This window comes from Actinoplanes lutulentus (genome assembly GCF_003259845.1).
Classification (GTDB): Bacteria; Actinomycetota; Actinomycetes; order Mycobacteriales; family Micromonosporaceae; genus Actinoplanes; species Actinoplanes lutulentus.
Genome location: NZ_QLMJ01000002.1, coordinates 169,022 through 399,707 on the forward strand (window position 1 = coordinate 169,022; position 230,686 = coordinate 399,707).

198 protein-coding genes and 1 pseudogene (2 of these 199 cut by a window edge) are annotated in these 230,686 nt (G+C 70.0%); 98 read left to right on the forward strand and 101 right to left on the reverse strand.

All coding sequences use genetic code 11. The annotated features are described in order from the left end of the window. The 3 genes in view from B0I29_RS04225 to B0I29_RS04235 are tightly spaced (at most 51 nt apart) and all read left to right on the forward strand, a layout consistent with a single transcriptional unit that may run on beyond the window. Positions 1-713 carry the final stretch of a class I adenylate-forming enzyme family protein gene (locus B0I29_RS04225; protein WP_111647508.1) on the forward strand. 793 nt of this gene lie to the left of the window's left edge, so only the last 713 of its 1,506 coding nucleotides appear in the window; its start codon lies off the left edge, out of view; its stop codon occupies positions 711-713. Further along, the gene (locus B0I29_RS04230; protein ID WP_181557684.1) at positions 710-1,582 is read left to right on the forward strand and encodes a DUF4437 domain-containing protein; all 873 of its coding nucleotides are present in this window, start codon (positions 710-712) and stop codon (positions 1,580-1,582) included. The genes B0I29_RS04225 and B0I29_RS04230 overlap by 4 nt, the downstream gene beginning before the upstream one ends. 51 nt (positions 1,583-1,633) lie before the next feature. Next, the gene (locus B0I29_RS04235; RefSeq protein ID WP_111647510.1) at positions 1,634-3,622 is read left to right on the forward strand and encodes an acyl-CoA dehydrogenase family protein; all 1,989 of its coding nucleotides are present in this window, start codon (positions 1,634-1,636) and stop codon (positions 3,620-3,622) included. Positions 3,623-3,650: 28 nt separating this feature from the next. Here the strand turns inward: B0I29_RS04235 and B0I29_RS04240 are convergent, their stop codons facing one another. The 3 genes from B0I29_RS04240 to B0I29_RS04250 form a co-directional block, all read right to left on the reverse strand. After that, on the reverse strand, positions 3,651-4,091 hold the full coding sequence (locus tag B0I29_RS04240; protein ID WP_146616714.1) for a hypothetical protein: 441 nt from the start codon (positions 4,089-4,091) through the stop codon (positions 3,651-3,653). Between the two features lie 50 nt (positions 4,092-4,141). Next, positions 4,142-4,636 carry a Panacea domain-containing protein gene (locus B0I29_RS04245; protein ID WP_111647512.1) on the reverse strand — a complete coding sequence of 165 codons (495 nt, stop codon included), beginning with the start codon at positions 4,634-4,636 and terminating at the stop codon, positions 4,142-4,144. A gap of 300 nt (positions 4,637-4,936) precedes the next feature. Further along, positions 4,937-6,370 (reverse strand): dihydroorotase, encoded by a 1,434-nt coding sequence (locus tag B0I29_RS04250; protein ID WP_111647513.1) that lies wholly within the window; start codon positions 6,368-6,370, stop codon positions 4,937-4,939. Between the two features lie 76 nt (positions 6,371-6,446). Between B0I29_RS04250 and B0I29_RS04255 the strand changes: the two genes are divergently transcribed. From B0I29_RS04255 to B0I29_RS04300, 10 genes are all read left to right on the forward strand, one after another. Next, positions 6,447-7,634, forward strand: a complete 1,188-nt coding sequence (locus B0I29_RS04255; protein WP_111647514.1) for a CaiB/BaiF CoA transferase family protein — start codon at positions 6,447-6,449, stop codon at positions 7,632-7,634. Between the two features lies 1 nt (position 7,635). After that, positions 7,636-8,403 (forward strand): cyclase family protein, encoded by a 768-nt coding sequence (locus B0I29_RS04260; protein ID WP_111647515.1) that lies wholly within the window; start codon positions 7,636-7,638, stop codon positions 8,401-8,403. Further along, entirely contained in the window at positions 8,400-9,797 is a 1,398-nt protein-coding gene (locus tag B0I29_RS04265) for an MmgE/PrpD family protein (protein WP_111647516.1), read from the forward strand. Before B0I29_RS04260 ends, B0I29_RS04265 begins: the two co-directional genes overlap by 4 nt. Positions 9,798-9,975: 178 nt before the next feature. Then, positions 9,976-11,640, forward strand: a complete 1,665-nt coding sequence (locus tag B0I29_RS04270) for a WxL domain-containing protein (RefSeq protein WP_146616715.1) — start codon at positions 9,976-9,978, stop codon at positions 11,638-11,640. A gap of 61 nt (positions 11,641-11,701) precedes the next feature. After that, positions 11,702-12,673, forward strand: a complete 972-nt coding sequence (locus tag B0I29_RS04275) for a WxL protein peptidoglycan domain-containing protein (RefSeq protein ID WP_111647518.1) — start codon at positions 11,702-11,704, stop codon at positions 12,671-12,673. Then, positions 12,670-13,749 (forward strand): hypothetical protein, encoded by a 1,080-nt coding sequence (locus B0I29_RS04280; RefSeq protein ID WP_146616716.1) that lies wholly within the window; start codon positions 12,670-12,672, stop codon positions 13,747-13,749. The genes B0I29_RS04275 and B0I29_RS04280 overlap by 4 nt, the downstream gene beginning before the upstream one ends. After that, positions 13,746-15,077, forward strand: a complete 1,332-nt coding sequence (locus tag B0I29_RS04285; protein ID WP_111647520.1) for an ABC transporter substrate-binding protein — start codon at positions 13,746-13,748, stop codon at positions 15,075-15,077. The genes B0I29_RS04280 and B0I29_RS04285 overlap by 4 nt, the downstream gene beginning before the upstream one ends. Further along, on the forward strand, positions 15,067-15,798 hold the full coding sequence (locus B0I29_RS04290; RefSeq protein WP_111647521.1) for an ABC transporter ATP-binding protein: 732 nt from the start codon (positions 15,067-15,069) through the stop codon (positions 15,796-15,798). The genes B0I29_RS04285 and B0I29_RS04290 overlap by 11 nt, the downstream gene beginning before the upstream one ends. Further along, positions 15,795-18,692, forward strand: a complete 2,898-nt coding sequence (locus tag B0I29_RS04295; protein WP_111647522.1) for an ABC transporter permease subunit — start codon at positions 15,795-15,797, stop codon at positions 18,690-18,692. The genes B0I29_RS04290 and B0I29_RS04295 overlap by 4 nt, the downstream gene beginning before the upstream one ends. A gap of 29 nt (positions 18,693-18,721) precedes the next feature. Next, the gene (locus B0I29_RS04300; protein ID WP_111647523.1) at positions 18,722-19,393 is read left to right on the forward strand and encodes a neocarzinostatin apoprotein domain-containing protein; all 672 of its coding nucleotides are present in this window, start codon (positions 18,722-18,724) and stop codon (positions 19,391-19,393) included. A 1,708-nt stretch (positions 19,394-21,101) separates the two neighbouring features. On the opposite strand, the gene B0I29_RS04315 is transcribed toward B0I29_RS04300, so the two are convergent. Genes B0I29_RS04315 through B0I29_RS04355 form a run of 9 tightly spaced genes read right to left on the reverse strand, consistent with a single transcriptional unit; the run spans position 21,102 to position 29,451 of the window. Continuing rightward, complete coding sequence (locus B0I29_RS04315; protein ID WP_111647524.1) at positions 21,102-21,845, reverse strand: maleate cis-trans isomerase family protein; 744 nt, start codon at positions 21,843-21,845, stop codon at positions 21,102-21,104. Beyond that, complete coding sequence (locus B0I29_RS04320; RefSeq protein ID WP_111647525.1) at positions 21,842-22,498, reverse strand: hypothetical protein; 657 nt, start codon at positions 22,496-22,498, stop codon at positions 21,842-21,844. Before B0I29_RS04320 ends, B0I29_RS04315 begins: the two co-directional genes overlap by 4 nt. Positions 22,499-22,500: 2 nt before the next feature. Then, on the reverse strand, positions 22,501-23,274 hold the full coding sequence (locus B0I29_RS04325) for an SDR family NAD(P)-dependent oxidoreductase (RefSeq protein ID WP_111647526.1): 774 nt from the start codon (positions 23,272-23,274) through the stop codon (positions 22,501-22,503). After that, positions 23,271-24,191 carry a hypothetical protein gene (locus B0I29_RS04330; RefSeq protein ID WP_111647527.1) on the reverse strand — a complete coding sequence of 307 codons (921 nt, stop codon included), beginning with the start codon at positions 24,189-24,191 and terminating at the stop codon, positions 23,271-23,273. Before B0I29_RS04330 ends, B0I29_RS04325 begins: the two co-directional genes overlap by 4 nt. Beyond that, positions 24,188-24,880, reverse strand: coding sequence for a hypothetical protein (locus B0I29_RS04335; RefSeq protein WP_111647528.1), 693 nt, complete (start codon positions 24,878-24,880; stop codon positions 24,188-24,190). Before B0I29_RS04335 ends, B0I29_RS04330 begins: the two co-directional genes overlap by 4 nt. Then, the gene (locus tag B0I29_RS04340; RefSeq protein WP_111647529.1) at positions 24,877-26,091 is read right to left on the reverse strand and encodes an aromatic ring-hydroxylating dioxygenase subunit alpha; all 1,215 of its coding nucleotides are present in this window, start codon (positions 26,089-26,091) and stop codon (positions 24,877-24,879) included. Before B0I29_RS04340 ends, B0I29_RS04335 begins: the two co-directional genes overlap by 4 nt. A gap of 4 nt (positions 26,092-26,095) precedes the next feature. Continuing rightward, positions 26,096-27,052 carry an alpha/beta hydrolase family protein gene (locus tag B0I29_RS04345; RefSeq protein WP_111647530.1) on the reverse strand — a complete coding sequence of 319 codons (957 nt, stop codon included), beginning with the start codon at positions 27,050-27,052 and terminating at the stop codon, positions 26,096-26,098. Further along, the gene (locus tag B0I29_RS04350) at positions 27,049-27,861 is read right to left on the reverse strand and encodes an oxidoreductase (RefSeq protein ID WP_111647531.1); all 813 of its coding nucleotides are present in this window, start codon (positions 27,859-27,861) and stop codon (positions 27,049-27,051) included. Before B0I29_RS04350 ends, B0I29_RS04345 begins: the two co-directional genes overlap by 4 nt. 12 nt (positions 27,862-27,873) lie before the next feature. Further along, positions 27,874-29,451: a nitrilase-related carbon-nitrogen hydrolase gene (locus B0I29_RS04355; protein ID WP_111647532.1), complete on the reverse strand. Its 1,578-nt coding sequence runs from the start codon at positions 29,449-29,451 to the stop codon at positions 27,874-27,876. 103 nt (positions 29,452-29,554) lie between these two features. Here B0I29_RS04355 and B0I29_RS04360 point away from each other — a divergent pair, with 103 nt between their 5' ends. Further along, positions 29,555-29,833 (forward strand): Dabb family protein, encoded by a 279-nt coding sequence (locus tag B0I29_RS04360; protein WP_245972295.1) that lies wholly within the window; start codon positions 29,555-29,557, stop codon positions 29,831-29,833. Between the two features lie 62 nt (positions 29,834-29,895). Here the strand turns inward: B0I29_RS04360 and B0I29_RS04365 are convergent, their stop codons facing one another. The 12 genes from B0I29_RS04365 to B0I29_RS04420 form a co-directional block, all read right to left on the reverse strand. Continuing rightward, positions 29,896-30,312, reverse strand: a complete 417-nt coding sequence (locus B0I29_RS04365) for a hypothetical protein (protein WP_111647534.1) — start codon at positions 30,310-30,312, stop codon at positions 29,896-29,898. 1 nt (position 30,313) lies between these two features. After that, on the reverse strand, positions 30,314-30,838 hold the full coding sequence (locus B0I29_RS04370) for a hypothetical protein (protein WP_146616717.1): 525 nt from the start codon (positions 30,836-30,838) through the stop codon (positions 30,314-30,316). A 186-nt stretch (positions 30,839-31,024) separates the two neighbouring features. Beyond that, positions 31,025-31,903: an RNA polymerase sigma-70 factor gene (locus B0I29_RS04375; protein ID WP_111647995.1), complete on the reverse strand. Its 879-nt coding sequence runs from the start codon at positions 31,901-31,903 to the stop codon at positions 31,025-31,027. Beyond that, positions 31,900-33,036, reverse strand: a complete 1,137-nt coding sequence (locus B0I29_RS04380; RefSeq protein ID WP_111647536.1) for an NAD(P)/FAD-dependent oxidoreductase — start codon at positions 33,034-33,036, stop codon at positions 31,900-31,902. The genes B0I29_RS04375 and B0I29_RS04380 overlap by 4 nt, the downstream gene beginning before the upstream one ends. 189 nt (positions 33,037-33,225) lie before the next feature. Next, a complete protein-coding gene (locus tag B0I29_RS04385; protein ID WP_111647537.1) occupies positions 33,226-33,519 on the reverse strand; it encodes a hypothetical protein in 294 nt (97 codons plus the stop codon). Between the two features lie 212 nt (positions 33,520-33,731). Next, positions 33,732-34,553, reverse strand: a complete 822-nt coding sequence (locus B0I29_RS04390; RefSeq protein ID WP_111647538.1) for a hypothetical protein — start codon at positions 34,551-34,553, stop codon at positions 33,732-33,734. A gap of 256 nt (positions 34,554-34,809) precedes the next feature. Next, entirely contained in the window at positions 34,810-36,225 is a 1,416-nt protein-coding gene (locus tag B0I29_RS04395; RefSeq protein ID WP_111647996.1) for an aldehyde dehydrogenase family protein, read from the reverse strand. Between the two features lie 20 nt (positions 36,226-36,245). After that, positions 36,246-37,400 carry an FAD-dependent oxidoreductase gene (locus tag B0I29_RS04400; protein ID WP_111647539.1) on the reverse strand — a complete coding sequence of 385 codons (1,155 nt, stop codon included), beginning with the start codon at positions 37,398-37,400 and terminating at the stop codon, positions 36,246-36,248. Between the two features lie 3 nt (positions 37,401-37,403). Further along, the gene (locus B0I29_RS04405) at positions 37,404-38,267 is read right to left on the reverse strand and encodes an isocitrate lyase/PEP mutase family protein (protein WP_111647540.1); all 864 of its coding nucleotides are present in this window, start codon (positions 38,265-38,267) and stop codon (positions 37,404-37,406) included. Positions 38,268-38,348: 81 nt separating this feature from the next. Continuing rightward, positions 38,349-39,782 (reverse strand): aldehyde dehydrogenase family protein, encoded by a 1,434-nt coding sequence (locus B0I29_RS04410; protein ID WP_111647541.1) that lies wholly within the window; start codon positions 39,780-39,782, stop codon positions 38,349-38,351. Then, entirely contained in the window at positions 39,779-41,065 is a 1,287-nt protein-coding gene (locus B0I29_RS04415; protein WP_111647542.1) for an acyl-CoA dehydrogenase family protein, read from the reverse strand. The genes B0I29_RS04410 and B0I29_RS04415 overlap by 4 nt, the downstream gene beginning before the upstream one ends. Before the next feature lie 4 nt (positions 41,066-41,069). Then, positions 41,070-42,092 (reverse strand): flavin reductase, encoded by a 1,023-nt coding sequence (locus tag B0I29_RS04420; RefSeq protein WP_181557685.1) that lies wholly within the window; start codon positions 42,090-42,092, stop codon positions 41,070-41,072. Between the two features lie 169 nt (positions 42,093-42,261). On the opposite strand from B0I29_RS04420, the gene B0I29_RS04425 reads away from it, so the two are divergent. Then, positions 42,262-43,095 (forward strand): IclR family transcriptional regulator, encoded by an 834-nt coding sequence (locus B0I29_RS04425; RefSeq protein WP_245972227.1) that lies wholly within the window; start codon positions 42,262-42,264, stop codon positions 43,093-43,095. A 56-nt stretch (positions 43,096-43,151) separates the two neighbouring features. Here B0I29_RS04425 and B0I29_RS04430 read toward each other — a convergent pair whose 3' ends face one another. Further along, positions 43,152-43,847, reverse strand: coding sequence for a hypothetical protein (locus B0I29_RS04430; RefSeq protein ID WP_111647544.1), 696 nt, complete (start codon positions 43,845-43,847; stop codon positions 43,152-43,154). Positions 43,848-43,900: 53 nt separating this feature from the next. On the opposite strand from B0I29_RS04430, the gene B0I29_RS04435 reads away from it, so the two are divergent. From B0I29_RS04435 to B0I29_RS04500, 14 genes are all read left to right on the forward strand, one after another. Then, positions 43,901-44,368 carry a MaoC family dehydratase gene (locus B0I29_RS04435; protein WP_111647545.1) on the forward strand — a complete coding sequence of 156 codons (468 nt, stop codon included), beginning with the start codon at positions 43,901-43,903 and terminating at the stop codon, positions 44,366-44,368. Next, positions 44,358-45,368: an LLM class flavin-dependent oxidoreductase gene (locus B0I29_RS04440; protein WP_111647546.1), complete on the forward strand. Its 1,011-nt coding sequence runs from the start codon at positions 44,358-44,360 to the stop codon at positions 45,366-45,368. The genes B0I29_RS04435 and B0I29_RS04440 overlap by 11 nt, the downstream gene beginning before the upstream one ends. After that, on the forward strand, positions 45,365-46,564 hold the full coding sequence (locus tag B0I29_RS04445; protein WP_111647547.1) for a CaiB/BaiF CoA transferase family protein: 1,200 nt from the start codon (positions 45,365-45,367) through the stop codon (positions 46,562-46,564). The genes B0I29_RS04440 and B0I29_RS04445 overlap by 4 nt, the downstream gene beginning before the upstream one ends. Beyond that, a complete protein-coding gene (locus B0I29_RS04450; protein ID WP_111647548.1) occupies positions 46,561-47,844 on the forward strand; it encodes an MmgE/PrpD family protein in 1,284 nt (427 codons plus the stop codon). The genes B0I29_RS04445 and B0I29_RS04450 overlap by 4 nt, the downstream gene beginning before the upstream one ends. Beyond that, positions 47,841-48,800: a Rid family hydrolase gene (locus B0I29_RS04455; RefSeq protein WP_111647549.1), complete on the forward strand. Its 960-nt coding sequence runs from the start codon at positions 47,841-47,843 to the stop codon at positions 48,798-48,800. Before B0I29_RS04450 ends, B0I29_RS04455 begins: the two co-directional genes overlap by 4 nt. Further along, a complete protein-coding gene (locus B0I29_RS04460; protein ID WP_111647550.1) occupies positions 48,797-49,255 on the forward strand; it encodes an FAS1-like dehydratase domain-containing protein in 459 nt (152 codons plus the stop codon). The genes B0I29_RS04455 and B0I29_RS04460 overlap by 4 nt, the downstream gene beginning before the upstream one ends. Continuing rightward, positions 49,242-49,643, forward strand: coding sequence for a MaoC family dehydratase (locus tag B0I29_RS04465; RefSeq protein ID WP_111647551.1), 402 nt, complete (start codon positions 49,242-49,244; stop codon positions 49,641-49,643). Before B0I29_RS04460 ends, B0I29_RS04465 begins: the two co-directional genes overlap by 14 nt. Beyond that, complete coding sequence (locus B0I29_RS04470; RefSeq protein ID WP_111647552.1) at positions 49,640-50,752, forward strand: thiolase C-terminal domain-containing protein; 1,113 nt, start codon at positions 49,640-49,642, stop codon at positions 50,750-50,752. Before B0I29_RS04465 ends, B0I29_RS04470 begins: the two co-directional genes overlap by 4 nt. Beyond that, positions 50,749-51,045 (forward strand): Zn-ribbon domain-containing OB-fold protein, encoded by a 297-nt coding sequence (locus tag B0I29_RS04475; protein WP_111647553.1) that lies wholly within the window; start codon positions 50,749-50,751, stop codon positions 51,043-51,045. Before B0I29_RS04470 ends, B0I29_RS04475 begins: the two co-directional genes overlap by 4 nt. A 3-nt stretch (positions 51,046-51,048) precedes the next feature. Then, complete coding sequence (locus tag B0I29_RS04480) at positions 51,049-52,212, forward strand: acyl-CoA dehydrogenase family protein (RefSeq protein WP_111647554.1); 1,164 nt, start codon at positions 51,049-51,051, stop codon at positions 52,210-52,212. Then, entirely contained in the window at positions 52,209-53,033 is an 825-nt protein-coding gene (locus B0I29_RS04485; RefSeq protein ID WP_111647555.1) for an HpcH/HpaI aldolase/citrate lyase family protein, read from the forward strand. The genes B0I29_RS04480 and B0I29_RS04485 overlap by 4 nt, the downstream gene beginning before the upstream one ends. A 65-nt stretch (positions 53,034-53,098) precedes the next feature. Beyond that, positions 53,099-53,299 (forward strand): TMEM175 family protein, encoded by a 201-nt coding sequence (locus tag B0I29_RS47770; RefSeq protein WP_111647556.1) that lies wholly within the window; start codon positions 53,099-53,101, stop codon positions 53,297-53,299. Next, the gene (locus B0I29_RS04495) at positions 53,209-53,556 is read left to right on the forward strand and encodes a TMEM175 family protein (protein WP_181557722.1); all 348 of its coding nucleotides are present in this window, start codon (positions 53,209-53,211) and stop codon (positions 53,554-53,556) included. The genes B0I29_RS47770 and B0I29_RS04495 overlap by 91 nt, the downstream gene beginning before the upstream one ends. Before the next feature lie 60 nt (positions 53,557-53,616). Further along, positions 53,617-56,136 carry a M14 family zinc carboxypeptidase gene (locus B0I29_RS04500; protein ID WP_111647558.1) on the forward strand — a complete coding sequence of 840 codons (2,520 nt, stop codon included), beginning with the start codon at positions 53,617-53,619 and terminating at the stop codon, positions 56,134-56,136. A gap of 67 nt (positions 56,137-56,203) precedes the next feature. On the opposite strand, the gene B0I29_RS04505 is transcribed toward B0I29_RS04500, so the two are convergent. The 3 genes from B0I29_RS04505 to B0I29_RS04515 all read right to left on the reverse strand — a co-directional run bounded on the left by B0I29_RS04505 (position 56,204) and on the right by B0I29_RS04515 (position 60,922). Further along, a complete protein-coding gene (locus B0I29_RS04505) occupies positions 56,204-56,611 on the reverse strand; it encodes an RDD family protein (protein ID WP_111647559.1) in 408 nt (135 codons plus the stop codon). A gap of 619 nt (positions 56,612-57,230) precedes the next feature. Beyond that, positions 57,231-59,150, reverse strand: a complete 1,920-nt coding sequence (locus B0I29_RS04510; RefSeq protein ID WP_221402444.1) for an ABC transporter ATP-binding protein — start codon at positions 59,148-59,150, stop codon at positions 57,231-57,233. Positions 59,151-59,152: 2 nt separating this feature from the next. Beyond that, the gene (locus tag B0I29_RS04515; protein WP_245972229.1) at positions 59,153-60,922 is read right to left on the reverse strand and encodes an ABC transporter ATP-binding protein; all 1,770 of its coding nucleotides are present in this window, start codon (positions 60,920-60,922) and stop codon (positions 59,153-59,155) included. 65 nt (positions 60,923-60,987) lie between these two features. Between B0I29_RS04515 and B0I29_RS04520 the strand changes: the two genes are divergently transcribed. Further along, complete coding sequence (locus B0I29_RS04520; protein WP_111647561.1) at positions 60,988-61,878, forward strand: lamin tail domain-containing protein; 891 nt, start codon at positions 60,988-60,990, stop codon at positions 61,876-61,878. A gap of 6 nt (positions 61,879-61,884) precedes the next feature. Here B0I29_RS04520 and B0I29_RS04525 read toward each other — a convergent pair whose 3' ends face one another. From B0I29_RS04525 to B0I29_RS04540, 4 genes are all read right to left on the reverse strand, one after another. Next, the gene (locus B0I29_RS04525) at positions 61,885-62,490 is read right to left on the reverse strand and encodes a thymidine kinase (protein ID WP_111647999.1); all 606 of its coding nucleotides are present in this window, start codon (positions 62,488-62,490) and stop codon (positions 61,885-61,887) included. Positions 62,491-62,616: 126 nt separating this feature from the next. Beyond that, complete coding sequence (locus B0I29_RS04530; RefSeq protein WP_111647562.1) at positions 62,617-63,960, reverse strand: NAD(P)/FAD-dependent oxidoreductase; 1,344 nt, start codon at positions 63,958-63,960, stop codon at positions 62,617-62,619. Positions 63,961-64,562: 602 nt separating this feature from the next. Beyond that, positions 64,563-65,012 carry a MarR family winged helix-turn-helix transcriptional regulator gene (locus tag B0I29_RS04535; RefSeq protein WP_111647563.1) on the reverse strand — a complete coding sequence of 150 codons (450 nt, stop codon included), beginning with the start codon at positions 65,010-65,012 and terminating at the stop codon, positions 64,563-64,565. Beyond that, positions 65,009-65,854, reverse strand: coding sequence for an alpha/beta hydrolase family protein (locus B0I29_RS04540; protein ID WP_111647564.1), 846 nt, complete (start codon positions 65,852-65,854; stop codon positions 65,009-65,011). Before B0I29_RS04540 ends, B0I29_RS04535 begins: the two co-directional genes overlap by 4 nt. Before the next feature lie 23 nt (positions 65,855-65,877). On the opposite strand from B0I29_RS04540, the gene B0I29_RS04545 reads away from it, so the two are divergent. The 4 genes from B0I29_RS04545 (at position 65,878) to B0I29_RS04560 (ending at position 69,285) form a co-directional block, all read left to right on the forward strand. Next, positions 65,878-66,246 (forward strand): Mth938-like domain-containing protein, encoded by a 369-nt coding sequence (locus B0I29_RS04545; RefSeq protein ID WP_111647565.1) that lies wholly within the window; start codon positions 65,878-65,880, stop codon positions 66,244-66,246. A 189-nt stretch (positions 66,247-66,435) separates the two neighbouring features. Further along, positions 66,436-66,768, forward strand: coding sequence for an L-rhamnose mutarotase (locus B0I29_RS04550; protein ID WP_111647566.1), 333 nt, complete (start codon positions 66,436-66,438; stop codon positions 66,766-66,768). Between the two features lie 53 nt (positions 66,769-66,821). Next, entirely contained in the window at positions 66,822-68,969 is a 2,148-nt protein-coding gene (locus B0I29_RS04555) for a hypothetical protein (protein ID WP_146616718.1), read from the forward strand. Then, positions 68,959-69,285, forward strand: coding sequence for a hypothetical protein (locus B0I29_RS04560; RefSeq protein ID WP_111647568.1), 327 nt, complete (start codon positions 68,959-68,961; stop codon positions 69,283-69,285). Before B0I29_RS04555 ends, B0I29_RS04560 begins: the two co-directional genes overlap by 11 nt. Here B0I29_RS04560 and B0I29_RS04565 read toward each other — a convergent pair. After that, a complete protein-coding gene (locus B0I29_RS04565; protein ID WP_111647569.1) occupies positions 69,278-70,081 on the reverse strand; it encodes a PaaX family transcriptional regulator in 804 nt (267 codons plus the stop codon). The genes B0I29_RS04560 and B0I29_RS04565 overlap by 8 nt on opposite strands. A 93-nt stretch (positions 70,082-70,174) precedes the next feature. Between B0I29_RS04565 and B0I29_RS04570 the strand changes: the two genes are divergently transcribed. The 5 genes from B0I29_RS04570 to B0I29_RS04590 are packed head-to-tail and all read left to right on the forward strand — an operon-like array spanning position 70,175 to position 74,609. Then, on the forward strand, positions 70,175-71,332 hold the full coding sequence (locus B0I29_RS04570; RefSeq protein ID WP_111647570.1) for an ABC transporter substrate-binding protein: 1,158 nt from the start codon (positions 70,175-70,177) through the stop codon (positions 71,330-71,332). Between the two features lie 22 nt (positions 71,333-71,354). Then, positions 71,355-72,140, forward strand: coding sequence for an ABC transporter ATP-binding protein (locus B0I29_RS04575; protein WP_111647571.1), 786 nt, complete (start codon positions 71,355-71,357; stop codon positions 72,138-72,140). Continuing rightward, on the forward strand, positions 72,137-72,817 hold the full coding sequence (locus tag B0I29_RS04580; RefSeq protein ID WP_111647572.1) for an ABC transporter ATP-binding protein: 681 nt from the start codon (positions 72,137-72,139) through the stop codon (positions 72,815-72,817). Before B0I29_RS04575 ends, B0I29_RS04580 begins: the two co-directional genes overlap by 4 nt. Next, positions 72,814-73,668, forward strand: coding sequence for a branched-chain amino acid ABC transporter permease (locus B0I29_RS04585; protein ID WP_111647573.1), 855 nt, complete (start codon positions 72,814-72,816; stop codon positions 73,666-73,668). The genes B0I29_RS04580 and B0I29_RS04585 overlap by 4 nt, the downstream gene beginning before the upstream one ends. Next, positions 73,665-74,609, forward strand: a complete 945-nt coding sequence (locus tag B0I29_RS04590) for a branched-chain amino acid ABC transporter permease (protein WP_111647574.1) — start codon at positions 73,665-73,667, stop codon at positions 74,607-74,609. Before B0I29_RS04585 ends, B0I29_RS04590 begins: the two co-directional genes overlap by 4 nt. On the opposite strand, the gene B0I29_RS04595 is transcribed toward B0I29_RS04590, so the two are convergent. Continuing rightward, complete coding sequence (locus B0I29_RS04595) at positions 74,578-75,156, reverse strand: TetR/AcrR family transcriptional regulator (RefSeq protein WP_220091277.1); 579 nt, start codon at positions 75,154-75,156, stop codon at positions 74,578-74,580. The genes B0I29_RS04590 and B0I29_RS04595 overlap by 32 nt on opposite strands. A 145-nt stretch (positions 75,157-75,301) precedes the next feature. Here B0I29_RS04595 and B0I29_RS04600 point away from each other — a divergent pair, with 145 nt between their 5' ends. From B0I29_RS04600 to lexA, 5 genes are all read left to right on the forward strand, one after another. Further along, positions 75,302-76,363 (forward strand): hypothetical protein, encoded by a 1,062-nt coding sequence (locus B0I29_RS04600; RefSeq protein ID WP_111648000.1) that lies wholly within the window; start codon positions 75,302-75,304, stop codon positions 76,361-76,363. Continuing rightward, a complete protein-coding gene (locus tag B0I29_RS04605) occupies positions 76,360-77,577 on the forward strand; it encodes a hypothetical protein (RefSeq protein WP_181557686.1) in 1,218 nt (405 codons plus the stop codon). Before B0I29_RS04600 ends, B0I29_RS04605 begins: the two co-directional genes overlap by 4 nt. After that, positions 77,574-78,743 carry a hypothetical protein gene (locus B0I29_RS04610; protein ID WP_111647576.1) on the forward strand — a complete coding sequence of 390 codons (1,170 nt, stop codon included), beginning with the start codon at positions 77,574-77,576 and terminating at the stop codon, positions 78,741-78,743. Before B0I29_RS04605 ends, B0I29_RS04610 begins: the two co-directional genes overlap by 4 nt. Before the next feature lie 10 nt (positions 78,744-78,753). Continuing rightward, the gene (locus tag B0I29_RS04615) at positions 78,754-78,942 is read left to right on the forward strand and encodes a hypothetical protein (RefSeq protein WP_181557687.1); all 189 of its coding nucleotides are present in this window, start codon (positions 78,754-78,756) and stop codon (positions 78,940-78,942) included. Between the two features lie 166 nt (positions 78,943-79,108). After that, positions 79,109-79,732 (forward strand): transcriptional repressor LexA, encoded by a 624-nt coding sequence (lexA, locus tag B0I29_RS04620; protein ID WP_111647577.1) that lies wholly within the window; start codon positions 79,109-79,111, stop codon positions 79,730-79,732. A gap of 713 nt (positions 79,733-80,445) precedes the next feature. Here the strand turns inward: lexA and B0I29_RS04625 are convergent. From B0I29_RS04625 to B0I29_RS04675, 11 genes are read right to left on the reverse strand one after another with little or no spacing between them, the layout of a single operon-like run. Beyond that, positions 80,446-81,303: a formylglycine-generating enzyme family protein gene (locus B0I29_RS04625; protein ID WP_111647578.1), complete on the reverse strand. Its 858-nt coding sequence runs from the start codon at positions 81,301-81,303 to the stop codon at positions 80,446-80,448. Continuing rightward, a complete protein-coding gene (locus tag B0I29_RS04630; protein WP_111647579.1) occupies positions 81,282-82,532 on the reverse strand; it encodes an O-antigen ligase family protein in 1,251 nt (416 codons plus the stop codon). Before B0I29_RS04630 ends, B0I29_RS04625 begins: the two co-directional genes overlap by 22 nt. 31 nt (positions 82,533-82,563) lie before the next feature. Then, positions 82,564-83,844, reverse strand: a complete 1,281-nt coding sequence (locus B0I29_RS04635) for a lipopolysaccharide biosynthesis protein (RefSeq protein WP_111647580.1) — start codon at positions 83,842-83,844, stop codon at positions 82,564-82,566. Next, positions 83,841-85,151 (reverse strand): GNAT family N-acetyltransferase, encoded by a 1,311-nt coding sequence (locus tag B0I29_RS04640; protein WP_181557688.1) that lies wholly within the window; start codon positions 85,149-85,151, stop codon positions 83,841-83,843. Before B0I29_RS04640 ends, B0I29_RS04635 begins: the two co-directional genes overlap by 4 nt. Beyond that, a complete protein-coding gene (locus B0I29_RS04645) occupies positions 85,144-86,181 on the reverse strand; it encodes a DegT/DnrJ/EryC1/StrS family aminotransferase (RefSeq protein ID WP_111647582.1) in 1,038 nt (345 codons plus the stop codon). Before B0I29_RS04645 ends, B0I29_RS04640 begins: the two co-directional genes overlap by 8 nt. After that, a complete protein-coding gene (locus tag B0I29_RS04650; RefSeq protein ID WP_111647583.1) occupies positions 86,178-87,185 on the reverse strand; it encodes a glycosyltransferase family 2 protein in 1,008 nt (335 codons plus the stop codon). The genes B0I29_RS04645 and B0I29_RS04650 overlap by 4 nt, the downstream gene beginning before the upstream one ends. 5 nt (positions 87,186-87,190) lie before the next feature. After that, positions 87,191-88,300 (reverse strand): DegT/DnrJ/EryC1/StrS family aminotransferase, encoded by a 1,110-nt coding sequence (locus B0I29_RS04655; RefSeq protein WP_111647584.1) that lies wholly within the window; start codon positions 88,298-88,300, stop codon positions 87,191-87,193. Continuing rightward, a complete protein-coding gene (locus tag B0I29_RS04660) occupies positions 88,275-89,213 on the reverse strand; it encodes a transketolase family protein (RefSeq protein ID WP_111647585.1) in 939 nt (312 codons plus the stop codon). The genes B0I29_RS04655 and B0I29_RS04660 overlap by 26 nt, the downstream gene beginning before the upstream one ends. Beyond that, positions 89,210-90,025 carry a transketolase gene (locus B0I29_RS04665; protein WP_111647586.1) on the reverse strand — a complete coding sequence of 272 codons (816 nt, stop codon included), beginning with the start codon at positions 90,023-90,025 and terminating at the stop codon, positions 89,210-89,212. Before B0I29_RS04665 ends, B0I29_RS04660 begins: the two co-directional genes overlap by 4 nt. Continuing rightward, positions 90,022-90,774, reverse strand: a complete 753-nt coding sequence (locus B0I29_RS04670; protein ID WP_111647587.1) for a TylF/MycF/NovP-related O-methyltransferase — start codon at positions 90,772-90,774, stop codon at positions 90,022-90,024. Before B0I29_RS04670 ends, B0I29_RS04665 begins: the two co-directional genes overlap by 4 nt. Then, positions 90,771-92,186 carry a tyrosine-protein kinase domain-containing protein gene (locus B0I29_RS04675; protein ID WP_111647588.1) on the reverse strand — a complete coding sequence of 472 codons (1,416 nt, stop codon included), beginning with the start codon at positions 92,184-92,186 and terminating at the stop codon, positions 90,771-90,773. The genes B0I29_RS04670 and B0I29_RS04675 overlap by 4 nt, the downstream gene beginning before the upstream one ends. A gap of 144 nt (positions 92,187-92,330) precedes the next feature. Between B0I29_RS04675 and B0I29_RS04680 the strand changes: the two genes are divergently transcribed. Continuing rightward, positions 92,331-94,154, forward strand: coding sequence for a polysaccharide biosynthesis protein (locus B0I29_RS04680; RefSeq protein ID WP_245972233.1), 1,824 nt, complete (start codon positions 92,331-92,333; stop codon positions 94,152-94,154). On the opposite strand, the gene B0I29_RS04685 is transcribed toward B0I29_RS04680, so the two are convergent. Further along, a complete protein-coding gene (locus tag B0I29_RS04685) occupies positions 94,105-98,940 on the reverse strand; it encodes a DUF4011 domain-containing protein (RefSeq protein WP_111647589.1) in 4,836 nt (1,611 codons plus the stop codon). The genes B0I29_RS04680 and B0I29_RS04685 overlap by 50 nt on opposite strands. Positions 98,941-99,073: 133 nt before the next feature. On the opposite strand from B0I29_RS04685, the pseudogene B0I29_RS46525 reads away from it, so the two are divergent. After that, a pseudogene (locus B0I29_RS46525) lies at positions 99,074-99,532 on the forward strand (DedA family protein); the annotation flags it as partial. A gap of 106 nt (positions 99,533-99,638) precedes the next feature. Here B0I29_RS46525 and B0I29_RS04695 read toward each other — a convergent pair. From B0I29_RS04695 to B0I29_RS04705, 3 genes are all read right to left on the reverse strand, one after another. Continuing rightward, positions 99,639-100,253: a TetR/AcrR family transcriptional regulator gene (locus tag B0I29_RS04695; RefSeq protein ID WP_111647591.1), complete on the reverse strand. Its 615-nt coding sequence runs from the start codon at positions 100,251-100,253 to the stop codon at positions 99,639-99,641. 14 nt (positions 100,254-100,267) lie between these two features. After that, a complete protein-coding gene (locus B0I29_RS04700) occupies positions 100,268-101,836 on the reverse strand; it encodes an MFS transporter (RefSeq protein WP_111647592.1) in 1,569 nt (522 codons plus the stop codon). Between the two features lie 863 nt (positions 101,837-102,699). After that, positions 102,700-104,961 (reverse strand): putative bifunctional diguanylate cyclase/phosphodiesterase, encoded by a 2,262-nt coding sequence (locus tag B0I29_RS04705; protein ID WP_111647593.1) that lies wholly within the window; start codon positions 104,959-104,961, stop codon positions 102,700-102,702. Between the two features lie 193 nt (positions 104,962-105,154). Here B0I29_RS04705 and B0I29_RS04710 point away from each other — a divergent pair, with 193 nt between their 5' ends. Genes B0I29_RS04710 through B0I29_RS04730 form a run of 5 tightly spaced genes read left to right on the forward strand, consistent with a single transcriptional unit; the run spans position 105,155 to position 110,277 of the window. After that, entirely contained in the window at positions 105,155-106,789 is a 1,635-nt protein-coding gene (locus tag B0I29_RS04710; RefSeq protein WP_181557689.1) for an ABC transporter substrate-binding protein, read from the forward strand. Next, positions 106,786-107,727 (forward strand): ABC transporter permease, encoded by a 942-nt coding sequence (locus B0I29_RS04715; RefSeq protein WP_181557690.1) that lies wholly within the window; start codon positions 106,786-106,788, stop codon positions 107,725-107,727. The genes B0I29_RS04710 and B0I29_RS04715 overlap by 4 nt, the downstream gene beginning before the upstream one ends. Further along, positions 107,724-108,551: an ABC transporter permease gene (locus tag B0I29_RS04720; RefSeq protein WP_111647595.1), complete on the forward strand. Its 828-nt coding sequence runs from the start codon at positions 107,724-107,726 to the stop codon at positions 108,549-108,551. The genes B0I29_RS04715 and B0I29_RS04720 overlap by 4 nt, the downstream gene beginning before the upstream one ends. Next, on the forward strand, positions 108,548-109,504 hold the full coding sequence (locus B0I29_RS04725) for an ABC transporter ATP-binding protein (protein ID WP_111647596.1): 957 nt from the start codon (positions 108,548-108,550) through the stop codon (positions 109,502-109,504). The genes B0I29_RS04720 and B0I29_RS04725 overlap by 4 nt, the downstream gene beginning before the upstream one ends. Then, positions 109,501-110,277: an ATP-binding cassette domain-containing protein gene (locus B0I29_RS04730; protein ID WP_111647597.1), complete on the forward strand. Its 777-nt coding sequence runs from the start codon at positions 109,501-109,503 to the stop codon at positions 110,275-110,277. Before B0I29_RS04725 ends, B0I29_RS04730 begins: the two co-directional genes overlap by 4 nt. Here the strand turns inward: B0I29_RS04730 and B0I29_RS04735 are convergent. After that, positions 110,264-110,851: a TetR/AcrR family transcriptional regulator gene (locus B0I29_RS04735; RefSeq protein ID WP_146616719.1), complete on the reverse strand. Its 588-nt coding sequence runs from the start codon at positions 110,849-110,851 to the stop codon at positions 110,264-110,266. The two genes, B0I29_RS04730 and B0I29_RS04735, sit on opposite strands and share 14 nt — an antisense overlap. A gap of 70 nt (positions 110,852-110,921) precedes the next feature. Here B0I29_RS04735 and B0I29_RS04740 point away from each other — a divergent pair, with 70 nt between their 5' ends. Genes B0I29_RS04740 through B0I29_RS04750 form a run of 3 tightly spaced genes read left to right on the forward strand, consistent with a single transcriptional unit; the run spans position 110,922 to position 114,426 of the window. Next, positions 110,922-111,386: a DUF3237 domain-containing protein gene (locus tag B0I29_RS04740; protein WP_111647599.1), complete on the forward strand. Its 465-nt coding sequence runs from the start codon at positions 110,922-110,924 to the stop codon at positions 111,384-111,386. Continuing rightward, positions 111,386-113,035, forward strand: a complete 1,650-nt coding sequence (locus B0I29_RS04745) for a CocE/NonD family hydrolase (RefSeq protein WP_111647600.1) — start codon at positions 111,386-111,388, stop codon at positions 113,033-113,035. Before B0I29_RS04740 ends, B0I29_RS04745 begins: the two co-directional genes overlap by 1 nt. A gap of 11 nt (positions 113,036-113,046) precedes the next feature. Next, the gene (locus B0I29_RS04750; RefSeq protein ID WP_111647601.1) at positions 113,047-114,426 is read left to right on the forward strand and encodes an amidase; all 1,380 of its coding nucleotides are present in this window, start codon (positions 113,047-113,049) and stop codon (positions 114,424-114,426) included. A gap of 274 nt (positions 114,427-114,700) precedes the next feature. On the opposite strand, the gene B0I29_RS04755 is transcribed toward B0I29_RS04750, so the two are convergent. Continuing rightward, positions 114,701-115,111 (reverse strand): MarR family winged helix-turn-helix transcriptional regulator, encoded by a 411-nt coding sequence (locus B0I29_RS04755; protein WP_111647602.1) that lies wholly within the window; start codon positions 115,109-115,111, stop codon positions 114,701-114,703. Between the two features lie 182 nt (positions 115,112-115,293). On the opposite strand from B0I29_RS04755, the gene B0I29_RS04760 reads away from it, so the two are divergent. Genes B0I29_RS04760 through B0I29_RS04775 form a run of 4 tightly spaced genes read left to right on the forward strand, consistent with a single transcriptional unit; the run spans position 115,294 to position 119,016 of the window. After that, positions 115,294-116,190 (forward strand): SDR family oxidoreductase, encoded by an 897-nt coding sequence (locus tag B0I29_RS04760; protein ID WP_181557692.1) that lies wholly within the window; start codon positions 115,294-115,296, stop codon positions 116,188-116,190. Further along, a complete protein-coding gene (locus B0I29_RS04765; RefSeq protein WP_111647604.1) occupies positions 116,187-117,062 on the forward strand; it encodes an amidohydrolase family protein in 876 nt (291 codons plus the stop codon). Before B0I29_RS04760 ends, B0I29_RS04765 begins: the two co-directional genes overlap by 4 nt. Then, a complete protein-coding gene (locus B0I29_RS04770; protein ID WP_111647605.1) occupies positions 117,059-117,517 on the forward strand; it encodes a MaoC family dehydratase in 459 nt (152 codons plus the stop codon). The genes B0I29_RS04765 and B0I29_RS04770 overlap by 4 nt, the downstream gene beginning before the upstream one ends. Next, positions 117,517-119,016 carry an acyl-CoA synthetase gene (locus tag B0I29_RS04775; protein ID WP_111647606.1) on the forward strand — a complete coding sequence of 500 codons (1,500 nt, stop codon included), beginning with the start codon at positions 117,517-117,519 and terminating at the stop codon, positions 119,014-119,016. The genes B0I29_RS04770 and B0I29_RS04775 overlap by 1 nt, the downstream gene beginning before the upstream one ends. Here B0I29_RS04775 and B0I29_RS04780 read toward each other — a convergent pair. Continuing rightward, positions 118,964-119,743 (reverse strand): SIR2 family NAD-dependent protein deacylase, encoded by a 780-nt coding sequence (locus B0I29_RS04780; RefSeq protein ID WP_111647607.1) that lies wholly within the window; start codon positions 119,741-119,743, stop codon positions 118,964-118,966. The genes B0I29_RS04775 and B0I29_RS04780 overlap by 53 nt on opposite strands. Before the next feature lie 197 nt (positions 119,744-119,940). Here B0I29_RS04780 and B0I29_RS45600 point away from each other — a divergent pair, with 197 nt between their 5' ends. Next, positions 119,941-120,111 carry a hypothetical protein gene (locus tag B0I29_RS45600; protein ID WP_181557693.1) on the forward strand — a complete coding sequence of 57 codons (171 nt, stop codon included), beginning with the start codon at positions 119,941-119,943 and terminating at the stop codon, positions 120,109-120,111. 44 nt (positions 120,112-120,155) lie between these two features. On the opposite strand, the gene B0I29_RS04785 is transcribed toward B0I29_RS45600, so the two are convergent. After that, positions 120,156-120,959: an alpha/beta fold hydrolase gene (locus tag B0I29_RS04785; protein ID WP_111647608.1), complete on the reverse strand. Its 804-nt coding sequence runs from the start codon at positions 120,957-120,959 to the stop codon at positions 120,156-120,158. 120 nt (positions 120,960-121,079) lie between these two features. Here B0I29_RS04785 and B0I29_RS04790 point away from each other — a divergent pair, with 120 nt between their 5' ends. Next, positions 121,080-122,789 (forward strand): FAD-dependent oxidoreductase, encoded by a 1,710-nt coding sequence (locus tag B0I29_RS04790; protein ID WP_111647609.1) that lies wholly within the window; start codon positions 121,080-121,082, stop codon positions 122,787-122,789. Next, the gene (locus B0I29_RS04795; protein ID WP_111647610.1) at positions 122,786-124,213 is read left to right on the forward strand and encodes a flavin-containing monooxygenase; all 1,428 of its coding nucleotides are present in this window, start codon (positions 122,786-122,788) and stop codon (positions 124,211-124,213) included. Before B0I29_RS04790 ends, B0I29_RS04795 begins: the two co-directional genes overlap by 4 nt. Here the strand turns inward: B0I29_RS04795 and B0I29_RS04800 are convergent. The 7 genes from B0I29_RS04800 to B0I29_RS04830 all read right to left on the reverse strand — a co-directional run bounded on the left by B0I29_RS04800 (position 124,206) and on the right by B0I29_RS04830 (position 135,688). Continuing rightward, positions 124,206-125,702 (reverse strand): putative bifunctional diguanylate cyclase/phosphodiesterase, encoded by a 1,497-nt coding sequence (locus B0I29_RS04800; protein ID WP_111647611.1) that lies wholly within the window; start codon positions 125,700-125,702, stop codon positions 124,206-124,208. The genes B0I29_RS04795 and B0I29_RS04800 overlap by 8 nt on opposite strands. Next, the gene (locus tag B0I29_RS04805; protein WP_111647612.1) at positions 125,699-126,952 is read right to left on the reverse strand and encodes a PAS domain-containing protein; all 1,254 of its coding nucleotides are present in this window, start codon (positions 126,950-126,952) and stop codon (positions 125,699-125,701) included. The genes B0I29_RS04800 and B0I29_RS04805 overlap by 4 nt, the downstream gene beginning before the upstream one ends. 39 nt (positions 126,953-126,991) lie before the next feature. Continuing rightward, a complete protein-coding gene (locus B0I29_RS04810) occupies positions 126,992-128,167 on the reverse strand; it encodes a globin domain-containing protein (protein ID WP_111647613.1) in 1,176 nt (391 codons plus the stop codon). Positions 128,168-128,178: 11 nt separating this feature from the next. Next, positions 128,179-128,616, reverse strand: a complete 438-nt coding sequence (locus B0I29_RS04815) for an RrF2 family transcriptional regulator (protein ID WP_111647614.1) — start codon at positions 128,614-128,616, stop codon at positions 128,179-128,181. Between the two features lie 104 nt (positions 128,617-128,720). Further along, positions 128,721-130,142, reverse strand: coding sequence for a glycoside hydrolase family 43 protein (locus tag B0I29_RS04820; protein WP_111647615.1), 1,422 nt, complete (start codon positions 130,140-130,142; stop codon positions 128,721-128,723). 11 nt (positions 130,143-130,153) lie between these two features. Further along, positions 130,154-132,655: an alpha-L-arabinofuranosidase C-terminal domain-containing protein gene (locus B0I29_RS04825; RefSeq protein WP_111647616.1), complete on the reverse strand. Its 2,502-nt coding sequence runs from the start codon at positions 132,653-132,655 to the stop codon at positions 130,154-130,156. Between the two features lie 150 nt (positions 132,656-132,805). Beyond that, complete coding sequence (locus B0I29_RS04830; RefSeq protein WP_181557694.1) at positions 132,806-135,688, reverse strand: AfsR/SARP family transcriptional regulator; 2,883 nt, start codon at positions 135,686-135,688, stop codon at positions 132,806-132,808. A 263-nt stretch (positions 135,689-135,951) separates the two neighbouring features. Here B0I29_RS04830 and B0I29_RS04835 point away from each other — a divergent pair, with 263 nt between their 5' ends. Next, on the forward strand, positions 135,952-136,887 hold the full coding sequence (locus B0I29_RS04835) for an EamA family transporter (RefSeq protein WP_245972237.1): 936 nt from the start codon (positions 135,952-135,954) through the stop codon (positions 136,885-136,887). Positions 136,888-137,232: 345 nt separating this feature from the next. On the opposite strand, the gene B0I29_RS04840 is transcribed toward B0I29_RS04835, so the two are convergent. Together B0I29_RS04840 and B0I29_RS04845 are read right to left on the reverse strand one after the other, a co-directional pair. Beyond that, complete coding sequence (locus B0I29_RS04840) at positions 137,233-138,063, reverse strand: AfsR/SARP family transcriptional regulator (protein ID WP_111647618.1); 831 nt, start codon at positions 138,061-138,063, stop codon at positions 137,233-137,235. Next, positions 138,060-138,719 carry a hemerythrin domain-containing protein gene (locus tag B0I29_RS04845; RefSeq protein ID WP_220091278.1) on the reverse strand — a complete coding sequence of 220 codons (660 nt, stop codon included), beginning with the start codon at positions 138,717-138,719 and terminating at the stop codon, positions 138,060-138,062. Before B0I29_RS04845 ends, B0I29_RS04840 begins: the two co-directional genes overlap by 4 nt. 214 nt (positions 138,720-138,933) lie before the next feature. Between B0I29_RS04845 and B0I29_RS04850 the strand changes: the two genes are divergently transcribed. The 3 genes from B0I29_RS04850 to B0I29_RS04860 all read left to right on the forward strand — a co-directional run bounded on the left by B0I29_RS04850 (position 138,934) and on the right by B0I29_RS04860 (position 143,751). Then, positions 138,934-141,054 carry a PhoX family protein gene (locus B0I29_RS04850; RefSeq protein WP_111647619.1) on the forward strand — a complete coding sequence of 707 codons (2,121 nt, stop codon included), beginning with the start codon at positions 138,934-138,936 and terminating at the stop codon, positions 141,052-141,054. Between the two features lie 219 nt (positions 141,055-141,273). Then, positions 141,274-142,803 (forward strand): glycosyltransferase family 39 protein, encoded by a 1,530-nt coding sequence (locus B0I29_RS04855; protein ID WP_111647620.1) that lies wholly within the window; start codon positions 141,274-141,276, stop codon positions 142,801-142,803. Positions 142,804-142,818: 15 nt separating this feature from the next. Then, positions 142,819-143,751 carry a phosphoglycerate dehydrogenase gene (locus B0I29_RS04860; RefSeq protein ID WP_111647621.1) on the forward strand — a complete coding sequence of 311 codons (933 nt, stop codon included), beginning with the start codon at positions 142,819-142,821 and terminating at the stop codon, positions 143,749-143,751. Here the strand turns inward: B0I29_RS04860 and B0I29_RS04865 are convergent. Next, complete coding sequence (locus tag B0I29_RS04865; RefSeq protein ID WP_111647622.1) at positions 143,728-144,309, reverse strand: helix-turn-helix domain-containing protein; 582 nt, start codon at positions 144,307-144,309, stop codon at positions 143,728-143,730. The two genes, B0I29_RS04860 and B0I29_RS04865, sit on opposite strands and share 24 nt — an antisense overlap. An 80-nt stretch (positions 144,310-144,389) precedes the next feature. Between B0I29_RS04865 and B0I29_RS04870 the strand changes: the two genes are divergently transcribed. Then, positions 144,390-145,970 (forward strand): bifunctional NAD(P)/FAD-dependent oxidoreductase/class I SAM-dependent methyltransferase, encoded by a 1,581-nt coding sequence (locus B0I29_RS04870; RefSeq protein ID WP_111647623.1) that lies wholly within the window; start codon positions 144,390-144,392, stop codon positions 145,968-145,970. 56 nt (positions 145,971-146,026) lie between these two features. After that, entirely contained in the window at positions 146,027-151,264 is a 5,238-nt protein-coding gene (locus tag B0I29_RS04875; protein ID WP_111647624.1) for a DUF3320 domain-containing protein, read from the forward strand. On the opposite strand, the gene B0I29_RS04880 is transcribed toward B0I29_RS04875, so the two are convergent. The 5 genes from B0I29_RS04880 to B0I29_RS04900 form a co-directional block, all read right to left on the reverse strand. Then, positions 151,254-151,769 carry a DUF6879 family protein gene (locus B0I29_RS04880; RefSeq protein WP_111647625.1) on the reverse strand — a complete coding sequence of 172 codons (516 nt, stop codon included), beginning with the start codon at positions 151,767-151,769 and terminating at the stop codon, positions 151,254-151,256. The two genes, B0I29_RS04875 and B0I29_RS04880, sit on opposite strands and share 11 nt — an antisense overlap. A gap of 67 nt (positions 151,770-151,836) precedes the next feature. Next, positions 151,837-153,372, reverse strand: a complete 1,536-nt coding sequence (locus B0I29_RS04885) for an AMP-binding protein (RefSeq protein ID WP_111647626.1) — start codon at positions 153,370-153,372, stop codon at positions 151,837-151,839. Positions 153,373-153,430: 58 nt separating this feature from the next. After that, entirely contained in the window at positions 153,431-154,663 is a 1,233-nt protein-coding gene (locus tag B0I29_RS04890) for an acyl-CoA dehydrogenase family protein (RefSeq protein WP_111647627.1), read from the reverse strand. Between the two features lie 902 nt (positions 154,664-155,565). Beyond that, positions 155,566-156,426: a MaoC/PaaZ C-terminal domain-containing protein gene (locus B0I29_RS04895; RefSeq protein WP_111647628.1), complete on the reverse strand. Its 861-nt coding sequence runs from the start codon at positions 156,424-156,426 to the stop codon at positions 155,566-155,568. A 34-nt stretch (positions 156,427-156,460) separates the two neighbouring features. After that, positions 156,461-157,801 carry a 3-oxoacyl-ACP reductase gene (locus B0I29_RS04900; RefSeq protein ID WP_111647629.1) on the reverse strand — a complete coding sequence of 447 codons (1,341 nt, stop codon included), beginning with the start codon at positions 157,799-157,801 and terminating at the stop codon, positions 156,461-156,463. A gap of 52 nt (positions 157,802-157,853) precedes the next feature. On the opposite strand from B0I29_RS04900, the gene B0I29_RS04905 reads away from it, so the two are divergent. After that, positions 157,854-159,131: an acetyl-CoA C-acetyltransferase gene (locus tag B0I29_RS04905; RefSeq protein WP_111647630.1), complete on the forward strand. Its 1,278-nt coding sequence runs from the start codon at positions 157,854-157,856 to the stop codon at positions 159,129-159,131. 9 nt (positions 159,132-159,140) lie between these two features. Here B0I29_RS04905 and B0I29_RS04910 read toward each other — a convergent pair whose 3' ends face one another. Genes B0I29_RS04910 through B0I29_RS04950 form a run of 9 tightly spaced genes read right to left on the reverse strand, consistent with a single transcriptional unit; the run spans position 159,141 to position 167,547 of the window. After that, positions 159,141-160,508: a DUF4407 domain-containing protein gene (locus tag B0I29_RS04910; protein WP_111647631.1), complete on the reverse strand. Its 1,368-nt coding sequence runs from the start codon at positions 160,506-160,508 to the stop codon at positions 159,141-159,143. Next, positions 160,505-161,896, reverse strand: coding sequence for a serine/threonine protein kinase (locus tag B0I29_RS04915; RefSeq protein WP_146616720.1), 1,392 nt, complete (start codon positions 161,894-161,896; stop codon positions 160,505-160,507). Before B0I29_RS04915 ends, B0I29_RS04910 begins: the two co-directional genes overlap by 4 nt. Next, the gene (locus tag B0I29_RS04920) at positions 161,893-162,405 is read right to left on the reverse strand and encodes a hypothetical protein (RefSeq protein ID WP_111647633.1); all 513 of its coding nucleotides are present in this window, start codon (positions 162,403-162,405) and stop codon (positions 161,893-161,895) included. The genes B0I29_RS04915 and B0I29_RS04920 overlap by 4 nt, the downstream gene beginning before the upstream one ends. Beyond that, on the reverse strand, positions 162,402-162,938 hold the full coding sequence (locus B0I29_RS04925) for a protein DA1 (RefSeq protein ID WP_111647634.1): 537 nt from the start codon (positions 162,936-162,938) through the stop codon (positions 162,402-162,404). The genes B0I29_RS04920 and B0I29_RS04925 overlap by 4 nt, the downstream gene beginning before the upstream one ends. After that, on the reverse strand, positions 162,919-163,890 hold the full coding sequence (locus B0I29_RS04930; RefSeq protein WP_111647635.1) for a protein kinase family protein: 972 nt from the start codon (positions 163,888-163,890) through the stop codon (positions 162,919-162,921). The genes B0I29_RS04925 and B0I29_RS04930 overlap by 20 nt, the downstream gene beginning before the upstream one ends. Continuing rightward, positions 163,887-165,029: a protein phosphatase 2C domain-containing protein gene (locus B0I29_RS04935; RefSeq protein ID WP_111647636.1), complete on the reverse strand. Its 1,143-nt coding sequence runs from the start codon at positions 165,027-165,029 to the stop codon at positions 163,887-163,889. Before B0I29_RS04935 ends, B0I29_RS04930 begins: the two co-directional genes overlap by 4 nt. 2 nt (positions 165,030-165,031) lie before the next feature. After that, complete coding sequence (locus B0I29_RS04940; protein WP_111647637.1) at positions 165,032-165,739, reverse strand: vWA domain-containing protein; 708 nt, start codon at positions 165,737-165,739, stop codon at positions 165,032-165,034. A gap of 20 nt (positions 165,740-165,759) precedes the next feature. Then, positions 165,760-166,077: a hypothetical protein gene (locus tag B0I29_RS04945; RefSeq protein WP_111647638.1), complete on the reverse strand. Its 318-nt coding sequence runs from the start codon at positions 166,075-166,077 to the stop codon at positions 165,760-165,762. A gap of 12 nt (positions 166,078-166,089) precedes the next feature. Beyond that, entirely contained in the window at positions 166,090-167,547 is a 1,458-nt protein-coding gene (locus B0I29_RS04950; RefSeq protein ID WP_111647639.1) for a hypothetical protein, read from the reverse strand. A gap of 103 nt (positions 167,548-167,650) precedes the next feature. On the opposite strand from B0I29_RS04950, the gene B0I29_RS04955 reads away from it, so the two are divergent. Next, positions 167,651-168,043, forward strand: coding sequence for a hypothetical protein (locus B0I29_RS04955; RefSeq protein ID WP_146616721.1), 393 nt, complete (start codon positions 167,651-167,653; stop codon positions 168,041-168,043). Here B0I29_RS04955 and B0I29_RS04960 read toward each other — a convergent pair. The 3 genes from B0I29_RS04960 to dhaM all read right to left on the reverse strand — a co-directional run bounded on the left by B0I29_RS04960 (position 168,037) and on the right by dhaM (position 170,120). Continuing rightward, positions 168,037-169,374: a glycoside hydrolase family 10 protein gene (locus B0I29_RS04960; RefSeq protein WP_111647641.1), complete on the reverse strand. Its 1,338-nt coding sequence runs from the start codon at positions 169,372-169,374 to the stop codon at positions 168,037-168,039. The two genes, B0I29_RS04955 and B0I29_RS04960, sit on opposite strands and share 7 nt — an antisense overlap. A gap of 115 nt (positions 169,375-169,489) precedes the next feature. Further along, positions 169,490-169,750, reverse strand: a complete 261-nt coding sequence (locus B0I29_RS04965; RefSeq protein ID WP_111647642.1) for an HPr family phosphocarrier protein — start codon at positions 169,748-169,750, stop codon at positions 169,490-169,492. Further along, on the reverse strand, positions 169,734-170,120 hold the full coding sequence (gene dhaM, locus B0I29_RS04970; protein ID WP_111648005.1) for a dihydroxyacetone kinase phosphoryl donor subunit DhaM: 387 nt from the start codon (positions 170,118-170,120) through the stop codon (positions 169,734-169,736). The genes B0I29_RS04965 and dhaM overlap by 17 nt, the downstream gene beginning before the upstream one ends. A 96-nt stretch (positions 170,121-170,216) precedes the next feature. Here dhaM and dhaK point away from each other — a divergent pair, with 96 nt between their 5' ends. The 5 genes from dhaK (at position 170,217) to B0I29_RS04995 (ending at position 175,551) form a co-directional block, all read left to right on the forward strand. Continuing rightward, complete coding sequence (dhaK, locus tag B0I29_RS04975) at positions 170,217-171,215, forward strand: dihydroxyacetone kinase subunit DhaK (RefSeq protein WP_111648006.1); 999 nt, start codon at positions 170,217-170,219, stop codon at positions 171,213-171,215. Between the two features lies 1 nt (position 171,216). Next, a complete protein-coding gene (gene dhaL, locus B0I29_RS04980; protein WP_111647643.1) occupies positions 171,217-171,828 on the forward strand; it encodes a dihydroxyacetone kinase subunit DhaL in 612 nt (203 codons plus the stop codon). Between the two features lie 83 nt (positions 171,829-171,911). Then, positions 171,912-173,480, forward strand: a complete 1,569-nt coding sequence (locus tag B0I29_RS04985; protein WP_111647644.1) for a methyl-accepting chemotaxis protein — start codon at positions 171,912-171,914, stop codon at positions 173,478-173,480. A 24-nt stretch (positions 173,481-173,504) separates the two neighbouring features. Beyond that, positions 173,505-174,203, forward strand: a complete 699-nt coding sequence (locus B0I29_RS04990) for an acetoacetate decarboxylase family protein (RefSeq protein WP_111647645.1) — start codon at positions 173,505-173,507, stop codon at positions 174,201-174,203. 58 nt (positions 174,204-174,261) lie between these two features. Next, the gene (locus B0I29_RS04995) at positions 174,262-175,551 is read left to right on the forward strand and encodes a YibE/F family protein (RefSeq protein WP_111647646.1); all 1,290 of its coding nucleotides are present in this window, start codon (positions 174,262-174,264) and stop codon (positions 175,549-175,551) included. Positions 175,552-175,559: 8 nt separating this feature from the next. On the opposite strand, the gene B0I29_RS05000 is transcribed toward B0I29_RS04995, so the two are convergent. Both B0I29_RS05000 and recD2 read right to left on the reverse strand, forming a co-directional pair. Then, a complete protein-coding gene (locus tag B0I29_RS05000; RefSeq protein WP_181557695.1) occupies positions 175,560-176,207 on the reverse strand; it encodes a DUF4360 domain-containing protein in 648 nt (215 codons plus the stop codon). Between the two features lie 205 nt (positions 176,208-176,412). Continuing rightward, a complete protein-coding gene (gene recD2, locus B0I29_RS05005; protein WP_245972238.1) occupies positions 176,413-178,584 on the reverse strand; it encodes an SF1B family DNA helicase RecD2 in 2,172 nt (723 codons plus the stop codon). 59 nt (positions 178,585-178,643) lie between these two features. Between recD2 and B0I29_RS05010 the strand changes: the two genes are divergently transcribed. Further along, entirely contained in the window at positions 178,644-179,618 is a 975-nt protein-coding gene (locus B0I29_RS05010) for an acetylxylan esterase (RefSeq protein WP_111647647.1), read from the forward strand. Between the two features lie 48 nt (positions 179,619-179,666). On the opposite strand, the gene B0I29_RS05015 is transcribed toward B0I29_RS05010, so the two are convergent. From B0I29_RS05015 to B0I29_RS05030, 4 genes are all read right to left on the reverse strand, one after another. Next, positions 179,667-179,936, reverse strand: a complete 270-nt coding sequence (locus B0I29_RS05015) for a YggT family protein (RefSeq protein ID WP_111647648.1) — start codon at positions 179,934-179,936, stop codon at positions 179,667-179,669. 80 nt (positions 179,937-180,016) lie between these two features. Beyond that, entirely contained in the window at positions 180,017-180,841 is an 825-nt protein-coding gene (locus tag B0I29_RS05020; protein ID WP_111647649.1) for an aldo/keto reductase, read from the reverse strand. Between the two features lie 822 nt (positions 180,842-181,663). Next, positions 181,664-183,124 (reverse strand): benzaldehyde dehydrogenase, encoded by a 1,461-nt coding sequence (locus tag B0I29_RS05025; RefSeq protein WP_111647650.1) that lies wholly within the window; start codon positions 183,122-183,124, stop codon positions 181,664-181,666. A gap of 95 nt (positions 183,125-183,219) precedes the next feature. After that, the gene (locus B0I29_RS05030; RefSeq protein ID WP_111647651.1) at positions 183,220-184,029 is read right to left on the reverse strand and encodes an IclR family transcriptional regulator; all 810 of its coding nucleotides are present in this window, start codon (positions 184,027-184,029) and stop codon (positions 183,220-183,222) included. Positions 184,030-184,192: 163 nt separating this feature from the next. Here B0I29_RS05030 and B0I29_RS05035 point away from each other — a divergent pair, with 163 nt between their 5' ends. Continuing rightward, the gene (locus tag B0I29_RS05035) at positions 184,193-185,659 is read left to right on the forward strand and encodes an aldehyde dehydrogenase family protein (RefSeq protein WP_111647652.1); all 1,467 of its coding nucleotides are present in this window, start codon (positions 184,193-184,195) and stop codon (positions 185,657-185,659) included. Positions 185,660-186,197: 538 nt separating this feature from the next. Here B0I29_RS05035 and B0I29_RS05040 read toward each other — a convergent pair. Further along, positions 186,198-186,821: a maleylpyruvate isomerase N-terminal domain-containing protein gene (locus B0I29_RS05040; RefSeq protein WP_111647653.1), complete on the reverse strand. Its 624-nt coding sequence runs from the start codon at positions 186,819-186,821 to the stop codon at positions 186,198-186,200. Between the two features lie 57 nt (positions 186,822-186,878). On the opposite strand from B0I29_RS05040, the gene B0I29_RS05045 reads away from it, so the two are divergent. The 3 genes from B0I29_RS05045 to B0I29_RS05055 all read left to right on the forward strand — a co-directional run bounded on the left by B0I29_RS05045 (position 186,879) and on the right by B0I29_RS05055 (position 188,632). Next, the gene (locus B0I29_RS05045; protein WP_111647654.1) at positions 186,879-187,475 is read left to right on the forward strand and encodes an HAD family hydrolase; all 597 of its coding nucleotides are present in this window, start codon (positions 186,879-186,881) and stop codon (positions 187,473-187,475) included. Positions 187,476-187,496: 21 nt separating this feature from the next. Then, a complete protein-coding gene (locus tag B0I29_RS05050; RefSeq protein WP_111647655.1) occupies positions 187,497-187,952 on the forward strand; it encodes a hypothetical protein in 456 nt (151 codons plus the stop codon). 65 nt (positions 187,953-188,017) lie between these two features. After that, positions 188,018-188,632, forward strand: coding sequence for an RraA family protein (locus B0I29_RS05055; protein WP_111647656.1), 615 nt, complete (start codon positions 188,018-188,020; stop codon positions 188,630-188,632). Positions 188,633-188,865: 233 nt separating this feature from the next. On the opposite strand, the gene B0I29_RS05060 is transcribed toward B0I29_RS05055, so the two are convergent. After that, positions 188,866-192,252 (reverse strand): bifunctional proline dehydrogenase/L-glutamate gamma-semialdehyde dehydrogenase, encoded by a 3,387-nt coding sequence (locus B0I29_RS05060; protein ID WP_111647657.1) that lies wholly within the window; start codon positions 192,250-192,252, stop codon positions 188,866-188,868. Positions 192,253-192,356: 104 nt separating this feature from the next. Between B0I29_RS05060 and B0I29_RS05065 the strand changes: the two genes are divergently transcribed. Continuing rightward, positions 192,357-193,262, forward strand: a complete 906-nt coding sequence (locus B0I29_RS05065; protein WP_111647658.1) for a LysR family transcriptional regulator — start codon at positions 192,357-192,359, stop codon at positions 193,260-193,262. Here B0I29_RS05065 and B0I29_RS05070 read toward each other — a convergent pair. Continuing rightward, positions 193,241-194,533, reverse strand: coding sequence for an alpha/beta hydrolase family protein (locus B0I29_RS05070; protein WP_111647659.1), 1,293 nt, complete (start codon positions 194,531-194,533; stop codon positions 193,241-193,243). The two genes, B0I29_RS05065 and B0I29_RS05070, sit on opposite strands and share 22 nt — an antisense overlap. A gap of 6 nt (positions 194,534-194,539) precedes the next feature. Beyond that, positions 194,540-195,223 carry an NUDIX domain-containing protein gene (locus B0I29_RS05075; protein ID WP_245972239.1) on the reverse strand — a complete coding sequence of 228 codons (684 nt, stop codon included), beginning with the start codon at positions 195,221-195,223 and terminating at the stop codon, positions 194,540-194,542. A gap of 58 nt (positions 195,224-195,281) precedes the next feature. On the opposite strand from B0I29_RS05075, the gene B0I29_RS05080 reads away from it, so the two are divergent. After that, positions 195,282-196,037: a DeoR/GlpR family DNA-binding transcription regulator gene (locus tag B0I29_RS05080; protein ID WP_111647660.1), complete on the forward strand. Its 756-nt coding sequence runs from the start codon at positions 195,282-195,284 to the stop codon at positions 196,035-196,037. 10 nt (positions 196,038-196,047) lie between these two features. On the opposite strand, the gene B0I29_RS05085 is transcribed toward B0I29_RS05080, so the two are convergent. Beyond that, positions 196,048-197,928, reverse strand: a complete 1,881-nt coding sequence (locus B0I29_RS05085; RefSeq protein WP_111647661.1) for a phosphatase PAP2 family protein — start codon at positions 197,926-197,928, stop codon at positions 196,048-196,050. 188 nt (positions 197,929-198,116) lie between these two features. Between B0I29_RS05085 and B0I29_RS05090 the strand changes: the two genes are divergently transcribed. Together B0I29_RS05090 and B0I29_RS05095 are read left to right on the forward strand one after the other, a co-directional pair. Beyond that, positions 198,117-199,433, forward strand: coding sequence for a jacalin-like lectin (locus B0I29_RS05090; protein ID WP_111647662.1), 1,317 nt, complete (start codon positions 198,117-198,119; stop codon positions 199,431-199,433). Positions 199,434-199,499: 66 nt separating this feature from the next. Continuing rightward, positions 199,500-200,870 (forward strand): pyridoxal phosphate-dependent decarboxylase family protein, encoded by a 1,371-nt coding sequence (locus B0I29_RS05095; RefSeq protein ID WP_111647663.1) that lies wholly within the window; start codon positions 199,500-199,502, stop codon positions 200,868-200,870. Between the two features lie 623 nt (positions 200,871-201,493). On the opposite strand, the gene B0I29_RS05100 is transcribed toward B0I29_RS05095, so the two are convergent. Continuing rightward, positions 201,494-202,198 (reverse strand): GAF and ANTAR domain-containing protein, encoded by a 705-nt coding sequence (locus tag B0I29_RS05100; RefSeq protein WP_111647664.1) that lies wholly within the window; start codon positions 202,196-202,198, stop codon positions 201,494-201,496. 301 nt (positions 202,199-202,499) lie between these two features. Here B0I29_RS05100 and B0I29_RS05105 point away from each other — a divergent pair, with 301 nt between their 5' ends. Then, positions 202,500-203,222, forward strand: coding sequence for a GAF and ANTAR domain-containing protein (locus B0I29_RS05105; RefSeq protein WP_111647665.1), 723 nt, complete (start codon positions 202,500-202,502; stop codon positions 203,220-203,222). Positions 203,223-203,256: 34 nt separating this feature from the next. Here B0I29_RS05105 and B0I29_RS05110 read toward each other — a convergent pair whose 3' ends face one another. After that, positions 203,257-203,670 (reverse strand): hypothetical protein, encoded by a 414-nt coding sequence (locus tag B0I29_RS05110; RefSeq protein ID WP_111647666.1) that lies wholly within the window; start codon positions 203,668-203,670, stop codon positions 203,257-203,259. A gap of 90 nt (positions 203,671-203,760) precedes the next feature. On the opposite strand from B0I29_RS05110, the gene B0I29_RS05115 reads away from it, so the two are divergent. The 5 genes from B0I29_RS05115 to B0I29_RS05135 all read left to right on the forward strand — a co-directional run bounded on the left by B0I29_RS05115 (position 203,761) and on the right by B0I29_RS05135 (position 207,735). Further along, positions 203,761-204,435 carry a dienelactone hydrolase family protein gene (locus B0I29_RS05115; protein WP_111647667.1) on the forward strand — a complete coding sequence of 225 codons (675 nt, stop codon included), beginning with the start codon at positions 203,761-203,763 and terminating at the stop codon, positions 204,433-204,435. A 54-nt stretch (positions 204,436-204,489) separates the two neighbouring features. Next, entirely contained in the window at positions 204,490-205,215 is a 726-nt protein-coding gene (locus B0I29_RS05120) for an ABC transporter ATP-binding protein (RefSeq protein ID WP_111647668.1), read from the forward strand. Beyond that, entirely contained in the window at positions 205,212-205,940 is a 729-nt protein-coding gene (locus tag B0I29_RS05125; protein ID WP_111647669.1) for an ABC transporter permease, read from the forward strand. The genes B0I29_RS05120 and B0I29_RS05125 overlap by 4 nt, the downstream gene beginning before the upstream one ends. Positions 205,941-205,971: 31 nt before the next feature. Beyond that, complete coding sequence (locus tag B0I29_RS05130) at positions 205,972-206,592, forward strand: TetR/AcrR family transcriptional regulator (RefSeq protein ID WP_111647670.1); 621 nt, start codon at positions 205,972-205,974, stop codon at positions 206,590-206,592. A gap of 90 nt (positions 206,593-206,682) precedes the next feature. Next, entirely contained in the window at positions 206,683-207,735 is a 1,053-nt protein-coding gene (locus B0I29_RS05135) for an LCP family protein (protein ID WP_111648010.1), read from the forward strand. Here B0I29_RS05135 and B0I29_RS47375 read toward each other — a convergent pair. The 3 genes from B0I29_RS47375 to B0I29_RS05150 all read right to left on the reverse strand — a co-directional run bounded on the left by B0I29_RS47375 (position 207,715) and on the right by B0I29_RS05150 (position 209,746). Continuing rightward, entirely contained in the window at positions 207,715-208,800 is a 1,086-nt protein-coding gene (locus B0I29_RS47375) for a methyl-accepting chemotaxis protein (RefSeq protein WP_111647671.1), read from the reverse strand. The two genes, B0I29_RS05135 and B0I29_RS47375, sit on opposite strands and share 21 nt — an antisense overlap. Before the next feature lie 102 nt (positions 208,801-208,902). Then, positions 208,903-209,385 carry an SRPBCC family protein gene (locus B0I29_RS05145; RefSeq protein ID WP_111647672.1) on the reverse strand — a complete coding sequence of 161 codons (483 nt, stop codon included), beginning with the start codon at positions 209,383-209,385 and terminating at the stop codon, positions 208,903-208,905. A gap of 13 nt (positions 209,386-209,398) precedes the next feature. Next, positions 209,399-209,746, reverse strand: a complete 348-nt coding sequence (locus B0I29_RS05150) for an ArsR/SmtB family transcription factor (protein WP_111647673.1) — start codon at positions 209,744-209,746, stop codon at positions 209,399-209,401. Positions 209,747-209,874: 128 nt separating this feature from the next. Here B0I29_RS05150 and B0I29_RS45605 point away from each other — a divergent pair, with 128 nt between their 5' ends. Beyond that, a complete protein-coding gene (locus B0I29_RS45605) occupies positions 209,875-210,036 on the forward strand; it encodes a hypothetical protein (RefSeq protein ID WP_181557696.1) in 162 nt (53 codons plus the stop codon). On the opposite strand, the gene B0I29_RS05155 is transcribed toward B0I29_RS45605, so the two are convergent. Genes B0I29_RS05155 through B0I29_RS05165 form a run of 3 tightly spaced genes read right to left on the reverse strand, consistent with a single transcriptional unit; the run spans position 210,018 to position 212,062 of the window. Further along, entirely contained in the window at positions 210,018-210,536 is a 519-nt protein-coding gene (locus B0I29_RS05155; protein WP_111647674.1) for a molybdenum cofactor biosysynthesis protein, read from the reverse strand. The two genes, B0I29_RS45605 and B0I29_RS05155, sit on opposite strands and share 19 nt — an antisense overlap. A gap of 59 nt (positions 210,537-210,595) precedes the next feature. Next, positions 210,596-211,408 carry an NADPH-dependent F420 reductase gene (locus B0I29_RS05160; protein WP_111647675.1) on the reverse strand — a complete coding sequence of 271 codons (813 nt, stop codon included), beginning with the start codon at positions 211,406-211,408 and terminating at the stop codon, positions 210,596-210,598. Positions 211,409-211,429: 21 nt separating this feature from the next. Then, entirely contained in the window at positions 211,430-212,062 is a 633-nt protein-coding gene (locus B0I29_RS05165) for a TetR/AcrR family transcriptional regulator (RefSeq protein WP_111647676.1), read from the reverse strand. A 105-nt stretch (positions 212,063-212,167) separates the two neighbouring features. Between B0I29_RS05165 and B0I29_RS05170 the strand changes: the two genes are divergently transcribed. From B0I29_RS05170 to araD, 7 genes are all read left to right on the forward strand, one after another. Continuing rightward, positions 212,168-213,187, forward strand: coding sequence for an NADP-dependent oxidoreductase (locus B0I29_RS05170; protein ID WP_111647677.1), 1,020 nt, complete (start codon positions 212,168-212,170; stop codon positions 213,185-213,187). Positions 213,188-213,392: 205 nt separating this feature from the next. Further along, a complete protein-coding gene (locus B0I29_RS45110) occupies positions 213,393-215,957 on the forward strand; it encodes a hypothetical protein (protein WP_146616722.1) in 2,565 nt (854 codons plus the stop codon). 884 nt (positions 215,958-216,841) lie between these two features. After that, entirely contained in the window at positions 216,842-222,946 is a 6,105-nt protein-coding gene (locus B0I29_RS47380; protein WP_111647682.1) for a DUF4011 domain-containing protein, read from the forward strand. Between the two features lie 58 nt (positions 222,947-223,004). Next, positions 223,005-224,201 carry an esterase-like activity of phytase family protein gene (locus tag B0I29_RS05200; RefSeq protein WP_111647683.1) on the forward strand — a complete coding sequence of 399 codons (1,197 nt, stop codon included), beginning with the start codon at positions 223,005-223,007 and terminating at the stop codon, positions 224,199-224,201. Positions 224,202-224,302: 101 nt separating this feature from the next. After that, positions 224,303-225,568 (forward strand): hypothetical protein, encoded by a 1,266-nt coding sequence (locus B0I29_RS05205; RefSeq protein WP_245972241.1) that lies wholly within the window; start codon positions 224,303-224,305, stop codon positions 225,566-225,568. Further along, complete coding sequence (pstS, locus tag B0I29_RS05210) at positions 225,565-226,608, forward strand: phosphate ABC transporter substrate-binding protein PstS (protein WP_111647684.1); 1,044 nt, start codon at positions 225,565-225,567, stop codon at positions 226,606-226,608. Before B0I29_RS05205 ends, pstS begins: the two co-directional genes overlap by 4 nt. 78 nt (positions 226,609-226,686) lie before the next feature. Beyond that, complete coding sequence (gene araD / locus B0I29_RS05215) at positions 226,687-227,400, forward strand: L-ribulose-5-phosphate 4-epimerase AraD (RefSeq protein WP_111647685.1); 714 nt, start codon at positions 226,687-226,689, stop codon at positions 227,398-227,400. A gap of 408 nt (positions 227,401-227,808) precedes the next feature. On the opposite strand, the gene B0I29_RS05220 is transcribed toward araD, so the two are convergent. After that, complete coding sequence (locus B0I29_RS05220; protein ID WP_111647686.1) at positions 227,809-228,384, reverse strand: hypothetical protein; 576 nt, start codon at positions 228,382-228,384, stop codon at positions 227,809-227,811. A 178-nt stretch (positions 228,385-228,562) separates the two neighbouring features. Beyond that, positions 228,563-229,645, reverse strand: a complete 1,083-nt coding sequence (locus tag B0I29_RS05225) for a LacI family DNA-binding transcriptional regulator (RefSeq protein WP_111647687.1) — start codon at positions 229,643-229,645, stop codon at positions 228,563-228,565. Between the two features lie 345 nt (positions 229,646-229,990). Between B0I29_RS05225 and B0I29_RS05230 the strand changes: the two genes are divergently transcribed. Beyond that, positions 229,991-230,686 carry the 5' portion of an ABC transporter substrate-binding protein gene (locus tag B0I29_RS05230; RefSeq protein ID WP_111647688.1) on the forward strand. The gene runs 294 nt beyond the window's last position, so the window shows 696 of its 990 coding nt (coding positions 1-696); it begins with the start codon at positions 229,991-229,993; its stop codon lies beyond the right edge, outside the window.

Sequence of the window (230,686 nt, forward strand, 5' to 3'; positions counted from 1 at the left end):
TTTCCGAGATCCCTTCCCTGCCGACCTTGGACACTCTGTACTTCAACGCCGCGGCCCTGCCCAAAGTCCTCAAGGAGTGGGTGTTCGAGGCGTTCCCCGGCGTCGGGGTGCACGAGCTCTACGGCTCCACCGAGGCGGGCGTCGTCACGAACCTGCGGCCGGCGGACGCGCGCCGCAAGGCCGGGACGGTCGGGCACCCGTGGTTCGGCACCCAGGTCCGGATCGTCGGCCCGGACGGCGAGCCGGTCGGGCCGGGGGAGCCCGGTGAGCTGTACAGCCGCTCGCCGTACCTGATGAACGGCTATCACGAGAACCCCGCCGCGACGGCTGCCTGCACGACCGAGGACGGCTTCCTCACCTCGGGCGACATCGTGATCCGCGACGAGGAGGGCTTCATCTCCATCGTCGACCGGGTCAAGGACGTGATCATCACGGGTGGCGTGAACGTCTACCCGCGTGACGTCGAAGAGGTCCTGCTCACCCACCCGGCCGTCGTCGAGTGCGCGGTCGTCGGTGAGCCGGACGACCGCTGGGGCGAGCGGGTCGTCGCCTATCTGGTCGGCCGGGAACCGGTCGGCGCCGATGCCCTCGAAACGTATCTGCGCGAACGCCTGGCCGGATTCAAGGTTCCCAAGCAGTACCGGACCGTCGCGGCTCTACCCCGCAACGCCGCCGGCAAGATTCTGAAACGCGAGCTGAGGAGTACGCCGTGAGGGCACATGTGGAGCTGATCCACGAGGACGACTACATCTTCCACACCGGTGAGCTGCCGTACGGCGAGGGCAAGATCCTGGAGCGCCGGTTGTCGACCGACGAGGAGGACGGCTCGTCGTCGCTGTCGCTGCACGCCACCTCGGACTGGGGTCGCAGCGCCGGCATCGCGCACGCCCACACCGAGTTCTACGTGGTCGAGGGCTCGCTGATCTACGGCGGCCAGGAGCTCGGGGCCGGCGGTTACGTCCAGGTGCCCAAGGGCGTGCCGATGGACTGGATCAAGATCCGGGAAGGGTCGCGGGTCCTGCACTGGCGGGAGTACGGCGACGTCGGTTTCGACCCCTACACGTCATTGAACGAGGCCTCCGCCGCGGCTTCCCCGGAGGCGGTCGAGGGCGTCACGGTTCTCGACGCCAACAAGATGGAGTGGACCGAGGCGCAGTCGGTCGGCCCGCTGACCCCGCTCTACATCAAGCTGCTGCACAAGGACCCGAAGACCGGTTTTTACACCCGGCTGATCCGGGCCAAGAAGGGCTGGACCGACCACCGGCTCGCCCACCACCCGTGTTACGAGGAGTTCTACACGCTCGGCGGGAAGATGGCGTACAACTTCGGCGACATCGACGAGGGCACGTACTGCTTCCGGCCGGCCGGTGTGAAGCACGGCCACTTCATCGCCGAGACCGACATCGACTGGATCATCCGGTCGGACGGCGAGCTGACCAACTGGTACACCACCGCCGAGTTCGTCAAGTGGGGCGGCCACGCGGAGAACTACGACGAGCACAACCACAGCCACCAGCCGGTCATCTCGACGCTGCCGGTGCGCTCGCGGTCCCGGGGTGAGTGGTCCGGCGACGGCATGTGACATTCCGCTGGTTCCCGCTTATCGGAGGTTACCCGCGGGTAATATCCGGGCATGAGCGGTCAGCAGAGTTCGGTCGATCCGGCACGCCTTCAAGAGGTGCTGGACGGCCGGTGGGCGCACGTGCGCCACGCGGTACGGGAAGGCCTCGGCCCCGATTTCGTCACCGTCCCCGGTGAGACGGGCGCCGAGGCACGTGCCCGGATCAGCGATCTGATCCGGAAGATCCCCCTCGACGTGGGCGTGGTCGACGCGTTCCCGTCCGAGTACGGCGGCTCCGGCGACCAGGGCGGCTCGGTGGTGGCCGCCGAGATGCTCGCCCAGGTGGACCTCTCGCTCATGGTGAAAGCCGGCGTGCACTGGGGCCTGTTCGGCGGTGCCGTGGTCGCGCTCGGCACGAAGAAGCACCACGACGCGTACCTGCGCGACATCATGACCGTGGAGCTGCCGGGCTGCTTCGCGATGACCGAGACCGGTCACGGCTCGGACGTGCAGCAGCTGCGCACCACGTGTACCTACGACCCGTCGACCGGGACTTTTGACCTGCACACCCCGCATCAGGCCGCGCGCAAGGACTACATCGGCAACGCGGCCAAGGACGGGCGGATGGCGGTCGTCTTCGCTCAGCTGATCACCCAGGGCCGCCGGTACGGCGTGCACGCGTGGATGGTCCCGATCCGGGACGAGAGCGGCAACCCGATGCCCGGCGTGACGATCGGTGACGCCGGGGCGAAGGCCGGTCTGCTCGGCGTCGACAACGGCCGGATCTCGTTCGACCACGTGACCGTGCCCCGCGACATGCTGCTGGACCGGTACGGCCAGGTTGCGGCGGACGGGGCGTACACCAGCTCGATCGAGAACGACACCCGGCGCTTCTTCACGATGCTCGGCACCCTGGTCCGCGGCCGGGTCACGGTCGGTGGTGCGGCATCCGCGGCGACCAAGAGCGCCCTGACGATCGCGGTCCGGTACGGCGACGCCCGCCGCCAGTTCACCAAGCCCGGCGACGAGCGCGAGGTGCTGCTCAACGACTACCTCGCCCACCAGCGCAAGCTGCTGCCGGCGCTGGCCACGTCGTACGCGTACACGTTCGCCCAGGAGGAACTGGTCGCGACCCTGGCCGAGGTGCAGTCCGGTTCCTCGGCCGCTTCGGTCGACGAGCACCGCCAGCGCGAGCTGGAGTCCCGGGCCGCCGGGCTCAAGGCCATGCAGACCTGGCACGCCACCCGCACGATCCAGATGTGCCGCGAGGCGTGCGGCGGCGCCGGATATCTCGCCGAGAACCGCCTGCCCGGGCTGAAGGCCGACACCGACGTGTTCACCACGTTCGAGGGCGACAACACAGTGCTGCTGCAGCTGGTCGCGAAGGGCCTGCTCACCGGCTATCGGGACGCGTTCGGCTCGCTCGACGGCTGGGGCCGCGCCACGTTCGTCGCCGAGCAGGTACGCGAGATGGTCCTGGAACGCACCGCCGCCCGTTCGGTCATCCAGCGCCTGGTCAGCGCGGTTCCCGGCCGCGACGAGGACGTCGCCGTCACCGACCGCGGCTGGCACCTGAAGATGTTCGAGTTCCGCGAGAAGCACCTGCTCGAAGGCGCTATCCGGCGCCTGCGCGGCGGCGCGGCCACCAAGAAGGACCGGCCGTTCGACATCTTCAACGACGTGCAGGACCACGTGATCCAGACCGCTGTCGCGCACATCGACCGGATCACCCTGGAGGCCTTCGTCGCGGGCATCGAGCGGGCGTCGGATCCGGCCGCGAAGGCGCTGCTGGCCCGGGTCTGCGACCTGTACGCCCTGACCGTGATCGAGGCCGACAAGGGCTGGTTCCTGGAACACGGCAGGCTCACACCGGCCCGCTCCAAGGCGGTGACCGGCGTGGTCAACGACCTGCTCCGGTCCTTGCGCCCCGAGATGCGGACACTGGTCGACGCCTTCGCGGTCCCGGACACATGGCTGAACGCCGCGATCCTGCGCGAGGAGCCGGACCGCCAGGACGCGACAGCCACCGAGGACGAGGCAGCCCGCGCAGTCCTCGTCTGACCCGCGTGGCGTAGGACGCCGGCTGAAGTCACCCGTGGTCAACCGGGTAGACGAGATGGCCGGCGTCCCACCACAGGACGTAGAAGACGCCGGCAGCGATGAAGCCCCAGAGTCGTTTCCGGTTGCCGACCCGGAAGCGAAAGATCTCGTCGCCGAACTGCTCATCGAGGCGCAGATGGGCGATCCGCTCCTGCGCCTCACGGCAGAGCCCGTCGATGCTCTGATAGTGATGTTTCTTGTGGCTGCCGCCCTTGGAGTTGAACAGCTGTGCCTTGACTTCGCTCCAGGTCGAGGAACCGACAGCACAGAGGAACTGGAGAAGTTCCTCGGCCTCGCCAGCAACCGGCCAGCTCCAGGAGCCCTGGTAACCGTGGTCTGCGTAGTGGAACGAGAACGTGACCTTGTGTTCTCCGGCGTCGGGGCCGGCGCTGGATCGGGCGTCAGCTTTGGCGACCTTCGCGCCGGACACGATTCGTTTCGGTGAGCCGGTCCTGGCCTTTTTCGGCGACATCGGGTTGCCTAAGCCGCGCCGGAACTCCAGCCTTCCCAGGACAGTTCGTCGATGGGGACCGCCTCCTCGGCGGCGTCGAGCGAACCGTAGTACTCATGCATGGCGGCGTGGGTGATCACGATGTCGGAGCGGTCGGTGGGGTGCAGGCCTTTCCTCGCGTCAGCCCAGGGTGCCTCGGCGTGGGTGAGGTGACTCAGCTTGCGGCCGTCGAGGTCTCCGTAGGACTCGAGGACGGCGTCGATCGATTCCTGCTCGGCAGGGGTGAGACGGGTCCGATCGCCTTGTGGCCACTCGCTGATCAGGAACTGACCACGGTGCAGGCGGTAGAGGTCGGCGACGACCGGGCCGTTTGCCCACGCCTCGATGCGCTCGGGGAACAGGGGCTGCTCGTCCCAGACCAGGTGCCACGCCTGTGAGTAGTACAGAAGCTTCTGCAGCTTCATGGCCGACATCGGGCCGAGCTTGTCCAGGACGTAAGCGGCTACATCATGAGCGGTCGCCACTGTTTCACCCCCTGACCTGGACTTCCTTTCGGATCTCGCACGAGTGAGCTTAGCGAGCGGGTGTGTCATTTCTGTCCCCAGGTTAGCGGCTCCGGTGCCGATTTATTACTTTATGACCTTTTTGTCGCGTTACGCGCCGAGCCAGGCGAGGCGCTTTGTTCAGCGGCAAGTGTGGGTGACGGATGCCGCGGGTGACAGCGCTCGATGGGCTGATTCGGATGGTCGGCTTCCGGACAAAACCGCTAGGTGACGCGATGAGGCGGTGGCCGGCGGCGGGGGGACGCCGCCGGCCACCGGCTCTCAGCGGGCTACGAAGGTGCCTCGGGGGGAACCGGTGACCTCGCCGTTCTGGTACGCGATCTGGCCACGCAGCACCGTCGCCACCGGCCAGCCTCGGACCTTGTGGCCCTCGAAGGGGCAGTGGTCCTGGCCGGACAGCAGCAGCTCGGCCGTCACCTCCTGCTCCAGGTCCGGGTCGACGATCGCCAGGTCGGCGTCGTAACCGGGGAGCAGGTTGCCCTTGCGGCCGTCGAGGCCGTAGGCGCGGGCCGGGTTGGCGGAGACCAGCTCGGCGACCCGGGCGGGGGAGAGGCCTCGCTTGTGCATGCCCTCGCTGAGCAGGATCGGGTAGAGCAGGGCGGTGCCGCCGAAGCCGGGCAGGGCCGGCCAGAGCTCGTCGCCCTTCTCTTCCTCCAGGCAGCAGGCGTGGTCGGAGGCGACCCAGCCGACAGTGCCGTCGACGACGCCGGCCCAGAGGGCGTCGTTGTCGCTCTTGCTGCGGATCGGCGGGTTGACCTTGCCGCCCAGTCCGCCCTGGGCGTCCAGTTCCTCGTGGGTGAGGCACAGGTGGTGCAGCGTCACCTCGAAGCGCATGTCGACGCCGGGCATCGCGATCCGCGCCTCGCGGGCCGCGGCCAGGGCCTCGCCGGAGGAGAGGTGCAGCAGGTTGATCGCACAGTCGGTGGCCTTGGCCAGCGTGGTGGCTTCGCCGATGGCGACACGCTCGGTGATGGGCGGCCGGGCGTCCGAGTACGCCTTCAGCGTCTGCGGGTCGCCGTTTCCGCGTACCCGATCGATGAAGAGCCGCATCAATTCGGCCTGTTCGCAGTGCAGGGAGAGGGACACACGACGGTCCGTGGCGGCGTTGGCCGCGGCCACTGACTCCATGAGCTGGTAGAGGTGCCCGAGGTCGTATTCGTCGCTCATGGTGAACGCCTTGGCGTCCCGCGAGTCGGCGGAGAGGTTGAAGCCCTTGTAGAACATGTAGTACTTGAAGGAGCTGACGCCGCTGTTCTCGACGAGGTCGGGGACCTCGCGGACCTGGGCGGTGTCCATCGGCGCGAGGTGGAAGCCGTAATCGGTCCACGCATGGCCGGCGACGGCGTCCAGCACCTCCGGAAAGATCTCGCCGTAGGGGCCGGTCTTGTTCAGGTAGTGCTGGCCGGTACGGAAGTAGGACAGCACCGTGGTCGCGCCGCCGACCAGCGACGAGCGGGTCTCCTCCGCGGCGTCGACTGCCAGATCCCGATAGATGCCCAGGTGGAAGTGGGCGTCGACAGCTCCGGGGAAGACCAGCTTGCCGGTGGCGTCCAGCACCGTCTCGGCTTCGTCCTCAGGGATCTCGGACGCGATCGCGGCGACCTTGCCGTCCTTGGTGGCGAGGTCCGCCCGGATCGTTCCCAGGTAGGGCACGACGAGAGTGCCTCCGCGTACCAGTAGTTCGTAACGGCTCATCCCGCAAACCTCCTACACGTGTTTCGCACACAGTAACGGGGTTTCCCTTAACGGAACAGAGCGGTTAGGGTGAGTCATGAGCCCTCTAGCGGGCGTACGGGTCGTCGACGCATCGACCCTGTTCGCCGGACCACTGGCCGCGACGATTCTCGGCGACTACGGCGCCGACGTTCTCAAGATCGAGCATCCGGCGAAGGGTGATCCGGCGCGGGGCCACGGTCCGTCGAAGGACGGGGTGCCGCTGTGGTGGACGATGCTCGGCCGCAACAAGCGCACGCTGACACTGAGTTTCAGCACGCCTAAAGGTTCAGATATCCTGAAAAATCTGGTCAAAACCGCGGACGTGCTGGTGGAGAACTTCCGCCCCGGCACCCTCGAACGCTGGGGACTCGGCCCGGAAACCCTCCAGGCCATCAACCCGAAGCTGATCATCGCCCGCGTCACGACATACGGCCAGTTCGGACCGTATTCCCACCGCCCCGGCTTCGGGACACTGGCCGAAGCCATGAGCGGCTTCGCGGCGATCACCGGCGAACCCGACGGCCCGCCGACGCTCCCGCCGTTCGGCCTCGCCGACGGCATCGCCGCGCTCACCTGCGCCCAGGCGATCATGACAGCGTTGTACGACCGGGACGTCCACGACAAACCGGGCCAGGTCATCGACCTCGCCATCGTCGAGCCGATGCTCACCGTCCTCGGCATGCAGGCGATGGTCTACGACCAGCTGGGCACGGTGCAACGCCGGACCGGTAACCGATCGGTCAACAATGCGCCCCGCAACACCTATCGCACCAGCGACGACCGCTGGGTCGCGGTCTCGACAAGCGCGCAGGCCATCGCCGAGCGGGTCATGCACCTGGTCGGGCGTCCCGAGCTGATCGACGAGCCGTGGTTCGCGACCGGTGTCGGCCGGGCCGCGCACGCGGACGTGCTGGACGAGGCGTTGAGCACCTGGATCGGCGAGCGCGACCTGAAGACGGTCCAGGACGCCTTCGAGCAGGCCCAGGCGGCGATCGCCCCGGTCTACGACATCGCGGACGTCTTCGCCGACCCCCAGTTCCAGGCGCGTGACTCGGTGACGACCGCGCAGGATCCCACGCTCGGGCCGGTGCGGATGCCCGGCCCGCTGTACCGCATGTCGCGCACACCCGGACAGATCCGCTGGACCGGCCGGCCGCGCGGCGCGGACACCGATGAAGTGCTCGCCGGCCTCGGCTACGACGAGGAGCAGCGGGCGGCGCTGAGGGCCGAAGGGGTCATCTGAGATGAAGGTGTTCGATCTCGCCCAGCCGATGCGGCGGGGCATTCCACAGTCACCGAACCATCCGGCGTACCACCACTCGCTCGTGCGCCGGCACGGTGACATGGTCCGGGCCGGCGGTGGCTCGGCCGCCAACGACGTCCTCGTCATGGGCACGCACGTCGGCACGCACGTCGACGCGCTCGCGCACGTCTCCCAGGACGGGCTGCTGCACGGCGGTGTCGTCGCGGCCGACGTGCAGTCCGACGCCGGATTTTCCCGGCTCGGCATCGACGAGTTCGCGCCCTATGTGGGCCGGGGCGTCTTCCTCGACGTGGCGCGTGTGCACGGCGTCGAGGTGCTGCCCGCCGGTTATGAGGTCACGGTCGCGGACCTCGAGGCCGCCTGCGGCGACCTCCCGATCCATCCCGGGGACGCGGTCTTGATCGGCACCGGCTGGTCGAGGCGCTTCAGCGAGGGTGCGTCCTTCTTGGGTACGCGTACCGGCGTGCCCGGTCCGGGAGAATCCGCCGCACGATGGCTGGTGGAGCGGGAGGTCGCCGTCACGGGGGCGGAGACGATCGCGTACGAGCACATCGCACCCGGCGCCGGGCACGCCAGCCTTCCGGTGCACCGGATCCTGCTGGTCGACGCCGGTATCAACATCGTGGAGACGATGCTGCTCAGCGAGCTCGCCGACGCCGGCGTGACCGAGTTCCAGTTCATCCTCGCGCCGCTGAAACTCGTCGGCGCCACGGGCAGCCCGGTGCGTCCCCTGGCGGTGATTCAGTGACGCTGGCGCATGACCTGGGTGAGTTCGCGGCGACGATCGACCCGCCGGCACGGGTACGCGACGACGTGCCGACCCGGATCCTCGACGTGCTCGGCAACGCCCTGGCGGCGTACGCGGAAGAAGGCGCGGACGCGGGACCCGCGGCAATCCGGGCGATGCGCCGCTGGGGTGGCGTCGCGGAGTCGACGGTGCTCGGTTACGGCGACCGGCTGCCGGCGCCGAACGCCGCGTTCGTGAACGGCACGCTCGCGCACTCGCTGGATTACGACGACACCCACCTGCCGTCGGTGCTGCACCCGAGCGCCTCGGTGGTGCCGGCCGCGCTCGCCGCCGCGGAAGCGGGAGCGCCCGGTGACCTGATCGCCGCGATCGCCGCCGGCATCGAGGTGACCAACCGGCTCGGCATGGCCGGCTGCGACCCGGAGACCGGCGCGAACCTGTACTTCGAGCGCGGCCAGCACGCCACCTCGATCTGCGGCACGATCGGCGCCGCGGTGGCAGTGGCCCGGCTCTACGAACTGGACGCCGGCCGCATCGCGGACGCCGTCGGGATCGCCGTGTCGATGGGCGCCGGCGTCCTGGAGGCGAACCGCACCGGCGGCAGCGTGAAACGGACGCACTGCGGCTGGGCCGCGCACGGCGGGGTGGTGGCCGCGACCCTGGCCGCCGAAGGGCTGACCGGTCCGCCGACGGTCCTCGAAGGCCGGTTCGGGTTCTTCACGGCGCACACCGGCCGGTTCGACGCGTCCGCGGTCACCGACGGGCTCGGTGAGCGCTGGGAGCTGCTGCGGACGGTCTTCAAGCCGTACCCGTCGAATCACTTCACGCACGCCGGGATCGACGGTGCCCTGGCGCTGATCGCGGCCGGCCTGGATCCGGACGACATCGCCGAGATCGAGCTCGGGGTGGCCGAGCCGGTTCTGCGTACGATCGCCGAGCCGGCGGCCGAGAAGGCGCGACCACGCACCGGGTACCACGCGAAGTTCTCCGGTCCGTACACGCTCGCGATCGCCCTGACCGGTGGCACCGGGCTCGGTGTCGGCCTGGACGATTTCGCCGGCCTGGACGCGCGGCGGCTCGAACTGGCCGCCAAGGTGCGTGTCGTCGCCGACCCGGCCGCGACCGCCGCCTTCCCCCGCGCCTTCGCCGGTGTGCTGCGCGTCTGCACCAAGGCCGGAGTCCTTCTCGAACACCGTGTGGACAGTTCCCGGGGCGGTCCCGGGCACCCGCTGAGCCCGGCCGAAGTGGTGTCCAAATTCACCGGCAACGCGACGCGTGCCATCTCTGTCGATGCCGCGCGTGCGCTGTCCGACGCGGTGTGGGCGCTGGGGTCGGGTGGCCCGGTTTCCGCGCTGTTTCCAACTCGGGAAACAGTGTTCCGGGATGCGAAATAGGGCTGCTCGGTGGGTTGACACAACTATTGCGGACCGCGTTTATTGATCCCACACAAAAGGAAAACGCCGTTTCCCAATGGGAAACAGCAGGGGAACCGGATGTGTACCGCGCGCAAGATCGCCAAGGCCGGCAACGGCGGAGGCGTACCCATCTGAGAGAGGGGACGCGGCACCAACCATGAAACACATCGTACGAAGGGCCCTGGCTGTGGCGGCCGGAGCGGCGCTGGCTCTGACCGGCGTCGTAGCCGTCCAAACGCCGGCTGCCGCATACGGGCCTACCGCCAACTCCCTCGGGTGCCGGATCTACTTCAGTGACGCCGGTACCGGAACCTCACCCACCACGTGGGCCGACACGTTCACGCTGACCACGAATCCGGCCTCGCCGAAGCCGGGTCAGTCCGTGACCGTGTCGTTCACCGCGGCGACAGGTTCCACCAACGGCCCGGTCGCGCTCACCGCCGGCTCGGTGCCAGTGTCCATCTCGGTCGGCATCTCCGGTGCCCAAACTGGGACGGTCACGCTCAACCAGTCCAACTACCCGACCGGCGCCGTCGCGGCGTACACCCCGCTCGGCGGTTTCACCGCCACCGGCTCGTTCGTCGCCGGCGCGCAGGGTGCGGTCTCGCTCACCGTCAAGCAGGTCAAGTTCGCCAACACCACGGCGTCCACGTACTGCTCGGGTGAGGGCGACCGGGACCACAAGGCGGCTGCGGCCAACTCCACGATCGTGCAGAACGTCACCGTCTTCGACGGCGGCGCGACGATCACGTCGATCACCGGCCAGACCGCCGTCACTGCGGCCCGGGCCACCAACACGATCAACTTCTCGGTCACCGGGCTCGAACCCAGCGCCACCCTCACGGCGTCGCTGAAGGACAGCTCCGGTGGCGGTACCGGCGAAGGTACTGGCGCAGGCTCCACCGATGCCAACGGTGCGGGCACCGGATCGATCGTGGTGCCGGCAAGCCCCACGACCGGCACCCGGACCGTCGCCATCTCCGACGGCACCAACACCATCCTGGTATCCATCACGATCCTCGGTACGCCGACGGTCACGATCACGCCCTCGGGCGGCGGCGCCGGTACGGCGATCTCCGTCAAGGGCACCGACTGGAACCCGGGCAGTGCGGTCATCATCGGCGGCTACCAGGCGCTCACCGGCGCCCCACCGCCGCCGGCCACCACCGACGCGACGGTCACCGCGACCGCCACGGCGACCGGTGGGATCAGCTCGTCGTTCACGGTGAACGACACCGCCACCGCGTACATCGGCGCGGTGTCCGGCCGCCTCTTCGCCCTGGCACCGTGGACGGCGTCCGCGGACGCCTGCACGGCGAAAGAGGGCAACGCGGCGACCGGCGACTGTGACCTCAAGTACGAGCTCTCCGAGACCGTCACCGGTGGGTCACTGTCGATGTCCCGGGGCACCGGCTCGAGCACGATCATCTTCACGGGTGTGACGCTCAACGGCGAGGCCCAGGTCGCGACCGGTGCGCTCCAGGCGATCAACGTGACCGACAACCGGGGCAGCACCCTCGGCTGGGAGCTCTCCGCGGAGGTCACCGATTTCACCGGTGTCCCCGGCGGCACCATCCCGGCCAGCGCGCTCACCTGGACGCCGTCGTGCACCGACCACACCGGGGCGACCAACCCCGTCGCGGCGGTCGCGGGAGCGTCCGCGGTCGCGGTGAACGAGGCGACCCTGTGCTCCGGACCGGCCAGCACGGCCGGAACGGTCACCGGCGGCTCGTTCGACGCCAAGGCCGATCTGTCCCTCACGGTGCCGGCGATTCAGCTTGCCGGCACGTACACGGCGACGCTCACTCTGACCCTGAGCTGACCCTTTGAGGGTGAGAGGCGGCCGCCACCGCCTCTCACCCGCCCCTCTGGAGGGAAGCACGATGCGCAAGATCGCGGCCGTCCTGGTGATAGCGGTGATGGTCCTGCTCACCCCGGCACCTGCCGCAGCCACCGGCAACGGGGAATGGGCGGTCACGCCGACCCCGGCCAAGAACCCCGGCCCCACGCCGCGGCTGTACTTCTTCCTCGACGCGGCCGCCGGCGAGCGGGTCAAGGAATCCGTCCGGGTCACCAACCTGACCGCCAAGCCGCGGTCGTTCGTGATCTACGGCGCGGACGCGTACAACACCGCCCGCAACGGCGGATTCGCCATCCGGACGCGCACCGACCAGCAGACGGACCTCGGCTCCTGGGTGAAATCCCAGGTCACAGCCGTCGAGGTGCCGGCGCGGACGAGTGCGGACATCCCCTTCACCATCGACGTGCCGGCCAACGCCACACCCGGTGACCACGTCGGCGGCATTGTCGCCATGGAGGCCTCGGCCAGCACCACGGCACAGGCCGACGGCGCCACCGTGAACATCCAGCGCGCCGTCGCGGCCCGGGTCTACCTGCGGGTCGCCGGTGCGGTGGTGCCCGGTCTGGGCGTACCCGAGCTGGACATGAACGTCGGCCCGCTGCTGCTGCCCACCCTCACCGAGGGCGACCTGGAGTACACCGTCGCCAACGTCGGCAACGTGCACCTGATCCCGGCGGCCACCGTGAAGGTCACCGGCCTGTTCGGTCACCGGATCACGGTGGCCGGCTCGACGCCGGCCAGCGACATGGTCCCCGGCGCGAAGGGCACGTTCGCGATGACCGCGACCGGCATCTGGCCGCTCGACGTGGTCACCACCTCGGTGGCGGTACGCGCCGACGGCGACGTCTTCGCCCAGCGCTCGGAACGCACCCTCGTCATCTCCTGGACCGCCGTGGCCCTGCTGGCCCTGCTGATCACCGCCGTCGTGCTGCTGATCCGGCGCCGCACCCGGTCCCGGGAGCTGCGCCCGCGCGGTCTGGTGGCCGCTCGATGAGAAAGCTGCTCCTGGCTGCCGTGGCGCTCACTCTGGCTCTGGCGCCGGGGACCGCGGCGCGCGCCAGCGGCCTGGTCGCCACCCTGTCGGCGAACGTGGCGAAACCCGGCGAGACCGTCCGGGTCAGCGGCGAGGGCTGGACACCCGGCAAACTGCTCCAGTTCGTCACCTGCGGCGAGGGCGGCCTGACCGGTTCCGCCGCCTGCGACACCCGGTCCGGCCTGGCCACCCCGGTACGCGCCGACGGCAAGTTCGTCGTCGACCTGCAGATCGGCACCCCGCCGAAGGACTGCCCGTGCGTCGTGCACATCGCCGAGGTCCAGGGCACCACCGACCCGGTCAACCTGCCGATCAGCATCACCGGCCTCGCCGTCGGGACGATCCCGAAAACGGCCACCGCCGTCCGTGAGCTGGCCGTGCAGGAGGTCCGCCTCACCGGCGGCACCGCGGCGGCCTGGTTCGGCGCCCGCGACCAGCTCCAGCTCACCTACACCGTGCGCAACCCGACAGCGGTCGGCCTGAACAGCGCGACCGTCCAGGTCCGGCTCGGCGGGGGAGGCGACGACAACATCTTCCACCAGGAAGTCGTCGAGAACCTGGCGCCCGGTCAGAGCCGCACCTTCACCGTCCCCGTCGAACTTCCGCTCGCGGCCTTCGGCAAATACGTGGTCAGCGCCGATGTCAGTGGTCTCGCCCCGATTCGGGTGTCGCATAACGCGTACCCATGGGGTCTGATTTTGATCAATGCCGTTGGCATCTCCCTGATCGTCTGGGGACTTCTCCGACGGTACGGGCGGCGCCGGGCGCTGCGCGATCTGAACCCGGCCGACGCCATGCTGCCGGCCGTGGTGCGCCTCGGCAGTCTCGGCGCCTACCTGGTCTTCGACGACGCGCCCGGCTCCCGGCGGCTGCGGCGGCACGCCGGCGCGCAGCTCAGTCTCGACAACCTGCGCACCCTGATCGGTCAGGGCAACGGACCCGGCGCCGGTGACTCGGTGCTCGACCTGGACGCCCTCGGCCACGTGCTGGCCCGGCGGTACCCGCGCTCCATTTCCCTCATGGAGGAAGAAAGATGACACGCCGGAGACCTGACGGACCGCTGCTCTTCCGTCTCGGCGCGGTTCTGCTCGTGGCGATCGTGGCCTACACCGGCTGCGGTGCCCTGATGCCCGGTGGCTCGTCCCTGCAGGTCTCGGCCTCGGGAACCGGGCCGGGCGTCACCGAGGACAGCGTCAAGGTCGTCTTCATCGGCACCGACCTCACCAAGACCGCGTCGCTCACCGGGTTCACCAACGCCGACGTCGGCAAGCCCAAGGAGCAGGTCGAGGCGCTCGCCGCCTACATCAACGCCAACGGCGGCATCGCCGGGCGCAAGCTCGACGCGGTCTACCGGGAGTACGAGGCGAGCAACGACTCGCCGGCCGCCGAGACCACGCTGTGCAGCCAGATCACCCAGGATGATCAGGCGTTCGCGGTGGTGCTGACCGGGCAGCTGCAGTCGAACGCGCGGCCGTGTTACGCGCAGCGGCAGACGCTGATGCTGGATGCGACGCTGATCGCCAACGCCAAATCGACTTTTTCTTCTTTGTCCCCTTATTTATGGACAGCAACATTCCCGGAGTATGACGCGTTTGCTTCGTCCTTCCTGGCAGTGCTCTCCCGCGAGAAGTTTTTTGAAGGGCGGGACAAGACCGGCCTTGTCGCAGCTGACACTCCGGCTAACAAATCGGTTTATGACGAGATTGTCGTTCCCTTCATGGAAGAAGCGGGCATTGAGCCCACTGTTTCCTGGATCGACACAACGTCGCTCGGCACGCTGAACTCCGGGCTCTCCCAGGCCGCGGTGAACTTCCGGGGCAAGAAGATCGACCGGGTCTTCTTCCTCGGTGGCGCCCGCATCGCGCCGTTCTTCATGACCTCGGCGGCGGCGATCAGCTACACCGCTCGCTATGGGATCTCCACCTTCGACAGCCCCGGTTTCATGGTGTCCAACCCGGGGACCATCCCGCCGGCCGCGCTCAAGGGGATGGTCGGCGTCGGTTTCGCGCCCGGGTACGACGTGCCGGACAGCGAGATGGCGTTCCCGGCGAGCGACGCCGAGAAGAACTGCCAGAAGATCTACTCGGATGCCGGGATCACGTTCAAGGCCCGGGAGAACGCGCGGGTCGCGTTCACCTACTGCGACGCGGCGCTGATGCTGCAGGCCGGCGCGAAAGACCTCGGCGCCGATCTGAACGCGGGCGCGTGGGGCGCGGCGGCACAGAACATGACCTTCAGCACGGCGGCCGGTCTCGGTGACTTCGGAGGCGGGAACGCGGCGGGGACGGCTTACCGAGTGTTGAAATTCTCCGATTCATGCGGATGTTTCACCTATTCCGGGCCGGTGACCAGCCTTGGACAGTGACATCGTTCTCGACGTCGCCGGGCTCAACGGCGGCTACGGAGACATCCAGATCCTCTTCGACATCGACCTGGCCGTGCGTCGCGGCGAGACCGTGGCGCTCTGCGGTCCCAACGGTGTCGGCAAATCCACACTGGTCCGGATGCTGTGCGGGCTGAACCGGCCCTCCTCGGGCACGGTCACCCTGCTCGGCCGGGACGTGACCGGGGTGTCCGGCGCCAAGCGGGTCAAACTCGGCATGTCCACGGTCATCGGTCAGCAGGCCTTCGGATCGCTGACCGTGCGGGACAACTTGCGGTTGCACGCGTACCCGAACGGCAAGGACGACGACAAGACCGGCACCGTCGTCGACGGCGCCCTCGCGGTCTTCCCGCGGCTGGCCGCCCGCGCCGACCAGCCGGCCGCGAACCTCTCCGGCGGCGAACGGCAGATGTTGGTCCTCGCCAAGACCCTGATCCAGCGGCCCAGCCTGCTGCTGATCGACGAGTTCTCGCTCGGGCTCGCCCCGGTCGTCGTCGGCGGCCTGCTCGAACTGGTCCGCAGGCTCGCCGCGGCCGGCGTCGCCACGCTGGTCATCGAGCAGTCGGTGAACGTCGCCATGTCGATCGCCGACCGGCTGCTCTTCATGGAGCACGGCACGATCATCGCCGAGCACACCCCGGCCGAACTGCGCGCCACCCCCGACCTCGCCCGCCGCCTGGTGCTGGGAGGACACGCCGAATGAGCCTTTTTGGGTACGACTTCGGGTTCGATCGGCTCGCCGTCGGCATGTTCACCGGCCTGACCTACGGGCTGCTCGCCATCGGCATCGTGCTGGTCTACCGGTCCAGCAAGTTCGTCAACTTCGCCCACGGCGCGATCGGTGTCTTCGGTGCGGCCGTTCTCGCCAAACTGACCGACGGCATCACCTTCTGGCTGGCGTTCCCGATCGCCATCCTGGTGGCCGGCGCACTCGGCGCCGGCATCGAGATGTCCGTGGTCCGCCGCCTGCGCGGCCGGCCCCGGGTGATCGGCATGATCGCCACCCTCGGCCTGTCCCAGTTCATCCTGGTCCTGGCCCTGCTCGTGGACCGGGACAGCTTCTCCGGCGCCACCTATCCGAAACCGCCCGGCCTGCCCGCCTTCAGCATCGGCACCACTGCCGTCGGCTCGTCGCTCACCGCGATGCTGGTGCTCACCCCGGTGCTGCTGGCCGCGCTCGCGTTCTTCCTGCGCCGCACCAAGTACGGCATCGCGATCCGCGCCGCCGCCGACCACCCGGACGCCGCCACCGTCAACGGTGTGCCCGCGCCGATGATGACCAGCCTGGCCTGGGCCGTCGCCGGTGGGGTGGCCGCGTTCTCGGCGATCCTGCTGACACCGACCCAGGGCGTGCAGTCGATCGAGTCGCTCGGCCCGCAGCTGCTGCTGCGCGGCCTGGCCGGCGCGGTCATCGCCCGGATGGCGTCGCTGCCGATCGCGTTCGTCGCCTCGATCGGCGTCGGCGTCCTCGAACAGGTACTGCTCTCCAAGGAGACCAGCGGGTTCGTCGACGTGGTGCTCGGCCTGGCGATCCTCGTCGCGCTGCTGCGGCAACGATCCGGCGGCCGCAACAGCGAACACGCCGCATGGCCCCGCTGGGACGCCACCTCGCCTCCGGGCGCGCGGATCGGCCTGGCACTGCTCGCCGTCGTCGGAGTCGGCCTGGCGTACGTCGTCAGCAACTCCACCGCCTCGATCCTCACCATGATCTGCGGATACGCCCTGGTCGGCCTCTCGGTGATCCTGGTGACCGGCATCGCCGGCGAACTCTCCCTCGGCCAGTTCGCGTTCGCCGGCATCGGCGCCGCCGCCGCGATCCAGGCCGCCCAGGCCAGCGGCAACATGCTTGTCGGGGTGGCCGCCGGCTGCGCGGCCGGCGCTCTCGCGTCGACCCTGGTCGGCATCCCGGCGCTGCGGCTGCGCGGTGTGGCACTCGGCGTCACCACCCTGGCGTTCGCACTGGCCACCAGTGGATGGCTGCTGCGGCAGAGCTTCCTGCTCGGTGATGGGCTGACCACCCCGTACCCGGTCTGGCGCGATTATGTCGTCAGCGTCTCCACCGACTATTACCTCTTCGCGCTGCTGCTGCTCGCCCTCGGGTGGATGGTCACCGCGCGGCTGCGCCGCGGTGGTTTCGGCCGTCTCCTGCTCGCTCTGCGCGACAACGAGGAAGCCGGGCGAGCACTCACGGTCGCGGCCCCAGTTCGCAAACTTCAGGTGTACGCGGTCGCGGGCGCCCTGGCCGGACTCGGCGGCGTGGTGATCGGTTTCGGCCAGTCCCAGCTGTCGATCAACAGCTTTCCGGCGTCGGCGAGCATCGACGTGGTCGCGATCGCCGTGGTGGGCGGGCTGTCCCGCACCGGCGGGGCACTGCTCGGCTCACTCGTGATCGTCGGCTTGCCGGCGCTGCTGCCGCTGGGGATCCCGGGGCAGGCGGTGCTCACGCTGGGCTGGCTGCTCGTCGTGATCTTCCTCCCCGAGGGCCTCGGCGGCCTACTGGCGGGCCTGCTGTCCCGAATCCCCGCAGGCCGGGTGCCGGCGGACTGGCTCTCCCGCGTGCGTGCGTGGCGGCCGGCGCAGGCATCGGCGCCGGGCCGGATCGGCCCGGACGGACTGATCCCCGGCTTCCCGCCGGAGACTGTCCACGATCCTGCGCCGCTGTCCTCGGTCCCCGCGCTAAGCGGGTCGGCGGCTGCTCCCCACTCCTTGCCCGACAAATCAGATTTGTCGGGCAAAGCGCCCGGACGGCCTGGGCAGTGGCGGGTTCACCACTTGCCCGCCGCGCGGCTGGCGCCCGCCACCGGGGACGGGCCGCTTCTCGAAGTGGCCGGGATCCGCCGGTCGTTCGGTGGGGTGCGAGCGGTGCAGGATGCCACATTCACCATCACCGAGGGTGAGATCGTCGGCATCATCGGGCCGAACGGCGCCGGCAAGACCACGCTCTTCGAGATCCTCGCCGGGTTCACCGGATCGGACGGCGGAACGGTCCGCTACCAGGGACGCGCCATCACCGGCTGGACGCCGGAGCGGCGGGCGCGGGCCGGGCTGGTGCGTTCGTTCCAGGATGCCCGGCTCTTCCCGGCGATGAGCGTACGCGAGGCGGTGATGGTCGCCGCCGAGTCCGCGATCCCGTCGAGCCTGGTGATCGACATCCTCGGCGACGAACGCCCGGAGATCGCGAAAGCGGAGCGGGCGTTGACCGCGCTGCGCGCGATGGGCCTGGAAGACCTGGCCGACAAGCCGGTCGGTGAGCTCTCCACCGGTACTCGCCGGATCGTCGAGCTCTGCTGCCTGCTCACCCTCGAACCGCGCGTGCTGCTGCTCGACGAGCCGTCGTCCGGGCTCACCCAGTCCGACGGCGTCGCCCTCGGCGAACTCATGCTGCGCGTACGCGACGAGCTCGGCACCACCGTGCTGGTCATCGAGCACGACCTGCCGCTGCTGTCCCGGGTCGCCGACCGGTTGATCGCGATGGACGCCGGAGCCGTCATCGCGGCCGGCCCACCCGACGAGGTGCGCTCGCACCCCGCTGTCGTCCTGTCCTATCTCGGCACCGACGAAGCTGCCGTCGCCCGGTCCGGAGAGCCGGCCGGCTGATCCCCCTTTCCTGTTTGAAGGAGTGTTGAATGACCCGTTCCACATCCCGGAAACCGCCGGGTCTGCGCAGGCTGGCCGCTGCGGTGGCCGCCGGTCTGCTCTGCGCCGGCGCCACCCTGTTCGTGACCGCGGCGCCGGCCGCGGCCAAGGCGAGCCTGAAGGTCTCGAAGACCACCGGTCTCAAGGACGGCGACTCGATCACCGTCACCGGAACCGGGTTCACGAAGGGACTGACCGACCTCGCGCTCGGCCAGTGCGTGAAGAACCCGACCGGCCCGACCGACTGCAACCTGTCCGGCGGAGCGGTGTTCGCCAAGACCGACAGCAGCGGCAAGACCGAGAAGGTGACCCTCAAGCTGTCCAAGTCGTTCAACGGCAAGGAGTGCGGAACCGACGGCTGCGTCATCGCCGCACAGCTGCTGCCGTCCGCCCACGACGACGCCACCGTGAAGGCCAACGCGGTCTCCGTGAAGATCGTCTTCGGGTCTTCCGGTGCCGCCGCCACGACGCCGGCCTCCACCAAGTCCACCTCCGCCGCGGCGGCAGCGACCACCGCCGCCGATGACGACGCTCTTCCGAAGACCGGGCCCGGCATGGAGTGGGCCACCGTCGTACTGATCGGAACCGGTCTGCTCCTGCCCGGCTTCGGTCTGCTGGCCATGCTCCCGGCTCGCCGGCGCCGCATGGCGGGCTTCCACTAGGTCTCTGTCTCGCGCCCCTCTCGATCCGCACTCTCGATCCGCGCGGGGCAGGACCTCAGAGGGACGGTTCAGGGGTGTGGGGCCGGCTTTGCGCGGGGCAGGTCCCACACCCCCGATCCGGATGAAACGCGTGCTCTCCCACGGCCCGGCCGGCCCACCGGCCCGGCCGGCCCACCGGCCGGGCCGTCCCGCACTCAACCCAAGCGCACGGGCTCTCACCGCTTGTCGCACGCGGGCCGAGCCAGCAGCGAGAGCTAGCAGCGAGAGCCAGCAGCGAGAGTTAGCAGCGAGAGTCAGCCGGACTTGATCAGGCGCGGAGACCGCCGCCGACGGTACCTATCGCCGCGACCTTGGTCCCCGAACCACAGCCCGCCGGGAACGGCAGCCCAAGATTGCGCGGCCCCGCCAGGCGTGTCGTCTTCGGGTTCGCTACGCCCCCAAACTCGACACACACCCCGCGATTCACCGGTCCGTGTCGATTTCGGGTTCGATACGCGCCTCAACTCGACACACCGGGCGAGGGGTGCTCGCGGCGTGATGTCTTCGGCCCGCCTACCGGACCGAACCCGGCGGCCAGGGCGAGCCGGCTGCTGGGGGGAGCCGGCCGCTGGGGGAGCTGGCTGCTGGAGGAGCGCCGACTGCTGGAGGAGCCGGTCGCTGGGACGAGTCGGCCGCGGGGCGAAGCGGCCGCGGGGGCGAGCCGTAGCTCCGATAGGTCATCGGGCGCTTTTGAGGTGTCTGAGCTACGGCTGCTGGACGCGAGCCGTAGGCCAGATAGGTCATCGGGGCTGATGACCTATCTGAGCTACGGCTCGCCCTCGTGGTGACGGGCCCTACGGCGAGAGAGCACGCCCGGCCACAGTTTGACGTCACGTTTCCCCCGGTGAGCGGCTACCTCATTGACCCGCGGGGACAGCCGTGAGAGCCAGCCGGAGTGGATCATGCGCGGAGTCCGCCGCCTGCGGTACCTATCGCCGCGACCTTGGTCCCCGAACCACAGCCCGCTGGGAACGGCGGCCCAAGATCGCGCAGCCCTGCCAGGTGTGTCGACTTCGGGTTCGCTACGCCCCCAAACTCGACACACACCTCGCGATTCGCCGGTCCGTGTCGATTCGGGGTTCGAACCGCGCCCGAACTCGACACGCATGTTCCGAACTCGACACGCATGTGGGGGATCGCGTGGGCGTGTCGATTCGGGGCTGGTCGACGCTCGTCTGGGCGGTGCTTGCGGTGTGTGGGGTTCGGGTTTGGCGCGTGGGACGCCGGGGCCTGGCTTGCGGGAGTCGACCCTGCGCACCGGCTGGCGCGCGGGGTTGTCGCCAGAGCCGTTTCACGACCCTGAGCGCGAGCCGGGCGAACGTGGCTGGTGCTCCGGGTCGTGTTTGAGGGCGAAAAGCGACCCTCAGCGCCAGCCCGGGCAAACGCGGCTGGCACTGAGGGTTGTTGGCGGCTTCGGAACGTGGCTCCGGGCACCGCCCGGTCCGGCACCGCCCGGTCCGGCACCGCCCGGTCCGGCACCGCCCGGTCCGGCACCGCCCGGTCCGGCACCGCCCGGCCCGGCCGGCCCGGGCGGGCCAGCCGGTGTGCGGGACGGGGGTCCGGGGCCGGCGGCGGGGTGCGCCGGCGGGAGGGGCCGGCAGGTGGCGAGGGGCCACGGGTGGTGGTTGGTGCGCTTGTCCGAGCCGGTCGCGCGTATCAAATAAAACGGTCAGTAATCGCGGAGCAGGCTGCCGGCGCCGAAGACCTTGTCTTTGATGCCGTTTTCGCGCAGGGCCATCCACCAGGTTGCGGCATTGATGGCGATGACCGGCTTGCCCAGCCAGCGTTCGGCTTCGTCGGCTAGGCGGACCATGGAGAGGTTGGTGCCGCATTGGACGATGGCGTCGACGTCGGGGCCGTTGACGCTGAGGATCGCGGCGCGGAGTTCGTCTTCGGTGACGTGGGCGATCGAAACGGCCGTGGGGCATTTCAGGCCTTCGATGGCGGTTACCTCGAAGCCGATTTCGCCGAAGAAGCGGACCACGTTGGCGTCGCCTACCGGCTGATAGGGGGTGACGACGCCGATCTTGCGGGCGCCGTAGAGCTTGAGGGCTCGTTCGCAGGCCTCGGCGCCGGTCGCTACCTCGAGGCCGGTGATTCCCTTGATCTGGGCGACGAATTCGCGGTTTCCCTCGACGCCTCCCCAGAATGTCTCGGCGGACATTCCCATGACCATGTAATCGGGTTCACAGGTCAGCACGCGCTCGCAGGCGGAACCGATTTCGCCACGGATCTGGACGAGCAGGTTCTCGAAATTGGCGTCGTCGGAGAGGTCCTGATTGCGGATGTGGATGCGGGAGAAATGCGACGTCACGCCGGGGACCGTCATGGCGTAGAAGTCCGGTTCGACAATGGTGTTCGTCGATGGGGCGATGACGCCGAATTTGCGGCGCCAGCCGAGGGCGTCGGTCATTGGGATGCTCCAACGGTCGCTTGTTTCAGAGAAGCCCGGCGGGTAGCCCGGAGAGTCAGCCAGGCTGCGGCGAGCAGCGCGGCCTGGGCGGACGTGTTGATGCCCTGCTCCAGCCACTGGAAGGCGAGAGTGTGGTGGCTGTCCGAGCCGCGCAGCGGCACCAGCCCCATGACCAGGACCAGCCCGAGCACGTAGAGTGACACCGCCCACCACTGCTGATAGCGCGCCGCGATGATCGCGCCGAGCACGCTGACCGCGGTCACCCCGAGCGTCGCCGCCACGAACAGCGGATTCAGGCTCTGCCCGAAGATCGCCCCCGCCACACAAAGAGCAAAGGCAAGAGCGAAAGGCCAGGCATGGGTACGCCTACCGTGGCGCACAGTAACCGCAAGAGCCCACGCCAGAAGGGTGGCCCCGGCCGCCATGAGCGGGAAGAGCGCCTGCTCGAAGAGCGTCCAGTCGCCGATCTCCGCGGAATACGCCAGTTTCCAGATGCACTTGGAGACGCCGCCGAGACCGATAAGGATCGCTCCTGCAAGGCCGGCCTGTTGCGCCCGTGGCGTCGGCGCGGTACGGCTGAGCAGGGCGAACCCGGTCGATCCGAGGATGACCGGCACGAAGTCCTCGACGGCCAGCACGATGGGGTAGTCCATGATCAGGACTCCTTGCCGTTCTCGTTGCGGGCGAAGACGTCGCGCTTCGTGAACGCCGCCGTGGCGAACCGGTAGGCCGCCTTGCGGTTGGTCAGCCAGGCCACCCGGCCGCCGTTCTTGGTCCCCTTGAGGACCTCGCGGGCCAGCCACGGGGTGACGGTCTCGACCCGGTCGGCGAGGATGTTGAAGATCTTCTTCGCCTTCTCCAGCTCGGCCGGCTCGTAGTCGCGGGTGAGCAGGTCGGTGACGACCATGCCGGGGGAGAGGAGCCCGACCTTGACCTGCGTGTCTTTCAGCTCTTTCGCCAGCGCCAGGGTGGCGTAGGTGACGGCGCGCTTTGTCGCTCCGTACACGGTCAGGCCGGGAACGATCTGGCCGTTGGAGCCGAGGCCCTCCATGTTCCACAGGGCGCCGTGGCCCTGGGCGAGCATGGCGTCGAGGACCACCGCGCTGGCGTGCAGGGTGCCGCGGAGGTTCAGGCCGACGACGTCGTCGATCTCGGTGGGGTCCAGCTCCCACAGCGGTTTGCGGGAGGTGGAGAGGCCCGCGTTGTTCACCCAGATATCGACTTTTCCGTATTTGTCGGTGGTGGCGTCCCAGAGTTTGCGGACGTCTTCCCGCTGGGTGACGTCGGCCTGGATGAACAGGGCGCCTTCTACCGTTTTTTCGGGACTTGTCCGGCCGCAGTACGCGACCTGGGCGCCCTCGGCCAGGAAAGCGTGCACCAGGCCCTGACCGATCCCGCGCGTCCCACCGGTCACCACGACGACCGTCATGACTGCCACTCCAGGAGGCCGTGCAGCACCGAGTCCAGGCTGCCGCCGTCGGACAGCTCGTAGACCACGGCCAGCTGCTTGCCGGCCGACATCCCGGGTGCCGCGTCGATCGAGAACTCCCGGCCCTTGATCTTCCAGACGTCGGTGAGGTGCACCGACTGGAACGACGCGCGACCGAAACCGATCGCGTTGCCCCAGGCCTCGGGCCCCTCGAAGAACAGCCGGTTGCCGTCGCGCCGGGTTTCCGTGGTGAACTCGCGGTCCAGGCCGGCACCTTTCAGCGTCGTCGTGCGGCGCGTGCGGAGCAGGTTGATCGGCTCCAGCTCGATCGCCACGGAGACCGTGCCGCGCAGCTTTTGATTAGACCCCCACAGTTCTAGCTCGCCGACGTAGGCGCCGGCCTCTTTGGTGGGCAGGATGTACGGGACCGAGCCGTTCCGGGTCTCGGCCTCGATCAAACTGTCCACGCGCGACGGGACCCGGGTGTAGAGGCCGTTGAAGCAGCCCACCACCGACCAGCCCTGGTACAGCACCGACGAGTACACCTGGGTCTCGCCGTCGGGCAGCACCTGGTTCCAGGTGTTCAGGTCGACCTGCCAGCCCGGGCCGTAATAGTGCGAGTCCACGAAACTGCCGTACGGCTGACCGGTGCCGAAGAAGTCCGGCCCGGTGTAGACCCGGTTCTGGTCCGAGTCGACCACGCCGAACGAGAACGGCGCGCCGAGCCGGAACTGGCCGGCGAGCGGACCGCCGCCGATCAGCCCGCCGTCCATCTTGTACGTCGTCACGCCGTCCACGAAGTCCGAGGACCGCCGGATCTCCTCGAAGCCGCACCAGGTGCCGGTGGCGTCGAAGAGCGAGGGGCGGCCGTGCCACTCGCCGGCGATCCGCTTCTGCCAGACGCTGGGTTCGCTCATTCGTTGCTCACCAGGGATTTCCGTACCGACTCGCTCTGCTCCTCGCCGAGGAGACGGACGGTCTGCTTCCAGACCGGGTCGATCTCCGGGCTGAAGAGGAGTTCGCGGTGCCGGCTGTCGCGCTCGGCGGTGCCGGCGGCGTCGACGCCCTTGTCCACGAGGGCTGCCCAGTGGGTGAGGTAGTTGTCGACGGCGTCGTCGATGCCCTTGAAGGCGTCCTCGGTAGCCCGGTTCACCAGCATCCACGGCGACATGAGCGCGTACTGCCGCGGCGTCAGGTGGGCCGGGGTGAGGCCTTCGCGCTTGCTCACTTCCTGGTAGAGCTCGGTCAGCGGCTCGTAGACCTCGTCCAGATAGGGCAGCGAGGTCGCCAGATCGATCCGGGGGATGAGATCGAGGTGGAACGCGTAGTTGTCCCCGTTGGCGACGGAGTCCAGGGTGAAGTGCGGAACCCCGGACGACGGCGCCGTGAACGCGAAGATCATGTGGCTGTCGAGGCCGATGGGCGGGACCACAAGCCCGACATTCACGATTTTGACGACCGGGCCTTCGCCCCGCCAAATCTTGATATGTCCGACCGGCGCCGGGCTCATCGGCGACGTCAGGTCGCGTTCCTCGGTCAGGGTCACCGGGAACCGGCCGAGGATCTTGGCAAGGGTGGTCTCGGCGAGCGCTCCAGGCAGGCTCACTTGTTCTCCTCGTTTGCTTCGGAACCCGACTCGTCGCCACCCATCAGCCGGGACGCTGCCACGGTCGGGTGCTCGCCCCGGGCCTTGTGCACCCAGGCGCGGGCCAGCTCCGGGCTCTCCCGGCGGGCCGGCGAGGGGATCACGGTCGCCGTGCGGCGCGGCACGTCACCGGTGATGAAGTCCTCTTCGTTGAGCAGCCAGCCCTTGTCGGCCAGCTCCTGACGCCGCCGCCGGTACTCGACCGCGATGATGTCGCTCTTGATGTGCAGCTCGGCGCCGAGGTCGAACGGGAGCAGCTCGGGCCGGACCTTGTCGACCACCGCTGCGTCCTCGTAGAAGATCCGCATCGTACGGTTGATGGCGTCCTTGTCGGCCCACTTGCCGGTGAAGAACGTCCGCAGAGCGACCCACTTGACCAGCGTGTGCGTCTCGTCGATCGGGATGTTGGTGTCGTAAATGATCATGTCGCCGATCGGCAGCCGCACGTGCAGCTTGATCATGTTGGGCAGCATCCAGCCGGCCGACGTGGTGACCGGCGGGCGCTTCTTCAGATCGTTGCCGACCAGGCGGCCGAACTTGCCCCAGAGACCGGACGGCTTCGGCGGGTGCAGGTCGACAGTGGCGAACGCGGACCACTCGTCCGGGTGCTCGACCTCGTAATCCGGCACCTGCGGCATGTCCGGGTTGCCGAATCGTCCGGCGTGCACGAACGGCGCGTGCGCGATGTCGCAGCCGTTCTCCAGGATGCGCTCGTAGTTGGCGTTCCAGAGGAACTCGCCGGTGACGACGCGGAACTTGCCGCCGTTCTCCACCAGGTCGTCGAACTCCGGCCACACCGGCATCGGCGGGCGCTCCTCCTCGGGAAGGTCGCCCATGAAGACCCAGACGAAGCCGTACTTCTCCTGCACCGGGTACGAGTCGACGCGCGCCTTCTTCGGGATGCCCCGGCCCGGCAGGTTCGCCGGAATCTTGGTGCACTGGCCGTCCGGGTCGTACTCCCAGCCGTGGTACGGGCAGACGATCTTGTCGTCCTTGAGTGTGCCGCCGGAGAGCGCGGCGCCACGGTGCACGCAGAGGTCGCTCAGTGCGACGACACGGCCCTGCTTGGGGGTGCGATAGACCACGAGGTACTGCCCGAGGACGGTGAGCCGCTCCGGCTTGGTGGTGACCTTGTCGGAGAACTCCACCGCGTACCAGAAGTTCTTGAGCATGGCTTTACCTCCGCCGGATCCCGGCGATGTCGGGGTTCTGAAGGGCCTTGTCGAGCACGTCGCCGGAGGCGCCGCGCAGGTGGACGTCGAGGAACGCCGTGGTCACGTCGGCCAGAGCGGCACGAGTGGCGGCCGGATCGGTCTCCGCGGGAAGGTCGAGGAACGCGCGGGCGGCGGTCTCGTCGACCGGGTGCACGATGCCGAAGTGGTTCGCGCCGGAGAACGTGACCTGCACGTTGTCGCCGCCGGCATCCGGCAGGGCCTCGTCGAAGGTCCGGCTGATCGGATCCCTCTTCTCGGGGGACGAGCCATAGCGGTCGGCCGACCCGTTGATCACGCCGTCGTTCTCGCCGTTCATCAGCAGGACCGGGCTGTCCACCTGGGCGGGGAGCACCGTGCCGGCCGGCCAGCCGAGCATCGTGGCGACCATGGTGTGTGTTCCGTACGCGGCGACCGCTTTCACCGTGGGGAAGAAGCGGGCGCTCTGCAGGATGACGGTGCCGCCGGCCGAGTGACCGATGAGCGCGACGTTGTCGAGATCCAGCAGGCCGGCGACCGGGCCGGTCATGGTCTTCAGCGCGTCGAGGATGACCGGCACCGACGGCGTCGTCGCCCGGGTGCCGTAGGCGTCCGGCTTCGCGGCCGCCAGCTCCACACCGGGAGTGATCCCCTTCAGACCGCCGAACAGCTCACCGACCCAGTCGTAGGTGACGGCGACGTAACCGCGTGAGGCGAGCTCGACGGCGAGCCACCGATAGGCCTCCTGGCCCACGTTGACCCCGGAGACGATCACCGCGACCGGATACGGAGCTCCGACCGGATCCGCCGGGAAAACACCGGAGAGCCGCTCGGCGTCCGACCCGGTCGGCTTCGCCGGATAGAAGACCCGCAGGTGAGCGGTGTCAAAGGGAGCCTCGGCCCCGGGAATCGCCGCGGCCCACCAGATCGAACGCACGCTCATGACGGGACCCCCGGCCGGGGAAGCTCACGGTCGCCGCCCCACAGCGCGCGGACCAGCTTGTTCGTGGTCTCCTCGCCGAAGAACCGGACACCCATGACGTTGGCCGGGTCCCGCTCGGCGATGTTGCGCCGGATCGTCTCGTCGGTCTCGGCCAGCGCGGCCTGCTCCTCGGCCGGCACCGCCTCGGCCTCGTCGACCCATCGCAGCCACCTGTCGACGTGCGCGTGTGCCCGCTGCGACACGATCTCCAGGTTGCGCTGGGACCGTTCGAACGAGTAGCAGTACGCCGTCGGCGACAGGCTGGCCCGGATGAAACCGGCCCGGCTCACGAAGTACTCGAACTCCGGGTCGCTGCGCAGCTCCAGCCACTCCGGGTCCAGCTCCGCGTAGTACTTGTCGAAGTACTCGGCGTCCTCGACCATGTTCGTCCGCGGCACCGAGTCGAGGTAGAACCAGCCACCCGGCCAGACCAGCAGCGCGATGCCCAGGTGCGGCACCTTCACCTGCGGGCCGAGCCAGCAGGTCAGGTGCAGGTTCGCGAAGCTGGCGCCCGGATTGCCGATCCAGGAGTGGACCATCCAGTCGACCTCGGGTCCGGCGTACGCCTCAAGGGAACCGCCCGGTCCCTCGGGATAGGTTCCGTACGTCTGGAGATCCACCGTGGAAGGGTCGCGCTTGAGCTCGAACCGGGCGTCGATCTTCGCCTTCAGGTCGGCGAGGAGCTGACGGTAATAGTTGAACGTGTCGTGCACGTCGACGACCGGCGAGCCGTCGACCATGTCCTCCACGTGCTGAATGGTCTCCGCCACTGTGAAACTCCTTTATAAAAGAGCGCTGACAAGCCGCCACGGGCGACCGTCGACAAGATCGGTATTCCGCGAGACCTGCCGGTTCGCTGCCTGCGCGGGATTGACAGTGCCGACAGCAACGGCCTCACCAGCGGCGATGTCGGTGCGGATCGGCGTGGAGATCCGGCCGGTGAACGGCCCTTCCCACTTGGTCCAGAGGGTGAAGTCGGGCGTCATCGCGAAGATCGCGGCCGGCTGATCCAGCGGCGTCGCGACCACGACGTTCAGCCGGTTCTCGGCGGCGCGCTCCGGCAGCCCGAGCTCCAGCTCCCACGGTTCCTGCACGGAGAGCGGCACGGCGACCACGTCGGTGTCGAGCAGCGCGGCCAGCCGGAACGTCTCCGGGTACAGCGCGTCGTCACCGACGACGATCGCGAGCCGGCCCCACTCCAGGTCGATCGGGACGATCTCCTTGCCCGCCGCCTTCGCCGTGTGGAGCTGCGGCTGCCGCGCCACCAGGCCGTTTTCCGAGATCAACACCCCAGTGGGTACGCCTTCGTCAAGCACCGTGGTGACGGCATGCGCCGTGGTGCCCTTGAGGCTTTCGGCGATCTCGTCCGGTGTCCCGGCGAGTTCGGGGAGCACGACGAGCCGGGCCCCGGCATCCACGGCATCCCGGATCTTCCCGATATCCCGCACCACCGCCACCGGCAGGGTCGGCGCGCCGGCCGGGCGCTGACGGCCCACCGGCTCCGCGGCGATCGCACCGTACAGACTCGGGCGCCGGCTGGCCAGGATGTCCGTCCCGTCGGGCCGTGACTTGTCGTCGGCCAGTGACACGTCGATGTCGGCGACCACGACGGCCTCGCCGGTGCGCGGCGCTTTCGCCACCACGGTCCCGTCCGGTGCCACGATCTGACTCTCGCCGGCGCCGTGCAGCCACTCCGGCGGCACACCGAGTCGTTCGGCGATGGCCGGCAGGTCCTCACGCGGCAGCAGCGGGCCGACCTTGTTGGCGGCGACCACCCACACCTTGTTCTCCGCCGCGCGTACCGGAATGTGCAGGTCGGCCTCGTCCAGCGCGAAGCTGTTCAGGCTGTTCAGCAGCACCTGCGCGCCGCGCAGCGCGAGGCCGCGGGCGACCTCGTTGATGACGCCTTCCATGCAGGCGTACATCCCGAGGCGGCCGAGCGGCGTGTCGAGCACCGGGCCGACGGCGGGCGCCGGCTCCAGGAAGTCGTTCTCGGCGCCCATCAGGGTCTGCTTGTCGCAGGACCCGACGATCTCACCGGCGGCGTCGAACAGGAAGTTCGTCCCTCCGGTCCGTCCGTCCGGGTACGCGTGAGTGACGTTGACCTTCACCCACATCCCGTGCCGGCGGGCCCGCTCGGCGATCGCGGTGAGGAATTCGTCCTCCAGCCGGGTCGCGAGTTCGTGGGCCTGCGCGCGTGATGCGTACCAGGACAGGTGATTGCAGAACTCGGGCAGGACCACGAGCTGGGCTTTCTGCTCCGCAGCGGCGTCGATGACGCGCAGGCAGGCGGCCAGGTTGGCAGCGATGTCCTGACCGGCTTCGATCTGGGCTGCGGCAACACGAACAACACCGGGCATCCGGTTCCCCCTAGCGAAACGGCGTTTCCCAAAACTACACTCGGGTTCACGTTTGCAACAGGGGTTTCTTGATGATCGAGAGATTTGGAGTGTCGACTTGTTGGTGCACATCGTGCTGATGAAGTTTGCTGACGCTGGCGATGCTGCCAAGGCCACGTTGCGTTTGGAAGAACTTGCCGGTGTCGTTCCTGAGATTCGAGCCGTTGAGGTGCACTTGGACGAGCTGAACACCGGCGTCTCCTGGGACCTCTACCTGAAGACAACTCACCTCGATGCCGACGATCTGCGGGCATACCAGGCGCATCCGGCGCACCTGGAGCTGGGCGCCTGGCTGCGCCCCCTGCTCACCTCCCGCGCGGTCGTGGATTACACCGAGGCCTGATACGACGAAGCTCGTTGCCGCAGGAGTGCGCGGCAACGAGCTTCCGTGGTGCTTCGACTGCTTCAGACGCAGGGACTCTTGAAAACGATGTCGCAGAACCAGTTGGTCCCGCTCGCGATCGCCGGCTTGACCTTCTCGGTGAGGATGTCGCTGACAGCATCCGTACCGGGGAGCTTAGGCGGAGCGGCCGGCTCGGGCGTCGGTTCGGCCCCGTGCAGCCGGACCAGGAACCAGGCAGTACGCGGCGACCTCGCCGGCGCCGTCGGATCCTGACCTTTTTGGCAGCGGAAGTTCAGCCACTGCTGGTACTGCCTCCGCAGCACTCCGGCGTCCTCACACGCCGTCTCGCTGGCGAAGTACTCCACGAGATCCGCAGTTGCCCGGTCGTCGGTGGGCGCGGCTCGGGCAGGGCTCACGGCGACCGCGCCGCCCACGAGGAGCCCGGCGCCAGCGGCCAGGAGGGCAGCCTTCTGGAGCACGTTATTGCCTGTCGAAGAGGCCGCCGCCGCCGCCGAGGAAGGGGGTCAGGAGGTCACCGAGACCGCCGCCCTTCTTGTTACCGCCCCCGATGAGCTTGCCGGCCTGGTCGAGACCGTTGCCGAACGAGCCCATCATGCCGGTCTCCGGCACGTACATGTTCTGGGTGACGTCGCCGGTCTTGACGTTGACGTCACCGGTCTCGGCTTTGCTCATGTTGTTGGTGTTTTCGCTCTCGTCGTAGTACTCGTTATTGCTTGCGTCGACGTCGTAGGTGGTATTGAACTCGTTGTCGCTACCGATCTTGTTGCCGCTGACGGACTTCCTGACCGGCTGCCATGCACCGTTGCGAAGCCGCTGACAGGTGTGCGTGCTCTGCGCGTCGTTTCGTGCCACATCCTGCAGGCAGGCCTGCTGTGTGTGGAAGTTCGGGAGGTCCGCCGGGGCGGCCTGCGCCGTTCCTGCCGCGAGCACGCCACCCGCGAACAGACCGATACCGGCGGCGAGCATAGTGGCCTTTGTGAACATGGTCTGACCTTTCGTCCGGTTTTGTAATGCCGGAGAAAGCTGACCACCAGGACGACCCGGGGGGAGCCTAAACGTCTGCCGCCTGGATCTTCGGCGGATTACGCGCACCAAATGGCCAGTTTTGCCCGTCATGCGGCCATCCGCGAGGGGTTCGCCTGCGAAACTCGTGAATTTGTGCTGTAGCAACTATCCGCTCAGCTGGTGCACGTTTCCGCTGGTCACTGCCTGCAGCTTCGCCGGGTTGGCCACGTTGTGGATCGCCGCGATCAGCCCGTCCGCGTCGAGATCGAGCGTGAGTGTGGCCAGTACCCGTCCAGCCCCGTGGAAAACCACTCCGGGCAAACCGTTCAGCTCCACAATCTCCACCGTCATGTCCGCTGGCGACACCCCCTCATACGGTCGGGAGCCGACCCCGGCGAACCACGTCGCCACGCGCTCGGCGCCGACGACCGGGCGGTGCGCCTGCCTGACCCGGCCTCCGCCGTCCGTCCACAGCGTGACGTCCGGCGCCAGCAACTCCATCAGGGAGTTGATGTCGCCGCCGGATGCCGCGGCCAGGAACAGCGAGGTCACCTCCTGATGCCGCGCCCGCGACGCCGGGAACCGGGGCCGTCCGGTGTGCACATGCTCCCGGGCCCTGGACCCCGCCTGCCGGACCGTCTCCGTCGACCGGCCCACAAACGACCCGATCTCGCCGTAGCTGAAGCCGAACGCCTCGCGCAGCACGAACACCGCCCGTTCGAGCGGGCTGAGACTCTCCATCACCAGCAGCAGAGCGGTCGACACCTCATCAAAAGAGCCGGACGACGACGTCAGGATCGGCTCCGGCAACCATGGACCGACGTACGTCTCACGTCGCGCAACTGCCGACCGGAGCCGGTCCATCGCCAGGTTCGTCACGATCCGCACGAGATAGGCGCGGGGGTCGGCGACCTGCGAACGGTCCGCTGACGACCACCGCAGCCAGGTGTCCTGCACCGCGTCCTCCGCGTCGGCGGCGCTGCCGAGAATCCGGTACGCCACCGAGAAGAGAAGCCCACGATGATCAGCGAAAGCAGCGCTCATCGGCGCCACGCCAGCCGGCCCGCCCACGGCATGCGGACCATCCGGGCGGCCGACGGCCACGGTGACGCGCTCACCGTCTCCTTGTACCAGACCGCCGCCCGCCCGGTCAGGTGCCAGCGGTGCGGGCTGCCGTCGCCCCGGGTGAACTGAACGACCGCGTCGCCACGGCCCAGGCTGACCGGTAGGTGCAGATAACCGAACCGGAATCGGGCCGGCGCGCGCCCGTCCAGCTCCCGCACGATGTTCCAGGCCGCGTGCACGCCGGTCGGCATGCCGCTCTGGCAGGTGCCGTGCAGAACCCCGAAACTCACCGGGACGGCGGCGGCGTCACCCACCGCGTACACATCGGGGTGCGAGGTCGAGCGCAGCGTGCCGTCGGTGCGGATCCGGCCACGCTCGTCGGTGCTGATCCCGGCGGCGGCGGGCAGCGGGCTCACGCGTACCCCCGCTGTCCAAACCGCGACGTCAGTCGCGATGCGCAACCCATCGATGGTTTCCACCGCGTCCGGGAGCACCTCGCCGATCTCCGCGGTGATCACCCGCACGCCCAGCCGGTCCAGGGCGGCGGTGAGGTGGCGGGCGGCGCGCGGCGTCATGTCCGAGCCCGGCCTGGTCCGGCCGATCAGGGTGACGTCCAGGTCCGGGTGCTGTTCGGCGATCTCCGCGGCGGTCTCGATGCCGGTCAGGCCACTGCCGCAGATCGCGACGGCCTTGGTGCCCGCTTGCGCCAGGCGCCGCGCGAGCGCTTGCGCGTCGGTCCAGCCGTCCATGGTGTACGCGTGAAGCTCAGCCCCCGGAACCCCCGCCGTGTCGGCCGCACCGCCCAGCGCATAGACCAGGGTGTCGTAGCCCAACTCGGTGCTGTCGTCGATGCGTACCGTCTTGGCCGTGGGGTTGATCGCCGTGACCCAGCCGGTGGTCAGGGTGGCGTTGGTGTTCGCCAGCGCGTCCGGGATCCGCAGGTCGGACAGCTGCTGGCCGGTCGCCGTCTGGTGCAGCCGGAGACGCTCGGTGAAGCGGTCGCCGGCGTTGACCACGGTGATGTGTACGTCGCGCCGCCTGGTCCACCCGGCCAGGCTCGCGGCGGTGATGAGTCCGGTGTAGCCCCCGCCGAGTACCACGATCTCGTGCATCGTCCTGTCCCTTCTCGCGAGTGTCATTCACGAGACGGAACCGGTCACCCGGGCGTGAAGCCGGGTGACCCAGGTCACAAATCGGCGGTCAGTGGACTGCGCGGAGGATGGGCCGGATGGAACCGGCCACCCGGCGGGAAGCCGGGTGGCTCGGGTCGCATGTGAGCGGTCAGAGGGTGCCGGCTCGGTTCACGTGTTGCCGTCGATGACGCCGCCGGCCAGGAATGACGCTGATCGGGCCCTCGTGTTGCCGTCGTTGACGCCGCCCCGCAGGCCGGCGCCCGCGCCGAAACCGCACCAGCCGGCGGCGGCTGAGGCGAGGAAGCCGGCGCTGATGCCGCTCCCGGTGCCGGCGACGGTGAGGTTCGCGTCGAACCCGCACCGGGTGCGTTCCGCGGCCTGGGCCGGGCCGGCGAGGGCGATGCTTCCCGCTACCAGCCCGAGGCCGGCGGCGAACAGGGCGAATGTTCGATTCTGGATCATCGGACCAGGGGATCACCGCTGTGATCGCAGCGATGGCCAAATACGATATTTAGGCATAAAGGGGACTTGGAGTACGTAAATCTGGGCAGTCCAGGTCGCACCCGTGACTGTCTTCGCGCCAGCTGGTCCGGCTGGCTCTCAGTGCTGTCTCGCGACCGTTTCCGCAGCCCTGAGCGCCAGCCAGACCGGCGTTGGCGAAAGCCGAGCGATAATCAGCCGTTCAGCATCTCGTACGCGACAGCGGGCGCCTTGGTGGCGTCGGCCGGGGCGGTGAGCTCCTTCGTGGTGCCGTACCCGGAGTATTTGATCGTGCAGTTGCCGGCCTTGACCTTGCCGGCGGCCGGGACCTTGACCACGAACGTCGAGAGGTTGCCGGTCTTCGCGTCGACGGTCGCGTCGAACGGGACGGCCTTGGCCTTGTCGCCGAGGGCGGTGACCTCGGCGGCCTCCAGGACCGGGTTCGCGTCAGCGATCTTGGTGAGGTCGAGTGTGCCGGTGAACTTCTGGCCGCTGGGGGAGGTCACGTCGGCGGCCACGCCGATCAGGTCGGAGGCGCCGAGCGGGTCGGTCTCGCCGCCGTACGCGAACGGGCTCTCGTCGTAGTTGGTGATCTTCGCCGGGTCGATGGCGAGCCACTTCTTCGAGGTCAGGCCCATCTGCTTGGCGAGCGAGGCCGGCTTGATCGTGAACCGGACGAAGGGCTTGTCCGCGCCGAGAGCGAGGAACGTGAGGGTCAGCTTCCCGCCGTCGACCTCGGGGATCTCCTGGGAGGTGGTGAACGAGGCGGACTTGTTCGGGGCATCCACCACGCCGGACAGCGGGGTGCAGGCGCCGGTGGCCGCGTACGCGTAGGCGGCCACCGTGTCGTCCGGCACCGAGGTGCGGAGCGCGTCGGCCGGCGAGACGGCGGCAGAGGAAGCAGCAGAAGGAGTGGAAGCCGAGGACTCGGCGACATCAGCGTCCTCCCCACCGCAACCGGCGAGGGCGAGCGCGGACAGGACGGTGAGGCCGGCAAGGCCCCGGGTGATCATCATTAAGGGGTGACTCCGCGTAGCTGAGTAAAACCTGAAAGAGCGTGGATCATAAACACACACTGTTGCGAGCAGGGAAAACGGCCCGGCAGGTTGGGACCTCCGTTACCCGCCGGGCCGTTGACAGGACCGCGAACCGTGACCGGCACCGGCGACCGCCCTCTCTTCGGCGCCGGCACGCGATCACGGTTCGCGGCGTTCATGAGGTGGCGAGCCCCCATCCATGAGGGGGGAAAGCCCCCAGAAAACCGGGGAGAACTCACCCCGGTGGATAGGCCGACGGCCCGCCGCTCGGTGCCACCGCGCCCGGCCGGAACGCGGCGGGTGCGTGGATCACACAGGTCTGGACATATTCGGCGAGGCCCTCGCCGGCGTACTCCCGGCCCCAGCCGGATCGCTTCACGCCGCCGAACGGTGCGCGCAGGCTCATGCCGGTCCGGTTATGCGTGTTGACGAACGTGAAACCGGCCTCGAACCGCCGGGCGAACGCGAACGCCCGCTCCTCGTCGGCGCTCCACACCGAGGCGCCGAGACCGAGATCGCCGGCGTTCGCCCAGGTCAGCACCTGCTCCTCGGACTCGTAGCCGAGCACCGGCACGACCGGCGCGAACTGCTCCTCCACGACGACGGGTGAGGACGGATCCGGCGCGACGACCAGGGCCGGATGGACGAAGTAGCCGGTCGACGGGTCGGCGTCGAACGCGCCGAGCAACACCGCGTCCGGCGGGATCAGCGCCCGGGCGGCACGCTGTGCGGCCGCCGAGATCACCGGGCCCATCGTGACGCCCGCGCTGAGTGGGTGGCCGGTCTTCAAGACCCGGCCTGCGGCGCTTCGGTACGCCGAAACGAACTCATCAAGACGAGCCAGCGGCACATAGAGCCGTTTGGCGGCCATGCACACCTGACCGCTGGTGGCGAAGCTGGCCATCACGAGCCGGTCCATGGCGTCGCCTGCGAACGGGGCGTCGTCGAGGAAGACGGCCGGGTCGTTGCCGCCCAGCTCCATGACGGTCGGCGTGAGCCGGTCACCGGCGAGAGCCGCGACCGCTCGTCCGCCGGCCGCGCCGCCGGTGAACGCCACCTTGCGGACGAGTTCGTGCCCGACCAGGGCGGCGCCGGTCTCGGTGCCGCCGTGCACGACCCGGATCGGGGCGTCGAAGAGCCCGGCGATCCGGTCGATGGTCAGCGGTGCGAGCGGCGACGGCTTCACCACGATCGCGTTGCCCGCCGCGAGGGCCGGTGCGATCTTCAGCATGGACAGGATGATCGGCGCGTTCCACGGGGTGATGGCGGCGACGACACCGAACGGGCGGCGCTGCTCGACGATCCTGCCGAGCTCGTCGTCGACCTCGCGGTCCGCGTACGCCATGGTCGCGTGCTCGACCACCCACCGCAGATAGCGAACCGCGAAGCCGATCTCGCCGCGGCAGTCACCCAGCACCTTGCCGGACTCGCGTGCCAGAAGCTCGGCCAGGTCCTCGATCGCGTTCTCGATCGCGGCCGAGGCGCGCGTCAGCGCGACGAGCCGATCCGGCAGCGGCCGGGTCGCCCAGATCCGCTGCTCGGCGTCCGCCCAGCGCACGACCTTGTCGACCGCCTCCGGCGAGGCCGCGGCGACCGACCCGACGATCTCCGAGAAGAGCGCCGGATTCTCCCGCTCGATGAAACCGCTCATGACGCTGCTCATGCCGCCGCTCACGCCGCTATCGGGCGGAGCGAGGCGATCATGGAGCTGCGCAGCATGGCGGCGCGGGCCTTGGCCGGGTCGGCCGCGGTGGCCCGCAGGCCGTCCAGGTGGGCGGCGCGGGCGTCCGGGTCGGTGGCGCGCAGGCGTTCGTAGTTCTGGTGCGAGACGCTCTGCACGTATTCCAGGGCGATCCGGCGGCGATCGGTGGCCGCGTCCCAGACCGCGGTGTCGTCGCCGGTGGCGATCGCGGTCGCGTACGCCATCGCGTCGTGGATGCCGGAGTTCATGCCGAGGCCGCCGAGCGGGTTGTTCACGTGCGCGGCGTCGCCGGCGAGCAGCACCCGGCCGGTCCGGAACGACGTGGCGACCCGCTGGTGGACGCGGTACATGCTGGCGTGCGCGATCCGCCACGGACGGCCCGGGTCGTAGACGCCGCGCAGCCGTTCGTCGAGGCGGGCATACTCCTGCTCGTCCGGGGTGTCGACGGGCGTCGGCAGCAGCACCCGCCAGTGGTCCGGGGTGCGCAGCAGCACACACCACTCGACCGGGTCGAAGACGTAGTTGACCGCGGCCAGGTCGTCGAGCCACTCGGTCAGCTCCTCGTCGACCGAGGCGACCAGGAAACGTTCCGGGTAGGTGATGCCGTCGAACGTCACGCCGGTGGCCTTACGGACCGCCGAGTGCGCGCCGTCCGCGCCGATCAGCCAGTCACCCTCGACCGTGCGGCCGTCCGCGCTGACCGCGACGACGCCGTCCAGGTTCAGGATCAGCTCGGCGACCGGCCAGCCGTACCGGATCTCGGTGTGCGGAAGGCGCAGCAGGTGCTCGGCCAGAATGGGCGTGAGTTTGGACTGCTCGCACTGCACCCGGTAGGGATATGTGGTGTCCTCGGCGAGCACCGCGAGGTCGAGCATCGCGACCAGCCCTTCTCGCCGGTCGCGATAGGCGAAGGTCGGCGAGATGAGACCGCGCGCCTGCAGCTCCGCACCGACGCCGAGGTCGTCGAGCATCTCCAGGGTCGGCGGGTGGAAGGTGGAGGCGCGGGACTCGGCGGCGAGCTCGTCGCCGGCTTCCAGGACGGTCACCGCGAAGCCCCGCCGGGCGAGGGCCAGGGCCGCGGTGAGTCCGACCGGTCCGGCGCCGGCGACCAGGATGCGATTCACGTTCTATCTCCCCGGGATGTAACGGGCGTCGAGGTCGAGGGCTTCGTCCTGACCGACCAACGCGGTGAAATCGGGCCACGCCATCCGGTCGACCGGCGCCGCACTGCCGTCCTCGGCGATCGACCGATAGACGAGCGATGCGGCCCGCATGGCCGCCAGCAGCGCGGCGACGGGATGCAGGACAAGACGAACACCGACCTCTGCGAGGTCAGCGTCGCTCAGGACAGGCCGGTCGCCGCCGGCTTCCGATCGATTGACAACCATGGGTACGCCCGGAAGCGCCCGGTGCAGCTCGACGAGGTCGTCGAGGGTGTCGACACCTTCGGGGAAGACGGCGTCCGCCCCGGCCTCGACGTACAACTGGCAGCGTTTGATGGTCTCGGCCAGGCCGTGTCCCGCGTACGCGTCGGTGCGGGCGATGAGCGCGAGGTGAGGCACATGGTCGGCCAGGGCGGAGATCTTGGCGGCCGCGAGGCCGGCGTCGACGACCTCCTTGCCGGCCAGGTGCCCGCAGCGTTTCGGGTTGACCTGATCTTCCAGGTGCAGGCCGGAGATGCCGGCGCGGGCGTACGCCAGACCGGTCCAGACCGCGTGCAGCGGGTTGCCGTAACCGGTGTCCGCGTCGGCGAGCAACGGCACGCCGTCCAGGGCCGGGATCAGGATGGTGGCCCGTTCGGCGATCTGGGTGCCGTGCACATAACCGAGGTCGGGCCGGCCCAGCGCGATCGCCGAGACTGCCGCCCCGGACAGGTGCACACCCCGGTGCCCGGCCCGGACCGCGAGAGCCGCGGTCACCGGGTCGTAGACACCGGGCATGTGCGTGACCGTTTTCGCGGCGAGCAGCGCCCGCAGGGCCGTAGCTGTCATGACTGAGCCCTCTTTGTCATGCCTTCCTGGCCCTCGCCTGCGAGGCCGTTGCCCGGTGCGGCCGGCTGCCGCTCGGTGCAGTCACTCATGACGACTGTGGAGGGCGAAGCCGCCCTCGACGCCGACGACCCGAGGGTTGGTGAAGAAGAGCAGCGTTTCAGCGGTGCCCTCTTCGGAATAGCCGGAGATGCCCCAGGCCGGCCGCGGGGTGAACAGGTGCAGGCTCATGATCGAGGAGCCGTTGACCTTGACCTCGCCGGCCCGGACGCGTCTCGCGGTCTCGAAGGCCGCTGTCTCGTCGGTGCCGATGACATAGCCCTCAAGGCCGTAACGCGTGCCGTTGGCGAGCGTGATGGCCTCGTCGAGATCGTGGTACCCGTGCACTGCGGCGACCGGCCCGAAGATCTCGTCGGTGGTCTTCGCCGGGTCCGCGCCGGTCACCAGCGACGGTGCCAGGGTGTTGCCCGGCCCGGTGATGGCGGCCTCGTGGATGGTGCCGCCGAGGTCCTCACGGGCCTTGACGACCGTCGCCCGGTGACCGGAATGGATCAGCGGACCGTAGTCGGTCGCCTCGTCGCTGGGGTCGCCGGTCTTCAGGGTGCCGACTCTCGCCAGGACCTTCTCGGCGATCGCCTCCTCGCGACCGGCCGGGACGATCAGGCGGCCCAGCGCCCGGCACCACTGACCGTTCAGCGTGGTCAGCAGGTCCGCGGCGGCGCGGGCGGCCACGTCCTCGTCGGCGTCCGGCATCACGATCAGCGCGTTGTTGCCGCCGAGCTCCAGCTGGACCGGCTTGATGTCATAGGCGCAGGCCGCCGCGACCGCCCGTCCGCCGCCGAGCCCGCCGGTGAACGACACGGCCCGGATCCGCGGGTCGGCGACGATCGGGGCGCCGACCGCCGCGCCGCCGTGCAGCAGCTGGAACAGCGCCGCCGGGGCACCGGCCGCCTTGAGCGCCTCGTCGATGGCAAGGGCGAGGCGTTCGGTGCCGAACGGCGCGTACTCACTGGGCTTGAGGATGGTCGGGCAGCCGGCCGCCAGAGCGTTGGCGACCTTGTGTGCGGCCATCGGCGCCGGTGCGTTCCACGGCACCAGGCAGGCGACCGGGCCCCAGGGCAGGCGCTCCACCAGGACCTCACGGCCGTCCTCGCGGGTGGTCGTGCTGGTCAGCAGCCCGGAGCGCAGCTGACCGGCGGCCAGGGCGAACGCCCCGGCCAGGATCATGCCGAGCGGGGTGGTCTGCCGGATCGGCACGCCGGTGGCCTTCGCCTCCAGAGCGACGATCTCGGCGGCCGCCGCCCCGACGGCCGCGGCGATGGTGTCCAGAATGTCAGCTCTGGTGTCGGCCGGGACGTCCCAGGAGCCCAGCTCGTCGGCAGCGGCGAGGGCGGCTTCCACCCTTTCCGGCGACGAACCCAGGGCCGGGCCTTTTTCGAGGCCGGTCGCCGGATCCTCCAGAGTGATGCCTACTTCGGTGGTGCAGTCCGCCCACACCCCGTCGACCAGGTCTCTCATGAGGCCACGTTCGCGAAGAGCTCGTTCGCCTTGTTGCTGGTGATCACCGAGGCGGCTTCGAGGCGGCCGCGCTCCGGCGGGAACGTCATGACCAGGCCCATCGACAGGTCCCGCAGCGCCCGGCCGACCACGCCGTTCATCGTGGCGCTGGACGTGCCTGAGGCCTTGAGGGCCCCGATCGCCACGTCGAACGCGGCCTGGCAGATCGAGCCCTTGGCGATGCGCCACTGGGCGTACACCTCGGACTTGGTGGCGATGGGCGGCTCGACCGTTTCCAGGAGCAACTGGCGGCGCAGCCAGAGGTACGCGCGTTCCAGAGATTCCGTCATGTCCCCGATGATCACCTGGTGCATCGGCGACTCGGCGATCGAGCGTCCGGTGTCGGCGAACTTCTTCGTGGTGAGCCGCTGCAGGGTGTCGTCGTAGACGCCCTGTGCCGCGCCCACGTAGACCGCGGTGATCGCGAGCTGGTTGCCGACGAAGCTGCCCCGGCTGCACTGCAGCATCTTCACGAACGCGCCGGGGACGGTCAGCGAGTCGTCCTGCGGGATGAACACGGAGTTGAGCTTGATGCCGTGGTTGGCCGAGCCGCGCATGCCGAGCCCGTCCCAGAACGGCCGCTCGGTGACACCCTCGGCGTCGCGCGGCACCAGGAACATGACCAGGCCGTCGGCCGTCTCGTGACCGTCCAGGCGTGCGGTGACCAAGTAGTAGTCGGCGATCCCGGTGGCGCAGCCGAACGACTTCTCGCCGGTGAGCTCCCAGCCGGCGACGCCGTCCCGGGTGGCCGGCACCGCGGTGGTGGCGATCGCGATGTTCGCGCCGCTGCTCTTCACCGACTCGCTGGCGAAGTTCGCCAGCCAGGTGCCGCCGGACATCAGGCGCAGAACCTTTTCGGCGAACGCCTTGACGACCGGGGTCTCCTCGTCGGAGAACAGCCCGGCCTCGATCGCCTCCAGGGGCAGCAGCCCGCGGGAGGCGGAGGTGTTGTGGAAGAAGAAGGCGAGCGCCGTCGAGGGGCAGGCGCTGCCCATCGCGTACGTGGCGGCGGCCAGGTCGCGCAGCGTGCCGCCGAGGCCTCCGTACTCCTCGGGGACGATGAGCCCGAGCAGACCGGCCTCGCGGAGCACGTCGATGTGCTCGCGGGGGAAGGCGCCGTCCCGGTCCGCCTGTTCGGCCTTGGCGCGCAGCGCCGGGAGGACCTGCTCGACGAGTTTCGCGCGGGACTTCTCGTCGGCGGTCATGTCGTCGACGAGCTTCTCGCCGATGAGTCGGTCGGCCATGGTGTTACTCCCTGAGATGGGCGAGGTCGGGGCCTGCGGCGTCGGCCGCATCGTTGGGCCCAGCCACCTCGAGCTGGCGGGACAGGTGGAGCAGGTCGCCGAGCGGCAGGCCGGCGATGCCTGCGCCGGGGGCGACCACGTCGAAGTGCGAGACCCCGTTCTTCATCGCGACCAGCGCGTTGACCAGAGCGAGGCGGTTGTGGCCGGCGAGCCGTACGCGCAGCACGGCCGGCCGGACCCGGACGATCGCGTCCTGGAGGATCCGGGTGACCTGCAGAGGCGACGCCGGAGTGACGTCGGACTCGATGCAGCCGATCTCGTCGCACCCGAGGGCCCCGAGCGCGGCGATGGTGGCGAGCACCTCGTCCTCGCGGTCCGGGTCGAACGCGTCGGTCACGTAACCGACCACGCTGTTGCCGGCCTGCTTCGCCGCGGCGACCCGGTCCGGCGAGGGCAGCCCGTGCGGGCCGTCCGTGAGGAACTCGAATCGCAGGCCGTCGTTCGGGGACGCGGTGTCGCGTACCTGGACGGTGGCCGGGAGGGGCTGGGCCACCTGGCCCCAGTTGCGAGAGTGGAACAGCAGCGGCGAGATGACCCGCGGCAGCGCCGCCTCGGTCACCGCGCCGACGAAGATGGTGTGGTCGCCACCCGGGTACGCGTGCGCGACCGTGCAGTCGAGCCAGGCGACCGCGTCACTGAGGACCGGGCACCCGTTCGGCGTCATGATCCAGTCCAGCCCGGCGAACCGATCGGTGATCTCGCGGTCCTGCCCGGCGAAGCGGCGCCCGATGTGCGCCTGGTCCTTGCCGAGGAAACTGATCGCGAATTTGCCCGCCTCGCCCAGCAGTGTCCGGCTGGGCAGATGGTTGCCAAGGCAGACCGACACCAATGGGGGATCGAGACTCACCGAGGAGAATGAACTGGCGGTCATCCCGTGCAGGCCGTTCGGGCCGGTTGTGGTCACCACGCACACCCCGCTCGGCCACTGTCCGAGTACGGACCGGAACGTCGTGCTGTCGACCGGCACTTCGTGGTCTCCCTCGTTAGTGCGTTTCGCCTTGGGAAACGGTGTTACACCGAACGTAACGACGGTCGGGTGTGCTGTCAACATCGGATCGGTACGCCGTTTCGCGGTGCGAAATGGCAGGCTAGGCTTCGCCAAAGTTTGTTCCGTTCCTGTTCCGGGGGAGTTTCCAGTGCCCAGCCGAACCGTGCCGCCGGCCTCGCAGGCCACGCCGGGCGCGGCCGAGGACGAGAGCCAGTCACGTTCCATCGCCGCCGTCGAGCGCGCCATGGACGTTCTGCTCTACTTCGGCCGTACCGACCAACCGGATCTCGGAGTGACCGAGATCGCCACCGCGCTCGGTCTCACCAAGGCCGCTGTGCACCGCATCCTGACCGCCCTGCGCAGCCGCGAGCTGATCACCGTGGACCCGGCCACCCGCCGGTACGCCCTCGGCCACGCCGCCGTCGCCCTCGGCCGTGCCTACCTGGCCCGCACGGACGTGCGCGCGATGGCAGCGCCGGAGCTCAAGCACCTCTCCGAGCGCACCCAGGAGACGGCGACCCTGTCGCTGCGGCGCGGCGACACCCGGCTCTACGTCGACCAGGTGGTGCCGGACCAGGAGCTGCGGCTTGAGGTGAGCCTCGGCATCCCGTTCCCGCTCAACGCGGGCGCCTCGTCCAAGGCGTTCCTGGCGTTCCTGCCCGACTTCGAGGTCGAGGCGTACCTCACCCGGCACCCCCTCGCGGCGGTGACCGACAAGACCATCACCGAGCCGGCGAAACTGCGCAAGGACCTGGCGACGGTACGCAAGCGGGGGTACTCGACCTCGCTCGGCGAACGCCAGGCCGGCGCCGCGTCGATCGCGGCACCGATCTTCGACCACGACGCCCGGGTGGTCGCCGTGATCAGCCTGGCCGGGCCGGCGCTGCGCTTCAAGCCGGACGCCGACACGTCGGCGGTCTCCGACCTCAAGGAAGCGGCCGCCCGCATCTCCGCCCAGCTCGGTTACCAGCCCCGCCCCTGACCGCGTGTCGATTTCGGGTGCGATCGGCGCCCGAAATCGACACACACGCGGGGTGGCTAGAGGTTGGCCAGCGGTTTGGCGACGCCGAGCAGGCCGGCCAGCAGCACTGAACCCCAGATCGTCCAGACGTACGGGAGGCACCCGTTCACGCTGCGCTTGAGAGCCGTCTCGGTCGCCGCGTCGGCGGTGCCGGCCATCACCGCGCCGAACGCCGGTCCGAACGCCTTCAGGGTCTGCCGGATCCCGAGACCGGCCGCGATGGCGATCGCGTAGAGCAGCACCTTGCCGCCCAGCCACTTCGGGTTGGTGGTCACCCCGAACGGCTCGCTCACCATGAGCGTGAAGAGGCCCGCGCCGAACATGCCGGCGATCACCGCGAGCCGGATCGCGTAGTCCACCCGGCGTACCACGGGGTGTTTTCCAGGCTCGTGATGGTCGGTCCACATCAGCCAGATCCAGACGAACGCGAAGATCCACAGCGGGACCAGCAGCCACCAGGGCAGCAGCTTGATCCCCCAGAGTGAGCCGCCGTGCTCGTCCAGCGAGATCAGCGTGAGGCCGCTGGGCAGGAACAGGATCAGGCAGATCTTCGGCCCGAGGTCCAGACCAAGCATGATCTTCAGCGCGGTGAGCCGGGCGGCGGGAGTCAGGTCGGGGTTGATCACGAATCTGCTGGAGTAGAAGACGCCGAGGTCCCCGCCGAGCCAGAAGACCATGAGCACGATGTGCAGGTAGAGGAACGCTTCGAGCATGGCGTAGATGGAAACACCTTTCCACTGTGCGAAACAAGTGCTAGCTTCGCCCCATGCTCGGCCGCTATTACGAAGACTTCACCGTCGGTGACACCTACCACCACCCGCTCGGTCGCACCATCTCCGAGGCGGACAACACGTGGTTCACGCTCCTGACGCTGAACACCAATCAGAGCCACTTCAACGCTGACTACGCGGCCGGTACGCCGTACAAGAAACTGCTGGTGAACTCGACCCTCACGGTCGCGATCGTCACCGGGATCTCGGTGCCGGACGTGAGTCAGCATGCCTTCGCGAACCTGGGCTGGGAAGAGATCAAGATGCCCAACCCGGTCTTCGTCGGCGACACCATCTACGCCAGGTCCACGGTTCTCGACCTGCGTGAGTCGAAGTCGCGGCCGTACGCCGGGATCGTGAAGGTCTTCACGACCGGCTTCAACCAGGACGGCGTCGACGTCATCACCTGGACCCGGACCATGCTCACCTACAAACGCGGCCACGGACCTTCCAGTGCGCCTTGACCTGCAGCCCTGGGGCGAGACGATGGCCGAGCTGGTCATCGCCGCCCGGGCTGCCGAGGCGGCGGGCGCCGGCGTGGTCTGGGCGCCCGAGCTGCACCGCAGCGCGTTCACCACGGCCGCGGCCCTGGCCACCGGCACCAGCAAGGTCGCCGGCGGTGAGGCCCGGATCGGTGTCGGCACCGGGATCGCCCTGGCGTTCGCCCGGTCCGCGATGCTGACCGCGATCGCCGCCGCCGACCTGGACGAGCTCTCCGAGGGCCGGTTCCGGCTCGGCCTCGGCACCGGGGTGGCCCGGCTCAACCAGGACTGGCACGGCGTCGAGTTCGAGCGGCCGCTGCCCCGGCTGCGCGACACCGTGGCGATCATCCGCAAGGTGCTGGCCGGCGGGGATCCGATCAACCACAAGGGTGTCCGGTCGATCCGGGTGCGGGGCTGGCGCCGGCCGTACGCCCCGGTCCGCGAGCACATCCCGATCTATCTGGCCGGGGTCGGCCCGGCGATGGTCGCGCTGGCCGGCGAGGTGGCCGACGGGTGGATCGCCCACGAGCTCTGCCCGCCCGCGGACCTGCGGGACCGGATCCTGCCGATCCTCGGCAAGGCCGGGAGACCTGACTTCGACGTCGTCGCGGCCGCCTGCTGCTCGGTCGACGACGACCCCGCGACCGCCCGGCGGCGGGCCGCCAACGTGGTCGGGTTCTACGCCTCGGTGCGCTCCTACGCGGAGACCTTCGGCGCGGCCGGCTTCGGCGAGGTCTGCGAGAACGCCAGCAACGCCCTGCGCAACGGCCGTCCGGCTGACGACCTCGGACACCTCGTCCCGGACGAGATGGTCGACGCGTACACGATCGCCGGGACACCGGCACAGTGCGCCGCGAAGATCGCCGCCTATGACGGCCTCGCGGACGCGATCAAGCTTTCCCCGCCCTCCTACGGCCTGCCCGCCGAGGAGGTCCGGGAGTCACAGGACCGTCTGCTCGAACTGGTGGGGAGCCTGCGATGAGACCACTCGAGGACATCCGGATCATCGCGGTCGAGCAGTACGGCGCCGGACCGTTCGGCTCGGTGCACCTCGCCGACCTCGGCGCCGACGTCATCAAGATCGAGGAGCCGGCCACCGGCGGCGACGTCGGCCGGTACGTCCCGCCGTACGCGCAGGACGAGGACTCGCTCTTCTTCGAGACGTTCAACCGGGGCAAGCGGTCGGTGTCGCTCGACCTGGCCACCGCGGCCGGCCGGGAGGTCTTCGAGGACCTGGTCCGGCACGCCGACGCGGTCTACTCGAACCTGCGCGGTGACGTCCCCGCGAAGATCGGCATCACCTATGACCAGCTCAAACACATCAACCCGAGCATCGTCTGCTGCTCGCTGACCGGGTTCGGGATGACCGGGCCACGAGCGAAACAGCCCGGGTACGACTACATCCTCCAGGGCCTGGCCGGCTGGATGGACCTGACCGGTGAGCCCGGCGGACCGCCCGCGAAATCCGGGCTGTCCATCGTCGACTACTCCGGCGGTTTCGTCGCCGCGATCTCCCTGCTCGCCGGCGTGCACGCGGCCCGCCGCGACGGCCGGGGCATGGACTGCGACCTGAGCCTCTTCGACACCGCGATCGGGATGCTGACGTATCCGGCCGCGTGGCACCTCAACGCCGGCTTCACGCCCGAGCGCACCCGCTATTCCGCGCACCCGTCGCTCGTGCCGTTCCAGCTCTTCCCGTCGGCTGACGGCTGGGTGGTGGTCGGCTGCGCCAAGGAGAAGTTCTGGCAGCGCCTCGTCACCGTCCTCGATGTCGGCATCTTGCGGGAGCCCCGGTTCGCCACCTTCGCCGACCGCCGCGAGCACGCCGCCGAGCTGTTGCCGCTGCTGGAGGGCATCTTCGCGACCCGGGACACCGCCGACTGGCTCGCCGTTCTGGAACCCGCCGGCATCCCGTGCGGCCCGGTCAACGACGTCGCGGCCGCTCTGCGTGATCCGCACACCCTCGCGCGCGGTCTCGTCGTCGAGACCGAGCACCCGCGGTACGGCACTGTCAAACAGGTCGCTTCGCCGGTCCGGGTGGGCGATCAGCCGCCGGCTTATCGCCGGGCACCCCGGCGAGGAGAAGACCTTGGGTACGTGTCCGAGCTCCTCGATTACTCGCCGGAACAGCTGGAGAAACTCCGTGCGGCCGGCGCCTTCGGCAAGGTGGCCGAGTGAACGACCGTCCCGCCGCGGTCGTGCTGGCGGAATGGGCGGCGGGCCTCACCTATGAGGACCTGCCCGCCGACGTCGTCGCCGCCGCCCGGGACCACCTGATCGATGCCGCCGGCTGTGCTGTCGCCGGCATCCGCAGAGCCGCCGCCGATCCCGCGCTCACCGTCGCGCGCGGGCTCGGCGGCCCACCCGAGGCACGGCTGTTCACCGGCGAGCGGGTCGGCGCCGTGGCGGCCGCTTTCGGTAACGCGGTGGCCGTGCACGCCCTCGACTTCGATGACACGCACGCTGGTGGACTCGTTCATGCCAGCGCTGTGTGCGTACCCACGGCTCTGGCCCTGGGGGAACAGACCGGGGCTCGCGGCAGCGAGATGGTGACCGCGCTGGTCGCGGGGTTGGAAGTGATGTGCCGGTTGGGCGGCGCGGCGCCGCACGCGTTCCACGCACGCGGCCTGCATGCGACCTCGATGTGCGGGCCGGTCGCGGCCGCTGTCACCGCCGGAAAACTGCTCGGCCTGGACGCGGCGGCACTGACCGACGCGATCGGGATCGCGGCCAGTGGCGCGAGCGGGCTGCTCGAATTCCTGCACAGCCCGGCCAGCACCAAACAGCTGCATCCCGGAACCGCCGCGGCGAACGGCATCATCGCGGCGCGGCTCGCCGCGGCCGGAGCGAGCGGTCCGGATTCGTCGCTCGATGGTTCCTACGGACTCTTTCGCGCGCTTGCCGGGCGCGAACCGGACGTGGGCGCGCTGCTCGGCGAGTTGGGTGAGCGATGGGAAACCACCCGGATCGGGATCAAACCGTATCCGGCCTGCCAGCTCACTCATGCCTCGATCGACGCGGCCGGGGAATTCGCCGGCAGCGCGCCCGCCTCACTCACCGTGACCCTGCACCCGGATGCCATGCCGATCGTGGCCGGGCCGGAGAAGCGGCGGCCACGCAGTGCCTATGAGGCGAAGTTCAGCGTGTACTGGTGTGTCGCCGCGATGGTGGTGGACGGGTGGGTCGACCTGGACACGTTCACCGACCTGGACCGGCCGGACGTGCTGGACCTGGCGTCCCGGATCACCGTGGTCCTCTCCCCGGACCGCTCGGTCGTGGCGGCCGACGCTCCGGGAATCGTCGCCGGTGATGACGGGCGGGTGTCCCGGGTGGAGCGCTCGACCGGCGGGGGAGCGCGTACCAAAGCCGCCGCGAATCTCGGACCCGGCGCCGGCGCGGTCTTCGCGGCCGATGACCCGGCCGCTCTGCTGGACGCTATCGAAGGGTGCCTCACGTGACCGTGTATCTACCGGCGGTGCCGGGCTATTCGTTGCTGGCCGACACCGGCGTCGCCGCGACCGACGTGGTGCACGTGACCGAATATGTCGCCTCCGCCGACCTCTCGCTTGATGCGGAGCGCGCGGCGTTTCTCGGTGATCACGTCGTGCCGATCTCCCGGGTCCCGGTCGAGGCGATCTACGGCTCGGACGCGTCCTATGCCGTCGCCGTCACCGCTCATCCGGGAGGTGGGACGCTGCTCACCGACGGCGACGACGTGCTGCGGGTCGCCGATGGCGTCGTGTATCTGCCCAGCGTGCACACGGTCTCCGGGGACTTCCGGGATCAGTACCGCTGGTGCCTCACCCGCATCGCGGAACTGCTGGCCGTCGCCGGTCTGGACATGACCTCGCTGGTCCGGACCGTTGACTACACGGCCACCGCGACCCGCGCCGAATACCCGCGGTGCGGCCGGCCCCGCAAGGAGCTGCTGCCCGGTCCGGTGCACCCGGGCGCCGCCGGGATCCTGGTCGACGTGCCGGTCGCGCGAGGTGCGCAGGTGTCGCTCGACGCGATCGCCGCCTCCGGCCCGCTGACCGTTCTCAATCCCGGTTGGGCGCGGTACGACACGCTCACCTACAAACCCGCTGTCCGGGCCGGTGACACGATCTATCTGGCCGGGTTCGGCGCGCTCGACCCGGTCAGCCAGCTGGCGCTGCACGACGGGGACCTGGTCGCGCAGACCGAGTTCATCTACGCGAGCATCGAGACCGTGCTGGCTTCGGGGGGCGCAACCGGTTCTGATGTGACCGCGCTCGTCGAGTATCTGACGCCGGCGGCGGTTGCTGCTTACCCTTCGACGCGCGCGTTGCGGGAGAAGCACTTCCCGAACGCTGCCGTGACGTCGGTGGTCTGCTCGGCGCTGCTGCGACCGGAGTTCCTGCTGGAGACCGTGCCGACGGCGGTGGTGTCGTGACGCTGCTGTCTCCTTCGCTTCTCGACCGGATCGGTGAAGAGGTCGTCTACACCGCGCCGGAGCCGCTCGGGCGGGCCGCGATCCGGTACTTCGCGCTGGCCACCGGTGACACCGATCCGGCGCACCTGGCCGGCGACATCGCCCCGCCGACGCTGATCTGCGAGACGAATCAATACGCGAACCTGCCCCGGGACACCGACGGTTATGCCGGGCACGGATGGCATCTGGACGTGCCGGGCACCCGCCTCGTGCGGGGCGGCAACGCGTATCGCTTCGAGCGGCCGGTGCTGCCGTCGACGGTGGTGACCGCGCGCTGGAAGCTCGCCGACATCACCGAGCGGGTCACCGGGAGCGGCAAGCGGATGCTCGTGGTCACGTCGGTCGCCACCTACACCGACCAGCACGGGCTGGTGCTCGTCGTGAACGAGGAGTCGCTGATCTATGTCGAGCGATGAGCTGGTGTTCGTCCGGACGATCGAACTGCCGGACATGATCGCCTATGCGGGTGCTACCTGGGACTGGCACAAGCTGCACTACGACAGCGCCTATCTGGCGTCGCGTGGCCTTGATCGGCCGGTGGTGGACGGGCAGGTCTTCGGGGCTTATCTCGCGATCGCGCTGCGGGAGTGGTTCGGCGCGGAGGCGGTGATCTCGGCGCTGTCGTTCCGGTTCAAGAACCTGGTGTTCGCCGGGGAGACGATCCGGTGCGTGGGGGTTCCCTCTGAGTCCGCTGCGGCATCCGCCACCGCCTCTCGCAAGATCGAGATTGACCTGCGGGTCGAGGTCGTCGAGGACGGGCGGATCGCTGTCGCTCCGGCGTCGGCGACCCTGACCGTGCCATGAGCGTTGCCATAGCCGGCGCCGCCGAATGTGATCTCGGCAAGACCGGCAAGTCCATCCTGGAGCTGCAGACACAGGCCGTCACCCGGGCGCTCGCCGACGCCGGGCTCACCCTCGCCGACGTGGACGGGATCGCCACCAACGGGATCTCCCGCTTTTCGGCCACCCAGCTCGCGGACTATCTGGGGCTCCAGCCGTCCTGGAGCGACTCCAGCTTCGCGGGCGGCGCGGTCTTCGAGATGTACGTGGCGCGGGCCGCTCAAGCGATCAGTTCCGGACAGTGTTCGACCGTTGTTATCTCGTACGCCAGCAATCAGCGCTCCGCACGCAGCCGCAAGCTGACCGGGGTTTACGAAGAAGGCACGCCGGAGGCGGCCTTCGAGGAGCCGTACCGCCCGCTGTATCCGATCTCGTATTACGCGATGGTCGCGCAGCGTTACCTGCACACCTACGGTCTTTCCCGGGCCGATCTGGCCGGTGTCGCGGTCGCGGCGCGGGACCGTGCGCAGCTCAACCCAGCTGCGTGGACCTACGGCAAGGGGCCGCTGACCGTCGATGAGGTTCTTGCCGCGCCGATGATCTCGTCGCCGCTCGGGGCGCTGGACTGCTGTCTCGTCACCGACGGTGGGGGAGCGGTGGTGTTGACCTCGCTGTCCCGCGCCCGTGACCTTCCCAAGCCTCCGGTCACGGTGATGGGGTACGGGGAGGCCCTGACTCACACCGGGATGGCGACCGCACCCGACCTGCTCCGGACCGGCGCGATCGAATCCGGTCAGCGGGCGTTCGCTCGGGCCGGTCTCGCACCGGCTGACGTGGACGTGGTGCAGCTCTACGACTCCTTCACCATCTCGGTGCCGCTCGGGCTGGAGGCGCTCGGGTTCGCCGCGCCCGGCGAGGGGCTGTCGGTGACGCTGCCGCACAACACCGGTGGGGGTGGGCTCGCCTACTGCCATCCCGGGCAGCTCGGGGTGTTGCTGCTGGTCGAAGCGGTGCGGCAGCTGCGGGGGGAGTGCGGGGCGCGGCAGGTGCCTGATGCTTCGGTGGCGCTGGCCCATGGCACCGGCGGGATCTTCTCCAGCCACGCGACGGTCATCCTGGGGGTGGACCGGTGATCTTGCAGTTCTGCCGTTCCTGTCAGAAATATCAGTACTATCCGCGACCTATCTGTGTCGCCTGCGGCGGCGACGATCTCTGGCCCGTCGAAGCGGCCGGCACCGGCGTCGTGGACAGCTTCACCGTGGTGCACCGCGCGGAGACGCCGTACACCGTCGCCCGGGTCAGCCTCACCGAGGGCCCGATTGTGCTCACCCATCTGGTCGACATCCCCGATCCCGTCTGCGATCAGCCCGTCCGACTCGACTGGCGCGACGGCCTACCGGTCTTCCGTCCCTCTCTCCCGGAGTAACGCATGGACTTTGAGCTTTCCGACGAGCAGCGGATGTACCGCGACGTGCTCCGCGACTTCGTCGACCGGGAGATCCGCCCGGTCGCGCAGGAGTGGGAGGACTCCGGCCGATACCCCACCGAGATCGTCGAGAAGATGCGGGTGCTCGGACTGTTCGGCCTCACCGTGCCCGAGGAGTACGGCGGCCTCGGCGCCGACATGGTCAGCTTCGCCCTGACGTTCGAGGAGATCGCCAAGGGCTGGATGGGCATCGCCGGCATCCTCGGCAGTCACTCCCTGTCCTGCTGGCTCCTCGCCCGGCACGGCACCGAGGAGCAGAAGGCCCGTTACCTCCCCGACCTGGCGAGCGGGAAGCGCCGGACCGGCATCGCCCTGACCGAGCCGGACGCCGGAACCGACCTGCAGGGCATCAGCACGACCGCGGTCCGCGACGGGGACTTCTATGTCCTCAACGGCCGCAAGACGTGGATCACGAACGCCCGTTATGCGGACCCGCTGCCGGTGCTGTGCAAGACGGATATCTCCGCTGTCCCGGCGCACAAGGGTATGTCGGTCATCCTCGTCGAGGCCGGCACGCCCGGCTTCACCGTCGAGCGTGACCTGCCGAAACTCGGCTACAAGGGCACCGAGTCCTGCGAGGTCCTGTTCGAGAACGTCCGGGTACCCGCCACCCAGCTCCTCGGCGGCGTGGAGGGCCGGGGCATGCAGCAGGTGCTCTCCGGCCTGGAGACCGGGCGGATCAACGTCGCGGCCCGCGCCCTCGGCATCGCGCAGGCCGCCTACGACGAGGCACTGCGGTACGCGGGCGAACGGCGCGCGTTCGGCCAGATGATCGGTGAGTTCCAGGCCATCCAACTCAAGATCGCCGAGATGGCGGCGCAGGTGCAGGCGGCCCGGCTGCTCGTCTACTGGGCGGCGTCCCGCTCCGACGGCGGACACCGCGTCGACATGGAAGCCGGTATGGCCAAGGCGTTCGCCTCGGAGGCCGCCGTGTTCTGCGCGCTGAACTCGATGCAGGTGCACGGCGGTTACGGATATTCGAAGGAGTTCATCGTGGAACGCCTGTACCGCGACGCCCCGCTCATGATGATCGGCGAGGGCACCAACGACATCCAGCGTGTGGTCATCGCCCGGGCGCTGCTGGCCGGGAAGGCGTCCATCGGATGAGATCCTATTTGTACGTCCCCGGCAACCGCCCATCGATGCTGGCCTCGGCGCTGACCCGGGGCGCCGACGCCATCATCGTCGACCTGGAGGACGCGGTCCCGCCCGCTTTCAAGGACGAGACTCGCGCCGCTGTCGCCGCCTGGTTGTCCGCGCAATCCCCGGGCGCCCCGATCTTCGTCCGCGTCAACGTAGGCGCGGCCGGCCTTGCCGACGCCCGCGCGGTGGTGACGGCGTCCTCTTCCGCGCTGCGCGGCCTGGTGGTGGCGAAAGCCTCGCTGGACCAGCTCGCCGCACTCACCACGATCCTGGACGAGCTCGACCCGGCGGGTGCTGTCACACTCGTACCCCTGCTGGAGACGCCGCAGGCGCTCCTGGCCGCCGCTGCCATCGCGAGCGCGCCGCGCGTCAGCAGGCTGCAGATCGGCGAAGCCGACCTGGCAGCCGAGCTGGGGGTCACCCTGGGTGAGGACGAGCGAGAGCTTCTTTTTGTACGCTCCGCCGTGGTCCTGGCCGCCGCAGCAGCCGGCATCGACCCCCCGGCCGCGGCGGTGACCACCGATTTCCGCGACCTGGAGTCGTTGCGGCGGACAACGCTGGCCTTGAAACGCCTGGGCTTCCGGGGCCGTGCCTGCATCCACCCGGCCCAGATCCCGGTGGTCCACGAGGTCTTCACCCCGTCACCGCAGGAATTGGCCGAGGCCCGCGACGTGATCGAACGTTTCGAGGCGGCAGGCGGCGGCGTGTGCCTGGACGCCCGAGGCCGCATGGTCGACCTGGCCGTCGTGCGAGACGCCCGCCGAACCCTGGCCACCGTCCCCTGATCAGGCTTTCCGCGTGCGCTGACCGGTGCTGCGAGTGGGGATGATCGTGGCGTAGGTTGGCGGCCATGGCGCAGGGCGGCCGGTATGAGCCGGAACGAATCAAGATGCTGGCTGACGCGGTCTTCGCGATCGCCATGACGCTGCTGGTGCTGGAGCTCAAGGTTCCCGAGGACGTGTGTTCGTCGGGATTCTGCCGTTCCCCACGGCACTTCTGGGCCGGTACGGTTCGCAGACCTGGGGCATCGTCCCGTACGCGGTCTGCATGATCGTTCTGGAGTTGCTCCTGACGCTGATGTGGTGGCGCAGCGCCCGCCGCGGCCTGCTCCTCGCCGCGGTCGAGCCGCTCGAAGTGCGCGTCACGCTGGTCCGGTACCTCGCCGCGGCCTCGGTGTTCGCCGTCTCGGTCCCGGTCGCGTTCCTGGCGCCCGGGTACGCCGCCTGGATCTGGCTGCTGCTGGCCGTCGCACCGCAACTGGCAGGCAGGACCGCGGGAACAAGTAAAAAACAGAATTCACCTGCATAGATCATTGCGCATCTGTTGTGATTCCAGGGAGGGTGCGAGGAATCCCAACGGAGGTGCTTTGTGGACTTGTCACGAACGCTGGCCGGACTCGGCACGGCGCTGCTGACCGCGGCGTTGCTCGCTGAGCCCGCTGCGGCCGCGCCCGGAGACTCCCCCTCGAGCAGGGACTTCGGAAACGGCGCGGAACGCAATGAGGTCGCCGCCCTCGACTCGTTCAGTGCTCTCAGCAGGACGCTGGGTGCGGCGAGCGTCGAGAGCCGGTGGACGCCCAAGAGCCGAGGTTACCCACGCCAGAACCAGCTCACCGTCTACCCCGAGAACCCGGACGATCGGTCGATCAAGCTGGGGCTTATTCCGTACCATGGGATTGCGCCCAAGCTGAACGCCCTGCAGGACGTTTCCGACAAGGTCTCCGCCGAAGTGATCGGGAAGTCGGCCGGAGGCCGCGACCTGTACCTGGTGACGGTGACCGCGCCGGAGTCGGCGAAGGACGCCGCCAAGCAGGACCACTGGCGGAACCTGATCGAGGACAACCCGTGGGCGGCCAAGCGCGACAAATCGCTGGCCAAGAGCTACAAGACCCCGGTCTGGATCAACGCGAACATCCACGGTAATGAGTGGGAGGGCACCGACGGCGCGCTGCGCGTCATCGAGCGCCTCGCCACCGCGACCGACGCCGCGACGGTGAGTTTCCTCAAGAAGAGCCGTGTCTACGTGACCGTGACGAACAACCCGGACGGCCGGGTCGCCGGCACCCGGGCCAACGGTGCCGGCTTCGACATCAACCGTGATCACGCCACCAACGCGCAGCCGGAGTCGCGCGCGGTCCGTGACGTGGTGATCGGGACGCAGCCGTTCGTGATGCTCGACGAGCACGGGTACACCGGGACGACGCTGATCGAACCGGCCACCCCGCCGCACGGGCAGAACTACGAGTACGACCTCTACATCAAGCACGCGCTGCCGAACGCGCTCGGCATGGAGGCGGCGATCCAGAAGCTCGGGTACGCCGAGACGACCCGCGCCGACATCCCGTTCCGGGATTATGCTCCCGGTGACTGGGACGACTGGCCGCCGATTTTCACCCCGATGTACGCGATCTACCAGGGCGCTGTCGGCCACACCGTGGAGATCCCGCTCGCCGTCAACAACGCGAACTACACCAACCTGCCGGTCGAGGAACTCCGCCGCCGCTCGGCGATCAACACGGACGTCGCGGCCGCGACGGTCGAGGCAGCCCTTTCGTACGCGGACACGAACAAGGCGTCCCTGCTCGCCGGCCAGATCGAGCAGTTCCGCCGTGGCTGGGCGGGCGAGGCGTCACCGGTGATCCCGGACGGTTTCGTCGACGGGTTCGGCCCGGAGGACCGCTATACGACGACGTTCCCGCGGGCGTACGTGATCCCCGCCGGGACTCCCGCCGCCACGCGACTGGTCAACCATCTCATCGACAATGATGTCCGGGTCACCAAGGCGCTGCACGGCTTCGCGGTGAACGGCCGTCGTTACGACGCCGGCACCTACCTCGTCGACATGCACCAGCCGAAGCGCGGGCTCGCCAACGTGCTGCTGGAGGCCGGCCGGGACATCTCCGATCTCGTACCGCAGATGTACGACATTTCCGGCTGGAGCCACGGCCTGCTCTGGGGCGCGCCGGTCGACATCAGCCGCAACGCTCTCCCTCGCGTCGCAACAAAGCCGGTGTGGGAGGCTTCCGCTGAGGGGCGGGTCGACGCCCGCAAGGGCAGCGCGCTGCAGCTCACCCTGAAAGACGGCAACGACGTCCGCGCGGTGAACGAGCTGCTCACCCAGGGGATCAAGCTGCGTCGCACGGACGCGGCCACCGTCGTGGTCCCGGCCGAGGCGCGGCCCGAGGCCACTGCGTTGGCCACATCCTTGGGGGTACGCTTCAGCGCCGCCCCGAAGGACGTGAAAGGCGACGTCTTCGACCAGCCGGTGATCGCCGGCGCGGTTTCGGCGGATGAGCTGTTCGCGCTGAAGGAGATGGGCTTCGCCGTCCAGACGGTGTCGACGGCCCTGCTCAACGCGGGCGCCTCACTGGCCGAGACAGACACCCTGCTCGTCTCGTCCGGCCTGTCGTACGCGGGCTTGAACGCCACCGGTAAGGCCACGGTCGACGCCTTCCTGGCCCGGGGCGGTGGCGTGGTCACCCGCGGCGCGACCGGGGCGAACTTCAACGCGGCGACCAAGCTGCTGCCGGCGGTGGCGACGGCCGGCCGCGGCGACGCGAACGGCGTGGTGAACGTGGTGAACTCCGGCCCGGTCGTCGGCGCCGGCTCGCTGCCGCACTCGTTCGTCTACTCGCCGCTCTGGTTCACCGGCACCGGTTTCACGGTCGAGCAGCGCTACGGCGCCGTCCCGCTGGTCGCCGGCCACTGGCAGCCGAACGCGGCCGGCACGAACGGCCCAGCCCAGGCAGCCGGCCAGGCGGCTGTCGTCTCCGGCACCACGGCGGCCGGCGGCAGCGCGGTGCTGTTCGGCACCGAGCCCCTGTTCCGAGCCCACCCGAAGGGCTTGTACGCCCAGTACGCCCGAGCCCTCTTCTGGACGGCAGGCTGACCCGAACCCCCGCCCGATCTTGTTGAGTTCCCCGGAAACGGGGCATGCGAACTCGACAAGATCGGGCTCAGGGGCCCTCGACCACCACGGAGTTGGTGATGCGGTCGTGCAGCGCGCGGTGCTGCTCGCCGAAGATGAAGAAGCAGTCGATCCAGGCGAACGCGGTCAGCGTCACGATGTTCAGCGCCAGTTTCACGCAGACCTCGCGGACCGCCATCCGGCGCCGGCCGAGCGGCTGCCCGGTCCGGCCGTCGGTGACGACGTGCCCGAGCAGCCGTTTCGCCGGCGTCTGACCGGCCGGCCAGGTGAACATCGCCCAGATCAGCCAGCCTGCGCCGAGCGTGACCACCATCAGCAGGACGTCGAGCAGCCCGGCTATGACCCGCCGCCCCGGCGTGACGAGTGACCGGGCCCGCACGAACCCATCCGTGATCGGTGGAGCCCACCCGTAGGGCATCTGGCGGGGTTCGGTCATGGTCGCGCCCTTCGTCCGTCGTGGTTGCCCACCCTCGTGCAGACCCCCGGGTACGGCAATCCATCGGACGAGTGGCTGGTCAGCCAAAAGCCGGCCGAGGAGCGGGCTCCCGCGATCGCGTCGAACTCCGCACACACAGAAGCAGGTCGAGAGCACACGGTGGGCCCGCGCGCACGTGGCCGGCCGACCGACACGGTGGGCCCGCGCATACGTGGCCGGCCGGGGAATGCGTGACGTCGAACTGTGGCCGGGCGTGTTGCGTCCCCGCAGATCTCGCCGCCGATCGGGGCGAGCCGTAGCTCAGAGAGGTCATCAGCCCCGATGACCTCTCTGAGCTATGGCTCGTGCCAGGGGCCGGCTCGTGCCAGCGGCCGGGGCCGGTCCGTTTGGCGGGGCCGAAGGCGTTATCCCACGCGCGCCCCGCCCAGTGTGTCGAGTTGAGGTGCGTATCGAACCCGGAATCGACACGCGGCAGGCGATCCGCGGGGTGTGTGTCGAGTTTGGGGGCGTAGCGAACCCGAAGTCGACACACCCGCTCTGGCCTGCGCGATCTTGGGCCGCTGTTCCTGTCGACGTGATCCAGGCCGAGCGTCAGCTGACGCTGCGCTCGCTCCTGTTGTCACTCTTGGGAGTGGGATTCCCAGGTGGCGAACATGGCGGCGTATCGGCCGGAGGCCGCGAGCAAAACGCTGTGCGGGCCGGATTCGATGATGCCGCCGCTGTCGACGACGATGATGCGGTCGGCGCGGACCGCGGTGGAGAGGCGGTGCGCGACGAGGATCGCGGTGCGGCCTTCGAGGAGGCGCTGGATGGCGGCTTCGACGCGGAGTTCGGAGCGCAGGTCCAGGCTGGAGGTGGCTTCGTCGAGGACGACGACGCGGGGTTCGGCGACGAAGACGCGGGCCAGGGCGATGAGCTGGCGTTCGCCGGAGGAGACGGACTGGCCGCGTTCGTGCAGGATCGTGTTTAGGCCGTCGGGGGAGCGGTCGACCAGGTCACGCAGGCCGACGGCGTCGACGGCGGCTTCGACCACCTCGTCGGCGACGTCCGGGCGGGCGAAGGCGATGTTGTCACGCAGCGTCCCGGCGAAGAGGAACGGTTCCTGCGGGACCACGCCGACCTGGCGGTGCAGTGATTCGAGGGTGACGTCGCGCAGGTCGTGGCCGTCGATCAGGACGGTTCCGGAGTCGGGGTCGTAAAGGCGCGATACCAGCTTGGCGAGGGTGGACTTGCCGGCGCCGGTCGGTCCGACGCAGGCGATGGTCTCGCCGGCGGTGATACGCAGGCTGACGTCGCGCAGGACCGGGCGTTCCGGGAAGTAACCGAACGTGACGCCGCGCAGTTCGATCTCCCCGGTGACCGGAGGCATCTTGTGTGCACGGGGCTTTTCCGGCACTGACGGTCTCGTACCCAGCAGGCCTCGCAGTTTGCCGAGCGCGGCGCGGGCCTGCTGATAGTTCGTGTAGAGCTGGACCAGCTGCTGGACCGGCTGGAAGAACGCGTTGAGGTAGAGCACGAACGCGGTCAGCTCGCCGATTGTGAGCGTGCCGCGCAGGACCATCCGGCCGCCGATCAGCAGCAGCGCGGCCAGGCCGAGCAGGCCGATCACCGAGGTGCCGGGGCCGTAGATCGCGTTGATCCGGCCGGTGTGGTCGTTGGCGTCGCGGTACGCGCCGACCACACCCCGATGTTCGATGACGTTGCGATCCTGCTGGTTGTGCGCGGTGATGACGCGTACGCCGTAGAGGCTCTCGGAGAGGTGCGAGAAGAGGGAGGCGATGGTGTCGCGCTGCCGGTTGTAGGTGACGTCGGCGGCGCGCCGGAACCAGAGGGAGATGAGCAGCAGAGGCGGGACCACCAGCAGCAATGTGATGAGCGCGAGCAGCCAGTTGTAGTGGATCAGCACCGCCGTCACCACGACCATCGTGAGGCCGTGGATCAGGAACTGGGCGAATCCCTCCTGGAGGAGCTGTTGCAGGGCCTCCACGTCGGAGGTCATCCGGGTCATCGTGACGCCGGCTTTCTCCTTGGTGTAGAAGTCGAGACTCAGGCGTTGCAGATGGGAGAAGATGCGGACTCGCAGGTCCCGCATGGCGTACGCGGCAAGGCGGCCGGATTGGCGGATCCTGACGCCGGAGGCGAGCGCGGTCAGTCCCACCGACGCGAGGAAAGCGGTGGCGGCGGTGATGAGGATCGCCGGGTTCTTCCCCGAAATACCGTGATCAATGCCGATCTGCACCAGGAGCGGGCCGGACTGGAGCAGGAGCGCTTCGATGACCACTGCGATAGCTGCGGTGATCAGCAGGCCGCGCCGGCCGGAGAGCAGCTTCCACAGCGTCAAAACCGACTTGTCCGGCTGCTGAGTGAAATCTACGGCCTCACGACCCACCGGCGGCTCGCTGGACTCCAGCTTGGCGATCGCCACGGCCAGCTCCGGCGGCACACCCGTGAACGGCCCACGCGCACCCGTCCCGCCCATGCCCCGGACCCCGCCCGAGCCCGGACCTCCACCCGGCCCGCCGAACCCGCCGCCGAACATGCTCACGCGACAACCGCCTGACTCGCCAGGACTTTCCGGTATTTCTCCGAGCTCGCCAGCAACTCCACGTGCGTCCCGTCCGCTGCCACCCGCCCGTCCTCGATCAGGATCACCCGATCAGCCAGCCCGATCGTCGCGAGCCGATGCGCCACCACGATCGTCGTCCGCCCCTCCATCAGAGCGCGCAGCGACTCGTGGATGTCGTGCTCGACCCGCACGTCCACAGCGCTGGTGGCGTCGTCCAGGATCAGAACCGGCGGGTTGACCAGCAGCGCCCGCGCGATCGCCACCCGCTGCCGCTGCCCGCCGGACAGGGTGTAGCCGCGTTCGCCGACCACCGCGTCGTACCCCTCGGGCAGCTCCCGGATGAACCCGTCGGCGCCCGCCGCGCGCGCCGCCGCCTCCACCTCGTCGCGGCTCGCGCCGGGCCGGCCGAACGCGATGTTCTCGTGCAGCGACACCGAGAACAGGAACGGCTCGTCCGGCACGATCCCGACCCGGTCCCGCAGCGTCGCGAGCCGATAGTCACGGACGTCCTGCCCGTCGAGCAGCACCCGCCCGTCGCTCACGTCGTAGAACCTGGCCGCGAGTCGCCCGATCGTCGATTTCCCGGCGCCGGTGGCGCCTACCAGCGCCACCGTTTCACCAGGCGAGATGCGCAGGTCCAGGCCGTCGAGCGCCAAGGTCCCATCTGGGTACGCGAACCGGACGCCGGCGAATCGGAGATCGCCCCGAGGGTGCGGTGCTTCCGTCGAGTCGTGTTCCTGAATATCGGTCGGCGTATCCAAAATGTCGTAGATCCGCTGCGCCGACGCCGCCGCCCGCTGGCCCATCATGATGATCATCCCGAGCATCCGGAACGGTGGCATCAGCATCAGCACGTACGAGTTGAACGCCACGATCGTGCCGACCGTCGCGTTCCCGTCGATCACCATGAGCCCGCCGACCAGCAGTACCAGCGCGAGCCCGACCCGCGACAGGTTGTCCATCACCGGCATCCACCGGCTGCGGATCCGCGCGTCAGTGGTGTACGCCCACCGCACCCCGTCCGCCGCCTCGGTGAGCCCGTTGATCTGCCGCTGCTCGGCCGCGAACGCCTTGACGATCCGGACACCCTGGATGTTCTCGTCGACCACGGTCGCCACCCCGGCCAGCCGGGCCTGGATCAGCCAGGAGATCGGGAAGATCGCCTTGCGCATCCGTACGCCGAGAAACCCGATCACCGGCATGGCCGCCATCGCCACCACGGCCAGCGGCGCGTTGATCGACAGCATCAGGGCGAACGCGATCACGGCGATCGTGCACTGGACCAGGATCGACGGGCCGAACGCCAGGTACATCTGCACGGCCCGGATGTCGCTGGTGGCCCGGGACATCAGCTCACCGGACTGGACCCGGTCGTAGAAGCCGTACGACATCCGCATCAGGTGGCCGAAGACGATGTTCCTGAGGTCGTACTCCAGCTCGTAGGCCGTACGCAAGAGATAGAGCCTGGCCAGGAAGTTGATGACACCCTGGGCGACCGCGAGCGCCGCGATGAGCCAGACATAGCGGGTCAGGTCCTCGGTGCGGTCGATCAGCGCCTTGTCGATGCCGACCCGGACCAGGTCGGGGATCTGCACCTGGACGATCAGGCCGATGAAGGAGAGCACCAGAGACGTGATCAGCAGCGCGCGATGCGCCCGGACCAGCGGCCAGGCCCGCCGTAACCAGCTCTTGCCCTTGTCAGGGTGGATGCCGGCCTTGGGGGCCCGGCGTGGCGGGGAGATCACGATGTTTAGCCTAGCTAACGATCTGAATTTCTCAACTGGTTAAAAGTCCGGCCGATACTTCTCGTGTGCTTCGTCCTCTGCTCGCACTTGCCGTCGTCGCCACCCTTGGTGTCGCGAGTCCCGCCCACGCGGCCGTGACCGAGACCGGAACGGTCGGCTGGGTCGCCGACGGGGACACACCCCGCGTCGACGTGCACGGCGACGGCACCAGCGAGCTCAAGTCGATCCGGATCATCGGTATTCAGGCGATGGAGCAGTCGAAGTACTCACCTACCCCGTCGAAACGGCGTGGGGAGTGCCACGCTCTGGCCGCTACCGCGCGCGCCGAGCAGCTGGTCAAGGCCGGGGGAGCAAAGGTACGCCTGACCGCCCTGAACGCGTCCAGCAAGAGCGGCGACCGCGCGCTCCGCTCGGTGGCCGTGAAGATCGACGGCAAGTGGCAGGACATCGGCCTGGACCTGGTGAGCCGTGGACTCGCGCTGTGGCTGCCGTTCTCCGGCGAATGGACCTGGGACCAGCGCTATCTCGCCGCGGCCAAGGCGGCGGCGGCCGCGCATCGGGGGCTCTACGACACCGACAGCTGTGGTTCCGGCCCCGCTCAGAACGCCGGGCTGACGCTCTCGGTGAGTTACGACCCGCCCGGTTCCGACGCCGGCAATCTCAACGGCGAGTGGATCCGGGTGCACAACCCGTCCTCGTCGGCCGTCAGCCTGGCGGGCTGGTGGGTGCGCGATTCCGCGTACCGTCGCTATGTCGTGCCGAAAGGCGCGGTGGTCGCGGCAGGCGGGTCGCTGACCGTGCACGTGGGCTCGGGGCGCAACACGGCGACCGACTACTACTGGGGCCTGACCCAGCCGATCTTCACGAACGTCGACCCGGCCAACCACGGTTACGGCGACGGCGGCTATCTGTTCGACCCGCAGGGCGACCTGCGGGCCTGGCAGATCTACCCCTGAGTTTTTCTATTGGGCAGGGCCTGCGTTCCCGTTGCGCCAGTGCCGGCGGCACAGCACCCGGTACGTCACCTCGGCCGCCTCGTCGATGTCACCGACCGCCACCTGGGCGCCCGACCGGGCGACCCGGCCGTCCTCGATCCGCGCGTTCTGCCGGCCCGGCCGGCCGCACCAGCACGTCACCTCGACCTGCAGCGACACGATCCGGTCGGCGAGCTCCAGCAGCCGTTGCGAACCCGGGAACAGCCGCGACATGAAGTCCGTCGAGATCGCGTAGCAGTCGACGTCGACGTGCAGGTCGTCGACCGCGAGGGCCAGCTGCTCGACCTGCTCGGGCCGCAGGAACTGGGCCTCGTCGACGATCACGAACCCGCCGGCCGGCACCTGCTCCTGGATCAGCGTGACCAGGCCGGTCTCGCCGTTCACCTCGATCGCGTCGGCCATCACGCCGAGCCGCGACGACAGCACCCCGCTGCCGGCCCGATCCATGCTGGTCAGCAGCACACCGGGCCGCCCGGCCTGCCGCCGGTTGTACGCGTTCTGCAGCGCCAGCGTGGACTTGCCGGCCCCCATGCTCCCGTGAAAAAGGGTCAGCTCGTGGAACACCGGGGCCACCGCCCGCGCCCGCGGGATGACAACGGGCTGCTGGACCGACGACGTCACCGGAACCACTGATGAAACCTTCCTCAAGATTGCTGGGGGCCGGTACACGCTACCTGGCGCCGGCGGGCGACTGCCGCCTCACCTGGTTTCCTCGGCCTCTCGCTTGAAGGGGTCACCGTACAAACGGAGTGCCCTTCGGGCGAACGCCTGCTGCTGGGTGGCCACTCGTTCCGACCTTCCCCGGCCCAGGAAGCTGACCGCCCAGTGCAGCACCGCGGTCACCCGGTTCTTGAATCCGACCAGGTAGAAAAGGTGCACCGCGACCCACACCACCCAGGCGGGGAAGCCGCTCAGGTGCACCTTGCCGATGCTGGCGACCGCCGAGAACCGGGAGATCGTCGCGAGGCTGCCCTTGTCGAAGTACTTGAACGGCTGCTTGTCCGGTTTGCCCTCCAGTCGCCGCTTGATCTGGTCGGCGGCGTGCCGCCCGCTCTGGATCGCGACCTGCGCCACACCGGGCAGCGGCCGGCCGTCCTCGCCGGCCAGGTTCATCATGTCGCCGAGCACGAAGATCTCCGGGTGCCCCGGCAGGCTGGTGTCCTTCTCGACGAACACCCGGCCGGCCCGGTCGGTCTTCGCCCCGGTCGCCTCGGCCAGCTTCGTGGCGATGGTCGGCGCGGACACCCCGGCCGCCCAGACCTTCGTCATCGTCGGGATCCGCTCCCGGCCGTTCTCGGTCTCCACCTCGATGCCAGTGGTGTCCACGCCGACGACCTTGGTGTTCAGGCGTACCTCGACGCCGAGCTTCTCCAGCTGCTGCTTGGCGCGCTCGGACAGGTGGTCGCCGAACGTGTTCAGCACCGCGCCGACCGCGTCCACCAGCAGAATCCGCGACTTGCGGGTGTCGATGTGCCGGTACTGCTCCGGCAGCGTCCGGTGCGCCAGCTCGGCGATCTGCCCGGCCATCTCGGTCCCGGTCGGCCCGGCCCCGACGATGACGAACGTGAGCCAGCGCTCCTTGTCCGCCTCCTCGGTCTGCAGGTCGGCCACCTCGAACGCCCCGAAGATCCGGGCACGCAGTTCCAGCGCGTCGTCGATGCTTTTCATGCCGGGCGCGTACTCAGCGAACTCGTCATTGCCGAAATACGACTGCGAGGCGCCGGCCGCCACGATCAGCGTGTCGTACTCGACGGTGTAGTCGATCCCCGGCCCATTGACCGACACAATCTTGTTCTCGACGTCGACATCGTTGACCCACCCGAGCCGCACATCGACGTTCTTCTGCCTCTTGAGCACCTCACGAATAGGCGGCGCCACCTCACCCTCAGACAGGATGCCCGTCGCCACCTGGTACAGCAGCGGCTGGAAGAGGTGGTATGCCGTCCCGTTGATCAGGGTGATCTCCACATCCGCCCGGCGCAGCGCCTTGATGGCGAACAACCCCCCGAACCCAGCCCCAACGACTACCACACGATGACGCATGCTCAACTCCTCCGCATAGGGCACCCACGACCACACTGGTATGCCCGGGCTCTCAAAGGAAGTCACATTCATTTAGTACGGGCCAACATCACTCCCAAACCCACCCCCACCGCCCGCGGGCTCGTCTTGTGACGCGAGCGGGGCCGCCTGTCCTCGTGGCGCGAGCGGGGGCAGCTTGTCCTCGTGGCGCGAGCGGGGGCAGCTTGTCCTTATGGCGCGAGCGGGGGGCTGGCTTGTCCTTGTGGTCGTGCGGAGCCCGGAATCGCGACCACAAGCGCAAGCCGGCCGCGGGCAACCAGATCCGGCTGTACGCAGCGGTCGCCACGGCGTACAGCCGGCAGCCCTGCGCGACAGCCGTTAGAGGCCGGCTGTCGCGCAGGGTCGCCACGCCGTACAGCTGGCAGCCGTAAGCGACAGCCAGCTGGGGTCAAGGAGGTGGGTTCGACGCCAGCGTGTCGAGTTCAGGTGCTCTCCGCGCCAGTAGTCGACACGAAGGGGTCGGCCGGGGACGAGCGTGTGGAGTTTGGGTGCGGATCGCGCCTTAACTCGACACGCGGGGTGGGTTCGACGCCCGTGTGTCGAGTTTGGGTGCGCTGTGCGCCTTAACTCGACACGCTGGGGCTCTCGGGGCGGGGGTGGGGGGTCAGGGTGGAGGCTTGGGAGAGCCAGCGGGCTACGACGGCCAGTTCGGTGGGGGTGAAGCCGGCTGTCAGGTGGTTGTTCAGGTCGTGGACCACCGTGCGGGCTGTTGTCGCCGCCTGCCGGCCTTGCGGGGTCAGGGTCAGGCGGACCGCGCGGGCATCGGACCCATCCGGGGACTTCACGATGAATCCGGATTTTTCCAGGCGGGTGATCAGGCCGCTCATTCCTGACGCCGAGGCGCACAGGGCCGCCGTCACGTCGCCTACCAGCGCGTTGTCGTTGGTCGCCAGGTAGAACAGGACGCCGGCTCCGGCCGCGCCGATGCCGGTGCCGCCGGAGCGGCCGTCGATCCAGCGGCGTACGGCTCGCTCGGCGGTCATCATCTCGAAGACCAGCCTCGGCGTGCTCATCGGATCTGCTTCTGGAGCCAGGTGAGCAGCTCCGGCCAGAGGGTGTCCTGTACGCCGCGGCGCAGGAAGCCGTGGTGGCCGATGGCGGTTACTCCACCGTCGGACGGGGTGTACGTGCGCCGTTCCACCTGAGTAGCCGTGAGATAGCTGGTCAGCAGGTCGATCCGCGACGGAATGGCCCACTTGTCGTCGGTGAAGCCGACCGCCAGGACCGGTGGGGTCACCGTCGCGGCCCTGTCCGCGGCGTTCATGGCCGGGTCGTCGAAGAAGTAGTTGTCCATGCGGGCCCACTGACCCCACTGTCTCATCGCGGCCGCGGGGATGTCCTCGCCCAGGCCGAGGCGGCGGGCCGGCACATAACCGAGGACGACGGCCAGGGCGGGGCCGAGCACGTGCAGCAGGAGCCGGACCCGGCGGCGTTCGGCCGGGTCGGGGATCGCGGCGGCGGACGCGGCGTGTGAGGCGAGCAGGACGATGCCGGACAGGCCGGCGGTGCCGTTGCCGAGAGCGAGGGCGTGCCCGCCGATGCTGTGGCCGATGGCGAGCCGCGGCAGGCCGGGGAAGCGCGCGGCGGTCCAGTCGGCGACGGCCGGGACGTCGTACTCGATCCAGTCGCGCATGCCGAGGCCGCGGTTGGCGCGCGGTGAGCCGGAGCGGCCGGTGCCGCGGTAGTCGTACGTCACTGTGGCGATGCCGTTGTCGGCGAGGTAGGTCGCGAAGTTCGTGTAGAACCGCTCGGGCGTCGCGGTCGCGGAGTGGATGACCAGCGCGGCCGTGGGCTCGTCATCAGGCTCGCGCAGAGTTCCCACGATCTGCCCGACCCGGACCTCAGTATTTCGCATGCGAACAATATAGCCTCAGACTCATGAGCGTTGATTCGCCGAGAATCGAGTCGATCTCCTGGGGCCGGATGGAGGTCGAGGGGCTGTCGCCGGGCAAGGACTTCAAGCTCTATCCCGGAGGTGGCCGCCCGTGGGACTGGCGGGAGACCGGTACCGAGCACGACCCGGGTATTCAACCGGCTGACGTCGAGGAGCTCCTTGACCATGGCGCGACCGTCGTCGTGCTGTCCCGTGGCATGGAGAACCGGTTGAGGGTGGATGCCGCCACCCTTCAGGTGTTGCGTGACCGGGACGTCGTCGTGCATGAGGCGGAGACCACCGCGGCCGTTCGTATCTACAACGAACTGGCCGGTACCGAACCGGTCGGCGGTCTGTTCCACTCGACGTGCTGACGACACCTGTTGAGTTGACGTGTTGACCACTGCACCTGACGGGATGTGTTGACGAGACCTGTTGAGTTGATGTGTTGACGAGTGCAGGCGACGAACCCCGCTCGGCAACAGCTGTTGACGAGACTCGCGTCGTTTGCGCGTACCCAAGGCTCTGGAACGTTTCAACAAAGCGCGGCATAATCGCCTGGCATGAGTCGCGTGTGTTTTACCCTTCAAGTTGACCCTGCCAAGCTGGACGCATATCGCGAGGTGCATGCCGCGGTGTGGCCGGACATGTTGCGGGCGCTCGCTGACACCGGCTGGCGTGACTACCGATTGTTCCTGCGCCCGGACGGGCTGCTCGTCGGCTTCCTGGAGACCGACGACTTCGCGGCGGCGCAGGAGGCGATGGCGAAGACCGAGGTCAACGCTCGCTGGCAGGCCGCGATGGCGGAGTTCTTCCCGAGCCTGCAGGACGCGCGGCCGGACGAAGGGATGCTCGTGCTTGAGCAGGTGTTCCATCTGGAGGAGCAGCTCGGCTGACGGGTGCGCGGCACGGCTACCTTGAGTTCATAGTGGACTACTGAGAGGTGTCGATGCCGCGGATTCCTCGCTCGCTGCTGACCGTGAACGTGATTCTGCGCCTGGCGGCGGTGCTGCTGGCCGCGATCATCGTGGTGCGGGTGCTCTTCGCCGGAGCCGACGGCTTCTACTCGATCGTGCTGGTGGTCGCTGCGATCGGTGCTATCTACGGGGTCGGGTACGCGATCTCGGCGATCCGGACGTTCCTCGCCAGAGCAGCAGCGGCGGCCGATCCCGAGTCCCCACTGCCCGCGCTGCTGGCGGACCGATCCCGGGCGCAGGTGCTGGCGATTCTGGCCCTGGTGATCCTGGTGGTGCACGCCGGCATCACCGGTTACGTCGGGATCTGGACGATCCTGGTGGCGGTCGTGCTGGCCGCCGTCGCCGCGCTGCTCAGTGCGAACCTGCGGCTGGTCGCCCTGATCGGCGGCACCGCCGTGGTGTTCGCGGTCGCCACCGTGTTCGTCGAGAGCGCGTTCAGCGGTAGCGCCGAGGCCCGCGCCCTGGCCGTGTCGGTGGCCGCCGTGGTCCTGCCGGTGCTGGTGTCGGAGAAGCTGACCTCCCTGATCAAGCTGCCGTCACTGACCGCCACCCATCAGGTCGTGCTGGCGGTGCTCACGCTGACTCTCGGCTTCCTCGGCTGGACCAGGGCGGACTGGCTGCCCGGTGTCGTGCACAGCTGTTACACCCTGCCCACCTCGAACGGCATCACCGTGCTGCGGGCGACGGCTGACGGCTCCCGCTGTTACGGACTGCTCGACACCGCCGACCCGGGTGTGTTCGTGCCGGCCGCGTTCGGCAGGGACCCGGTCACCGTGAAGCTCGAACGGGCGATCCTGGCGAACAACCAGCCGCTGAAAGACGGCGACCTGACCGTGGTGTGGATGGGCGCGCTCTCCTGTGATCCGCTGCCCGGCGACGCGACGAAGTGCGCGGACGGCCGCGACTACCCGTCCGAGCGCGACCAGCTGCGGGCCCTGCTGATGGCCCAGACCTATGTAAAACAGACTCATCTGAAGAACGTGCACGTGGTGATCGCCGACGCCACCCAGGACGTCCGGCACGCCGACGACATCGCCGCGCTGATCGTGGAACGCAAGGAAGCGCTCGGCAAACGTCTCGTCGTCATCGGCGGCGGCGACAGCCGGGACACCACGCAGCGGGCGATCAACCGGATCCTCGACGCCGGTATCCCGTTCATCGCACCGAACCTGCTCGCCGACCTGGGCGCCCCCGGCAAACCGTTCGTGGACCGGCCCGGCTATCTCCAGCTCGCCCCGGCGAACCTGGACTACGCGAAGGACACCGTGACCCGGCTGTCCCAGCGGTTCTCCGGCGGCTTCAAGATGGACATCTACGCGCAGCCGAACCCGACCGACCTCTACACGACATCGCTGGTCAACGACCTGCTGTCGGCCGTGAAGGACGCTTCCGGCTCCACCGCGCGGCACGTGGCATCCCTCGACGGGATCACCTGCGAGCAGGACACGGTCCTCTACTTCGCCGATCGATGGACCCGGTTTTCCGACTTCGTCCAGCGGATCAAGGACGTCTGCGGGCACGCCCGGCCGCACATGGTGATCGCCGACGGCTCGGTGGGCCGCTTCATGGCGAACTACCAGCTCCGCGCGGTCAGCAACGCCGACTGGCCGGTCGACTACTACGTCGGCGGTCCGGGCTGCTCGGACCTGAGCCCCGACATGTACACGACGCTCACCGAGCAGATATACCGGAACCGCGACGTCCTCGGCCTGCATCCCGGCGAGACGTTCGCCTGCGCGGACCGGGCCGCCGGAGCCCGCGACCGCCAGCTGCTCGACGCCTGCACCCTGGACGCCGCGGCGAAACTGCAGAGCCAGCCCTGCCGCCCCAACGACCTGGGCAACTTCCTGATCCCGGCCTGGGACGCGGTACTGCTGGCCGACGCCCTGCTCCCCGCGCGGCCGGTGCCGCTGACCGAGCTCACCCTGAAGCCGACCACGCTGTCCACCGGCGTGCAGGCCCAGGTCCAGCAGGGCCGGCTGGTGGACGCGACAGTGCCGATCCTGCTCTGGCACGTGGACCCGCTCAACGACCCGAGCCGCATCTGGGAGCGCCCCAGCGACCAGCTCCGGCTGCCGACCGACACGACCGGCCCGGTGGTGGTGGGTAATGGCCGCTGATCCGCACATCCACGTCGACGCCCAGCTCGGCGGTCAGGTCGCGTCCCGGCGGATCCTCGCCTCGGCTTTCGGCCTGGCGGCCGATTTGCCGCCGACCGTGCGTACCGGTTGCGGCCGGCATGTGCCCCGGGCCATGACTTCGGTACGCCCGGAGAGCGTCACCTGTCTCGCCTGCCGCCGTTTCGCCCAGCACGCACACTCCCAGCTGGCCGACCAGGTCGAGTCCTACGGGGTGATGCCCGGCAGCCCGCTGTCCGCGGGCCGGGCAGCCGACGCCGCGGCACACCATCGCGACCTGGCCCGGCGGTTCAGCTGATCTCGGCGGGCCGCAGGTCGAGCAGGCCGGTGGCCAGCTCGCGGGATGGCTCCAGGTACTGCTGCTCCAGGTCGCGGAAGAGTTTCTGGGCGCGCACCGCCGGCCAGTCCGCCGGCAGATGCTCGACCGGCAGCCTCGGATCCCGGCGGATCGCGTCGAGCCACTCCGCGATCAGGCTGAGCCGGGCCGCCAGCGGATCGGTGAACGGGGGCCGGTCCTCCCAGCGGGACAGGAACTCCTGGTAACGCGACGCCAGCCCGGTCAGGTCGTACGCATCCCGGACCATGCCGGCGATGTCGGTGAGCGAGCCGGCACGCGCGTGGAACACGCGGGCGTGGGCGGACAGGCCCAGACCGGTCACGATGTCCTGCGCCGGCACCGATCCGGGTGCGATCCACAGGCCGCCCTGCAGTGGGCCGAACCCGGACCAGGCCAGCTGGGAGCGCAGGTCGTGGCGCTGGCGCTGCCAGGACTCGGGCAGCGAGAAGCAGAGCAGCGTCCAGTCGCCGTCCCACGCGTCGTTGACCGCGCCGGTACGCCAGATCCGGGTCCGCCCGTCGTGCAGCAGGGCGGTGGAGCGGTCGGTCAGTCCGAAGTACATCCGCCGTCCGTGCCGCTGACGGCGCAGCAGACCGCGGTTGACCATCCGGGCGAGCGTGGAGCGGGTGGCGTGCGACGTGATGCCGAGCCGGTCGAACACGTCGATGACGCTGCCGGAGAAGACGCAGACGCCGCGGTCCAGGACGAAGTCGCCGAACAGCATGAACATCAGGGTCTGGGGCCGAAGGGGCGGCATGAGGAAGATGTTAGGCAGAATATTGACGGCCGTGTAGATAAAGCCTAACTTCGATATCTCGTAACCCCTCGGAAATCTCCTGAGGAGGTCACCGTGCGAAGAGCCATCGTCCTTGTCCTAGCGATCTGCCTGGCCGGCTGCGGCGGTGCCGCGGACAGTGCGGGCGACGACCCGATCCGGATCGGTCAGATCGTCTCGCTCACCGGCAACTACTCACCCCTGGGCACCGAGAACCAGAAATCGGTGGCCCTGGCGGTCGACACGATCAACGCGGCCGGCGGCATCGGCGGCCGGCGGATCGAGCTGACCGTCCGGGACGACAAGAGCCTGCCCGACCAGTCGGTGCTCGCGTTCAACGAGCTCAAGGAGGACGCGGACGCGATCATCGGGTCGCCGTTCAGCAACTCCGCGCTCGCCACCATCCCGCTCGTCGACCGCGAGGAGATCCCCTACCTCTCGCTCACACCGGCCGACGAGCAGATCAACCCCATTCATCCGTACGTCTTCGTGGTGCCCGCGACCTCGGCCACCTACGCCGAGGCGGCCCTGCAGTACTTCCAGGCGAGCAAGCTGACGAGAGTGGCTGTCGCCTTCGACACGAAGAGCAGTTACGCGGTTGCCGGCGCCAAGGGACTGCAGGCCAAGGCGCAGCAGTACGGCGTCACCCTCGGCCCGATCGAGGAGTTCCAGACCACCGCCACCGAGTTCAGCGCGATCTTCACCCATGTGCGGGCCTCGGACGCGCAGGCCCTGATGTTCTGGGGGACTGGTGCGCCCGGCGTCGCCCTGACGAAGCAGTACGCCGCACAGAACCTGGACATCCCGCTGGTGCTGACCGGTTCGCAGGCCAGCAAGCTCTTCCTCGACCCGGCCGGTCCGGCCGCCGACGGCGTCACCATCGCCAGCTCGATCGGCGTGGTCGGCTCCTACCTGCCGGCCGGCGACCTGAAAGCCGCCGCCGACGAGCTGACCACCGCGTTCCAGCAGAAGTACGGCTATCCGCCTCCGCAGTTCGCCCAGGACGGATACAGCGGCGTCAAGCTTCTCGCGGCCGCCGTCGAGAAGGCCGGCGGCACCGACCGGGCCAAGGTCCGCGACGCTCTGGAGACGCTGACGCTGACCACCCCGAACGGCACTTACACCTATTCGCCCACCAACCACAGCGGCCTCACCACGGACTTCATCTCGATCAACACGATCGAGGGCGGGAAATTCGTGCCCACCGAGTTCGCCAAGGCCCGGTTCCAGTGAGAGTGAGAAGGGGCCGGCTCCCGTGAGGCTGGTCGTCGACCGGGTCTCCCGCGCGTTCGGCGGTGTCTACGCCGTCCGCGACGTGAGCCTGACCGTCGAGCCGGGCGAGCTGCGCGCCGTGATCGGACCGAACGGCGCGGGCAAGTCCACGCTGTTCGCCCTGATCGGCGGGCAGCTCGCGGCGAACGCCGGCCGCATCGAGGTGGACGGCCGGCCGGTGCGGCGGCTGCCCGCGCACCGGCGCGCCCGGCTCGGCATCGGCGTGGTCTTCCAGGCCGCGCGGATCTTCACCGGGATGACCGCTGCCGAGAACGTGATGGTCGGCGCGCACGCCACGACCCGGGCCGGCTTCCTGGCCGGCGCGCTCCGGCTGCCGGCTCACCACCGCGACGAGCGCGAGATCCGATCCCGGGCCCTGGCCTGCCTGGACCGGACCGGCCTCGCGGACTGGGCGGACCGGCCCGCCGAGGAGCTGCCGCTCGGGCAGCAGCGTGCCCTGCAACTGGCCCGGGCCCTCTGCGCACGACCGAGACTGCTGCTGCTGGACGAGCCCGCGTCCGGCCTGCGCGCCGGGGAGCGGGAGAGCCTCGCCGCGCTGATCGGCGATCTGCGCGCGGAAGGCCTGACGATGCTGCTGGTCGAGCACGATGTCGGGTTCGTGATGCGTCTCGCCGACCAGGTGACCGTTCTCGATCTGGGCCGGGTGATCGCCTCCGGCCCGCCGGCCGCGATCCGCACCGACCCGGCCGTGATCGCGGCGTACCTGGGAACCGCCCCGGCCGGCCGGCCTGAAGGGTCGCACCCATGACCGACGTCATCGAGGTGACCGGCCTGACCGTTCGGTACGCCGGCGCGACCGCCCTCGACGGCGTCGACCTGCGGGTCGGCGCCGGTGAGATGGTGGCGCTCGTCGGCGCCAACGGCGCCGGCAAGTCCACCCTGGTCAAAGCGCTGTCCGGGCTACTGCGACCGGCCGGTGGAACCGTCGTGGTACGCGGCCGGCTCGCGCAGGTCCCGGAAGGCCGGGAGATGTTCGGCGACCTGACCGTCGACGACAACCTGCGACTCGGCGGCTGGCGCAACGGCCGCCACGGCCGCGACACCGGCCCGGTGTACGAGCTGTTCCCGGAGCTCGCCGTCCTCCGGCGACGCCGGGCCGGCAGCCTCTCCGGCGGGCAGCAGCAGATGGTCGCGATCGGCCGGGCCCTGATGTCGCGGCCCGAGGTGCTGCTGATCGACGAGCTGAGCCTCGGCCTGGCGCCGATGGTGGTCGCGATGCTCGTCGCGCATCTCCGCGATCTGCACGCCTCGCGCGGGCTGGCCGTGCTGCTCATCGAGCAGAACGCCCGCCTCGCGCTGGAGCTGTGCGAACGGGCGTACGTCCTGGAGAGCGGGCGGATCGCGGTGCACGGCCGGTCGGCGGACCTGGCCCGGGACCCCCGGGTGACGGCCGCGTACCTCGGCGGGCACGTGGCGGCGCCGTGAGCGATCTCGTCGGTTACGTGGTCACCGGGCTGGGCATCGGCGCCGGGTTCGCGCTGGTCGCCAGTGGGCTGGTGGCGATCTACCGGGTCACCCGGGTGGTGAACTTCGCGCAGGGCGCGTTCGCGGTCCTCGCCGCGATGTTCACCGGAACCCTGCTCACGGCCGGCCTGCCGCACGGCGTCGCCGAGCTCGGCGGTGTGCTGCTCGGCGCGGCCGCCGGGCTGATCGTCGGCGTGATCGCGATCGGCCGGCCCGGCACCAGCCCCGGGACGTCTCTCATCGTCACGCTCGGGCTGGGCGTTCTCGCGTACGCGATCGAGGTTTTGATCTGGGGAGATCAGCCACGCTCGTACCCGGGCGTGCCCGGGGTGGCCGAGGTGGCAGGCGCCCGGCTTCAGGCGCACTACCTGCTGATCCTCGCCGTCACCGGTCCGGTCTTCGCCGGCCTGTCGTGGTTCTTCCTCCGCACCGACCTGGGCAAGGCGCTCTCCGCATGTGCCTCCAACCGCTACGCCGCACAGATCGTCGGCATCGACGTGCGCCGCATGGGACTGATCGCTTTCGGCCTCGGCGGCGCGCTCGGTGGCCTCGCCGGGGTGCTCACCACACCGGTGCAGCAGGTCACGTTCGACAGCGACGTGGCCCTGATCGTGAACGGATTCGCCGCCGCCGTCCTCGGCGGCCTGACCCGGCCCGTCGTCGCCCTCGCCGGTGGCCTGCTGCTCGGCGTCGCGCAGACGCTTGTCGCGGGGTACGGCGGCGGCGCTTACCAGGTGGAGGTCGCGCTCGTGCTGATGCTCACCGTGATGATCGTCCAGTCGGCCCGCACCCCGATCGCCGTGGCCGCATGAAGGCGGCTGCCGGCTGCGCGGCCGCTCTCGCCCTGCCGCTGCTGCTCCCGTCCCGGCATCTCGCGACGTTCGTGCTGCTCACCCTCGCTGCCGCCGTCACCGTCGGCGTGTCCCTCCTGATGGGGTACGCGGGACAGGTCTCCCTCGGACAGGCATCCTTCTACGCCATCGGGGCCTATGCGGCCGGCCTGCTCGCCGTGCACGGGACGCCGCCACTGCTGGGACTGCTCCTCGCGCCGGTGCTGGCCGCCGCGGCCGCCGCCCTCATCGGGTTCCCGCTGCTCCGGCTGCGGGGCCACCACCTGGCGTTCGCCACCCTGGCGGTCCAGCTCATCCTGCTGTCGTTGCTCGCGCAGGCCTCGTGGGCCGGCGGGGCGATCGGGCTGCAGGGCATCCCGCGGTTCTCGATCGGCGGCTATTCGCTGACCGATGACCTCGGGTACGCGTACCTGGCTCTGCTGGTCCTGGGAATCGCCCTGCTGGTGTCGCGCAACGTGGTCTCGTCGCGCGCTGGTCGCGGCCTGCGCGCCGCCGCGACCAGCGAGATCGCGGCCGCGGCGAGCGGGGTGCCGGTCGGCGGGTACCGGCTCGCTGTGTTCGCGCTGTCGGCCGCCTTCGCGGGGCTGGCCGGCGGGGTCTACGCGTTCTTCCTGGGCTATCTGGCGCCGGGGTCGTTCCCGGTGCTGCTGTCGATCGAGTACGTGGTGATGGCGGTGGTGGGCGGCCTGGGCACGATCGCCGGCCCGGTGGTGGGCGCCGTCCTGATCGTGGTCCTGGTGCAGGTGCTCAACACCTTGGGCACCCAGCCGGGCATGCCGGACTACGCGCCGAGCGTGCTGTCGTACGCGGTGTACGCGCTGGTCCTGGTGGTGTGCGTGCTCTATCTGCCGAAAGGGGTGGTCCCGTCGGTCAGCGCGGCGCTGCACGCCCGTCGTCGATGAGCAGGTGGCACCAGGAGTCGGTGATGGTGCTCAGGGTGATGGCGCGGTCGACGGTCCAGCCTGACTCGAACCAGCGCCGGGCCACGTACTCGAACTGGCCGAAGGCGAGCATGGATCGGACGTGCCGGGTGTTGGCGTCGAAGCGGTCGGCCTGGTTCAGGCCGTCGTGCATGGCGGTGGTGGTGCTGTCGAACCAGTTCGTCAGGGCCGCGTTGATCTCCGGCTCGATCCCGGCGGCCTGGTACGCGGCTGTCAGATAGGGGCCGATCCGGGGCCACTGGTCGAACTTGCGGTTCAGCCACTCCTCGATCAGCGGGCGTTCGCCGCGCTCGACCACCTCGGCCAGCGGCGGGTCGTCGATGCCGGTCAGGGTTTCGCTGACCTCGTCGAGCAGGGCCTGCATCAGCTGCGCCTTGGAAGGAAAGTGCAGGTAGAACGTGGTTCGGGTGGTCCCGGCGCTGGCGGCGATCTCGTCGACAGTGGCGGCCGCGTACCCCTTGGTCCGGAATAGGGCGAGACCGTGATCGAGAAGGAGCCGACGGGTCATCAACTTCTGCGTTTCGCGGAGGTTCGCCACGAGATCACACCTTATCGGCGAGCGCAAGCCCGCGTTCAACCGCTGTCGATCGAATCATGTAACAGTGGCGATGTACTGTGCCGACGCCGAGTTCTGATACTAGGGAGTGGTAACCGTGACGACGTCCGTGGAACGGGCACCAGCCGCACAGCAGGCGGTGCCGTTCACCGCGAAAGAGCGCTGGGTTCTGGTCGTCGCCAGCGCCTGGCTCGTGATCGGGCTCCAGCTCGACGCGTACGCGCACGCCACGACGCCGGAGCTGGAGACGTTCTGGACGCCGTGGCACGGTGTGCTGTACTCCGGCATCGCCGCCTCCGGGTTCACCCTGCTCTGGATCATGCGGTCCCGGCTGCCGAGCATTCCGACGTACCAGAGCCTGCTCGCCCTGCCCAACGCGCTGCGCCTGCCGCTCGCCGGCATGGCCGCGCTGCTGGTCGGCGGCGGGATGGACACGCTCTGGCACAACGTGTTCGGCATCGAGCGGGACATGGAGATCTTCGTCAGCCCGAGCCACGAGTTCATCATCCTGGGCATGGTGCTGGTCGCCATGGGGCCGGCGCTGATGCAGGCCACGCTGCCCGGCCGCAGGCTCGGCGCCGGCGGCGGCTGGCTGGTCGGCATCTCGGTGCTCTTCGCGGTGCTGCCGGTGCACATCTACTCGCTGCACGCCTCCGCGATCGGTTTCCGGCACCTGGGCATGGGCAACGGCGACGAGCCGATCCCGATCTTCTCGCCGGACGCGCAGCTCGTGCACGGTTACCTGTTCAGCACGGTCCTGCTGCTGCTCCCGCTGATCGTCATCGGACGCCGGTGGGCGCTGCCGCTCGGGCTGCCGACCGCGCTGATCGCGATCCCGGCGCTGCTGATGCACCTCATGTTCGACTCGGAGGACGCGTGGTGGCCGGCGCTCACCCTCGCCGCCGCCGCGGTGGTGCTGGAGGCGGGCTTCCGCATCGCGAACCGTTTCGTCCGCCTGCCGGTCAACGCACGGTGGATCCTGCTGGGCCTGCTCGCACCGCCGCTCGCCTGGGGTTCCGTCCTGATCGTCGGCAAGATCGAAGAGGGTAGCGTCGGGTTCAACATCCACATCGTCAGCGGGCTGCTGCTCTACACCGCGCTCACCGGGGCGGCCACCGTGCTGGTCGCGCGGAGCGTGCAGTACCTGCAAGCCGAGTGAAAGCGCTTCTCGCCTTTGTTGTGTTCGCGATCGCCCTGCTGGCGGCGCCGGCTCCGGCGTACGCCCATGCCGGCGGGCTGACCGCGACCGACTCCCGGAGCCGGGTCGTCGCGGTGACGCCCGCGGTTCCGGGACTGCGCGTCGCAACGATCGAGAACGGCGCGCGGATCCGGCTGGTCAACGGCACCGGCTCGTCCGTCGTACCCGGTGCCGGAGGCGGACCGGCGGTTCCGGCGGCCATCGCCCCGGGGAAGGACGTGACCTGGATCGACACCCGGGTCACGCCGGACGGCCGCCGGATCGCCGCGGGTCAGAGCGTTGACTGGACGATGCCCCTGGACGTCGGCGGGACGACTGTCCTGGTCAGCGGCGTGCTCACCGGCGAACAGCCGCCGATCCCGCTGGTCTGGTGGGTGTCGGCGGTCCTCGTCGCGGCCGCCGTCATCCTTGCGGCACGCCGGTTGACCAGGGGGGATGTGCTGCTCTGTTCGGCCGGGCTGGTCGCCGCCGGCGCGTCGATCGCGCACGTAGCCGGTTCCACGCTTGCCGTCGAGTCGGCGCCGCCGGCCGGGACGTTCCTCAGTGCCGCCGGGATCAACCTGCTCGCCTGGCCGCTGATCATCGGTGGCGCGGTGACCGCGTTCCGCGGCCGGCCCGCCGGTGTTCTCGCGGTCTGCGGCGGCGCGGCTCTGACCGCGGTGTTCGTCCTGCCGGACGTGACCTCGTTCCACCGGGCGGTCCTGCCGTTCGCCGGGCCCGCCATCGTCGAACGGATCCTCGTCGTTCTCGCGCTCAGCCTCGGCGCGGGGGTCGCGGTCGCGGGATCAGGCGTTTTGCGTACGCTCGCACGCCAGCCCACGGCCCTGCTGCTCGTCGGGATCCTGGTGCTCGGCGGCTGCACCCGGGCCACGCCGGTCGAGGCGGTTCCGTCGACGTGTGGATCAGCCGCGCCTGATGCCGTACCCCTGAATGTCGCTCTGCGTGAGGGGCGCGCGGAGCCCGCGCCGCATCGGGTGTCGGTGGCGACGGGGAGTCCGGTGTTGCTCGGTGTGAGCGCGGACGTGCCGACCGAAGTGCACGTGCACGGCTATGACCTGGTCTATCCGGTGCAGGCCGGGCAGCCGGCGTGCGTGCTGTTCGTCGCTGACCGTGCCGGGCTGTTCGATGTGGAGGCGCATCCGGAGACGCTGCTGCTGCAGATCGAAGTGCGGTGATCGTCGCTCACGGTGTCGGCAGCTCCGCCGATCTGCCGCTCCCCCTCGACCTCGTGCTGCAGGCCGGCGCCGCCACGGTCGTCCTGTCGTTCCTGATCGCCGCGTTCTGGTGGCGCCGGCCGCGCCTGTCATTTCGCCGCATTGAGGCCGCAAAGAGCTCCCGGCTGCGCTGGCCGGTCCTGATTCTGGCCCTCTACGTGCTGGTCAACGCGTTCCTCGGCCCATCGGGCGCCACGAACCCGGCCGCGCACGCGCTCTTCGTCTGGCTCTGGGTCGGCCTGGTGCTGATCAGTGTCGTTTTCGGACCCGTGTGGCGCGCGGTCAACCCGCTGCGCACGCTCTTCGCACTCCTGCGCCTGCCGCGTCGCGGGCTGCGCCCGCTTCCGCCCGGCAGCGGCCTCGGCGCATGGCCGGCGGCGGCGTTTCTGCTGGTCTTCGTCTGGTTCGAACTCGTCGCACCCCATCACGGCGACCCGGTCACGCTCGGTGCGTTCATTCTTGGGTACGCGGTAACGCAGCTCGCCTGCGCGACGGTACGCGGTGAGGACTGGTTCGCCCGGGGTGACTGCTTCGAGGTCTACTCGGATCTGGCCGGACGTCTGAGTCCCCGGGTCTTCGCGTTCTCGGGCGTCTCGGCCGGAGCGCTCGGCGCCTTCCTCGCCGTCTGGTGGGGGTCGACGGTCTTCGACAGCGCGTCGGCATCACCGGCCTGGGCGACGTTCGTGCAGCGTGCGGGCCACCCGGGCGGGTACGCCACCGGCGCGCTGGTCGCGATCTGCGGGCTGGTGTTCCTCGCCGTCCACTGGGTAGCCGGGCGCCTCGACGTGACCGCCTCGCTGATTCCGATCGCCGTCGGTTACACGCTGGCGCACTACCTTTCGTTACTGCTCGTGGAGGGCCCTCGCGGACTGTTACTGCTGGTCCAGCAGTGGGGGATCGCCGACGGGATGACCTGGGACGTCGCCCCGGTGCCCGCGGTGATCGCCGGTGCGCAGATCGCGCTGATCCTGATCGGTCACGCGCTGGGCGTCATCATCGCGCACGACCAGGCGCTGGCCGAGTCGCCGGACCGCCCGGTGCTGGCGACACTCGCCGACGAGCTGCCGATGGTCATCTTCATGATCGGATGCACGTGGGCGGGGTTGTTCCTCCTCTTCGTCCGGTGAGATCTCCGGGTTGGTTGAACGGGCGGCGTTGCCCCGTGTTGTGCCTGCTTCGTGCGTACCCACGGCAATTGCCCACAACGAAGCCCGCAGCCGCGGCAGCTCCTGGGCCGGTCCGCCGCTCGGCGTCGATCGGGCGCTGTTGTTCCTGGTTGACGGGATCTCCTACCTGATCGCCGCGGTGAGCCTGATCTTTGACTGAGCCGGTCTGGTGTGCGGCGCCGACCGGGCTGCGGCCACGATCTGGGTGCTGGCCGGCGTGATGCTCGCCGCGGCCGCCCTCGATCGAGGGTCATGACCTTCCCCCTAACGTGCGGTTTCGGTCACGGTTAGTACATCTGATCTAATCGTGGGGTAAGGTGCGGCACATGAGCATCGACAGCGGTGAGGGACCGAAACGCCCGATAACCGCCAAGCAGGAGCGGATCCTGGCCGTCATCCACGAGTCCATCCGCGACCGTGGGTTCCCGCCGACCGTCCGGGAGATCGGCGCGGCGGTCGGTCTGGTCTCGCCCTCCTCGGTGACGCACCACCTCAAAGTCCTCGAACGGCACGGCCTGCTCCGCCGCGAACCGCACGGGTCACGGGCTGTCGACGTCCGAAGCCCGTCGACGGACCGGACCATCAGCGTTCCGGTGCTCGGGGCCATCGCCGCCGGCACGCCGATCCTCGCCGAGGAGAACGTGGACGATCACCTCACGGTCTCGGCCGGGATGGTGGGTCATGGGACGTTCTTCGCTCTGAACGTCAAGGGCGACTCGATGATCGACGCCGCGATCTGCGACGGGGATGTCGTGGTGGTGCGGCAGCAGCCGGTCGCGGAGAACGGCGACATCGTGGCGGCGATGATCGAGGGCGAGGCGACAGTGAAGGTGTTGCGGCGGCGGGGGAGCCGGGTGGAGCTGGTGCCGCGGAACCCGGTTTATCAGGTGATTCCTGGGGATGACGCGGTGGTGCTGGGCAAGGTGGTCTGCGTGATCCGGCGCCTCTGACCGTGATCCGGCACCTTTTGTGGGGTGCGGGGTCTAGGCCGGTTGTTCTGTGGTGTCAGGGGCCCACGGTGGGTGCTTGGCTCGCCTGGACGGGGGCCCACGGTGGGTGCTTGGCTCGCCGGGATGGGAACCCACGGTGAGCCTGAGGGGTGACCAGGGCACACGGATCGGTTGTGTGTGACCTCGTCCATGCCATAGCCGTGATCAGGGCGCACGGAGTGATTGCGTGTTCCCTGGTCTACGCGGATCGCCGTCAGTGTGTGCCGACGGCTACGCGGCCGTGCCGCTATTTCTCTGCCGGCGTTGAGGCCAGGCGCCTGTGCTGGTGTTCGCCCGGAGCGTGTCGACTTGGGGTTCGATTCGTTCCCCGAACTCGACAGATCGGCCTTGGCGGAGTGCCGTTCTCCTGCTAGCCGGTTGTGCTAGCCGGTTGTGCCAGCTGGCTGTGCTAGCCGGCTGTGCCAATCGGTCGTGCCTGCCGATCGGTCGTGCCAGCCGGTCGGTTGGGTCGGTTGGGCGAGCCGTCGCTCAGGCATGTCATCGGACTCTCATAAGGTGGCTGGGCTACGGCTGCGAGGCCCGAGCCGTAGTTCAGACATGTCATCGCGTCCTCATAACCGTTCTGAGCTACGGCTCGCCTGCCTGCCCGGCCGCCTGCCCGCTGGATTAGGGGGCGGGGGGCTCAGGGCGGGGCGGCTCAGGGCGGGGTGGGGTCAGGTGGGGAGGCTTCGGGCTGGGCGGAATGTTACGTCGTCCAGGTTCAGGTCGGGGTGGCTTCGGCGGCGGACTGAGGCTCGGCAGCTCCAGTGTTCGTCGAACCAGCCGCCGCCTCGGAGGACGCGGTATTCGCCGTAGATCTCGGGGTCGTATCGGTCCCAGCACCACTCCCAGGCGTTGCCGAGCATGTCGTGCAGGCCCCAGGCGTTGGGTTGTTTGCCGCCGGGTGGGTGGATGCGGTCGCCGGAGTTGGCACGGTGCCAGGCGATGTCGTCGAGAGGGCCGTATCGCGGGCCGGTGGTGCCGGCTCGGCAGGCGTGTTCCCACTCGGCTTCGGTCGGTAGCCGGTATCCGTCGGCACTTCGGTCCCAGACTATGCCGTCCCCGTCCCGGCCATTCCCGTCTTCGTCCCCGAGGGCGCCGTCCCCGAACGCACCGGGCCTGAGGGCGCCGGGACCGAGTGCACCCGGTCTGAGAGCGTCCGGCTTGGAAGCGTCCGGCTCGGAAGCGCCCGGCTTGGAAGTGCCCGGCCTGAGCGCAGTCGCGAGTGGCGCGTTGCGGATCACCGGGCCGGTCGGGGACGACCGAGGCGACGACGACGGCGGCGGCTGGTCCGGCGTTGGTGGGAGCAGGCGGTAGGCCGGTGTCAGCCCTTCCCTCGCCGACAGCTCGTTGCAGAGGCGGATCGCGTCCCACCAGGAGACGTTCACGAGCGGCAACGATGACGACGCGGTCAGGGGGATTGATGACAGCTGGAAAGCCGCCACCTCGACCGACCACTGGCGGGAGCTTCGGCGGTCGGAGAGTGTCACCAGCCCCGCCGGGACTCGGATCAGGTTGAGGCTCGGCTCCATGGGTGGCTGATCCTATCGGCCGGTGCCGCGTCCGGTGGGCTTGCCTGGTGGACCGCGGCCAGCACCAGCATGATCCACATGATCCGGGCGTCGAAGTAGTCGCCGGAGAACAGGCAGGTCGCGCCGATGAAGATGCCGCAGTATGCGGACGTGCGGGCCTCGCTGCTGCGCTGTGCGCGCGGTGTACGGATGTACGCGTGCCACAGCCCGAACCACGCCAGCCCGAGCAGGGTCAGGCCGACGAAACCGCCCTCGGCGGCGACCGAGAGCGGGAGGTTGTGGACGTACCGTTCGCCTTCGCCCAGGTTCGCGATGGCGTGGAAGCCGTTGATGCCGGTGCCGAAGAGCGGGCGCTGCCAGAACAGTCGCAGCGCCCAGGCGAACAGCACGTCGCGGTCGGAGGTGTATCCCTGGCCGACGGTGGCGTCGACGAATCGGGTCTGCACGAAGTCGGCGATCACCGGGCCGGCGGTCAGCGCCACCATGATGGAGAGGACCACCAGGAAGCCGAGGGGTTTCGCGACTCGGTTCCAGCGCAGTTTGGGCCGGATCGCCACGATCGCGATGACGCCGGTGATGGCGATGGCCGCCAGGCCGCCCCGGGATCCGGAGGCCAGCGCGCCGAACACGAACGCCGGGATCGGCATCAGCCAGTACAGCTTCTGGCCGCTGCGGAAGTACAGGTACAGCGATGTGATGCAGCCCAGGAACATGACGCGTACGAAGACGTTGGGGCCGCCGCCGAGAGCCGCCCACCGGCCGTTGGAGGCGTGACCACGGCCGGATGCGGCGGCCAGGAAATAGACCCAGGCGGCGATGTGGAACAGGTGCAGGGTCATCCGGGTGACGTGGTCACGGTCCCAGTGCGCGAGCGTGTAGTAGACGAGGATCAGGAACGCGGTGGCGGCCAGGTCGCCGATCATCGGGCCGGTGATCGCGCCGGACGGCGCCCAGGAGGCGGAGAGGATCTGGTACCCGAGCAGGCCGAAGATCGGCAGGACGGCGTACCCGCCGGCGGTCCTGCCGGCCGGGCCGATTCGGTGCGCCTCCAGCATCAGGCACAGGATCAGGGTGAGGTACAGCAGGACCCGGACGTCGTTGATCACCGGGACGTCGAGGCCGAGCCGGGTCAGCACGAACCGGCCGGCCAGGGTCGCGATGAACGCGAGCACCACGACACCGCCGGGCTTCGGCCGGGCCGGCGGCTGGTTCTCGAAGAACGGCGTCATGGCCGGCGCCCGGGAAAAGCGAAGAACGGCGTCACGATCGGCCCCCGCGAAGAGAGACGACTACCAGCCGCTCGGCACGGAAGCCGAGCACCGTGGCAGCGAGACAGAAGGCGAGGACCGCGGCCGTCGACGCCGGCAGCACCAGCTGGCCGGCGTGGGTCAGCACCACCTGGACGACGAAGCAGCCCAGCAGCAGGCGGCTGATCGCGGGCCGGTCGAGCAGCGCGTCCAGGGTGGGCCGGGCCGCGTAGAACATGGCGAGCGGGATCGCCGCGACCGCGCTGATCCGCACCACCTCGGCGGCGGCGCTGAACTCGGGCCCGAGGAAACCGGCGACCAGCGCCGGGGCGAAGACGTAGAGCACGCCGGCCGCGACGGCGGCGAGCACGGCCGCGTACATCGGGAGCCGGACCAGCATCCGGCTGGTGTCACCACCTCCGGCCGAAGGATCAGCGTGAAAGAGACGGCTCAGGCGGGGGAGCAGGACCGGCGTCAGCGTGCCGAACAGCGAGCAGATCAGGGTCACCGCGGAGGAGGCGAAGCCGACGTATCCGGCCTCCGGTCCACCGGGTAAGGCGACGGCGACGGCGAAGGTGGGATAGGTGAACAGGGCGGGCAGGGCCATGTCCCCGGGCAGCCGTCTGATTCCGTACCCGATCAAGGTGCGCAAGGTGGGGTCGGAGAGTGACCCGGCAGGGGCCGGCGGAGCCGGCGACCGGTGACGGACAGTGAGCGTTCCCCAGGCCGCGACCAAGGTCATGCCGCAGCCCTGCAGGAGCAGGAAGTCGTCGACGCGATCCGCGAGCGGGAAGACCAGGACCGGGATGAGACCGAAACCGACAGCGGCGATGGTGTTCGCGCGGGCGATCTGATGGGTGCCGCGCAGCGCCGCGACGGCCATCGCGCAGAGGCAGTTGCCGACCAGCATGATCATGATGGCGGCGACCGCGCCGGTGCCGCCGGGCAGGCCGAGAAGGCTGCTGAACTGCGGACCGAACGCGATACCGATGAGCGTGAGCCCGATCGCGACGCCGGCCTGGGCGAGGAAGGCCTGCAGGGCGAGCCGTTCCGACCCGACGCTGGCCCGCGGCAGGAAGCGATGCAGGCCCTGTCCCATTCCGATCATGGCGAGCGGCTGGAACGAGCTGACCACGCCGCGGGCGATCTGGTAGTAGGCGAAGCCGGCGACGCCACCACGGCGTGCTACCACGTAGAAGAGGAACAGGCCGATGCCGAGCACGAACCATTGCGAGAGCAACGTGGCGGCGTAGTCACGTCGCACCGCATCGGGGATCGCGCGGAGCAGCCTCAACGTCGCACGTGGGCCAGATCGAGAGGGACGTCGCGCTGGAGGAGCTCGGTGGTGCGGCGGTAACCGGCCAGGGCGAGCGCGGTGAGCGCGAGGATGCGCAGGTCGGTGCCGAGGCCCCGGTTCGCCACGTACGCGAGACCGAGCGCGATCTTCCCGGGCCGGATCAGATCGTCATACGCCTTGTCCACGTCCGCATGCCCGGCGAGGATGGCACCCTCGTCGTGGAAGACGATCGACGCCCAGTCGGTGACACCGGGCCGCACGTCGAGCAGCCGCATCTCCTCGGCCGTGTATCGCCGCACGTCGGACGGCACCTGCGGCCGCGGCCCGACCAGGCTCATGTCGCCGATCAGCACGTTGACCATCTGCGGGAGCTCGTCGAGTTTCCACCGGCGCAGGAACTTCCCGGTACGGGTGAGCCGCGGATCGTCGTCAGCCGTGGACGGACCGCCGAGCCGGGCCGCGTCGATCACCATGCTGCGGAACTTGAGCATGCCGAACGGCTGCCCGTACCGGCCGACGCGGGTGCCCCGGTAGAAGACCGGGCCGCCGTCCTCGCGCTTGATCCGCCAGGCGACGACGAGGCCGGCCGGCGCGGTGGCGGTGAGCACGGCGGAAGCGACGGCGACGTCCATCGCCCTCTTCACGGCATCACCGCGAGCCTTCCCCACAGGCGGAGCGAGCCGACCGGTAGGTGACAACTCATGGGTATATATCCGGCTCTGCTGACCCCGGTGGATCGCTGTCGTCCCGTGCAGCACGCTTCCCGACTTCTCGTAGAACCCGTGCGCCCGCCGCTGCTGCTCGCCGGTCACCACCTTCACGGCCGGCACACCCCGCTCGGTGAACCACCGCATCAGATGCTCGAAGAGCCGGGTCGCCACCGCGGACCCGCGCATCGACGGCACCACCACGAAGTTCATGATCTCGGCGTGCGGCAGCCCGGCGTCCGACGATCCCGGATAGGCGAGCGTCTCCACCATCCGGAAGGCGCGGGCCGGGTGCATCAGTCGCGGCATGATCTTGGGTACGGCCAGCGGCCACCGCCGCCGGACGAACTGGGCGAACAGCGCGGAGGTGTCGGTGGCGCCGCAGATGTAGCCGAGTGGTTCCCCGGTCTCCACGCTCTCGGCGAGCAGCACCACGCCGAGGCGGCTGCCGGCCGCGTGCCGGTAGAGCAGGCGCAGCACCGGCTCACCCAGCGAGGACAAGAAGCCGTCGGGCACCTCGTCGGCGTGCAGCCGGGCGATCGCGGCGAGCTGCTTCTCGGTGAACGGGCCGCTGACGATCCGGAAGCGTTCAGGCATCGACACTCGCCTCGATCCGGGAGAGCAGGGCCACGGCATGCTGGATGTCGGCGTGCCGGGTTTCCGGGCGTACCGGGAGGGTGACCACGTGTGCGGCCGCCCATTCGGCGTTCGGGCAGCTCCCGGGGGTGTACCCGGCGGCGGCCAGGTCGGGCCCGGCAAGCGGGTGGACCGGGGTGGTGAACCAGTCGCCGACCTCGAGACCGGCTTTCGCGGCCTCCCGCAGCACCCGCTGCTTGTCGCCGACGATCACCGGGATCCGGTGCGGAACGTAGGGCAGATCCTGGCCGGTGACCCGGCGCCGGTGGTGTGCCTGCATCCGGCCCGCGTCGATCCGGTTCGGCAGGCGCCACCGCACGGTACGGCTCATCCGCCACCCGTACTCCGGGCTGTTCACCGGGTCCGGGGCGTAGGAGCCGGTCACCACGCCGAGGCCGGACAGCTGCCGGTAGAGCGAGCGCAGCCGCCACAGCATCCCGGTGCCGGCCGCGACCCGGTACGCCAGATATTCGGCCGCCATCATCGCCTCCCGCAGCGGCGGCGGCGAGGTGTACCGGTGGTACCGGGATCGCATCTCGGCGGCCAGGCCCGGGTCGTGCACCACCGCGGTGCCACCGACGCCGGCCACGACCGGCTTGCCCCACTCGTACGACCAGAAGGACGCGACCGAGCCGCCCGGGGTGACCGTCCCGGGTGTCATGTGCGCGCAGTCCTCGACGACCGGGACCCCGGCGGACCGGCCGATCTCGGTGATCGCCGCCATCGGGGCCGGGATGCCGAACGTGTGCTGCGCGACGATGGCCCGGGTCCGTGGCGTGAGCAGCGCGGACAGTCCGGCCGGGTCGATGCCGAACGTGTCCCGGGAGATGTCGGCGTACACCGGGCGGACGCCGAGGCGCAGCAGCGGCTCGACCACCGCGGCGCAGGTGTACGCCTGGATCACGATCTCGTCGCCGGGACCGGCGCCCAGGCCCTTCAGGATCGCGTGCAGCGCGACGCGGCCACGGTAGTAGTGCAGGAGAACGCTCATGATCGCTCCGGTCCGCGTTCGAGGGCGCCCTTGAGCGAGCCGGCCCCGTAGATCACATGGGTGGTGAGGAAGACCGGCGGCAGCGCCACCACCAGGCCCGGGTCGTGGTGCTTGCGGGCCAGGCGGGCCGCGAACGTCAGCGCGGTCAGGCCGTAGGCGGCGAGCACACCACCGGTCACCCGCCGGGCCGTACGGCTCACCGGAGCTGCCGCGGCTCCGGCCGCGAGGGTCAGGACGAATCCCATGGGTACGACGTTGCGCCACGAGCCGATCCACCGGCCCACCGTGCGACTGGCGCGGAACGGCCAGTACCCGGCCTCGAACGTCCACGAGACGAATTCGCGGAAGTCGCTGCGCGCGTAGTACGTACAGGTGATGTCCGGAAGCAGCAGGATGCTGCCGCCGGCCGCGCGCAGACGCTGGTTGAACTCCCGGTCCTGGGCGCGGGTGAGCTGCTCGTCGAAGAGGCCGATCCGGTCGAAGACGGACTTGCGGTAACAGCCGCCGAAGACCGTGTCGACCCACTGCGGACCGTTCACGCCGACCCGGTACTTCGAGTTCCCGGCGCCGAAGACGCTGGTCGTGGAGAGCGCGATGGCCCGCCCGAGCAGGGTGTCGTCGCGGGCCTGGGAGATCCGGATGCCACCGACGTTGTCCGCCTGCGGGTTCTCGACCAGGCCGCGGACGCAGCTCTCCAGGTAGTCCGGCGGGTATTCGGCGTGCACGTCGAGCCGGATGATCACGTCGCCTTTGGCCTGCCGGATGCCGAGGTTCAGCGCGGCCGGCTTGCTGTGTCCCGGGTTGTCGACCAGGACGATGCGCGGGTCACGGACGGCGTACTGCCGGACGATCTCGCGGGTGCCGTCGGCGCTCATGCCGTCGACGAGCAGCACCTCCATCCGGTCCGCCGGGTACGTGTTGCCGAGCACCGAGTCGAGGAACGCGGCCACGAACCGGGACTCGTTCCAGCACGGGATGACGACGCTGAGAAAGGGAAGATCCATGGTGTCTATGCCCCGAAGAACCGGCGGACACTGTCCGCGACGTGGTCGACCTGCCAGTTCTCCAGCTCCACCTGCATCGGCAGCGAGAGCACCTGCCGGCAGAGCTGTTCGGTACGCGGCAGCTGCCAGTGTTCGAGGCCCAGGCCGCGCTGGTGGTGCAGCGGGATCGGCCAGGAGATCAGGGTCTCGATGCCGTCGGCGCGCAGATGCTCGAAGAGCCGGTCGCGCTCCTCCGTGGTGACCGGGTAGTTCTGGTAGACGTCGTGGCGCAGCGGGTCGGCGTCCGGCCCGACCGGGATCCGCAGGGCCTCGATGTCGTAGAGCCGCTCGTCGTACCGGCGGGCCAGCTCGCGGCGCCGCTCGATCCACCCGGCCAGCTTGCTGAGCCGGTAGTCCAGGATCGCGGCCTGCAGGTTGTCGAGCCGGCAGTTGTAACCCCAGCCGTCGATCTCGGCTTTCTGCACCCGGCCGTGGTCGCGCAGCCGCAGCAGCCGGTCCGCCAGGTCCTGGTCGCCGGTGAGCACCGCGCCGGCGTCACCGAGCGCGCCGAGCATCTTCGCCGGATAGAACGAATAGGTGCTGGCCAGCCCGAACGTGCCGGCGGTCCGGCCGTCGAACGTCGCGCCCAGCGCCTGAGCGGCGTCCTCCAGGACCACGGCCCCCACCGACGCGGCGGCTTTGCCGACCGCGTTCATGTCGACGGTACGCCCGTTCAGGTGCACCGGAATGATCACCTTGGTGCGTTCGGTGACCGCGTCGGCCAGCTTCGACGTGTCCATCAGATGGTCGTCGCCGATGTCGACGAAGACCGGTTTCGCACCGCGCAGCACGAACGGCGAGACCGTGGCGATGAACGTGTGCGCCACGGTCACCACCTCGTCGCCCGGCCCGATGTCGAGTGCGTGCGCGAGCAGCCGCAGCCCGTCGGTGCAGTTGCTCACCCCGACCGCCCGGGGTGAGGAGTTGAACGCGGCCAGGTGCTCCTCGAAGTCGTGCAGCTGCTGCCGGAGCATGAGGTCACCCCGGGCGATGGTGTCCTCGATGATCGGCAGCAGCTCGGCCCGCTGCCGCCGCCACTGCTCGGGGTAGTCAACGAATCTGACTCGCCAGTCCACGGTTCGCCTCCAGGTGGTTGCGGACGCGCCGGCTGATCGACTCGGCGTCGAGCTCGAACGCGGTGCGCAGGAACTGCTGGTCCCCGACGACCGAGGACGACTGGTTGGGCAGCGCGATCCGGAGCAGCGGCGTACCGGCCGCCTGCTCGGCCAGCACCTCGGCGACCGCGCTGCCCAGGCCGCCGACGATGGAGTGCTCCTCGACCGTGACGATCAGCCGGTAGGTGGCCGCCGCCTCGCGGATCGCGGCCGCGTCGAACGGGTCCAGCCAGGGGAAGGACCGCACGTCCGCGCCGAGCTCGTCCGCCGCCACGCTGACCTCGTCGAGGATCGCGCCGGTGGAGCAGAGAAGCACGGTTTTCTGATCGTGGTCTCTTACAAAGATCGATGCGCCTCGCGGCGCGGACACCCCGGCGGTGTGCACGGTCCGTTCACCGGTTTTTCCCAGCCTCAGGTACGCGGGACCGCCGATGGTCAGCAGATCGTCCAGGACCGCGTCCACCTCGGCCGGGTCGCCGGGCGCCGCGACCGCCATCCCGGGCAGGGCCCGCATGATCGCCAGGTCCTCGGTGGCGTGGTGCGACATGCCGAGCGCCCCGTACGCGAGCCCGCCACCCACCGCCACCACCGTCACGTCCGCGTGGTGGTAACAGATGTCGTTGCGGATCTGCTCCAGGCAGCGCAGCGTCGGGAAGTTCGCGATCGAGTACGTGAACACCCGGCCGCCACCGAGGGCGATCCCGGCGGCCAGCCCGGCCATGTTCTGCTCGGCGACACCGCAGTTCACGAACTGCCCGGGCCGGGCCGCCGCGAAGTCGTCGACCGCGCCGAAACCCAGGTCGGCGGTGATCAGCACGAGGTCCGGGTCGACCAGCGCGGCGGTCAGCAGCCCGGTGAAGAAACGGTTCCTCATCCGGTGGTGACTCCGATTTCGGCCAGGGCTCGTTCGAGCTCGTCGGGTGACGGCGGCCGGTAGTGCCAGAGCACCTGGTCCTCCATGAAGGAGACGCCCTTGCCCTTGACGGTGTGCGCGAGCACGCAGCGCGGCCGGGCCCGGCGGGCGCTGCGCGGCACCCGCAGTGCGATGTCCAGCTGGCCGTGGTCGTGCCCGTCCACCTCGGCGACGTCCCAGCCGAACGCCCGCCACTTCTCCGCGAACGGCTCCAGGCGCAGCGTCTCCTCGGTGGTGCCGAGCGACTGCATCCGGTTGTAGTCGACGATCGCGACCAGGTTCGCCAGCTCGTGGTGGCCGGCGAACATCGCCGCCTCCCAGATGCTGCCCTCGTCGCACTCACCGTCGCCGAGCAGCACATACGTCCGCCAGGACCGGCCGGTCTGCCGGGCACGCCAGGCCAGCCCGGCGCCGACCGGGAGCCCGTGGCCGAGCGAGCCGGTGGAGAACTCGACACCCGGGATGCCGACGTGGCTGACGTGCCCGGACAGGTACGAGCCGTTCTGGTAGTGCCGGTGCAGCACGGCCGGGTCGAAGAAGCCGCTCTCGGCGAGGACCGCGTACAGGGCGGCGCCGGCGTGGCCCTTGCTCATGATCACGCGGTCCCGGTCCGGCCAGTCCGGGTTCTCCGGGTGGACCTCCAGGACACCGGCGTAGAGCACGGCCAGGATGTCGGCGCAGGACAGCGCGGAGCCGACGTGCGAGCTGCGGCCGATACTGGTCATCCGGAGCACGTCGGTGCGGACGGCCTGCGCCAGGGACAGAGAGCTCATCGCAGCACCGCGTATCCGATGTACGGGTCGAAGTCGAAGCGCCGCAGCTCCAGGTGGTTCAGGCCGATCTCGTCGAGCACCGCCGCCGTCTCGCCGGGCCAGAGCGGATTGTCCAGCTCGTCGAAGGCGAGCACGGCCCCACGCGGCATCCGGGGCAGCAACTGCTGCAGCGCCACCCGGGTCGGTTCGTACAGGTCCAGGTCGAGGAAGAGCAGGCTGATCACCAGGTGCGGGTTCTCGGCCACGAACGCCGGGATCGTCGTGGTGACGTCGCCGCGGATCAGCCGGGCCTTCGGCAGGTGGCCGAGGAACCGGTCGGTGTCGTAGACCTCCAGCAGCCGGTTCAGCTCGTCATAGCTGTCCGACGCGAGGTCACCGGCGCGGACCTCGGTGGTCTGCGGCCGGTCCTGCTCGGCGACCGAGGGAAAGCCGCCGAACGAGTCGAACCCGTAGATCCGCCGGGTCAGGTTGGTCGGCTCCAGGGCCGCGCTGAGCTGGGCGAACGTCATGAACGACGCGCCGCGGAAGACACCGCACTCGACGATCGAGCCCTTCACCGGCAGTGCCAGCTTGAACAGTTCGTAGAGGGCGGCGAAGCGGGTGACCTGGGCGCGGCGGGCGTACCGGGCCATGTTCGCGAGCCGGACCGGCAGCTCGTCCGGGCTGCTGGAGAAGATCTCCGCGATCCGGCCCGGGACCTGGCGCTCGGCCTCGGTGCTGAAACTGCCGGGTGCTCCGGGCTTGCTCATGCCGCCACCCCCAGAGACTCGCGGGCCCACGGGTTCGCCCGGCGGCGGCGCCTGCGCTTCGGTGCGGTGCCGGCGGTGTACTGGTCGAAGCTGGGGAACGCGTCCGGGCCCTTGAGCGGCACCATGTTCAGGACGCAGCCGAGCAGGGTGGCGTTCACCCCGTGCAGAGCCCGGACCGCGCCGGTGACCTGCGCGCCGGTGGTCTTCGCGTACCGGACCACGAGCAGCGTGCCGTCGGCACGGGCGGCCAGCACCTCGCCGTCGGTCACTGGGAGCAGGGGCGGGCAATCGAAGATCACTACGTCGAAGCGGCGGCGTACCTCGTCGACCACCTCGGTCATCCGCGGTGAGCTGAGCAGCTCGCTCGGGTTCGGCGGGCACTGGCCACCGGCGAGCAGCCAGAGCCCGGCGCCCCACGGCTGGATGACCTGGTCGACGCTGGCACCGCCGGCCAGCACGGTGCTCAGCCCGATCGAGCTCTCCTGGCCGAGGAACCGGGCCAGCCGGGGCCGGCGCAGCTCGGCGTCGACGACCAGGACCCGCTGCCCGGTCTCGGCGAAGAGCAGGGCGAGGCTGCACGCGGTCGCCGACCGGCCCTCGCCCGGAACCGCGCTGGTCACCGCGAGGGTCTTCAGCGACTGCTCGGCGGCGGCCGACTGGAGCAGGGTACGAACCTGGCGCAGCGCCTCGGTGCGCGGTGAGTCCTTCGCCGAGACGAACGGGCCGGCCCGCATCGGGACCCGGCCGTCGAGCGGGATCCGGGCCAGGACCGGGGTGCTGGCGAGCGTACGCAAGGCATCCGCGCTGCGGATCGTGCTGTCCGCGATCTCGCGGACCACGGCGGAGCCGGCGCCCATGATCAGGCCGCCCATCATGGCGAGCGCGAAGTTGTTCAGCGGCTGCGGCGCGACCGGGTCGGCGTCCAGGTGCGGGCCGTTGACCACCTCGACCCGGATCGCCGACGCGTTGCCCTCCTGCTGCCACTCCAGCTTCTCCACGGCGACCTTGAAGAGCACCGACAGCTTCTCCGCCACGAACAGGGCACGTCTCCGGGACGGGTCTTCCACCGTGACCTCCATCAGGACCGTGTCGGCGATCGTCTCGGAAGTGATCCGCTCGGCCATCTCGGTAGCGGACAGGCCCACCTCCGGCATGGCGGCGAGCGGTGCCGAGATCTCGTCGCTGGTGAGCAACTTGGCGTACGTGGCGAGGCGGCCGGAACTGAACATGCTGGCGGGGTAGAGCTCCGCGGCGGCGGCCATCGGAGCCGTGAAGAAGAAGGTGACGCGGGCCGCGTACACCGGGGTGGTGCGCAGGTTCACGACCAGGGCGCCGGCGAGCGCGACGAGGACCCAGACCGCCAGCAGCCACCAATGTCTCTTGGCGACGCCGAGGTAGTCGCGCAGGCCCATGGCAGACCTCCCCGTCCCCGTGACTTCTTGTCACGGTAAAGGTGATATTCCCCCCGGAGTGGCTGTATCTAGAAAGTCCGCTTTTTTCAAAAAACATGCTGATAACGTCGCGGAGACCGGCCTTTTGCTGCTGGGAGGACGACGTTGCATCTACGCGCCTGGACCCTCCGTCACCGCCGGCTCATCCCGGCCGCCGTGGACGCGGCCGCCTGGGTCATCGGGCTGTTCGCCGCGATGGTGGCCCGGTACGACGCTGCCCCGGACCGGCGACGGCTCGCCGGGTTCCTGCTGGCCGTGGCCCTGGCCGTGGTCCTGCACCTCGCGGTCGGCCACGCCCGGCACCTGTACCGGGGGCGGTTCCCGTACGCGAGCTTCGAAGAGGTCCGAGCCGTCGCGCTGACCACCGGCGCCACCGCGGCCGTGCTGCTCGTGCTCGACGTGCTCTTCTCCCGCCGTCCCGTCCCGGCACCGGTCCCGCTCGTCGGCGGAGCCGTCGCGCTCGTACTCATGCTCGGGGTTCGCTATGCGCAACGGGCCCGGCGGCAGCGACAGCGCCGCCCAGACCGGCGGATCGCCAAGCCGGTGTTGCTCTTCGGCGCGGGCGAGGCCGGCTCGCTGCTGCTGCGATCGATGCTGCACGACCCGGACGGTCAATATCTGCCGATCGGCCTGATCGACGACGACCCGCAGAAGCGGCGGCTGCACATCCTCGGCGTGCCGGTGCTCGGTGCCCGCGACGACATCCCGGCGGTCCTCGAACGCACCGGCGCGGGCCTGCTGGTCTTCGCCGTGGCCAACGCCGAGGCGGAGCTGGTCCGCGCGGTCCGTGACCTCACCACCGAGGCCGGCGCCGCGTTCAAGGTGGTCCCGTCGATGAGCGAGCTGGCCGACCACCCGGTCGCCGTCGACGACATCCGCGACGTGCAGGTCACCGACCTGCTCGGCCGGCACCAGATCGAGACCGACCTGCACGCCATCGCCGGCTATCTCACCGGCAAGCGGGTCCTGGTCACCGGCGCCGGCGGGTCGATCGGCTCGGAGCTGTGCCGGCAGATCCACCGTTTCCAGCCGGCCGCGCTGATGATGCTGGACCGCGACGAGAGCGCGCTGCAGGCCGTGCAGCTGTCGATCAGCGCGATGGGCCGGCTCGACGACCCGGACGTCATCCTCGCCGACCTGCGCGACGCCGAACGGATCCGGGAGATCTTCCAGCGCCGCCGCCCCGAGGTGGTCTTCCACGCGGCCGCGCTCAAGCACCTCGCACTGCTCCAGAACTACCCGGCAGAAGCCCTCAAAACCAACATCTTGGGTACGCTCAACGTCCTCGACGCCGCCGGCGAGGTGGAACGCTTCGTCAACATCTCGACCGACAAGGCCGCCGACCCGACCAGCGTCCTCGGCTATTCGAAGCGGGTCACCGAACGGCTCACCGCGTGGACCGCGAGCCATCGGCCCGGCATGTTCCTCAGCGTCCGGTTCGGCAACGTGCTCGGCAGCCGCGGGTCGGTCTTCACCACGTTCAGCGCGCAGATCGCCGACGGCGGCCCGGTGACGGTCACCCACCCGGACGTCACGCGGTACTTCATGACCACCCAGGAAGCGGTGCACCTCGTGATCCAGGCCGCGGCGATCGGCCGCGACGGCGAGGCGCTCGTGCTGGAGATGGGCAAGCCGGTCCGGATCGCCGAGGTGGCCCGCCAGATGGCCCAGCTCGGCCCGAACCCGGTCGAGATCCGGTACACCGGGCTGCGGCCGGGGGAGAAGCTCGAAGAGACCCTCTTCGGGGCGGGCGAGCAGGACCACCGGCCGTTCCACCCGCTGATCTCGCACGTCGCGGTGCCGCCGCTGCACCCCGAGCAGCTGTTCCGGATCGATCCTGGTGCCGACCCGGAACAGCTGATCGTTCAACTCGAAGGCCTCACGAGCTTGCCGGAGAAGGCACGGCGATCAGGTTCCGCCGCTCGGTGAGCTTGGCGCGCGGGCCGCCCGCCGCGGACTCCAGCGCGGCCCGCAGCCGGGCCTCCTCGCCGGCCCGGTCCCGGTACCAGGCGATCGCCCAGATCCGGTGCAGGTTCCAGCCCAGCCCGAGCAGAACCTGCTCACTGAGCCGGTCCCGGTCCCGTGCCGCCGTGCAACCGCCGTACGCCCCGCCGTCGCACCGGATACCGAGCAGGTAACCGCTGTCCGGCCGGTCCGGCCTGCGTACGCCCAGGTCGACGCGCCCGCCGGCCCAGCCGAGGTTCGCCTGCACCGGGTAACCCCAGGACCGCAGGGTCTCGATGACCGACTCCTGGAACGGCCCGTCGGCCACCTCGGCGGCGCGTTCCGGCACCGCCACGTCCAGGGCGGCCGGGCCGCGCTCGGCGTAATCGAGGTAGGACGCGAGCAGCCGGACACCCTCGTTGTCGGTATCCGGCACGTCCCGGGCCATGATCGAGGTGACGATCTCCACCCGGTACCGGGCGCGGGTGATCGCCACGTTGAGCCGGCGCCAGCCGTTCGGCCGGTTCAGCGCCCCGAAGTTCGCGCTGATCTTGCCGGCCTCGTCGAAGCCGTACCCGATCGAGAAGATCATCACGTCCCGCTCGTCGCCCTGCACCGCCTCCAGGCTCTTCACGAAGAAGCCGTGCAGCCGGTCGTCGTCGAGGATCCGCTCCAGCTCCGGCCGGCCGGCCGCGACCACCTCGACCGCGCGCTCGATCGCCTCGGCCTGCGCGATCGAGAACGTCACCACCCCCAGCGACAGGCCGGGCCGGGTGGTGAAGTGGTGCACGATCCGCTCGGCCACCCGCTCCGCCTCGACCGGGTTGTCCCGGCCGGTGCTGCGCCGGTACACGCCACCGGCCGGCAGCAACGCCACGCCGGTGTCCGGCCCGCCGGTGTTCGCGCTCGGGAAGACGCTGAGCCGGCCCTGGTAGAACGCGTGGTTGGAGAACGCGATCAGTGCCTCGTGCCGGCTGCGGTAATGCCAGTTCAGGCCCAGGCTGGCGAACGCGCCGCAGCCTTTCGCCAGCTCCAGCACCGACTCGAAGTCGAGGACCGCCAGCTCGGAGTCCGGCTCCTCGCCGGAGCCCAGCGCCCGGTCGAAGAACGAGGTCGGCGGCAGCTGCCGGTCGTCGCCCGCGGTGATCAGCGCGGCGCCCCGGTAGACACAGTTGATCGCGTCGGCCGGTGTCACCTGGGACGCCTCGTCGAAGATGACCACGTCGAACCGGATGTCCGCGGGCAGCGACTGGCTCACCGTCAGCGGGGACATCAGGAAACACGGCCGCAGACCCAGGACCAGGTCACGGGCCTGGCCGATCAGTTCGCGTACCGGCAGGTGGCGGCTGGCCTTCATGGCCTCGCTGCGCAGCAGGCCGGCGGCCTGGCTGTCGGCGTCCGGCCGGCGCGAGCCGACCGACGCGGCGATGTCGCTGACCGCGGCGGCGGCCAGCCGGCCGTCCAGCGCCCGGAACTCGGCGACCAGGCGGTCCCGGTCGCCGGAACGCCACGGGCGCAGCCGCTGGTCGGCCTGGATGATCGCGTCCACCCAGGCCCGGAAGAGCGCCCGCTCCACGGTCGGCTGCACCTGCTCGGCGTCGAGCCGGCGGTCGGCGCAGAACTCCACCACCCCGTCCAGGCCGTGCCCGCTGAGCACGGCACGGGCGTCGAGAGCGGCGAACCACTCCTCCTGGCCGTCCGCGTCACCGCGGATCCGGCGCAGGAACTCCGACGCCCGGTCGTGGTCGCCGAGCTCGGCCGCCAGCTCGATGCGGCGGGCCGGCCCGAACGCGTCAAGCACGGCCTGCCGGGCCTGCGCCCACTGCTCGGCCAGCTGGTCGAGGCCGGCCATCGGGCGCAGATCGTGCAGCGCCCGCGCCTGGGCGGCGGTGAGCGGCTGCTCCACGCCGGTGAGCAGGCCACGCGTGGTGGCCGCCCACCCGACCGCGGCGGCCAGCGCCGCCTCGTCGGTCTCCCCACCCCGGTACGCGTCACCGAACACGTCCACATAGCTCGCGGTGTTCGTCGCGATCGACGCCTCCGCCGAGGCCACGTCCTCCCGGAGCCGGCCGAGCCGCATCACCTCGGCATAGTCCAGCGCCCGCCCGGTGGCCACGTCATAGGCGTGCACCACACCGGCCACCGCGGCGAGCGCGCCGGCGTGCGCCCGCAGCCAGGCCACGGCCACGTCGATCGGGCCGTTGAGCAGCTCCGGCCGATCCGCCGCATAGGGCCCGGGCTGCTTTGCGAGCACCGCGTCCCGGGCCGCCGTGGCGAGCCGGATCAGCTCCTGGTCCGGTTCCGGAGCGCAGACGTACGCGGCCACGGCCTGCACCGCCGCCGGAGGAGCCGCCCGCATCGCGGTCTCCACGACGCCCAGCGCCTCGTCGATCGCGGTGAAGTCGGTGCCCGGTCCCTGCCAGTACCGGCCCAGCGCGGCCCCGTACGCCGACTCGGCCGCCGCCAGGTCCTGCCGCGCCCGCTGCCAGGCCACCGCCGTCTCCAGCCGCGGCAACGCGTCCCGGACCGCCGCCGCGGGCTGCACGAACGCCGCGATGATCCGCCGATCCCGCCGGTACGCCCCGAGCATCTTGCGCCACCCGCGATGCACCCGGGTGAACCGGTCGGACAGCTCCTCGACCGGCTGGGTCAGGATCGCCTCGGTGAAGAACGGCCGGGCCCGCATCTCCGCGGCGGTCAGGTTCTCCAGCGCCCGGCGCAGTGCCGGGGCACCGGCCGCGACGGTGCCGGCCACACCGGGTGAGAACCAGAACGGCTCCGGCCGGTGCGCGCCGCCGCCGAGCTCGGCGATGGTCGCCACCCGCCCGATGTCGGCGACCTTGACCGCGTTCGGCAGGCCCAGTTTCACGGTGAGCCGGTCGATGACGGCCCGGTGCCGTTCCAGGTTGTCGGCCGCCTCGGTGCACACCTTCGCCTGCCGGTCGGCCTCGGTGGCGGTCAGCGTCTCCAGGTCGACCGGCGGCGGGGTCAGCCCGCTCAGGTCGGGAACCTCGGGCAGCCCGGCCGGGTCGGGCAGCGCCGACCAGGTGGCGCCGGCCCGTTTCGTCGCGGCGTCGCGGGCCGCCCGGACCGTGGTGAGGTCGCGGCCCAGCGCCTCGGCGGCGTGCCGGACGTCGTCCAGCGCGGCCGCGGTCAGCCACTCGTCGCGCACGTGCGGCGGGCGCTGGTCGGCGTGCGCGGCGAGCCGGGCCAGGGTGCCGGCGTCCTCGGTGCCGCTCAGACCGAACGCCTCCACCGGGGCACGGTCGGCCAGCACCGCCCGGGTCAGCCCGGCCAGGGCGCGTTCGGCCGTGGACAGCGCCGGGTCGAGAGGTTCCCGCTGGATCACGTCACGCCAGGGCAGCTCGTCGCGGGCCACCACGGTCCGCCACGCGGTGGAGAGCCCGCCGACGGCCTGCATGACCCGGCGGACCGACTCCGGCGTCACCGTCTCGGGCGCGATCACCGGGACCGGCGCGGCCGGCGCGTCCTCCAGCCGGGCGCAGACCCCGAGCACGTGGTGCAGGCTGCGGCCGAGCGGCGAGCGGATCTCGTTCATCGCGGCCGCGTACGCGCTGAGCTGCTCGCGCCGCTCGCGGGTGCCCCGGCGGTCGGCGGTGTCCGGGCCGTCGGCCGGCGGCGGGCTGTCGTCGAGGGCGGCGGCCAGCGCGGTCGCCACCTCCTTGCGGCCGGCCTTGTGCCCGTGCAGCTCCAGGACGTACCGGTCCAGGCCGGCCTCGACGAGCCGGTGGTGGACCACGTCGAGCGCGGCCGCCTTCTCCGAGACGAAGAGAACCCGCTTACCGGCGTGCAGCAGGCCGCCGATCATGTTGGCGATGGTCTGCGACTTGCCGGTGCCGGGCGGACCGTCCATCACGAAGCTGTGCCCGGCCACGGCGGCCGCGATGCAGGCTCGCTGCGACGCGTCGGCGTCGAGCACCAGCGGCACGTGCTCGGGCGGGGCGACCCGGTCCACGACCGCGGGCGGCACCGGGGCGAACCGGAACGTGCCGGCCTGCCGCCCGCTCGGCGAGGCGAGCGCCTGCACCACCGGGTGCGACAGGATCCGATCCTCGTTGACCATCAGGTCCCGGTAGATCGCCTCCTTGTGGAAGGTGAGACAGGAGAGCAGGACGCTGCGTTCCACGTGCCAGCCGCGGCGCCGGGCGACGGTGCTCTGCAGGCCGGACCAGATCCGGGCCACGTCCGGTTCGTGGTGCTCCAGCACCGGTGGTTCCATCCCGAGCCGGCGCAGCCGGATCGCGAGAGCCGGGTTGAGCACGGTCTCGTCGTCGCGCAGCCGCAGCCGGGGCGGATCACCGGGCCCGGCGGTGACCAGCTCCACCGGCATCAGCAGGATCGGGCTGGCGAACGGGTTCTCCTCCTCGTCACGCCAGCGCAGCAGCCCGAGCACCAGGTGCAGCACCGAGACACCCCGGTCCAGATACTCCTGCCGGGACTTCTTCAACATCCGCCGCAGCGCGGCGTCCAGCGCCAGGTCGGGCATTTCGGTACGCAGAACGTCCTCGGACGTCGCGTTCCGCTGCGGATCGGCGCCGGTGCCGACGAGCGCGCACTCGGCACCCCGATGCAGGGTGCTCACCACCGCCTCGGGCTCCGGGCCGACCACCTCGACGAGGTCCGGATGGTCGGTCGGGAAATTGATGAGCCGGTTGGTGTCGCCGAGGTCGACCAGGCTGTCCCGCCACGCGTGCAGCGCCGCCCGAACCTCGGTCCTAGCCTGTGCGGATTCGGACGGGTCTTCTCTCATGCACCGATTGCAACGTAAATGAACAGGTTTTCGCTGGCGAATCGGGAACCGCACCGGTACCGATCACGAAGCGATGCCGGGTGTATCCACCGATGTCATGCCGCCGCTGCCCGGGGCTGAGAATCTGCCGATCATGCCGCACGACCTCGATCTGCTGGTGAACACCCGCTGGGTGCTGCTCGTGGTGCTGGCCGCGACGCTCCTCGACGTGGTGCTGCCGTTCATCCCGGCCGAGACGATGGTGGTGGCGGTGGGTGTGGCGGCCGCGGCGCACGGCGAGGCGGTGCCGGTCGCGGTGATCCTCGCGGCGACCGCCGGGGTGTGCGCGGGCGACCATCTCGCGTACCTGGCGGGGTGGCGCAGCGGTCCCGCGGTGACCGGCCGGCTGCGGCGCGGCGCCCGGGGCACGGCCCTGCACGACTGGGTGCTCGCGGTGATGCGCCGGCACGGCGGAACACTGATCGTTCTCGGACGGTACGTGCCCGGGGTGCGCTCGGCGACCGCGTTCACCGCCGGCGCGACCCGATTCCCTCGCCGCGCCTTCACCGCTTTCACCACCGCCGGCGCGGCGATCTGGGCCGCGCAGGCGGTGTTGCTCGGTTATCTCGGCGGGGTGGCCTTCGCCGACCGGCCGCTGATCGGGTTCGCCGTGGCCTGGGTGGTCGCGATCGCGGTGAGCGGACTCGCGACCACCGTCGTCAGGCTGACGCGCCGCGCAGGACCGCGTCGACGATCTTCTCGGCGAAGTTCTCGTCCGGCACCAGGTCCTGCAGGCGCAGCATCGACTGGACCATCGACGGGCCGGAGAGCATCAGCTGGGTGAGCTCGACGTCGAGGTCGGCGCGCAGCTCACCGGTCGCGATGCCGCGACGCAGCACCTCACGCATCACCTCGCGGCGCGGCTCGATGACCGCCCGGTGCATCCGGCCGAGCGCCTCGTCCTTGATGATCTCGGGGAGCAGGCAGGCGGTGACGTTGCCGTACCGCTTCGCGTGCGGTGTGCGGTTCGCCTGGATCAGCGCGATCAGGTCCTCGCGGACCGAGACGCCGGCCAGCTCCGGCAGCGGGCCCTTCATGGCGCGGACCGCGTCGGCGAGCAGCGCCTCCTTGTTCGGCCAGCGGCGGTAGATCGTGGCCTTGCCGACGCCGGCCCGCGCCGCCACCGCCTCGATCGAGACGGCGGCGGCGCTCTGACCCTCGTTCAGCAGCTCCAGCACCGCTTCGAGGATGGCCTCGTCGGCCTGGGCGTTGCGGGGCCGGCCAGGAGCCTTGCGCTCCTGGCCGGCATCGGTGCTGGTGCTCATGGCGTTCATTGTTACCGAGAGGTTTACGCGTCGACCAGCGCGGCGTCCTCCACCGCGGCGGGCGCGGGGGCGGACGAGGGACGCTTGCCCGGCAGGAAGAGCACCGCGACGAGCGCGCCGAGCAGGGCGAAGACGGTCGAACCGGCGGACGCGTAGTGCATCGCCGTGACGAACGCGTCATTTGCGCCGGTCAGCAGTGCGGGTGCGGCCTGTCCGGCCTGACCGGCGACCGCGTACGCGCCGGCGATCGACTCGCGGGCCTGGTCGGCGACCGCGTCCGGCAGACCGGCGGGTGCCGTCAGGTTCTCCCGGTAGACCGAGGAGACGACCGCGCCGAGAACCGCGACGCCGAGCGCGCCGCCCAGCTGACGGATCGTGTTGCTGACCGCGGAGCCGACACCGGCCTTCTCCCGGGGCAGCGCCGACATGATCGCCTCGGTGGCCGGCGGCATCACGTTGGCCATGCCGACGCCCTGCACGAAGAACGTCAGGGCGACCACCCAGATCGGGGTGTCGGTGCCGATGAACACCCAGGTGGCGAGCGCGCCGGCGACCAGGATCAGGCCGACCGTGCTGACCGCCTTCGGGCCGAACTTCTTGACCATGTTCGAGCTCAGCGGCGCGAAGACCATCTGACCGAGCGCGAACGGCACGAACAGCGCGCCGGACATCAGCGGGCCGTACCCGCGGACCATCTGCAGGTAGAAGGCGCCGAAGAACATCGAGCCCATCGCCGCGAAGAAGACCAGGCCGATGATGCCGGTCGAGGCGGAGAACTGACGGTTCGAGAAGAGCCGGACGTCCAGCGACGGGAAGCTGATCCGGCGCTCGTAGAGGATGAAAGCGACCATCACCAGCAGGCCACCGCCGAGGGTGCCCCAGGCCAGCGGCTCGCCGAAGCCGTCCTCGCCACCCTTGATCACGCCGTAGGTGATCAGGGTCAGGCCGATGATCGACAGCAGCACGCCGAGCACGTCGATGCGGCTGGGCTTCGGGTCACGCGACTCCGGCACCAGAATGAAGACCAGCGCGACGCCGGCGATCACGATCGGCACGTTGATCAGGAAGACCGAGCCCCACCAGAAGTGCTCCAGCAGCACGCCGCCGAGCACCGGGCCGATCGCCACGGCCAGGCCGACCGCGCCGGCCCAGACACCGATGGCGCGGGCCCGCTCCCGCGGGTCGAAGACGTTGGCGATGATCGAGAGAGTGGCCGGCATGACCGCCGCGGCGCCGAGGCCCATCACGGCGCGGGCCGCGATCAGCATGTCCGGGCTGGTGGCGTATGCCGAGAACAGCGACGCGAGGCCGAAAACGATCAGGCCGAACACGAGGCTGAGCCGGCGGCCGAAACGGTCGGCCAGGATGCCGGCGGTGAAGAGCAGGCCGGCGAAGACCAGAGTGTACGAGTTGATCGCCCACTCCAGCTCGCTCTGGCTGGCGCCGAGCCCGTGCTCCGGGTCAGCGATCGTCCGCATCGCCACGTTGAGCACGGTGTTGTCGAGCACGACCACCAGCAGGCTGATGACCAGCACGCTGAGGATCGCCCAGCGCCGGGGATGCCCGGTCATTGGTTGAGCTTGGGTTGACATGCGAGGTGCCCCCGAAACCTTTGCGAAACGGAACCGTTCCGTATCTCAAAGCAACCTAACGCCCGCCCGCCAGAAACGGAACGGTCTCGTATCGAAAGTGTCCCTGCTCACTCTCCGCACCTTCCGTCGCGCTCCCTCTTAGGTACGCGTAACCGCCCACCCCCGTAATCCCCGGACCACTGACGCCCCTCCCCCCGGCGCACCCCGCCACCGGCCCGGCGTCCCCTCACCCCCAACCCAGCACGCCCGTGTCGATTTAAGGTTCAATCCCCGCCCCAACTCGACACACACACCGCAAGCCGCTCGCCCGTGTCGACTTCAGGTTCGATCCCCGCCCCAACTCGACACGCCCCAACTCGACACACACCGGCGGACCGCCCGCGGCGTGCCGACTTCGGCCCGCCCAGGTCGAAAGCCGAACAGACCGCGGGGCGTGCCGACCGCGGGGCGTGCCGGCCGATGGGCGTGCCGGCCGATGGGCGTGCCGGCCGCGGGGCGAGCCGTAGCTCAGATGGGTTATCGGCTTCTCATAAGGTGGCTGAACTACGGCCGAGCGACCCGAGCCGTAGCTCCGACATGTCATCGCAGCCACATGACATGTCTGAGCTACGGCTCGCGCCGTGCCCCGCCGTGACCGCTGATCGCTCTCTATGAGCCACCGCTGCGTGTCGAGTTCGGGTGCGGATTGAACCCGAAATCGACACGGGGCCTGGAACGAACCGGGCTGATCCGAAGCGGCCGCATCCACGGGGGAACCAGACCGGCCGCATGCACGGGGGATTGCGGAGCGGCCGCTTCCACGGGGGATGGGCGGCTCTGCCCCTATCGGTGGGTGATGCCACCCCGGGGCCGTCGGCTGTCGCCTATGGCTGGTGGCTGTACGCGGTGGCGGCTGTGAGGGACAGGCGGTTCTGGTCGAGGGTGGAGAGGAGGTCGAGGATGCCGGTGGCGTCGATCGGGTGGGCCAGCAGGAAGCCCTGGGCGTACTCGCAGCCCAGCTCGCGCAGCACGCGCAGGTCGGCGGGGTCCTCGACGCCCTCGGCTACCGAGACCATGCCGAGGGCGTGAGCCATGCCGACCATCGCGTCGGCGAGGCTGCGTCTGGCCTGGTCGTGGGCGATGCCCGCGACGAAGGTGCGGTCGATCTTCACGATGTCCCAGCCGTGGTCGGCCACCCGGGCCATCGAGGAGTAGCCCGTACCGAAGTCGTCCACCGCCAGTTTCACGCCGGCTCGGCGCAGCGGGCCCAGGGCGGCCTCCACCGTTTCCGGTTCGGCCAGGCCGGTCTCGGTGAGCTCCAGGGTCAGGGCCTCGGCGGGGGTGCCGGCCACCTGGAGTGCTGCCAGCACCGCCTCGGCGGTGGTGGCGTCCAGCTGGCGGGGGGAGAGGTTCACCGCGATCGGGATCCAGCGGCCGGTCCGGTTGTACCAGGTGCGCTGCTCGTGCAGGGCCTGCTCGATCACCGCGGCGAAGAGCTGGTCGACGGTGCCGCTGGCCTCGGCGACCGGGACGAAGGCGGCCGGCGGCAGGATGCCGTCGGCCGGGTGCTGCCAGCGGGCCAGGGCTTCGACCGAGCTGAGCGTGCCGTCGCCGACGCGGAACACCGGCTGGTAGACGCAGAACAGCTCGCCCGGATGCTGCAGGGCCCGGCGGAAGTCGGCGTCGCGGCGCAGGCGCAGCGCTGCCTCGGCCCGGCTCTGCGCGTCGAAGCGGACCATCCGGCCCCGGCCGGCGGCCTTGGCCTGGTACATCGCGGTGTCGGCGTCCTGGAGCAGCGCGTCCGGGTCGGCGGTGGTGTCGCCGGTGGTGCGCAGCCCGATCGACAGCGACGGGAAGAAGTCGCTGCCGTCGGTGAGGCGCAGCGGCTCGGCGAGGTCGGCGGTGACCCGGGCGGCGATGTCGTCCGCCTCCTGTTCGGTGACGGCCGGCATCAGCACCACGAACTCGTCGCCGCCGAGCCGGCAGACCACGTCGCCGGCCCGGACCGAGGCGCGCATCCGGTCGGCGATGGCGATCAGCAGCTGGTCACCGGCGTCGTGGCCGAGGCTGTCGTTGACCGTCTTGAAATGGTCCAGGTCGCAGAAGAGCAGACCCACCCGGGTACGCCCGTCGGCCGGCAACGAGCTGAGCGCCAGGTGCATCCGGTCCATCAGCAGGCTGCGGTTGACCAGCCCGGTCAGCGGATCGTGCCCGGCTCGGCGGGCCAGCTCGTGGATCGGCGCGATCAGGCGTACCGCGACCAGCGACATCGAGATCGAGGCGCCGAGGATCAGCGGGGTGTCCGGCACCGGTTCCCAGAACAGGTGCACTGTCGGCAGCACGAGCGAGGCGCAGAAGAGCGTGACGGCCCGCGGCACGGTCAGCATAACCAGCGCGGACCGGCGCGGCGTGGTGGTGACCATCGACGGGTGCAGGCCGGCCGTGGCGATCAGGATCGGCATCGCCATCCAGCCGAGGTCGATCGGGCCGCCCTCGACGTATGTGCCGGACAGGCTCTGGTGGGTGTAGAGCGCGTCGGAGAGGAACCAGGCGATCAGGCCGAGCAGCAGTACGCGTACGCCCGGGGTGCGCAGCTCCACGCCGAGTGCGAGGGCCAGAGCGCAGTAGACGACGAAGAGGGTGCTGGCCGGAGCGGCGACCGCCACGAACTGTGCGGACAGCGTGCCGTCGAGGGTGCGGATCGGCTCCAGGACCAGGATCCAGGCCAGACCGGCGAGCGGCGACAGGATGACCGCCGAGTCGATGAACGCGGTCCGGCCGGCACGGGCCGCGAGCACCGCGGTGCCGGCCGCGATCCCGACGTGCCCGAGCAGGTAGAGCGCGTCCGCCGGGGACGGGAAGGGCGCGGTCAGCCCACGGGACGTGTAGCCGGCGAAGAGCACGTCGCCGATCCCGGAGGCGGCCAGCCCGGCCACGATGACCAGCCAGCCGGTCCGCCGCCGCGGGGTGTGCCGGACCAGGCCGTACCACGTGGCGATCGGGGCGGTGCAGTTCACCGCCACGTAGATCCACCGGGTCGCGGCGTTGAGGGGGACCAGAACGTACGCGACAGCGGCCGTCGATGCGACGACCAGGTAGATCAACCACAGATGCCGGAGGAGCCCGGCGGGCTGCGCCGCACCCACACCGACCTCATCGGCCGGATCTCGCCGTGTCTGTGCCGTCTCGGTGGGGTCGAGGGTTCTTCGTCAATCCAGAATACCTCGTTATCACTGGTTGGACAGCTGCAGTTAATAGTTGATTTCCAGGATTGACAATCTACGGCCTGGGGCGGAAACCTGAGGCGGTCAACGCCGCGCTTCAGTTCCGGGAGTGACATTGAGATCTGTCCATAAATCCGCGATCGCCCTGCTCCTCGGCTTGTCCCTGACCGCCTGCTCGGGGTCCGCGGAGGCGCCGGCGACCGGTGCGGGCGCGATCGAGCTGGTCGAGACGACCCCGGCCGCCACCGGTGACGTCGACACGGTGACCTGGGCGCTGCCGTCCGGCGAGCCGGCCTCGCTCGACCCGGCCCGCACCGGCGATTACTCGGCCAACACGGTCGGCACCAACCTCTGCGAGAGCCTGCTGCGCCTGGAGCCGGACTTCTCCACCGCGCCCGGCCTGGCCAGCGCGGTGACGCAGAAGGACCCGACCACCGTGGTGATCACCCTGCGCGACGGCGTGACGTTCTGGGACGGCTCACCGCTCACCGCGGGCGACGTGGTCTACAGCCTCAAGCGGAACATGGACCCGAAGCTGGCGTCGTACGCCGCGCACGTCTACGCGAGCGTCACGACGATCGAGGAGACCGGGCCGCTCGAGGTCACGGTGACGTTCAAGACCCCGGACGTGCAGTTCATCCCGGACCTGGCCGGCGTGCCCGGCTCGATCATCCAGGAGAAGTTCGCGACGAAGGCCGGTCAGGCGTTCGGCACCGCGAGCGGCGGGCTGATGTGTACCGGCCCGTTCCAGCTCGGCACCTGGACCAGCGGCCAGAAGATCTCGCTGAAGCGGTACGACGCGTACTGGGACACGGCCCGCAAGGCCAAGGCCGCCACCTTCGACTTCGTCTTCCTCACCGACAGCAGCACGCTGACCAGCGCGCTTCTCTCCGGCGAGGTGGACGGCGTGTACGGCGCGCCGGTCGGCAGCATCGCCGCGCTGCAGCGTTCGGCGAGCGGAAAGCTGTACTTCGGCCCGAGCACCGAGACGGTCAGCCTGGGCGCGGTCGCCGCCGAGGGCCCGGCCGCCGACCCGAAGATCCGGCAGGCCCTGGACCTGGCGATCGACAAGACCAGCTTCGTGACCAGCGTGCTCAAGGGCGCCGGCGAGCCGCTCAAGACCTTCACCCCGCCGCTGGCCTGGCAGGGCAGTCCGGCCAAGGACGTCTACGACGCCGGGTACGCGGCGCTGCCGGACACCAGTAAGGCCGACCTCGAAGCCGCCAAGAAGCTGGTTGCCGACGCCGCGCCGAGCCGTACCGACCTGGTGATCGCGACGCCGGCCGGTGACCAGTCGCTGCTGCAGACCGCCACGATCGCGCAGGCGGCCGCCGGGCAGATCGGCCTGAACGTCACCATCAAGCAGCTCCAGCCCGCCGAGTTCGCCGGCCTCTTCTACGACCCGGCGCTGCGGACCGGCATCGACCTGATCGCCACCACCGGTTATCTGGAGGTGCCGGGCGCGCTCTACTACGCGCCGGGCTTCGTCTTCTCCGGCGCGCCGTTCAACTGGACGAACTACGAGAATCCCGAGGTCACCGCGAACATCGGCGCGGCCGTCGCGGAGACCGACCCGGTCGTCTCGGCGCAGAAGTTCGTGGCCGCGCAGGCGATCTACGGCCCGGCCAAACTGCAGATCACGCTGGCCGGCTCGTACAACCGGCTCTACCTGAACAAGCGGATCACCGGTGCCCCGGCGTCGTTCAACTACATCAGTACGGCATGGGCAGCACTGGTCGGCGCCGCATGATCCTGTTTCTCGGCCGCAAGCTGGCCGGGCTGGTCGCCACCGTGGCGGTGGCCAGCCTGGTCATCTTCGGAGCCCTCTACCTGGCGCCCGGCGATCCGGCCGCGCTGCTCGCCGGTGGGCACCAGCCCAACCCGGCGGCGCTCGCCGAGATCCGGGCCCGGTACCACCTGGACGACCCGTTCCTGCTGCAGTACTGGCACTGGCTGTCCGGGCTGCTCACCGGTGATCCGGGCGACTCGATGGTGCTCAAGGAGCCGGTCACCAGCCTGATCGCGGCGCGGTTGCCGACAACGGGGCTTCTCGTCGCGTACGCAAGTCTCCTGATCTTGATCTTGGGGGTTGCCTCCGGGATCTTCGCGGGAGTGGCCGGGAAGGCGGTCGACGGGGTGCTGACCGTGACCACGACGGTGCTGATGGCGGCGCCGGCGTTCGTGGCGGCGATCCTGCTGATCTGGGTGTTCGCGACGAAGCTGTCCTGGTTCCCGGTCTACGGATCGGGGACCGGGTTCCTCGACCGGATCCACCACCTGACGCTGCCGGCGCTGGCGCTCAGCGGGGGATACCTCGCCTACGTCAGCCGGATCACCCGGACCGAGGTACGCGCCGAACTCACCTCCGACCACGTGGCCGCCGCCCGGGTGCGCGGGCTGCCGCGACGTCATGTGCTGCGGCGGCACGTGCTGCGCAACGCCGCGCCGCCGATTCTCGCGGTCTCCGGCGTCACGGTGGCCGCGCTGTTCGCCGGGACCGCGGTGGCCGAGCAGGCGTTCGGGGTGAGCGGGCTCGGCTCGCTGCTGGTGCAGAGCGCGGCGCGGCAGGACATGGTCGTCGTGCAGGCCATCGCGCTGCTGCTGGTCGCCATCTTCGTGCTGGTCAACACCTTGGTCGACGTGCTCAACGCGGTGCTCGACCCACGCCTGCTGAGGGAGCGGTCATGAAGCCGATCATGCTCCGGACCCCGCCCAGGGCAGCGCCGGTCGCCGCCGCGGTTTGTGGCCTGGTCGCGCTCATGGCGCTGCTCGCACCCTGGATCGCCCCGCACGACCCGTTCGCCGTCGACCCGCTGAACGCCTATGCGCCGTTTTCCGGCACGCATCCGCTCGGCACCGACGACCTCGGCCGTGACCTGCTCTCCCGCCTTGTCTACGGCGCGCGGACCAGCCTGGCCGGACCGCTGGTCGTGGTGATCGCCGCCGGGACGCTCGGCACCGGGCTCGCGGTCAGCGCGGCCTGGTTCGGCGGCTGGTTCGACAACCTGGTGTCCCGGGCGCTCGATGTGCTCTTCGCGTTCCCCGGCCTGGTCCTGGCGATCACCGTGGCGGCGCTGTTCGGCACCGGGTTCGTCACGCCGGTGGTGGCGCTCTCGCTCGCGTTCGTGCCGGTCATCGCCCGGGTCATGCGCGCCGCGGCGATGCGCGAGCGGAACCTGCCCTACATCGAGGCACTGCGCGTGCAGGGCTTCTCCTCACTGCACATCTGCCTGCGGCATCTGCTGCCCAACCTCGCGCCACTGCTGATGGTCCAGGCCGCGATCGGCTTTGGGTACGCGATGATCGACCTGGCGTCGATCTCGTTCCTGGGTCTCGGGCTGCAACCGCCGGCCGCCGACTGGGGACTGATGATCGCGAACGGTCAGCCGTCGATCCTGGCCGGGTTCCCGCAGCAGTCCCTGATCGCGGCGGTCGCCGTGGTGATCACGGTGGTGGCGTTCACGGCCGTCGCGGAGCGGCTGGCCGTCCGATTCGGTGGTGACGTGCGATGACTGCTCCTCTTCTGGAATTCGACGGCCTCCGGGTAAGCCTCGGTGAGCGGCCGATCCTGCGGGACGTGACCCTGTCGGTGCACGCCGGTGAGGCCGTTGGCCTGGTCGGCGAGTCCGGCTCGGGCAAGTCGATGACGGTCAAGTCCGTGGTCCGGCTGCTGCCCGGCGGATCGACAGTCGACGGTTCGGTGCGGTTCGGCGGGATCGACGTCGGCTCGCTGGGGCCCGCTGACCTGCGTCGTTTCCGGTCACGGGACGTCGCCATGGTCTTCCAGGACCCGCGCGCCACGGTCAACCCGGTCCGCACGATCGGTGACTTCCTCACCGAAGTGCTGCGCGACCAGGGCGTCGGCCGGGCCGAGGCGACGCGGCGCGCTGCCGGGTCACTCGCCGAGGTCGGCGTCGACGATGTGCGGCGCAGGCTCTCCCAGCGACCGTACGAACTGAGCGGCGGCCTGTTGCAGCGTGTGGTGATCGCCGCCGCGCTGCTGACCGAGCCGAAGCTGATCCTCGCCGACGAGCCGACCACGGCCCTCGACGTGACCACTCAGGAAGAAGTGGTCGCGATCCTGAACGAGCAGCGCCGACAGCGGTCGGCCGCGCTGCTGTTCATCACCCACGACCTGGAGCTGGCCGCCGCCGTCTGCGACCGGATCGCGGTCATGTACGCCGGGGAGATCGTCGAGATCCTGCCGGCTGATCGGCTGCACGACGACGCGCGGCACCCGTACACGAAGGCGCTGCTGGGTTCCCGGCCGGGAACCGTGCCGCCCGGTGAACGCCTGCGGACCGTGCCGGGAACGCCGCAGTCGGCGCTGACCGCGCCGGCCGGGTGTGTCTTCGCCGACCGATGCCCTGTTGTGGAGAGTGCTTGTCGCGATCTGCATCCCCCGATGCTGTCGGTGGGATCCGGTTTCGCGGCCTGCCACCTGCTGTCCGAGGAGGTTCGGTGAACACGCCGTTGCTGGAGGTCCGGGACCTGCGGAAACAGTTCAAGGACTTCGTTGCCGTGGACGGGGTCAGCTTCACCGTGCCGGCCGGCGGGTCCCTCGCGGTGGTCGGTGAGTCCGGCTCCGGCAAGACCACCTGCGCGCGGATCGTCACCGGGCTGGAGAAGGCCACCTCGGGCACGGTCCTGCTCGACGGCGCGGCTACTCTGGACCGGAGGAGGCGGGCGTCCTTCGTACAGATGGTGTTTCAGGACCCGTACCTCTCCCTTGATCGTCGGCAGACGGTGAGTGACTGCCTCGGTGAGGTCCTGGCCCACCATGATCGCGAGATGGACCGGCGGAGCCGGGCCGCGCGGATCGACGAGCTGCTCGATCTCGTCGGCCTGGACCGCAAGCTGGGCGAATCGCTGCCGCGGCATCTGTCCGGCGGGCAGCGCCAGCGGGTGGCGATCGCGCGGGCGCTCGCCCCGAACCCGAAGCTGCTGGTGCTCGACGAGGCGGTCGCGGCGCTCGACGTGTCGATCCAGGCGCAGATCCTGAATCTGCTGGTGGACGCGCGGGCCGCGACCGGGGTGGCCTACCTCTTCATCACCCATGATCTGTCGGTGGTGCGGCACGTCTGCGAGGACGTCGTGGTGATGTGCCGGGGGAAGGTGGTCGAGTCCGGGCTGGTCGCCGAGGTGCTGGAGGCGCCTGCGGCTGCCTATACCCAGCGGCTGGTGGCGTCGGTGCCGAGGCCGGGATGGGTGCCGTCGCGGGCGGTCAGCCGTGGTTGAACTTCTCGAGCATGCCCTCGGCGGCGGTGCGGACCAAGCCGCCGGACGCGACCGGGAGCTGGAGCTCGGCCATCATCGAGTTGCCCATCGCGAGGCACCAGAGTCCGTACGCGACCGAGCGCCGCGCTCCGGCCGGCGCGCCCGGGTGCTCGGCGGCGATGGCGTCCTCGACGGTCTGGATCGCCCGGGTGTAGTGGCCCTGCAGGGTGGCGCGGATGCTCTCGTCGGCGACACCCGCGGTGATCAGCTCGCGGATCACCGTGTCGTCGTCGCTGATCGGCAGGAAACCGGTGCTGAACAGGTAGTCCATCGTCATCGCCAGCTTCTCCCGCTGGGGTGCGGCCGCGACCCGGTCGATGAACTCGGCCTGGTAACCGGTGTAGAGCCAGCCGGCGAACTTGCGCAGCAGGTCGTCGCGGTTGCCGACGTAGTGCCGGACGTGGCTGCGGCTCAGCCCGGACTCCTCGGAGACCCGTTCGAGCGTGGTGCCGGCCAGGCCGTTCTTGCGCAAACAGTGGCCGGTGGCCTGCATGATCTGCTCGATCCGCTCGGCCGCCATGCTCGGGCGTCCCATCCCGGCTCCTTTCCCTTGCTTGTGCACAGCCTAATTGATTGTCATTTCAGAAAAGAAAACGAGGACCGTGATGTTCGAGCTGCCTGATCCCCGGTTGGTGTTCGCCTTCGAGGCCCGGGTCGACGTCGCCCCTTCGGTACACGTCGGGCGCGGCCCGGACGAGGTGCTGATGTTCACGCCGATCACCGGTGGGACGGTCTCCGGTCCGCGGCTGTCCGGCACGGTGCTGGCCGGTGGTGGCGACTGGTCCACGACCCGGGGATCGGTCACCGAGCTGGACGCGCGGTACCTGCTCCAGGCCGACGACGGTGCGGTGATCGACATCGTGAACCGGGGGTTCTGGCGGGCCTCGCCGGAGGTGGATGCCCGGGTCGAGGCGGGGGAGGACCTGCCGGAAACTGAGTATTACTACCGGACCAGCCCGGTCTTCCGTACCGACGCTCCTGAGCACACGTGGCTCGCCTCCTCGGTGTTCGTGGGGCTGGCCCGTGGGGAGAACGGTCAGGTCTGCATCCGATTCTTCGAGGTGCTCTGATGACCATCTCCGTTCAGCGGACCGGGCCGGGGCCGATCTCCTCCTCCGCCACCCAGCACATGGTGCGGATGCGGGACGGGGTGCGGCTCGCCACCGACGTGTACCTGCCGTCGCCGGATGCCGGCCCCGGGCCGACGATCCTCACCCGGTTGCCGTACGACAAGTGCGGCGAGTACACGTACATGCCGCGGATCGCCGAGTACTTCACCGCGCGGGGATACCGGATGGTCGTGCAGGACGTGCGCGGAAAGTTCCGCTCCGAGGGCGAGACCCTGCTGTTCGTCAACGAGGCCTACGACGGGTACGACACCCTGGACTGGGTGATCAACCAGGACTGGTCCGACGGCGAGGTCGGGATGTGGGGTGACTCGTACTACGGGTACACCCAGTGGGCGGCCGCCTCGACCGGGCACACGGCGCTCAAGGCGATGGTGCCCCGGGTGACCGGCACCCGGCTCGGTGAGCTGCCGATCCCGGTGCCCGGCCAGCGGGTGCACGACGTGGAGATGTCGGTGCACCGGTTCTACCCGCTCTCGATGTTCCACGATCGGGACATGCTGGAGTGGGAGATCGACTGGACGCGGCGGCCCCTAGCGGCGCAGGTCGAGGAGTTCTTCACGGCGGTCGGTAGCCGGTCGGCGTCGTACGACCTGTGGTTTCCGTACCCGGTCAGCCTGCGGCGGTTCCCGGCCGGTAGCCCCTTTGACGCGCCTGCCGTTCCGGTGCTCATGACGATCGGGTGGTGGGACAACTGCGCGCCGTGGCAGTGGTCGGATCACCGGGAGATCGAGGGTAAGCCGGCGTGGGCGCGGAACGAGTATCTGCTGCTCGAAGCGATCGATCACGAGAACAACAGTCATTTCTCGCCGGGCGTTCCCAACAGCGATCCGTCGTTCCTGCCGCGGTATCTCGACCCGGCCATCGAGTTCTTCGACGTTTTTCTGCGGGGTTCCTCGGCCGTTATTCCTCGGGTTCGGTGGCAGCTGGCCGGGTCGGGGGACTCGACTTTGCGGTCCTGCGATAGTTGGCCGCCTGTTTCGGCGTACCCATGGGAATTGCACCTGGATGGTGCGGATGCGGCCTTGGGTGATGCGCCTGGAGGGAGCCTGGGGTCTTCGGTTTCCTCGGGTGTGGTGGCGTGGACGCATGATGCGGCGGATCCGGTGCCGTCGCCGGTGGTGGATGCGTTCGCGATTCTCGCTTCGCTGCCGGATGAGCGGCTTCTGGCCGCACGGTCCGATGTGCTGGTGTTCACCGGTTCGGTTGTGACGTCGCCTGTTGATCTTGCAGGGCCGGTGCGGCTGGATGCGGTCGCCGGGTCGGACGGGCCGGAGATGGATCTGTTCGCGCGGCTGCTCGACGTGGCACCGGACGGGTCGGCTCGGCTGATCGCTCGCGGACAGCAGACGATCATCGACCCGGGTTCCGCATTTGCCGTGACGCTGGATCTCGGTCACCTCGGGTATCGGCTCGCGGCCGGGCACGCGCTGCGGCTCACGATCGCTTCCAGTGACGCTCCGGAGTTCGTGCCGGCGCCGGGAACCGGGGAGCACCGGTGGCTCGCGGACAAGACAGTGCCGAATCAGCAGCGCCTCGATCTGGGGCTCACCCGACTCACCCTGACCGTTCTCGGAGAGGTTTCGCAGTGAAATTGACGGCTATGGAGATCGCTTCTCGAGTACGGGACGGCCGGCTCACCGCCTCCGAGGTGATCGATTCGCACCTGGACCGGATCGCCTCGGTCAACCCGAAGGTCAACGCGGTCACCGTGACGCTGGAGTCGCAGGCACGCTCCGCAGCCGCGGCGCTCGACGAGCGGATCGCGGCGGGAGAGGAGCCGGGGCCGCTCGCCGGTGTGCCGATCACGGTGAAGGAGAACATCGACCTGACCTGGTCGGCGACCACTTCCGGACTGCCGTTCGCCGCGGGGAATGTGCCTGCCTCCAACTCCTCCGTTGTGGATCGGCTGCTGGCGGCCGGGGCGATCCCGGTGGGCCGGGGGAACATGCCGGACATCGGGCTGCGGTGGGACACCGACAACGATCTCTTCGGGCGGACCGTGAACCCGTGGGATCCGGCCCGGGTTCCGGGTGGATCGTCGGGCGGGGACGCGGTTGCCGTGGCCACCGGAATGGCGGCCGCCGGTATCGGCAATGACTACGGTGGATCGCTGCGGCTGCCCGCCCATGCGGCGGGGATTGTCGCTCTGCGTCCGTCGGCGGGGCGGGTCCCGGCGCCGTCGAAGTCGGTGGAACTGTTGCCGCTGTCCATTCAGCACATGGCGGTGAACGGCCCGCTGGCCCGGTCGGTCGCCGATCTGGATCTGCTTTTCGGGGTGATGCACGGGGCGGATGATTTCGATCCGCTGTCGGTGTCGGTCCCGCACTATTCGTCGTATGACGGGGTGCGGCGGGTGGCGGTGACCGTGGATCCGGCCGGGTGGGGTGTTGATCCGCAGGTGGCGCTCGCTGTGCGGGATGCGGCTTCGGCGCTTGCTGACGCGGGGTGGGAGGTCGAGGAGGTCGCGCCGCCCGCTGTCGACCGGTGCGCGATTCTGTGGCGGCAGCTGTCGTCCACCGAGAACGCGCCGATGCTGCTGACGCCCGGGGTGTTCCCGGGGCCGCTGTCCGAGGGGACCGTGCAGTACTTCCAGGACAACATCGCTGAGGTCTCGCTGCTGGACACGTCGGCTGCCTATCAGGGTGCGTGGGCGGAGCGGTTCGTTCATGCTGCCGCGTGGCGGGCGTTCCACGCTCGGTACCCGGTGGTGCTCGGGCCGGTGATCACGCAGCCCGTGCCGTTGATCGGGTTCGACCTGAGCGGGCCGGAAGCGTGTACGGAGTTGTGGAAGTCGCACCGGCTGCTCGTCACGGCCAACTTTTTGGGGTTGCCGGCGGTGGCTGTCCCCACCGGGATGGGCGGGTCTCGGCCTTCGGGGGTGCAGGTGATCGCCCGGCAGAACGGGGAGCACATCGCGCTGGCGGCCGCCCGGGACATCGAGGCGGCGTTCCCGGCGGTCACGCCGGTCGACCCGGCCTGACGGGTTTCCGAGGGGACCGGCGGTGCGTGTGCGCCAGCCGGTCCGGGCCGGGTTTGCGTGCGGCTCGGGTTCGCGGCGGGCCGGGTTCGCGTGCGGGCCGGGTTGGTGCGGGGCCGGCTTGTGCTTGTGGTCGTGTTTGGGGCTGTGCGGCGACCGCAAGCACAAGCTGGCGATTTACGCGGTGCCCGCGACTGCCTGTGCGTGTGAGGGTGGGTGGGCGGATGCGGTCACGTCAGTGTCGGCCGGGCCGCTGCCGGGGGGTGGGCGGAAGCGGTTATGTCAGGGCCAGCCAGGCTGTTACCAGGGACTGGCGGAAGTCGGCCGCCTCGTCGGGGGTGAGTTTGCTGATCATGCGGTTTTCCAGTTCGTGCACCGGTTCGGCGACCGCGGCCAGCAGCGCGCGGCCCTCTGGCGTCAGGCGGATCAGCAGCTCGCGGCGGTTGCCGGCGTTGCGTTCGCGGCGGATCAGGCCGCGTGACTCCAGGGCGCGGACCATGTCCGCCATGGACTGGGCGGTCACGAACGAGTCCCGCGCGAGTTGCGCCGCGGAGAGACCGTCGTGCCGTTCGAGAACGGTCAACGCCGTGTACTGCAGCGCGGTGATGCCGGCCGAGCGGACCAGCTCGTCGAGGCGTGCGCGGACCGCCAGCTCCAGCTGTTTGACGAGGTAGAGCAGGGACGGCATCCGGGAACTCCTTCTTTCATCGTGGCTCCGGCAGATTACCCCATTGACAGGAAACCTGATCGTCATAAAGACTCAGGATTAACAGGATTCCTGTTGATCGTGGGTGGGGCGCCGGCTCGGAACGGCTGCGGGGCCCCCACAGGGCTGGCGTTCCGCCCATCACATGCGAGAGGTTGAAGAGTATGGATCTGACCGGCAGGGTTGCCGTAGTCACCGGTAGTGGACGCGGACTCGGTCTGGCGTACGCGAAAGCGCTGGCCGCCGCGGGTGCGAGCGTCGTGGTCAACGACGTGGACCAGGCCGTCGTCGACGCCGCCGTCGCGGAGATCCCCGGCTCGGTCGGTGTGGCCGCCGCGGTCGGCGGCAGCGAGACGGCGGACCGGCTGGTCGCCGCGGCGGTGGACAACTTCGGACGCCTCGACGTGCTGGTCACGAACGCGGGCATCCTGCGCGACCGGGTCCTCTGGAAGATGTCCGACGAGGACTTCGACGCGGTGATCGACGTGCACTTGCGCGGCACGTTCACCTGCGCCCGCGCCGCCGCGATCCGGATGCGCGAGCAGGGTGAGGGCGGCCGGCTGATCCTGATCTCCTCACCGGCGGGCCAGCGGGGCAATTTCGGTCAGACCAACTACGCCGCTGCGAAGGCCGGCATCGCCGCGATGGCGCGTACGTGGGCGCTTGAGCTCGGGCGGGCCGGCATCACGGTCAACGCCGTGGTCCCGGTCGCCGCCACCGAGATGACCAAGACCATTCCGGCGTTCGCCCCGGTCATCGAGGAGTCCGAGCGGACCGGGGTGCCGTACCCGGCCTGGCTGCGCCGGGACGAGGGCCTCGGCACGGTCGAGGACGTCACCGGGCTGATCGTCTTCCTCGCGTCGGACGCTGCCAAGGACATCACCGGACAGGCCATCGGTATCGGCGGCGATCGGCTGGCGCTCTGGTCGCACCCGGCGGAGAAGGATGTCGCGTTCGCGGACGGCGGCTGGACCGTGGACGCCATCGCCGACGGCTGGTCCACCGGACCCGGAAAGAACCCGGAGACCTACGGCATCCCGGCTCCCAAGGTTCCGTCGTGAATCTTGACTCTGTGAAAGCCATCGACGTGCACACGCACGCCGAGGTCGGTCGCGATGGGCGCACCTCGCTGAGCCCCGCTCTGCTGGGCGCCTCCGAGGACTACTTCAAGGCGCACGGTCACCGGCAGCCGAGCATCGCCGAGACCGCTGATTATTATCGGTCGCGGAACATGCTGGCCGTCGTGTTCACGGTCGACGCCGAGCACGCCACCGGTCACCCGCGGATCTCGAACGAGGAGATAGCCGAGGACTGCGCGGCGCACGCCGATGTACTGATCCCGTTCGCCAGCGTTGACCCGTACAAAGGGAAAGCCGGTGTGCGCGAGGCGCGCCGCCTGGTTGAGGAACACGGGGTTCGCGGTTTCAAGTTCCATCCGAGCATCCAGGGGTTCGCGCCGGATGATCGGATGGCGTTCCCGCTGTACGAGGCGATCGAGGAGCTCGGCGCGGTCGCGCTGTTCCATACCGGTCAGACCGGGATCGGCGCCGGCGTACGCGGAGGCGGCGGCATCCGGCTGAAGTACTCCAACCCGATGCTCGTCGACGACGTGGCCGTGGACTTCCCGGACCTGCGGATCATCCTGGCCCACCCGTCGTTCCCGTGGCAGGACGAGGCCCTGGCCGTCGCCACCCACAAGGAGCACGTCTACATCGACCTGTCCGGCTGGTCGCCGAAGTACTTCCCGCCGCAGCTGGTCCGGTACGCGAACAGCCTGCTCCAGGACAAGGTGCTGTTCGGCTCGGACTACCCGGTGATCACCCCGGACCGCTGGCTCGCCGATTTCGAGAAGCTTGAGATCAAGGATTCCGTACGCCCGAAGATCTTGAAGAACAACGCCGCCCGCCTGCTCAACCTGGAGGACCCGAAATGACCACCACCGTGAACGGCCTCGACGGACTCAAGTCGCTCGTCGGCAAGGACCTCGGCAGCAGTGAATGGCTGGAGATCACCCAGGAGCGGGTGAACACGTTCGCCGACGCCACCGGCGACCACCAGTGGATCCACGTCGACGTCGAGCGCGCCAAGACCGGACCGTTCGGCGGCCCGATCGCCCACGGATATCTGACGCTCTCCCTGGTCATCCCGCTGTTCAGCTCGCTGCTGTCAGTCGAGGGGATCACGATGGGCGTCAACTACGGCCTGGAGAAGGTCCGCTTCCCGAGCCCGGTCAAGGTCGGCGCCAAGATCCGGCTGAACGCCAAGGTCGTCAGCGTCGAGGACGTCGCCGGCAACGGTGTGCAGAGCACGTTCGACTTCACCGTCGAGGTGGACGGCTCGCCGAAGCCGGCGTGTGTTGCGCGGCCGGTCTACCGGCACTACGCGTGATGGACAATCACGGACTCGGTTCGTGGACGGCGCGCCGGGCGGCCATGTCGCCCGGCCGCACCGCCCTGATCTTCGAGGGTCGCCGGGTCTCGTTCACCGAGCTGCACGAGCGGGTGCTGCGGCTGGCGTCGGCCCTGCGTACGGCCGGGGTGCGCCAGGGTGATCGGGTCGCCTATCTCGGGCCGAACCATCCGGCGTTCGTCGAGACGATGTTCGCGACGTGGATGCTCGGCGGGGTTTTCGTGCCGCTCAATTTCCGGCTCACCGGGCCGGAGGTGGCGTATCAGATGCGGCATTCCGGGGCGGTGGCGCTGATCCAGGCGCAGCCGGCTTCAGCGGCGGCGAGTATTAAAGTTGATTTATCGGCGTATGAGGTATTTATCGCCACGGGGTCTCCAGAACCCATCGACGTCCCGGTCAGCCTCGACGACACGGCATGCATCCTCTACACGTCCGGCACCACCGGCCATCCCAAAGGCGCGATCCTCACCCACGGCAACATCATCTGGAACTGCTACAACCTGCTGGTCGGCGTCGACGTCGCCTCCGACGAGGTCACCCTGGTCAGCGCGCCGCTCTTCCACGTGGCCGCGCTCAACCAGTGCCTGCTGCCGACGTTCCTCAAGGGCGGCACGTCGGTGATCATGCCGGGCTGGGATGTCGACGGGTGCTTCGACGCCATCGCCGAACACCGGGTGACCTGGATGTTCGGCGTCTCCACGATGTACGCGGGCCTCAGCCAGTCACCCCGCTGGGCGACGGCCGATCTCTCCTCGGTGCGCAGCCTGATGACGGGCGGAGCCTCCGTTCCGGAGGCGCTGATCCGGGTCTATCAAGCGCGTGGCCTGGCCTTCTGTCAGGGGTACGGGATGACGGAGACAGCTCCGGGCGCCACGTTCCTGGAGGCCCGGGAAAGCCGGGAGCATGTGGGTTCGGCCGGTCTGCCGGTGTTCTTCGCCGATGTACGGGTTTCGTCCGACCTGGCTGACGCCGATCCTGGTTCCGGTTCCGGTTCCGGCCCCGGTGAGGTGCTCGTTCGCGGGCCGAACGTCACTCCCGGTTACTGGAACGATCCGCAGGCCACCGCGGCGGCTTTCTCCGACGGTGGTTGGTTTCGGTCAGGGGACCTCGCTGTCGTCGACGCCGGCGGGCATTTCCGGATCGTCGACCGGACCAAGGACATGTACATCTCGGGCGGCGAGAACGTCTATCCGGCCGAGGTCGAAGCCGCGATCTTCGAGCACCCCGCGGTCTCCGAGGCGGCCGTGATCGGCGTCGCGGACGAGAAGTGGGGTGAGGTGGGGCGGGCTTTCGTCGTACCCAGGCAGGGTTTTGATCTTGAACCTCGGGATGTGCCGGAGTTCCTGAGCGGGCGGCTCGCGAAGTACAAGATTCCTGTCTATGTGGACGTCGTCGGCGAGCTGCCGCGCACCGGGTCGAACAAGGTCAAGAAGGCTCCGCTGCGGGACCTTCCGCTGCCTGATCGGGCCAGGCCCTAGCCGCCAGATCGGGCAGGACCTGGGCGGCGCTGCCTCTCAAATTGACAAGCGCCACTGAATCCAGTGGCGTGGGCTGCGGGTTCACCTGGATGACGGCGGCACCGGACCGGGCCGCCAACCGTGGTATCTCCGCCGCTGGATAGACCATCCCCGACGTGCCCACGGTCAGCAGGACATCACAATCGGAGGCTGCGCGGGCGGCGGCTTCCAGCGCCGCCTCCGGCAGCGCCTCCCCGAACCACACCACACCGGGACGAATCAACCCCGCACAGCGTACGCACGAAGGCGGCCACACTCGGCGCCCCTCGTCCGGTTCTCCCGTGGTGCTCGGCAAAGCGGCGGCTTCGCCGCACTGGGAGCAGCGGGGCATGAACAGGCTTCCGTGCAAATGGACGGTGTCCGCTGAACCGGCGCGTTCGTGCAGGTCGTCGACGTTCTGAGTGATGACGACGGCGTTCTTCATCGCGGCGACGGCCAGGTGACCCGGGTTGGGGTGGACGGTGCTGACCCGGTGGCGGCGCCACTCGTACCAGCCCCAGACCAGGTCCGGGTCGTCCTGGAACGCCTGCGGTGTGGCGAGCGACTGCGCGTCGAAGCGTTCCCACAAACCGGTGAGCGCGTCCCGGAAAGTGGGCACGCCACTCTCCGCCGAGATGCCCGCGCCGGTGAAGACCACCACCCGCTGGGCCTTCTCGAGCAGCTTCGCGGCCTCCCGTACGTCTGCCATGCGATCCCCATCCCGGTCCGATTCCGTATCCCCGCGAGGAAGTGTCCCAGCGGTGGGCGGCGCGCCGCATCACCGATCCGCACATGGGTCGTTGACCTCCTCGTGTGAGGCGGTGCGTGGAGGTAACAACTTATGTCCGAAGTGGAGTGCCGGTGACCCCAGCCCGCCCTGCGCCGGCTGATGTCTGGAAGCGTCGCGTGCGCGTCGCCGGCTCCAGGGTGTGGTCGGCGGTCGAGGGCTGGACGGCGCCGGGTGCGCGGCCGGAGCGCTCGGAGTCCGAGGTGAGCACGCTGGTTGCGGTGGTGACGCTGGCGGCGGGAGCGCTGTTCCTCCTGACCATGCTGCTGACCTGGCTCTCCAAGTCCTGACCTGCACCGTGCCGCCCCGGGGCGCGTGCCAGCGGGTCAGCAGGTCAGTGGGGTAGCAGTAGGGCCGCGCAGGTGGTGGGGTCGTCGGCGAAGGGTAGGTGGCCGCAGCCCTTCAGGGGGATGTGGCGGGCGCCCGGGAGGATCGCTCTCGCCCGGCGCGACTGAGGGCGGTAGGGGAGTATCGCGTCTCTGGTGCCCCAGGCGATGGTCACCGGGATGTCGGGCAGGGCTCCCAGGTTGCCGGCTGACCACGGGATCAGGCGGGTGAAGGCGTTGCGGGCTTCGGCAAAACCGGGGGCTCCGGCCAGGGCCTGGGCCGCCGCGAGGGCGTCGGTGGCCGGCAGGTGGCTCGGGCGGGCGTAGAACGGTGCGCAGAAAGCCGAGCGGCCCGCTGTCGAGTTCATGATCCGGGGCAGGGCCGGGGCCAGACTGGTCGCGCCGGCGCGGGCCGCGGTCACCACGGTCTGGCACCAGAGGCGGCCGGGGGTGGACCAGAAACCCACCGGGGAGAAGGCTGTCACGGCGCCGGCCTGGCCGCGCCGGCCCAGCTCCAGGGCGATGCCTCCGCCCAGGGAACTGCCGGCCACCTCGGGGGTGCGGATGCCGAGTTCCTCCAGGAAGGCGGCCACCTGATCGGCGAACCACCCCACCGAACCGCGCCGGCCGCCACTCGTCACGGCGGGGCCGCCCGGGTCGGCGCCGAAGCCCGGCAGGTCCAGGGCTATCACGTCTCGCTTCGCGGACAGGGCGTCCAGGATCGGTGACCAGACCTGCCAGTGGCTGCCTATGCCGTGGATCAGGACCAGGGGCGGGCCGGCGCCTTGGCGGTGGTGGGACAACGTTGGCATGGTGCCAGCCTGCGGTATCGGTGATCCAATGGGGGAGGCCGCGGGGTACGGATTGCCCTTTGGGGCAAGACCGGAAACGTGTTGTTGACATGTTGCCAATAGCGGTGTGATGGTACGGCGATGTCGGACGAGTACGACGTCCTCGTGATCGGCTCCGGGTTCGGTGGCAGCGTGACCGCGTTGCGTCTCACCGAGAAGGGCTACCGCGTCGGCGTGCTGGAGGCGGGCCGCAGGTTCGCTGACGAGCAGTTCGCCAAGACTTCCTGGCGGCTGCGCGATTACATCTATGCCCCGGCGCTGGGGTGCTACGGGATTCTGCGCCTCACCCTGCTCAAAGACGTGATGATCATGTCGGGGGCCGGCGTGGGTGGTGGATCGCTGGGGTACGCGTGCACGCTCTACGAGCCGCCGGACACCTTCTACGGTGATCGGCAGTGGTCCGGCATCACCGATTGGAAGGCCGAGCTGGCCCCCTATTACGAGCAGGCCAAACGGATGCTCGGGGTGACGGTCAACCCGGTCGGCACGGCTTCCGACGACGCGCTCCGGGCCGTCGCTGAGGATCTTGGAGTGGGTGCCACGTTCCGGCGTACCCCGGTGGGTGTGCTCTTCGGCGAGACCTTGGGTGAGGAGGTCGCGGACCCGTTCTTCGGCGGGGCCGGCCCCGCTCGCAGGGCATGTACGCTCTGCGGCTCGTGCATGACGGGATGCCGTACGAACGCCAAGAACAGCCTGGTCAAGAACTATCTGTACCTCGCGGAGCAGGCGGGCGCGGTGGTGCACGAGCTGACGACCGTGCGGTCGGTCAGGCCGGGGGAGAGCGGCGGTTATGTCGTGGAGACCCGGCGGACCGGCGGCCTGAAGAAGAGGACGTTCACCGCCAAGCAGGTGGTCTTCGCCGGTGGCGCGCTCGGCACGCAGCGGCTGCTGCACCGGATGCGTGACGACGGGCTGCTGCCCCGGATCTCGGCGCGCCTCGGTGAGCTGAGCCGGACCAACTCGGAGTCGATTCTCGGTGCGCGGACCCGGCGGAAGGACAGCGACTTCAGCCACGGCGTCGCGATCACGTCGTCGATCCATCCGGACCCGGTCACGCATGTGGAGCCGGTTCGGTACGGTCCCGGCAGCAATCTTCTCGCGCTGCTCGCCACCGTGCTGGTCGACGACACCGGGCGCACGCCGCGCTGGTGGGCCGCCGCGAAGCAGATCGCGAAAGCCGGGCGGGACCTGCGGCTCTACGTCTCGCCGAAGAACTGGTCGCGGGAGACGATCGTGCTGCTGGCGATGCAGCCGCTGGACAACTCGATCACGACGTACACGAAGCGTGGGCGACTCACCAGCAAGCCCGGGATCGGTACGCCCAACCCGGTCTGGGTCCCGTCGGCGCACGACGTGGCACGACGGGTGGCCGAGAAGATCGACGGCGTGCCGACCGGCGCGATGACCGAGCTGGTGGGGCGGCCGGTGACCGGGCACTTCATCGGCGGCTGCGCGATCGGTGCGGATCCCGATGGTGGTGTGGTGGATCCCTATCAGCGGTTGTTCGGGCATGACGGGCTGCACGTGATCGACGGGTCGGTGGTCGCGGCGAACCTCGGGGTGAACCCGTCGCTGACGATCACGGCGCTGGCGGAGCGGGCGGTCGCGTTGTGGCCGAACGCGGGCGAGGAGGATCCGCGGCCGGCAATCGGCGCGGCTTATATAGCGATAAATCCGGTCAAGCCGCTCAAACCAGCGGTCCCGGAACACGCGCCCGCGGCGCTGCGACTGATCCCGATCACGACGCGTGAGAGCCGCACGACCAGCGAGATCCGGGATGGACGCTCATGACCCGGGTTGTGATCATCGGAGCCGGCTTCGGCGGCATCGCGGCGGCAGCGGCGATCGTCCGGGACGACGACATCGACCTCGTCGTCCTGGAGAAGGCGGACCGCGTCGGCGGGGTCTGGCGCGACAACACCTACCCCGGCTGCGCCTGCGACATCCCGGCGCCCCTCTACTCGTACTCGTTCGCGATGAATCCGAACTGGACCCGCCGCTTCCCGCCGCACCGGGAGATCCAGGCCTACATCGAGGACTGCGCGGCACGACTCGGCATCACCGAGCGGATCAGATTCGGCACCGAGGTCACCGATGCCACCTGGACCGGCGCCCACTGGGTGATCACCATGAACGGCGGCGAGACCCTTGAGGCCGACGTCCTGATCCCCGCGGTCGGCCAGCTCTCCCGCCCGGCGATACCGTCGCTGCCGGGTGCCGAGACCTTCCAGGGAACCGCGGTGCACACCGCGCACTGGACGCCGGACGTGCCGATCAGCGGCAAGCGGATCGCGGTGATCGGCACCGGTGCGAGCGCGATCCAGCTGGTCCCGGCGATCGCCGGCGACGCCGCGCACGTCAGCGTCTTCCAGCGGACCCCGCCGTGGACCCTGCCGAAACCGGATCGGCGGTATGGACGGGCACGGCTTTCGGCGTACCGGAAATGGCCTTCGCTGATGCGCGCCTCGCGCGCCGGCACCTGGCTGCTCACCCTCGTGACCGGCGCCGCGGTGACCGGGAACCGGGTCGCGGACGCGCTGGTCCGCGGGATCTCGCATCTGCAGCGTCGGGTTCAGGTGCGTGATCCGGAGCTGCGCGCGAAGGTCACGCCGGACGAGCCGATGGGCTGCAAGCGGGTGCTGTTCACGAACGCGTGGCTGCCCGCGCTGGCCCGGCCGGACGTCGACCTGATCACCGAGAAGATTGTTGCCGTGACCGAAAACGGCATCCGGACGGCGGACGGCGCGGATCATCCGTGCGACGTGCTGGTCTACGGGACCGGGTTCGCGGCGACCGAGTTCCTGGTGCCCATCCGGGTCACCGGGCGCGACGGCGTGCTGCTCTCCGAGGTCTGGCGCGAGGGCGCGCACGCCTACCTGGGCATCACCGTGCCCGGATTCCCCAACCTCTTCCTGGTCTACGGTCCGAATACGAACACCGGCAACACGTCGGTGATCTACTTCCACGAAACCCAGGCGCGATACATCGCGCAAGCGGTGCGGCGGGTCGCTCTAGGCGACCGGCCCTTTGAGGTACGCACGGAGCGCGCGACCGATTATGACCAGGAGATGCAGACCCGGCTGGCCGGCAGCGTGTGGACCGGTTGCCAGAGCTGGTACCGGACCGCGACCGGACGGGTGGTCACGAACTGGCCGGGCAAGGCCCAGGAGTACCGCCGCCGGGCGGCGCGCCTGGACCCGGCGGACTTCAGGTGAGCACGTCGCCGGGCGGTCGCGGCCGGCGCAGGTGGTAACCCTGGAGTAGATCGACGCCGACGTCGGCGAGGCCGGCGGCGGTCGGTTCGTCCTCGACACCCTCGGCCACGACCGTCAGGTCGAGGGACCGGGCGATCGCGATCACCGAGTCGATGATCGTGGCGTGGGCGGGTGAGTCGCGCATCCGCAGGACGAACGACTGGTCGATCTTGAGTTCGTCGATCGGCAGGCGCGGCAGCAGCCCGAGCGAGGTGTACCCGGTGCCGAAGTCGTCGATGGACACCCGCATCCCGGTGGCCCGCAACGCGGTGAGCTGCTCGGCGACCTGGTCCGGGTTGGCCAGCACGGTCGTCTCGGTGATCTCCATGGTGAGCAGGTGGGCCGGCAGCCGTTCCATGCGTACCAGGGCCAGGATGGTCGGCACGGCCCGATCCTGTGCCAGGTACGCGGCCGGCAGGTTGATCGACACCGGCACGTCCTGGCCGGCCCGGTGCCAGACCGCGGCCTGGTGGACGGCCTCGGCGAGGACCCAGTCGGTCAGGTCCAGGATGACGTCGGAGCGTTCCGCGTCGGGCAGGAAGACGCCCGGAAGCAGCAGGCCACGCTGCGGGTGCTGCCAGCGGACCAGGGCCTCCACGCCGTGCAGGCGGCGGCTGCGCGCGTCGTAGAGCGGCTGGTAGTGCAGCCGCAGGTGACCGGATCGCAGCCCGGCCCGCAGCTCGGTGAGCTGCCGCAGGTCGACCCGCCGGTCGGAGTCGAGACCGGGCGTCCACTCGACCACGCCGGTGCGCTCGCGCTTGGCCCGGCGCATCGCGGCCGCGGCCCGGCGCATCAGGACGTCGATGTCGCCGTCGCCCCGGTCGATGTGGCTGATGCCGATGCTCGCCTCGACGCCGATCGGCAGCCCGTCGACCGTGTGTGGTCCGCGGATGTCGCTGAGCAGGCGGCGGGCGGCGTTCTGCGGGGTCTGCCCGGGCGGCAGCTCGGCGAGCAGCACCAGGAACTGGTCGCCGTCGAGTCGCGCCGCGATGTTCCCCGGACCGCACGCGTCGCTCAGCGCGTTGCCGACCCGGAGCAGCAGGGTGTCCGCGCCCTGGTGGCCGAGCACGTCGTTGGCGTCCTGGAACCGGTCCAGTCCGAGATGGATCATCGCGGCGAGTCCGCCGGCGTCCAGCAGGCGCTGGCCCTCGGCCTGCGCCATGGCCCGGTTCGGCAGCTCGGTGAGCGGGTCGATCCGCGACGCCCGGACGAACCGGCCGGCAATGGCGGCCAGTATGTCGATCATCGAGGCCACGCCGAAGCGGCCGTCCGGCCAGGTGATCAGCACGGGTTCTTCGCGCTCCTCGCCCGGGCGGGCCAGGGCGGCCTCGGCGGCCAGCTCGATGTCGGTGTCGGCGGGAAGTTCCAGGGAGGTGCTCGCCGGAACCAGGTCGATGGGTACGCCGAGCTGGCCGAGTTTACTGGCCCGGTGCCTGATCGGGGTGGTCATGCGGGATCGCCGGTCTTGCTGGACAGAGCGGTCAGCCGGTCGGTCAGGTCGGCGACCTCGCGGCGTACCTCGACCAGGTCCTGCTCGGTGTTCCGTTCCCGGGTGCGGTCCAGCATCATGCCGTCCCACACGGTGCTGCCGTCGGCCTCGCGGCGCGGGCGGGACACGCCGTAGATGTAGCGGCGGGTGCCGTCCGAGCAGTCGATGCCGCCCTGCCAGGACCACGGCTGCAGGGTCTCCGCGGAGACCGACATCGAGGTGAAGAAGGACGCCCGGTCCTCCGGGGCGATGATCTCGTAGAGCCGTCCGCTCGCGCCCAGGATCTCGACGGGCTCGAGGCCGAAGATCTCCCGGCAGCCCTCGGAGACGAAGGTGAACCACGCGGCGCCGTCCGGCGCCGCCCGGAACTGGTAGAGCATCCCGGGAGCGTTGTTGACAGTGGTGGCGAAGCGGCGCTCGCCGGCGGCCAGGGCGGCGTCGGTGCGGCGGCGGGTGGTGTCGTCGATCGCTATGGTGCAGACGCCGTAGACGGAGCCGTCCGGGTCGGTGAGCGGGACCCGGGTCACCACGTACTGACGGATCTCCTCGGCGAACGGGACCTCCTCCAGGACGGTCCGGGCCTCGCCGCTCTCGATGACGTCGGCGTCGTGGGCCCGGCCGACCGCGGCCACGGCGGGCGAGACCATCTCGCTCTCCAGCCGGCCGACCACGTCGGCGGCGTTCACGCCGAGGATCCGCTCGTACTCGCCGTTGACGAACAGGTAGCGGCCCTCCAGGTCCTTCGCGCAGATCATCGCGCTGGTGTGCTGGAGGATCGCGTTGATCAGGGTGTTGCTGCGCTGCAGCTCCTGCTGGGCGGTGTGCCAGTCGGTCTGGTCGGAGATGAACGCGCCGAAGCCGTCCTGCCCGATGGCGTCGATGATCAGGGAGATCCGCAGTTCGCGGCCGTCCCGGTGCACCGCCGGCATCTCGACCTTGTGTCCCGCGATCCGTTCCTCGTCGCCGCCGGTCACCAGCCGCCGGGCGAAGCCGGCGTTGTGCGCCGACCGCAGCGCCGGCGGCACCAGCACGTCACCGAGGGACAGCCCGAGGATCTCGTCACGACGCCAGCCGAAGAGCCGTTCGGCGGCGGGGTTCCAGTCCTGGATCAGGCCGTCCTGGTCAACGTGCATGAAGGCGAGCGTGGTCGCGTCGACAGCACGGTCCCGGACGAGCGAGGCCGCCGGCGGGGCGGAAGCGAGGTTCAGCACGCCCGCTTCATCGTCTCGCCGGCGGCCCACTTGAGGGTGTTACGCGATCGCGGGCTCCGGCGCCGGGCGCCACTGCTCGGAGCCGAAGACCTCGTAGTGGATGCGCTCGTCCGGGATACCCCGGCGGTGCAGGCCGGCCCGGACCACCTGCATGAACGGCGCCGGGCCGCAGAGGTAGACGTCCGCCTCGGGGTGCACGGGCAGCAGGTCGATGTCGATGCGGCCGTTTGTTTCCGCGTACCAAAGAAGGCTCTTGAAGGTTTGTAGCCGTGTGCCGTGCGAGCTCATGTCGGTGCGGAGCGCGTGGCGTTGCGGGTTGCGGTCGGCGTGCGCGGTGACCACCTCGCGGGTCGGCTGGGTGCGTGACACGTGTTCCAGGATCGCGGCCATCGGGGTGATCCCGACGCCCGCGCTGACCAGCAGCAGAGGTGCGTCGCCGGGGCGCAGGGTGAGGTCGCCGTAGGGCTGGCTGAGCCGGAGCGTGTCGCCGGGCCGGACGTGGTCGTGCAGGAACCCGGAGACGGCACCGCCACGGACCCGCCGCACGGTGATCCGCAGCGTGCCACCGGTGGCGGCCTGGGAGAGCGAGTACTGCCGCAGCTGCTGTCCGTCACCGGGTAGATCAGCTTTTACGGTGACATATTGCCCGGGCAGGAAGTCCGGTGCGGGCGATCCGTCGGCCGGAACCAGTACGAACGAGAACGTGTCCTCCGCCTCGGCGATCTTGTTGGCGACGACGTAGTCCCGCCACGGCTTGGTGCCGTCCACGCCGGCCTCGGCGTAGAGGCGGGCCTCCCGGCCGATCAGCCGTGCCGCGAAGAGCCAGTAGACCTCGTCCCAGGCGGCCGCGATCTGCGGGGTGACCGCGTCACCCAGCACCGTGCCGACCGCGCCGAGGAGATATCTGCCGACCATCGTGTACTGCTCGGGCCGGATGCCGAGGGCGCAGTGCCGCTGCGCGATCCGCTCGACGATGTGGTCGAACGCGGCGGCCGGCGGGCCCTGGCCGACCAGGTGGGCGGCGTACGCGGCGACCGCGCCGGAGAGCGCGCTGCGCTGCTCGCCGGTGGCCTGCGCGCTGCGGCTGAACAGGTTCAGCAGTTCCGGGTTCTCACCGATCATCGTCTCGTAGAAGACGCCGGAGATCGCTTCGAGGTGCTCGCCGACGATGGGCAGCGTGGCTTCGATGATCGGTGTGCTGGATGCGGACAGCATGGATCTGCCTCTCAATCGCCGCGGTAGCGGCCGAGGGTGAGCAGCGTCTGGCGGACCGGAGGGGCGGCCAGGTCGCTGATCGTGAAGGGGTCGAGGGCGGTGTAGAACGCCTCCTGTGCGGCACGAAGCGCCCCTCGTAGCCGGCAGCCGCCGCGCAGTGGGCAGGGCTGCTCGCCGTCGCAGTCCACCACCTCGCTTTCGCCTTCGAGGTCGCGGACCAGGCCACCGACCGACGTGGCCGCGGCGGTGGCGGCGAGGCGGACGCCGCCGTTGCGCCCGCGCACGGTGTCGAGCAGGCCGAGGTGCTGCAGGCGCTGCACCACCTTGGCGAGGTGGCTGCGCGGCACGGCCAGGGAGTCGGCCAGCTCGTCGATGGTGAGCAGGTCGTCCCGGGCCGTGGCCAGCATCAGGATCCGGAGACTGATGTCGGTGGAGCGGTTCAGTCGCACAAGACGACAGTACTAAAAGAGGATTATGAAAGTCCTGTTTTAAGGGGGCGACATAGATCACGGCCCACCGCCGAGGCGATGGGCCGTGATCTTCGGGTGCGAGATCAGCTCAGGATGAAGGCCGTCGCCTTGTCGGAGACCGTGAGGGTCCCGCTGGTGTGCTGCAGGTAGAGGCCGGCGGACACCCGGATCGACACGCCGCCCCGGGCCGCTACCCGGGTGACCGGGGTGCCGGTCGTGGACAGCGCGACGGTGGTGCCGGTGATCGTGACGAACTTCGTGGGCTCGTCGACCGACTGGATGGTCTCGGTACCGTCCGCGGCCTTGACGAAGCGGAACTGGGTCGCCTCCAGGTCACGCGGCGCCTTCTCGGTCTTCACGGCGTCGCCGGTGTGCCGGACGAACCAGCGCGGCGCGTCGGACGGGGAGAGCCGGACGATCGGCCCGCCGTCGCCGACCGGGATGCCGAACAGCGGCGTCCCGTCCTCGTGCCAGTAGAGCTTCTGCACGCGGGTGTGCCGGTTGGGGTCGTACAGCGGGTCGCCGGTGATGTCCCGGTAGTCGCGGGCGTGGTAGACCAGCACGTCGGTCTTCCCGTCCTCGGCGACCGTGAACGAGTTGTGGCCGGGACCGTACCGTTCGGTCTTCTCGTTGGTGACAAAGACCGGGTCCGGGGTCTTCACCCAGCTCTCCCGCTTCAGCAGGTCCGCCTTCGCGTCGGCGGTGAGCAGGCCGACGGCGTACCGGGCGTCGGTGGCGCTGGCCGAGAAGGTGAGGAAGACCCTGCCGTTGCGGATGATCACGGCCGGGCCCTCGTTCACCCGGTACCCCAGGATCTCCCAGCTCAGGGTGGGTGTGGCGATCCGGGTGGGCTTGCTGCCCAGCGTCCACGGGTTCGCCATCGCGGCGATGTAGAGGCTGGAGTTGACAGCGATCTCCGGCTCGCTCTGCGCCCACACCAGGTACTGCTTGCCCCGGTGGTGGAAGCTCGTGGCGTCCAGCGTGAAGCCGTCCCACTCGGTGGCCAGCTGACCCTTGAGCGTCCAGCCGGCCGGGTCACGCGGGTCGTCGAGCGCCGACTCCATCACGTAGGTCCGGATCCGGAAGACCTCGCCGGCGTCACCGGCGGCGAAGTAGATGTACCACTTGCCGCCGATCCGGTGCAGCTCCGGCGCCCAGATGTGCCCGCCCATCTTTCCGCTGGCCGGACGCCGCCAGATCACCGACTCCTCGGCGGTCGACAGGCCTTCGATAGTGCTCGCACCCCGGACGACCAGGCGGTCGTACTCCGGGACCGAGCCGGTGAAGTAGTACGTGCCGCCGACCGGCTGGGTGATCCAGGGGTCGGCACGCTGGCTGATCAGCGGGTCTTTGGTGGTCACACCGTAGATCTCAGCATCGGTGGGCAGCGTTCCCGGGCGCGGGGCGCCTTCGGCACCCACGGCGCCGAGAGCGGCGAGAGCTCCGGCGGTGGTCACCCCGAGAGAACCCCGCACGAGGGTACGGCGACTGAATCTGCTCGTCATGTCGAGGCCCCTTATCGAGTCTTGATCCGGAGGAAGGTGACCGAGTTCGGCGCGAACTCACGCGTGAACGTCGATCCGATGCCGTGGACCGTGCTGGTCTCGGGCAGGATCGGCTCGGCGGAACGGGTGTTCAGCTCGCCCGGGTCACCGCTGATCACGGTCATCCGCGCGGTCCTCGCGACCTTGCGCCCGGCCAGGTCGACCTTGGTGATCGCCGGGGTGTCCTGCGCGTTGACCACCTTCACGATCAGCTCGCCGGACCTGGTGTCCTCCGTGACGACCTGCGCGAACGGCTCGGTGACCTTGTTGTCGTCGAAACCGGCCCATTCGGCGCCGTCGAGGAACAGCGTGACCTTGGTTCCGCGTACCTGGATCTTGAGGTCGTAGGTCTGGCCCGTCGTCACCGTGTTCGGCTTGGTGAGTATCTGCTCCTTCGCGCTGGTGACGCCCTTCTCGACGGCACCCTGGGTGTTGTTCCAGCCGCCCAGGTTCCACCAGTAGAACTGGCCGGTCTCCTGGATGCCGAACGCGACCAGGAAGCCCTCGGCGCCGGCCGTCTTGGTGGCCTTCAGCGTGTAGTCGTAGTCGGACTCGCCGATCGTGGCCGCCTTCACCATGGTGTCCTCGGTGTCGGTGGTGGTCTGCGTGTACGCGCCGTTGGTCACCGACCAGTTGCCGCGGTTCGTCACCGAGGTCCAGCCGTCCGCGTTGCCGTCGGTGAAGTCGTCGCTGTAGAGCACCGTGCCGTCCGGGCGGGTGACCTTGACGTCGTCGTAGGTCGCCGCGGTACGCCAGGTGGAGAGCCCGATCGCGCCGGTGATCGGCGTGGGCTGCAGCACGTTGCCGGTGGCCGTCGTCGGCACCACCCGGTCACCGACGTTGTTCATGAACAGCTTCTGCACCTGGTAACTCGTGGAACCCCAGGACTCGTCGTTGTCGAACCAGATCATGTCCGGCTTCCACTGGACGTTGTCGACGTGGGCGAGCAGCGGCGCGTACGACGCCATCTTCACCACGTCGGCGTTGCGTTCCAGACCGGTCATGTACGCGGCCTCGGCCAGCGAGTTGTACAGCTTGTTGTCGAGCGACGCGTACTCGCCGAGGAAGACCTTCGGGCCGTTGCGGTCGTAGCTGTCGTACCGCGCGTTGTTCTGCAGGAACCAGCTCGGGCTGTTGTAGTAGTGCTCGTCGACCATGTCCGAGCCGTGCGCCGCGTTCTTGGCCCACAGGTTGTCGAACGTGGTGCCGGTGTCGTCCGGGCCGGAGTTGCTGACCACGGTGATCGACGGGTACTTCGCCTTGATCGCGGACTCGAACTTCAGGAAGTTCGCCCAGTACGCGTCCGGCAGGTTCTCCTCGTTGCCGACCGCGATCGTGGTGAGGCCGAACGGCTTCGGGTGACCGGCTGCCGCGCGGGCCTTGCCCCACGTGCTGGTGACCGGGCCGTTGGCGTACTCGATCAGGTCCAGGGCGTCCTGGATGTGCCGCTGCAGCAGCGCCTCGTCGACCGTGGCCCGGTTCTGGCCGCAGCCGGTGACCAGCGCCGGGACCACCGGGAGCGGCATGGCGCCGATGTCCTCGGAGAACTGGAAGTACTCGTGGTAGCCGAGGCCGTAGGTCTGGTTGTAACCCCAGAAGTTCTTGTTGGTGGCCCGCGTCTCGACCGGCCCGATCGTGTCCTTCCACTGGTACGCCCGGGCCCGCGGGAAGTTGTTCGCGGCGTCGTACGAGTACATGCTGCCGGTGTTGACCAGGCAGCCGCCCGGGAAGCGGACGAAGCCGGGGTCCAGCGCCGCGACCTTCTCGGCCAGGTCCTTGCGCAGGCCGTTGGCGCGTCCCTTGTAGGTGTCCTTCGGGAACAGCGAGATCTCGTCGAGCTTGACCGCTCCGCTGGTCGTCACCGACAGGCGGGCGACGTCGCTGGTCGCCGTCGCCTTGAGCGTGCCGGTGTACTTCGCCCAGCTGTCGGTCTTCGTGGCGATCGTCAGCGGGCTGCTGAGGGCGCTGCCGTCAGCGGTGTGCAGCGAGACTTCGAGCGTCGCCGAGGCTCGCGCCCACACCGAGAACTCGTATTTGTCGCCCTTCTTCACCGCGATGGCCGTGCTGGTGCTGGCGCTCGGGAAGCCGGCGTTGGTCAGGGTGGCCGCGCCGCTGACCGTGAGGTAGTTGCGGTTGCGCTCGTTGAGCCGCTGGTCGTCGTTGGTCACGGCGGCCGGGCCGGCCACCGTCCAGCCGGTCAGGCCGTTCCAGCCGGCGGCGTCGGTGCTGTTGAACTCGAACGAGCGGTTACGGACCAGCTCGGCGTAGAGGCCGCCGTCGGCCGCGTAGTTGATGTCCTCGAAGAAGACGCCGTACATGGACTTCGGAATGGCGGCGCCGGTCGCGGCCGGGTTCACGGTGATCGTGTAATCCGGCTCGACCGCGTGGGCGGCCACCGGGGGAGAGACAGCGAGCGGGAGCGAGACCAGGACGGCGGCCGCGCCCGCGATGCGGGTCGGGCTGAGTTTGGGCATGGATGGGTCCTCCGGTGTGTCGGGGATGTTTCCGGTGGACGAAGCTCTGCAATGTGTACGCAAACATCGACGGGCGTGTCAAGAGCGTCCCGTCGATGTATTTCCTGCGCAAGAGCCCTTACAGTGAGGGCGTGGGAGCTTTGTTAACGCTCACTCTGGGGCGCCGGCGAGCAGTGCTTGCAGGCGGTTCACGTCCGGGTACCGGGCGGTCTTCACCATGCCCGTCAGCTCGGCGCGGATCGGTGCGGCGGCTGCTCGATCACCGGTCGCCAGATACAGCGAGTACAGGCAGATCAGCGGCTCCATCTGCAGATCCGGCATGTCCCGATAAAGCTGGAGAGCGCGGGTGAAATCGGTGGCCGCTCCGGCCGGGTCACCGGTCGCTTGGCGGAACCGGCCCAGGTGCAGCAGCACGTCGGCCGTACCCCGGGCGTCGGACAGATCCCGCTGCACGGCCAGGCTGCGCTCCAGCATCCGCAGCGTCTCCGCCTGCCCACCGGGCTGGTAGAAGTGGTACCAGGCGATCGCGAGCAGACAGTTCGCCTCCTCGACGCGGGCCTCGTTGCGGTGCGCGATCCGGCGGTAATGCTCGCGGGCCTCCAGCGCGTACGGATAGGCGGCGACGGTGTCCTCCCGGCTCGGCACCTGGTTGATGCCGATGTGCGACACCGCCGTGGCGAGCAGCCCGTGCGCGAGCCGCAGGGTGTCACCGGTCGCCCGGCCCACCGCGATGGTCCGCTCCAGATAGGGCCGGGCCTGTTCGTACCGGCCCAGGCGCAGATAGCCGCGCGCCAGGATGTAGTTGAGGAAGCCCACCCACCACACCTCGCCGTCCCGCTCGGCCACCTTGAGCGCCCGCCGGGCCAGGGTGAACGAGTCCTCGGCGAGGAACCGCAGGTCCTGCTGGTACGGCGCGAGCGTCCAGACCAGCGGGCCGAGATAACCGTCGCCCCAGGACTCGTGGCACTGTTCGGCAATGGACAGGACGTTGTCGTACTCGCCGGCCATCCAGGTGAGCGCGGCCTCCCGGTCGGCGAACGTCTCCGGCTCGATCCGCTCCGGAACCGGCCCGACCCGGTCCGGCCGCGGGTTCGCCAGCAGCCCGACCGCGCCGGCCGCCGAGTACAGGTGATGCTCGACGAGCCGGCGCAGCACCGCGTCCCGGTCCGCCGGGGTGTCGTGCCGATGCGCCATCTCGGCGGCGTACCCGCCGACCAGGTCGTGATAGGTGAATCGGTTCGGCCGGCGCTCGTCCAGCAGGTGCGCGTCGCGCAGCAGCCGCAGCAGCGCCCGGGTCCGCGGCCGCCCGGCGCCGGTCACGCTCACCGCCGCCGGCAGGCTCACGTCCGGCCCGGGGTGCAGCGCCAGCCGCCGGAACAGCGCGGCCGCGTCCTCCGGCAGCCGCCGGTACGACCAGGAGAAGACGGCGCGCAGGTCGTGCTCCAGGCCGGCCACGGCGAACGCGTCCAGGCCCTCCTCCTCGGCCAGCTCCGCCGCGACGCCGGTCAGCGACATCCCGGCGGCCCGGGCGCACACCACGGCGAGGGCCAGCGGCAGACCGCCGCAGCGGGCCACGATCGCGTCGCGGGCCTGCGGATCCGCGTCGCCCAATCGGCCGCGCAGATAGTCGCTCGCCTCGGCATCGCTGAACCCGTCGAGATGGGTGGTCGCCGCGCCGTCCGTGACCACCAGCCCACCCAGCCGGCTGCGGCTCGTGACGATCACCGCGCAGCCGCCGGTGCCGGGCAGCAGCGGACGTACCTGCTCGGAGTCGCGCGCGTTGTCCAGCACCAGCAGCATCCGCCGCCCGGCCAGCACGCTGCGAAAAAGCGCGGTTCGCTCACTCTCACCGGGCGGCACGCGATGCTCGGGTACGCCGAGAGCAAGCAGAAAACCGAACAGCACGTCGGCCGGCGAGGCGGGCGCGTCCTCGGGGCTGAATCCGCGCAGGTCGGCGTAGAGCTGGCCGTCCGGGAAAAGTCCGGCGACCTGGTGTGCCCAGCGGACCACGAGGGTGGTCTTGCCGACGCCACCGGCGCCGCTGACGACGATCAGGGGTGAGCCGTCGGCGTCGTCGAGCAGGCGGGTGAGTTCGGCCAGCTGGTCCTGCCGGGCCGAGAACGTCGCCGGTGAGCGGGGGAGTTGGGCGGGCCGGACCTCGAAGTCGGTTTTATCGGTTTTATCGGGCTTTTTTTCTACGGCCGTGGACGCTGGTGGGACGCCGAACGTCAGTTCCTCGGCCAGGGTCTCGTGGCGCTGCTCCAGAATGGCCTGTTCCAGGGCGGCGAGGGCCGGCTCCGGTTCCAGGCCGAGGTCCTCGGCGAGGTTGCGGCGGTGCCGGCGCAGGGCGTCGAGAGCCTCGGCCGACCGGTGCGCCGCCCAGAGCGCGACAGCCAGCAGCCGCCAGGCCTGACCACGCCAGCGATCGGCCTCGGTGAGCGACTGGGCCGCCTGGACGGCCTCGCCGGTGCGGCCGAGGACCAGCAGCGAGGCGGTGATGCGTTCCTGCGCGCTGTGCCGGTACTCGGCGAGCCGGGCGATCGCGGGCTGCGCCCACGGCTCGTCGGCGAACGGCTCATACGGTTCGCCGCGCCACCGGTCCATCGCGGCGCTCAGGATGCCCAGGGCCACCTCGGCCGCGCCCGCCGACAGACCCATCGGGCGCATCTCCTGGACCCGCCGGAGATCCTGCTCGAAAGCCCAGGCGTCCACCGCTTCGTCGGGCAGGCGTAGGGCGTACCCAATGCCCTCGCTGACAAGGACCCGCGCGGTGCCGCGCGGTGCGCGGCGCGGTTCCAGCACGCGCCGTAAGCGCGAGATGTACGCCTGGAGCGAGACCAGCGGCCGGGGCGGAGGCGTGCCGTCCCAGAGCTGCTCGACGATCCGATCGACCGGTACGACCTGGCCGCGCGCGGCCACCAGCATCGCGAGGACCGCCTGCTGCTGTCGTCCACCGGCGGCGACCGGCCGCCCGCCGACTCTTATGTCGAGCGGGCCGAGCACTCCTATCCGGATCAGTTCGCCCTCGGTCAACGCAATCCTTCTGGGTCTCTGCCTGGATTTCTTCCGACGCGCCCGCCGGGGTCTCCGGGCCTGCTGACGGGGGATCTTAAGCGGTTCGGCGAGCGGGTCTCGCATTCTGTGCCGGTCGCGTCGGCAATGTGACAGGCGGGCGTTTTGCGGCTGTCAATCGCTTGTCCAGGGAGTTGTCCCGTAATGGGCGGGTGGTGCTGTGCTGGTGGAACTGCCCGGCACGGCTTCCGTTCAGGGATGTGGCAAGCAGGGGGGATCGGGCTGTGGTGGAGACGTTGGCACTGGCGGGGCTGGCGGCGGTGGCGTGGGGTAGCTCGGATTTCGTGGCGGGCATCTGCGCCCGGAGGATTCCGATCCGGACCGTGCTGATCGGTTCGAAGGTGGCCGGCATGCTCTTCGCCGTCGTCTTCCTGGCCCTGCGCCCGTGGCCCCTGCCCACCGGAAACCGGCTGATCCTGATGGCCGCGGCGGCCGGGGCCATCGGCATCCCGGCGATGGGCCTGCTGTACCGGGCCATGCGCGACGGCAGCCTCACGGTGGTCGCGCCGGTGGCCGCCGGGGCCGCCCTGGTGCCGGTCGGGTGGGGCATCTTCCAGGGCTCGATCCCGGGGCTGGCGACGGCGGTGGGCGCGGTGGCCGCGCTGGCCGGCATCACCCTCGCCAGCTGGCCGGTGACGACGAACCGTTCGGCCGACCCGGGCGGGGACGGCAGCTTGCTCGTACGGGTGACGTCGCGCCGGGTTTCCGCTCTGTGCGCGACCGGGGCGGCGCTCGGCTTCGGCACATATTTCGTGTTGTTGCACGAGGCGGCGCCGGACGATCCGTACGCGGCTACGGGGTATGCGCGGATCGCCGGCGGTCTCGCGGCCCTGCTGTTGCTGGTCCTGTGGCGGCCGTCCCGGGGTGTTGCGTCCGGTGATCGGGGCAGGCCGGCGTGGAGTCTTGCGTCTGGTGATCGGGGGAGGCCGGCGCTGGTGTGGCTGCTGCCGGTTGTCGTCGGGGTGCTGGACACGGTGGCGGACGGGGCGTTCGCGTTCTCCGCGGCGGCCGGGACGATCGGAACGGCGGCGATCCTGGCCTCGATGTACCCGGCGGTCACCGTCCTGCTGAACACCACGGTCCTGCGAGAGAGGCTGCCGCACATCCACCTGGTCGGCGTGCTGACGGCGTTGCTGGCGGTGGCCTGCCTGGCGCAGTAGCGCGGCGCTCGTGCTCGTGGCGCCGGCTCGTGCTCGTGGCGCCGGCTGGCGTTCGTGGTGCCGGCTAGTGCTCGCGGCGGTGCCGGCTTGCGCTTGTGGTCGCGGAGGGGCCGAAAACGCGACCGTGAGCGCTAGCCGGGAGCGGGCTGACCGGTTGTAGAGGCGCGAGCCGTAGCTCAGACATGCCATCGCAGCCCTATGACATGGCTGAACTACGGCTCGCGCTTCCGAGCCGTCGTTCAGGCGCCTTATGGGTGTCCGATGACGTGGCTGGGCGACGGCTCGGCTATTGGCCGTGCTGGGGTGGGCCAGCGGCCCGCATCGCGGTTGTGCGGGCCGCTGGGGTCAGTGGGTGGGTGCGGGGAAGAGGGCTGCTGTCCGGCCTGCGTCCGGGTCGCCGAGCAGGATGCTCTGGTGGAGGTCCTGGAGGCCGGGGGTCGGTTCCACGCCCAGTTCGTCGGCCAGGTACCGGTGCAGGTGGCGGTACTGGGCCAGGGCGTCCGCCTGGCGGCCGCTTCGGTAGAGGGCGGTCATCAGCAGGGCGTGGCCGCGTTCCCGGAGGGGTTCCTCGGCCACCAGGGCGCGGAGTTCGGCGATCGCTTCGGCGTGCCGGCCCAGTTCGACGGTGACGGCCACCAGGTCCAGGGCCGCGCCTCGGCAGAGTTCGGTCAGGCGGGCGCGCTGGCCCTCGACGTAACCGCCTGCCGCGCCGGCCAGCGGGGTGCCGCGATGCAGGTCCAGGGCGGAGCGCAACGCGGTCGCGGCGGTGGTGTGGTCACCGCGGCGGATCGCCTCGGCGCCTCGGGCACAGTGCCGGTGGAACAGGTGGACGTCGAGGGAGCCGGGTGGCGCGGTCAGGACGTAACCCCCGCCGATCCAGTCGATCCTGACCACGCCACCACCGGCAAGGCCGGCGGCAGACCCACCTCCGGGTACGCGAGCCGGCCCGCACAGCAGCCGGCGGAGGCGGGACAGGTACGTGCGGATCGTGGCGACCGCTGAGTCCGGCGGGTCGACCGGCCAGATGGCGTCGACCAGCTCGTCGATCGTGGTCAGCAGGCCTTCGCGGAGCAGCAGCACGGCCAGGGTGGTGCGCTGCTGCGGGGAGCCCAGTGGCACCTCGGCGCCGTGCCGCCACGCCCGGACCGGGCCCAGCAGGGAGAACGAGAGCGTCATGCGGCGGGACCACGCAGCGTCGCCATCTGGCGTTCGTACTGGCGTTTGCCGACGATGCGCCACAGCATCCGGCCGGGCAGGGGCACCTTGGACAGGAAGAAGTCCCGCTCGTCGGTGGTGGCGTCCTCCAGGATCGCGCCGAGGGCCAGGAAGACCTTCTGCTTCGGGACGTTCTCCAGGCCGCGGCGGCCGACCAGCTCCCACTCCTCAAGGGTCAGATTCTCCTCGACGAGCGGCATCACCAGCTCCTCCTCGTCGGCGAGGTGTTCCAGCAGGACGTCCTGGTGCTCGGCGAGGGCGGCCGCGAGGGCGATGCGTTCCGGTTCGGTTGCGGTCGCCTCCCAGCGCGGCAGCAGGGTCTCGATGGTGGTGAGTGTGCCGTCGAGGCGTTTGTGCTGGTCCTCCATCCGGTTCACCAGGTCGGTGTAGACGGTGGCGCGCGCGTGCAGCAGCGGCCAGATCAGCTCGTCCTCGAGGCCGTGGTGGTGGTGCAGCCCGCCGATGTACTCGCGGACCGCCTCGGCCACCTGGCGCGCGCGGGCGGCATCTCCGGCGTTCGCCCAGGTGACGAAGCGCAGCAGGAGGGCGGCCTCGCGGCGGAACACCCGATGGATCATCACCATCTCCTGGGTGTACGGCGTGGTCGTGACGGGCACAGCGTTGCTCCTTGAAAAGTCTGCCGGAATTCGAGCGGACAGTGTTCCGGAGCCCACTTGCAAGCGACTTGCCTTGATGACCGGTCGACGCTGGGTAAACGTGTATCGACGTTCACCTCTCGTTAACCCTCTCTGGGTGGTCGGCTTTCACCTGGGCTTTTAGCGTCCGGGCTACTCGCCGCTGGCACGGTGGCGAGAAGACCGAGGAGATTTGATGTCCGACCTGAGTCGCCGGCTTCTTCCGCTGCTGGGCACCCCCGGACACAGTGGCGGCGCGCGCGACGCGATGACCTGTCTGTACCGCTGTGGCAACGCGTGCGATCACCCAGTTCCGAACAGTTCGGCCAACCCGTACCTCGGCGACATCGTCAACGCCGAGATGAGCCGTCGTGGTGTGGTCCAGGCCGGCGCCGCGGGCGCCCTGGTGCTGGGTCTCGGTGGTGCGCTCGTCGGCGCGAGCCCCGCCGCCGCGGCCCCGGCCACCGTTGCCCACCACGGCGGCGGCAGCAAGCCGCAGAAGGCCGGCAAGCTGAGCTTCCAGGCTGTCGCGCCGAACACGGCCGACGCCGTCACCATCCCGCCGGGTTACCAGACCTCCGTGGTGCTGCGCTGGGGCGACGCGGTGGTGCCCGGCGCGCCCGCGTTCGACCTCACCAAGCAGAGCGGCGCCACCCAGTCGAAGCAGTTCGGCTACAACAACGACTTCGTCGGCGTGGTCCCGCTTCCGAGCGAAAAGGGCGAGAAGGACCGGGCGCTGCTCGTGGTGAACCACGAGTACACCAACGAGGACCTAATGTTCCCCGGCTTCGTCAGCCAGGACGCGCTCACCCGTGACCAGATCGAGGCAGCGATCGCGGCGCACGGACTCTCCGTGGTGGAGATCGAGCGGGTCGGCCGGACCGGCCAGTGGAAGCCGGTGAAGAGCCGCCGGTTGAAGTACAACAAGCGCATCACGGCGCTGGAGACCGAGTTCACGCTCACCGGCCCGGCGGCGGGATCGGTGGCGCTGCGGACCGCTGCGGACCCCAAGGGTCGCACCGTCATCGGCACCCTGAACAACTGCGCGGGTGGCGTCACCCCGTGGGGCACCGTGCTCTCCGGCGAGGAGAACTTCAACCAGTACTTCGTCGGCGGTGACGCGGTCGACGCGGCCACCAAGACCAAGTTCAACCGGTACGGAATCCCGACCACCACGCGGTACCCGAGCGGCTCGCGCAAGTGGGACCGGGTGCAGGAGCGGTTCGACCTGGCGAAGCACCCCAACGAGGCGAACCGGTTCGGCTGGATCGTCGAGATCGACCCGCTGAACCCGGACGCCCCGCCGCGCAAGCACACCGCGATGGGCCGGTTCAAGCACGAGGGCGCCAACGTCATCATCTCGCGCAGCGGGCACGTGGTGGCGTACATGGGTGACGACGAGCGGTTCGACTACCTCTACAAGTTCGTCTCCGAGAAGAAGTACATCAAGAGCGACGCCCCGTGGGCACGCAAGCACAACCTCAGCCTGCTGGAGTCCGGCACGCTGTACGTCGCCAAGGTCACCGGCGACAGCCCGGTCGCCGAGATCGACGGCACCGGCAAGCTGCCGTCGGACGGCAAGTTCGACGGTACCGGAATCTGGATCAAGCTGGTCTCCGGTAAGAAGTCGTTCGTCACCGGCATGACCGCCGAGGACGTGCTGATCAACACCCGGTTCGCCGGTGACGCGGTCGGCGCGACCAAGATGGACCGCCCCGAGGACGTGCAGCCCAGCCTGCGGACCGGCAAGATCTACGCGGCGATGACCAACAACACCAACCGCGGTGTCGGTACGAACCCCGGCGTGGACGAGGCCAACCCGCGTCCGGCCAACAAGCACGGCCACATCTTCGAGATCGTCGAGGACTGCGGCGACCACACCGCGCTGAAGTTCACCTGGTCGCTGCCGATCGTCTGCGGCGACCCGGCCGCCGCCGACACCTACTTCGGTGGGTACGACAAGACGGCCGTCTCGCCGATCTCCTGCCCGGACAACGTCGCCTTCGACAGCGCCGGCAACCTGTGGATCTCGACCGACGGCAACGCGCTCGGCACCAACGACGGCCTGTTCGCCACGCCGATCGAGGGCAAGGAGCGGGGCCACCTCAAGCAGTTCCTCACCGTGCCCAAGGGCGCCGAGACCTGCGGCCCGTTCGTCACCACCGACGACAAGTCGGTCTTCGTCGCGGTGCAGCACCCGGGTGAGATCTCGGGCGCCTCGGTGGAGAAGCCGGCGTCGCTCTGGCCGGACGGCGACTACGCCAAGCCCGGCGTGATCGTGACCTGGCGTACCGACGGTGGCCCGGTCGGAAGCTGACGTAAAACGATGTAAAGCGATATAACCGAAAAATCGGCTGCGGTGCATACGTGCACCGCAGCCGTTTTCGTACACCGGAAAGGTGGTTTCGCCGGTGATCACGGAGAACCAGGAGGTAAATCTGGTGAACTCGGGCGCCGGCTGATCCGGGCCGGCCTGATCAGCCGTGTTCATCGGGGGACGAGCAACCGTGGACACGAACACCGGCGGGGGTGACTGGTGACCGACTCACCGACGAGAACGCGACCGGCGGCGGTAACCAGGCCGCCGAGGACGCATTCCGCGGACGTTCCTGAGGTCATCGAGATCAAGCCGCGGAAAAAACCGCTGCCCGGCGCGATCGCCCTCCCGGCGATCATCCCCGGCCTGCTCATGCTCGCCTTCGGCCTGGTGCAGGCCGGCCGGCCCGTCCTCAGCTGGGACGAGGTCACCTCGGCCGAGGTCTCCCAGCGGTCCGTCGGCCAGATCCTCGACCTGGTCCAGAACATCGACGCGGTGTTCGGCTTCTACTACGTCTTCCTGCACTTCTGGAGCGACATCGCCGGCACCTCCGAGGTCGCGCTCCGGCTGCCGTCGATCGTGGCGATGGCCGGCGGTGTCGCGGTCGCGGCCGAGCTGGGGCGGCGGCTCTTCTCGCCGGCGGTCGGCCTCACCACCGGGCTGATCCTCTGCCTCATCCCGAACACCTCGCGGTACGCGGCCGAGGCCCGCCCGTACGCGTTCGCCTGTTTCTTCTCGGTGCTGGCGATGCTGTTGCTGGTGGCGGCGGTGCGGCGCGGTCACGCGTACCGATGGGTGGGTTATGGGCTGAGCGTGGCGCTCCTGGGTCTCTCCCATCTGCTGGCCTTGACCACCCTCGTGGCGCACGCGGCGCTGATCGCCATGGTGATGTGGCGGAGGCGCCGCAGGCGCCGGACGCTCGCGCTGACCTGGGGCGGGACGGTGTGCGTGGCGCTGCTGCCGGTGCTGCCGATCGCCTGGCTCGGCGCGCATCAGGAGGACACCCAGCTGCACTGGGTGGAGCCGATCACGTTCGCCCGGATCCGGGCCATGCCGTGGGAGATGTTCGGGTCGCGGGAGCTGGCCTGGATGGTGATCGGGCTGGCGGTGCTCGCGTCGTGGCGGCCGATGCGCCGGCTGGTTCCGATGGCCGCGCTGGTGCTCGGGCCGATGCTGACGCTCGCGGCGGTGTCGGCGCTGGTGTCGCCGATGTGGGTGGCGCGGTACCTGCTGGTCGTGCTGGCGCCGCTGGCGATGCTCGCGGCGGTCGCGCTGGTCGGCCGCGGCGAGAGGTCCCGGGTCATCGTGGTTCTGCTGCTGCTCGCCTTCGTGGCGCTGCCGGGTCAGCACAAGGTCCGTGAGCCGGCCGCGAAGGTCGGACCGGACTATCGGGCGGCGGCCCGGATCGTCGGGGAGTTCCAGCAGCCCGGGGACGTGATCGTCTACCCGCCGAAGAACCGTGCGCTGCGGGCCGGGATGGATTATTACCTGAACCGGCTGCCCGCGAAGCCGGCCGATCCGCTCGTCGACGTCCCGTCGGCGGAGACCGGGTGGCTGATCGCCACCGAGTACCCGGCGGCGGGTCATCTGAACGGCGCGAAGCGCATCTGGATGGTGGTCGGTGACCGGCGTGCCGACGCGCTGACGGCGCGCGGGGAGCTGCGCCCGATGATCGACAAGGGCTATCAGCGGATCGGCTTCTGGCAGCCGAAACGCGCAACGGTGGCGCTCTATGAACAGCGTGGTTGATGGTTAGCTGAGGGCATGAAGGTTCTGCTCCCCGACTCCGTCGAACTCGACCTCACGCTTGACGACGCCGTCATCTACGAGGTCGGCAAGCCCATCCCCGACCAGCATCTCGACGCCGAGGTGCTGGTCGTCTGGGGCAACCCGTCCGGCATGCTCGCCGACGCTGCCCGCCGCCTCAAGAGCCTGCGCTGGGTGCAGACCCTGGCCGCCGGTCCGGACGCCGTGGTCCAGGCCGGTTTCGCGCCGGACGTGGCGATCACCTGCGGGATCGGCCTGCACGACCAGACCGTCACCGAGCACACCCTCGCCATGGTCCTGGCCGCGGCCCGGCGGCTGCATCTGCTGGTCCGGGCACAGATCGGCCACCGGTGGGCGGAGGAGCTGGGTGGGATTCAGCCGGTGCGGGAGCCGGCTCTTTTCCGTACGCTGCGTGACGCCAACGTGGTGATCTGGGGTTTCGGCGGCATCGCCGCGACGCTCGCGCCGATCCTCACGACGCTCGGCGCGAAGGTCACCGGAGTGGCGCGCAGCGCCGGCGAGCGGCACGGATTCCCGGTGGTCACGGCCGCGGATCTGCCAGACCTGCTGCCGGCGACCGACCTGCTCATCTCGATCCTTCCGGCAACCCCCGAGACGGTACGCGTGATCAACGCCGACGTCCTGGCCCACCTGCAGCCGCACGCCTGGGTGGTGAACGTGGGCCGGGGCAGCACCCTCGACGAAGCGGCCCTGCTCAACGCGGTGCGGTCGCGGCGGATCGCCGGCGCGGCGCTGGACGTCTTCGAGACCGAGCCGCTGCCGATCGACGCGGGGTTCTGGGACGAGCCGAACATCATCATCACGCCGCACGCGGCGGGTGGCCGCCCGATCGGCGCGGAATCGTTGATCACGGAGAACCTGGCGGCCTTCACCGAGGGGAGGCCGTTACGCAACCCCGTTGCTCGTTGACCGGGCACGGACGTGGACCCGCTCGCCCTGCGGGCCGAAGATGCTGATCACCTCGACCGGCTCGGTGCCCGCGTTCAGCACCAGGTGCGGCAGCCGGGTGTCGAACTCGGCGGCCTCACCCGGCTCCAGCAGCAGATCGTGCTCGCCGAGCCGCAGCCGGACCGTCCCGGAGAGCACGTAGAGCCATTCGTACCCCTCGTGGGTCTTCTGCTCGTGGCAGTCGCCCTCACCGGTCGGGATGATCGTCTTGAACGCCTGGAGGCCGCCCGGCCGCCGCGACAACGGGATGTACGTCCGCCCGCCCCGCACGATCGGCCGCGCCCGCACCCGGGGATCACCGGTCTCCGGCGCGTCCACCAGGTCGTCGAGGCTCACCTGGTACGCCTTGGCGAGCGGCAGCAGCAGCTCCAGCGTCGGTTTCCGGCTGCCCGACTCCAGGCGGGACAGGGTGCTCACCGAGATCCCGGTGGACTCGGCGACCTGCTGGAGCGTCAGGTCCCGGCGCTGGCGCAGATCCCGCAACCGGGGGCCGACCGCAGCGAGCTCGTCTTTTGCCATAACGGCAACAATAGTTGCTGACTTTCGGAACCCTGGGGGAGGGTGAGCAGGTAGCCAGGGGTAACGCGAAGGGAAGTCCGATGCAGCAGGATGCGTACGACGTCGTAGTGATCGGTGGCGGCGCCGCCGGGCTGAGCGGGGCGATGGTGCTGGCCCGCTCCCGGCGGTCGGTGCTCGTCGTGGACAGCGGTGAGCCGCGGAATGCTCCGGCGGCTCACATGCACAACGTCCTGGGGTTCGACGGCCGGCCGCCGGCGGAGCTGCTGGCGGCGGGCCGTGCGGAAGTCTCCGGATATGGCGCGGAATTCGTGACCGCGACCGCTATTTCGGCCGTTAAAGGTGACGACGGCTTCACTGTCACGCTGGACAACGGCCGCCAGGTCACCGGACGACGGCTCCTCGTCACCACCGGCCTGGTCGACGAACTCCCGGACATCCCCGGCCTCGCCGACCGCTGGGGCCGCGACGTCGCGCACTGCCCGTACTGCCACGGGTACGAACTCCGCGACCAGCGGATCGGCGTGATCGTGAGCGGCCCGCTGGCCTTCCACACAGCGCAGATGTGGCGCCAGCTCAGCCCGCACGTGCTCTTCCTGCTCAACGGCAGCGCCGCGCCCGGCCCCGAGCAGGCCGAAGAGCTCGCCGCCCGCGGGATGCCGGTGGTCGCCGAGCCGATCGCCTCGGTCCAGGTCACCGGCGACCGCCTCACCGGAGTACGGCTCGAATCCGGCGCCGTGGTGGCACTGGACGCCATCGCGGTCGGCCCCCGCTTCGTGGCCCGCTCGGCGATCCTGGAGTCGCTCGGCCTCAAGGCGGTCGACTTCGAGATGAACGGCCACGTGCTCGGCACCCACATCCCGGCCGAGCCGAACGGCGCCACCGCGGTTCCCGGCGTCTGGGTAGCCGGCAACGTCACGAACCTGGGCGCCACGGTGGCGGTCGCCGCCGCGGCCGCGCAGACCACCGGCGCGATGATCAACCTGGACCTGATCGCGGAGGAGACCCGGGAGGCCGTCGGCGCGTACCGGCACCGGATCTCCACGATGTTCGAGGAGGATGCCTGGGAGGAGCGGTACCGGGGCAAGGACGCCATCTGGAGCGGACGGCCCAACCCGCAGCTGGTGGCCGAGGCGACCGATCTGAGCGCCGGGCGGGCGCTCGACGTCGGCTCCGGTGAGGGCGCCGACGCGGTCTGGCTGGCCCAGCGGGGCTGGCAGGTCACCGCGGCCGACATCTCGACAGTGGCGCTGGGCCGGGCCGCCGGGCACGCCAAGTCGGCCGGTGTCGCCGATCGGATCACGTTCAGTCACGCTGATCTTCGCCAGGAGGCGCCCGCCGCGGCCTCGTACGATCTGGTCTCGGCGCAGTTCATGCACCTGCCGCCGCAGGCGCGGCAGGAGCTGTACGCCCACCTGGCCGGCGCTGTCGCACCCGGCGGGACCCTGCTGATCGTCGGTCACCACCCGTCCGATCTGGTGACCACCGTGGGCCGGATGCACTTCCCGGACATGCTCTTCACCGGTGAACAGATCGCCGCGACGCTCGACCCGTCGTTGTGGGAGATCGTCGCCGCCGAGGCCCGGCCGAGGCCGCACACCGACCCGGAAGGCCGGGAAATCACGATTCACGACGCTGTCTTGGTCGCTCGACGCCGCAACTGAGTCGATATTCGGGCGAATCGCCAGCATTCATCCGGCCGCCTTGCTGGAATGGGCACATGCGGCCGGATGATGCTGAAGGACCCACCGGCCCGGGCGATGACGCCCGGGCGGCGCTTGCGGCCTGGCGCGACGGTATCGGCGAACCAGGGCCTGCGAACCGGCTCCTCAACCTGCCACGCGGCGGCGCTGACCTCGTCGAGATCGTCGCACCGGACGCGTCCGGCGTGCTCACCGCGCTCAGCGAGGGCAAGGACTGGGTGTTCGGCGACGGCCGGCTGCGGGTTGATCTGCCGGACGAGGTGCTGCACCCGCTGCTGCGCCGGCTTCGCCGGCACGCCCTTGCCGAACAGGCCGACCGCGGGGTCGAGGTCCTGCACCTCGCCGCCGGCCTGCTGCATTGGCAGGACAGCGACGGTACGGGCTACGCCAGCCCGATCCAGCTCGTGCCCGTGGAGCTCGTCGCGCTCGGCCCGGACGACGTGCCGAGCCTGCGCGCCGGCAGCGGCGATCCGATCCCGAACCCGGCGCTCGCCACCCGCCTGGCGAAGCTGGGCGTCGACATCGCGGAGCTGAACGGCCAGATCTCCTCCAAGGCGGGCTGGCGCACTGACAACACCCTGGTCCTGGCCCGCTTCGACGTGGCCGCCGAGGAGATCCGCCGCGATCTGTCGGTCCACGCCGACGCCGCCGCCGGGCACCCGGTCGTCCGCGCCCTCGCCACCGGCACCGCGAACGCGTTCACCTTCGCGCCGATCACCGCCGCCGAGATCGACACCCTGGCGCCGCCCGAGGACACCCCGCTGGTGCTCGACGCCGACGCCGACCAGCGGGCCTGCGTCGCGGCCGCGCTCGACGGGCACAGCTTCGTCATCGACGGCCCGCCCGGAACCGGCAAGTCGCAGACCGTGGCCAACCTGATCGGGGCGCTCGCGCACGCCGGGAAACGCGTGCTGTTCGTCTCCGAGAAGGCCGCCGCCCTCGACACCGTCCAGCACCGGCTCTCCGCCGCCGGGCTCGGCAACCACCTGCTCGACCTGCACGGATCCAAGATCGCCCGGCGGAGCGTGGCGAGCGCGCTGGCCGCCGCTCTGGACGCGGCGCCGACCGCTCCGGGGCCCGGGATGCCCGGCGACGAACGCGAAGCGCTGCGGGCGGCACGGGAGAAGCTCAACGCGTACGCGGAAGCCGTCAACGAGATCCGCGAACCGCTCGGCAAGAGCCTGCACGACGTCGTCGGCGCCCTGTCCGGGCTGAACGACCTGCCGGACGCCCCGACCGCCGGCATCGGTGCGGCCGCGCTCACCAGCGAGGCCCTGGACCGGGTACGCGCCGCCGCCGAGAACCTCGCCGCCGCCTGGCGCCCCGCCAACGAGCGCAGCGGTTTCCGGTGGCGTGAGGTCCTGGAGAAGGAATCGCTCGACGAGGCGCTGCAACTCGCCCAGATCGCCCTCGACGACCTGGCCGGAGCGTCCACCCCGAACGCGGCCATCGCCACCGCGTTCCACCTGCGCCTGCCGTCGGACGCCCCGGCGCTCGCCGAAGCAGCCGAACACGCCGCCAAACGGCCGCCCGAGGTCCAGGACAGCTGGCTCACCACGCTGGCCCTGCGCCCGGTACGCCAGGCCGCCGAAGACCTGGAACGGCTGCTCGACGAGGTGACCCGGGCCGTCGAGCAGGCCGAAGCGCGTACCGGCGTGAGCTGGGAGACCCTGGCCGCTCCGCTGGACGCCGGCCGCATCCCCGAACCGCACCGGCTCATCCCGCCGGCGGTACGCCTCGAACCGCTCACCGCCGCCGACGCCAAGTCGCTGGCCAGCAGGTTCGCCGCGGACGCCGACGAGCTGGAGCACCAGCAGCGGCGCCTGGACCGGGTCACCACCCGGCTGCGCCTGCCGGACGTCGTGATGTTCACCGACGTCGAGCTGGTCACCCTCATCGCCGACCTCGGCGGCCGGCCGGACAAGCCGCTGACCGCCTGGTTCAGCCCCGGCGCGCAGAGCGCGGTGCACGGCGCCGCCGCCCAGCTGCGCCGGCACGTCGAAGCCGTCGCGGCCGCACGTGCCGAGGCGGACGCGTACTTCACCGACGCGGTGCTGCGCGAACCCGTCGAGGAACTCGCCGAACGGTTCGCCACCGTGCACCGCGGCGCCCGCAAGCTGCTCGCGCCGCACCGGCGCGACAAGGAGGCGGTCGCCGGGTTCACCCGGCCCGACGTGAGCATCGACGAGGCGGTGGTCCACCTCGACCTCGCGGTCGCCTGGCGGCGGGCTCACGAGGGCCTGGTCGCGGCGGAACGGCAGCACGCCGCCTCGCTCGGCCGGTACTGGAAGCGGCTCGACACCGACTTCCGCGGGGTCGGCCGGGCCCTGGAGACCGCGGCCGAGGTGCTGCGGGTCGCGCCGACCGAGGCGCTGCCCGCCGTGATCGGCTACGTCACCTCGGAGACCGGGCACGACGAGGAGCTGCTGCTCGCGGTCACCGAGGCTCGGGACGTGTTCCGGCACTGGCGGTCCACGCTGCGCCCGGAGCCGGAACCGGCGGCCCGTCCCGAGCTGGGACAGGGCACCGTGCACGACGGCATCGCCTGGCTGCGTGCCCAGGTCGGCACCCTCGGCGAGACCGCGACGCTGCTCGACCAGCTGGGCCGGGCGGTCGGCCGGGACCTCAACGTCGCCGAAGCCCGGACGGTGCTGGTGGCACGGCAGGCCGTCCTGGACGCCGAGGACGCACTGAACACCGCGTCGGCCGGGTACCGGGCTGCGCTCGGGGACGCGTACCAGGGCCGGCGGACCGATCTGCGGGCGCTCGGCGAGGCGATCGACTGGGCGGCGCGGGCGCGGACCCTGCGCACCGGGACGGACGCGCCGCTGAACTCCGACCAGATGCGGGCGCTGGGCAGCGGCGGCAGCCGGCCGGCCGACCTGCTGCCGCTGATCGCGGCCTGGCAGGAGGCCCGGCAGCGGATTCTGGACGCGTTCGGCCCGGCCCGGCAGGTGCGGCTCGCCACCACCCTCGACCGCTACGAGACCGCCCGTGACCTGCTGCGCGACCTGCGCGAGGACGACACCGGGCAGCGCGAGTGGTTCGACTATCTGGACGCCCGCGAGATCCTCGCCGAACACGGTCTCGACGGTGTCGTGGACTTCTGCGCCGACCACGCCGTCGACGTGCGGCTGGTGCCGGACGTGATCGAGCGGACCGCGTACCGGGCGTGGGCCGAGGACGTCGTGGCCTCCGACGAGCGGCTCGAACCGCTCGCCGCCGGGGACCGCAACGAGCTGGTCGACGTCTTCCACCGGCTCGACGCCGGACTGCTCCAGGACGCCGCGAGCGCGGTCATCCAGGCCGTACACCGGCGCCGGCCGAAGACGCCGAAGAAGACCCCGCCGACGATCGCGTTGATCCGCGCCGAGGGGCAGAAGCAGAAGGGCCACCTGCCGGTACGGCAACTGCTCGGCGAGGTCTGGGAGGCCGCGGCCGCGCTGAAGCCGTGTTTCCTGATGCCGCCCGCCGCGGCCGGCCGGTTCCTGCCGGACCAGGCCCGCTTCGACGTCGTGATCGTCGACGAGGCGTCCCGGATGACGCCGGCCGCGCTGGTCTCCTGCGCCCGGCGCGGCACCTCACTGATCATCGTGGGCGACGACGCCCAGCTGCCGCCCGCCGGCGATCAGCCGTCGGCGCTGGTCGTCGCGAACGACTGCGGCGCCTTCACCCGGATCGGTCTCACCCGGCACTACCGCAGCCGGCACGAGTCGCTCATCGACTTCGCCAACCAGGCGTTCTACCAGGGCCGGCTGATCACGTTCCCGGGCGCGCTGCCGCCCGGGCCGGACATCGGCGTCGAGCTCTTCGGCGTCGGCCACGGCGGCAGCGAGGCCGATTACGTGGCCGAGCGGGTCGTTCACCACTTCAACCACCGGCCCACCCTGTCGATCGGCGTGGTCACGCTCACCGCCGGACAGGCCGACACGATCGCCGACGCCGTCGAGACCACCCTGGCCGGCGACCCCGACCTGGAACGGTTCCTCGGCGACGTCTTCGTGAAGGACGCCGAGACCGCGCAGGGCGACGAACGCGACGTGATCATCCTGGCCACCGGTGCGAGCCTGGACGCGGCCGGCGGCCCCACCGGCGCCCGCCGGCTCAACGTCGCGATCACCCGGGCCCGCCAGCGGGTCGAGGTGGTCAGCGCCATCCCCGCCCGCGCCGAACCCGCCGGAGAGGGCGAGCGCAAGCTTTCCGCGTACCTGGAGAACGCGACCTCGGGAACCGCTCAGGGTGAGCGAGGCGACCAGATCTCCACCGCGCTCGAGGACTCCGTCCTCGAAACCATCACGGGCTGGGGCTTCGCGGCGGACGCCCAGGTGGGCGTCGGTCCAGGTCGCGTCGCGGTCGGGGTACGCGGAAACGACGCCGACGACTCCGGATACGTGCTCGGAGTCCTGTGCGACGGCCCGGGTCACGCAGCTCCCGTGGCTCGCGACCGGGACCGCCTGGGCGACCAGGTGCTGCACAGTCTCGGCTGGAGCCTGCACCGGATCTGGAGCGTCCCGTGGTACCGCGACCGGGCGCAGGAGGAGGCCCGGCTGCGGGTCGCCATCGAGAACGCCCTCGCCGTCCCGGACGTCTTCGCCGAAGCGGACGAGGAACTGCTGGCCATCCGCCCGGCGCCGCGCCCGGAGTGGGCGCTGCCCTACGAGCGCGCCACGGTCGGCACGCTGCCGGCCAGTGCCCGCGCCAACGACGACGTGGCCCGTGCCCTGCTCGTGCAGGCCGTCGAACGGGTCGCCGAGCTGGAAGGCCCGGTGCACCTGCAGGTCCTGACCCGGCGCATCCGCGAGGCGTGGGGGATCAGCCGGCTCACCCAGGGTGTGAAGACCGCCATCGACGTGGCGATCCGTTCGTCCAGTGCCGGATTCGACGGCACGTTCGTCACCGCGCCCGACGCGCCGATCCCGGCCGTCCGGGTACCCGCCGACGGGGTGAACCGCAAGCCCGACCAGGTCGCCGAGCCGGAGCTGCAGCTAGCCCTGGAATACCTGGTGCTCGACGCCGGCCTGGTCGAGGGGGAGGACCTGCTGGCCGCGGCCGGCCGGCTCTTCGGCTGGAGCGGCAACCGGGCCGGGGCGTCAAGGCTCGCCCAGATGCTCGACGACCTGGTCTCGGCCGGGCGGCTGATCGCGCATCGCAGCGGGCTGATCGCCGCGCCCGAGGAGGATCAGCTCGACCTGCCCGATCCGGCTTCGCTGCCGCACCGCGACGACGCGAAACGGCGGTCGGACGTCAGCGCTTGACGTACTCGTCGTGCGGGACCGCGACCGGCCAGAGGGCGTCGCGGACCCGCACGCAGTGATCGACGATCGCCGGGTCGTCGGTCGCGGCACCGAAGATCTCTTCGTCTGTCCCGGACAGGGTGAACACCGCTCGCCGGTCGTCGAAGATCCAGTAGTCGTCGGCGGCGATCGGCAGGCCGTCCAGCTCGCCGCGCGGCAGCCAGCGGATCACCTCGCCGGCATCGGCGTTGAGGTGCGAGATGCTCAACAGCCAGCGGGTGTAGTCGACGTGCGGCTCGGTCACCACGCGCAGCCGGCGCACGCTGCGCCCGGACGCGGTGGTCTGCCGGACCAGATTCAGCCAGGGCTGCTGCCATCCGAAGTCGTCGGGCTCACCGGCGAGATATCGACGTATCGGCTCGGTCTCCTCGGGTGTCTCGTAGGCGTCGGCGACCTCCAGATGGAAGGCCTCGCGCTGGAAACCGCGGAAGAGCTCGTCGAATTCGTCGTTCAAGAGCAACTGCATCAGTCCACGATGGTCACTCAGGGTGCCTAGGTCCACACTCTGAGGCAAATCTGCAACTTGCAGAAAATTATCGTGTGTGGAGTTCCCGGGTCACGACCTTGCCGGTGGCGTTGCGGGGGAGGGCGTCCAGGAAGGTCACATCGCGAGGCACGCAGAACCGGGCGCGGTGACGGCGGACGTGATCGCGGACCTCGTCCGGGGTCAGCTTCTCGCCGTCGCGCAGGACGATGTACGCGGCCAGGCGCTGGCCGTATTCGTCGTCCGGGACGCCGATCACCGCGGCTTCGCGGATCTGGGGGACGTCGGCGAGCAGGCTCTCCACCTCGGACGGGAAGACGTTCTCGCCGCCGGAAACGATCATGTCGTCCTGGCGGCCGTCGATGAAGAGTCTTCCGGTGTCGTCGAGGTGGCCGAGATCGCCGGTGCCGAGAAGGCCGTTTGTTCGCTTTACATCTTTATTTCCGATATATCCCTCGAAAAGCATCTCGTTGACGACGTGGATGCTTTCGACGGTGCTAGCCGGTACTTCGCGGTCGTCCTCGCCGAGGATCTTCACCGTCGTTCCGAACGGTGGCCGGCCCGCGGTGTTCGGCGCGGCCCGCAGGTCCTCCGGCGTGGCGATCGAGACCCAGGACGCCTCCGTCGAGCCGTACAGGTTGTAGAGGACGTCTCCGTACCGATCCATGAACCGGGTGGCGAGGCCACCCGGCAGAGCCGAGCCGCTTACAGCGACTGTTTTGATTGTGGGGACTTCCTCTTGCGCTGGGAGATCCATCAGCTGCTGCACCATCACGGGTACGCCGATCAGCGCATCGACGTTGTTCCGGATCAGTGACTCGTGGACCTTCGCGGCGTCGAATCGTCGATGCAGCACGATCGTCGCGCGCAGCGCCAGGGCGATCTGGAGACCGGCGAAACCCCACGTGTGGAAGAGCGGCGCGGCCAGCAGGATCCGGTCGCCGGCGCGCAGCGGGATCCGGTCGATCACCGAGCAGAGCGGGCCGAAGCCGCCGGGGGTGGGCCGTCGCGCTCCCTTGGGTGTGCCGGTGGTGCCGGAGGTGAGCACGATGGTCCGGCCGGGTTTCTCCGGCGGCCGGAGGTCATCGCCTTTTTTCGCCGGGATCTTGTCCGCCTGGATTTTCGCGATGTTTTCGACGAGAGCCAACTGCGGGGCGAACTCCTCGTCGTGGATCAGGGCGGACAGCTCCTGGTCCTCGGCGACGGTGGCGAGCTGGTGGGCGGAGAGTCCGGTATTGATCAGCACGGGGTCGGCGCCGAGCGAGGTGATCCCGATCAGCGCCTCGATCATCCGGGCCGAGTTGCGGCAGAGCAGGCCGACTCTGTCCCCGCCTTTGATTCCCTTGCTCTTGACCGCGTGGGCCACGCGCTCGGAGCCGGCCAGCAGCTCCGCGTACGTCACCCGGCGCTCGTCGTCGATCACCGCGATCCGCTCGGGGCTGCGGGCCGCGGCCTGGCGCAGCTCGCCGGCGAGGCCGAAACCCCACCGGCCGAGCGCGCCGAACTGCCGCACGATCCGCACCGGATTTCCCGGGGTGATCAGGCCGCGCCGGGCCATCGTGGTGGCGATGAAGGGCAGGTCCATGTCGGGTGCGTCCCTCTCGTCAGCAGATCTGGTCTCTCGTCGGCCTGCCGGGCTTTCGTCAGCGGATGTGGACTCCGGAGATGGCTCGGGCGATCACCAGACGCTGGATCTCCGAGGTGCCCTCGAAGATCGTGTAGATCTTGGCGTCCCGGTACATCCGCTCCACCGGGTGATCACGCAGGTATCCGGCGCCGCCGAGGATCTGCACCGCCTTCTCGGTGACGGCGACCGCCACCTCGCCGGCCTTCAGCTTCGACATCGAACCCTCGCCCGCCGCGAACGGCCGCTCGTTACGGCCCATCCACGCGGCCCGCCACACCAGCAGCCGCGCCGCGTCGATCTCGGTACGCATGTCGGCCAGGGCGAACGCGATCGCCTGGTTCTCGATGATCGGACGGCCGAACTGGACACGGGTCTTCGCGTACTCCAGGGCGTACTCGTACGCGGCCCGGGCGATGCCGAGCGCCTGTGCTCCGACCGCGGGACGGGACAGTTCGAACGTACGCATCGCGGCCTGCCCGGATCGCTTCGTCCGGTCCGCCGGGGTGTTCTGCTTTTCTCTGGCGCGGGCCAGGCGCCGGTCCAGGGCTTCCTTGCCGCCGAGCAGGCAGCTGCCGGGGATCCGCACGTCGTCGAGGAAGACGTCGGCGGTGTGCGAGGCGCGAAGGCCCAGCTTCTTCAGCTTCCGGGTCGCGGCCAGCCCTTTCGTGCCGGGCGGCACCACGAAGGCGGCCTGCCCCCGGGAACCCAGGCTCGGGTCGACGCTGGCCGTCACGACGTGCACGTTCGCGATGCCGCCGTTGGTGGCGTACGCCTTCTGCCCGTTCAGCACCCACTCGTCGGACGCCTCGTCGTAGACCGCCCGGCTGCGCATCGACGCGACATCCGACCCGGCTTCCGGCTCGGTGCTGCAGAACGCGGCAACCTTGGGATCGGCCGCGTCACCGAAGCACTGCGGTACCCACTCGACGAGCTGGTCGGGCGTACCCGAGCCGTAGATCGCAGCGACCGCGAGCGACGTCCCGGAGATCGCCATCCCGATGCCGCCGTCACCCCAGAAGAGCTCCTCGTTGGCGACCGGCAGACTGAGCCCGGACGTGTCCGACCAGGTGTTGACCAGGAACTCGAACCCGTAAAGCCCGATCTTCGCAGCCTCCTGCAGAATCGGCCAGGGCGTCTCCTCCCGCTCGTCCCACTCGGACGCAGCGGGCCGGATCACCGTCTCGGCGAACCCGTGCACCCACGCACGCAGGTCTTGTTGTTCCTCATTGAGGTCGAGCCAGAACTCCACGTCGGATCAGCCTTTCCGGCAGCGGGTTAACTCGCCGGTAACTTTAAGGAGCACCCCCCACCCCTGACAACCACCAAGCCCCACCCCGCACGCGCCGACCCCAAAAGCGCTCCGCGCCCCAAGTCGACACGGCCGGGTGGGCCTGGTGCTGCGTGTCGAGTTCGGGTGCGTTCCGCGCCTCCCACAGTCAGGCGGGCCCGGTCGGCCAAGGCCGGCTGGCGCTCACGGTCGCCATGCGCGACAGCCGGCAGCCGCAGGCGACAGCTGGGCAAAGCGCGGCCGGGGCGGCTTGTGCTCGTGGTCGCGTAGAGCCGGCAAACACGACCGCAGGAACAAGCCGGCCCCGGACGTGAGCAGTCATGTCAGATCTAGGAAGCGCGTGGTCCCATGTGGGCGTAACTCACCGAGATCGCCGCCCGGTAAGCCACTTTGTAGCGATAAATCAGACCAGTCGCCCCGGGCCGCCACGGCGCGCTGACCTCACCGGAGCGTGTCGAGGCGCGGGGCTGAGCCGTAGCTGAGTGAGGTAATCGGGTCCTCATAAGGTGGCTGGACTACGGCTCCGTGGCCGGAGCCGTAGCTCAGTCGCGTCATCGGGCCCGAATAACCGGGCTGAGCTACGGCTCGCCCACGCGGCGGCCCGATCTTGGCGAGGAAGGCGGCCCTAACTCGGCACCGTTGCTGGCCGGTTCGCCGTCTCCCGGGGCATCGCGTGTCGAGTTTGGGTGCGCTGCGCACCTCACATTCACACGGGCGGGCGGTTCGCGGCGTGTGTGTCGAGTTCGGGCGCGTATCGCACCGTAAATCGACACACAGGCTTGGTTGCCGTTCCTGCTGGACAGGGGCTGTCGAGGGCGGCGCCGCGCGGGGGTGCCGGGTTGCCGGCCGTGGGAGAGGGCTTCTCAGGGGGTGATTCTGCCGGTCAGGTGGGTGCGTTGTGAGTGGAGGGTGAACTCCCGGCCCGCGCCGGTTGGGGTGGCCGTGAAGGACGGTTTGGAGGGGAGGAGCAGGGGGTTCTTGAAGGCGACGTCCACGGTGTACGACTCCGGGAGGCGGCCCTCCAAAGCGGCCAGGGAGCGGGCCTTCGTCCACATGCCGTGGGCGATCGGGCGGGGGAAGCCGAAGAGTTTGGCGCCTACCCGGGACGTGTGGATCGGGTTGCGGTCGCCGGAGACAGCGGCGTAGTCGCTGCCCACCCTGGCCGGCACCCACCACACGGTTCCCGCCAAAACCGAAATTTCGGAAATGTCCGGAACAAGGGGCCCGCCCGGATCCTGGGAACCGCCCCGCGGCTTTGTCACGCGGAGGTATGTCGACACCTCTCGCCACACCCCGGCCCCGCCCACCGAAGCGGTGGTGACCACGTCGAACTGGCGGCCCCGTGGATGATCGCGCAGCTCCACCGCCCGCACCGACAGATCGAGCCGCTCCTCCGCCAGCACCGGCCGGGACACCGTGATCCGGTTCGTCACGTGGACCAGACCGATCAACCCCAGCGGGAAATCCGGCGCCGTCATCAGCTGCATGGTCAGCGGGAACGCGAGCACATGCGGATACGTAGCCGGCAACCGATCGGACAGCCGGAAACCGCACACCCGGTCGTAGGCCGCCAGATGCGACCGGTCCACCACGACACCCCGGTGCACCATCTCGATGTCCGGCAGGGTCGAGCCGCGGCGGGTGCCCGGGAGCATGCCCAGCGCGGCCCGGGCATAGGAAGCCGTCGTCCCCGGCCCGGAACTCAGCTCGACGACCGCCACCATCTCAGGCACCCACCATCTCAAGCACCCGACATTCTCAAGCACCCAGCAGGCTCTGGCCGCAGACCCGCACCACGTTGCCGGTGATCGCGGCCGACGCCGGTGACGCGAACCAGGCGATCGTCTCGGCGACGTCGATCGGGAGGCCGCCCTGGGACAGGCTGTTCAGCCGGCGGCCGGCTTCGCGCAGGCCGACCGGCATCTTCGCGGTCATCGCGGTCTCGATGAAGCCGGGCGCCACCGCGTTGATCGTGATGCCGCGACCCAGCAGATCCGCGGCGTGCGACTCGACCATGCCGATCACGCCGGCCTTGCTGGTCGCGTAGTTCGTCTGCCCCCGGTTCCCGGCGATGCCGGCGATCGACGCGACGCCGATGATGCGTCCGCCCGAGGGGATCAGCGAGCGCGAGAGCAACAAGTCATTGACCCGCGACGGCGCGGTCAGGTTGACCCCGATCACCGAGTCCCAGTGATCGGCGGACATCCGGGCGATCGTCTTGTCGCGGGTGATGCCGGCGTTGTGCACGACGATGTCGACGCCGGCGTGCGGTCCGGCGGCGAGGTACCCGGCCAACCGGGCGGGCGCGTCCTCGGCGGTGAGGTCCAGCTGGAGGGCACGGCCCTGGCAGGAGTTCGCCACGTCGGCGAGGGAGTCGCCGGCAGCCGGGACGTCGAGTGCGATCACGTCGGCGCCGTCGCGGGCCAGGGTGCGGGCGATCGCCGCGCCGATGCCCCGGGCCGCGCCGGTGACCAGGGCGAGCTTGCCGGCGAGCGGCCGTTCCCAGTCCGCCGGGACTTCCACAGTGCCGGCGCCGATCCGGATGACCTGCCCGGACACATAGGCCGAGCGCCCGCTCAGCAGGAACCGCAGGGTGGACTCGAGCCCACCCTCGCCGCCGGGCGCCACATAGACGAGCTGACTCGTCACCCCGCGCCCGAACTCCTTGCCGATGCTCCGGGTCAGACCTTCAAGGCTCCGCTGCGCGGTCGCCTCTTCCGGCCCAGGCGTCAGGTCCGGCTGGGTGCCGAGCACGATCACGCGGCCCGAGACCTTCACCGAGCGTGCGTACGCGTGAAAGTAGTCGTACAACGCCCGCAACTGCTCGGATGCCACGATGCCGGTGGCGTCGAAGATCAGCGCCGCATATCTCGTACCCTCGGTGAAGGAAGGGGCGACCTCGACGCCTGCGTCTCCCAGCAGTTTGCGGATCGGCTCGGAGAGCCGGCCGTCAGGCGCCGCACCGACCAGGACCGGCCCGTCGGCCAGCGGATCTCCCGCCTGGTGACGCCGCAGCCGGGGCGGGTCGGGGAGCCCGAGCCGCTTGACCACGGTCCGGCCGAGTCCGGAGTTGGCGAAGTTCGCGTACCTGTCAGCCATGCGGGTAGCCTACCGGTGAGTAACCGAAGTGCTGTCGATGTGGAGGATAGTCGTGCCGGACATCAAGCGGGTTGCGGTGCTCGGCGGGAACCGGATCCCGTTCGCCCGGTCCAACAGCCGGTACGCCGAAGCCTCGAACCAGGACATGCTGACCGCCGCGCTGGACGGGCTGATCGCCCGGTTCGGCCTGGCCGGCGAGCAGCTCGGCGAGGTCGTCGCGGGCGCCGTGCTCAAGCACTCCCGTGACTTCAACCTGACCCGCGAGGTGGTGCTCGGCTCCCGCCTCGACGCGCGGACCCCGGCGTACGACATCCAGCAGGCCTGCGGCACCGGCCTGGAAGCCGCCATCCTGGTCGCCAACAAGATCGCCCTCGGGCAGATCGACGCCGGTGTCGCCGGTGGCGTGGACACCACCTCGGACGCCCCGCTGCAGGTCAACGAGGACATGCGCCGCGCGCTGCTGGAGATGAACCGCGCGCGCACGTTCGGCGCCCGCCTCAAGGCCGCCGCGAAACTGCGCCCGCAGCAGGCGCTCCAGCCGGTGCAGCCGCGCAACTCGGAGCCACGCACCGGGCTCTCGATGGGCGAGCACGCGGCGATCACCGCCCTGCGCTGGCAGATCACCCGGGAGGCGCAGGACGAGCTGGCGCTCACCTCGCACCAGCGCCTCGCGGCCGCGTACGAAAGAGGCTTTTTCGATGATCTTTTGACGCCTTATCTGGGCCTTACGAAAGATCAGAACCTGCGCGGTGACAGCACGATCGAGAAGCTCGCGTCGCTGAAGACGGTGTACGGCACGGAGAACCCGACCATGACGGCCGGCAACTCGACGCCGCTCACCGACGGCGCGTCGACAGTGCTGCTCGCCTCGGAGGAGTGGGCGGCCGCACACTCGCTGCCGGCGCTGGCCTATCTCACGGACTCGGAGACCGCGGCGGTCGACTACGTGCACGGCGCCGAGGGCCTGCTGATGGCCCCGGCCTATGCCGTGCCGCGGATGCTCGCCCGCAACGGGCTCACCCTGCAGGACTTCGACTACTACGAGATCCACGAGGCGTTCGCGTCGCAGGTGCTCAGCACCCTCGCGGCCTGGGAGTCGCCGGAGTTCTGCAAGGACAAGCTCGGCCTGGACGCGCCGCTCGGCTCGATCGACCGCGCCAAGCTGAACGTCAACGGCTCGTCCCTGGCGGCCGGCCACCCGTTCGCCGCGACCGGCGGCCGCATCGTCGCCACCCTGGCGAAACTGCTCGCACAGAAGGGATCGGGCCGTGGCCTGATCTCCATCTGCGCGGCGGGCGGCCAGGGCGTCGTGGCGATCCTGGAGCGCTGACCGGGAGCGCTAGGGCGTGTTCGGCAGCGTCTGACCGTTCGGGCTGTGCTGGTTCGGCACGTATTGATTGATCGACCCGGGCGGCAGCACGAGGGTGTCGTCGTCGTCCCCGGCCGGCACCATGAACTGCGACGGGTTCTGGTACGCGGCCTGCAGCTGCTGGTTGCGCCAGTGCCGCATGACCGACTGGGCGACCTCCCGCTGGACGTCGGTGACCTCCTGGACGTACGCGTCCACGGAGGCCCGCTCGGCGGCGAGCCGGGCGTTGCGTTCATAGGTGGTGAGGTCCTGGTCCCCGGCCATCTCATCGACCGCGAGGTCGTGGCAGATCTCGTCCTTGCGGTCGCGCAGCCGGTCGTAAACGCTCGGCACCCCGGCCCCCAGCAGGATCTTGAACACCACCGGCAGCACCTCGAACGCGGCAAGGAACAGGATCAGCACGAGGTGCGCGAGCCCCATCGTGAGGTCCTTGTCGCCGAGCCGGCCGAGCGCGTTCATCCGGGCCAGCAGACCGTTGTTCTCGTCTTCGGCGGCGCTGAACTCGCCCTGGGCGGCCTTCTTCGCGGCGTTCGCCTCGTTGAGCTTGGACCGGGTGACGTTCAGGTCGGCCTGCATCTGCTGGAGGCTGGTGGCCCGGGTGCTCTGCGCCGTGACCTCGGCCTCGTCGAGCTCGGCCTTCATCTCGGTGCGCTCGGCTTCGAGCCGATCCCGGTCCTCCACCTTCAACCGGTAGGACTTGCCCTCGCCGGGCCGTCCGGTGCCGCAGGTGCCGTCGTCCTCGCAGATGACCAGCGCTCGCGCCTTCGTGTACGCCAGATTCACCTTGTCGTACGCGGCCTGCGCCTGCTGCACGGTCGGGTCGCCGCTCACGTCCGGACCCCGGTCCAGCTCGGCCTGCAGCTTCTGCACCGAGCCGCTGAGCGCGGGGATCTGGGTGAACCGGGCGTCGGTGGTGAGCAGCTTCGCGAACGCGTCCTGGGACTCCCGCTGCATCACCTTCAGCTCGGCGTTGATCTCGTCCTGGAAGATCCGCAGGGTCAGCGGCGTCGACACGACCAGTCCGATCAGCACACCGAGCAGCACCCGAGGCGCGGCGAGCAGCAGGTTCTGCTTGAGCGTGGCGTGCCGCTGGGTGCCGGAGATCAGCCACCGGTCCAGGTTCATGATCGCCATGCCCCAGGCGATCGCCAGGACCACGCAGAGCGCGATCGGCAGGTCCATCGCCATGTGCAGGGCGAACCCGCACGAGACGGCGCTCATCACCGAGGTGGTGAGCACCGCGCCGCCGAGACCGACGTATTTGACCCGCTCACCGTGCGGGCAGGCGGCGAGCAGATCCGGATCGGCCCCGGAGAGCCAGATGAAGGGTGAGGTCATGGTGGTGCCTTTCGGGTCCTCGTCATTCGGGGGAACGCCGGGGCGGACGGCCGTGGCGGTGACGGGACGACCGGTCGCGGTGGCGGTGGCTGCCGGTTCGGCATCGCCGGTGGTGCGGTGAACCGCATGGGTGGCGGCACCGGTGTGAGCAGCTGGTCGTCACCGTCCTGGGCGTTGCCCGGGTCCAGGACGAGCGGCACCCGGATACGTGCCAGCCGCAGCGGCGGGATGCGGACGACCTCGATGCGGGAGGTGACGGCCTCCACCGTTCCGCACGGGCCGATGGCACGCACGACGACGCGGCGCGGGCGGTCCACGCTCACCTCGATGCTGCCCACCGGGTCAGCGGCGACGCCGTCGACCAGGACCCGGTGCGCGAAACGGGTGCGCCAGCTGACCGTGACGGATTCGCCGGCGAGCACGCAGTCCCGGTCGGCCAGCAGCTCGTCGATCACCGGGTCACCGATCCAGGCGCCGAGGGTGGTGTGCCACTCGGTCGCCGACGGCCGCGCGCCCGGATCCTGCCAGCCGTCCTGGAAGGACCGCACGAACAGGTTGAGCACGGCGTCCGGGAGGGTCTGCATCGCGGAGGCGTGCTCGAAGGTGAGACCCGGGAGAGCCGCGCGCTGGTGCCGCGGCCAGGTCTGCGACGCGACATACGCCGCGATCGTGGCCGGGCTCAGATCGGGCAGGAAATGGTACGGGTGAAAGCCCGTCAGCAGCACGTGAGCAGCGACTGCGAGTGACCACCGGTCGGCAGCCCCGGTGGCCGGCTCGGCATGCTCGCCGAGATCGTCGTAGAGCTCCGGTGCGAGGTACCCGGTGGCGGCGCCGACGGCGAGCGGCGCGTCCTCGCGTACCAGCGTCGCCGACTCCACCTCGGCGATCCGCACCTGGCGGCCGGCCATCCGGACGAGCAGGGTGGCCGAGTCCAGGCCGCCGTGCACTGCGCCCACCGTCTCCAGGTCACGAACCGCCCCGGCCAGCGAGTACGCCAGCTCGAAGCGGGTGCGTGCCGGTTCGCCGTCCAGCAGCGTCTCGTGCAGGGTCAGGTACCCGTCGGCGGCCGGGTCGGGGGCCAGCAGCGCGTGGCAGGAGCTGCCGTCGCCGAGGTCCACGATGCCGTGCCAGAGCGCGGCCGCCGGAAACAGGCCGGGGTGGTTCGCCAGGGCCCGGTGCAGGGTACGCAGGTGTTCACCGGCCCGGCCGCCACGGACCGGGAAGCCGATGATCAACGGGGGCGCGACCTGGCCGTCGACCGTCTCCAGGACGTGCTGATAGGTGCCGAGACCGCCGGGCCGGAACCGGAATCCGAGCAGTGCGCCCGGTCCCGGAAGATTCCTGCCGCTGCTGGTGTGCACGGCTCGTACCCGAGCTCGGGCGCTCATCGCAGCAGCTCGGTCTGCCGGCGCCGGGCACGCTGGGCGGCGAGGCCGATCCACCAGTGGTCGGCCAGGTCCCGGGTGTCCCCGGCAGCGGTGAGGCGGATCCGCAGGTCGTCCGGGCAGACGATCCGGTCGCCGGTCGCCACCAGGGCCAGCACGTCGACACTGCCGGGCAGGCCGGCCGGGGCGCCGGCGAGGAACTCCGCGGACACGTCGGCGATGGCCGCCGTCGCGCCGTCGGTACGCGGACGCCCGGGCCCGGGCAGGCTCAGGTCCCACGGCAGCGGCGTGCCGGCCGGGATCGCGCGGACCTCGTGCTCGCCGTAGACGACGGCGGCGTACCGATGGTCGGCACCGCCCGGCGTCAGGCCGAGCCGCGACATGATCGTGGTGGCGGCGTCAGCGGCCCGCCGTCGCGCCGGGCCGGCGAGCAGCGCGCCGTCGAGGGCGAACAGGACGAGACGATGCGCGCTCGCCGGAAACGGACGGGCCGGGGTCACGCCCGGGGTCACGGCAGCGCTCCCCGGCTGCGGACCGTGCGCAACACCGGCATCAGCCCGTGCCGCTTGACGGCGGCGCGTACCCGGCGGAAACCGTCGCCGTACACCGGATCCGGGTCGGCGGCGATCGCGGCGCGCAGCGTCCGGGCCCGCGGATCGGACTGGCGTTCCAGCCAGCCGTCGGCGGCGAGCTGGCTCAGCCCTTCGGCGATCGGCAGGCTCACCCGGCCGAATCGGCGCTGCGTCATCCAGGCATGCATGTACTCGTGGGCGACCACCGCCCCGAACTCGGGTCCATCGAGGCCGGCCAGCACCGCGAGGTCGACCACCTCGGTGTCCGTCACGATGGTCCACCCGAGGACCCGGCCGGCGTGCGAGCCGGTCATCGATGCCATCTCGTCCGGGCCCACCAGCCGGACGCGTACCGGCACGGTGAGGCGCAGGCCCATGGCCCGCAGCCCGGCCCGGACCGCCGGCAGCGCCGCCTTCACGCCGTCCTGGCTGGTCACCGCGGTTCGCGCGGGATCAGGCGGGAACCCAGCCATGCGGCTCGCGCCTCCATCCGGTCTCGTACGGGTGGGCCGCCCGGGCCGTGCGCGGTGCCGGCATCGACGGCATCGGCCGGGCGCCGAGACGTCCGCGCAGGTAGAAGAGCCAGTCCCGGGCCAGCGGCCGGTCGCCGGGGGCGCCTTCCAGGGCCCGCTGGAGCAGGTCGGTGCCCCGGCGGTCGAGGATCGGGGCGGCGGTGCGCCAGTCCCGGTTCAACGAGGCGCCGCGGCCCGGCAGAACGCAGCGCAGCACGAAGAGGCCCAGTTTGTACCGGTCGGTGGAGACGTTCTGGACGACCCGTTCCGGTGGGTCCCAGTCCGGGCTGTGCTGCTGCTTGTTCACCGCTGAGCTGCCGCTGACCCGGGTCGCGTCGCAGTCGACCAGGAAGATCGACGGGACCGGGTGCAGGCGGTAGAGCACGTTGCGGGCGGAGACGTCGCCGTAGACGATCTGCGCGCCGTGCAGCAGCGACAGCGCGAAGGCGAACCGCTCGCAGACCCGCAGACGGGCGGCCAGGTCGCCGTCGTCCGGCACGTCCACCTCGTGCTTGCGGGCCTGCGCCGGGTCGAAGATGAGGTGCTGCAGCTCGCGCGGAATCCGAGCACGGGCCCCGGACGGCAGCGACATGTCCTCGAAATAGCCGTCCGGGATCAACCGCATGAGTACGCCCAGCGCCTGGTTGCCCGGGCCGACCACGACGCGCAACGGCCACGCGGCCACCTCGTCGAGAGCGGCCCGGCGCTGAGCGGCCAGCCGTTGCCGGAGGCCGACCAGATTCACCAGGCCGCCGAGCGCCACCTGCACGACCGCGAGCCGGTACTCCTTGAACACCAGCTCGCCCGGCTCGCCGGCGAGCTGGAAGCGGTCGAGCCGGTGGATGACACCGTTCGCGCCGGAGCTGATGGTCGTCATCGGGCCGAGCGCGCCGACGTCGACGATCGCGCTCACCCGGGCTCCCGGTCGGCGCTGGGCCAGATCGCGACCACCGTACGGTCGTCGTCGTAACTGCGCCGGCCGAATCCGACCTGATCGGCGAAGCGCAGCGGCGGCGGCGGCCGGCGCCACCACGCGGCGAGCCGTTCCGCGACCTCGCCGACGGCCGACCCGATCGGGTCGCCGGTGCCGTCGGTCATCACCAGCAGGGTCCAGTCGTCCGGCACCCGGTGCGAGGCGACCGGCAGCCCGAGCGGGTCGCGGGGGATCCGGGGCAGCGCCTCGACCCGGCTGGTGGCCACCTCCGCGGCGGCGCCCTTGACCTCGGAGAGGATGTGCCAGCCGGTCTGCGGGTCGATCGCCCAGGCGGGGGAGTCGCCCATCCAGGCCAGGTGCACATCCCGATCGCCGCCGCGGGCCGGCCCGGTCGAGCAGACCAGGAAGGTGGCGGTGGTGGCCATCGCGGCGGCCACCTCGGTCTCGGCGGGCGGGATTTCGGCGTACCGGACGGGGTCGGAGCGTTTCAGGCTGCGGGCGCCCTCGGCCAGGATGGTGGCGGCGAGCGCCGTGAAGATCTCCGGCCAGGGGAGCTGATCGGCCGGCGTGCCGGCGTCCAGGTGGCGGGCCACCTCCCGGGGGCCGCGCCGCCCGACGAACGAGGCGGCCTCGTGCGACAGGACACCGGCCGAGACGCCGTCGGCCACCACGACGATCAGATGCTGCTCGTCGGCGCTGAGGGCGAAGCCGTACGCGTCCTGACGGGGTGTTCCGGAGTCACGGTGCGACAGTCCGCGTACGCTCGCGGCCCTGACCTCGAGCGAGACGGCCGTGCCGTGATCGGCGACGGTGTCCGGGGGCTGTGCCGGGTCGAGGCGCAGGCGGGGCCGGACCTCGGCGTGCGCCCGTCCCGGGTCGCCGATCGTCGCCGGGCCGGTCTCGGTCCCACCCAGCCTGGTCCCGCCCAGCTCGGTACCGCCCAGATCGGTGCCGCCCAGATCGGTGCCGCCCGCCGGCGCCGGCCAGCAGGCCACGCTCTCGGCCGGATCACGATCGGCGCGATCAGCGGCGGCGTGCCGGGGCCTCGGTCCGGGCGTGGCCGGCGGGCTCGCCCACGGGTCCTTCAGGGGGACGTCGATGTCGGCGTCGATGTTCACGCTCAGTCCAGCCAGTCGTCGTCGACGTCGATGGTCGGCGGCAGCTGGCTCTTGTCCGGCAGGACGAAGCCGGAGTTGCCGTCCACCGCGCTCTGCCCGGAGGCCAGCACCGAGGAGATCAGCACCTCGGCCATCGCCTTGATCGCGTCGGCCGCGTCGGCGTCGGAGTGCATCATGTAGAGCTTGCTCTTGCCATAGGGGTGGACCAGCTGCCGCATGGTCTCCCGGCCCGCATCCGCGACACCGCACGGCACGAAGACCGGGTACCACTTGAAGCCCTGGCCGGTCTGCTTGTCGTACGCGGTGAGCGCCGTGAAGTCGGCCTCCCAGCCGGTCTGTGGCTCACCGTCGCTGAGGAAGAAGACGGCCGGGCGGTGCACCTTGAACCCGTCCGCGCGCAGCTGGCTGACGTCCTGTTCGAGCTGGGCGCGCAGCATCCGGAACGCGGCGCCGTAATCGGTGCCGCCGCGCACTGTCAGCTTCGGCAGATAGTCCTGGCCGGTCATGTCCGACAGCGGCAGCACCACCTGCGCGTCGTCGGAGAAGTCGATCAGTCCGAAACGGACCTTGTCCGCCAGGATCGGCGCCTTGGCGAGCGCGTCGGCGACCCCCGGCAGGATCTTGTTGGCCGCGTCGAGACTGTCGCCCAGCATCGAGTACGAGACGTCGACGACCAGGTAGAAGGGCAGAAGGATTCCCTGTTCGGGCATGGGGTGACTCCTCGGGGTGGTCAGGACAGGTTCTGGACGAGTGCGGTGACCGCCTCGGTGGCGCCGGCGACCGCGGTGACACCACCCGCGCCGGCGGCCAGGTCCCGCAGCAGCGCCAGCATGCGTTCGCGGTTCGGCCGCGGCGATCTCGCCTCGTCGCGCACCCCGCGCGCGGCGGTGCGCACGGCTTCCGGGTCGGCGAGGTCGTCGCGGTGCTGCCGCAGGATCTCCAGCAGTGCCGCCACGGCGGCGTTCATGTCGGTGCCGTGGCTCTCGATCCGGCCGAAGTCGCCGATGACGGTGTTCCCGCCGTTGATGTTTCTGATCGTGACGTCCATGCCGTCTCCTGCTCAGGGTTTCGCGCCGGGCGCCCAGGGTGCCGCGGGCGGCTGCGTCGATCCGGGTTGCTGCTTCTGCTGTTGCTGCGGTTGTTGCTGGTTGATCGCGCCACCGTTGCCGATGACGGTGTTGCCGTTGGTGATCGACCCGATGCTGATGCTCTGCGTGACGATCCGGGTCTGCTGCTTGCTGAAGTCCGAGGTGTCGATGCCGTGCTCGTCGAGGAAATCGGAGATCGACTCGAGCATCGCCTGGCGCAGGATGCCCAGGTCACGCTCCTCGTCGGCGTACTGGAACAGGCCGATCCGTTCGTCGCTGGCGACCTCTTCGCGCAGTCCCGACTCGGCGCCGTAGTCGTGCACCGGATGCCGCCTGACCATCCTCTTGGCCCGGCGCAGGGCGCGTTCCCGCTGCCCGCCGCGGTTCGCGTCGCGCAGCATGCGCGAGGGCGCGGTGACCAGGCCGCCCAGTGCGCCGGTCGCCGCGGCCACGACCGTGCGGGCCGGGATCGAGGTGGCGAGATGCTCCGCGACGCAGAGCTCGGATCGCAGCGGCAGCAGCACGAACGCGTGATGCTCCACGATCAGATACGCGGCGGTCCGCTCGACCCGGACGAACGCCTCCACGACGAGGTCACCGCCCCACGAGATCTTGCGCAGGCAGAGGTAGGTCCGGTTGTCCGGCTGCGGTGTGGTGATGCCCGCGCGCAGGGTCGCCGCGTCCACCCGGGTGGCCGGGCGGGCCACCGGATCGGCGACCAGGCCCGGGACCCGGCGGGCGGCGCCGCCGTGCACGAACAGCCGGTTGCGTACGTCCAGCCCCGGGATGCCGGTGCGCCGGGCCGCCAGGGTCAGCTGCTTGTGCAGGTCGGTGACGGTGAACGGGCGTACCGGGGTGCCGGGCGCCGCGGGCCGGGTGCAGTTGACGTGCAGTTGCCAGCGGGCCAGGAGCACACCCGAGCCGACGAAGGGCTCCTTGCCGGAGAAGACCACCACGTTGGAGCTCATCACCGACTCCAGGTACGCCTCGACGGCCGGGTCGATGGGCGGCGCCAGGTCGCGGGGCGAGCTGACCGAGTCCCGGACGTCCAGCGCCCGCCGGTATCCGCCGATCCGGTGGGTCAGCAGCACCGCGAAGCCGGACGCCCACGCGACCGCCAGCAGGAGCACCAGGGCGCCGGCCGCGGCCTCGCCGGACGCCGCGATGACGGCGACGGCGATCAGGAGCGTGCCGGCCAGGATCAGGGACTGCCGGAGCTGCAGGCGGCGGCGGTGTACGAGCGCTTTCCGCGCGTGCCGGGCAAGAGCGATCAGGTCCATGCCGGGTGCCGGGCCGAGCGCTTCCGGCGACCGGTCGGTCAGGTTGTCGAGGACATATCCGGCGTACCCGTCCGCGAGATGCGCTGCCGAGCACAGCCATCGGTCGGTGTACGAGCCGGCGCCGGTGGCAGCCGAGGTCGTGATGGTCATGGACGGGGACGAAACCCTTCGGTCGATGCTCTCGTTGTTCGAGACGTCAACCGTAAAAACGCTCTGGCGCAGCTATGGCGCACATGTATCGGGGGATCGGCTGGTGGTGTCGGACCATCCGCGACGGCAGACGCTCTGTGCGTCCTACCTGCGCGCGCTGCTGACCGGCCCCTACCGGCACGTTTGGCTGAGGATGGTCGACCGGGAACGATCCGGAGAGATCAACTTCAGTGCGGTGGCGAAGGTTCTGGCGCGGACGGCGGAGCTGGACACACCGGACGGCGTGGACCATCGAGGGCTGCGCGACCGGGTACGCCGGGCGCTGAGCCAGGATCGGCTCACCACATCCACCCTGGATCTGTTCATCCGTGGATTCGGCATCCACGGCCCGGAGACGGAACGGCTCTGGATCCTGCTGCTGGGCGGCCCGGTCGTGCCGGAGCCGCGGACGCCGCAATCACTGCGCCGGTCGTCCGCGGCTCCCGCCGATCACTGACGAGCGGTGCAGGTGGGAGTGCCGGACGGGGCCGTGCCGGTGCCCTGGAAGCCGAACTCGGTGCTGGCGCCCGCGGCGACGCTGCCGTTGTAGCCGACGTTCGTGAACGTCGAGCCGCTCGCGGTGGCGCTCCAGGTGTTGGTGATCGCGGAGCCGGCCGGCAGCGTGAGCCCGACGGTCCAGCCGGTGATCCGGGCCGCGCCGGCGGTCACCTTCACCGTCACCACGAAGCCGCCGGTCCACGCGTTCACCGAGGTGGTCGCGGTGCAGCCGGATCCGGACGGCGGGTTGGAAGGGGAAATAGACGGCGACGGCGAGCTGGGGGACGGCGAGGTCGTTGTCCCACCCAGCTCGTTCAGCACCGCGGTGTAGGCGGCCTTCGGGTTGCCACTGCCGTCGAAGAGCAGCGGCGTCCCGCTGGCCCGCCACGAGTCGGTGTCCCGGATGCCCCACACCGTGATCCCGTTGCACCGGGTCACCGCGAGACAGGCCCGCACGGTCGCCGCGAACGAAGTGGCCTGCGCGGTGCCCGAGCCCTCGATGTCCAGCTCGGTGATCTGCACGTCGACGCCGAGATTCGCGAACCGCTGCAGGTTGGCCTGGTAGTCGCTCGGCAGCGGCGACGCCGCGTTGAAGTGCGACTGGAAACCCACGCAGTCGATCGGCACGCCCCGGGCCTTGAAGTCCTGGACCATGGCGTAGACCGCGTTGCTCTTCGCGTTCTGCCCGTCGGTGTTGTAGTCGTTGTAACAGAGCTTGGCGGCCGGATCGGCGGCCCGCGCGGTACGGAACGCCACCTCGATCCAGTCGTTGCCGGTGCGCTGCAGGTTGGAGTCACGCCGGGCGCCGGTCGAGCCGTCCGCGAACGCCTCGTTCACCACGTCCCAGGAATCGATCTTGCCTTTGTAGTGCGTGGCGACCTGGGTGACGTGGTTGACCATGGCGCTGCGCAGCGCGGTGCCGCTCAGGTTCTGCGCCCAGGACGGCTGCTGCGAGTGCCAGGCCAGGGCGTGCCCGCGGACCTTCTGCCCGTTGGCGATCGCCCGGTTCACGATGGTGTCGGCGCTGGTGTAACTGAACGTGCCCTGGGACGGCTCGGTGGCGTCCCATTTCATCTCGTTCTCCGGCGTGACCGAGGTGAACTCCCGGTTCAGGATCGCCGAGTAGACCGAGTCGGACAGTTTGTAGGCGGCCACGGCCGTACCGAAGTAGCGGCCTTTCTCGGCGGCGGCCGCGCCCAGGGTGGAGGCCGCGTCGGCGGTGGGGGAGAGGGCGACGAAGCCGGCGGCGGTGAGGGCGGCAGCCGTCAGCAGGACGAGTGTTCGTCTCATGGGGATCTCCAGTGGGGATGCTGGAACGGATCGATGCTTGTCGAAACGCTATCGACATGTTCCGGAAACCTCAACCGGTTCAGTCCATGATCCTGCTGGTGAAAAGCTCCGAAACTTACGAAGCCGCCCGCAAGATCTCTGCCACCGCTGTCGCGGCCAGCTCCGCGTCGTCGCCCTCCGCGTGCACGGTCACCGTGGCGCCGGCGGGAGCGCCGAGCGACATCAGGCGCAGAGCGCTGCGCGCACTCGCGGTGCGGCCGTCATGGCGTACCTCGATGGCGGCCTGGAAGGCCGCCGCGATCCGGACCACCGCTCCCGCGGGCCGGGCGTGCAAGGCGGCGGGCAGGACCACCGGGATCTCAGAACTTTGCGACATCGCGCGCCTCCTCGGCCGCTGCCACGACCTCGTCGAGGCCGGCGCCGGTGGAGGCGATCACGGCGGCCGCCACCGCGCCTTCCACGAATGGCGCGTCGACCAGGACCGGGCCGGGTGGACGGTCTTCCAGGACGGTCCGGGTGGTCAGCACCGCGCTGCCCAGGTCGGCCAGCACGACGACGCCGGCGCCGGTGTCCGCCCGGGTCACCGCCGCTTCGATGAGGGAGAAGTCGGTGCCGAGCGAGCCGTCGGACGTGCCGCCGGCCGGCTCCACCCGCACCTCGTCGGTCGCGATCTGCCGGACCAGGTCGCGCACCCCCTCGGCCAGTTTTCCGCTGTGTGACACGAGAACGATCCCGACAAGCGCCATGTCCATGGATGTTAGTCACCGAAAGGGTTGGCCGAATCGCTCAACGCGACGATGCTGATCCCCAGGGCACCGTCGCCCGACTGGGAGGAGCCGGCCGTGAAGAAATTCATCAATGATCCCGCCGACGTGGTGGCCGAGGCGCTCGCCGGGCTTGCCGCGGCTCATCCGGAGCTGCGCGTCGACGCGGCCGAGCAGTACATCGCCCGTGCTGATGCGCCCCGCTCCGGGAAGGTCGCGCTGGTCTCCGGCGGCGGGTCCGGCCACGAGCCGCTGCACGGCGGTTTCGTCGGGCCCGGCATGCTCGACGCCGCCTGTCCCGGCGAGATCTTCACGTCGCCCGTGCCGGACCAGATCCTCGCCGCCACCAAGGCGGTCGACGGCGGCGCCGGCGTCGTGCACATCGTGAAGAACTACACCGGCGACGTGATGAACTTCCAGCTCGCCGCGGAGATGGCCGCCGACGAGAACGTCGCGGTGGAGACCGTGCTCGTCGACGACGACGTGGCGGTGGAGGACTCGACGTGGACCGCCGGGCGTCGCGGCACCGGCGCCACCCTGCTGGTCGAGAAGATCGCCGGGGCGCGGGCCGAGGAGGGCGGCAAACTGGCCGAGGTCGCGGCGATCGGGCGCGAGGTCAACACCAATTCGGCCTCTTTCGCGTACGCCTTGACGGCCGTCACCACCCCGGCCGCCGGCCGTCCCGGGTTCGACCTGCCGGACGACGAGATCGAGGCGGGCGTCGGCATCCACGGCGAGCCGGGCCGCCGGCGGGAGAAACTGCGGCCGGCGAACGACCTGGTCGCCGCGGCACTCGACGCGATCCTGGAGGCGAAGCCGCTGACCGCGTCGGACGAGGTGATCGTCCTGGTCAACGGGCTGGGCGGCACACCGCTGATCGAGCTGTACCTGGTTTACGGCACGCTGGCGAAACTGCTCGAAGCGCGAGGGATAACGATTGCCCGCCGCCTCGTCGGCAACTACGTGACCAGCCTCGACATGGCCGGCCTGTCGATCACGCTGACCAAGGCGACCGACGAGTTCCTGCGGCTCTGGGACGCTCCGGTGTCCACTCCGGGGCTGCGGTGGGGTGCCTGACGTGGAGGTGGATCTCGCCATCGCGTGGCTGCGGGCCGCGGCGGACTCCGTCGCGGCCTCGGCCGGCGAACTCACCCGGCTCGACGCGGCGATCGGGGACGGCGACCACGGGGTGAACATGAACCGAGGCTTCACCGCCGTGATCGCGGCGCTGGACGCCGGCACGTTCGACAGTGTCGGCGACGTCTTCGTGAAGGCCGGCACCACGCTGATCTCCAAGGTGGGCGGTGCGTCCGGTCCGCTGTACGGCAGCGCGTTCCGAGCACTGGGCAAGGCGCTGCCGGCCGGCCCGTCGGTCACCGTGCCGGAGCTGGCCGCCGGGCTGCGGGCCGGGCTGGACGCGGTCCGGAAACTCGGCGGGGCGGAACCGGGGGACGCGACACTGGTGGACGCGTACCAGCCGGCCGTGGACGCCTTCAAGGGTGACGACCTCGCGGCGGCGGCCGAGGAGGCGGCGCGGGCGGCCGAGGAGGGCGCCCGGGCCACCGCCGGACTGCGGGCGCGGAAGGGGCGGGCGTCCTATCTGGGCGAGCGAAGTGTCGGACATCAGGACCCGGGGGCGACGTCGACGGCGCTGATCTTCCGAGCGCTGACCGCCATTACCGCAAAATAGGTTCTCAGTGGGCAAATCCGCAGAGTTCACCCCATCAGGGCCTTCGGCGTACCGAGAATGATCGGAGGCTCTAGGAGGTTCTGATGGGTATCGGCGGGTTGTTCGACAACCGGTCCCTGCGTACGAAGATCGGTGCTGCCGCGATGGTCGCGACCGTCAGCGGTCTGATCGTCGGCGGGGTGGCCATCAAGACCGTGTACGAGCTGAACCAGGACGCGGCCACCGCGCAGCGACAATCGATCAAGATCGCGGGCGCGGTCGGCACGTTCAGCAAGAACATCGAGGCGTACGTCGGCGGTGTGTCCGCGGTGCAGCTGTACCCGAACATCGCCGAGCAGCTCCTCGCCGGCATGGAAGCGAACAAGACGAGCGTCGAGGGCGCCCTGGACTCCCTGGACGCCGCTCTGCCCGGCGACGACACGGTGGCCAAGGCGAACACGGACTGGGACGCGTTCGTCGAGTTCGTCGGCACCGACCGTTCCGCGGCTTCGGCGTCCGAGCTGACCGCGGCCCTGCAGGAGTACACCACCCTGCACGACGCCCTCGGCGAGGACCAAGTGGCGCTCCAGGACCAGGCGACGGCGCTGGCCGAGGCCCAGATCACCGCCGCCGAGAAGTCCGGGCGCAACGCCGCGTACCTGATCGCCGGCCTGCTCGTGGCGGGCGTGCTGCTCAGCCTGCTGATCGGGTTCCGGGTCGCGGCCCGGGTCGGTGAGACCGTGCACGGTGTCTCGCACATCGCCGAAGGCCTCGCCGAGGGCGACCTGACCCGCACCTCCGGGGTGACCACCCAGGACGAGATCGGCCGGATGGCCGCCGCCCTGGACAAGGGGATCGGCCGGCTGCGGGAGGACGTGGTCCAGGTGGCCCGCAACGCCGACACCATCCAGAGCGCCGCCGGCCAGCTCAGCTCGGTCTCGATCGCGGTGGACGCCGCCGCGCAGCAGGCGTCCTCGCAGGCCGGCACGGTCGCCTCGGCGGCCGACGTGGTCTCCGGCAACCTGCAGATCGTCTCGGCCGGCTCCCAGGAGATGGGCTCGGCGATCCGCGACATCAGCGTCTCGACGACCGAGGCCACCGAGGTCGCCGCGCAGGCCGTCAACGTGGCCTCGGCGACGAACGCGATCGTGGCCCGGCTCGGCGAGAGCTCCGAGGAGATCGCCACCGTGGTCAAGGTGATCACCAGCATCGCGGAGCAGACCAACCTGCTCGCCCTGAACGCCACCATCGAGGCGGCCCGGGCCGGTGAGGTGGGCAAGGGCTTCGCGGTCGTCGCCGGCGAGGTGAAGGACCTGGCCCAGGAGACCGCGAAGGCCACCGAGGACATCTCCGGGCGCGTCCAGGCCATCCAGGCCGACACCAGCGGCGCGGTCACCGCGATCGCCGAGATCTCGACGATCATCGAGCGGATCAACGGCCTTCAGCTGACCATCGCCTCGGCGGTCGAGGAGCAGACGGCCACCACCCAGGAGATGAACCGGACGCTGTCCGAAGCGGCCAGCAGCGCCGGCGACATCGCGGCGACGATCACGACGGTCTCCGACGCGACCCGCCGGACCACCGACACGGTCGGTGAGACGCGGACCGCCGCCGACGCCCTGAACATCACGGCGGCCCAGCTTCAGCAGGTGGTTTCCCGCTTCCGCTACTGACCGACAGCTGTCAATGTAGAGGCCATGTACCCGCCCGAGCCCTGGCATCTGCGCGGCCAGATGTATCTCTCGGTCTTCCTCGTTCCTCGGGGCAGGCTGCCGCAGCTTCCCCCGGTCCTCGACACCGCGGTCCGGCCGATCACGGTCGGCGGCCGGGTCGCGGTCGGCGCCGCCTGGGTTCGCTACGAACCCGGCGGCGTCCTGCACTACCAGGAACTGCTCAGCGCCGTGCTGGTGCACGAGCGCGGCCGTCCCCGGGTCAGCATCACCGACATCTGGGTGGACAGCCTCGCCTCCCGCGAGGGCGGCCGGCGTCTCTGGGGCATCCCGAAAGAGATGGCCGAGTTCCAGATCGACGCGGAGAACGAGCCGCTTGTCGACGCGGTGGCGACCCTGCCGCCCGCCGGCCTGGCCGCCGGCCGGCGCATCGGCTCGGCGCTGGTCCAGCTCAAAGGGCGGCTTCCGGGCCGTTTCCCGCTGGCACTCACTGTCGCCCAAGCGGTGGGCGAGACGGTCCGGCGCACACCGGTGCGAGGCCGGGGCGGCGTGCGGACGACCTCCGCGGCCTGGCAGATCGAGCCGGAGGGCCCGATCGGATATCTCGCCGGGCGGCGTCCCGTGCTGAGCCTCGCCATCACCGATTTCTGGCTGGTCTTCGGCCGCACGCCCACCGACCGGGCACGGAAGACCCACTCCACCGAGAAGGGGAACACCCGCAGCTGAGAAAAGCTCCTTGGGTACGGTTCGGCGGGAGCACTGCCGACCCGTGACGAGGAGTGAGATGAACCAGGCCGGCCACGACCACCATCACCACACCGCCGGCCCGGCACAGCCGATGTCGGCCCGTGCCCGCCGGATCACCCTGTGGCTGCTGGTGCCCGCCGTCCTGGTCACCGCCCTCGGGATGCTGCTGCTCTGGCCGCGGGACGCCCCGCAGTCCACCGAGGGCGTCGGGCCGGAGCGGGCGTTCGGCCGGATCGTCGCGGTCACACCGGAGGCCTGCCCGGAGGTGCCCGAGGGCGAGACCCCGCTGACCGGCTGCGGGACCGTCACCGTCACGCTCGACGACGGCACGAGTGTGACCACCGAGATCCCCGGTGGCCCGGGCGCGCCCGAGGTGGGTCCGGGCGACGACGTGACGCTGATGGTCCTGGAGGGTGAGGACGGCGCCCGCGAATACTCGATCACCGACCATCAACGGTCGACCCAGCTGTGGCTGCTCGGTGCGGCGTTCGCCCTCGCGGTCGTCGCGTTCGGCCGGTGGCGTGGGCTGACCGCGCTCGGCGGGCTCGCCGTCACCTTCGCGATCCTGCTCTTCTTCATCGTGCCGGCCATCCTGGACGGCCGTTCGCCGGTCGCGGTGGCGGTCGTCGGCGCCGCCGCGATCATGCTGATCGTGCTGTACCTGACGCACGGCTTCTCGATGACCACCACGATCGCGGTGGCCGGCACCCTGGCCAGCCTCGCGATCACCGCGGTGCTGGCCGCGGCCGCGACGGCCGCCGTGCACCTGACCGGGGTGGCCGACGAGACGTCGAACTATCTGACGATCACCCAGGGCGACGTCAACATGCAGGGACTGCTGCTGGCCGGCATCGTGATCGGCTCGCTCGGTGTGCTCGACGACGTCACCGTCACCCAGTCCGCCACCGTCGCCGAGCTGGCCGTCGCCAACCCGCGGTACGGCTTCCGGCAGCTCTACGGCGCCGCGACCCGGATCGGCCGCGCGCACATCGCCTCGGTGATCAACACGATCGTGCTGGCGTACGCCGGGGCGTCGCTGCCGCTGATGCTGCTGTTCGCGGCCGGCAACACACCGGTGAGCGAGCTGCTCACCTCGCAGCTGATCTCGCAGGAGCTGGTCCGCAGCGCGGTCGGCACGATCGGCCTGGTCGCCGCGGTGCCGATCACCACGGCGCTGGCTGCGCTGCTGTCGGCCCGCGCGGCTCAACCCGCGGCTCAACCCGCGGCCGCCGGCGATGCCGCCCCCGCCGAGGGTGGGGGACGGCGTCCGCCGGAGGAGAACCGCTGGGCCGCGTTCGCCGACGACAGCTCAGACGGCCGGAACTGACCAAGAGACTACTTTCCGCACTTCTTCCACTGGACGCGGTAGACGGTGTTCAGCGACGCGTCGGTGGAGTCCATCGAGATGAAGCTGGTGAGCTTCTTCGAGTCCGACGTGCCACGGTTCACGCGCAATTCGGTGTTGATGTTGAGGAACCGGCGGTCACCACAGTTCAGGAAGTTCAGCGAGGCGATTCCCACCTCGTCGGTGCGCTGCCAGTTGCCGTCCATCGGGCCCTTGAAAGGGTGCCGGGTACGCGTCGTCTGCGAATATCCCTGGAAGTAGTAACCGGCGTTCTGCTCGGCCCAGGCACCCTTCTGCAGGTTGGCGTAACCGCGGTAGTCGGCTGTCGCGACCGCGAACGTGAATCCGTTCGGCACCTTGATGTCGAGCGCGAGCTGACAGTTCTTCCGGAAGTCCAGAGCCGAGGCCTCCGGGCCGACCTGCGCGGTGTACTCGGAGTACGAGACGGTGAAGGCCTTGTTGTCCTTCGACACCGTGATGGCCGCTGTGCCGTCCGGGCAGCCCGAGCCGTTGGCCTTGACCACGTCGATGATCATCATCTCGTCGGGTGTCGGGTTGCCCGCCGGCGCTGCCTGGACCGGCGCGGCCATGGCCAGTGCGCCGAACATCGCCGCCCCCGCGGTGAGCGTACGCAACATGAGAATTACTCCGTTCGTAAGGAATCCATTAGGCGAAACCGGAGAATTGTTCGCCGAGAAGGATTCTTCAATTGTTCCCATTTCTCACCATAGTGATTTCGCGGAACCGCATGGCCAGGCCGGGAAACAGTCGAACGGAAGTCCGGTAAAGGCGACCATTAGCACCTGATATCCCGGATTCCCGCATGCGAACGAGAAAAGTGTGCTATCCGCCGAGCCGCCGGGTCAGCGCGGTGTGCCGGCGGCCGGCGCTGACCGTGCGGACCGCGGCGGCCAGGGCCCGGCGCGAGCCGACCAGCACGACCAGCTTCTTGGCCCGGGTGATCGCGGTGTAGAGCAGGTTCCGCTGCAGCATCATCCAGGCGCTGGTGGTCAGCGGGATCACCACGGCCGGGTACTCCGACCCCTGCGAACGGTGGATCGTGATGGCGTACGCGTGGGCCAGCTCGTCCAACTCGTCGAAGTCGTACTCGATGACTTCGTCCTCGTCCGTGCGTACCGTCAGGGTCTGCTCTTCGGGCGAAAGCCCGGTGACGACGCCGACGGTGCCGTTGAAGATGCCTGCCGCGCCCTTGTCGTAGTTGTTCCGGATCTGGGTGACCTTGTCGCCAACCCGGAAGACCCGGCCGCCGACCCGCTTTTCCGGCAGGCCCTCGCGGCCCGGGGTGAGGTGCTGCTGGAGCAGGCCGTTGAGTGCGCCGGCGCCGGCCGGGCCGCGGTGCATCGGGGCGAGGACCTGCACGTCGCGGCGCGGGTCGAGGCCGAACTTGCGGCCGATCCGGTTGCAGACCACGTCGACGGTGAGCGCCGCGGCCTCCTCGGTGTCGTCGCAGGGGAAGAGGAAGAAGTCGCGCATCCCGTCGAAGACCGGCGGCCGGCCCTGGTTGATCCGGTGCGCGTTGGTGACGACGCCGCTCTGCGCGGCCTGCCGGAAGATCTGGGTGAGCCGCACCCGGGGGATCGCGTCGGCGGCGAGCAGGTCGCGCAGCACCTCGCCGGCGCCGACCGAGGGCAGCTGGTCGACGTCGCCGACGAGCAGCAGGTGCGCGCCCGGCGGGACCGCCTTGACCAGCTTGTTCGCCAGGATCAGGTCGAGCATGCTGGCTTCGTCGACGACGATCAGGTCGGCGTCGAGGGGGTTGTCCCGGTCGTACGTCGCCTCGCCGCCCGGCTGGAGCTTGAGCAGCCGGTGCACGGTGGCGGCGGGGTGGCCGGTCAGCTCGGCGAGGCGTTTCGCGGCCCGGCCGGTCGGCGCGACCAGCACGATCTTGGCCTGTTTCGCGGCGGCGAGCTCGACGATCGAGCGGACCGTGAAGCTCTTGCCGCAGCCGGGTCCGCCGGTGAGCACCGCGACCTTGGAGGTGAGGGCGAGCCGGACGGCCTGTTCCTGCTCGGTGGCGAGGTCGGTGCCGGTGCGTTTGTGCAGCCAGGCGAGGGCTTTGGTCCAGTCGACGCCGGTAAACGACGGCAACTTATCCGATTTATCGGATAAAAGCCTTAAAAGCGATGAGGCCAGCGACTGCTCGGCCCGGTGGAAGGGCACCAGGTAGATCTCATCGTCCTCCCGGACGACGCCCTCCTCCTCGACGAGTTCAGCGAGACACGCGGGGAGCAGAGACCCGGGAACATCGAGGATCTTCGCTGCCTCCTCCATCAAGGCGCCGGCCGGCAAGAAACAGTGCCCGTTGTCCGTCGCCTGCGACAGCGTGTACTGCAACCCCGCCTTCACCCGTTCCGGGCTATCGTGCGGGATCCCGACCGCCTGCGCGATCGTGTCCGCCGTCTTGAAGCCGATGCCCCACACGTCCGACGCCAGCTTGTACGGCGAGTTCTTCACCACCGCGATGGACGCGTCGCCGTACTTCTTGAAGATCCGCACGGCGATCGAGGTGGACACCCCGACCCCTTGGAGGAAGACCATCACCTCCTTGATCGCCTTCTGCTCGGCCCAGGCCGAGGTGATCTTCTTGGTGCGTTTCGGGCCGAGGCCGGCCACCTCGATGAGCCGGTCCGGCGACTCCTCGATGATCTCCAGGGTCTCCAGTCCGAAGTGGTCCACGATCCGCTCGGCGAAGACCGGCCCGATACCCTTGACCAGCCCGGATCCCAGATAGCGCCGGATGCCCTGGATGGTGGCCGGCAGTACGGTCGTGTACGAGATCACCTCGAACTGCCGCCCGTACTGCGGGTGCGAGGACCACCAGCCGCTCAGCCGCAGGCTCTCGCCGGGCTGTGCGCCGAGCAGCGCGCCGACCACGGTGAGCAGGTCCGATCCGTGGCCGGTGGCGACCCGGGCCACGGTGTATCCGGTGTCCTCGTTCACATAGGTGAGTCGTTCGAGCACCGCTTCCAGAACATGGGGGGAGGCCTTCGACACGCTGATATGGTGCCTCGTGCTCTGGAACGTGACCACGGCAGGGCATAGCGTGATCACTCATGGCGCTGTTTGACTTTCCACTCCACGAATTGCGCACGTACCGTCCCTCTCACCCCGAACCGGCTGGTTTCGATACCTTCTGGTCCGGCACCCTCGCGTCCGCCCGCCGCGCCGCCATCCCGCCCAAGGTGGCCGAGGTGGACACCCCGCTGCGCGGCATCACCACGTACGACGTGACGTTCAGCGGGTACGCCGGCCAGCCGGTGAAAGCCTGGCTGAACCGCCCGGCGGGCAGCACCGGCCCGCTGCCGGTCGTCGTCGAGTTCATCGGTTACGGCGGCGGCCGCGGCCTGCCGATCGACTGGCTCGTCTGGGCCAGCGCCAGTTTCGCCCACCTGATCATGGACACCCGCGGTCAGGGCGGCAGCTGGCGCGGCGGGGACACCCCCGACCCGGACGAGTCCGGCGCCGGCCCGTCGTCACCCGGTTTCCTCACCCGGGGCGTGCAGGCGCCGGAGTCGTTCTACTACCGGCGGCTGATCACCGACGCGGTGCGTGCCGTGGAGACCGCGGCCGAACTGCCCGGCGTGGACGCGTCCCGGATCGTCGTGACCGGCAAGAGCCAGGGCGGAGCACTGTCGCTCGCCACCGCCGGTCTGGTGCCCGACCTGGTGTCGGCGGTGGTGTCGGCCGTGCCGTTCCTCTGCGACATCCGCCGGGCCGTCACGGTCACCGACATCAACCCGTACGCCGAGGTGGTCCGGTTCCTGCGGACGAACCCGCACCTGGCGGAGAAGACGCTGAACACGCTCGACCACGTCGACGCGGTGCACTTCGCCCGGCGGGTCACCGCGCCGGCGCTGCTGTCGGTCGGCCTGATGGACGACGTCTGCCCGCCGTCCGGGGTGTTCGGCGCGTACAACGCGATCCCCGGCGAGAAGCGGATCGAGGTCTACGAGTGGGACGGCCACGAGGGCGGCCGCACGTACTTCGACACCCTCGCGCTGGAGTTCGTCGACGCCATCGTGCGATGACGAATGGCCCGGACCGCAGAGGCGGTCCGGGCCAGAAACGTCAGGAAACTAGATCAGCGCGCGGAGAATGCCGATCGCCAGGAAGACCAGGATGAACGACAGGTCGATCGAGACACCGCCGACCCGCAGCGGCGGGATGAGCCGCCGGACCGGGGCCAGGATCGGCTCGGTCACCGTGTAGACCGCGCTCATCGCCTTGGAGCGGATCGAGCCGGGCATGGCCGGACCCGCCAGGGCGACGCTCCAGTCGAGGACCGCACGGGCGATCAGCAAGAACTGGACCACGAGCAGAACCAGACCGACAAGAGCGAGAAGCATCGCCGAACCTCCAACTGCGGGGTGTGTGCCTTAACTATGAGTCGGCTTCCTGTGTGCTTCCTTTACGTTTCCTGAGCCAGCTAGTTGAAGTGCTGCGGGTGCGGACCGGTGCGCCCGTCCCGCTCCAGGCCGTCGATCTCGGCGATCTCGGCCGGGGTCAGCTCGAAATCGAAGATCGCCAGGTTCTCCCGGATCCGGGACGGCGTGACCGACTTCGGGATCACCACGCGGCCCTGCTGCACGTGCCAGCGCAGCACCACCTGGGCCGGCGACCGGTCGTGCGTCGCCGCGATCGAGGTCACCCGCGGGTCGTCGAGCACGCCGGCCTGGGCGAGCGGGCTCCACGCCTCGGTGACCACACCCAGCTCGGCGCCGGCCGCCTGCACCGCACGCTGCTGCAGCGCGGGATGCACCTCGATCTGGTTCACCGCCGGAACGGTGCCGCCGAGATCCGCCACGGCGCGCAGGTGTTCCGGGAAGAAGTTGGAGACGCCGATGGCGCGTACCCGCTTCTGCTCGTAGAGCGTCTCCAGCGCCCGCCAGGTGTCCAGGTACTTCTCGTGCTTCGGCGTCGGCCAGTGGATCAGGTACAGATCCAGGTGGTCGAGCCCGAGCCGCGCCAGGCTCGCGTCGAACGCGCGCAGCGCCTCGTCGTACCCCTGATCGCTGTTCCACACCTTGGTGGTGATGAACAGCTCGTCGCGCGGGATCCCGGCGTCGCGCAGAGCGGCGCCGACACCCGCCTCGTTGCCGTAGACAGCCGCCGTGTCGATGCTGCGGTAACCCGCCTCCAGCGCGCTGGTGACCGCGGCGGCCGTGTCCGCCTCGGGGATCTGGAAGACGCCGTAGCCGATCTGCGGCATGGTGATGCCGTTGTTGAGAGTGAGGACTGGCGTGTCAGCCATGCGATTCGCCTCCGGGTTGCGTTGCGGTGCCCTAACGCTTACCCCGAAACCCACATGATCAACAACGCTTTCCGGCAAGCCGCCTCGCGGCCCAGGGTGGTGGGCGCGGCGGGTGCGGCGCATCCATCCCGGGAGATTCAGAGATCAACCCCTTTTTGGTACGCGTAACCGCAAGCGCCAGTCCGCCCCCGGAGGGCACACGGCTCCCGCAGACAGCGAAAGCTCGCGCCGTCACGGCAGACTTGCCGCCGGCGGGAGGGTGGCCAATGGGCGCGCCGGTCGGCTCGCCGCCGGCTCGGTGGGTGGCAGTGGGCGCGCTCACCGGCTCGCCGCCGGGTCTGCGGCGGCGGCTCCGGGGTCGCCGGGTGCTGGTGAGGAGGCTGCGGCGGAGCCGGCAGGGTGCGATGCCGCCGGTCGGGCCGTGCTGCTCCAGGCGAGTCCGGGCGGGGGTGGGCCTGACTCGGCGGGGGAAGTGAACAGGTCGGGGGATGGTCAGGGCGGTGGGGGCGCGGTCAGCTGGATGGGGAACCGGCTGCCGCGCGGGTGGGCTCACAACCCGACCAGCCGTCGGGTGGCGCCCGGTCTGCGTCTGACCGGTGGGCTTCCCGAGGCCGCCGGCGCCGGTACGGGCGCTGGTGGCCGGACCCGGGGAAGCAGTCGGCCTGACGGAGGGTCAGGGGGCTTGGTTTCCGGCGGTGGGGTCGTGCTCCGGGATCCGGCAACCGGCATCGCCTCGGCTCGATTCATGGCGCTCATTATTGATGACCGTGCATCCGATGCAAGCATCTTGCCTTCGCTTTAACTACGCGGAAACAAGTTTCCTCAGAACGGGTAGATCGGCGGCTTGTCACGCACGGTGACCCAGCGGGTCTCGGTGAACGCTTCGACGTTGGCGGCCGGGCCACCGAAGCGTGAACCGGTTCCGGAGGCCGCCACCCCGCCGAACGGACTGTTCGCCTCGTCGCTGACGGTTTGATCATTGATGTGCACGATGCCGGACGGTACCCGGTCGGCGAGCGCGAGGCCCTTCATGACGTCGCGCGTGATGATGCCCAGTGACAGACCGTACTCGCTGGCGGTGGCGAGCCGGACCGCCTCCTCCTCGTCGGAGAACCGCAGCACCGGCGCGACCGGACCGAAGATCTCCTCGACGAACGCGGGCGTGTCGTCGGCGACGTCGGCGAGCACGGTGGGGGAGTAGAAGAGATCACGATAGGTGCCGCCGGCCGCGATCCGGGCGCCGTAACCGGCCGAGCGGGTCACCACACTGTGGATCTTGTCGCGCTGGGCGGCGTCGATGATCGGGCCGAGCACGACGGTCTCCCGGGCCGGGTCGCCGACCGGCAGGGCGTTCGCCTTCGCGGCGAGCCGCTCCACGAAATCGTCGTAGAGCCGCTCGTGCACCAGGTGCCGCCCGGTCGTCATGCAGATCTGGCCCTGATGGAACCAGGAGCCGAACGACGCCGCGTTCACCGCCGCCTCGACGTCCGCGTCGTCCAGCACGATCAGCGCCGAGTTGCCGCCGAGCTCCAGGTGGGCCCGCTTGAGGTGCTCACCGGCGAGCGCGCCGACCCGGCGGCCGGCCGCGGTCGAGCCGGTGAACGAGATGACCCGGACCAGGTGGTGGACCACCAGGGCCTCGCCGACGGCGGCGCCGCCCGGCAGCACCTGGAGGACACCCGGCGGCAGCCCGGCCTCCTCGAAGATCCGGGCCAGCGTGACCCCACCGGTGACCGCGGTACGCGGATCCGGCTTGAGGATCACCGCGTTGCCGAGCGCCAGAGCCGGCGCGACCGAGCGGATCGCCAGGATGATCGGCACGTTGAACGGGGCGATCACCGACACCACGCCGGCCGGCACCCGCCGGGCCATCGACAGGCGCGGCTCCTCGCTGGGCAGCAGTTCGCCGTACGGGCGGGACGGCAGCGCGGCGGCCTCGTAACACTCCTGCTCGGCGGTGTGCAGGGCGAACCCGGCCATCGGCGGGATCGCGCCGACCTCGCGGACGTTCCAGCCGCTGATCTCCTCGGCGTGCTCGGCCCAGAGCTGTCCGGCCCGGCGCAGCACCGCGGCCCTTGCGGTGTGCGGGGTGGCGGCCCAGGCCCGCTGCGCCTCGGCGGCGGCGCGGGCGGCCTCGTCGACGTCGGCCGGGGTGGCCTGCCCGATCCGGCCGAGCACGGCGCCGGTCGCGGGTTCGACGACGTCGTACCCGTCGCCACGGCCCGGCCGCCAGGCCCCGCCGATGAAGATGTTGCCGGTCCAGGTCTTCTCGTCGAGGAGCATGCGCCCGCCCTCTCTGCGTGCTGGGGTTCGCCGACGCTATGCCCATGTTTCCGGCAGATCAACGGAGTGTTCGGCTCACTGAAACGCCGTTCCGGTTATCGGTACCCCAGGCGGTTCGAGATCTCGGCGGCGCTGTGCCGCAGCGGGCGCTCCAGCCGGCTCACCACCGCGTCGGCCGTGGTCGACCAGACCGTCAGGTGCACCGCGATGTTGATCGCCGCGACCACCCGCCCGGTCCGGTCGCGTACCGGCGCCGCCACCGACCGCAGCCCGGCCGCCAGCTCCTCGTCGTTGACCGCCACGCCGCTCTGCCGGATCCGGGCCAGGGCCGCGGTCAGCTGCTCCCGGTTGGTCAGCGTCTTCGGCCCGCGCCGGGCGAAGTCGGTACGGTCCAGCAGCCCGCGCAGCACGGCCGGCTCCTGGTACGCGAGCAGCACCTTCCCCATCGACGTGCAGTACGCCGGCAGCCGCGACCCGACGTGCAGGTTCAGCGCCATCGCGAGCCCGCCGCTGGACCGGCAGCTGCGCCGGCGCTCGACGTAGATGATGTCGGTGCCGTCCAGCACCGCCATGCTCACCGTGTACCCGGTCTCGTCGGCGAGCGCCTGCAGGTACGGCGCTGCCGCCCGGTTGATCTCCAAGGCGTTGATCGCGGCGAATCCGAGGTCGACGACGCGCGGCCCGAGCGAGTACTTCTTCGTCTCCGGGTCCTGCTGCAGGTACCCGAGCCGGGCCAGCGTCGCCACGTACCGGTACGTGGTGCTCTTGTTCAGCGCGACGGCCCGGGACACCTCGGCGATGCCGAGCACCGGCGTCGTCTCGGTGAACGTCGACAGGATTCCCAGCCCGCGTTCGAGCGACTGGGAGAAGCCGCTGCTCGTGGTGCTGTCCTCATCGACGGCCATGCCGCATCGTAACGTCGCGTTCGACTCTGTGAAACACGCTGCGCTCGCGTCCGCGCTGCTCGCGCTCCTGCTGCCGCCCCTGTTCCCGCCCTGTTCCCGCCGCGTGGCCTGTCGCATTTCGGCAGTCTCCGGCTGTTGCCGGTCGGCTACCATCTGCAGCGCGATGGACCAGGAGATCAGTGCCGTGCGGCACCACATCGGTGGGACCTGGACCTCCAGTGTCAACGGGCGCGTCTTCGAGAAGCTCGACCCGTGGACCGGCGGGGTCTTCGCATCCGTGGCGGCCGGCGACGCCGACGACGCGGTTGCGGCGGTGTCCGCCGCTGCGACGGCCTTCGACACCTGGGCGGCCGGTCTGCCCGGCGTACGCCAGGAGATCTTTCTGCGGGCCGCGTCGATCTTGGATGCCCGGCGTTCCGAGATGCGGCGCCTGCTGGCCTCGGAGACCGGCTGCGGCGTCACCTTCGCCGACATCCAGCTGGACTTCTGCGTCAACCTGCTCCGGCAGGCGGCCGGGCTGGCCTACGCGCCGTCCGGGCAGATCATCCCCTCCGACCTGGACGGCACCCGCGCGCTCGCGATGCGCCGTCCGGTCGGGGTGGTCGCCGCGATCGCCCCGTGGAATGCGTCCCTCGTCCTCGCCGGCCGGGCCGTCGTCGCGCCGATCGCGGTCGGCAACACCGTGGTGCTCAAGCCATCCGAGGAAGCGCCGTACACCGGCGGTGCCTTCTGGGCCGAACTGCTCGCCGAGGCCGGCCTGCCCGCCGGCGTGCTCAACGTGGTCACCCACGCGCCCGGCGAGGCCGGCGTGATCGCCGAGACCCTGATCGCCGACCCCCGGGTACGCCGGATCAGCTTCACCGGCTCCACCGTCACCGGCCGCCGCCTCGCCGAACTCGCCGGCCGCCACCTGAAACGCGCCGTCCTCCAGCTCGGCGGCCACAACCCGCTGCTGGTGCTCGCCGACGCCGACCTGGACTACGCCGTCGACGCGGCGGTGTACGGCGCGTTCGTGCACAGCGGGCAGACCTGCATGTGCGCCCGCCGGATCATCGTGGACCGGGCGATCAGCGACGAGTTCACCGCACGGTTCGTCGCGCGGGCCGCCGCGTTGCCGACCGGAGACCCCGCCGACCCGGCCACCGTGATCGGACCGGTGATCAACGAGTGGGCGCTGTCGCTGCTCACCCGCCGCGTCACCGAGGCCGTCGATCTCGGCGCCGTGCTGCTGACCGGTGGCGTGCCGTCCGGCCGCTGCTTCCCGCCGACCGTCCTGTCCGGGGTGCCCGACACGGCGGAGCTGGCCTTCGACGAGACCTTCGGCCCGGTCGTCATGATCGAAGAGGTCTCCTCGGCCGACGAGGCGGTGAGCAGGGCGAACGCCTCAGCTTTCGGCCTGACCGCGGGCGTGATCACCGGCGACGCGTATCGAGGGCTGGACCTGGCGCGGCGCTTGCAGGCCGGCATAGTCCACATCAACGACCAGCCGGTCAACGACGAACCCCAGATGCCCTTCGGCGGGGTGAAGGACAGCGGAGCCGGCAGATTCGGCATCGGCTTCGCGGCGGAGGAGTTCACCGAAGCCCAGTGGCTGACAGCCCGCCAATCCCCCCGCCCGTTCCCTTTCTAACCACCACCACCTGCTAGCCCGCCTGCCCGCCCGTCCTTTCCGTGGCTGAGCTACGGCTTGCGGGCCCGCAAGGCTTCCCGGGGCTGATCTTGTGAGGTTGTGCCGGGCCGGCAACCACAAGGTCACAAGATCTGTGCGCGACGGGTTGCCGACGCGTTCATGCGGCCCGGCGTTCATGCGGCCCGGCGTTCATGCGGCCCGGGGGTCAGCGCTCTTGGCAAGCTGCGGCCCTATGAGGGCCAGGCTTGCCGAGATTCGGGTGAGCCGTCGCTCAGGTAGGTCATCAGCGCCGATGACCTACCTGAGCGACGGCTCGCGTGGCGACGCTGAGCTGTTGTGGCCGGACAGGCTGGCGGGCGCTGCCGGAGAGCGGGCGCGGATCGGTGTGCGCTCTGAGTCGACACGTTCGCTCTGGGGTTTGAGGGGTAGGGGACGGCGGGGCTGGCGGTGGTGGGCGCCGGGGGGAGGGGCCGCAGGTGGCGGAGTGGCACTTGAGGTGGTTGATGCGGTTGGGGAGGCCGTTCGGCGTACCCAAGGTTTAGAGGATGGTGAAGTTTGTTGGTAGCGGTGAGCGGCCGGTCAGGGCGCGGAGGACCGCGGGGCCGTCGCCCACGGTGACCGCTGTGCGGGCCGCGAGCGCTGCTGTCTCGGACAGGGTGTCGTGGTCGAAAGTGATCGGCGTGCCGGAAGCCTCGGACGCGTCGGAGGCGTGGATGACCAGCTCGAAGGTGCGGGTGGGGATCCAGTCGGCTACGCGCATGCCGCCTGCCGCTGTCGCGATCAGATCATCGTCGCCGGCTTGGGCCAGGGCTGCGGTGGCCCGGCCCACGAAGCCGCTGATCGCGTCTGCCGGACGTTCGCCCAGTGCTCTGCCGGTCTCGCGGGCATCGGCGGTTGACGCTGTGTGGGCGGCCGCCACCACCGTTGCCGGCGCGCGGCGGGCCGTGGCGAAGTAGAACTCCGGGGCCGGGACCACCAGCGCCGGGGCCTGCTGGGCCAGAGCCTCGGGCACCTGGCGCAACGCCGAACTGACCGTGTGGCCGAGCAGGTCCCGCAGCGTCCACTCGCCCAGGCCCGGACCGTCCAGGCGGTCCGGCGGGATCCGGGAGACCAGGTCGGCGAACGCGATCGCGGCGGAACGGTAGGTGCGGCGGTAGTCCATGTCACCAACCTGCCATGTGCGGGCCCGGGCGGCGAGCCGCCGCCGTAACCTGCGCTGGTGCTGCTACCCGTGCCGGACGGCGACTATCAGGCGTACCTCTTCGACTGCGACGGAACGATCACCGACTCGATGCCGGCGCACTATGTCGCCTGGCAGGCGGCGCTCGCCGAGTGGGGATGCGTGTTCCCGGAGGATCTGTTCTACGCGTGGGGCGGGCGGCCGGTCGCGGACATCGTGGCGTCGCTCAACGCCGATCAGGGTCTGAGCATGCCGGTTCATCAGGTCGCCGAGCGGCAGGAAGAGCTGTTCCGGGCCGGGCTGCCGGGCATCACCGGCGTACCGGGCGTGCTGGAGCACATCGAGGACGCGTACGGCCGGCTGCCGATCGGCGTGGTCTCCGGCAGCACCCGGCTCGCCGTCACCGCTTCGCTGGAGGCGCTCGGGCTGCTCGACCGGTTCGAGACGCTGGTCTGCGCGGGAGAATACGCGCGGCCCAAGCCGTTTCCGGACGCGTACCTGCTCGGGGCGTCGCTGCTCGGCGTCGATCCCGGCCGGTGCCTCGCCTTCGAGGACACCGAGCTGGGTGTTCAAGCCGCTGTCGCCGCCGGGATGACCGCGGTGCGCGTACCGCCGCCGTGGGAACGCGGTTTGTGACGGTTATCTATCGTGGGTGGCATGCTGACGGCGGAGAGAACGGGCTTCTGGCGCTCGCGATACACCCTGCTCCTCGACGGAGCTCAGGTGACCACCTGGGACTCCAGCGTGTGGCGAAGCGGCGGTTCCTTCACCCTTCAAGACCAGACCTTTTCGGTACGCGCTAACGGCTGGGGCACGAAGTACACGATGACCGACGGCTCCGGTGCCGTGGTCGCCGAGGCCGCGAAGGTGAACCGGAAGAACTGGACCGTCGCGGCCGGCGGGCGGACGTTCGACTTCCAGCGGACCTCGGTCTGGCGTAACGACCAGCAGATGCTGCACAACGGCATGCCGGTCGGCACGATTCGCAAGACCAGCAGCTGGACCGGCAACCTGGAAGCCGACCTGCCCGGCCTGGACCTGCCCGTTCAGATCTTCGTCCTCGGCGTGCTGATCGCCGTGGCCGAGGCGGCGGCGGCCGCGGCGGCGGCCTGACAGTTGCGGGATCCCTTCGGTGACCGGCAGCCTGATCATGGGTGCCGCCCACCGATGGAGGAAGTATGACCGGTTTCGACAGCATTCCGCCGACCACGCTCGCTGACGTGCTCGACCGTTCGCGGGTGATGGACATCGGCATCCGGCCGCTCTGGACGCCGGTGCCGCGGATCGCCGGCCCGGCGTTCACCGTGAGCTGCCCGCCCGGCGACAACCTGATGCTGCACGCCGCCATTTATCGGGCCGCGCCGGGCTCGGTGGTCGTCGTGCAGTCCGGCGATCTGGACTATGCCCTGGCCGGCGGAAACGTCTGCGCGGTGGCGCATCGGCGGGGCATCGCGGGGTTCGTCCTCGACGGCCTGATCCGCGATCTCGGTGAGGTACGGGAGATCGGGTTCCCGGTGTTCGCCCGGGGCGTCATCCCGATCCCGGGCACGAAGTCCGAGCTGGGCACCCACGGCCGTGACGTGGTGTGCGGCGGTGTCGTGGTCGGCAACGGTGATGTGGTGGTGGCCGACGAGGAGGGTGTCGTGGTGGTACCGCGGGACCGGTCCTCCGAGGTGCTGGCGGCCGCGCAGGCGAAACTCGCCAAGGAAGAGGCGGAAACCCTCGACGACTGGCAGGAGTCCCACCGGGCCCGCATCGAGAAGGCCCTCGCCGGCCACGGCTTCACAGGCTAGCGAACCCGAAATCGACACACTCGCTCGGGCCGGCGCGATCTTGGGCCGCTGTTCCCGTCGGGGTGTGGTTCGGGGACCACGATCGCCGCGGGAGGGCTGCGGCGGAGAGGCGATCAAGACCTGGCGTCCGCTGTTTGCGGGATTTCAACCAACCAGCTGGCTCTCACTGCTGTCTCAAGGGTGGCGAGGCAGCAGTGAGAGCCAGCTAGCAAGATTGGCCCGGGAAGATCTGCTCAGAGGACTTCGGCGGCCAGGGTGAGCGGGTTGCCGAAGCGGTGGGCGGTGATGCTGACCGCCTGCTCGCGGAGGAACGGGAGCAGTTCGACCTGGCCGGATTCGGTCACCGGGCCGGACCAGACAGCGAGATCGGGACGGCCGCCGGTCGCGTCGGTCAGTGAGGTCAGCGCGGTCAGGGCGGTCGCTGGTCCGGCGATCAGGCGCACCCGGCCGGCGCTGACGCCTGCTGCGAACGTGGCGTCATCTTCGACCACAGCCGCCGGCACGAGGACTGCCAGCGATGCCGGCAGCGGTGATGCCGTCGACACCCGCATGTCGGAGCCGGCGAGCGTGCCCGCCGCGAGGACCCGCACCAGGTCGGCGATCGAGCCGCCCGCGGCCAGCCGGACCGTCACCGGGCACGGGAGGTACCGCAGCACGTTGCGCTCGGCGGACAGGCCGGACACGTCGGACGGCGACAGCGCGGACAGCGCGAACGCCGCGTCACTGCGGACGGCCCGCTCAAGCCGCGCGGCATCCTCGGCCTGCGGAGCGGAAGCATCGGACGACGCGGCGGCCAGCAGCGCCCGCACCCCGGCGTGGGTCACCGCGGCCGTGGCTGACGACTCGCGGGACTCCCAGCCGGTCAGCCCGACCAGGTAGTTCGGGCCGCCGGCCTTGGTGCCGGCGCCCACCGCGGACTTCTTCCAGCCGCCGAACGGCTGGCGGCGCACGATCGCGCCGGTGATGCCGCGGTTCACGTAGAGGTTGCCGGCCTGAACCCGGTCCAGCCACGTGCGGATCTCATCGGCGTCCAGCGAGTGCAGGCCGGACGTCAGGCCGTAGTCCACCTCGTTGACCAGCTCGATCGCCTCGTCGAGGCTGTCGGCCGTCATGATGCCGAGGATCGGGCCGAAGTACTCGGTGCGGTGATATGCCGACCCGCGCCGCACACCGTCGCGGACGCCCGGGCTCCACAGCTTGCCCGAGTCGTCCAGCGAACGCGGGGCCAGAAGCCACTTCTCGCCCTGTCCCAGAACGGTCAGACCATCAAGCAGCTTTCCGGCGGCCGGCTCGACCAGCGGGCCGACCTGACTACGCGGATCGGCGGGGTACCCGACCTCCAGCGACGACACCGCGTCCAGCAGCTGCGTCCGGAACCGGTCCGACCGGGCGACACTGCCCACCAGCACGACCAGCGACGCGGCCGAACACTTCTGGCCGGCGTGACCGAAAGCGGACGACACCACGTCCTTCACGGCGAGGTCCAGGTCGGCGCTCGGCGTGACGATGATGGCGTTCTTGCCGCTGGTCTCGGCGAGCAGCGGCAGGTCGGTACGGAACGAGCGGAACAGCTCGGCCGTCTCGTACGCACCGGTCAGGATCACCCGGTCGACGAGCGGGTGCGCGATCAGCGAGCGGCCCAGCTCGTTCTCCTCGACCTGGAGCAGGGTGACCAGGTCGGGGTCGGCTCCGGCGGCGCCGAGCGCGTCGCGGATGACACCGGCCAGCACGGTGCCACAGCGTTCGGCCGGTCCGGCCGGCTTGAGCACCACCGAGGAACCGGCGGCGAGGGCGGCGAGCACCGAGCCGGCCGGGATGGCGACCGGGAAGTTCCACGGCGGCGTGACCAGGGTGAGCCGGGCCGGCACCGGGACGGCGCCGTCGGTGTCGGTCAGCGCGGCCGAGAGCTCGGCGTAGTAGTGCGCGAAGTCGACGGCCTCGGAGATCTCCGGGTCGGCCTGGTCGGCGGTCTTGCCGGCCTCGGCGGCCATCACTTCGAGGAACGTGTAGCGGTGGGCTTCGAGCGCCTCACCGATCTGGTGGAGCACGGCCCGGCGGTCGGCGCCACCCCAGGAAGCGGCGGCGGCCTTCTCCATCGCGGCGTCGAGGTGCGCCTGGTCGCTGATCCGCGGCAGGTCGAGGCCCAGCTGCGACGACGCGGACTGCGCCAGAACCGCGCGGACCCGGGTTCGGTTGTCCGCCACGGCCGGGTCGGTGTCCGCGGTGTTGGCGAACAGGCCGGGCTCGGATCGCGGCACGGCGGCATAGCGGTCGGCGACCCGGTGGGGCTCCGGAACAACACCGTCGAGGTCGGCCAGGGAGGCCAGGAACCGCTGCTCCTCCCGGGCGAACAGCGCCGACGACGTGTGCAGCTCGAACACCGCCGACATGAAGTTGTCCGAGCTCGCGCCCTCCTCCAGCCGCCGGATGAGATACGCGATCGCCACGTCGAACTGCTCCGGGCGTACCACGGGGGTGTAGAGCAACAACCCACCGACCTCGCGCCGGACCGCCTCGGCTTGGCCTTCGGCCATGCCGAGCAACATCTCGAACTCGATCCCGGCGCGCACGTCACGCTTTCCTGCCAGGACCCAGGCGTACGCGACATCGAACAGGTTGTGACCGGCCACGCCGAGCCGGACGTTGGTGATCCGGTCGGGGTGCAGCGCGTAGTCGAGGACTCGCTTGTAGTTGGTGTCGGTCGCCTGCTTGCTGTCGCAGGTGGCGACCGGCCAGCCGTGCAGTTCCGACTCGACCCGCTCCATCGGCAGGTTCGCGCCCTTGACCAGGCGCACCTTGATCCCGGCGCCGCCACGCTCGCGCCGCGCGGCCGACCACTCCTGCAGGCGGATCATCGCGCTGAGAGCGTCCGGCAGGTAGGCCTGCAGCACGATGCCGGCTTCGAGCTTGAGCAGCTCGGGGCGGTCCAGGAGCTTGGTGAAGACCGCGATCGTGAGGTCGAGGTCCTTGTACTCCTCCATGTCGAGGTTCACGAACTTGCCGGTGTCGGCGGCGAGCGTGAAGAGCGGGGTCAGCTCCTCGACGATGTCGGCGACCGACTCCTCGAAGGCCCACGGGTTGTGCGGGGCGACCGTCGACGACACCTTGATCGACACGTAGTCGACGTCCGGGCGGGCGAGCAGGCGCTCGGTGCTCTTGAGCCGCTGGGCGGCCTCGCCGCGGCCGAGGACGGCCTCGCCGAGCAGGTTCACGTTGAGCCGGACGTCGCGCTTCTTGATCCGGGCGATCGCCTTGCCGAGGCGGGCGTCGGACGCGTCGACGATCAGGTGGCCGACCATGTGCCGCAGCGCGCGCCGGGCGATCGGTACGACCACGCCGGGCATGATCGGGGCGAAGAAGCCGCCCGCGCGTACCGCGGCCCGCAGGTGCAGCGGCAGGAACGCCGGGACGTCGGCGGCGAGCGAGCGCAGGGCGCGGGCGCTGACCCGCAGGTCCTCCGGCCGGATCACACCGTCGACGAAGCCGACCGTGAACGCGAGGCCCTTGGGGTCGCGCAGCACGCCGGCGAGCTGGGCTGCCGAGCCGCCGACGCGAACGTCCGCGGCCTCGCGCAGCCAGCGCCGTACCAGGGCGATCGTCTCTTCGGCGATCTCAGACATCGGGATGCTCCTTCCGGTTTCGGCAACAGTGTGGGTCCGCGCATCCGGTTAGGAAAAGCGATGCTTTATGAGCGATGTTCTTAAGTTGGGCTAAAGTATCGGCGGTGTTGGAGATCCGTCGTCTGATCCTGCTCCGCGAACTCGCCGTCCGGGGCACGATCGCCGCGGTCGCCGAGGCGCTGAACTTCACCTCGTCCGCCGTGTCGCAGCAGCTCAGCCTGCTGGAGAAGGAGACCGGCACCCAGCTGCTGCGCAAATCCGGCCGGCGGGTGCAGCTCACTCCGCAGGCCGAGGTCCTGGTCGCCTCGGTGGGCGAGATCCTGGACACGCTGGAACGCGCCGAGGCCCGGTTGCAGGCCGCCGCGACCCGGGTCACCGGACGGGTCCGGGTCGCGGTCTTCCAGTCGGCGGCGCTCGCGTTCATGCCGGCCACCCTGCGGGCCATGGCGCTGCGCTTTCCCGACGTCCGCGTCGAGATGGTCCAGCGCGAACCCGAGGAAGCGCTGCGCGAGACCTGGGCGCGCGACTTCGACATGGTCATCGCAGAGCAATACCCGGCTCACGCCGCTCCGCACCATCCTGGCCTTGATCGGCGTGATTTGACCACCGATGCGATCCGGCTGGCGCTCCCGGATCCGGCGGTTTCGCTGCACGAGGTGGACTCGCTGCACCAGGCCCGGCACATGCCGTGGGTGATGGAACCGCGCGGCGCGGCGTCCCGGCACTTCGCCGAGCAGCTGTGCCGGCGGGCCGGTTTCGAGCCGGACGTGCGGTACGAGACGGCCGACCTTCAGGCCCACATGCGTCTCGTCGAGTCCGGCAACGCGGTGGCGCTGATCCCGGACCTGGTGTGGGCCGGACGGGAGACGTCCTGCCGGCTGCTCGACCTGGACGGCCTGCCGCGGCGGACGATCTTCACGGCTCAGCGGGTCGCCGGGGCGGCCTCACCCGCGGCGAGGGCCCTGCGGGAGGCCCTCGCCGAGGCGGTTCAGCCTCCGCAGGGCGCGTAGTTTCCGCGTACCCCGATGGTGAAGCGACAACCGAAGGTCGCGGCAGCGACCGTGCGCCGATCCAGGATCGCGTCGCCGGCGGGACGGCGGCCGGTCTCGACCCAGCGGACCAGATCGTCGAAGCCCTGGCGCAGCTCGGGCTGGGTGAAGCCGCAGTGCGTGACGTCGCGGATGGCGCGGGATACGAAGTTGCGGCCGTGCGACTCGCGGGCGTAGTACTGCTCCATCGAGAACGGGACGAACAGGTCGCCGATGCCGTGCAGCGACAGGACCGGGATGCGCGGTTTGCCGGCGACGACCGGGACGTCCGCGGTGGTGGTCCGGCGGACCCGCAGCACGTCGGCGTTGAGCTTCTTCTCCGTGGCGGTGAGGCGGCGGGCGTCGGTCGAGCGGTACAGCGTGTGCCGGTTGTCGACGGATCCGGCGGTCAGGCTCGGGTAGAAGCTGAACAGGAACGGGACACCGCCCTGGGCGGCCGCGTTCCAGTACGCGAGCGCCGCGTCGAATCCGGGCCGCTCGCCGCCGCTGCGGCGCTCGACGACGTTCGACCAGGTGCGGCCGGCGTCGGTGAGGCCGGTCGTCACGCCGAGGGCGGGGATGATCTTTCCGAGTTGCGCACCGAACTGCGGCGACGCGGGGAAGTCGACGTCAGTCTCGGCGAGCGCGGCAGCGGTGACCGTGGTGTCCAGGAAGTAGTCGAACAGCTCGACGTCGCCGAGCACCCCGCAGGTCGGCATCGCGCCGGTGAAGGTGCGCGGGTATTTCTCGATGGCCACCGCGGTGACGTGGCCGCCCATCGAGGCGCCGGTGATGTAGACCTTCCGCGCCTTGGCGCCGGTGGCCTGCCGGAACACGTCGATCAGCGCGTGCGTGTCGGTCACGCCCTGCGACACGTCGTAGCCGTTGGTGGCGTAGCTGGAGGCCGCCCACGCGAAGCCGCGCTCGATGTAGTGCGCGCGCAGCGCCGGGTTGTCGACGAAGACCGTGGTCCCGTTGCCCCGGAAGCCGTGCGCGTAGACGACGAGCTGGCCGTTCCAGCGCTTCGGCCTCTCGATCCGGTACGCCGCGCCGTCCTTGATCCCGGTCCAGATCTTCGCGTCCGGCAACGCGGCGAAGGGTGTGCCGTCGATGTTGCACGCCGGGTCGGCGACCACATAGCCGGGTTTGCCGGGTGGGGGCGCCTGGCAGGCCACGGGTGCGGCCAGGGCGGGTGCGGGTGCGAGTGCGACGGGCAGGAGAAGGGCGAGGGCGAGCGCGGAACGACCGATCATCGGTGTTTACCTCCCGGTAACATCCAATGGGCGGCGTCGATGCATGTCAAGGGCCTTCCACTGCAGCATCATGATTGTCTTGGCGTCGGCGATCTCGCCGGTCTCGATCCGCTTGAGCGCCTCGTCGAGTCCGATCTCCACGGTCTCGATGTCCTCGCCGTCCTCGGCGAGCCCGCCGCCCTCACCGGTGCGTGACGCCGTGCTGTAGGTCGCCGCGAAGCAGTGCACCCGCTCGGTGACCGAACCCGGGCTCATCCAGACACTGAACACCGGCTCCAGCTCGCCGATCTCGACGCCCAGCTCCTCGCTCGCCTCCCGGCGGATCGCCGCGGCGGGGTCGTCGCCGTCGAGCAGCCCGGCGGCCGTCTCGACGAACATGCCGTCCGGGTGCCCGTTCACGTAGACCGGGAACCGGAACTGCCTGGTCAGCAGCACGGTGTCGCGGGCCGGGTCGTGCAGCAGCACTGTTGCGCCGTCGCCCCGGTCGTAGGTTTCCCGCTGCTGCCGGGTCCAGGAGCCGTCACGGCCGCGGTAGTCGTACGTTGTCCGGCGCAGGACGTGCCACGCCGTGGCGAGCAACTCGACGTCCTGGATCACCACGTCCGGGTTGCCGGTGAGGTCGCGTCCCGCCTGGTCCAGGCCGGTGCGGCCGCGGGCGTCAGGGATGTCGATGCCGCTTCTGTTGTCCACGGGCAAGAACGTACACTCGAAACACGTAAGAGTCGACAATATTAAGGAGAAACGCGTAATGCTGCCCGCGGAGCGACGTGACTACCTGCTGGTCCGGCTGCACGCCGACGGCAAACTCGTGGCCAAGGATGTGGCCGCCGAGCTGGGGATCGCCGAGGACAACATCCGGCGTGACCTGCGGGAGATGGCGACGGCCGGGCTGTGCCAGCGGGTCTACGGCGGGGCGCTCCCGGTCTCCCCGGCGGTGGCGGACTACGCCTCCCGGGCCACGGTCGCCACGTCGAGCAAGGAACGGGTGGCGGCGGCCGCGGTCGCACTGATCCGCCCCGGCGCGACGGTCCTGCTCGACGGCGGGACGACGGCGCTGGCGGTCACGGCGGCCCTGCCCCGCGACCTGCGCGCGACGATCGTGACGCACAGCCCGACGGTGGCCGCGGCGCTGGTCGGCCATCCGGCGGTGGAGGTGTTCGTGCTGGGCGGCCGCCTCTTCAAGCACTCGGCGGTGACGTCCGGCGCGGCGGCGGCCGAGGCGGCCCAGCGGGTGACGGCGGATCTGTTCCTGCTGGGCGTGACGGGTGTCCACCACGAGGCGGGGCTGACCACCGGTGACGCCGACGAGGCGGCGATGAAGCGAACCCTGGCCGGCCGGGCCGCGGACGTCTACGTCCTGGCCAGCAGCGAGAAGATCGGCGCGGCCTCGCCGTTCGTGGTCCTGCCCGCGACCGAGGTCTCCGGCGTGATCACCGACGCGCCCTCGACGCACCCGGTGCTGACCGCGCTGTCCCAGGCCGGCACCCCGATCATCCCGGCCTGAGACTGCTGGATCAGGCCTTGCGGAGGCGGACCGTGACGGTGTCGTTCTGGTGGATGAGCTCGGCCTGGTAACCCGGGGTGGTCACCACGACCTTGGCGAAGCGGCCGCGGATCTTGCGGGCCTTCAGGACCGGTACGGCCTTGTCGAACTTCTTGTCCGCGGTCACCGCGATCTCGAGGACCGTGCCGGCGCCGATCGTCGCCTCCTCGTGGACGGTGAGCGGGGCGGCGCCGTGCGGGCGTACCGTCGCGGCCAGGGTGCCGGCGCGCAGCCGCAGCTCGCCGCCGACGTGGACCTTCTCCGCCGCCAGGCGCAGCGTGCCGCCGGTGACCGTGACGTCGCCCGACCCGAGCGCGTTCTTCGCGGCCGCGACCACTGTGCCCTCGGCGATCGTGGTGCCGCCCTGGTACTCGTTGTCGCCGGCCAGCGTGAGCTCGCCGGTGCCCAGCTTGATCAGGCCGCCGCGGCCCTCGATGTCGTTGCGCCAGGTGTCGGCCGCCGAGAAGCCGCCGGCCGTGGCGTCCAGGCTGACCGCGACGGTCGCGTCGAACGCGGCGTAACCGTCGGCCGCGGTGAACAGGTCGAGGCGGCCCCACTGCTCGCCGCCGTCCAGCAGCGGGTTGCCGGCGGCCAGGCCCGTGGTACGCAGGACCTCGCGGCGCTGCGCGGCGTCCAGGTACGGCAGACGGGTCTCGAGCAGGACCTCCGCGCCCTTCGGCACCGTGAAGGCGGCGCGGTTGCGGGTACGCGGGAGGCCGTACGTCTGCTTCGGTTTCACGATGGCGGCGTTGCGCGCGCGGTCCGCGTACCCATCGCTGGTGATCGAAGAATGAGCGTAGGCGAAGAGGTCTCCACCGACCTGGGCCTGGAAGTAGGCAAGCGCCTGGGCGCGCGCCTCGGCCTTGAGGGTCGCGTTTGCGGCGTCGCCGAGGATGGCGGCGGCGAGCGCGGTACCGAGGATGCGACCGCCGATGACGTCGGCCGGGGAGTGCATGCCGGCGATGATCCGGGTCTCGGCCAGGTCGTAGGCCGCAGTGATCATCTCCTGGAAGCGCTCCGGGACCGCGTAGGCGAGGGCGATCGAGGCGAGGTAGAGCGCGTTGGTGTGACCGCTGACGTAACCGCCGTCCTCGGCCGGGTTCGTGCTGCGCTGGCGGAGCAGCTGCGGGACGACGATGGTGTCCGACTCGTAGACCGGGTAACCGAACGCGTCGACCTCGCCGGTGGGCACGATCTCGCTGTCGGCGTTCATCCGCCACGGGCGCGGGTACTGGTAGGAGAACTTCGACGGGTTGCCCGACGAGTAGTTGCCGCGCAGCGTGTTGACCAGGGTGACGACCTTGCCGAGCGCCGAGCTGGTGGAACCCGCGCCGAGAGCCGAACCCGCCGGGGCGCCGGCCGGGACCGCGTCGCTGATCGTGGTGGCCGGGGTGGTCGCCGGGGCCGAGGTGATGCCGGTGACGGCGAGCGCGCCGGCCTTGTAGACGTCGGCGAGCGGGCCGAGGCCGGCGATCACCGAGTAGCTCTGGTGCTGGCGGTCCACCACGAACGCGCGGGCGGCCTCGGCCTCGGTGCGCTCGTGGGTGGTCTTCACGCAGTAGCGGACGTTGGCGCGCAGGAAGGCGTGGTCGAGGACGGTGCCGGTGTTCCAGGCGGTGCCGGTGGACCAGACCTGATTCATGCCGGTGAGGATCCGGACGGCGGCGTTGGTCTCGGCGGTGAGGTTCGCGGTGATGTTCGTCTGGTAGGAGTCGACGAAGGCTGCCGCTGTTGCTGTTGCCGTTGGTGCTGTCGCCGCTGTGGCGCTTGTGGACAGAAGCTGCGGGCCCGCGAGCAGGCCGGCTGTTCCGGCGGCGGAAGCGCGCAGCAGAGTGCGGCGACTGAGGTTCATGAGGGAGCTCCGGGGCATGCGGGGGGGCAAGATCGCGCTCAGCTTTCGTGGGTCCGGCGAAGGTTGACCCAACTCCCCGTGTTGTGAACGTGAACAAATCTGAAAGCAGCAGCTCAGCTCGGTTCCGTAACTCGACGTTCGCCGATTGACTCTTCCCTCCGGCCTGGGCCTTTGGTTACCGTCCGGTAATGCTTCGCCAGGGAATCCTCGCGTCCGGCATTCTTGCCGCCGCCCTGCTAGCCGCCCCCACTCCCGCCTACGCCGCCAGCGGCTCCTTCGACGTGCTCACCTACAACGTGGCCGGCCTGCCGGAACTGCTCTCCAGCGCCGAGGTCGACCGGCAGACCGCGCACACCGCGATCGGTCAGCGCCTCGGACCGTACGAAGTGGTTCAGGTCCAGGAGGACTTCAACTACCACGCCTATCTGTACGCGGCAGACACCACGCACGCGTACCGGACGCCGACGAGCGGGGGCGCGGGTATCGGGTCCGGGCTCAACACTCTGTCCACGTTGCCGTACGACACCGACGATTTCGAGCGTGGTGACTGGGATTCTTGTCAGCTCGATTCCGGGGACTGTCTGACGCCTAAAGGGTTCACGTTCGCGCGTACCCGGGTGGCCGACGGCGTTTACGTCGACTTCTACAACCTGCACACGAACGCCGGGACCAACGCGGGGGACCAGGAGTCGCGGGCCTCGAACCTGAGCCAGCTCACCGCTTTCATCGCCTCGCACTCGGCGGGGAACGCGGTGATCGTCATGGGGGACACGAACACCCGGTACACCCGGGCGGCCGATACGATCCGGGACTTCACCGCGGCGAACGGGCTCACCGACGCCTGGGTGAAACTGGAACGCGGCGGGGTCGCCCCGGCCGCCGGTGCGGACGCGCTGCTCTGTGACGCGGCGGCGATCACCGACACGTGCGAGGTCGTCGACAAGATTCTTTATCGGAGCAGCCGGGCCGTCACGTTGAACGCCGTCGGGTATCACAACGAGCACGCCGGGTTCGTCACCAGCGACGGGCTGATGCTTTCCGACCACTTCCCGATCAGTACGTCGTTCAGCTGGACCTCGAACCCGGCGTACCAGGTGAGTGAGCAGTTCGGCGGGCCGCACGGGGATCACTACAACGACATCGGCTCGGCCGGGCGGCTCAGCTCGATCGGGCTGCGGGCCGGGACCCGTGTCGATCAGGTCTCGGCGACGCTTGCCGGTGGCAGTGTGCTGGCGCACGGCGGGACCGGTGGGACGGCCAAGACGCTTTCCTTGGGCAGTGGTGAATATGTGACGAGCGCTTATCTGTGCCGCGGGGTTTACAGCGGGCGTACCCGGATCTTCTACGTGCGGTTCACCACGAATCTGGGGAACAGCATCGCCGGCGGGACGACGACGTCGGACTGTGTGACGCGGACTGCTCCGGCCGGTGCGCAGATCGCGGGCTTCCACGGGCGGTCCGGGACCGCCGTGGACAAGGTGGGGTTCATCTACACGCCTCGTTGAGCTTCGGGCCAGGCTTCCTGATGTGGACCGCGACGGGTCGCCGGTGGGGGATTTACGTTCGACGACGTGGATCCATTACTCGCCGGCGACCTCGCCGCATTTCCTGAACTGTTGCAGGCCACCCGGGATTACGCGACGCGGTTGCTGCTCGGCATCAACGAGCGGGCGGTGGCGCGTGATCCTGGGACATTGAGCCCTGCGCCGCTCCCTTTTGACGGTGTCGGCGCGGCCGGTGCTCTCGCATTGTTCGGGGAGCGCTGGGCGCCGGGCTTTTCCGGCAGCGCCGGGCCGCGCTATCTCGGTTTCGTCACCGGCGGCGCCACGCCGGCCGCACTCGCCGGCGACTGGCTGACCGGAACGCTCGACCAGAACGGGTCGAACCGCTCGGGCTCGTCGTCCGCCGATCTTGAGGACGAGACGGTCGGATGGCTGCGGGACATGTTCCATCTCGGTCAGGACTTCACGGGGACGTTCGTCTCCGGCGCCACCATGTCGAACACCGTCGGCCTCGCCATCGGCCGGGAATGGCTGGGCGAGCAGCTCGGGGTCGAGGTCGCACGGCAGGGCGTGGGAGCGCTCGGCCCGGTGACGGTCTTGTCGGGTACGCCGCACTCCAGCGTGGTCAAGGCCCTGTCGATGCTCGGAATCGGTCGTGACGCCCTCCGCCTGGTGCCGACGCTGGACGGCCGGGAGGCAGTAGACGTCGCGGCGCTCGCGTCGGTGCTCGATGAGCTCGGCGGACGTCCGGCCATCGTCGTCGCCAATGCGGGAACGGTGAACACCGTCGACTTCGATGATCTGCGGGCGATCGCTTCGCTGCGTTCGCGTTATCCGTTCTGGTTGCATGTCGATGCGGCGTTCGGCGCTTTTGCCGCTCTTTCGCCGTCGCATTCCCACCTGGTCGACGGCTTGGATCTGGCGGACTCGGTCTGTGTGGATTTGCACAAGTGGCTGAATGTTCCCTACGACTCGGCCGTGCAATTCACCCGGCGACGCGATCTGCAGGTCCGGGTGTTCCAGAACGCCGCCGCTTATCTCGGTGACCCCGGCCCGAACCCTGATCATGTGCATCTCACGCCGGAGAACTCGCGCCGTCTGCGGGCGCTTGCGGCGTGGTTCACGCTTGCTGCCTACGGTGTTGACGGGCATCGGGAGATCGTGGTGCGCGACATCTCGGCGGCACAACTTCTCGGCGAGCGGCTCGCGGCCATGCCGGGGGTCGAGCTCCTTTCCCCGGTACGCCTCAACGTCGTCTGCTTCACGTTTTCCGGTGATGTGGGGCGGGCTGTTCAAGCAATCGCGGAGTCCGGGGAAGCATTTTTGACGCCGACGGTTTATCGGGGGGTTCCGGCGTTGAGGGCGGCTTTCAGCAATTGGCGGACGAGTCGTGAGGACGTGGAGCGGGTGGTGGAGGTTTTACGCAAGCACCTGGTGTGAGTCGCTTCGGGGGAGGGCTTGCGGGGTGGATGGGGGCGCACGGAACGGCTCTGTGCGTTCTCGTCCACGCCATAGCCGTGATGTCGGCACACGGACGGCAACGGTGTGATTCCGTCCCCGCTTTTCGGTTTGATGGTGTGCCCTTGTCCACGCGGTGCCGGGGTCACCGTGTGCTCTCGACTCGATCGGGTTTGTTGTGTCGCTCGATCCGACCGCGGCGGCGTCGGTGACTGCGCGATGCGAAGCCTCGGCGGTTGTGGCGGCGGCGGTCGTGGTCGCGGTCGGTCGGGTCGGGTCGGGTTCGGGTGGTGGTGATGGTCGGCCGGGCGGTTGATCTTGCTCATCCCGCAGATCTTGAGCCTTTGACTACATCAGGGGGTGTACAGAGGCCCAAGATCTCGCATTGAGTGCTCTGCGGATGGCGGCAACTCGGCGTGAGTGGGCAGGTGCTGGTGGTCGGTCAGCGTGACCGGGGACGTGCCGTGACCCTGGGCAGCGATGGCGGGCCGCGGCGGGCCTCTGGCGTCCCTGCGGCAACCACTCGCGCACCGTGACCTAGGCGCTCACCGCACGTGGTCCGCAGCTCGGGCGAGGCTGGGGGCGGCTGGGCTGGGTGGACGGGGCTAGGGGCGGGAGGCTTGGGAGACCAGGGTGGCGGCTACATCGCGGAGTTTTCGGTTGGCGGCCTGGGAGGCCTTGGAGAGGATGGCGAAAGCCTCGTCGGCAGTGCAGCGGCGCTGGCTCATGATGATGCCCTTTGCCTGTTCGATCACGGCTCGGCTCTCCATCGCCACCTGCATCTGGCGGGCCAGGGCCGCCGTCGTGTCATAGAGGTGGGCGTTCGCCAGGGAGACCGCCGCGTAGCCCGCGAACGTCTCGGCCAGGACCACCGAGTCGGCGTCGAAGGCCTGGACCGAGACCGCGTAGATGTTCAGGGCGCCGGTCACCGTCTCGTGGATGGGCAGGCCCACCGAAAGGGCGCTGTGTACGCCCACCGAGCCGGCGTGTTCCTGCCAGCCCGGCCAGCGGTTCTCGGCGCGGACGTCGTCGACGATCAGGGTGGTGCGTTCGGCCGCGGCGGCGAGGCACGGGCCGCAGCCGTTCTCGTACTGCCACTTGTCGATCCAGAGGGCGGCGTCGCCGGTGCAGGCCACGGTGCGCGGGCCGTCGGTGCGGATCAGGGTCACCGAGACCTCGTGGGCGCCGGGTACGGCACGTTTCGCCAGGGTCGCGACCTGGTCAAGGACACCTTCCAGGTCGGTGTCGCCCAGGGTGATCCGGCCCAGCTCATGCAGGGCAGCGGTGGGATCGGCCAGGTCAGGCGTCATGGGTTCGAGTCTGGGTCACATCGAGCGGGTGCGCTGTCAGTTAAAACAACTGATCGCAAACGACGGCATACCCCGACAACCTCGCCACTAACGGGTGACTGCCCGCCGGTGTCCGCCTCGCGGAGGTTATTGGGTATTATCTGCCAACTGCGGCCGGAGTCGTCCATCGACATCGGCCAACCAGCGTCAAGCAGCGGCGCGGATCCGGCGGCCACACCACGTGGTTGTCCGGGCAGCACCACCGGTAACCGACGCGAGCCGCATTCGGCGGATCGCGCACCGCTGCGGGGATCCTCTGACGTTGAAGGCGCACGACCCGACCGATTCCTTCGCGGAACTCGGCCGCATCTTTGCGGAACTAGGCCGCATCAAGCTGGGCGAGACCGACCTCAACGGTGTGCTGCACCAGGTCGCCGATCTCGCCCGGCGGACCCTGCCTGGCGCCGGCCAGGTGTCCATCACCATGATCCGTGACGGCGAGGCGTACACGGCGGCGCACACCAGCGAGGCCGCGCTGCTGCTGGACGAGCGGCAGTACGAGCGGTCCGGCGGCCCCTGCCTCACCGCGGCGCACGGCACGACGACGGTCGCGGTGCTCGACGCCGCGAACGACGACCGCTGGGACGGCTGGCCGAGGCTGGCCGCGGCGGCCGGGTTCGGCAGCGTGCTGTCGGTCGGGCTGCCGATCGTCGAGGGCATGGCCGGCGCGCTCAACCTGTACGGCGAACGGCCGCACGCTTTCGACGACGACGCCGTGACCCTGGCGCAGACCTTCGTCCGGTACGCGGCGGTGGCGCTCGGCAACGCGCACCTGTACGACAGCACCGTGAACCTGGCGCAGCACATGCAGGCCGCGATGGAGAGCCGGGCCGTGATCGAGCAGGCCAAGGGCATCATCATGGGCGAGCGGCGGTGCAGCGCCGACGAGGCGTTCGCCATCCTCACGAAGGTGTCCCAGGACAGCAATCGCAAGCTACGTGACGTGGCGGCGGCGCTCGTGGACCGTACCCAGCGGGCCCCTTGATCTTGACGTGGGCGCCTGGCGGCAACGGGGGTCGTCAGGCGCTCACGTCGAGTCGTCCGCGTCGCGCGCCCTGCTGGTCGAGGTGGCGCAGCGCCGGTTCGAGGTATCCGGCGACGGGATTGCGCCCGCCGTTCCGGTCGTACCGCCGGGAGAGGTCCTTGAGGTAGACATCGGTGACCTCCTGGCCGGCGGCGAGCTTGCCGGTGGCGCGGTCGGCGGCGATGGCGGCGGCGAGTGAGTTGATCCAGCCGGCGTTCACCTCGCCGGGTTTGATCTGCTGACCGGTGGCCTGCAGGATCAGTTCCCGATCACGATCGGTCAGCGAGGCGGCGTCCTCGCGGGCGTTCTGGTTGCGGTCCCGCGCGGGCCGAACCGGCGTCGCCGGTGGGGCCGGCTGGCTGCGGTTCAACCGGGAAATGGACATGGCGGCCTCGACTCCCGTAAGCACTCTTCCTCCTCCTGATCGGTGCCACGCGACCCCTGCTGAGGCAAACCGAAAAGGCGTATATCAGCAGCTCGGACGGGTAATCCTCGGGTCATGACCAGTTGGAGAACTGAGGAACGGATCGAGGTCGGCGGCGTACGCCTGCACGGCGACCTGTGTCTGCCGGAGCACCCCGTCGGTCTGATCGTTTTCGCCCATGGCAGCAGCGACTCCCGGCTCAGCCCGCGCAACCAGATCGTCGCGACGGAACTGCACGAGTACGGGTTCGCCACGCTGCTGGCCGATCTGCTGACACCGGAGGAGGAGCTGGTGGACGCGCGCACCGGCCAGATGCGGACGGATGTCGGTGTACTCGCCGACCGGGTGATCGGGCTTATCGACTGGGCCCGGGACAATCCGCCGACGGCGGCGCTGACGCTGGGCCTGTTCGGCGCGAGCACCGGCGTGGGCGCGGCACTGGTCGCGGCGGCGGCCCGGCCGGAGGCGGTACGCGCGATCGTCTCCCGCGGCGGCCGCCCCGACCTGGCCGGCCCGGCCCTGCTGGAGGTACGCGCACCCACGATGTTCCTGGTCGGCGAGAAGGACATCGAGGTGCTCGATCTCAACGAGCAGGCCCGCAACACCATGCGGATCAGCGCGGAGATGCGGGTGATCGCGGGCGCCTCGCACCTGTTCTCCGAGCCGGGCGCCCTGGACCAGGTGGCGGAGGAGGCGGCCGGCTTCTTCCAGTCGCACCTGGCAGCGGAAATTCATCACCTGTTGAATTAACCCGGATATCGGCCTACCTTGAAACTCATCACCTGATGAGTTTCGGGAGTCGCCATGTCTGACAACGCGATCGAGGTCCGGGACCTCGTGATCAAACGCGGAAAGAGAACCGTCCTCGACGGCTTCACCTGCACCATCCCGCACGGCAGCGTCACCGGCCTGCTCGGGCCGAGCGGCAGCGGCAAGACGACGCTGATGCGGGCCATCGTCGGCGTTCAACTGATCAACGAGGGTCGGGTGACCGTTCTCGGGCATCCGGCCGGTTCGGCGCCGCTGCGCCGCCGGATCGGGTACGTAACACAGGCGCCGAGCGTGTACGCCGACCTGACCGTCCGGGAGAACGCCCGCTACTTCGCCAGCCTCTACCGGCTGACCGCCAAGGACGCCGACGACGCGATCGAGGCGGTCGGCCTGTCGAGCCACGCCGGCCAGCTCGTCGCCGAGCTCTCCGGCGGGCAGCGCAGCCGCGCCTCGCTGGTTTGCGCGATCGTCGGCCGGCCCGACGTCCTGGTGCTCGACGAGCCGACAGTGGGCCAGGACCCGGTGCTGCGCGACGAGCTGTGGGACCAGTTCCGCCGGCTCGCCGCCGACGGCGCCACCGTGCTCGTCTCCAGCCACGTGATGGACGAGGCGAACCGCTGCGACCGGCTGCTGCTGATCCGCGAGGGCATGCTGATCGCCGACGACACCCCGGCTGCGGTCAAGCGGTCCGCCGGCACCGACGACCTCGACCAGGCCTTCCTCCGCCTGATCCGTGACCAGGAGGTGGCGGCGAAATGATTCTGGTCAGCACGATCCGACGGATTCTCACCCAGCTGCGGCACGACCCGCGGACCATCGCGATGATCATCGTGGTGCCCACGCTGCTGATCACGCTGATCTATTTCATGTACGAGGGGACGCCCGGCGCCTTCGACCGGATCGCCCTGATCATGCTCGGCGTCTTCCCGTTCATCGTGATGTTCCTGATCACCAGCATCGCGATGCTGCGCGAGCGCACCAACGGCACTCTCGAACGCCTCTTCACCACCCCGGTCGGCAAGCTCGACCTGCTCTTCGGATACGGCGTCGCGTTCGGTCTCGCGGCGGCCCTCCAGGCGGCGGTCGCGGCCGGTTTCGCCTATGGCGTTCTCGGCATGGACACCGCCGGCAGCATCGGCCTGGTCGTCCTGATCGCCGTGGCCAACGCCGTGCTCGGTGTCGCCCTCGGCCTGTTGTGCAGCGCGTTCGCGCGTACCGAATTCCAGGCGGTGCAGTTCATGCCGGTCGTGGTGGCGCCTCAGCTGTTGCTCTGCGGACTCTTCGTGGCCCGCGACCAGATGGCCGGATGGCTGCAGGCGATCAGCAACGTGCTGCCGCTGTCGTACTCCGTGGAGGCGCTCACCGAGGTCGGTGCGCACGCCGAGGCGACCGGAACCATGTGGCGTGATCTGATCGTGGTGGTGGGCGCGATCATCGTCGCACTCGCGCTGGGCGCGGCGACTCTGCGCCGGCGCACTGCTTGACGCGTACGGAAGAAAGTGGGGTGAAGCGAGAGTGCGACGGACCGGACGCCGTCCCGGGAACCCGGACACCCGCGAAGCGATCCTGGGTGCTGCGCGTAACGCGTTCGCCGAGAAGGGGTACGACGGCGCCTCGATCCGTGCCATCGCGACCAGCGCCGGAGTCGATCCGGCGCTGGTGCATCACTACTTCGGTTCGAAGGACAAGCTCTTCCTGGCGACGATGAACTCGCCGATGGACCCGCTCGAACTGATCACCGAGGCGGCCGCGGGGGACCGGTCCGAGCTGGGTGTCCGCTTCGTGCGGCTCTTCCTGCAGATCTGGGACGGCCCGGCGGGTGCGGCCGGAGTGGCGCTGCTGCGCTCGACGGTCGGCAACGAGTGGGCGACCAAGATGTTCCGCGAGTTCATCATCACCCAGATCCTGCGGCGGGCGGTGCCGAAGCTCGGCCTCGACGAGGCGGAGGGGCAGCTGCGCGTCACGTTCGCGGCCAGTCAGATGGTCGGGATGGCGATGGCCCGTTACGTGATCAAGGTGGAGCCGCTGGCGTCCGCGCCCATCGAGGTGGTCGTGGCGGCGATCGGCCCGACCGTGCAGCGTTACCTCACCGAGGACCTGCCGGGGGTGTTCGACGGTACCGGTGCGGGCGGCTGATCCTCAGCCGTTTCGGGGTTCCTGCCGATCCTCAGGATGACCGCCCCGCATCAGCACCCGGAGGTTCACCCGTTGTCGCGTTGGAAGCGCATGCCCCGCTGGGGAAAGGTCCTGACCACGCTTCTCGTCGTGCTCGCGCTGGTCGCCGGGTCGGTCACCGTCACCACCGGCTTCCTCGCGTACCGGTTCAACGACCTCGTCGGCCGTGACGACGTGCTCGCCGAGGCGGCGGCGCTGCCGCCGATCACCGCGAAGCCGGAGTACAACTCGTGGGTACACACCTCGAAGAGCTCGAAGGCGCCGGTCCGCCCCGCCGCCGCGGCGGGCTCGGCGCGCAACGTGCTGGTCCTCGGCGTGGACACCCGCAAGGGCTGGTCCGAGGGGCAGTCCCGCAGCGACACGATCATGCTGGTGCACGTCGACGGCACCGGCTCGGCCGCCTCGGTCGTCTCGATCCCGCGTGACTCGTACGTCTACATCCCGCCGGTGGCCGGCAAGTGGTCCGGCGGCAAGACCAAGGTCAACGCCGCGTACGCCTGGGGTGGCGCCCCGCTGGTGGTCCAGGTCGTCAGCCACCTCACCGGCCTGACCATCGACAACGTGGTACGGGTCGACTTCGCCGGCGTCCGCACGATCACCGACGTGGTCGGCGGGATCGACGTGAAGATCGCCAAGACGGTGCGCGACAAGCGGACCGGCGTCACCTTCAAGGCGGGCAAGCACCACCTGGACGGCAGAATGGCCGAGGTCTACGTCCGGCAGCGGTACGGCCTGCCGAACGGCGACTTCGACCGGGTCAAGCGGCAGCAGCAGTACCTGCGGGCGCTCGCCCAGAAGGTGACCTCGCTGGGTATCGCCGCCAACCCGATGAAGCTGGACGCGTTCGTCTCGGCGATCGCCGGCTCGCTGGTGGTCGACTCGGGGATGAACCTGGCCGCCACGTTCCAGGACCTCTCCGGGCTGCGGCCCGATGACCTGGCGTTCACCACGCTGCCGTCGTCCGGGTTCGTGCGGACCGCTGCGGGAACCGCGAACGAGCTGTCGGTGGCGGAGTGCTCGGAGCTGTTCGCGGCGCTGCACACCGACACGATGGCGGATTACTTCGTGGCGAACCCGGCGTTCTCAGGGACCGTCGGCGCCTAGTTTCGCCACGAAATCCTCGACTCCGGCGGGGATCTCCAGGAACTCCAGGCCGATCTCCAGGGACCCGTCGTCGCGTTGCAGGCGGCGGGCCACCTTCGCCTCGACGGTGGCACGGAAGCCGTCGACGGTGAGCTCCGCGCGTACCCCATCACCGACCGTGAGAGAAACGCCTCGGGCGACCATGCAGCCGAGGCCGTCGGCGCTGAGATCGACGATCTCGGCGTCGACGGTCTGTGCCGGCGTCGTGATCGACACCCGCCCTCGGACCGGGAGCCTGTCGTGCCGGCGGCGTTCCAGGCGCTCGGCCACGTCGGAGAGGTCGCCGATCTGCGCCATCGTGGCGTCCACGCTCTGGTGCAGCAGCATCACGATGTCGCTCTGCCGATCGGCGATCCCGCCGAGCTGGCGCATCGCGTCCTCGATCTCGCCGACGTCCCGGATGATCGCGCTGAGCGTCTCGCCCATCTGCGCCACGTCCGCCTCCAGGGCGGCGATCGTGCTGGTGATCTGCTCGGTCGAGTCCGCGGTGGTGTTCGCGAGACCCTTCACCTCGTCGGCGACCACGGCGAACCCGCTGCCTGCCGAACCCGCCCGGACCGCCTCGATGGTGGCGTTCAGCGCGAGCAGCCGGGTCTGCGAGGCGATCCGGGAGATCACGCTGGCGATCCCGGCGACCTGGCGCAGGCTCGCGTTCAGCGCGGTGGCCGCCTCGTCGGCGCTGCGCGCCCGCTGCACCAGGGCCTCGGCCGCGTCGTTCGTGATCGTCACCCGTTCCTGGGTGGCGGCCGCCGCGTCCCGGGCCGCGCCGACCTGCACGACGACGTCCTCCAGCTTGCCGCCGATCACGTCGGCGGTGCTGTCGATCGCCTCCTTGGCACGCCGGCGCAGCCGCTGGTTGAGGCGTACCTGCTCGACCTGGGCGATCTGTGCGGCCTCGTCCCGGTCGGCGCGCAGCCGGTCGAGCTCGGCGTCGCGGTCGGCCAGGGCGGCGGTGAGCTCGTCGATCCGCTGGGCGCTCGTGGTGGCGCCTGATCCGCGGACCCGGTCCGGCCAGGTGGGGCTCACGCCGGATCCGGGGCCGTCGTCGACACGTCTTGGACGCTACCTGGATGAACGGTCCTACGTATGCGGTTCGGGTCAGGCCGTTCCGGGTCAGGCCGTTTCGGGTCAGGCCAGTAGGGCGTCGATCTGGTCCTGGGCCTGGCGCATGCCCTCTTGCATGCCCATCTCGGCCATCCGTTCCAGCTGCTCGGCGCTGGTGAAGGTGGAGACCGTGGTCATCCGGGTCCGCCCGCCGAGGTCTTCGAGCGTGACGACGCCGCGGGTGCTGTCCTTCGGGTCGACCGGCTCGTTGTTCTCGTCGGCGAACCCGTCGTCGAACTCGAGGCGGTGCGGCGCCTCGACCGAGGTGAGCGTCCACCAGCCACGGGCCTTCGTGCCGTCCGGGCCGGTCATGTAGTACCGCACCTGGCCGCCGGGCTCGAACTCGAACCGCTCGAAGGTGGCCGGCCAGGTCGGCGGGCCCCACCAGCGCTCCAGCTTGCGCGGGTCGGCCCAGACCTGCCAGACCTTCTCGACGGTCGCCTCGAACTCGGCGACGAACGTCATCGTGAGTGTGTCCACGTCCTTGACAGCGCTGATAACCGGCATGACCGGTCTCCTTTCACTGGTTTTCTGCGGAGTCGTTCTCTTCCAGGATGTCGGCGATCCGGTCGGCTCGGTGCCGCCAGACCTCTTCGTACGCATCAAGCAGGAGGGCCACCCGGCGCAGGGCCGTGACCTCTCCGTGCACGATCTGCTCGCGTCCGCGCCGGACCTTGCTGACCAGGGCGGCACGCTCCAGCACCGCGACGTGTTTCTGCACGGCGGCGAAGCTCATCGGGTATTGCCGGGCCAGCTCCGAGACGGACTGCCCGGAACGGATCACCCTCGTCAGGATGTCGCGCCGGGTGGCGTCGGCGAGGGCGTGGAACACCCGATCCGCCGCCTCGATCTCCGAACCTACAACCATGTGGTTGTACGTTAGTCGCCGGTTGCGGGCGGTGGCAAGTCGGGTGCGGAGTCCTTTTCTCCTGGAGTGGGCAGTCCAGCGGCCGATCAAGGGATCACCTAGCCCGGCACGCCGACACAGGAGTCGTCATGAGCATGAGCATCGGTACCTCTACCCCGCCCACCACCCGCGACACGCACGCCGCGTGGCTGCGCCGCCGCGCCGAGGACCAGAGTTTCAACTGGTCGTCGGTGGAGCGCGCTTCCTTGATGGAGTCGGAGCGCCGGGAGCTTCAGCCCGCGCTGGTCTGACCTTTTTGATCGGGTTCTGCTTTTTGATCGAGCAGGACCGACGCGGTCACCGGGCCGACCCGGAGCACGCCGTCGTTCAGCGGCACGCAGCGGATCCCGCCCTTGCCGCGAAGCGCCCGGAACGCGCCCGGGCCGATCGTGACGTCCATCCAGGCGCAGGGGTTGGCCGGTCGGCGTACCCGCAGCAGCACCGGACCGTCCCCGGAGTCCAGGCTGAGCACCGAGCCGACCAGGTCGTCCACGGCGATGCCGGCGACCAGGATGTTGCGGCGCACCTCGGTGAGCCCGGCACCCGGCGGCAGCGACTCCCGCGCGATCACGGTGACGCTCGCGTCCTTGTGCGCCGGGTGATTGAAGTAGCGGTCGCCGACGATGCCGAGCCCGGCCCGGACGTGGATCTCACGGGTCAGTTCGCCGTCCGGGGCGGGTGCGGGTCCGTCGGCCGGCCGGCCCTCGAAACGATGGCGGGACGAGGCGAGCAGCTCGACGATCTCCGGCATTGCCGGATTCTAATCTCGGCTGGTTGTCCTCAGCTCTCGGCTGTTTTCTTCAGCTTTCTTCAGCGCAGGCCGGCCAAGGCGTCGGCGAGGGCGTCGGTGGCGTCCTGCACGTCGACCTCGCGGGACTGCAGCGGACCACCGGTCTCGGTGAGCCGGGCCGCTTTCGCCCCGCCGGCGTAGAACGGCGCGAACCCCAGATCACGGATGATCTGGCAGGCGGCGTCCCGGGCGTCACGCTCGTCGGTGCAGACGAACTCGGCGAGCAGCGGGTCGTGCCCGCGCCGCCGGCTGAGCACGTCGGTGGAGATGGTGTTGAACGCCTTCGCCCAGTGCGCGCCGGGCGCCCACTCGATCAGGGTCTCCAGGCCGCTCTTGCCGCCGGCGCGGGCCAGCATCCGGTCCGCCGCCTCGCTGGGCGGGCCGTTGACGGCTGCCGCGATCGCTTCGGCGCTCTTGACGCTGGCCCCGGTGAAGGCACCCGTCGAGGCTCCTGTCGAGGTTCCGGAGAACCCGCCGCCGCCGAAGGCTCCGGTGAACGCCCCCGCGCTGAATCCGCCGGCACTGAATCCGCCGGCACTGGGCGCGCCGTCCGCCGGGTTCGTGGCGTCGAGGACGACCTTGCCCTCCAGGGCTGATCGGGTCAGGTCGATGGCGTCTTTCGCACCGGACCAGTTCGGCGCGAAGATCACCATCTCGCCGAACGACGCGGCCTGGGTGACCGACATGACCCGCAGCTTCCCGTTCATCCTGTCGACCTGCTCGCGCAGCCGCTCGGGGTGACGTGAGGTGACGGCCACTTCGTGCCCGCTTTCGGCGCACCACGTCGCGAGAGTGCCGCCGAGCTGACCTGCTCCAATGACACCGATACGCATGCCCTCAGGGTGCCCGCTGGATCACTCGTCCGAATGGCGAATCGGCAAATCCCCGTAGAGCATCCGCAACTCGACGACGACGAGATCGTCAACGAGATCGCCAGGCGAGGGCGCGCCGTTTCTGGCCGTGCCGGCCAGCGTCGCCAGCCTCAGGTCGTCGATCATCCCGGCCAGGATCGCGGGCGCCGGTCCGTCCGGCGCGAGGCCGGCCGCCCGATCCCGCTCGATCCGTTCGGCGAGGCGTTTCACGTGCGCGTCGCGCAGCGTGGCGCGCCACTCGGCGATCGGCGGGCAGCCCGGCGCGGCGGCGAGCGCTCCGGCCAGCAGCCGGCCGTGGCTGGTCCACAGCGTGGCGAGGCCGGTCAGCGAGCTCCGCAGGGCCTCCTCGTCCGGGCCGGTGCCGTCCAGCCACGGGCCGGAGCCGGCGATCAGCTCGCCGGTGAGGCCGTGCAGCAGCGCGACCACGACGGCCAGCTTGGAGTCGAAGTAGAAGTAGAAGCTCGACCGGGAGATCTCCGCACCGGCCGCGAGCTCGTCGATGGTGATCTCGGCAAGCGGTTTGCGGGCCAGCAGCTCGCGGGCGGTCTCGAGGATCGCCTGCTCACGCCGGTCGCCCTTGCTGGGGCCACGGCGCCGGCCGGTGGGAGGGGTCATGCGATCACAGTAACGCGGCTAACAGAGCAGAGTCGACACGGTGTCGACTTTGTCGACATACTGTCGAGAAGCAACGACAGCCCGTCCTCTGTCAGGAGAATTCCCGTGCACGAGATCCGCCTCGCCTCCCGTCCCACCGGCTGGCCCACCGCCGAGAACTTCGACCTCGCCGAGACCGAGGTGCCCGCACCCGGCGACGGTCAGGTGCTGATCCGCAACATCTACATGTCGGTCGACCCGTACATGCGCGGCCGGATGAACGACACCAAGTCGTATGTCGCGCCCTTCGAGGTCGGCGCCGCGCTGGACGGCGCCGCGATCGGTGAGGTAGTCGCCTCCAACGCCGCGTCGGTCCCGGTCGGCGCGGTGGTCGCGCACGGACTCGGCTGGCGGGAGTACGCGGTCGCGGCCGCCGATCGGGTACGCGTCGTCGACCCGGCCGCCGCTCCGACGCTGTCCGCGTACCTCGGTCTGCTCGGCATGACGGGCCTCACGGCGTACGTCGGTCTGTTGGACATCGCGCAGTTCCGCGAGGGTGACACCGTCTTCGTCTCCGGCGCCGCGGGCGCCGTGGGCAGCGTGGCCGGGCAGATCGCCAAGCTTCGCGGAGCGAAGCGCGTGATCGGCAGCGCCGGTTCCGCCGAGAAGGCGCGCCACCTGGTGGAGGAGCTCGGGTTCGACGCCGCGTTCAACTACAAGGACGCGCCTGTCCGAGAACAACTGCGTGCCGCCGCGCCGGACGGCATCGATGTCTACTTCGACAACGTCGGTGGCGACCACCTCGAGGCCGCGATCGGCTCGGCCAACAAGTACGCCCGCTTCGCCCTCTGCGGCGCGATCGCTCAGTACAACGACACCGCGCCGCCGGCCGCACCGCGCAACCTCGCGCTCGCCATCGGCAAGGAGCTCAACCTGCGCGGATTCATCGTCGGCAACCACGGCCACCGGATGCCCGACTTCCTCGCCGAGGCCGGCGCCTGGCTGCGCGCCGGCAAGATCTCCGGCCGCGAAACGGTCGTCGAGGGCCTCGCGAACGCCCCCGAGGCGTTCCTCGGCGTTCTGCGCGGCGACAACACCGGCAAGATGGTGGTCAAGGTCGGCGACCTGCCCACTGTCCGTTCCTGATCATTGGGTACGCGGAACCGGGCCCCGTTCGCAGCGGGGCCCGGACCGGTTTCGCGGTGACTCTGTGTAGCGGTTTCCGGTTTGCCGGATCCTGAACGATGATTTGGTCGCACGGCGCTGTTGATCGCGATACGGAACGTATGGATGATCGGACTCGTCCGTTAGGACGACGTGACTGACGGAAAGCAGACACTAGCGTTCCCGTGTGGCGAATCGGTTCCAACTTTGGGGACAAGCGGGCTGGGCAAGTGCCGAGGTGGTCGGCGAGACGCACTACGCGAAGGCGATACGTGCTCTCTTCGGCTCCGACTTCAACCCCCAGGGCACCGACATAACCGTTCCTGTGCAGCTCATACCGGATCGGAACAACCGCCACGACCGTAACGCGGTCGGCGTCTGGTCCGACACCAGCCTGCTCGGACACCTGCCCCGGCCCGAGGCCGCGCGGTACGTCAAGGTGCTCACCACGCTCACTGGCCGTGGTCTCGTACCCGAGGTGAACGCCCAGATCCACGGCCGCGAGTGGGGCGAGTACGACGGCCGCCCGCCCGCGTTCGTCGGCACCATCCGGCTGGACCTCGCCGAGCCGCACATGCTGTACCCGGCGAACGACCCGCCGCTGGCCGACCATCGACTGCTGCCCTCCGGCTCGGCCGTCCAGGTCAACGGCCAGCAGCAGCACCTCGACGCGCTGCGCCCGCTGCTGCGTCCCGAGGGCGAGTGCTGGGCGTACGTGTCCCTGCACGAGATGGCCGACCACCTCGTCGAGGTTCGCATCGGCGACGCCCGGGTCGGCGACCTGAGCCCGAAGATGAGCGGCGAGCTGCTGCCGTCGCTGCGCCACCTCTCCGAGCAGGGCCTGCTCACCGCGGCCCGGGGCATCGTGAAAGGCAACGCCGGCGAGACCAGCGTGATGCTCTACATCTCCCGCGTCCAAGATCTGCCGGAAGCCTGGCAGGGGCGCGGGGCGTCGGCGCCGTCCGCTTTCCCGGCCTCCACGACTCCCGGCCGGGCCACAGCGAGTGTGCCCACGTCCGGCGCGGCCTCCACGGGACCGGTCACGCCAGGCGCGGCACCGGGCCCGGCCGGGGGAATCACCCCGAACTGGACGACGCCGGCCGAGCCGAGCTGGGCAGCAGCCGGTTCCGGTGCTCCTGGAGCTGGAGCTGGAGCTGGAGCTGGCGTTTCTGGTTCTGGCGTTTCTGGTTCTGGGGTTTCTGGTTCTGGGGTTCCTGGTTCTGGTGAGCAGGCGCCTAATTGGGGCGCCGGGTCCGGCGAGCCGGCGCCGAGCTGGGCAGCGTCCGGTGAGGCGGTGCCGAGCTGGGTTCGTAGCGACGAGACGCAGGGCTGGACCCCTGGCGGGCCCGGCGAGACGACGTCCGGCTGGTCAGCCGGCCAGTCCGGGCTGAGGCTCGGCATCGCGAGCGACGCGGGCCTGGGCCGGGCAACCACCGGGCGTGATGCCGTCTCCGGCCGTGACGCCGACGGCCGTGATGGCGGATCTGGTCAGGACAACGGTTTCGGCCGGGTGGGTCCGGGCGACGGCCTGCCGGTCCGTTCGGCCGGTGGCGAGCCGGTGCCGAGCTGGGCCACGCCGGGCGAGCAGGTGCCGAGCTGGGCGGCGGCCAACGAAAGCATGCCCAGCTGGGGCGCGCAGGGCGAATCGGCGCCGGGCTGGGGTACGCAGGGCGACTCGGCGCCGAGCTGGGGTGCGCAGGGCGAATCGGCTCCTACCTGGGCCGCGCAGGGCGATGCGGTGCCGAGCTGGGCCACGCCGAGCACCGGGGTGCCGGCCTGGGCCGTACCCAGCGCCACCGCCCTGCCCACGCTGCCCTCCACCGGGTCGCTGCCCGGTGGCACCGTCCCGCGCCTGGACCCGCCGGCCGACGCCGGTTCTGCCCGCGCCGACGCTGGTTCCGCCCGCCCGGCCTCGCCGGCGCCCAACTCGGCGTTGCCGGGCTCTCCGATCTCCGGTTCGCCGAACGCGGGTTCGTCCGCGGCTACGAACTCCGGCCCGCCCTCCGGCCCGGCAAACTCAGGCCAGGCCTCGGGTCCGTCGTTCGCCGGCTCACCCAACTCCGGTACGTCCTTCGGCGGCCCGTCCGCTTCGGTGTCAGGGCCGCCGCCGTCCGGTTCGTCGTCGTCGGCGTTCCCGTCGGGTTCGTACTCCTCGGTCTCGTCCCTGACCTCCGGCGGACAGAACGGGCCGTCCGGCCCCGGATCATCCGGTTCCATCTCGTCCGGTTCCAACTCGTCCAGCTCCGGATTGTCTGACCCGGGCTCCTCCGGCGCGGTCGCGTCAGGTTCCGGGTTGTCCGGCTCCGGTTCGTCACTCACGGCGACGGCGTTGCCGGCCTCACCACTGTCGGCCATCCCGGCTTCGGGCGCGCCGTCGTTCGGTGACACCGGCTTGATCGACCCATTCACCAACCCGGTCAGCCCGGCGCCGATCGGCCAGTCCCTGGACAGCGCGAACATCACCGAGACCACGGTGATCCCAGCACTGGCAGCCGTGGTCAAGAGCAACGCCAACCGCCGCTCCGCCACCAACCCGATCAACCCGGTCTCCCCGGTCGCGCCGGTATCCCCAGCAGCCGAAGCCAACCCGCACCCGCCCATCCCCGGCGCGCCCACCGGCATCAAGTTCGCGGTCCCCCCGGGCTGGCCGGTCCCGCCGGACGGCTGGTACCCCCCAGAAGGCTGGCGCCCCGACCCCGGCTGGCCCCTGGCCCCGACCGGCTGGCAGTGGTGGACCCCCATCTGGGACTGACCCCACCACCCGAAGCCGCCAAGATCGCGTGGCGTCGCAGGGCGCGAGTAAATCCGAGCCGCGGGCGAGCCGTGAGCGAGCCGTGAGCGAGCCGTGAGCGAGCTTCCGACGGCTGACGCTTGCCCGCTCCCGCTCCTCGGCGGGGCGGTGAGCGCACACGCAAGCACACAGATGGGCACCGTGTGTCTTCATCACGGTTGTCGGCTTCTTGTGTGCGCCCTCGTCTCGGCCGGTCGGTACCCGGCCTGCTGGCGCTGACGACGGTCGGCGCCCGTTCGGGGCATCCGGATCGTCAGATCGCTCGCCAAGCCGGCCAAGCCGGGTGCCAGTCGGGTGCCGGCCGGGTGGCCGTGTCCGGCTGGCGCTCGCAGTCGTCTCAGGGCCCGCGGAACAGCCGTGAGCGCCAGCCGGGCCAGCCGGCGCTCAACGCTGGGTGTTTCGGCGGCGGAACCCGTGCTCCCTGCGATCGAGGGCTGGCCCCAGACGAGTCAAGGGCTCACGGTGAGGGCTTGTCCAGGGTGGGCGGCGGCTCACGGTGAGTGCTTGTCCGGGGTGGGTAGGGGCTCACCGTGGGGACTTGTGCGGGGTGGGTGGGGGCTCACCGTGGAGGCCTGTCCGGGGTGGGTAGGGGCTCACCGTGGGCCGGCGATCAAGGGCGGCGGCCGGGTGGGCGGCTTTCGGGTGTGGGGTGGGTGGGGCGGGTGGGGTACGCCACGCCCGGGACGAACGCGGTGTCGATAATGTTCTGTTTGTGGGGTTTTGTGGCGGCAGAGCACGTCTTGGGCCTGGTTCGACAGGCCGAATTCGATTGGTTGAAGTCCGGAACGTCGGGTTAACCCGGAAAATCGCCACGGTGACCCACCTTGCCTTGTTGGAATGTGGCAATGCGGTGGGATGATGCTGACGGGTTGACCGGACGGCCGGATGCGCGTGTTCGCGGAGTGCTGGAGTCCTGGCGTGCCGGTCTGCTCGACTTCACCGGTGACAATCCACTGATCGACGTGGATCCAACAGGGCCCGGCGTCGTGGCGGTGGTGAGCCCGACGCCGCGGACGATCATTGAGGCGTTGCACCAGGGGCGTGAGTGCGGGTTCCTCGGGATCGAGGAACAGGCCGAGGGGCCACGGCCGCGCGCCGCCAACGTGTTCCAGACCGAGATGATCGACGCGGACATGGACGCGACGCTGCACGCCCTGCGGCGTACGGCGCGGCGTGACCAGTTCGAGCAGGGGATCTCGGCGCTGTATCTGGCGCTCGGGTCGCTGCATTGGCAGGACGGCGGGCAGCGGTTCACCAGCCCGATCCTGCTGCTGCCGGTCGAGCTGGTCGTGCCGGATCCGCTCGACTACCCACGGTTGCAGGCCCGGCCGGACGACCCGATCGTCAACCCGGCGCTCGCGGTCCGGCTGCGGGCGTACGGGATCGAGCTCCCGGTCGTGGACAGCCTCAACGGCCTGGACCTGACCGTGTTCTGGGCCCGCCTGGACGCCGCGATCAGCGAGCAGCCGGACTGGCACTCGGACGAGGCCGTGCTGCTGTCCCGCTTCGACGTGCAGCGCGAGGTGATGTACGCCGACCTGGTCGAGAACGAACGGCAGATCCTCGCTCACCCGGTGGTCCGCGCCCTCGCCACCGATCCGATCTCGCAGCCGGACGCGCTGCGCTTCGAACCCGTACCCCTGAATCGCATCGACGAGCTGGCCGCGCCGGACGACGTGCCGCTGGTGCTGGACGCCGACGCCGCGCAGCGGTCGGCGATCGCGGCGGCCGTGGCCGGGCGCACGTTCGTGATGCGCGGCGCGCCCGGCACCGGCAAGACGCAGACGGTCGCCAACATGATCGCCTGCCTGATCCACGCCGGGAAGCGGGTGCTGCTGGTCTCCGAGAAGGCGGCCGCGCTGGACGGCGTCCGGGAGCGGCTGGGCGGGGTCGGCCTCGACGAGTACCTGCTCGAACTGCACAGCGACCGGATCGGCCGCTACCAGGTGGCGAGCACGCTCGCCACCGCGCTCGACTTCATCCCGCTGCCGCCGCCGAGCCTTTCCACCGACGAGCGCGAGGAGCTGCGCCAGCACCGGATCAGGCTCAATGCGTACGCCGAAGCGATGAACGAGGTCCGTGAACCCCTCGGTCACCGGCTGCACGACGTGCTCGGCATGTGCGCCCAGATGACCGATCTACCGGCCGGTCCGGTGCCGTCCACGCTGCCCGTACCCCTGACGACGCAATCGCTGCAGCGCGTCCGGGACGCCGCGGAGAGTCTCGGCCGCGCGTGGCGGCCGGCGCTGGAGGGCGACGAGTTCCTCTGGCGTGACGTGATCGACCGCAACCGCCTGGACGCTCGCCTGCACCAGGCACAGATCGCCCTGCAGCACCTGGCCGAAGCGGTCGCGGGGGACCGGCTCGCGGTGGTCTTCGAGGCGCAGGCCCTCTCCGACGCGATCACCCTGACGACGCTGGTCGGGCACGCCGCCCGCCGGCCCGCCGAGGCACCCGACGAGTGGCTCACCCTGGAGAGCCTGGAGCCGGTCGCGGCCGCCGCCGAGAGCCTGGTCGGCCACCTGCGATCGCTGCACCACGCCGAGGAGGTCGTGCGTACGAAAGCGGGTGTGACCTGGTCGGCGTTGCCGTCCCCGGCGAAGTTGCCGATCGTGCCGAGCCTGGCCCACCTGAACCCGCCGGCCGTGGAGCTGCTGCCGCTGACGGCCGCGCAGGCCCGGGGACTGGCCCGCCGGTTCGCCGAGGAGGCCGACCGCCTCGAACAGCATCAGCACAGCCTGGACCGGGTCACCGCCCGGCTTGGCCTGCCGAACGTGGTCGCGTTCACCGACATCGGCCGGGTCGCCGCGATCGTCGAGCTGCTCAACCGGCCGCACAAGCCGGAGCCCAGCTGGTTCGACACGTCCGGGATGGCGGCCGCCCGTGCCGCCGCCCGGGTGCTGCAGCGCGCCGTCGACGTGGTGAAGGCCGCCGAGTCCCGGGCTCGCGAGCACTTCAACGAGAACGCCCTGGTCGAGCCGGTGGACGAGCTCGTCGAGCGGTTCGCCACCGAGCACAAGGGGATGCGCAAGCTGCGGGCGCCGTACCGGCGGGACAAGCGGGTCGCGGCCGGCATCGCGCGTACCGACGTGAAGCGCTCGGAAGCGGTCGCCAACCTCGCCGCCGCGGCCGCCTGGAAGCGGGCCATCGGCGAGCTGGAGCAGTCCGAGCAGGAGTACGCCCGGATTCTCGGCAGCCACTGGCGGCACCTGGACACCGACTTCGAGGCGATCCAGGAGGCGCTGCGTACCGCCGAGGAGGCCCTGCGGGTCACCCCGCCGGAGGCGCTGCCCGGCGTCATCGAGCGGGTCTGCGCGCCGACCCCGAACAGCGCGATCATCCGGATCGTCACCGAGGCGCGCAAGGAGTTCGACCGGTTCACCGCGGCGTTGCGTACGCCCCCCGAGCCGGCGCCTCGCCCGCAGCTCGCCTCCGGTCCGGTGCACGACGCGGTCACCTGGCTGCGGGCGCACGTGGAGCCGCTGACCGCCGCCGGTGACCTGGTCACCGCGTACAGCGTGGCGGCCGGGCGGGACTTCACCCTCGCCGAGTCGGCGTCGATCGGCCTGCTCCGGGAGAGCGCGTCGGACGCGGCCGGCTCGCTGACGACGAACGCGAACGATTACGCCGAGGTGCTCGGCCCGGTCTACCGGGGCACCCAGACCGACGTGGAGGCGCTCGCCAAGGCCATGTCCTGGGCGTCCGAGGCCCGCCGGGTACGCGCCGGCGAGGACATCCCGTTCACCCCTGAGCAGGCCGAGGCGCTCGCCCAGGTACGCCCGACCGACGCCCTGCCGTCCCGGGTCGCCGAATGGCAGGCCGCCCGCGACTGGATCCTGCGGGCCTTCGCGCCGCGCCGGCACCCGTCGCTGACCGCCACCCTGGACGACTACGAACACGCCGGTGAACTGATCACCGCGCTGATGGAGGACAACCAGGGGCAGCAGGAGTGGTTCGACCACCAGGCGGCCCGCGCGGTGCTCAGCGAGCACGGCCTGGACTCGGTCGTGGACTTCTGCGCCCGGGAGGACCTGTCGGTCGACCAGCTGCTGCCGGTGCTCGGACGAGCGCTGTTCCAGTCCTGGGCCGACATGATCATCCGCGAGGACGAGCGGCTGCCTCCGCTCGACGCGGCCACCCGCGACCGCCTGATCAGCGAGTTCCGTCTCTGGGACACGATGCTGGAACGGGCCGCGGTGGCCGACGTGATGAACGCCGTCGACGAGTTGCAGCCGTCCGGCACCGCGGTCGCCGAGGCCGCCATGCTGCGGGCCGCGGCGTCCCAGCAGGGCCGCCAGCCGGCGGTACGGGAACTGCTCGCCGAGACCCGCAACGCCACCCTCGCGGTGAAGCCGTGTGTGCTGACCATCCCGGCCGACGTGAGCCGGCTGATCCCGTCCGACCTGTTCTTCGACGTCGTCATCGTCGACGAGGCGTCCCGGGTGCCGGTCGCTGACGCGATCACCTGCGCGTACCGGGCCAGCTCGATGATCGTGGTGGGTGACGACCGGCAGCTCGGCGCGGCACCGCTGCCCGGCGGCGACGGCCAGTCGATCCTGGGCCTGGCGATCCACTGCGGCGCGTTCCCGGTCATGGACCTGACCACGCATTACCGCAGCCGGCACGAGTCGCTGATCTCGTTCGCCAACCACAGCTTCTACGCCGGGCGGCTCAATACGTTCCCGGCAGTCGGGCCCGCCGGGCCGGACGCCGGTGTGCAGCTGTTCGGCGCCGAGGACGACGCGAGCCTGGCCGAGGAGGTGGCGAGCCGGGTGGCGCACCACCTGGTCACCCGCCCCGACCGCACGCTCGGCGTGGTCACCTGCACCCCGTCGATGCGGTGGGAGATCGAGGCCGCGGTGGCCGACATGGTCGGGTCACCGGACTCGGATCGGCTGCGCGGGTTCTTCGTGAAGGACCTCGACTCGGTACAGGGCGACGAGCGGGACGTGATGATCCTGGCGATCGGCACCGAGCTCGGCGGCCTGGACGGACCGGACGGATGGCGGCGGCTCAACGTCGCGACGACCCGCGCGGCCCGCCGCCTCGAGGTGGTCTCCGCGGTCCGGGGACAGGACCTTTCCGGGTACGAGCACCTGGGCCACCTGGCCGGATACCTGGAATACGCGGCCGGTGGCGGCACCGCCCTGGACCTCACGGATCCGGCGGCCGAGGCACAGACGCCGTTCGAGGACTCGGTTCGCGAGGTGATCGCCTCCTGGGGTCATCACGTGCGGACCCGGGTCGGCACCGGAGCCTTCCGGGTCGACCTGGCCGTCCGCCTCTCGCACCGCGGCGATTCCCCGTTCGTCCTCGGCATCGAGTGCGACGGGACCACGTACGATTCCGCGCCCGCCGCCCGTGACCGGGACCGGCTGCGTGAGCAGGTTCTTCAGGGGCTGGGCTGGCGCCTGCACCGGATCTGGGGCACCGCCTGGTACCTGGACCGCGAGCACGAGGAGCAGCGGCTCCGGATCGCGATCGAGCAGGCCCTGGCCCAGTACCCCGCCGAGGCACCGGCGGAGCTGACGGTCGAGGAGAGCCCGGTCGCCGAGAGTCCCGTCATGGCGGACCCTCTCGCCGAGAGCCCGGTCATGGAGAGCCCGGTCGCCGAGAGCCTTGTCATGGACAGCTCGGACATCCTGGCCGAGGCGTTCGCGGAGGCGGACGCCGCCGAGGGCGCCTTCGCCGAGGCCTTTGCCGAGGTCTACGGGGAGACGTCGGAGCACGCTTACGGGGAGAACGTCGAGCACACCGTGTACGGCGGGCCCGACGAGGTCACCGTCGAGATCACCCCGCAGGAGACGGCGGCCGCGACCGGCCCGGTCCTGCAGTACGACGTCCCGGCCGGCCCGGAGCCGTGGTACCTGGCCGCGGACTACCTGATCGACGAGGCGGGCGCGTACCTCGCCGGTGTCGACGACGTCGGGCGGCAGATCGCCGACGCCGGCATCACCGTGCCGGCCGCCGAGATCCCGCACGAGTGGACCGCCGCGCCGGCGATGGCCGACGTGCAGCTCGACGCGGACCTGGAGCCGCCGTTCGCGTACGAGAGCCAGCCCGACGTGGTGGTCGGCGATCAGCACGTCACGCCGGTGGCCTTCGAGCACCTGCACCGGGCCGACATCGACCCGGCCGACATGCACCCGATCCCCGAGCACGCCGCGGAGATCTACGAGGCCGAGCACTACGAGGCCGAACACTACGAAGCCGAGCACTACGAGGCCGAGGTCGAGGCCGAGGACGTCGAGGAGCACGAGGAACACCCGGTCTCCGAGCACCTCAGCGAGATCTGGACCGAGCCGTACCACAAGGCGCAGCTGGAGGCGCTGCCCGCCGGCGCCGTACTCACCGACCCGGACATCAAGGTGCGGCTGGTCGACGCGGCGCGGCAGCTCGCGCAGGTGGAAGGCCCGGTGCACATCACGATCGCACTGCAGCGGATGCGCGAGGAGTGGGGCATCGCCCGGATCACGAAGCAGGCCCGCGCCGCGGTCGAACAAGCGATCGCCGACGCCGGCCTGGGCTGGGACGGCACGTTCCTGAGCGACCCCGAACAGTACGAGCCGATGGTCCGCTCGAAGGCCGATGATGTGGCGCGCAAGGCCGACCAGGTTGCCGACAGCGAACTGCGGGTGGCACTGGAACACCTGGTCCACGACGGCGGCGTACTCACCGTCGACCAGTTGCTGGCCGGGACCGCGCGGCTGTACGGCTGGTCGGCGCGCCGCTCCGCCGACATCGACGCCCGGCTCACCGGGTTGATCGCCGACCTGGCCGACGAGGGACACCTGATCCACCAGGCGGACGGCCTCGCCATCGGGCACGGGCTTCCGGACGCGACGTCGCTGCCCCGGCACGCGGCCGCGCCGTCCGAACAGGACGAGGAAGAGGAGGAGTCGATGACCAAGCCGTCCCGCCGGCGACGGTCATCGGCCAGCCACAAGTGAATTCGCCGACACCAATACGACGGGCCCGGTTAACCCGTGATGCCTACCGTCCGGCATCATGGGAAAGATCGTTACTCGTACCGTTGCCATAGCCGGCGCCGTCGCACTCACCCTGGCCGTCGCCGGGACGGCGTCGGTGGCCGTAGGCCACCACAACAAGGTCACCAAGCCGACGCTGACCGCCTGGGCATCGCTGCCGGCCGGCACGTTCGTGCCGGGCAGCGAGCCGTCCGGCAGCCTGGTCACCGGCAACACGAACGGATTCGTGGCGCCGTTCGCTGACCAGCCGATCCAGGGCTTCTCCGGGATCGCCGCCAACGGTGACGGCACGTTCGACGTGCTGTCCGACAACGGGTACGGCAACCAGGCCAACTCCGGCGACTTCCTGCTCCGCGTCCAGCGGCTGGCGCCGGTCTTCGCGAGCAACCAGGTCGACGTGGTCGGCGGCCTCAACCTGACCGACCCGAACGGTTTCGTGCCGTGGAAACTGACCCGCGCCGACCGGGTGCTGACCGGCTCCGACTTCGACGTGGAGTCGATCGTCAAGGCCAAGGACGGCTCGTACTGGATCGGTGACGAGTTCGGCCCGTACCTGCTGCACTTCGACCGCGGCGGACGCCTGCTCGCGGCACCCGCGCCGCTCGACGGCGTGATCGCGCCGGAGACCGCGGCCCGCACCGGCGTGACCGCGACGCTCGGCGGCAGCAAGGGCTTCGAGGGCATGGCCGCGTCACCCGACGGCCGTTACCTGTACCCGCTGCTGGAGGGCACGGTCACCGGTGACACCGCCGGTCAGCTGCGGTTCAACGAGTTCGACCTGCGGACCCGCGCGTACACCGGCAAGCGCTGGACCTACCAGCTCGACAGCCCGGCGCACGCGATCGGTGACGCCATCGCCGTCGACAAGGACCGTTTCCTGATCATCGAGCGGGACAACGGCCAGGGCGCCACCGCGGTGAACAAGAAGATCTACCTGGCCCAGAAGCGTTCCGACGGCACCCTGAGCAAGAAGCTCGTCGTCGACCTGATGAACATCGCCAACCCGCGCAAGCTGGGTGGCTTCGGCACCACGTTCACCTTCCCGTTCCAGACCATCGAGGACGTGGTCATCCTGGACGAGAAGACGATCGCCGTGCTGAACGACAACAACTTCCCGTTCTCCAGCGGCCGGACCGCCGGCGTCGCCGACAACAACGAGTGGATCACCATCGCGCTGCCCGAGTCGCTGCGACCGGACAAGCGCGTTCTGCGCTAGGTGAACTTTCGATGGACGTTCCGATGCGCTTCGGCGCATCGGAACGCTTCACCCCACTTGGGTACGATTTGAGAATTGGCGTGCGGGCCTACCGTGACGGCGTGCCCGCGGTATTGGAAGCGACCAGATCCACCGCTCGAAACCTGGCCCGGCGCGACACACCCGTCCGCCTGAGGCTGCTGGCCGCGCTGGCCGTGAGCGCGGCGGCCGCCCTGCTGATCGCCACCGGCCTGGTGGCCGCGCGGGTGCAGGACCAGGTGCGGATCATCGGGCACCAGGCGGCGCCGCAGGCCGCCATCGCGGCCGACCTCTACTTCGCACTGAGCGACCTGGACGCGCAGGCCACCCGCATCCTGCTGGCCGGTGACACCGATGCCCTGGCCGGCAGCCGGCTCGACGCGCTCGGCGCCTATCGCGAGCGCGGCCGGCAGATCGACACCGGCCTGCGGGACGTGCTCGCCACCGGGGCCGGTGACCTGGAACGGTCGCTGGTCACCGAGATGCTCGACGGCCTCGCCGTCTATCGGCAGCGGCTGGGCCAGGCCCTCGCCGCCCAGCCGCACTCCGCGGCCGACGCGCTCGGCTACTACACCCAGGCCACCAACCTGCTGCACGTCCGGCTGCTACCGGCCGCGTACCGGCTGCGGGCCGTCAGCGAGCAGCGGCTGGACAGCGCGTACGACGCCAAGAGCGGCACCGAGGCGGCCGGTGGCGCGGTGGCCGTGCTGCTGGGCGGTGCTCTGCTGGTTCTGCTGATCACCCTGCAGGTCTGGCTGGCCCGGCGGTTCCGCCGCACCTGGAACCCGGCCCTGATCACCGCGACCGCGCTGAGCCTGACGCTGCTGGTGGCCTTCTCCACGGTCCTCGGTGCGCAGGAACGCCGGCTCGCCGCGGCCCGCGCCGACGGGCTGCGGCCCTATCTGGAGGTGTCCGAGCTGCGGGCTATCGGCTACGACGCCGCCGCCGACACCAGCCGGTACCTGGTCAGCGGCAACCTCGCCTATTACGCCGACGACTTCGCCGGGAAGTCGCAGCTGCTCACCGGCCTGGATCCGGTCGCCGGGCAGCGGTGGGCCGCCTATCGGAGCACCCACGAGCGGATCGTCGCGCTGGCCGGGGCGGGCAAGACCGGCGAGGCGGTCACCGCGCTCACCGGGATCCGGCGCGGTGACGCGGCGTTCGACTTCGCGTACTTCGACGCCGCCGTCGCGGCGGTCACCGGGGTACGCAAGGCGGAGTTCGACAGCGGGCTGGCCTCCGCGGAACGCACGCTCACCGGCGCGGTCGTCGTGCCGGTCGGAGTTCTGGCCCTGGTCATCGTGCTGACGGCGGCCGGGGTGCGCCGGCGATTGGCGGAGTACCGATGAGAGTCCTGCCCGTCGTACTGGCATTCGTGGCACTCGTCGCGCTTGCCGGCTGCTCCGCGGCGCCGGAGCCGCGACCGAAACCGATCAGCTGCGCCGCCGGCACGGCCGCCGGGCAGGGCTCGTCGGCGCAGACCAACGCGCTGCAAGCGTGGATCAAGGCCTATCAGATCGCCTGCCCGGACGCGACCGTCGAGTACGCGGGCACCGGCTCGGGCGCCGGGGTGCGTGCCTTCCTCGGCGGCACCGGTGACTTCGCCGGCACCGACGCGGTGCTCGGCGCGGACGACCTGCGCCGGGCCGAGCAGCGGTGCGGCGGCCCGGCGGTGCACCTTCCGCTGGTGGCCGGCCCGATCGCGCTCGCGTACAACGTCGCCGGGGTGGACGAACTCCGGCTCACGCCGGCGACCATCGCCCAGATCTTCAGCGGGAAGGTCACGGTCTGGAACGACCCGGCCATCGCGGCGGACAACCCGGTCGCGGCCCTTCCGGCCATTCCCATTCGTACGATCCACCGTGCGGACAGCAGCGGCACCACCGACAATTTCACCCGGTACCTGGCCGGGGCGGCCGGGCCGCAGTGGCCGCACGGGATCGGCGGCGACTGGCGCGCACCGGGCGGCACCGGGGAAAAGGGCAGCCACCGGGTGGTCGCCGCGGTGGCCCGCACGGTCGGGTCGATCGGGTACGTGGAGTCGTCGTACGCGACCGTTAACGATCTGCCGGTGGCGCACATCGGCGCGGCGGGCGGGCCGTTCACCGCGCCGTCGGACTACGCGGCCGGGCTCGCCATCGAGGGCGCGACGATCACCGACGACCTCCGGATCGAGCTGCGATACGACGGGACGGCCGATTACGCGTACCCGATGGTCTTGGTCTCCTATGAAGTGGTCTGCCGGACCGGTACGCCTGCGGTGACCCGCAGTTTCCTGGCCTACGCCGCAGGCGAGGCCGGGCAGGAGGCGGCGCAGGCGGCTGGTTACGCGGCGTTGCCGGAGGCGCTGCGGATACGCGTTCGGCAGGCAGTGTTGGCGTTAACGTGACGTTTCCGGGGCTTGTCAGGGGCTCTTTGGGGTCGGCTAGGGTGAGCGCTAACATCCGTGGGCCGAGGGGAAGACGACGTGACTTACGGTTCCAAGGCTCTGCGCCGGGCCGTGCTGCGGGCCAACCAGATCATCCCGGAGGCCGGGCTCGCCCAGCTGACCTGGGGCAACGTCAGCGGCATCGACCGTGAGGCCGGGATCTATCTGATCAAGCCGTCCGGGGTGGCCTACGACGAGCTGACCGAGGACCACCTCGTCCCGGTCGATCTGGAGACCGGCAAGGTCCTCGCCGGCGACCTGCGGCCGTCGGTGGACAGCGAGTCGCATCGGGCGTTCTACCTGGCCTGGCCCTCGATCGGCGGGGTGACGCACACGCACTCGACCAACGCTGTCGCGTTCGCGCAGGCCGGGCTGGACATCCCGCTGCTCGGCACCACGCACGCCGACACGTTCAACGGGCCGGTGCCGGTGACGCGGGGTCTCACCGCGGCCGAGTGCGCGACCGATTATGAGCTGAACACCGGCCGGGTGATCGTCGAGACGATCGGTGACGACGAGGAGGCGGCGGCGATGCCGGCCGCACTGGTCGCCAACCACGGGCCGTTCACCTGGGGTGCGGATCCGGTGAAGTCGGTGCAGAACGCCATCATTTGCGAGGCGGTGGCGGAGATGGCGCTGAAGACGCTGGCGCTGAATCCGGCGGCGAGCATCCCGCAGCACCTGCAGGAGCGGCACTTCAAGCGCAAGCACGGCCCGGGCGCGTATTACGGCAACCCGAAGCCCGGCGCCTGACCGCTGTGTTCAGGTTCGATCTTGTGGAGTTGCGTGAACCCGTTTGCGGACAACTCCGCAAGATCGACGTGAAGAGGGTGCCTGCCCGCCGCTCGCCTCGCCGGCCGTTGCCGCGGCCCGTTGCTTGGCGGATCTTGAGCGATTGTTGACCCTGTGGGGTCGAAAGTCGCTCAAGATTCGGAGGGGCGGCTGGCCTTCGCGTGCTCTGGTGACGGATTGCCACCACAACGGTGGAGAGTTTTGGCTTTGTGGAGTCCTGTGGGTGTCAGAGCACCTACAGGACTCCAAGATTGCGCCCGGGGCTGCGGCGCTTGCGTGAAGCGCTCACCGTCCGTGACGGCTCGGCGCGACGAGTGGCGCCCGGCGAGCGTCTTGGGCACCGCTGGGCCCCGGTAGGTCGGAAATCGCTCAAGATCCCGAGGGGCGACGCGCATTGGGGCGGGCGCCCGGCTGGGCCGCGCTGCCGGGTGAGCGGTTGCCGCGAGCGGGCTCAGCGCGCGCCGGCGATTTTTGGGTCGGCGAGGTCTGCGCGGGCGAACTCTGGGCTGGCGGGGTGCGCCCTGGGGCGGTGCGTGAGGGTTGGGGGCTGGCGTTGGACTTTGGTGGGGCGCCCGCGGTGCGGGGCATGTTCGGCATGGCGTCGCGGGGGCGGGGGATCGGGGTGCCCGGGACCGCCGGCTGGTTACGCCAGGTGAAGCGGACGCCGCTGAGCACCACCGTGTCGCCGGCCGGGCACAGGCCTGACTCCCGCTTGTCGGCGTTGTCGTCGTGTCCGTAACTGATCATCAGGCTGGTGTCCGCCGCGGCGGTCGTGGTGTGCACTGCCCAGACTTCGCCGTACCCGGTCAGGCCGGTGCCGCCCGCGGTGAGGACGGTCGCCCGGCCGCGCAGGGGCACGGCTAGCTCGCGACCGGTGGCGTCCAGGATGTGCAGGGTGCCCGAGAGGCGCGGGTTCTTACGGCGGCCGAGCCATCTGTTGGTCACCGGCTGCTCACCACCTGAGTCGTGTCGTCGTCGAGCACCTTCCGGACTGTAACGGCCCGCCGGGCCGGGTGCCGGTTCCGTCACCGGTGCGGGTGAGTGCACCCCCGCCGAAGTGCCTGGTCGGGGGAGTGCTCGGCGCGGACTGCCAGATCTTGGACACCTCCGTGCTCACGATGCGTCATGAGGATCGGGTCGGCGCGGAACCCGGCCCCGGCGGCGCGGAACCCGGCAGTGCGGAACCCGCCCTGGGCGGCGCGGAACTCGCCCGCGGCACCAGCGACGGCGCCACCACCACGTCCTCCGGCGGGGCGTCGCCGGGCCGTCCCATGTGGCGCAGCAGCAGGGCCAGCGCGCGCCGGCCGAGCTCGGCGAAGTCCTGGTGCACCGTGGTCAGCGGGGGCAGGAAGAACCCCGAGTCGGGCATGTCGTCGAACCCGACGACGCTGACGTCCTCGGGTACCCGGCGGCCGGCCTCCTGCAGGGCGCGCAGCACACCCAGGGCGATCCGGTCGTTGGAGCAGAACACCGCGGTCACCGAGTGGTCGGCGGCGAGGCGGCGGCCCTGTTCGTACCCGGCGGCCGCGTCCCACCAGCCGGAGGTGACCGGCGGGACGACCGCGCCGGCCGCGTACAGCGTCTCGCGCCAGCCCTCCACCCGGGCCTGTGACTCCGGCCAGTCCGGTGGGCCGGCGGCGTGGTGGACCGTGGCATGGCCGAGATCCAGCAGGTGGCGGGTGGCCAGGCGAGCCCCGGCCGCGTTGTCCACGCGTACGGTCGGGAATGGTTCTTCGGGAGTGCTGCCGCCGTGCGGCGAGGCGATCGGGCCCGCGCCGCCGACCGCGACGCAGGCGAGGCCGCCGGGAGCATGGGTCAGGGCGGTGATCACCGAGGCTTTCGGCGCGATCGCGATGATGCCGTCGACGTCGTGCTGGGCGAGCCGGTCGACCGCCTCCAGCACCGGGCGATGCTCCAGGTCGCGGACCGTGGCCACGCTGACCAGGTAACCGGCGGCGCGGGCGGCGCTCTCGATGCCGTACAGCATGGATTCGGGACCGAAGAGCGTGGTCTCGAATCCGATGATGCCGAGGGTGTGCGACTCGCGGGTGGCGAGAGTGCGAGCCGCCAGGTTGCGGCGGTAGTTGAGCGAGCGCATCGCGGCCAGCACGCGTTCGCGGGTCTCGGCGCGCACGTTGGGATGTTCGTTGATCACCCGCGAGACCGTCTGGTGGGACACCCCCGCGAGTTTCGCGACGTCCCGCATGACGGTGCCGCGTTCCTTGCCGGAGCGGATCTCCCGCCGGGCACGCGGGGCTCTCAGCTCGGCTGCGGATCGCTGCTCAGCTGCGGGTTCCGGACCCGGCGCCGGTGGTGGAGTCGCCATTGGACGATATCTAGCAGGTGACCGGGTGATGACCCTGGGCGATACAGCCGTTCTTGCAATCTAGCTGAAACAAAGATCGGGATCTCTTGACGAGCACGTTGAGAACGGTAACACTCACGAAACGCAAGCTGTGACGCCCGTCGCAGCTAACTGAACATCCTCGCGGTCAAGGCACGTGATGCCGACCGTTGATCGTTTTGTTAACGGTAACAGTTTCAGGAGGTTATGGTGCGCAGGAACTGGTCCGCGGCTGCTCTGACAGGCGTCCTGGCGGTCTCCGTGCTCGCCGGTTGTGGCGGCGGCGGCGACGACGCCGGCTCGGACAGCGGCAGCGACGGCAAGATCACTCTTGGTTTCTCTCAGGTCGGCGCCGAAAGCGGATGGCGTACCGCGAACACCAAGTCCATCCAGGAGTCGGCCGCCTCGGCCGGCATCGACCTGAAGTTCTCCGACGCCCAGGGCAAGCAGGAGAACCAGATCTCGGCGATCCGCAACTTCATCACGCAGAAGGTCGACGTCATCGCCTTCTCGCCGGTGGTCACCTCCGGCTGGGACGCGGTGCTCAAGGAGGCCAAGGACGCCGGCATCCCGGTGATCCTGACCGACCGCGCGGTCGACTCGCAGGACACCTCGCTCTACAAGACCTTCATCGGCTCGGACTTCATCGTCGAGGGCGAGAAGGCCGGCGACTGGCTGGTCAAGGAGTACGAGGGCAAGACCGAGCCGGTCAACATCGTGGAGCTGCAGGGCACCACGGGCTCCGCTCCGGCGCTCGACCGCCAGAAGGGCTTCGCCGAGAAGATCGCGGCGAACCCGAACTTCAAGATCGTGAAGTCGCAGACCGGTGACTTCAAGCGTGCCGACGGCAAGACTGTGATGGAGACCTTCCTCCAGTCCACCCCCGACATCGACGTGCTCTAC

Excerpts from the sequence above, each read along its gene's own strand:
- B0I29_RS05160 (WP_111647675.1), bottom strand. The coding sequence starts at position 211,408 with ATGCGTATCGGTGTCATTGGAGCAGGTCAGCTCGGCGGCACTCTCGCG.
- B0I29_RS05155 (WP_111647674.1), bottom strand. The coding sequence starts at position 210,536 with ATGCCGGAGATCGTCGAGCTGCTCGCCTCGTCCCGCCATCGTTTCGAG.
- B0I29_RS04595 (WP_220091277.1), bottom strand. The coding sequence starts at position 75,156 with ATGACCCGTCGGCTCCTTCTCGATCACGGTCTCGCCCTATTCCGGACC.
- B0I29_RS04275 (WP_111647518.1), top strand. The coding sequence starts at position 11,702 with ATGCGCAAGATCGCGGCCGTCCTGGTGATAGCGGTGATGGTCCTGCTC.
- B0I29_RS04260 (WP_111647515.1), top strand. The coding sequence starts at position 7,636 with ATGAAGGTGTTCGATCTCGCCCAGCCGATGCGGCGGGGCATTCCACAG.
- B0I29_RS04650 (WP_111647583.1), bottom strand. The coding sequence starts at position 87,185 with ATGGATCTTCCCTTTCTCAGCGTCGTCATCCCGTGCTGGAACGAGTCC.
- B0I29_RS05120 (WP_111647668.1), top strand. The coding sequence starts at position 204,490 with ATGTCTGACAACGCGATCGAGGTCCGGGACCTCGTGATCAAACGCGGA.
- B0I29_RS04560 (WP_111647568.1), top strand. The coding sequence starts at position 68,959 with ATGGCCGCTGATCCGCACATCCACGTCGACGCCCAGCTCGGCGGTCAG.
- B0I29_RS04665 (WP_111647586.1), bottom strand. The coding sequence starts at position 90,025 with ATGAGCTCTCTGTCCCTGGCGCAGGCCGTCCGCACCGACGTGCTCCGG.
- B0I29_RS04550 (WP_111647566.1), top strand. The coding sequence starts at position 66,436 with ATGAGTCGCGTGTGTTTTACCCTTCAAGTTGACCCTGCCAAGCTGGAC.
- B0I29_RS05115 (WP_111647667.1), top strand. The coding sequence starts at position 203,761 with ATGACCAGTTGGAGAACTGAGGAACGGATCGAGGTCGGCGGCGTACGC.
- B0I29_RS04280 (WP_146616716.1), top strand. The coding sequence starts at position 12,670 with ATGAGAAAGCTGCTCCTGGCTGCCGTGGCGCTCACTCTGGCTCTGGCG.
- lexA (WP_111647577.1), top strand. The coding sequence starts at position 79,109 with ATGAGCATCGACAGCGGTGAGGGACCGAAACGCCCGATAACCGCCAAG.
- B0I29_RS04300 (WP_111647523.1), top strand. The coding sequence starts at position 18,722 with ATGACCCGTTCCACATCCCGGAAACCGCCGGGTCTGCGCAGGCTGGCC.
- B0I29_RS04860 (WP_111647621.1), top strand. The coding sequence starts at position 142,819 with ATGAAGGTTCTGCTCCCCGACTCCGTCGAACTCGACCTCACGCTTGAC.
- B0I29_RS04540 (WP_111647564.1), bottom strand. The coding sequence starts at position 65,854 with ATGCGAAATACTGAGGTCCGGGTCGGGCAGATCGTGGGAACTCTGCGC.
- B0I29_RS04470 (WP_111647552.1), top strand. The coding sequence starts at position 49,640 with ATGAGCGTTGCCATAGCCGGCGCCGCCGAATGTGATCTCGGCAAGACC.
- B0I29_RS05070 (WP_111647659.1), bottom strand. The coding sequence starts at position 194,533 with ATGATCGGTCGTTCCGCGCTCGCCCTCGCCCTTCTCCTGCCCGTCGCA.
- B0I29_RS04510 (WP_221402444.1), bottom strand. The coding sequence starts at position 59,150 with ATGTTCGGCGGCGGGTTCGGCGGGCCGGGTGGAGGTCCGGGCTCGGGC.
- B0I29_RS05060 (WP_111647657.1), bottom strand. The coding sequence starts at position 192,252 with ATGTCTGAGATCGCCGAAGAGACGATCGCCCTGGTACGGCGCTGGCTG.
- B0I29_RS04695 (WP_111647591.1), bottom strand. The coding sequence starts at position 100,253 with ATGAACGCCATGAGCACCAGCACCGATGCCGGCCAGGAGCGCAAGGCT.
- B0I29_RS05025 (WP_111647650.1), bottom strand. The coding sequence starts at position 183,124 with ATGCTCCTCGACGAGAAGACCTGGACCGGCAACATCTTCATCGGCGGG.
- B0I29_RS05020 (WP_111647649.1), bottom strand. The coding sequence starts at position 180,841 with ATGGCTGACACGCCAGTCCTCACTCTCAACAACGGCATCACCATGCCG.
- B0I29_RS05015 (WP_111647648.1), bottom strand. The coding sequence starts at position 179,936 with ATGCTTCTCGCTCTTGTCGGTCTGGTTCTGCTCGTGGTCCAGTTCTTG.
- B0I29_RS05055 (WP_111647656.1), top strand. The coding sequence starts at position 188,018 with ATGACCGGTTTCGACAGCATTCCGCCGACCACGCTCGCTGACGTGCTC.
- B0I29_RS04925 (WP_111647634.1), bottom strand. The coding sequence starts at position 162,938 with ATGGCTGGGTTCCCGCCTGATCCCGCGCGAACCGCGGTGACCAGCCAG.
- B0I29_RS04875 (WP_111647624.1), top strand. The coding sequence starts at position 146,027 with ATGCGGCCGGATGATGCTGAAGGACCCACCGGCCCGGGCGATGACGCC.
- B0I29_RS04405 (WP_111647540.1), bottom strand. The coding sequence starts at position 38,267 with ATGACAGCTACGGCCCTGCGGGCGCTGCTCGCCGCGAAAACGGTCACG.
- B0I29_RS05080 (WP_111647660.1), top strand. The coding sequence starts at position 195,282 with ATGCTGCCCGCGGAGCGACGTGACTACCTGCTGGTCCGGCTGCACGCC.
- B0I29_RS04340 (WP_111647529.1), bottom strand. The coding sequence starts at position 26,091 with ATGCTCAAGAACTTCTGGTACGCGGTGGAGTTCTCCGACAAGGTCACC.
- B0I29_RS04445 (WP_111647547.1), top strand. The coding sequence starts at position 45,365 with ATGAGACCACTCGAGGACATCCGGATCATCGCGGTCGAGCAGTACGGC.
- B0I29_RS04780 (WP_111647607.1), bottom strand. The coding sequence starts at position 119,743 with ATGGCAGACGTACGGGAGGCCGCGAAGCTGCTCGAGAAGGCCCAGCGG.
- B0I29_RS05125 (WP_111647669.1), top strand. The coding sequence starts at position 205,212 with ATGATTCTGGTCAGCACGATCCGACGGATTCTCACCCAGCTGCGGCAC.
- B0I29_RS04755 (WP_111647602.1), bottom strand. The coding sequence starts at position 115,111 with ATGCCGTCCCTGCTCTACCTCGTCAAACAGCTGGAGCTGGCGGTCCGC.
- B0I29_RS04850 (WP_111647619.1), top strand. The coding sequence starts at position 138,934 with ATGTCCGACCTGAGTCGCCGGCTTCTTCCGCTGCTGGGCACCCCCGGA.
- B0I29_RS04235 (WP_111647510.1), top strand. The coding sequence starts at position 1,634 with ATGAGCGGTCAGCAGAGTTCGGTCGATCCGGCACGCCTTCAAGAGGTG.
- B0I29_RS04915 (WP_146616720.1), bottom strand. The coding sequence starts at position 161,896 with ATGAGCGCCCGAGCTCGGGTACGAGCCGTGCACACCAGCAGCGGCAGG.
- B0I29_RS05050 (WP_111647655.1), top strand. The coding sequence starts at position 187,497 with ATGCTGACGGCGGAGAGAACGGGCTTCTGGCGCTCGCGATACACCCTG.
- B0I29_RS04910 (WP_111647631.1), bottom strand. The coding sequence starts at position 160,508 with ATGACCTCACCCTTCATCTGGCTCTCCGGGGCCGATCCGGATCTGCTC.
- B0I29_RS04465 (WP_111647551.1), top strand. The coding sequence starts at position 49,242 with ATGTCGAGCGATGAGCTGGTGTTCGTCCGGACGATCGAACTGCCGGAC.
- B0I29_RS04330 (WP_111647527.1), bottom strand. The coding sequence starts at position 24,191 with ATGAGCGAACCCAGCGTCTGGCAGAAGCGGATCGCCGGCGAGTGGCAC.
- B0I29_RS04430 (WP_111647544.1), bottom strand. The coding sequence starts at position 43,847 with ATGCTCGAAGCGTTCCTCTACCTGCACATCGTGCTCATGGTCTTCTGG.
- B0I29_RS04505 (WP_111647559.1), bottom strand. The coding sequence starts at position 56,611 with ATGACCGAACCCCGCCAGATGCCCTACGGGTGGGCTCCACCGATCACG.
- B0I29_RS05010 (WP_111647647.1), top strand. The coding sequence starts at position 178,644 with ATGGCGCTGTTTGACTTTCCACTCCACGAATTGCGCACGTACCGTCCC.
- B0I29_RS04795 (WP_111647610.1), top strand. The coding sequence starts at position 122,786 with ATGACCCGGGTTGTGATCATCGGAGCCGGCTTCGGCGGCATCGCGGCG.
- B0I29_RS04990 (WP_111647645.1), top strand. The coding sequence starts at position 173,505 with ATGTACCCGCCCGAGCCCTGGCATCTGCGCGGCCAGATGTATCTCTCG.
- B0I29_RS04825 (WP_111647616.1), bottom strand. The coding sequence starts at position 132,655 with ATGCCCAAACTCAGCCCGACCCGCATCGCGGGCGCGGCCGCCGTCCTG.
- B0I29_RS04770 (WP_111647605.1), top strand. The coding sequence starts at position 117,059 with ATGACCACCACCGTGAACGGCCTCGACGGACTCAAGTCGCTCGTCGGC.
- B0I29_RS04385 (WP_111647537.1), bottom strand. The coding sequence starts at position 33,519 with ATGATCCAGAATCGAACATTCGCCCTGTTCGCCGCCGGCCTCGGGCTG.
- B0I29_RS05000 (WP_181557695.1), bottom strand. The coding sequence starts at position 176,207 with ATGTTGCGTACGCTCACCGCGGGGGCGGCGATGTTCGGCGCACTGGCC.
- B0I29_RS04370 (WP_146616717.1), bottom strand. The coding sequence starts at position 30,838 with ATGTTCACAAAGGCCACTATGCTCGCCGCCGGTATCGGTCTGTTCGCG.
- B0I29_RS04530 (WP_111647562.1), bottom strand. The coding sequence starts at position 63,960 with ATGCGTCATCGTGTGGTAGTCGTTGGGGCTGGGTTCGGGGGGTTGTTC.
- B0I29_RS04535 (WP_111647563.1), bottom strand. The coding sequence starts at position 65,012 with ATGAGCACGCCGAGGCTGGTCTTCGAGATGATGACCGCCGAGCGAGCC.
- B0I29_RS04880 (WP_111647625.1), bottom strand. The coding sequence starts at position 151,769 with ATGCAGTTGCTCTTGAACGACGAATTCGACGAGCTCTTCCGCGGTTTC.
- B0I29_RS04740 (WP_111647599.1), top strand. The coding sequence starts at position 110,922 with ATGTTCGAGCTGCCTGATCCCCGGTTGGTGTTCGCCTTCGAGGCCCGG.
- B0I29_RS04820 (WP_111647615.1), bottom strand. The coding sequence starts at position 130,142 with ATGACGAGCAGATTCAGTCGCCGTACCCTCGTGCGGGGTTCTCTCGGG.
- B0I29_RS04415 (WP_111647542.1), bottom strand. The coding sequence starts at position 41,065 with ATGGCCGACCGACTCATCGGCGAGAAGCTCGTCGACGACATGACCGCC.
- B0I29_RS04285 (WP_111647520.1), top strand. The coding sequence starts at position 13,746 with ATGACACGCCGGAGACCTGACGGACCGCTGCTCTTCCGTCTCGGCGCG.
- B0I29_RS05135 (WP_111648010.1), top strand. The coding sequence starts at position 206,683 with ATGCCCCGCTGGGGAAAGGTCCTGACCACGCTTCTCGTCGTGCTCGCG.
- B0I29_RS04670 (WP_111647587.1), bottom strand. The coding sequence starts at position 90,774 with ATGAGCAAGCCCGGAGCACCCGGCAGTTTCAGCACCGAGGCCGAGCGC.
- B0I29_RS04800 (WP_111647611.1), bottom strand. The coding sequence starts at position 125,702 with ATGACCACCCCGATCAGGCACCGGGCCAGTAAACTCGGCCAGCTCGGC.
- B0I29_RS04720 (WP_111647595.1), top strand. The coding sequence starts at position 107,724 with ATGAAGCCGATCATGCTCCGGACCCCGCCCAGGGCAGCGCCGGTCGCC.
- B0I29_RS04885 (WP_111647626.1), bottom strand. The coding sequence starts at position 153,372 with ATGGACCTGCCCTTCATCGCCACCACGATGGCCCGGCGCGGCCTGATC.
- B0I29_RS04735 (WP_146616719.1), bottom strand. The coding sequence starts at position 110,851 with ATGGGACGCCCGAGCATGGCGGCCGAGCGGATCGAGCAGATCATGCAG.
- B0I29_RS47770 (WP_111647556.1), top strand. The coding sequence starts at position 53,099 with ATGGCGCAGGGCGGCCGGTATGAGCCGGAACGAATCAAGATGCTGGCT.
- B0I29_RS04775 (WP_111647606.1), top strand. The coding sequence starts at position 117,517 with ATGGACAATCACGGACTCGGTTCGTGGACGGCGCGCCGGGCGGCCATG.
- B0I29_RS04685 (WP_111647589.1), bottom strand. The coding sequence starts at position 98,940 with ATGAGAGAAGACCCGTCCGAATCCGCACAGGCTAGGACCGAGGTTCGG.
- B0I29_RS04410 (WP_111647541.1), bottom strand. The coding sequence starts at position 39,782 with ATGAGAGACCTGGTCGACGGGGTGTGGGCGGACTGCACCACCGAAGTA.
- B0I29_RS04645 (WP_111647582.1), bottom strand. The coding sequence starts at position 86,181 with ATGAGCGTTCTCCTGCACTACTACCGTGGCCGCGTCGCGCTGCACGCG.
- B0I29_RS04295 (WP_111647522.1), top strand. The coding sequence starts at position 15,795 with ATGAGCCTTTTTGGGTACGACTTCGGGTTCGATCGGCTCGCCGTCGGC.
- B0I29_RS04725 (WP_111647596.1), top strand. The coding sequence starts at position 108,548 with ATGACTGCTCCTCTTCTGGAATTCGACGGCCTCCGGGTAAGCCTCGGT.
- B0I29_RS04760 (WP_181557692.1), top strand. The coding sequence starts at position 115,294 with ATGGATCTGACCGGCAGGGTTGCCGTAGTCACCGGTAGTGGACGCGGA.
- B0I29_RS04700 (WP_111647592.1), bottom strand. The coding sequence starts at position 101,836 with ATGTCAACCCAAGCTCAACCAATGACCGGGCATCCCCGGCGCTGGGCG.
- B0I29_RS04580 (WP_111647572.1), top strand. The coding sequence starts at position 72,137 with ATGACCGACGTCATCGAGGTGACCGGCCTGACCGTTCGGTACGCCGGC.
- B0I29_RS04555 (WP_146616718.1), top strand. The coding sequence starts at position 66,822 with ATGCCGCGGATTCCTCGCTCGCTGCTGACCGTGAACGTGATTCTGCGC.
- B0I29_RS04590 (WP_111647574.1), top strand. The coding sequence starts at position 73,665 with ATGAAGGCGGCTGCCGGCTGCGCGGCCGCTCTCGCCCTGCCGCTGCTG.
- B0I29_RS04375 (WP_111647995.1), bottom strand. The coding sequence starts at position 31,903 with ATGAGCGCTGCTTTCGCTGATCATCGTGGGCTTCTCTTCTCGGTGGCG.
- B0I29_RS05030 (WP_111647651.1), bottom strand. The coding sequence starts at position 184,029 with ATGGCCGTCGATGAGGACAGCACCACGAGCAGCGGCTTCTCCCAGTCG.
- B0I29_RS04950 (WP_111647639.1), bottom strand. The coding sequence starts at position 167,547 with ATGACCATCACGACCTCGGCTGCCACCGGCGCCGGCTCGTACACCGAC.
- dhaM (WP_111648005.1), bottom strand. The coding sequence starts at position 170,120 with ATGGCGCTTGTCGGGATCGTTCTCGTGTCACACAGCGGAAAACTGGCC.
- B0I29_RS05100 (WP_111647664.1), bottom strand. The coding sequence starts at position 202,198 with ATGACGCCTGACCTGGCCGATCCCACCGCTGCCCTGCATGAGCTGGGC.
- B0I29_RS04380 (WP_111647536.1), bottom strand. The coding sequence starts at position 33,036 with ATGCACGAGATCGTGGTACTCGGCGGGGGCTACACCGGACTCATCACC.
- B0I29_RS05040 (WP_111647653.1), bottom strand. The coding sequence starts at position 186,821 with ATGGACTACCGCCGCACCTACCGTTCCGCCGCGATCGCGTTCGCCGAC.
- B0I29_RS04965 (WP_111647642.1), bottom strand. The coding sequence starts at position 169,750 with ATGTCGCAAAGTTCTGAGATCCCGGTGGTCCTGCCCGCCGCCTTGCAC.
- B0I29_RS04345 (WP_111647530.1), bottom strand. The coding sequence starts at position 27,052 with ATGAGCGTGCGTTCGATCTGGTGGGCCGCGGCGATTCCCGGGGCCGAG.
- B0I29_RS04435 (WP_111647545.1), top strand. The coding sequence starts at position 43,901 with ATGCTCGGCCGCTATTACGAAGACTTCACCGTCGGTGACACCTACCAC.
- B0I29_RS04745 (WP_111647600.1), top strand. The coding sequence starts at position 111,386 with ATGACCATCTCCGTTCAGCGGACCGGGCCGGGGCCGATCTCCTCCTCC.
- B0I29_RS04900 (WP_111647629.1), bottom strand. The coding sequence starts at position 157,801 with ATGGCTGACAGGTACGCGAACTTCGCCAACTCCGGACTCGGCCGGACC.
- B0I29_RS04715 (WP_181557690.1), top strand. The coding sequence starts at position 106,786 with ATGATCCTGTTTCTCGGCCGCAAGCTGGCCGGGCTGGTCGCCACCGTG.
- B0I29_RS05145 (WP_111647672.1), bottom strand. The coding sequence starts at position 209,385 with ATGCCGGTTATCAGCGCTGTCAAGGACGTGGACACACTCACGATGACG.
- B0I29_RS04485 (WP_111647555.1), top strand. The coding sequence starts at position 52,209 with ATGAGATCCTATTTGTACGTCCCCGGCAACCGCCCATCGATGCTGGCC.
- pstS (WP_111647684.1), top strand. The coding sequence starts at position 225,565 with ATGAGAGTCCTGCCCGTCGTACTGGCATTCGTGGCACTCGTCGCGCTT.
- B0I29_RS04355 (WP_111647532.1), bottom strand. The coding sequence starts at position 29,451 with ATGCCCGGTGTTGTTCGTGTTGCCGCAGCCCAGATCGAAGCCGGTCAG.
- B0I29_RS47380 (WP_111647682.1), top strand. The coding sequence starts at position 216,842 with ATGCGGTGGGATGATGCTGACGGGTTGACCGGACGGCCGGATGCGCGT.
- B0I29_RS04250 (WP_111647513.1), bottom strand. The coding sequence starts at position 6,370 with ATGAGCCGTTACGAACTACTGGTACGCGGAGGCACTCTCGTCGTGCCC.
- B0I29_RS04750 (WP_111647601.1), top strand. The coding sequence starts at position 113,047 with ATGGAGATCGCTTCTCGAGTACGGGACGGCCGGCTCACCGCCTCCGAG.
- B0I29_RS04790 (WP_111647609.1), top strand. The coding sequence starts at position 121,080 with ATGTCGGACGAGTACGACGTCCTCGTGATCGGCTCCGGGTTCGGTGGC.
- B0I29_RS04255 (WP_111647514.1), top strand. The coding sequence starts at position 6,447 with ATGAGCCCTCTAGCGGGCGTACGGGTCGTCGACGCATCGACCCTGTTC.
- B0I29_RS04870 (WP_111647623.1), top strand. The coding sequence starts at position 144,390 with ATGCAGCAGGATGCGTACGACGTCGTAGTGATCGGTGGCGGCGCCGCC.
- B0I29_RS05085 (WP_111647661.1), bottom strand. The coding sequence starts at position 197,928 with ATGAACCTCAGTCGCCGCACTCTGCTGCGCGCTTCCGCCGCCGGAACA.
- B0I29_RS04865 (WP_111647622.1), bottom strand. The coding sequence starts at position 144,309 with ATGGCAAAAGACGAGCTCGCTGCGGTCGGCCCCCGGTTGCGGGATCTG.
- B0I29_RS04810 (WP_111647613.1), bottom strand. The coding sequence starts at position 128,167 with ATGCTGTCCGCATCCAGCACACCGATCATCGAAGCCACGCTGCCCATC.
- B0I29_RS04315 (WP_111647524.1), bottom strand. The coding sequence starts at position 21,845 with ATGACCGACGCCCTCGGCTGGCGCCGCAAATTCGGCGTCATCGCCCCA.
- B0I29_RS04480 (WP_111647554.1), top strand. The coding sequence starts at position 51,049 with ATGGACTTTGAGCTTTCCGACGAGCAGCGGATGTACCGCGACGTGCTC.
- B0I29_RS05165 (WP_111647676.1), bottom strand. The coding sequence starts at position 212,062 with ATGACCCCTCCCACCGGCCGGCGCCGTGGCCCCAGCAAGGGCGACCGG.
- B0I29_RS04995 (WP_111647646.1), top strand. The coding sequence starts at position 174,262 with ATGAACCAGGCCGGCCACGACCACCATCACCACACCGCCGGCCCGGCA.
- B0I29_RS04945 (WP_111647638.1), bottom strand. The coding sequence starts at position 166,077 with ATGGACGTCACGATCAGAAACATCAACGGCGGGAACACCGTCATCGGC.
- B0I29_RS04320 (WP_111647525.1), bottom strand. The coding sequence starts at position 22,498 with ATGGACTACCCCATCGTGCTGGCCGTCGAGGACTTCGTGCCGGTCATC.
- B0I29_RS04960 (WP_111647641.1), bottom strand. The coding sequence starts at position 169,374 with ATGAGACGAACACTCGTCCTGCTGACGGCTGCCGCCCTCACCGCCGCC.
- B0I29_RS05090 (WP_111647662.1), top strand. The coding sequence starts at position 198,117 with ATGCTTCGCCAGGGAATCCTCGCGTCCGGCATTCTTGCCGCCGCCCTG.
- B0I29_RS05150 (WP_111647673.1), bottom strand. The coding sequence starts at position 209,746 with ATGGTTGTAGGTTCGGAGATCGAGGCGGCGGATCGGGTGTTCCACGCC.
- B0I29_RS04640 (WP_181557688.1), bottom strand. The coding sequence starts at position 85,151 with ATGCCTGAACGCTTCCGGATCGTCAGCGGCCCGTTCACCGAGAAGCAG.
- B0I29_RS04660 (WP_111647585.1), bottom strand. The coding sequence starts at position 89,213 with ATGAGGAACCGTTTCTTCACCGGGCTGCTGACCGCCGCGCTGGTCGAC.
- B0I29_RS04940 (WP_111647637.1), bottom strand. The coding sequence starts at position 165,739 with ATGCCCGAACAGGGAATCCTTCTGCCCTTCTACCTGGTCGTCGACGTC.
- B0I29_RS04625 (WP_111647578.1), bottom strand. The coding sequence starts at position 81,303 with ATGGAGCCGAGCCTCAACCTGATCCGAGTCCCGGCGGGGCTGGTGACA.
- B0I29_RS04840 (WP_111647618.1), bottom strand. The coding sequence starts at position 138,063 with ATGACGCTCTCGTTCTCCCTGCTGGGCCCGGTCCGGGCGTGGCGGCAC.
- B0I29_RS45605 (WP_181557696.1), top strand. The coding sequence starts at position 209,875 with ATGAGCATGAGCATCGGTACCTCTACCCCGCCCACCACCCGCGACACG.
- B0I29_RS04895 (WP_111647628.1), bottom strand. The coding sequence starts at position 156,426 with ATGGTGGCGGTCGTCGAGCTGAGTTCCGGGCCGGGGACGACGGCTTCC.
- B0I29_RS04395 (WP_111647996.1), bottom strand. The coding sequence starts at position 36,225 with ATGAGCGGTTTCATCGAGCGGGAGAATCCGGCGCTCTTCTCGGAGATC.
- B0I29_RS05035 (WP_111647652.1), top strand. The coding sequence starts at position 184,193 with ATGGACCAGGAGATCAGTGCCGTGCGGCACCACATCGGTGGGACCTGG.
- B0I29_RS04390 (WP_111647538.1), bottom strand. The coding sequence starts at position 34,553 with ATGATGATCACCCGGGGCCTTGCCGGCCTCACCGTCCTGTCCGCGCTC.
- B0I29_RS04675 (WP_111647588.1), bottom strand. The coding sequence starts at position 92,186 with ATGGGCCTGCGCGACTACCTCGGCGTCGCCAAGAGACATTGGTGGCTG.
- B0I29_RS04785 (WP_111647608.1), bottom strand. The coding sequence starts at position 120,959 with ATGCCAACGTTGTCCCACCACCGCCAAGGCGCCGGCCCGCCCCTGGTC.
- B0I29_RS04985 (WP_111647644.1), top strand. The coding sequence starts at position 171,912 with ATGGGTATCGGCGGGTTGTTCGACAACCGGTCCCTGCGTACGAAGATC.
- B0I29_RS04270 (WP_146616715.1), top strand. The coding sequence starts at position 9,976 with ATGAAACACATCGTACGAAGGGCCCTGGCTGTGGCGGCCGGAGCGGCG.
- B0I29_RS05200 (WP_111647683.1), top strand. The coding sequence starts at position 223,005 with ATGGGAAAGATCGTTACTCGTACCGTTGCCATAGCCGGCGCCGTCGCA.
- B0I29_RS04630 (WP_111647579.1), bottom strand. The coding sequence starts at position 82,532 with ATGACGCCGTTCTTCGAGAACCAGCCGCCGGCCCGGCCGAAGCCCGGC.
- B0I29_RS05225 (WP_111647687.1), bottom strand. The coding sequence starts at position 229,645 with ATGCGGGACGTCGCGAAACTCGCGGGGGTGTCCCACCAGACGGTCTCG.
- B0I29_RS04325 (WP_111647526.1), bottom strand. The coding sequence starts at position 23,274 with ATGACGGTCGTCGTGGTGACCGGTGGGACGCGCGGGATCGGTCAGGGC.
- B0I29_RS04545 (WP_111647565.1), top strand. The coding sequence starts at position 65,878 with ATGAGCGTTGATTCGCCGAGAATCGAGTCGATCTCCTGGGGCCGGATG.
- B0I29_RS04565 (WP_111647569.1), bottom strand. The coding sequence starts at position 70,081 with ATGCCGCCCCTTCGGCCCCAGACCCTGATGTTCATGCTGTTCGGCGAC.